The sequence below is a fragment of the Brevibacterium sp. 91QC2O2 genome (assembly GCF_024580695.1).
Lineage (GTDB): Bacteria > Actinomycetota > Actinomycetes > Actinomycetales > Brevibacteriaceae > Brevibacterium > Brevibacterium moorei.
In genome coordinates, this window is sequence record NZ_JANIJY010000004.1 from 1 (window position 1) to 200,884 (window position 200,884).

At 66.0% G+C, this 200,884-nt stretch carries 170 protein-coding genes, 4 tRNA genes and 2 pseudogenes; 84 read left to right on the forward strand and 92 right to left on the reverse strand.

Features of this window, described 5'->3' with window-relative positions; translation table 11 throughout:
* Positions 1–69: 69 nt before the first annotated feature.
* A complete protein-coding gene (locus NQ036_RS04555) occupies positions 70–456 on the reverse strand; it encodes a hypothetical protein (RefSeq protein ID WP_257049198.1) in 387 nt (128 codons plus the stop codon).
* A 119-nt stretch (positions 457–575) separates the two neighbouring features.
* The gene (serA, locus tag NQ036_RS04560; RefSeq protein ID WP_373456822.1) at positions 576–2,177 is read right to left on the reverse strand and encodes a phosphoglycerate dehydrogenase; all 1,602 of its coding nucleotides are present in this window, start codon (positions 2,175–2,177) and stop codon (positions 576–578) included.
* A gap of 203 nt (positions 2,178–2,380) precedes the next feature.
* Between serA and NQ036_RS04565 the strand changes: the two genes are divergently transcribed.
* The gene (locus NQ036_RS04565) at positions 2,381–3,802 is read left to right on the forward strand and encodes a sensor histidine kinase (RefSeq protein ID WP_257057301.1); all 1,422 of its coding nucleotides are present in this window, start codon (positions 2,381–2,383) and stop codon (positions 3,800–3,802) included.
* A complete protein-coding gene (locus tag NQ036_RS04570; protein WP_257057303.1) occupies positions 3,799–4,590 on the forward strand; it encodes a response regulator transcription factor in 792 nt (263 codons plus the stop codon). The genes NQ036_RS04565 and NQ036_RS04570 overlap by 4 nt, the downstream gene beginning before the upstream one ends.
* Positions 4,591–4,722: 132 nt before the next feature.
* On the opposite strand, the gene NQ036_RS04575 is transcribed toward NQ036_RS04570, so the two are convergent.
* Positions 4,723–4,974 carry a PLD nuclease N-terminal domain-containing protein gene (locus NQ036_RS04575; RefSeq protein WP_257049193.1) on the reverse strand — a complete coding sequence of 84 codons (252 nt, stop codon included), beginning with the start codon at positions 4,972–4,974 and terminating at the stop codon, positions 4,723–4,725.
* Positions 4,975–5,305: 331 nt separating this feature from the next.
* Here NQ036_RS04575 and NQ036_RS04580 point away from each other — a divergent pair, with 331 nt between their 5' ends.
* Complete coding sequence (locus NQ036_RS04580) at positions 5,306–6,067, forward strand: ABC transporter ATP-binding protein (RefSeq protein ID WP_373456823.1); 762 nt, start codon at positions 5,306–5,308, stop codon at positions 6,065–6,067.
* The gene (locus NQ036_RS04585) at positions 6,064–8,748 is read left to right on the forward strand and encodes an ABC transporter permease (RefSeq protein WP_257057305.1); all 2,685 of its coding nucleotides are present in this window, start codon (positions 6,064–6,066) and stop codon (positions 8,746–8,748) included. Before NQ036_RS04580 ends, NQ036_RS04585 begins: the two co-directional genes overlap by 4 nt.
* Before the next feature lie 112 nt (positions 8,749–8,860).
* Here the strand turns inward: NQ036_RS04585 and NQ036_RS04590 are convergent, their stop codons facing one another.
* Complete coding sequence (locus tag NQ036_RS04590) at positions 8,861–10,156, reverse strand: GNAT family N-acetyltransferase (protein WP_257057308.1); 1,296 nt, start codon at positions 10,154–10,156, stop codon at positions 8,861–8,863.
* A 150-nt stretch (positions 10,157–10,306) separates the two neighbouring features.
* Here NQ036_RS04590 and NQ036_RS04595 point away from each other — a divergent pair, with 150 nt between their 5' ends.
* The 4 genes from NQ036_RS04595 to NQ036_RS04610 are packed head-to-tail and all read left to right on the forward strand — an operon-like array spanning position 10,307 to position 15,694.
* Entirely contained in the window at positions 10,307–11,371 is a 1,065-nt protein-coding gene (locus NQ036_RS04595; RefSeq protein WP_257057311.1) for an ABC transporter permease, read from the forward strand.
* Positions 11,368–12,378: an ABC transporter permease gene (locus tag NQ036_RS04600; RefSeq protein ID WP_257049188.1), complete on the forward strand. Its 1,011-nt coding sequence runs from the start codon at positions 11,368–11,370 to the stop codon at positions 12,376–12,378. The genes NQ036_RS04595 and NQ036_RS04600 overlap by 4 nt, the downstream gene beginning before the upstream one ends.
* Positions 12,375–14,063 carry an ABC transporter substrate-binding protein gene (locus NQ036_RS04605; protein ID WP_257057314.1) on the forward strand — a complete coding sequence of 563 codons (1,689 nt, stop codon included), beginning with the start codon at positions 12,375–12,377 and terminating at the stop codon, positions 14,061–14,063. The genes NQ036_RS04600 and NQ036_RS04605 overlap by 4 nt, the downstream gene beginning before the upstream one ends.
* Positions 14,064–14,068: 5 nt before the next feature.
* Positions 14,069–15,694 carry an ABC transporter ATP-binding protein gene (locus NQ036_RS04610; RefSeq protein WP_257057317.1) on the forward strand — a complete coding sequence of 542 codons (1,626 nt, stop codon included), beginning with the start codon at positions 14,069–14,071 and terminating at the stop codon, positions 15,692–15,694.
* Here the strand turns inward: NQ036_RS04610 and NQ036_RS04615 are convergent.
* From NQ036_RS04615 to NQ036_RS04645, 7 genes are all read right to left on the reverse strand, one after another.
* Positions 15,691–16,452 (reverse strand): hypothetical protein, encoded by a 762-nt coding sequence (locus tag NQ036_RS04615; protein ID WP_257049185.1) that lies wholly within the window; start codon positions 16,450–16,452, stop codon positions 15,691–15,693. The genes NQ036_RS04610 and NQ036_RS04615 overlap by 4 nt on opposite strands.
* Positions 16,453–16,494: 42 nt before the next feature.
* Positions 16,495–18,063, reverse strand: coding sequence for a sodium:solute symporter (locus NQ036_RS04620; protein ID WP_257057319.1), 1,569 nt, complete (start codon positions 18,061–18,063; stop codon positions 16,495–16,497).
* Positions 18,060–18,335, reverse strand: a complete 276-nt coding sequence (locus NQ036_RS04625; protein ID WP_257057321.1) for a DUF3311 domain-containing protein — start codon at positions 18,333–18,335, stop codon at positions 18,060–18,062. The genes NQ036_RS04620 and NQ036_RS04625 overlap by 4 nt, the downstream gene beginning before the upstream one ends.
* 171 nt (positions 18,336–18,506) lie before the next feature.
* A complete protein-coding gene (locus tag NQ036_RS04630) occupies positions 18,507–19,196 on the reverse strand; it encodes a cysteine hydrolase family protein (RefSeq protein ID WP_257057323.1) in 690 nt (229 codons plus the stop codon).
* Positions 19,197–19,338: 142 nt separating this feature from the next.
* The gene (gene ilvC / locus NQ036_RS04635) at positions 19,339–20,370 is read right to left on the reverse strand and encodes a ketol-acid reductoisomerase (RefSeq protein WP_257049181.1); all 1,032 of its coding nucleotides are present in this window, start codon (positions 20,368–20,370) and stop codon (positions 19,339–19,341) included.
* Between the two features lie 109 nt (positions 20,371–20,479).
* Positions 20,480–20,989, reverse strand: coding sequence for an acetolactate synthase small subunit (gene ilvN / locus NQ036_RS04640; RefSeq protein ID WP_257049180.1), 510 nt, complete (start codon positions 20,987–20,989; stop codon positions 20,480–20,482).
* Complete coding sequence (locus NQ036_RS04645) at positions 20,986–22,860, reverse strand: acetolactate synthase large subunit (RefSeq protein WP_257049179.1); 1,875 nt, start codon at positions 22,858–22,860, stop codon at positions 20,986–20,988. Before NQ036_RS04645 ends, ilvN begins: the two co-directional genes overlap by 4 nt.
* Before the next feature lie 306 nt (positions 22,861–23,166).
* On the opposite strand from NQ036_RS04645, the gene NQ036_RS04650 reads away from it, so the two are divergent.
* A complete protein-coding gene (locus NQ036_RS04650; RefSeq protein WP_257057326.1) occupies positions 23,167–24,411 on the forward strand; it encodes a methyltransferase domain-containing protein in 1,245 nt (414 codons plus the stop codon).
* Positions 24,412–24,423: 12 nt separating this feature from the next.
* Here NQ036_RS04650 and NQ036_RS04655 read toward each other — a convergent pair whose 3' ends face one another.
* The gene (locus tag NQ036_RS04655; RefSeq protein ID WP_257057329.1) at positions 24,424–26,238 is read right to left on the reverse strand and encodes an ABC transporter ATP-binding protein; all 1,815 of its coding nucleotides are present in this window, start codon (positions 26,236–26,238) and stop codon (positions 24,424–24,426) included.
* Complete coding sequence (locus NQ036_RS04660; RefSeq protein ID WP_257057332.1) at positions 26,235–27,977, reverse strand: ABC transporter ATP-binding protein; 1,743 nt, start codon at positions 27,975–27,977, stop codon at positions 26,235–26,237. The genes NQ036_RS04655 and NQ036_RS04660 overlap by 4 nt, the downstream gene beginning before the upstream one ends.
* A gap of 79 nt (positions 27,978–28,056) precedes the next feature.
* Between NQ036_RS04660 and NQ036_RS04665 the strand changes: the two genes are divergently transcribed.
* The 3 genes from NQ036_RS04665 (at position 28,057) to NQ036_RS04675 (ending at position 31,262) form a co-directional block, all read left to right on the forward strand.
* The gene (locus tag NQ036_RS04665) at positions 28,057–28,668 is read left to right on the forward strand and encodes a hypothetical protein (protein ID WP_257057334.1); all 612 of its coding nucleotides are present in this window, start codon (positions 28,057–28,059) and stop codon (positions 28,666–28,668) included.
* A complete protein-coding gene (locus tag NQ036_RS04670; protein ID WP_257057337.1) occupies positions 28,649–29,920 on the forward strand; it encodes an NAD(P)/FAD-dependent oxidoreductase in 1,272 nt (423 codons plus the stop codon). Before NQ036_RS04665 ends, NQ036_RS04670 begins: the two co-directional genes overlap by 20 nt.
* Before the next feature lie 286 nt (positions 29,921–30,206).
* Positions 30,207–31,262 (forward strand): 2,3-butanediol dehydrogenase, encoded by a 1,056-nt coding sequence (locus NQ036_RS04675; RefSeq protein ID WP_257049172.1) that lies wholly within the window; start codon positions 30,207–30,209, stop codon positions 31,260–31,262.
* A 145-nt stretch (positions 31,263–31,407) separates the two neighbouring features.
* Here the strand turns inward: NQ036_RS04675 and NQ036_RS04680 are convergent, their stop codons facing one another.
* The 7 genes from NQ036_RS04680 to cysK form a co-directional block, all read right to left on the reverse strand.
* On the reverse strand, positions 31,408–32,199 hold the full coding sequence (locus tag NQ036_RS04680) for a hypothetical protein (protein ID WP_257057341.1): 792 nt from the start codon (positions 32,197–32,199) through the stop codon (positions 31,408–31,410).
* 38 nt (positions 32,200–32,237) lie between these two features.
* Positions 32,238–33,179: a 2-hydroxyacid dehydrogenase gene (locus NQ036_RS04685; protein ID WP_257049169.1), complete on the reverse strand. Its 942-nt coding sequence runs from the start codon at positions 33,177–33,179 to the stop codon at positions 32,238–32,240.
* Positions 33,180–33,215: 36 nt separating this feature from the next.
* Positions 33,216–33,752 carry a MarR family winged helix-turn-helix transcriptional regulator gene (locus tag NQ036_RS04690; RefSeq protein ID WP_257057343.1) on the reverse strand — a complete coding sequence of 179 codons (537 nt, stop codon included), beginning with the start codon at positions 33,750–33,752 and terminating at the stop codon, positions 33,216–33,218.
* Positions 33,730–34,449, reverse strand: coding sequence for an NAD(P)H-dependent oxidoreductase (locus NQ036_RS04695; RefSeq protein WP_257057345.1), 720 nt, complete (start codon positions 34,447–34,449; stop codon positions 33,730–33,732). Before NQ036_RS04695 ends, NQ036_RS04690 begins: the two co-directional genes overlap by 23 nt.
* On the reverse strand, positions 34,449–35,651 hold the full coding sequence (locus NQ036_RS04700; RefSeq protein WP_257057347.1) for an LLM class flavin-dependent oxidoreductase: 1,203 nt from the start codon (positions 35,649–35,651) through the stop codon (positions 34,449–34,451). The genes NQ036_RS04695 and NQ036_RS04700 overlap by 1 nt, the downstream gene beginning before the upstream one ends.
* 193 nt (positions 35,652–35,844) lie before the next feature.
* A complete protein-coding gene (epsC, locus tag NQ036_RS04710; protein ID WP_306439937.1) occupies positions 35,845–36,525 on the reverse strand; it encodes a serine O-acetyltransferase EpsC in 681 nt (226 codons plus the stop codon).
* A gap of 1 nt (position 36,526) precedes the next feature.
* Positions 36,527–37,459, reverse strand: a complete 933-nt coding sequence (gene cysK, locus NQ036_RS04715) for a cysteine synthase A (RefSeq protein WP_257049160.1) — start codon at positions 37,457–37,459, stop codon at positions 36,527–36,529.
* A 295-nt stretch (positions 37,460–37,754) separates the two neighbouring features.
* Here cysK and def point away from each other — a divergent pair, with 295 nt between their 5' ends.
* Positions 37,755–38,330 carry a peptide deformylase gene (def, locus tag NQ036_RS04720; RefSeq protein WP_257049159.1) on the forward strand — a complete coding sequence of 192 codons (576 nt, stop codon included), beginning with the start codon at positions 37,755–37,757 and terminating at the stop codon, positions 38,328–38,330.
* 9 nt (positions 38,331–38,339) lie between these two features.
* On the opposite strand, the gene NQ036_RS04725 is transcribed toward def, so the two are convergent.
* Positions 38,340–39,434 (reverse strand): hypothetical protein, encoded by a 1,095-nt coding sequence (locus NQ036_RS04725; RefSeq protein WP_257049158.1) that lies wholly within the window; start codon positions 39,432–39,434, stop codon positions 38,340–38,342.
* Positions 39,435–39,591: 157 nt separating this feature from the next.
* Here NQ036_RS04725 and NQ036_RS04730 point away from each other — a divergent pair, with 157 nt between their 5' ends.
* Positions 39,592–40,539 carry a hypothetical protein gene (locus NQ036_RS04730; RefSeq protein ID WP_257049156.1) on the forward strand — a complete coding sequence of 316 codons (948 nt, stop codon included), beginning with the start codon at positions 39,592–39,594 and terminating at the stop codon, positions 40,537–40,539.
* Between the two features lie 109 nt (positions 40,540–40,648).
* Here NQ036_RS04730 and NQ036_RS04735 read toward each other — a convergent pair whose 3' ends face one another.
* Complete coding sequence (locus NQ036_RS04735) at positions 40,649–42,277, reverse strand: PLP-dependent aminotransferase family protein (protein WP_257049155.1); 1,629 nt, start codon at positions 42,275–42,277, stop codon at positions 40,649–40,651.
* A 95-nt stretch (positions 42,278–42,372) separates the two neighbouring features.
* Here NQ036_RS04735 and pdxS point away from each other — a divergent pair, with 95 nt between their 5' ends.
* The 3 genes from pdxS (at position 42,373) to NQ036_RS04750 (ending at position 44,481) form a co-directional block, all read left to right on the forward strand.
* Positions 42,373–43,335: a pyridoxal 5'-phosphate synthase lyase subunit PdxS gene (gene pdxS / locus NQ036_RS04740; RefSeq protein ID WP_257049154.1), complete on the forward strand. Its 963-nt coding sequence runs from the start codon at positions 42,373–42,375 to the stop codon at positions 43,333–43,335.
* Positions 43,332–43,958 (forward strand): pyridoxal 5'-phosphate synthase glutaminase subunit PdxT, encoded by a 627-nt coding sequence (gene pdxT / locus NQ036_RS04745; protein WP_257049153.1) that lies wholly within the window; start codon positions 43,332–43,334, stop codon positions 43,956–43,958. The genes pdxS and pdxT overlap by 4 nt, the downstream gene beginning before the upstream one ends.
* Before the next feature lie 133 nt (positions 43,959–44,091).
* Entirely contained in the window at positions 44,092–44,481 is a 390-nt protein-coding gene (locus NQ036_RS04750) for a DUF6069 family protein (protein WP_257057349.1), read from the forward strand.
* 123 nt (positions 44,482–44,604) lie between these two features.
* Here the strand turns inward: NQ036_RS04750 and gatB are convergent, their stop codons facing one another.
* Genes gatB through NQ036_RS04770 form a run of 4 tightly spaced genes read right to left on the reverse strand, consistent with a single transcriptional unit; the run spans position 44,605 to position 49,073 of the window.
* A complete protein-coding gene (gene gatB, locus NQ036_RS04755) occupies positions 44,605–46,086 on the reverse strand; it encodes an Asp-tRNA(Asn)/Glu-tRNA(Gln) amidotransferase subunit GatB (protein WP_257049151.1) in 1,482 nt (493 codons plus the stop codon).
* Between the two features lie 32 nt (positions 46,087–46,118).
* The gene (gene gatA, locus NQ036_RS04760) at positions 46,119–47,636 is read right to left on the reverse strand and encodes an Asp-tRNA(Asn)/Glu-tRNA(Gln) amidotransferase subunit GatA (protein WP_257057352.1); all 1,518 of its coding nucleotides are present in this window, start codon (positions 47,634–47,636) and stop codon (positions 46,119–46,121) included.
* 2 nt (positions 47,637–47,638) lie between these two features.
* Positions 47,639–47,947, reverse strand: coding sequence for an Asp-tRNA(Asn)/Glu-tRNA(Gln) amidotransferase subunit GatC (gatC, locus tag NQ036_RS04765; protein WP_257057355.1), 309 nt, complete (start codon positions 47,945–47,947; stop codon positions 47,639–47,641).
* A gap of 37 nt (positions 47,948–47,984) precedes the next feature.
* Positions 47,985–49,073 (reverse strand): LLM class flavin-dependent oxidoreductase, encoded by a 1,089-nt coding sequence (locus tag NQ036_RS04770; protein ID WP_257057358.1) that lies wholly within the window; start codon positions 49,071–49,073, stop codon positions 47,985–47,987.
* 241 nt (positions 49,074–49,314) lie between these two features.
* Here NQ036_RS04770 and NQ036_RS04775 point away from each other — a divergent pair, with 241 nt between their 5' ends.
* Complete coding sequence (locus NQ036_RS04775; RefSeq protein ID WP_257049145.1) at positions 49,315–49,692, forward strand: DUF485 domain-containing protein; 378 nt, start codon at positions 49,315–49,317, stop codon at positions 49,690–49,692.
* 1 nt (position 49,693) lies between these two features.
* Entirely contained in the window at positions 49,694–51,328 is a 1,635-nt protein-coding gene (locus NQ036_RS04780) for a cation acetate symporter (RefSeq protein ID WP_257057361.1), read from the forward strand.
* Positions 51,329–51,557: 229 nt separating this feature from the next.
* Here NQ036_RS04780 and NQ036_RS04785 read toward each other — a convergent pair whose 3' ends face one another.
* The 4 genes from NQ036_RS04785 to NQ036_RS04800 all read right to left on the reverse strand — a co-directional run bounded on the left by NQ036_RS04785 (position 51,558) and on the right by NQ036_RS04800 (position 59,495).
* Positions 51,558–53,348, reverse strand: coding sequence for an HNH endonuclease signature motif containing protein (locus NQ036_RS04785; RefSeq protein ID WP_257057363.1), 1,791 nt, complete (start codon positions 53,346–53,348; stop codon positions 51,558–51,560).
* Positions 53,349–53,828: 480 nt separating this feature from the next.
* Positions 53,829–56,138, reverse strand: a complete 2,310-nt coding sequence (gene ligA, locus NQ036_RS04790; protein ID WP_373566579.1) for an NAD-dependent DNA ligase LigA — start codon at positions 56,136–56,138, stop codon at positions 53,829–53,831.
* Positions 56,131–57,357, reverse strand: a complete 1,227-nt coding sequence (locus NQ036_RS04795; protein ID WP_257057365.1) for a hypothetical protein — start codon at positions 57,355–57,357, stop codon at positions 56,131–56,133. The genes ligA and NQ036_RS04795 overlap by 8 nt, the downstream gene beginning before the upstream one ends.
* Positions 57,357–59,495, reverse strand: coding sequence for a S9 family peptidase (locus tag NQ036_RS04800; RefSeq protein WP_257057367.1), 2,139 nt, complete (start codon positions 59,493–59,495; stop codon positions 57,357–57,359). The genes NQ036_RS04795 and NQ036_RS04800 overlap by 1 nt, the downstream gene beginning before the upstream one ends.
* A 94-nt stretch (positions 59,496–59,589) precedes the next feature.
* On the opposite strand from NQ036_RS04800, the gene NQ036_RS04805 reads away from it, so the two are divergent.
* Positions 59,590–60,039, forward strand: coding sequence for an SRPBCC family protein (locus NQ036_RS04805; protein ID WP_257057369.1), 450 nt, complete (start codon positions 59,590–59,592; stop codon positions 60,037–60,039).
* Between the two features lie 31 nt (positions 60,040–60,070).
* Here the strand turns inward: NQ036_RS04805 and mnmA are convergent, their stop codons facing one another.
* A complete protein-coding gene (mnmA, locus tag NQ036_RS04810; protein WP_257057371.1) occupies positions 60,071–61,240 on the reverse strand; it encodes a tRNA 2-thiouridine(34) synthase MnmA in 1,170 nt (389 codons plus the stop codon).
* Between the two features lie 101 nt (positions 61,241–61,341).
* Complete coding sequence (locus tag NQ036_RS04815; protein WP_257057373.1) at positions 61,342–62,589, reverse strand: cysteine desulfurase family protein; 1,248 nt, start codon at positions 62,587–62,589, stop codon at positions 61,342–61,344.
* Positions 62,590–62,674: 85 nt separating this feature from the next.
* Between NQ036_RS04815 and NQ036_RS04820 the strand changes: the two genes are divergently transcribed.
* The 3 genes from NQ036_RS04820 to NQ036_RS04830 are packed head-to-tail and all read left to right on the forward strand — an operon-like array spanning position 62,675 to position 64,906.
* Positions 62,675–64,021: an MFS transporter gene (locus NQ036_RS04820; protein WP_257057375.1), complete on the forward strand. Its 1,347-nt coding sequence runs from the start codon at positions 62,675–62,677 to the stop codon at positions 64,019–64,021.
* A 55-nt stretch (positions 64,022–64,076) separates the two neighbouring features.
* Complete coding sequence (locus NQ036_RS04825) at positions 64,077–64,427, forward strand: hypothetical protein (RefSeq protein ID WP_257049134.1); 351 nt, start codon at positions 64,077–64,079, stop codon at positions 64,425–64,427.
* A complete protein-coding gene (locus tag NQ036_RS04830) occupies positions 64,418–64,906 on the forward strand; it encodes a hypothetical protein (protein ID WP_257049133.1) in 489 nt (162 codons plus the stop codon). Before NQ036_RS04825 ends, NQ036_RS04830 begins: the two co-directional genes overlap by 10 nt.
* 73 nt (positions 64,907–64,979) lie before the next feature.
* Here NQ036_RS04830 and NQ036_RS04835 read toward each other — a convergent pair whose 3' ends face one another.
* The 6 genes from NQ036_RS04835 to NQ036_RS04860 all read right to left on the reverse strand — a co-directional run bounded on the left by NQ036_RS04835 (position 64,980) and on the right by NQ036_RS04860 (position 73,661).
* Positions 64,980–66,200 carry a hypothetical protein gene (locus NQ036_RS04835; RefSeq protein ID WP_257057377.1) on the reverse strand — a complete coding sequence of 407 codons (1,221 nt, stop codon included), beginning with the start codon at positions 66,198–66,200 and terminating at the stop codon, positions 64,980–64,982.
* On the reverse strand, positions 66,197–68,284 hold the full coding sequence (locus tag NQ036_RS04840) for a hypothetical protein (RefSeq protein WP_257057379.1): 2,088 nt from the start codon (positions 68,282–68,284) through the stop codon (positions 66,197–66,199). The genes NQ036_RS04835 and NQ036_RS04840 overlap by 4 nt, the downstream gene beginning before the upstream one ends.
* Before the next feature lie 50 nt (positions 68,285–68,334).
* A complete protein-coding gene (locus tag NQ036_RS04845; RefSeq protein ID WP_257057381.1) occupies positions 68,335–70,140 on the reverse strand; it encodes a hypothetical protein in 1,806 nt (601 codons plus the stop codon).
* 11 nt (positions 70,141–70,151) lie between these two features.
* Positions 70,152–71,111, reverse strand: a complete 960-nt coding sequence (locus NQ036_RS04850; RefSeq protein WP_257049200.1) for a tetratricopeptide repeat protein — start codon at positions 71,109–71,111, stop codon at positions 70,152–70,154.
* A 77-nt stretch (positions 71,112–71,188) separates the two neighbouring features.
* Positions 71,189–72,289: a hypothetical protein gene (locus tag NQ036_RS04855; protein WP_257057383.1), complete on the reverse strand. Its 1,101-nt coding sequence runs from the start codon at positions 72,287–72,289 to the stop codon at positions 71,189–71,191.
* On the reverse strand, positions 72,279–73,661 hold the full coding sequence (locus NQ036_RS04860; RefSeq protein ID WP_257057385.1) for a hypothetical protein: 1,383 nt from the start codon (positions 73,659–73,661) through the stop codon (positions 72,279–72,281). Before NQ036_RS04860 ends, NQ036_RS04855 begins: the two co-directional genes overlap by 11 nt.
* A gap of 107 nt (positions 73,662–73,768) precedes the next feature.
* On the opposite strand from NQ036_RS04860, the gene orn reads away from it, so the two are divergent.
* Positions 73,769–74,398, forward strand: coding sequence for an oligoribonuclease (orn, locus tag NQ036_RS04865; protein ID WP_257057387.1), 630 nt, complete (start codon positions 73,769–73,771; stop codon positions 74,396–74,398).
* Between the two features lie 3 nt (positions 74,399–74,401).
* Here the strand turns inward: orn and NQ036_RS04870 are convergent, their stop codons facing one another.
* Positions 74,402–75,292, reverse strand: a complete 891-nt coding sequence (locus tag NQ036_RS04870) for a hypothetical protein (RefSeq protein WP_257049126.1) — start codon at positions 75,290–75,292, stop codon at positions 74,402–74,404.
* Positions 75,293–75,450: 158 nt separating this feature from the next.
* Here NQ036_RS04870 and NQ036_RS04875 point away from each other — a divergent pair, with 158 nt between their 5' ends.
* Entirely contained in the window at positions 75,451–77,115 is a 1,665-nt protein-coding gene (locus tag NQ036_RS04875; RefSeq protein ID WP_257057391.1) for a hypothetical protein, read from the forward strand.
* A 7-nt stretch (positions 77,116–77,122) separates the two neighbouring features.
* On the opposite strand, the gene NQ036_RS04880 is transcribed toward NQ036_RS04875, so the two are convergent.
* A complete protein-coding gene (locus NQ036_RS04880; protein ID WP_257057394.1) occupies positions 77,123–78,658 on the reverse strand; it encodes a hypothetical protein in 1,536 nt (511 codons plus the stop codon).
* A gap of 79 nt (positions 78,659–78,737) precedes the next feature.
* On the opposite strand from NQ036_RS04880, the gene NQ036_RS04885 reads away from it, so the two are divergent.
* Complete coding sequence (locus NQ036_RS04885) at positions 78,738–79,253, forward strand: hypothetical protein (RefSeq protein WP_257057396.1); 516 nt, start codon at positions 78,738–78,740, stop codon at positions 79,251–79,253.
* A gap of 19 nt (positions 79,254–79,272) precedes the next feature.
* On the opposite strand, the gene NQ036_RS04890 is transcribed toward NQ036_RS04885, so the two are convergent.
* The 4 genes from NQ036_RS04890 to NQ036_RS04905 form a co-directional block, all read right to left on the reverse strand.
* Complete coding sequence (locus NQ036_RS04890) at positions 79,273–79,734, reverse strand: DUF4411 family protein (RefSeq protein ID WP_257057399.1); 462 nt, start codon at positions 79,732–79,734, stop codon at positions 79,273–79,275.
* A complete protein-coding gene (locus NQ036_RS04895; RefSeq protein WP_257057409.1) occupies positions 79,731–80,861 on the reverse strand; it encodes an XRE family transcriptional regulator in 1,131 nt (376 codons plus the stop codon). The genes NQ036_RS04890 and NQ036_RS04895 overlap by 4 nt, the downstream gene beginning before the upstream one ends.
* Positions 80,862–80,929: 68 nt before the next feature.
* Complete coding sequence (locus NQ036_RS04900) at positions 80,930–81,328, reverse strand: sulfate permease (protein WP_257057412.1); 399 nt, start codon at positions 81,326–81,328, stop codon at positions 80,930–80,932.
* A gap of 146 nt (positions 81,329–81,474) precedes the next feature.
* Positions 81,475–82,497, reverse strand: a complete 1,023-nt coding sequence (locus NQ036_RS04905) for a C-terminal helicase domain-containing protein (RefSeq protein ID WP_373456808.1) — start codon at positions 82,495–82,497, stop codon at positions 81,475–81,477.
* A gap of 35 nt (positions 82,498–82,532) precedes the next feature.
* Here NQ036_RS04905 and NQ036_RS04910 point away from each other — a divergent pair, with 35 nt between their 5' ends.
* On the forward strand, positions 82,533–84,107 hold the full coding sequence (locus NQ036_RS04910) for a recombinase family protein (RefSeq protein WP_257057413.1): 1,575 nt from the start codon (positions 82,533–82,535) through the stop codon (positions 84,105–84,107).
* A 305-nt stretch (positions 84,108–84,412) separates the two neighbouring features.
* Here the strand turns inward: NQ036_RS04910 and NQ036_RS04915 are convergent, their stop codons facing one another.
* The 5 genes from NQ036_RS04915 to NQ036_RS04935 all read right to left on the reverse strand — a co-directional run bounded on the left by NQ036_RS04915 (position 84,413) and on the right by NQ036_RS04935 (position 89,895).
* Positions 84,413–85,276, reverse strand: a complete 864-nt coding sequence (locus NQ036_RS04915; RefSeq protein WP_257057415.1) for an exopolyphosphatase — start codon at positions 85,274–85,276, stop codon at positions 84,413–84,415.
* Between the two features lie 84 nt (positions 85,277–85,360).
* Positions 85,361–86,443, reverse strand: coding sequence for a lysylphosphatidylglycerol synthase transmembrane domain-containing protein (locus NQ036_RS04920; RefSeq protein ID WP_257057416.1), 1,083 nt, complete (start codon positions 86,441–86,443; stop codon positions 85,361–85,363).
* Positions 86,443–87,246 carry a glycosyltransferase family 2 protein gene (locus tag NQ036_RS04925; RefSeq protein WP_257057418.1) on the reverse strand — a complete coding sequence of 268 codons (804 nt, stop codon included), beginning with the start codon at positions 87,244–87,246 and terminating at the stop codon, positions 86,443–86,445. Before NQ036_RS04925 ends, NQ036_RS04920 begins: the two co-directional genes overlap by 1 nt.
* Positions 87,239–89,176, reverse strand: coding sequence for an FtsX-like permease family protein (locus NQ036_RS04930; RefSeq protein WP_257057420.1), 1,938 nt, complete (start codon positions 89,174–89,176; stop codon positions 87,239–87,241). The genes NQ036_RS04925 and NQ036_RS04930 overlap by 8 nt, the downstream gene beginning before the upstream one ends.
* Entirely contained in the window at positions 89,173–89,895 is a 723-nt protein-coding gene (locus tag NQ036_RS04935) for an ABC transporter ATP-binding protein (protein ID WP_257057422.1), read from the reverse strand. Before NQ036_RS04935 ends, NQ036_RS04930 begins: the two co-directional genes overlap by 4 nt.
* 193 nt (positions 89,896–90,088) lie before the next feature.
* Between NQ036_RS04935 and NQ036_RS04940 the strand changes: the two genes are divergently transcribed.
* The 3 genes from NQ036_RS04940 (at position 90,089) to mobF (NQ036_RS04950) (ending at position 95,606) form a co-directional block, all read left to right on the forward strand.
* A complete protein-coding gene (locus tag NQ036_RS04940) occupies positions 90,089–91,375 on the forward strand; it encodes a histidine kinase (RefSeq protein WP_257057424.1) in 1,287 nt (428 codons plus the stop codon).
* Positions 91,356–92,018, forward strand: coding sequence for a response regulator transcription factor (locus NQ036_RS04945; protein WP_257057426.1), 663 nt, complete (start codon positions 91,356–91,358; stop codon positions 92,016–92,018). The genes NQ036_RS04940 and NQ036_RS04945 overlap by 20 nt, the downstream gene beginning before the upstream one ends.
* 117 nt (positions 92,019–92,135) lie before the next feature.
* Positions 92,136–95,606: a MobF family relaxase gene (gene mobF / locus NQ036_RS04950; RefSeq protein ID WP_257057427.1), complete on the forward strand. Its 3,471-nt coding sequence runs from the start codon at positions 92,136–92,138 to the stop codon at positions 95,604–95,606.
* A gap of 65 nt (positions 95,607–95,671) precedes the next feature.
* Here mobF (NQ036_RS04950) and NQ036_RS04955 read toward each other — a convergent pair whose 3' ends face one another.
* A complete protein-coding gene (locus NQ036_RS04955; protein ID WP_257057429.1) occupies positions 95,672–96,256 on the reverse strand; it encodes a YafY family protein in 585 nt (194 codons plus the stop codon).
* A gap of 219 nt (positions 96,257–96,475) precedes the next feature.
* Positions 96,476–96,637 (reverse strand): annotated as a pseudogene (locus NQ036_RS15795) (HTH domain-containing protein); the annotation flags it as partial.
* 80 nt (positions 96,638–96,717) lie between these two features.
* Between NQ036_RS15795 and NQ036_RS04960 the strand changes: the two are divergent.
* The 3 genes from NQ036_RS04960 (at position 96,718) to NQ036_RS04970 (ending at position 98,834) form a co-directional block, all read left to right on the forward strand.
* Positions 96,718–97,578 (forward strand): NAD(P)H-binding protein, encoded by an 861-nt coding sequence (locus tag NQ036_RS04960; RefSeq protein ID WP_257057432.1) that lies wholly within the window; start codon positions 96,718–96,720, stop codon positions 97,576–97,578.
* A 40-nt stretch (positions 97,579–97,618) separates the two neighbouring features.
* Entirely contained in the window at positions 97,619–97,939 is a 321-nt protein-coding gene (locus NQ036_RS04965) for a helix-turn-helix domain-containing protein (RefSeq protein ID WP_257057435.1), read from the forward strand.
* A 361-nt stretch (positions 97,940–98,300) separates the two neighbouring features.
* Entirely contained in the window at positions 98,301–98,834 is a 534-nt protein-coding gene (locus NQ036_RS04970; protein ID WP_257057436.1) for an AAA family ATPase, read from the forward strand.
* 190 nt (positions 98,835–99,024) lie between these two features.
* Here NQ036_RS04970 and NQ036_RS04975 read toward each other — a convergent pair whose 3' ends face one another.
* On the reverse strand, positions 99,025–99,558 hold the full coding sequence (locus NQ036_RS04975) for a helix-turn-helix domain-containing protein (protein WP_166232731.1): 534 nt from the start codon (positions 99,556–99,558) through the stop codon (positions 99,025–99,027).
* Positions 99,559–99,633: 75 nt separating this feature from the next.
* Here NQ036_RS04975 and NQ036_RS04980 point away from each other — a divergent pair, with 75 nt between their 5' ends.
* From NQ036_RS04980 to NQ036_RS05000, 5 genes are all read left to right on the forward strand, one after another.
* Positions 99,634–99,993, forward strand: coding sequence for a hypothetical protein (locus tag NQ036_RS04980; protein WP_166232733.1), 360 nt, complete (start codon positions 99,634–99,636; stop codon positions 99,991–99,993).
* Positions 99,990–100,706 carry an ABC transporter ATP-binding protein gene (locus tag NQ036_RS04985; protein WP_257057449.1) on the forward strand — a complete coding sequence of 239 codons (717 nt, stop codon included), beginning with the start codon at positions 99,990–99,992 and terminating at the stop codon, positions 100,704–100,706. The genes NQ036_RS04980 and NQ036_RS04985 overlap by 4 nt, the downstream gene beginning before the upstream one ends.
* Entirely contained in the window at positions 100,706–101,500 is a 795-nt protein-coding gene (locus tag NQ036_RS04990) for an ABC transporter permease (protein WP_083311052.1), read from the forward strand. The genes NQ036_RS04985 and NQ036_RS04990 overlap by 1 nt, the downstream gene beginning before the upstream one ends.
* A gap of 155 nt (positions 101,501–101,655) precedes the next feature.
* Positions 101,656–102,066 (forward strand): DUF3224 domain-containing protein, encoded by a 411-nt coding sequence (locus NQ036_RS04995; protein WP_257057452.1) that lies wholly within the window; start codon positions 101,656–101,658, stop codon positions 102,064–102,066.
* Between the two features lie 68 nt (positions 102,067–102,134).
* Entirely contained in the window at positions 102,135–102,713 is a 579-nt protein-coding gene (locus NQ036_RS05000) for a chloramphenicol phosphotransferase CPT family protein (protein WP_257057455.1), read from the forward strand.
* A gap of 160 nt (positions 102,714–102,873) precedes the next feature.
* Here NQ036_RS05000 and NQ036_RS05005 read toward each other — a convergent pair whose 3' ends face one another.
* Both NQ036_RS05005 and NQ036_RS05010 read right to left on the reverse strand, forming a co-directional pair.
* Positions 102,874–103,467, reverse strand: coding sequence for a GNAT family N-acetyltransferase (locus NQ036_RS05005; RefSeq protein WP_257057458.1), 594 nt, complete (start codon positions 103,465–103,467; stop codon positions 102,874–102,876).
* Positions 103,468–103,606: 139 nt separating this feature from the next.
* Complete coding sequence (locus NQ036_RS05010; protein WP_182784695.1) at positions 103,607–104,398, reverse strand: APH(3'') family aminoglycoside O-phosphotransferase; 792 nt, start codon at positions 104,396–104,398, stop codon at positions 103,607–103,609.
* Positions 104,399–104,496: 98 nt separating this feature from the next.
* Here NQ036_RS05010 and NQ036_RS05015 point away from each other — a divergent pair, with 98 nt between their 5' ends.
* Entirely contained in the window at positions 104,497–104,643 is a 147-nt protein-coding gene (locus NQ036_RS05015; protein WP_168165729.1) for a hypothetical protein, read from the forward strand.
* Positions 104,644–104,724: 81 nt separating this feature from the next.
* Here NQ036_RS05015 and NQ036_RS05020 read toward each other — a convergent pair whose 3' ends face one another.
* The 8 genes from NQ036_RS05020 to NQ036_RS05055 all read right to left on the reverse strand — a co-directional run bounded on the left by NQ036_RS05020 (position 104,725) and on the right by NQ036_RS05055 (position 119,595).
* A complete protein-coding gene (locus tag NQ036_RS05020) occupies positions 104,725–105,510 on the reverse strand; it encodes an APH(3')-II family aminoglycoside O-phosphotransferase (RefSeq protein ID WP_257057461.1) in 786 nt (261 codons plus the stop codon).
* A 423-nt stretch (positions 105,511–105,933) separates the two neighbouring features.
* On the reverse strand, positions 105,934–108,474 hold the full coding sequence (gene mobF / locus NQ036_RS05025) for a MobF family relaxase (protein ID WP_257057594.1): 2,541 nt from the start codon (positions 108,472–108,474) through the stop codon (positions 105,934–105,936).
* 137 nt (positions 108,475–108,611) lie between these two features.
* Entirely contained in the window at positions 108,612–110,387 is a 1,776-nt protein-coding gene (locus NQ036_RS05030) for a DUF262 domain-containing protein (RefSeq protein WP_257057463.1), read from the reverse strand.
* Positions 110,388–110,403: 16 nt separating this feature from the next.
* Positions 110,404–113,484 (reverse strand): type III restriction-modification system endonuclease, encoded by a 3,081-nt coding sequence (locus NQ036_RS05035; protein ID WP_257057466.1) that lies wholly within the window; start codon positions 113,482–113,484, stop codon positions 110,404–110,406.
* Between the two features lie 5 nt (positions 113,485–113,489).
* Positions 113,490–115,436, reverse strand: a complete 1,947-nt coding sequence (locus NQ036_RS05040) for a site-specific DNA-methyltransferase (RefSeq protein ID WP_257057471.1) — start codon at positions 115,434–115,436, stop codon at positions 113,490–113,492.
* Between the two features lie 4 nt (positions 115,437–115,440).
* On the reverse strand, positions 115,441–116,106 hold the full coding sequence (locus tag NQ036_RS05045) for a DUF4391 domain-containing protein (RefSeq protein ID WP_257057474.1): 666 nt from the start codon (positions 116,104–116,106) through the stop codon (positions 115,441–115,443).
* A complete protein-coding gene (locus NQ036_RS05050) occupies positions 116,099–119,389 on the reverse strand; it encodes a helicase-related protein (RefSeq protein WP_257057476.1) in 3,291 nt (1,096 codons plus the stop codon). The genes NQ036_RS05045 and NQ036_RS05050 overlap by 8 nt, the downstream gene beginning before the upstream one ends.
* A gap of 5 nt (positions 119,390–119,394) precedes the next feature.
* On the reverse strand, positions 119,395–119,595 hold the full coding sequence (locus NQ036_RS05055) for a helix-turn-helix domain-containing protein (protein WP_257057478.1): 201 nt from the start codon (positions 119,593–119,595) through the stop codon (positions 119,395–119,397).
* A 134-nt stretch (positions 119,596–119,729) separates the two neighbouring features.
* Between NQ036_RS05055 and NQ036_RS05060 the strand changes: the two genes are divergently transcribed.
* The 13 genes from NQ036_RS05060 to NQ036_RS05120 all read left to right on the forward strand — a co-directional run bounded on the left by NQ036_RS05060 (position 119,730) and on the right by NQ036_RS05120 (position 132,049).
* Positions 119,730–120,698: a helix-turn-helix domain-containing protein gene (locus tag NQ036_RS05060; RefSeq protein ID WP_257057480.1), complete on the forward strand. Its 969-nt coding sequence runs from the start codon at positions 119,730–119,732 to the stop codon at positions 120,696–120,698.
* Positions 120,699–120,900: 202 nt separating this feature from the next.
* Positions 120,901–121,980 carry an ArdC-like ssDNA-binding domain-containing protein gene (locus NQ036_RS05065; RefSeq protein WP_257057482.1) on the forward strand — a complete coding sequence of 360 codons (1,080 nt, stop codon included), beginning with the start codon at positions 120,901–120,903 and terminating at the stop codon, positions 121,978–121,980.
* Positions 121,980–122,912 (forward strand): bifunctional DNA primase/polymerase, encoded by a 933-nt coding sequence (locus NQ036_RS05070; protein ID WP_257057484.1) that lies wholly within the window; start codon positions 121,980–121,982, stop codon positions 122,910–122,912. Before NQ036_RS05065 ends, NQ036_RS05070 begins: the two co-directional genes overlap by 1 nt.
* Entirely contained in the window at positions 122,909–123,712 is an 804-nt protein-coding gene (locus tag NQ036_RS05075; RefSeq protein ID WP_257057486.1) for a DUF2637 domain-containing protein, read from the forward strand. The genes NQ036_RS05070 and NQ036_RS05075 overlap by 4 nt, the downstream gene beginning before the upstream one ends.
* Positions 123,709–124,083: a hypothetical protein gene (locus NQ036_RS05080; RefSeq protein ID WP_257057488.1), complete on the forward strand. Its 375-nt coding sequence runs from the start codon at positions 123,709–123,711 to the stop codon at positions 124,081–124,083. Before NQ036_RS05075 ends, NQ036_RS05080 begins: the two co-directional genes overlap by 4 nt.
* 97 nt (positions 124,084–124,180) lie before the next feature.
* Positions 124,181–125,041 carry a hypothetical protein gene (locus tag NQ036_RS05085; RefSeq protein ID WP_257057489.1) on the forward strand — a complete coding sequence of 287 codons (861 nt, stop codon included), beginning with the start codon at positions 124,181–124,183 and terminating at the stop codon, positions 125,039–125,041.
* A gap of 6 nt (positions 125,042–125,047) precedes the next feature.
* Complete coding sequence (locus tag NQ036_RS05090; RefSeq protein ID WP_257057490.1) at positions 125,048–126,058, forward strand: ParB N-terminal domain-containing protein; 1,011 nt, start codon at positions 125,048–125,050, stop codon at positions 126,056–126,058.
* A gap of 32 nt (positions 126,059–126,090) precedes the next feature.
* Entirely contained in the window at positions 126,091–126,780 is a 690-nt protein-coding gene (locus tag NQ036_RS05095) for a hypothetical protein (RefSeq protein ID WP_257057491.1), read from the forward strand.
* Between the two features lie 14 nt (positions 126,781–126,794).
* Positions 126,795–128,435: a M23 family metallopeptidase gene (locus tag NQ036_RS05100; protein ID WP_257057493.1), complete on the forward strand. Its 1,641-nt coding sequence runs from the start codon at positions 126,795–126,797 to the stop codon at positions 128,433–128,435.
* The gene (locus tag NQ036_RS05105; RefSeq protein WP_257057496.1) at positions 128,432–128,698 is read left to right on the forward strand and encodes a DUF6112 family protein; all 267 of its coding nucleotides are present in this window, start codon (positions 128,432–128,434) and stop codon (positions 128,696–128,698) included. Before NQ036_RS05100 ends, NQ036_RS05105 begins: the two co-directional genes overlap by 4 nt.
* Positions 128,699–128,830: 132 nt before the next feature.
* Complete coding sequence (locus NQ036_RS05110) at positions 128,831–129,151, forward strand: DUF6112 family protein (protein WP_257057499.1); 321 nt, start codon at positions 128,831–128,833, stop codon at positions 129,149–129,151.
* A gap of 30 nt (positions 129,152–129,181) precedes the next feature.
* Positions 129,182–130,582 (forward strand): conjugal transfer protein TrbL, encoded by a 1,401-nt coding sequence (locus NQ036_RS05115; protein WP_257057501.1) that lies wholly within the window; start codon positions 129,182–129,184, stop codon positions 130,580–130,582.
* A gap of 6 nt (positions 130,583–130,588) precedes the next feature.
* The gene (locus tag NQ036_RS05120) at positions 130,589–132,049 is read left to right on the forward strand and encodes an SCO6880 family protein (protein ID WP_257057503.1); all 1,461 of its coding nucleotides are present in this window, start codon (positions 130,589–130,591) and stop codon (positions 132,047–132,049) included.
* 14 nt (positions 132,050–132,063) lie between these two features.
* Here NQ036_RS05120 and NQ036_RS05125 read toward each other — a convergent pair whose 3' ends face one another.
* Positions 132,064–132,588, reverse strand: a complete 525-nt coding sequence (locus NQ036_RS05125) for a phosphoribosylamine--glycine ligase (protein WP_119664842.1) — start codon at positions 132,586–132,588, stop codon at positions 132,064–132,066.
* A gap of 83 nt (positions 132,589–132,671) precedes the next feature.
* On the opposite strand from NQ036_RS05125, the gene NQ036_RS05130 reads away from it, so the two are divergent.
* From NQ036_RS05130 to NQ036_RS05160, 7 genes and pseudogenes are all read left to right on the forward strand, one after another.
* Positions 132,672–133,451 (forward strand): hypothetical protein, encoded by a 780-nt coding sequence (locus tag NQ036_RS05130; RefSeq protein ID WP_257057531.1) that lies wholly within the window; start codon positions 132,672–132,674, stop codon positions 133,449–133,451.
* Entirely contained in the window at positions 133,448–134,932 is a 1,485-nt protein-coding gene (locus NQ036_RS05135; RefSeq protein WP_257057532.1) for an ATP-binding protein, read from the forward strand. The genes NQ036_RS05130 and NQ036_RS05135 overlap by 4 nt, the downstream gene beginning before the upstream one ends.
* A gap of 15 nt (positions 134,933–134,947) precedes the next feature.
* Positions 134,948–135,493 (forward strand): hypothetical protein, encoded by a 546-nt coding sequence (locus NQ036_RS05140; RefSeq protein ID WP_257057533.1) that lies wholly within the window; start codon positions 134,948–134,950, stop codon positions 135,491–135,493.
* Positions 135,490–137,271, forward strand: coding sequence for a type IV secretory system conjugative DNA transfer family protein (locus NQ036_RS05145; RefSeq protein ID WP_257057534.1), 1,782 nt, complete (start codon positions 135,490–135,492; stop codon positions 137,269–137,271). The genes NQ036_RS05140 and NQ036_RS05145 overlap by 4 nt, the downstream gene beginning before the upstream one ends.
* Before the next feature lie 97 nt (positions 137,272–137,368).
* Entirely contained in the window at positions 137,369–137,809 is a 441-nt protein-coding gene (locus NQ036_RS05150; protein WP_119664847.1) for a single-stranded DNA-binding protein, read from the forward strand.
* 11 nt (positions 137,810–137,820) lie between these two features.
* Positions 137,821–138,384, forward strand: a complete 564-nt coding sequence (locus NQ036_RS05155; RefSeq protein ID WP_257057535.1) for a DUF4913 domain-containing protein — start codon at positions 137,821–137,823, stop codon at positions 138,382–138,384.
* Positions 138,385–138,775: 391 nt separating this feature from the next.
* Positions 138,776–139,870, forward strand: a pseudogene (locus NQ036_RS05160) (recombinase family protein); the annotation flags it as partial.
* Positions 139,871–139,927: 57 nt separating this feature from the next.
* On the opposite strand, the gene NQ036_RS05165 reads toward NQ036_RS05160, so the two are convergent.
* Both NQ036_RS05165 and NQ036_RS05170 read right to left on the reverse strand, forming a co-directional pair.
* A complete protein-coding gene (locus NQ036_RS05165; RefSeq protein WP_232004492.1) occupies positions 139,928–140,398 on the reverse strand; it encodes a hypothetical protein in 471 nt (156 codons plus the stop codon).
* 88 nt (positions 140,399–140,486) lie between these two features.
* Positions 140,487–140,562, reverse strand: a tRNA-His gene (locus tag NQ036_RS05170).
* A gap of 286 nt (positions 140,563–140,848) precedes the next feature.
* Between NQ036_RS05170 and NQ036_RS05175 the strand changes: the two genes are divergently transcribed.
* The gene (locus NQ036_RS05175) at positions 140,849–142,606 is read left to right on the forward strand and encodes a hypothetical protein (protein WP_257057536.1); all 1,758 of its coding nucleotides are present in this window, start codon (positions 140,849–140,851) and stop codon (positions 142,604–142,606) included.
* Between the two features lie 90 nt (positions 142,607–142,696).
* A complete protein-coding gene (locus tag NQ036_RS05180) occupies positions 142,697–144,211 on the forward strand; it encodes a hypothetical protein (RefSeq protein ID WP_257057539.1) in 1,515 nt (504 codons plus the stop codon).
* Between the two features lie 53 nt (positions 144,212–144,264).
* Here the strand turns inward: NQ036_RS05180 and NQ036_RS05185 are convergent.
* A tRNA-Leu gene (locus tag NQ036_RS05185) sits at positions 144,265–144,346 on the reverse strand.
* 94 nt (positions 144,347–144,440) lie between these two features.
* Positions 144,441–144,914 carry a thioredoxin-dependent thiol peroxidase gene (bcp, locus tag NQ036_RS05190; protein ID WP_257049120.1) on the reverse strand — a complete coding sequence of 158 codons (474 nt, stop codon included), beginning with the start codon at positions 144,912–144,914 and terminating at the stop codon, positions 144,441–144,443.
* A gap of 123 nt (positions 144,915–145,037) precedes the next feature.
* On the opposite strand from bcp, the gene NQ036_RS05195 reads away from it, so the two are divergent.
* From NQ036_RS05195 to NQ036_RS05210, 4 genes are all read left to right on the forward strand, one after another.
* Entirely contained in the window at positions 145,038–145,325 is a 288-nt protein-coding gene (locus NQ036_RS05195) for a DUF3618 domain-containing protein (protein ID WP_257049119.1), read from the forward strand.
* A 55-nt stretch (positions 145,326–145,380) separates the two neighbouring features.
* Positions 145,381–145,674, forward strand: coding sequence for a co-chaperone GroES (locus tag NQ036_RS05200; protein WP_257057596.1), 294 nt, complete (start codon positions 145,381–145,383; stop codon positions 145,672–145,674).
* Positions 145,675–145,807: 133 nt separating this feature from the next.
* Positions 145,808–145,883: transfer RNA gene (locus tag NQ036_RS05205), tRNA-Lys, on the forward strand.
* A gap of 22 nt (positions 145,884–145,905) precedes the next feature.
* Positions 145,906–145,978, forward strand: a tRNA-Lys gene (locus NQ036_RS05210).
* A 195-nt stretch (positions 145,979–146,173) separates the two neighbouring features.
* On the opposite strand, the gene NQ036_RS05215 is transcribed toward NQ036_RS05210, so the two are convergent.
* Complete coding sequence (locus NQ036_RS05215; RefSeq protein WP_257057541.1) at positions 146,174–148,267, reverse strand: alpha/beta fold hydrolase; 2,094 nt, start codon at positions 148,265–148,267, stop codon at positions 146,174–146,176.
* A 137-nt stretch (positions 148,268–148,404) separates the two neighbouring features.
* Here NQ036_RS05215 and NQ036_RS05220 point away from each other — a divergent pair, with 137 nt between their 5' ends.
* On the forward strand, positions 148,405–149,499 hold the full coding sequence (locus tag NQ036_RS05220) for a glutathione S-transferase family protein (RefSeq protein ID WP_257048628.1): 1,095 nt from the start codon (positions 148,405–148,407) through the stop codon (positions 149,497–149,499).
* Between the two features lie 99 nt (positions 149,500–149,598).
* On the opposite strand, the gene NQ036_RS05225 is transcribed toward NQ036_RS05220, so the two are convergent.
* From NQ036_RS05225 to sucC, 3 genes are all read right to left on the reverse strand, one after another.
* Entirely contained in the window at positions 149,599–150,795 is a 1,197-nt protein-coding gene (locus tag NQ036_RS05225; protein ID WP_257048627.1) for a class I SAM-dependent methyltransferase, read from the reverse strand.
* 154 nt (positions 150,796–150,949) lie between these two features.
* Positions 150,950–151,849, reverse strand: a complete 900-nt coding sequence (sucD, locus tag NQ036_RS05230) for a succinate--CoA ligase subunit alpha (RefSeq protein ID WP_257048626.1) — start codon at positions 151,847–151,849, stop codon at positions 150,950–150,952.
* Between the two features lie 22 nt (positions 151,850–151,871).
* Complete coding sequence (sucC, locus tag NQ036_RS05235) at positions 151,872–153,038, reverse strand: ADP-forming succinate--CoA ligase subunit beta (RefSeq protein ID WP_257048625.1); 1,167 nt, start codon at positions 153,036–153,038, stop codon at positions 151,872–151,874.
* A 221-nt stretch (positions 153,039–153,259) separates the two neighbouring features.
* On the opposite strand from sucC, the gene NQ036_RS05240 reads away from it, so the two are divergent.
* A complete protein-coding gene (locus NQ036_RS05240) occupies positions 153,260–153,769 on the forward strand; it encodes a MarR family winged helix-turn-helix transcriptional regulator (protein ID WP_257048624.1) in 510 nt (169 codons plus the stop codon).
* Between the two features lie 133 nt (positions 153,770–153,902).
* Positions 153,903–154,700, forward strand: coding sequence for a hypothetical protein (locus NQ036_RS05245; protein ID WP_257048623.1), 798 nt, complete (start codon positions 153,903–153,905; stop codon positions 154,698–154,700).
* 67 nt (positions 154,701–154,767) lie between these two features.
* On the opposite strand, the gene NQ036_RS05250 is transcribed toward NQ036_RS05245, so the two are convergent.
* The 4 genes from NQ036_RS05250 to NQ036_RS05265 form a co-directional block, all read right to left on the reverse strand.
* Complete coding sequence (locus tag NQ036_RS05250; protein WP_257057542.1) at positions 154,768–155,376, reverse strand: hypothetical protein; 609 nt, start codon at positions 155,374–155,376, stop codon at positions 154,768–154,770.
* Positions 155,373–156,479 (reverse strand): adenosine deaminase, encoded by a 1,107-nt coding sequence (locus NQ036_RS05255; protein WP_257057544.1) that lies wholly within the window; start codon positions 156,477–156,479, stop codon positions 155,373–155,375. The genes NQ036_RS05250 and NQ036_RS05255 overlap by 4 nt, the downstream gene beginning before the upstream one ends.
* 28 nt (positions 156,480–156,507) lie before the next feature.
* Positions 156,508–157,674: an amidohydrolase gene (locus NQ036_RS05260; protein ID WP_257057546.1), complete on the reverse strand. Its 1,167-nt coding sequence runs from the start codon at positions 157,672–157,674 to the stop codon at positions 156,508–156,510.
* 182 nt (positions 157,675–157,856) lie between these two features.
* On the reverse strand, positions 157,857–158,972 hold the full coding sequence (locus NQ036_RS05265) for a mannose-1-phosphate guanylyltransferase (protein WP_257057548.1): 1,116 nt from the start codon (positions 158,970–158,972) through the stop codon (positions 157,857–157,859).
* 392 nt (positions 158,973–159,364) lie between these two features.
* Between NQ036_RS05265 and sdhC the strand changes: the two genes are divergently transcribed.
* From sdhC to NQ036_RS05300, 7 genes are all read left to right on the forward strand, one after another.
* Positions 159,365–159,742, forward strand: coding sequence for a succinate dehydrogenase, cytochrome b556 subunit (gene sdhC / locus NQ036_RS05270; protein WP_257048618.1), 378 nt, complete (start codon positions 159,365–159,367; stop codon positions 159,740–159,742).
* Positions 159,742–160,194, forward strand: coding sequence for a succinate dehydrogenase hydrophobic membrane anchor subunit (locus tag NQ036_RS05275; protein WP_257057598.1), 453 nt, complete (start codon positions 159,742–159,744; stop codon positions 160,192–160,194). Before sdhC ends, NQ036_RS05275 begins: the two co-directional genes overlap by 1 nt.
* 37 nt (positions 160,195–160,231) lie before the next feature.
* Positions 160,232–161,992 carry a succinate dehydrogenase flavoprotein subunit gene (sdhA, locus tag NQ036_RS05280; RefSeq protein ID WP_257048617.1) on the forward strand — a complete coding sequence of 587 codons (1,761 nt, stop codon included), beginning with the start codon at positions 160,232–160,234 and terminating at the stop codon, positions 161,990–161,992.
* Positions 161,992–162,789: a succinate dehydrogenase iron-sulfur subunit gene (locus tag NQ036_RS05285; RefSeq protein ID WP_257048615.1), complete on the forward strand. Its 798-nt coding sequence runs from the start codon at positions 161,992–161,994 to the stop codon at positions 162,787–162,789. The genes sdhA and NQ036_RS05285 overlap by 1 nt, the downstream gene beginning before the upstream one ends.
* A gap of 191 nt (positions 162,790–162,980) precedes the next feature.
* Positions 162,981–164,162 carry a serine hydrolase gene (locus NQ036_RS05290; protein WP_257057550.1) on the forward strand — a complete coding sequence of 394 codons (1,182 nt, stop codon included), beginning with the start codon at positions 162,981–162,983 and terminating at the stop codon, positions 164,160–164,162.
* Between the two features lie 25 nt (positions 164,163–164,187).
* Positions 164,188–165,483: a serine hydrolase gene (locus tag NQ036_RS05295; protein WP_257057552.1), complete on the forward strand. Its 1,296-nt coding sequence runs from the start codon at positions 164,188–164,190 to the stop codon at positions 165,481–165,483.
* 153 nt (positions 165,484–165,636) lie between these two features.
* Entirely contained in the window at positions 165,637–166,848 is a 1,212-nt protein-coding gene (locus NQ036_RS05300; RefSeq protein ID WP_257057555.1) for a DUF4190 domain-containing protein, read from the forward strand.
* Between the two features lie 31 nt (positions 166,849–166,879).
* On the opposite strand, the gene NQ036_RS05305 is transcribed toward NQ036_RS05300, so the two are convergent.
* Together NQ036_RS05305 and trpS are read right to left on the reverse strand one after the other, a co-directional pair.
* Positions 166,880–168,031: an App1 family protein gene (locus NQ036_RS05305; protein ID WP_257048612.1), complete on the reverse strand. Its 1,152-nt coding sequence runs from the start codon at positions 168,029–168,031 to the stop codon at positions 166,880–166,882.
* 46 nt (positions 168,032–168,077) lie between these two features.
* The gene (trpS, locus tag NQ036_RS05310) at positions 168,078–169,085 is read right to left on the reverse strand and encodes a tryptophan--tRNA ligase (protein ID WP_257048611.1); all 1,008 of its coding nucleotides are present in this window, start codon (positions 169,083–169,085) and stop codon (positions 168,078–168,080) included.
* Between the two features lie 254 nt (positions 169,086–169,339).
* On the opposite strand from trpS, the gene NQ036_RS05315 reads away from it, so the two are divergent.
* From NQ036_RS05315 to NQ036_RS05345, 7 genes are all read left to right on the forward strand, one after another.
* Positions 169,340–171,589 carry a carbon starvation CstA family protein gene (locus tag NQ036_RS05315; RefSeq protein ID WP_257048610.1) on the forward strand — a complete coding sequence of 750 codons (2,250 nt, stop codon included), beginning with the start codon at positions 169,340–169,342 and terminating at the stop codon, positions 171,587–171,589.
* Positions 171,586–171,828, forward strand: a complete 243-nt coding sequence (locus NQ036_RS05320) for a YbdD/YjiX family protein (protein WP_257048609.1) — start codon at positions 171,586–171,588, stop codon at positions 171,826–171,828. Before NQ036_RS05315 ends, NQ036_RS05320 begins: the two co-directional genes overlap by 4 nt.
* A gap of 128 nt (positions 171,829–171,956) precedes the next feature.
* On the forward strand, positions 171,957–172,994 hold the full coding sequence (locus NQ036_RS05325) for a nucleoside hydrolase (RefSeq protein WP_257048608.1): 1,038 nt from the start codon (positions 171,957–171,959) through the stop codon (positions 172,992–172,994).
* A gap of 98 nt (positions 172,995–173,092) precedes the next feature.
* Positions 173,093–173,923 (forward strand): histidine kinase, encoded by an 831-nt coding sequence (locus NQ036_RS05330; RefSeq protein ID WP_257048607.1) that lies wholly within the window; start codon positions 173,093–173,095, stop codon positions 173,921–173,923.
* A complete protein-coding gene (locus NQ036_RS05335; protein WP_257048606.1) occupies positions 173,920–174,759 on the forward strand; it encodes an energy-coupling factor transporter transmembrane component T in 840 nt (279 codons plus the stop codon). The genes NQ036_RS05330 and NQ036_RS05335 overlap by 4 nt, the downstream gene beginning before the upstream one ends.
* On the forward strand, positions 174,752–176,263 hold the full coding sequence (locus NQ036_RS05340; protein ID WP_257048605.1) for an ATP-binding cassette domain-containing protein: 1,512 nt from the start codon (positions 174,752–174,754) through the stop codon (positions 176,261–176,263). Before NQ036_RS05335 ends, NQ036_RS05340 begins: the two co-directional genes overlap by 8 nt.
* Before the next feature lie 50 nt (positions 176,264–176,313).
* Positions 176,314–177,051, forward strand: a complete 738-nt coding sequence (locus NQ036_RS05345; protein ID WP_257048604.1) for an ABC transporter permease — start codon at positions 176,314–176,316, stop codon at positions 177,049–177,051.
* 4 nt (positions 177,052–177,055) lie between these two features.
* Here the strand turns inward: NQ036_RS05345 and NQ036_RS05350 are convergent, their stop codons facing one another.
* The 10 genes from NQ036_RS05350 to NQ036_RS05395 all read right to left on the reverse strand — a co-directional run bounded on the left by NQ036_RS05350 (position 177,056) and on the right by NQ036_RS05395 (position 193,565).
* Entirely contained in the window at positions 177,056–178,822 is a 1,767-nt protein-coding gene (locus tag NQ036_RS05350; RefSeq protein ID WP_257048603.1) for an LPXTG cell wall anchor domain-containing protein, read from the reverse strand.
* Positions 178,823–178,865: 43 nt separating this feature from the next.
* Positions 178,866–180,305 carry an LPXTG cell wall anchor domain-containing protein gene (locus NQ036_RS05355; protein ID WP_257057558.1) on the reverse strand — a complete coding sequence of 480 codons (1,440 nt, stop codon included), beginning with the start codon at positions 180,303–180,305 and terminating at the stop codon, positions 178,866–178,868.
* Positions 180,306–180,423: 118 nt separating this feature from the next.
* Positions 180,424–184,059 (reverse strand): hypothetical protein, encoded by a 3,636-nt coding sequence (locus NQ036_RS05360; protein ID WP_257057560.1) that lies wholly within the window; start codon positions 184,057–184,059, stop codon positions 180,424–180,426.
* A gap of 260 nt (positions 184,060–184,319) precedes the next feature.
* Positions 184,320–185,201, reverse strand: a complete 882-nt coding sequence (locus NQ036_RS05365; protein WP_257048600.1) for an ABC transporter ATP-binding protein — start codon at positions 185,199–185,201, stop codon at positions 184,320–184,322.
* The gene (locus NQ036_RS05370; RefSeq protein WP_257048599.1) at positions 185,198–186,298 is read right to left on the reverse strand and encodes an iron chelate uptake ABC transporter family permease subunit; all 1,101 of its coding nucleotides are present in this window, start codon (positions 186,296–186,298) and stop codon (positions 185,198–185,200) included. The genes NQ036_RS05365 and NQ036_RS05370 overlap by 4 nt, the downstream gene beginning before the upstream one ends.
* Positions 186,295–187,284: an iron ABC transporter permease gene (locus NQ036_RS05375; RefSeq protein ID WP_257057563.1), complete on the reverse strand. Its 990-nt coding sequence runs from the start codon at positions 187,282–187,284 to the stop codon at positions 186,295–186,297. The genes NQ036_RS05370 and NQ036_RS05375 overlap by 4 nt, the downstream gene beginning before the upstream one ends.
* 68 nt (positions 187,285–187,352) lie before the next feature.
* Positions 187,353–188,402 (reverse strand): hypothetical protein, encoded by a 1,050-nt coding sequence (locus NQ036_RS05380; RefSeq protein WP_257048597.1) that lies wholly within the window; start codon positions 188,400–188,402, stop codon positions 187,353–187,355.
* Positions 188,403–188,407: 5 nt separating this feature from the next.
* Positions 188,408–191,185, reverse strand: a complete 2,778-nt coding sequence (locus NQ036_RS05385; RefSeq protein ID WP_257057566.1) for a hypothetical protein — start codon at positions 191,183–191,185, stop codon at positions 188,408–188,410.
* A 21-nt stretch (positions 191,186–191,206) separates the two neighbouring features.
* Entirely contained in the window at positions 191,207–192,481 is a 1,275-nt protein-coding gene (locus tag NQ036_RS05390) for an ABC transporter substrate-binding protein (protein WP_257057569.1), read from the reverse strand.
* A 262-nt stretch (positions 192,482–192,743) separates the two neighbouring features.
* On the reverse strand, positions 192,744–193,565 hold the full coding sequence (locus NQ036_RS05395) for an exodeoxyribonuclease III (RefSeq protein WP_257057572.1): 822 nt from the start codon (positions 193,563–193,565) through the stop codon (positions 192,744–192,746).
* 210 nt (positions 193,566–193,775) lie between these two features.
* On the opposite strand from NQ036_RS05395, the gene NQ036_RS05400 reads away from it, so the two are divergent.
* Positions 193,776–194,267, forward strand: coding sequence for a GNAT family N-acetyltransferase (locus NQ036_RS05400; RefSeq protein WP_257048593.1), 492 nt, complete (start codon positions 193,776–193,778; stop codon positions 194,265–194,267).
* A 61-nt stretch (positions 194,268–194,328) separates the two neighbouring features.
* Here the strand turns inward: NQ036_RS05400 and NQ036_RS05405 are convergent, their stop codons facing one another.
* The 5 genes from NQ036_RS05405 to NQ036_RS05425 all read right to left on the reverse strand — a co-directional run bounded on the left by NQ036_RS05405 (position 194,329) and on the right by NQ036_RS05425 (position 199,402).
* Positions 194,329–195,669, reverse strand: coding sequence for an esterase family protein (locus tag NQ036_RS05405; protein WP_257057575.1), 1,341 nt, complete (start codon positions 195,667–195,669; stop codon positions 194,329–194,331).
* A gap of 10 nt (positions 195,670–195,679) precedes the next feature.
* Positions 195,680–196,471 (reverse strand): heme ABC transporter ATP-binding protein, encoded by a 792-nt coding sequence (locus NQ036_RS05410; RefSeq protein WP_257057578.1) that lies wholly within the window; start codon positions 196,469–196,471, stop codon positions 195,680–195,682.
* Positions 196,468–197,574 (reverse strand): iron ABC transporter permease, encoded by a 1,107-nt coding sequence (locus NQ036_RS05415; RefSeq protein WP_257057581.1) that lies wholly within the window; start codon positions 197,572–197,574, stop codon positions 196,468–196,470. The genes NQ036_RS05410 and NQ036_RS05415 overlap by 4 nt, the downstream gene beginning before the upstream one ends.
* Positions 197,561–198,643, reverse strand: coding sequence for an ABC transporter substrate-binding protein (locus tag NQ036_RS05420; RefSeq protein WP_257057584.1), 1,083 nt, complete (start codon positions 198,641–198,643; stop codon positions 197,561–197,563). Before NQ036_RS05420 ends, NQ036_RS05415 begins: the two co-directional genes overlap by 14 nt.
* Before the next feature lie 93 nt (positions 198,644–198,736).
* Entirely contained in the window at positions 198,737–199,402 is a 666-nt protein-coding gene (locus tag NQ036_RS05425) for a heme oxygenase (biliverdin-producing) (protein WP_257057588.1), read from the reverse strand.
* A 143-nt stretch (positions 199,403–199,545) separates the two neighbouring features.
* Between NQ036_RS05425 and NQ036_RS05430 the strand changes: the two genes are divergently transcribed.
* Complete coding sequence (locus tag NQ036_RS05430) at positions 199,546–200,706, forward strand: FAD-binding oxidoreductase (RefSeq protein WP_257057590.1); 1,161 nt, start codon at positions 199,546–199,548, stop codon at positions 200,704–200,706.
* Positions 200,707–200,884 lie beyond the last annotated feature (178 nt).

A 200,884-nucleotide genomic window follows, 5' to 3' on the forward strand; every position in this document is an offset into this window, starting at 1 on the left:
GGCCCGGAACCCAAGGGTTCCGGGCCCGCCGCTGCGAGAGGGCTATGCGCCAGAGCTATCGGATGGCATTCAGCCGATCCGGGGATCACTCGCCGGTGGATCACTGGCCGGGAAGGACTCGACTTCCCATTCGTCGACGACCGCATCATCGTGCTCCCAGACTTCGGCGGCTTCCTCGGCCTCTTCGGCTTCGGCCGTCAGCTGATCGCCGGCAGGGTACTCGCGGACGATCTCCGGTCCCGGGCCCGCGGAGACCTCTTCGACGATGTGCGAACCGTCGGGCTGTTCGAGCAGCCGGTCCCCGTGGGCGTCTGCGACTTCCCGCAGGTGCTTCTCCGAGTCGTCCTCGACATAGCCGGGACGCTGACCTGTGGTCACGTCCGGTCCGGCAATGTACTTGTCGAGTGTGTCCTCGACCGCGCCGACTGCGTTGCGGAGTTTCTTCTGGATGGTCATCGTCATCCCTCCTCAGTGGATTCGAAATCGACGACGTCTCCTATGTGCCCCGCACGATACCAGCCGCATCCGCGGTGTCAAGGCTCGGAGAACCCGAAGGGCCGAAGTGGCCGTGTGGCTCAGTCCTCCGTCAGGTCCACCAGCGCGAAGTACGCGGCATCCACTGCGCCGGCCACGGCGGACACGACCGCGTCCTCGACGATGGAGTCCACGGCCAGCACGGCCAGGGCCTTCGTCTCATCGGCCGAGGGCGAGACCTGCATGCCGGCGATGTTGATGTTCACGCGGCCCAGGGCCTGGCCCAGCTGGCCGATGATGCCGGGACGGTCGGTGTATTCGAAGACCACCAGGTGGTCGCTCAGCGGCATCTCCAGTTCGTAGTCGGACACGCCCGTGAGCTTCTGCACCAGCTTGGGACCGGTCACGGTGCCGGACACGCGGACCCGGCGCCCGGCCGAGGTCGTGGCGATCAGCACGGTCTCATTGCGGAAGTACTCGACCTCCTTGTCCTGCACCAGTTCCACTGTCACGCCGCGCTCCTCGGCCAGCACGGGGGCGTTGACATAGGACACCGGCGTCGAGACCAGGTCCATGAACACGCCCTTGAGGGCCGAGAGCTTGAGCACGGACACGTCCTTGTCCGCGATCTCGCCGTGGATCTCCACGCGCAGGTGCGTGATGGCGTCGCCACCGGCCAGCGCGGTCAGGGTCCGGCCCAGGCGCTCGGCCAGCGGCACGCCGGGGCGCACATCGGGGTCGATCGCACCACCGGCGACGTTGACGGCGTCGGGGACGAGTTCCCCGGCCAGCGCGCGGCGGACCGACTTGGCGACTGCGATGCCGGCCTTCTCCTGTGCCTCCACGGTCGAGGCGCCCAGGTGCGGGGTGACGTTGAGGTTCGGGAAGTCCCCGGCCAGCAGCGGCGAGTCCTGCGGCGGCTCCTGGTCCCACACGTCGATCCCGGCGCCGCCCACGCGCCCCTCGGACAGGGCGCGGGCCAGTGCTGCCTCGTCGATGATGCCGCCGCGGGCCACGTTGACGATGCGCGCGGTGGGCTTGAGCAGCTTGAACTGCTCATCGGAGATCATGCCGATGGTCTCCGGGGTCTTGGGCATGTGCACCGTGATGAAGTCCGACTGCGCCAGCAGTTCGTCCAGGCTCAGCACCGTCACACCCATCTGTGCGGCGCGCTGCTGCGAGATGTAGGGGTCGTAGCCGACCAGCTTCATCCCGAAGGCCTTGGCGCGTTCGGCGATGAGTCCGCCGATCCGGCCCAGGCCGATGATGCCCAGGGTCTTCTCGAACAGTTCGACGCCGGTCAGCTTGGAGCGGTTCCACTCCCCGGCCTTGAGCGAGGAGTTGCCGGCGCCCAGGTTGCGGGCGGCGGCCAGGATGTGCGCCATGGTCAGTTCCGCGGCGGACAGGATGTTCGAGGTCGGGGCGTTGACGACCATCACGCCGGCCTTGGTGGCGGCGGGGACGTTGACATTGTCCAGGCCCACGCCGGCGCGGGCGATGACCTTGAGGGAATCCGCGGCGGCGATGGCCTCGGCGTCCATCTGGGTGGCGGACCGGATCAGCACGGCGTCGACTCCGGCCAGTGCGGGGATGAGTTCGCCGCGGTCCGAACCCTTGCACGTGCGGATGTCGAAATCGGGCCCTAAGGCGTCGATGGTGGCAGGTGAGAGGTTGTCTGCGATCAGCACAACGGGCTTGGCCACTGTGTCTCCTTTTACAGTGTGATGCTGGGTGAGCATGGCCGGGCGTGCGCGTGTGGGCCACGGCGGGGCCGTTCCCAAGTCTAGCGATCCCCTGCCGGCCGGCTCCGACCGGTTCAGGATTCGGGCGGCCGGAGTCCCGGCTGGGCAGATCTGCCCGCGACCGAGGTCCGGCCCGGCCCGCTCTCCCACGTACAGTTGGGGCCATGAGCGAGTTCCTCGGGCGCACCCCCTGGCATATCAAGGTGGCGCGCGGGCTGGACCGGTATCCGTGGGCCTTCGACGCCCTGTTCATCGCGCTACCGCTGACCCTGGTGCAGCTGCTGATCTCTGGAGATCTCTACCTGAGCAGCGTGCGAGGCGCACCGATCTGGTGGCCGGAATCCTTCGGTCCCACCCTGTCCGTGCTGCGCTTCTGGGTGACCGTGGCGATGTGCGCGATCCTGGCCGTGCGCCGGATCTGGCCGGTGCTCATCGCCTGGACGATGGTGGCTCTGGCGCTGTGCTCACTGACGTTCGGAGCGACGCCCGATCTGCACTATGTGGCCGTTCCCATCACGGTCTACACGACTGTGGTCTACGCGCCCCGGCGCTGGGGCACGGTCTTCGCCTGCCTCGGCTATCTCGGGGCCCTGCTGTTGGGAGGTCTCACCCTCGCGCTCCTTTTCCTCCCGCCGGCCATCTCCGATGACACCGACCGCATGGGAGCGTTCGTCCTGGCCGGCCTGGCCTGCGGGCTGTGCGCGGCTATCGTCTCGGTCGCCTGGCTGCTGGGCGATATCCGGCGGCGCCGCCGGAACGAAGCCACCTCGATCCGCGAGCGCAATGACCTCTTGGAGCGCGAACGCGAACACGAGGCGCGGCTGGCCGCCGATGCCGAGAGGCTGCGGATCGCCAGGGAGATGCACGATATCGTGTCCCATTCCATGTCGGTGATGATCGCGCAGTCCGATGGCGGTCGCTTCGTGGCGGCCGTCGACCCGGCACGTGCCCAGGAGGCTTTCAGGACCATCGGCGACACCGGCCGCGAGGCGCTGACCCAGATGCGCCAGATGCTCGGGGTACTGCGTTCGGCCGATGCCGAATCCCAGAGTGCACCACTGCCCCAGGTGGCGGATCTGCCCGATCTGGTGGGCGATGTGCGAGCGGCCGGGGTCGATGTGGACCTCTTGGCCGACCTCGGCTCCCTGCCGGAGCTGACGTCCGGTGCGGGCCTGGCGGTCTACCGGATCGTGCAGGAGGCCTTGACGAATACGCTCAAGCACGCCGGCCCCGGTGCCCACGCCGCGGTCCGTTTGACGGTCGACCGGGCCGAGGACGCACTGCTGATCCGCGTCGACGATTCGGGGCCTGCCGAGCCGACAGCCGGTCGGGCCGGCGCCGAGGCGGTAGCCGAGACCGAGACCGGCGGCGCCGCGGCCCCCGGACCACACTCCGACCCTTCCACCGGGGATGCTGTGACCGGCTTGTCCGCTGTGGCCCACGACGACGGCCGGGGCTCCGGTTTGCGGGGCATGGATGAGAGGGCCAGACTCTATGGCGGCACCGTCGCGCACACCGCCGACCCCTCCGGCTTCCACATCACGGCTCTGCTGCCCCTGGCCTCGATCGAAAGGACCCGCGCATGAGCGAGACCGAACCCATCACCGTGCTGTTGGCCGATGACCAGGCGCTGCTGCGCACGGGTTTCCAGATGGTCATCGATTCGCAGCCGGACCTGCAGGTGATCGCCCAGGCCGGCACCGGCGCCGAGGCGATCGCCGCGACCCTGCGGTATCGCCCGCGGGTGGTGCTCATGGACATCCGGATGCCCTCGGGCGACGGCATCCAGGCGACCCGCGAGATCCTAGGCCTGCCAGCCGGGCCCGATGGCTACCGGCCGAAGATCATCGTGCTCACGACCTTCGATACGGACGACTACGCGCTGCGCGCTTTGCAGGCGGGGGCCTCGGGCTTCCTCCTCAAGGACACCCAGCCGGAGGTGTTGTTGGATGCGATCCGCACCGTGGTGCGCGGCGGCGCGGTCATCGCGCCCACCACCACGCGCAGATTGCTGGACGCGGGTGGGCTCAGTGGTGGCGGGCCCGCGCAGGCCGAGGCCCCCACCGGGTCGAGCGGTGCAGCATCTCAGACGGGCGCACAGATTGCCGGGGCGAGCGGCAGCGGCGCTGCAGATGAAACCGCCGTGGACGCCGAAACGGTCCGGCTGCGCGAGGCGGTGGGGACGCTGACCGAACGCGAACTGGATGTGTTCAGGCAGATCGCCACTGGCCGGTCGAACAAGGAGATCGCCGATGCGCTGTCCGTGTCGGAGGCGACGGTGAAGACCCATGTGGGCCGGGTGTTCTCCAAGCTGGGTGCCCGCGACCGGGTCCAGGCGGTGGTCTTCGCCTACCGGGCCGGAATCGCCGACTGAATAACATCAGCATGTCATTATGACATGGGACGTATCGACTCCGGTATGTTAAACCGTATTCCCTCTTGTTGCGCAGGCACTTTAGTCCGTTCCGAGACGGTACATTCAGACCAAAGCGCCTGCTCGTTTCCGCTAACTCCTGTTCAACTGAGCACTCCGGCCCCAGATGAACCAGACCAGGGAACCCAGGAATGGGAAAGCGAAGACCGCTATGACCCAGAGGAGCTTGCCGCCCAGGGTCAGGTTGGGCGACATCACGATGCTGATGAGTGCCGCAATGAACAATGCCAGCCAGGCGATCACGGCCAGGCCCATGCACACCAAGACCAGGAACCCCAGGCCAGAATTATCAGTGGCGCCTGCTGAACTTGCCAGATACATCATCACAAGAAGTCCTCCGCTTCGTATACGTCGTGTGATTCGTCATCTTCGACGCTACTCAGCTGGCCCGCAGCGCACATCGACCCACAGGATGAAATCCGGCTACGCATGTCAGCCCATGGAATGAGTGCCGGAGCCTGCATGGGATGTCCTACCACCCCGGAACCCCGGACACCCCCCAACCGGACAGGCCCCAAGTGGGGATTCCCCTACTCCTCACGGGGGATATCCGGTGAGCCACGACACGCACAAAATCATCCTGCAAGAGGATGTGTCCCACCCGGTCCCCCGCATAGCGTTGAGACCAACGCTATGAGCCACCCGGCTCACCCCGATCCGAGGAGCATCCGTGACCACGACACAAAATTTCGACGCCCCCGCCGCCCGTGCGGTCGGCCTGACGAAGACCTACGGCACCGGCGATGCGGCCGTACAACCGCTGGGCGGCCTGAACCTGGACATCACAGCCGGCCAGTTCACCACCATCATGGGGCCGTCCGGTTCTGGCAAGTCGACGCTCATGCACATCCTGGCCGGACTGGACTCCCCCACCGCCGGCCAGGTGTTCCTGGGCCGGCGCGAACTCACCAGCCTGAATGAGAAGCAGCTGACCCAGGTCCGCCGCAATCATGTGGGCTTCATCTTCCAGGCCTTCAACCTGGTTCCGGCGATGACGGCCGAGGAGAACATCCTGCTGCCCAGCCGCCTGGCCAAGACCTCGGTCGACCGCGAACTGTTCAACGGCATCACCGGCATGCTGGGATTGACCGAGCGCCTGAAACACCGACCCCATGAGCTCTCCGGCGGCCAGCAGCAGCGCGTCGCCGTGGCCCGTGCCCTGGTGACCCGCCCCGATGTCATCTTCGCCGACGAACCCACCGGCAACCTCGACTCCGCAACCGGTACCGAGGTCCTCGAACTGCTGCGCGCCTCGGTCGACGAATTCGGGCAGACGGTCGTCATGGTCACCCACGACCCGGCGGCGGCCGCGACCGGCGACCGAGTGGTCCTATTGGCCGACGGCCGACTGGTCGGCGATATGGCCCGGCCCAGCGCCGACCAGGTCTCCGCGGCGATGATGGAGGTCACCCGATGACCGACATCCTCAAATCATTCCTGCGCACGGGCGCCGGCCGGTTGGTGGCCGCAGGCATCGCGATCCTCGTGTCCGTGGCGTTCATCGCCACCGTCCTGTCTCTGTCCGATGCCTTCAACCGGACCATGCGCACCACCGCCCAGGGCAGCTATGCCGGCTCCGACGTCATCATCAGCTCGAGCGAATCGATGATGTCCGAGTCCTCGGGTGACGACGCGGCGGACTCCGGCGAACCGGTCGAATTCGACGCCAAGGTGGCCAAGAAACTCGCCACCGACGCGCAGCAGATCCCGCAGATCTCCCAGACCCAGGCGGACCGCAGCATCGCTGCGCTGACGAAGATGGACGGGGTCGAACAGTACATTACGGCTGCCACCACCCCGATCGGACGGCACTATGAGTTCGTTTCCGGCAAGGCGCCTCAGGGGCCCGGCCAGGTGATGCTGTATCAGGACACTGCCAAATCCCTGGGCCTGTCCCAGGGCCAGCAGGTGAACCTGGACACCACCGGATTCGCCTCCGAAACCGATGACTCCGGCAAGACGGCCAAGGACACGGGCAAGAAGTCCACCGTGACCGTCACCGGCATTCTGCGCGGCAGCGACGGCGGCGACCCCACCGTGTACACCGACGACGCGGGCCTCGACGCCCTGGGTGGGGATTCCTACTACGAATCCCTGCGCATTGTGCTCAAGACCCCGGGCGACACCACAGCACAATCTCAGGTCGCCCATGACTTCGCCGATCTGCTGGCCAAGCAGCGCGGCGGCAAGGTCGTCGACAAGGATCTCGAGGGATTGCAGGCGGCGGGCTTCACCGTCCAGACCAATGAACAGGTCGTCGACCAATACCTCAAGACGCTCTCCGGCGGCACCAACATCCTGACCTCGATCGTCCTGGCCTTCGGCGCCGTCGCCCTGTTCGTCGCGGCCCTGGTCATCGCGAACACCTTCCAGGTTCTGGTGGCATCGCGCACCCGCACCCTGGCCCTGCTGCGCGCCATCGGCGCTACCCGCGGCCAGATCCGCGCCGCCACCCTGGCCGAGGCCTTTGTCCTGGGCCTGGTCGGCTCCGTCCTGGGCGTATTGCTGGGTTGGGGCCTGGCAGTGGGCTTCTCGTACCTCGCCCGCAGTTGGATGGGCGGATTCGAGATCGCCACCCTGCCCGTGTCCGCGGCCATCGCCGGTCCTGTGCTGGGTGTGGTCGTGACAGTGCTGGCCTGCCTGACCCCGGCCCGCAAGGCCACCAAGGTCACGCCGATCCAGGCACTGGCACCCGTGGACATCCCCGCTCCCAATGCCGGATTCCCCTGGATCCGCGCGATTCTGGGCGGCATCGTCAGCCTGGTGGGCCTCGTGGCCACTGTCTTCGGCGGCATCGCCCACCAGATCCTGCTGGCCCTGCCCGGCGCCATCGTGCTGTTCTGCGGCATCCTGCTGCTGACCCGGGTGATCGTCCCACCGTTCGTCCGGGTGCTGGGGCATCTGTTCTCCGCCATCACCCGGTCCCCTGCGATCGGCCTGGTGGCCCGCAATATCAAGATGGCCCCGCGCCGCACCGCGTCGACGACCACCGCGCTGCTGATCGGCGTCACCCTGGTGTCGACCATGATGATCGGCGCGCAGACGATGAAGACCACATCCCAGGCCGCGCTGGCTGAGAGCAATGCGGTCGATATGTCGATCGCCCAGCCCAGCGAGCACGAACAGTCGGTCATCCAGGGCTCCGATATCGTCTCAGCGCACGCCCACCTCGACGGGGCCAAGGTCACAGTGCCCGGTACCGCCGATCCGACTGCCGCCGATGCGGACGAGAATCCGGCTGGAGACGACTCGGCAGAGTCCGCAGGGCAGTCCAAGGACCTTGCGCTGACAGCGCTGGCACCGGATTCCCAAGCGCTCAAAGCGGCCAGGGGCAAGGATCTGACTCCCCAGGCCGGCACCGTCTATATCAACGACGACCAGGCAAGGGAACTCAAGAGTGATTCGGATTCGTACACCACAGGCGATCCCGTGGGCACGTTCACCTTCAAAGGCGAGCGCGGAACAGTCAAGCTCAAGGCCGTGGCCGGCCATGGAATCCCCCGGGCCGAGGCCGTAATGGACACTTCGGACCTCTCCCAGCTGCAGCCCACTGCGGCCGAGGGTGCGATGTGGACGGAGATCTCCGACCAGGCCACCAGCTCGGATGTGCAGAAGCTGACGAGCGCCCTGAACGCCGATGACCGGGTGGATCAGGAAGGCGCCATTATGCGCGTGACCATGTCCAGCATCATCAACGTGGTCCTGGCGATCGTCCTGGTGCTGCTGGCCGCGTCCCTGGTGGTCGCGGTGGTCGGGGTGGCCAACACCCTGTCGCTGTCGGTGATGGAGCGCAGGCGGGAGACCGCACTGCTGCGTGCCATGGGCATGACCCGTTCGCAGGTGTCCTGGATGGTCGCCGTCGAGGCTCTGCTGATGGCGCTGGTCGCCATCATCCTGGGCCTGGTACTGGGCCTGCTCTTCAGCTGGGCGGGCATCTCCTCGCTCATCCAGACGAACAGGATCGCGATCACCGTCGGCATCCCCTGGGGGCAGATCGGCGCGGTCATCGTCGCCGCTATCCTGGCATCCCTGCTGGCATCCCTGATCCCGGCCCGCGCGGTCAGCCGGACCAAACCGGCCGAGGGCCTGTCCGCCTGATCACCTCGGCATCGAAACACGCCGACCCGTCGATCTTCTCCGTTTCCATTGAGGAAATCGGAGAAGATCGACGGGTCGGCGTTCGTACGAGCCCGAGTTCGTGTGAACAGACTCAGAAGTCGTTCGGGCTGTACGGCAGGCGTTCCAGGGCGAACATCGCGCGGGCCTGGGCCACGACCTCGGGCCGGGCCGCGCGGATCCGCCCGGCGCGCGAGAGCACTGCGGGATCCGCCCCGCCCAGGTACAGCGAACCCAATTCGGCGATGTCCAGGGACAGATCCGCCATGGCATCGTCGGGTTCATCGGCCAGCCGGACCACGGTGCCACGACCGTCGGCCGCGGTCAGCTCGAAGACGCCCGCGCCGAAGCCCAGGGAATCCGTGACCGACAGGGTCAACTTGCCCATCAGCCCCCAGGGCCGGGCCTCCAGAGCCTGGGGCACGTCGAGGATGCGCAGCCATTCGGAGTCCTCCACGGCCTTGACCGTCATCCGCCGCGGATCTGCCAGCAACCAGGACAGGGGCGAGTCCGTGGCCGCCGCCGGATACCGGACCCGGTTGACCAGGTCGATCGCACCCAGATAGCCCCACAGGGCGGAGTAGGCAGCATCGGACACGGCGACCAGGTCGATGATGTCGATCGTGGCCGTCCAGTCGTCCCACCCGGAGATCTTGTAGCTGACGAAACCGTCGGGAGCGCCGGCCTCATCGAAGTGCAGGGCCGCCCGGACCTTGGGATCCGGCTTGCCGGTGTCCAGATCGAGGCTGCCGGCGGCCCGTTCGACGTAACTCTGTTGGCGTCCGGCTGCCCCGGGGAACTTGCGCATGTACTGCGCGTAGATCTGTGGCGCCAGCTCGCGCAGCACCTGCGGATCGCACATCTCGACCCGCCGGTCCGGTTCCACCGCAAGGGCGAATCCGGGTGAGGTATCCACCTCGACCCGCTGGATCCAGGTGGCCCGGCCGAAACCGAAGCGCCGGTAGATTCCGCCCTCGGTCGCGGTGAGCACGGCGAACGGATAACCAGCGGTGGCGGCATTGGCTAGGTTCTGTGTCATCAGCGCGCGCAGCAGGCCCCGGCGCCGGTGCGTCGGCCGCACCGTCACCCAGGTGATCAGGTGGGCGTCGACGAGGTTCCCCCCGCCGACGTTGAACTCCTTCTCGAAGTGCGCGAAGGTCGCCACCGGAACCGCCGGATCCAGGGCGTATTCGGGCTGGCGGTCGACATAGGCGGCGGTGAACTTCCGGCCGTCCAGCATCGACCTGCGCACCTTGTCGCCCAGCGGCTCCTCTTCAAGCCGGGGTTCGTGGAACCCCGCCTGAACGGCCTGCAGGTACGCGGTGGTCTGGGCATCGGGGGCGCCATCGGCCAGCCCCGGTTCAAATGTCTCAAAGCGATAATCGGCCATGTTCTCAGCCTAGCGCGGATCCCGGCGCGCGTGAGCTCCATGACAGCTTTCCGATCCGCATGACATAAAGGAATATCCGCCTCATACCACCCGTTATAGTCTTCTGTTTACGCTCACATACACCGGGCGCACAGACTTTGCACACCATCGATGAAGGGAACCATGCACGCCGCCACCACCACTGCACCACAGGCGCCCGCGGCCGGACGGTCCGCATGGCGCGACCTGTGGTCCCGGCTGCGGCACGACCATGCGGCGATGACCGGTCTGGTCCTCGTAGCGCTCTTCGTGCTCATGATGCCGGCTGCTCCCCTGTTCACCTGGCTCACCGGTAACGACCCCTACACCTACAACACGGACCTGCTCGGAGCCGACACCGCGCCGGCGGGTGCCCTGGGCGGGGCCTCAGGCGGCCACTGGTTCGGTCTGGAGCCGCGCACCGGCCGGGACCTGTTCGCCATCGTCACCTGGGGCTCCCAGGTGTCGCTGCTCATCGGCATCGCCTCGACCCTGGTCTCGGTGGTCATCGGTGTGGCCGTCGGCCTGTTCGCCGGCTACTTCGGCGGCTGGACGGACAAGCTGCTGGGCCGGTTCACCGATGTGGTCTTCGGCTTCCCCTTCCTCATCTTCGCGATCGCGCTGGCCGCCGTCGTCCCCGACTCCTTCCCCCGTCCCCTCATGCTGATCCTGGTCATCGGGCTGTTCGGCTGGCCGCAGATCGCCCGGGTCGTCAGGTCCGAAACGCTGAGCCTGCGCGAGCGCGGTTTCGTACGCGCGGCCAACGCCGCCGGGATCGGCCCCTGGCGGGTGCTGACCCGCGAACTGCTGCCCAATCTGGCGGCGACCATCATCGTGTTCACCACGACCTCGATCCCGGGCAAGATCGGGTCCGAGGCCGCGCTGAGCTTCCTGGGCGTGGGCATCGCCCCGCCCACCCCCAGCTGGGGCCGGTCGATCTCCGACGCGATCTCCTGGGTCCAGGTCGATCCCATGTACCTGGTGCTGCCGGGCCTGGCGCTGTTCGGCGTCACCCTCGGCTTCACCCTGCTGGGCGATGGGCTGCGCGATGCGCTCGACCCACAGCGCACCGCCCGCGCTCCCGAGGCCGCGGCCGCCGGCGATGCCGCGGCACCGGCCGCTGTGCCAGGCGATGCCGCGGCGAGCGCCGACGACCAGCCGACCGGCACCTCGGCGGTGGACGGGAGCAGAGAGTGAACCGCGCCCTGTCGATCCTGCGCTTCCTGGCCGCCCGGGCAGGCGGGGCGGTGCTGGTGCTACTCATCATCGCCACCATCAGTTTCGCGATCTTCTACCTGCTGCCGAACAACCCGGCACAGCTGTCCTGCGGTAAGCCCTGCACGCCGGACCGGCTGGCCGAGGTCCAGACCTATATGGGCCTGGACAAGCCCTGGTACGCGCAATTGGGCGCCTTCCTGCTGGGCATCGTCGCCGGCCGCACCTTCGGGGCGGGCGCCACCGCGATCCACTGCGCGGCACCCTGCTTCGGCTACTCCTTCCGGCTCCAGTCCGATGTCACCGGACTGTTGGGCGAACGGCTGCCGGTGACCCTGTCGATCGCGATCGGCGCGATCGTACTGTGGACCATCGCCGGCGTGGGCGCAGGTGTCTGGGCCGCCCTCAAGCGCGGCAAGCCCACAGACAGGCTGCTCATGGGGGCCTCCGTGTTCGGAGTGTCCGCGCCGAGCTACCTGGTGGCGCTGCTGCTGATCCTGCTGTTCGGCTTCACCCTCAACGTCCTGCCGATCGGCGGCTACGTCGCCTTCACGGAGAATCCGGCCGGCTGGGCCTACCACCTGATCATGCCGTGGGTGGCCCTGGCGATCATCAACGCCGCCATCTACACCCGCCTGACCCGCGGCACCCTGCTGGAGACCCTGGGACAGGACTTCGTGCGCACCGCCAGGGCCATCGGCCTGCGGGAATCCGCGGTGGTGGTGCGCCACGGCCTGCGCAATATGGTCGTGCCCATCGCCACCCTCATCGCCCTGGACTTCGGGTCGCTGCTGGGCGGCACCGTCATCACGGAGAAGGTGTTCAACCTGGCAGGTGTGGGATCCCTGCTGTTGGACGCCGTGAACAACCTCGACCTGCAGGTGGTCGTGGGCGTGACCCTGTTCGCCGCGGCCGCCGTCATCGTGGCCAACTTCCTCATCGACATCCTCTACAGCGTCCTCGACCCAAGAATCGGAGCACACGCATGAAGAAATCAACCAGAACCGGCCTGAGCCTGACGTCCCTGGTGGCCGCTGCCGCCCTGCTGCTCACCGGCTGCAACGCCAACGACCTCTCCGGCGATTCCGACGCCGGGCAGGACCTGGGCGAAACCCAGTCCGGCGGCAACCTGACTATCATGCAGGGCGCCACCGATATCGAATGGGACCCCGCGAAGAGCCAGAACCTGGCCATCACCACACTGGGCCTGGTCGAACGCCGGCTGACCACCTGGGATGCCGAACCCGGCAAGGAGACCAAGGTCGTGCCCGATCTGGCCAAGGACACCGGCACCCCGTCCAAGGACGGCAAGACCTGGACCTTCAAGCTCAAAGACGGGCTGAAGTACGAGGACGGATCCACGATCACCGCCCAGGACATCAAGTACGGGCTGGAGCGCTCCTTCTCCACCGAGCTCTCCGGCGGCCTGGGCTATCACAAGTCGCTGCTGATTGGTGGGGACGACTACCGCGGCCCCTACAGCGGCAAGCACCTCGACTCGATCAAGACCCCGGACGACAAAACGATCGTCTTCACACTGAAGTCCGCCTTCGGCGACTTCCCGTGGATCGCCTCGATGCCGGCCTTCGCCCCGGTGCCCAAGGCCAAGGACGATATCAAGGCCTATACCAAGAAGCCCGTGGCATCGGGACCGTACCGGGTCGCGAAGTACACCGCAGGCAATCAGGCGGTGCTGGAGCGCAATGAGCACTGGGACAAGGACACCGACCCCGTGCGCACCGCCGGTCCCGACACCGTGACCTTCAAACTGGGCCAGGACATCACTGTGTCGGCCCAGTCGCTGATCTCCGATTCCGGGGACGCCAAGAACGGCTTCTCCGCGGACTTCGTGCCCGCCTCGCAGCTGGCCCAGGCCCAGCAGAACCCGGCGGCCAAGGACCGTCTGGTCACCAGTGGCGACGGGGCGCTGGCCTATCTGGCGATGAACACGAAGCGCGGGGCGCTGAAGGACCTCAAGGTGCGCCAGGCCATCAACTACGCGGTGGACAAGAACGCCTTCCGGGTGGCCGCCGGCGGTGAGATCGCCGGCGACTTCGCCTCGACGCTCATCACCCCGGGGATCCCCGGACGCGCCGACTACGACCTGTACCAGGCCGATGCCGCCGGTGACGTGGACAAGGCGAAGTCCCTGCTGGCCGAATCCGGGCAGAAGCCGGGCAAGCTGCGGCTGCTGGTGAAGAACGACCAGACGAACGTCGCGCAGGCCGAATCGATCCAGCAGTCGCTGGGCCGCGCGGGCATCGAGGTGTCGATCAAGTCGGAGGACCAGCAGTCCCTGCAGGCCGATGCGACCGATGCCAAGGGCGACTACGACCTGTACCTGGGCTCCTGGCAGCCAGACTTCCCCTCGGCCAATGGCAATATCCAGCCGCTGTTCGACTCCTCGCAGATCGGCGGGGGCAACTACAACATCTCCCGCTACTCCAATAAGAAGGTCGACGCGCTGATCAAGCAGGCGACCGAAGAGGTCGACCGCACCAAGGCCGGGCAGGTCTGGGCACAGGCGGACAAGCTGATCATGGAAGACGCTCCCATCGTCCCGCTGATCTACACGAAGAACACCTTCATCCACGGCTCGGGCGTGGAGAACTTCGTCATCGGCAAGTTCCCGGCCTACCCCGTGTACTTCAAGGCCTCGCTCAAGCAGGGCTGATACCAGTGGAGCACACCCCAGCACCGGGCGCGCCGGCCCTGCGCATCGCCGGACAGCGCGTGTCCTTCGGCACCACCGAGATCACCCACGGCATCGACCTGCTGGTGCGTCCGCGCACCGTCATGGCGCTGGTCGGCGAGTCCGGGTCCGGCAAGTCGGTGACCGCGCTGAGCCTGCTGGGCCTGGCCGGCACCGGCTCCCGTGCGACGGGTTCTGCCCGCCTGGCCGACGGCACCGAGTTGATCGGCGCCGAGGCGCAGCTGCTGCGCAGGGTCCGCGGCAAGCGGATCGGCGTGGTCTTCCAACAGCCGATGAACGCCTTCGACCCGATGTACCGGATCGGCCACACCCTGGCCGAGGCCCTGCGCGCCCACGGTGAGCGGGTCACCCGGGAGCAGGCGGCCGGGCGGTCCGCGGCCGCCCTGCGAGCCGCGGGCCTGGCTGCCCCCGAGCGCATCCTCGCGTCCTATCCGCACGAGCTCTCCGGCGGGCAGTTGCAGCGCGCGATGATCGCCCTGGCGACCATCCACGATCCCGAACTGCTCATCGCCGATGAGCCGACCACGGCCCTGGACGTCACCGTGCAGGCCGATATCCTCGATCTGCTGCGGCACATCGCGACCGAGCGCGCCGTCCTGCTCATCACGCACGATATGGGCGTTGTCGCGCAGGTCGCCGATGAGATCTCCGTGATGAAGGACGGACGGATCGTCGAAACCGGTGCTGCGGCCGAGGTCTTCAACCGGCCCCGGCACGCCTACACCCGCAAGCTGCTCGACGCGGTACCCCGGCTGGGCGCGGTGGCCGCCGCGGCCTCGGCCGTAGCCGGCTCCGGGACCGACCCGAACACCAGTGACGAGGCGCCCGCCGCCGAGCTCGTGGGCGGACGCGTGGAGTTCCGCGGCAAGCGCACCACCGTGGCCGTCGACGATGTCGATCTGTGCGTGCCCGCGGGGACCGTGGTGGCGCTGGTGGGCGAATCGGGTTCCGGCAAGTCGACGATCGCCAATGTGCTCATCGGCGCCCAGCGGCTGACCGCGGGGACCGCGCGGATCGCCGGTTCCGAGGTCCGCACGGGCAATGGCCGGGACCAGCGCAGGCTGCGCGCACGCATCGGCACCGTGTTCCAGGACCCCGCCGGTTCGCTCAACCCGCGCCGCACGGTCGCGGCCCAGTTGGCCCAGCCGCTGCAGGTCCACACGGACTTGGGTCGGACGGAGATCGATCGGCGGGTGAACACGCTGCTCGATGATGTCCAGCTGCCGGCCGGGTTCGCCGCGCGGATGCCCCATGAGCTCTCCGGTGGGCAGAAGCAGCGGGTGGCGATCGCCAGGGCCCTGGCCCTGCGGCCCCGGCTACTCATCGCCGATGAGCCGACCAGTGCGCTGGACGTCTCCGTGCAGGCAGGCGTGTTGGACCTACTGCGGGACCTGCACGCGGAGTACGGTTTCGCCTCGCTGTTCATCAGCCATGATCTGGCGGTGGTCGAACAGATCGCCGAGCAGGTGGTGGTGCTGCGCCACGGCCGGGTCGTCGAACGGGGTGCGACGCTGGACGTGCTGCGCAGACCGCAGGACGATTACACCCGCGAACTCATCGCCGCCGTCCCCGAACCCGTGGTCGCGGGCTAGGGATAGACCTGGGAGGGCTCGGGCGAAAGCAGGGTGTGCAGGGCCCGCAACCGTCTCACCAGCTGGTTGTCGATGCTGTAGCGGACGAAGGCCAGCCAGAACAGGCAGATCACATCGGCACACCCCGTCACCAGGGCCACCCAGGCCGCCGGCGACAGAGCCGCATCACCGGCGGACTGGGACCCGGCGCCGATCACCCCGATCCCGCCGAGCACCAACCACCACAGGCCCACCCACACCGCCGAGGTCAGCAGAGCCGTGCGCGGACTGCGTGCAGCGGAGAACATCGAACCGTCGTCGGTGGGCGCCTGCAGGCTGAGAATCGAGCCGATCCAGTCCAGCAGCAGGCCGCTCCACGCCTGGACGCCGGTGAGGAAGCGGATGGCCGGAAGCCGGTCGTCGCGCCCGGCCAGGGCCACATCGCGGGCGATGACGCCTTCGAGATAGGGCCGCGGCGGCGGCTCGATCCCCCGCAGGCCGCGCGCCAGGCGGTGCCGCAGCGCGCCGACCCGGCAAAGGTGGGCGATGATCCACCCCAGCATGAGGGCCTCGAGCCCGGCCAGGGCCCACAGGACGGCGTCCCCGCCGGCCCGGGCCGTCTCGTCCTGCGCACTCAGCGCGGCAGTGAGCAACCACAGCACGGAGCACACGAGCAGGGTCAGGCAGTAGCCGAACCCCGTCCAGGGGAACATCCGGCTGGGCACTGCGATGCGCGTCCCGTCACGGGTCTGATCGAGTGCGTACAGGTAGCGCGGCATGCAGCCCAGCCTAGTCCGCCCATGACCGGGTTCTCTCCCGGCTCAGCCCTGGGCGTCCGTCCGGGACGATTCCACCACCTGGGCGGGGCGGGCCGAGGCGGCGGCCCGGGCCGTCGCCCTGGCCTCGCTGCGCCAGGTCTTGCGCCAGCGCGGATCCGGCGACACCAGGCTGAGCACGACCACGACCAGGAAGTTCAGTGCCAGAGCCCATACCCCGCCGTTGACGCCCCAGAGCGGGTCGTTGCCGGTGAAGTACAGGGTCAGCATCGCGATGCCGCCGACCACGATGCCGGCGGCCGCAGCGTGCTTGCTCATGCGCGGCCAGAACAGTCCCAGCAGGGCAGCGGGCACCAGCTGGGCCATGCCCTCGTAGCTGAGCACTGACAGGGAGACCAGGGCATTGGGCATGAACAGGCTGCCGGCCAGCGCGACCAGGCCGGCTATCAGGCACACTACCTGGGAGAGCTTCCGCTGCCGCGCTCCGGCCGGGTCCTGGGCCGCCGCCGCAGAATCCGCAGGCGCGTGGGCCCTGGTCAATCCGCCGCCGAGCACGGTGCGGCCCCACATGGTGCCGATCGCCAGCATGAAGACGCTCATCGGCACGATTGCGCTCAGCGCCCCGGCGACTCCGATGATCGCCACCAGGGGTGCTGGGAGCGAGTCGATGACCACGGAGAACAGGGCCAGATCGCCATTGGCCAGAGCCGGCACGACGAACAACGCGGCCATCCCGATCATCACGGGCACCAGCAGCAGCACCTGGTACCAGGGCAGGATGATCGAGTTCCGGCGCAGCGAATTGGCGCTGTCGGCGCTGATGTAGCCGGCCAGGGTCGTCGGGAAGATGGCCGTGGTGAAGGCGTTGAGCAGGATCGTGGAGATGAACCAGGCCGCTCCGTACTCGCCGCCGCCGGCGCCGGGGAAGGTCAGCCACTGCGGCTTCTCCTGGATCATCCGGCCGACGAGTTCGCCCACCCCGTCGAAGTAGTGCAGGGGGACGTAGATCGCCAGGAAGGCGATGGCCGCCACCGTCAGACCGTCCTTGAGCACGCTGACCCAGGCGGAGCCGCGCAGGCCCGAGACCAGGATGAACAGCTCCGCGACGATGAAGGAGATGATCGCCGCGACCTTCAGGTCGATGGCCCCGTAGGACATGGCGTTGACGACCGTGCCCATGCCCTGGATCTGCAGCTGGATGTAGGGCAGCATGAAGATGGTCGCCGCGATCGCCACGAAGATGGCCAGGGGCCGGGACTTGAACCGGTACTCGATGATGTCGGTCAGACCCACCAGCTTGTGCCTGGCGGCATAGGTCCACAGGGTGGGAGCCAGGACGTAGGCGATGATCAGGCCCACGCTCAGGTAGCCGATCAGGTAGAGGATCGGGACCCCGTACTTGTACGACCACCCGGCCGCTCCCAGGAAGGAGAAACTGGTGTAGGACTCGCCGGCCATGAGCAGGAGCACGAAGATGAAGCCCAGGCCGCGGCTGGAGACCGACCATTCGTCCATGGACTTCTCCCGGCCACGGCCGGAGTAGACCCCGATCGCCACGGTGGCGACCATGGCCAGGGCGAAGATGATGATGGCGATGATCGCCGACGAGCTCATGCGTCCTCCTCCACGAAATCGGCGTGGTGCGTGTCCTCGAACGCCGCATCCACCGGAATGTACTCTCCGCGGTTCTCCCGGTAGAAGGGGTCCAGACGGGCCACCAGCCAGACCAGCAGCGGCGTGATCACGGTGACGATGAGGACGTAGGCGAAGGCGAACGGCAGCCCCAGCACCACCGGCTGGATCGAGTTCGCGACCAGGGGTGTCAACAGGTAGAGAACGACGGGCACTGGCAGGATGAGAAGTGACCAGCGAGATCTGCGCGGCATGCACGGCTCCATTCGGATCGGTCGGTGCGGATGGGTGACGAACGCCATGTTTCCATACACGGGTTATCGACCGCGCACCGGTCCCACGGCCATGGGTCAGAATCCCAGCAGGAATCCCAGCGATGGGGGCCGACCGGGAGCTCGGTCCGGGGGCGCAGCCCGCCGCGGGACTCAGCCCAGCCGGGCCAGGAACTCCTCGCTGGACTCGATGGCGGCGTAGACATTGCGCAGATGCCACAGCGCGGTTTCGTGGTGCTTGGGCGTGATCGCCCCACAGGCGTCGGCGACGATGCCGACCGAATAGCCGGAGTCGGAGAGGTCGCGCACCGTGGAGCTCACGCACTGATCGGTGTAGAAACCGATCGTCACCACATTCTCGATCCCCAGGTTCCGCAGAATACGGTCCAGGTTCGTCCCCAGCACCGCGCCGGAACAGGACTTGTCCAAGACGATCTCACCGGCGATGGGTTCCACGCCCGGCAGGAACTGCGCGGCCTCGGACCCGGGCAGCACCTTGAAGTTCTTGCGCCGGTGCGACAGGCCCACGTCCGCACCGTCTTCCAGCAGCTCCTGGATGCGCACGTGGATCGGGCGGATGCCCGCGGCCCGCGCGGCCTGCAGGACCCGGGTTCCGGCGGCCACCGTGGCCTGGCAGTTCTGCTCGATCCGGCCGATGGCCTCGGCGCAGTCCGCCTCGGGGATACCCCGGCTCCTGGCGAACTCCCAGAAGTGATCGGGCAGGATGCACTTCTGCATGTCGATGAGCAGCAGGACCGTATTGGCGGGGTCCAGCGGGAGCGGCTCCCGTTCGGCCCTGCGCACAAACATATCCGCGAACTCATCGACTGTCAGCTCCGACATGGCATTCCTCTTCCCTGCTCTTCCAGCAGATCTTTCCGACTGTTCTGGGTCCCCGGCAATACTACGCGGCGACGTCACGCGGGGCCCGGGCAATCGAAATCGATCGCCCGGGCCCCGCGTGTGTGGTTCTCGGTTACGCGGTTCAGCGCGCGGCGGAACCCTCGGTGTAGTCCGAGTCGGCCGGCTTCAGCCAGGAGAACATACCACGCAGTTCGCGACCGACGGTCTCGATCGGGTGGACCTCTTCCTTGGCGCGCAGTTCCTTGAACTCCTTGGCGCCGTTGGCCTGGTCGTCCATGAAGCGCTTGGCGAAGGAACCATCCTGGATATCGGACAGGACCTCCTTCATGTGCTCCTTGACGTCGGGGGTGATGACGCGCGGGCCGGAGACGTAGTCGCCGTATTCCGCGGTGTCGGAGCAGGACCAGCGCTGCTTGGAGATGCCGCCCTCGTTGATCAGGTCGACGATCAGCTTCAGCTCGTGGCAGACCTCGAAGTAGGCGATCTCCGGCTGATAGCCGGCTTCCGTCAGTACCTCGAAGCCGTACTGGATGAGGTGGGAGACGCCACCGCACAGCACGGTCTGTTCACCGAACAGGTCGGTTTCGGTCTCTTCGGTGAAGGTGGTCTTGATGCCGCCGGCGCGCAGGCCGCCGATGCCCTTGGCGTAGGACAGCGCGGTCGCCCAGGCGGTATTGGTGGCATCGACCTCGACGGCGATGACGACGGGCACGCCGCGGCCGTCGACGTACTCGCGGCGGACCACGTGGCCCGGGCCCTTCGGGGCGATCATGATGACATCGACACCCTGCGGGGCGGTGATGTAGCCGAAGCGGATGTTGAAGCCGTGGGTGAAGACCAGGGCGTTGCCCTCGGCCAGATTGTCCTTGATGTCGTCGGCGTAGACCTGCGCCTGGACCTGGTCCGGCACGGCGATGACGACGACGTCGGCCCACTTGGCGATCTCGGCGTTCGAGCCGACGGTCAGGCCCTGCGCCTCGGCCTTGTCGCGGGACTTCGAGCCCTCCTTCAGACCGATGCGGACCTCTGCGCCGGAATCACGCAGGCTCAGCGCGTGGGCGTGGCCCTGGCTGCCGAAGCCGATGACGCCGACCTTCTTGCCCTGGATGACGGACAGGTCTGCATCGTCCTCGTAAAAGCGCTCTGCTGCCATGGGGGTTTTCTCCTTCATATGTCACGTGTGCTTCACACGTCTGGAACCCGTACGGTTCCATTGTATGGGTGTCTTATAAGGCGGGACAACACGTCCGCCATGCGGGCGGTCAGACCCGCGGGGCCTTGTCGGTGATCGATTTGGCGCCACGGCCGATCGCCACGGTGCCCGACTGCACGATCTCCTTGATGCCGAAGGGTTCGAGCACCGTCTGCAGGGCATCGAGCTTGGCCTGTTCGCCGGTGGCCTCGACGCTGACGGATTCGGTGCTGACGTCCACGATCTGTGCGCGGAACATCTCGACGGCGGCCAGGACCTGCGGCCGGGTCGCCGCATCCGCCTTGACCTTGAAGATCATATGGGCCCGGCGCACGGCTGTGGCCGCGTCGAGTTCCACGATCTTGATGACGTTGACCAACTTGTTCAGCTGCTTCGTCACCTGTTCCAGGGGCGCCTCTCCGACGTCGACGACCACTGTGATCCGCGAATACCCCGCGGCCTCGGTGTTGCCCACGGCCAGGGAGTGGATATTGAAGCCGCGCCGGGAGATCAGACCCGCGAAGCGCGTGAGCACACCGGGCTTGTCCTCGACCAGAACGGACAGGGTGTGACGGCTCATTCCTGGCCCTCCTCTTCCTCTTCTCCGGCGAAGTCGGGCCGCAGATTCCGAGCGTACTGGATCTCATCGTTGCTCACGCCGGCGGCGACCATCGGCCACACCATGGCGTCGGCCGGCACGGTGAAGTCGATCACCACGGGCCGGTCGTTCGTCGCCAGGGCCTGCTCGATCGCCGCGTCCACGTCCTCGTTGCGCTCCACGCGCAGCGCCAGGCAGCCGTAGGCCTCGCCCAGTTTGACGAAGTCGGGCACCCGGATCGAATCATGGCCGGTGTTGAGCTCCGTATTGGAGTAGCGGCCGTCGTAGAACAGGGTCTGCCACTGGCGCACCATGCCCAGCGAGGAGTTGTTGATGATGGCGACCTTGATCGGAATGTTGTTGATCATGCAGGTGGCCAGTTCCTGATTCGTCATCTGGAAGCAGCCGTCGCCGTCGATCGCCCAGACCGTGCGGTCCGGTTCGCCGACCTTCGCGCCCATCGCAGCCGGAACCGAGTAGCCCATGGTGCCCAGGCCACCTGAGTTGACCCAGGAGTTGGGGCGCTCGTAGTCGACGAACTGGCTGGCCCACATCTGATGCTGGCCCACACCCGCCACATAGACGGCCTCGGGCCCGGACAGTGCGGAGATCCTCCCGATCACGTACTGCGGATCGCACAGTCCGATCTCATTGGGCTCGTAGCCCAGCGGGTAGGTCTCCTTCCAGGCGTTGAGTGTCTTCCACCAGCGCGGTCGGTCGTTCTCCAGCGCCTGGGCGTGGTTGGCCTCCAGTTCGCGCAGCAGTTCGGTCAGCACCTCACCGGCGTCGCCGACGATCGGCACGTCCACCGGACGGTTCTTCCCGATCTCCGCCGGGTCGATGTCGGCGTGGATGATCTTGGCCTTGGGCGCGAAGCTGTCCAGGTCGCCGGTGACGCGGTCGTCGAACCGGGAGCCCACCGCGATCAGCAGATCGGACTTCTGGAAGGCCGCGACCGCCGAGACGGTTCCGTGCATCCCCGGCATCCCGATGTGCTGCGGGTGCGAGTCGGGGAATGCCCCGCGGGCCATCAGGGTCGTCGCCACCGGGATGTGGGTGGCCTCGGCCAGGGCCTTGAGCTGTTCGTGGGCGCCGCTGCGGATCACGCCGCCGCCGATGTAGAACACCGGCCGCTTGGCCTTCTCGATGAGCGAGGCCGCTTCCCGGATCTGCTTGAGGTGCGGTTTGACCGTGGGCTTGTAGCCGGGCAGCTGCGGGGCCTGGGGCCATTCGAACGGGGCCTTGCCGGCCTGTGCGTCCTTCGTGATGTCGACCAGCACGGGGCCGGGGCGACCCGTCGTCGCGATGTAGTGGGCCGACATGATGGCCTGCGGAATGTCCTCGGTCCGGGTGACCAGGAAGCTGTGCTTGGACACCGGCAGGGTCATGCCGACGATGTCGGCTTCCTGGAAGGCGTCCGTGCCCAGCAGGGTGGATGCCTGCTGACCGGTGATGGCCAGCAGGGGCACCGAGTCCATATTCGCATCGGCGATCGCCGTGATGAGGTTCGTGGCGCCGGGGCCCGAGGTCGCGATGCACACGCCCAGTTTGCCGGTGGCCGCCGCATAGCCCTCGGCCGCATGACCGGCACCCTGCTCGTGGCGGACCAGGATGTGGCGGATCCGCTCCGAGTCCATCAGCGGGTCATAGGTCGGCAGGATCGTGCCGCCGGGCAGGCCGAAGACGTCCGTGACCCCCAGCAGCTCGAGGCTGCGGACGATCGCCTGGGCGCCGGTGAGCACCTCCGGCGCATTGTCCGGTCGCTTGCGCGGCCCTGGTTTGGGGACGGACCGGGCGCCCTCCTGGGCCCCCGCTTCCGCCTTGGGTTCAGCGTTCTTCGTCGTCGCTGCCACTGTGTCTCCTTAAATGTGTCCAAGCCGCGCCTGGTGTGCCGCTCATGATCGGTGGGGCCGTGGTGTCCGGCCGGACCCGCTCATAAAAAAAGCCCCATCCGGTTTCCGGTGGGGCGCGCGGCGTTCGTCTTCGTGACGCTTACGGGTTCACCGCGCGCTGCCGATAACGAGGACGAGTACGAGCTTGTGCATGTCATCATCTAACGCCCGCCGCTCGCGGGGTGTCAAACCACAGGCCACCGGAGTCCGCATGATGAGATTGCGGTTCTCATGGTCGGTCTGCAGTACCGCCGGTAGAATCGTCCGGTGAGATGTGCACACTACGAGGCCGGTACCTGCCGCTCCTGCACCCTGCTGCCGGTGCCCTTCGGCACCAGAGTCGACCGTGCCCAGGCGGATTTGGAGGAGTTGCTGGCGCCGTTCACCCGGGACGCGGCTGCACGGATCTGGCGGGCGCCCATCACCGGACCCGAAGCCGGTTTCCGCAATAAGGCCAAGATGGTGGTCACCGGCACCGCCGACGCACCGGTGTTCGGCATCGTCGATCCCGCCGGCAACGGCGTGGACCTGCGCGACTGCCCGCTCTATCCTCCGGTCATCATGAAGGTGCTCGACCTGCTGCCCGCCCTGATCAAGCGCGCCCAGGTCTCTCCCTATTCGATCGCCCGGCGCAGGGGCGAGCTCAAATACGTGCTCATCACCGCCGGCGACGTCCCGGCTGGCGCGGGCGATCCCGCGGTCATGGTGCGCTTCGTGCTACGCACCGAGAAGCCGGTGGAGCGCCTGCGCGAACACCTCCACCTGCTCGTGGAGTCCCTGGCTCCGGGCTCCGTGGTCACCGCGAACATCCAACCCGAGCCCAAGGCCATCATCGAGGGCCCCACCGAGATCCACCTGGCGGGCCCCGACACCCTCTCTGTGACACAGGGACGGATCCGCCTGCTGCTGCGCCCGCAGTCCTTCCTGCAAACCAACACGACGGTGGCCTCGGGCCTGTACCGGCAGGTCTCGAACTGGGTGGACGAGATCGACCCTGGCGAGGTCTGGGACCTGTTCTGCGGCGTGGGCGGCTTCGCGCTGCACTGCGCCCAGCCCGCGGAGCCGCGCCCGGCCTGCACCGCTCCTGGCGCCGACCCTGGCGCGAGGACGCTGGAACCCGGCGCCATCGTGCTCGAGCCGCGTCGGCGCAGGGTCACCGGGGTGGAGATCTCGCCGGCTGCGATCGAGTCCGCCAAGCAGAGCGCCGCGGAATACGGACTGGACGCGGACTTCTACGCGGGCGACGCCGCGGCCTGGTTCCGCGAGCGGACCGCGGCCGGCCGGCGACCCGATGTGCTCATCGTCAACCCGCCCCGGCGCGGGGTGGGGCGCGAGATGGCCGCATGGATCCAGGACTCCGGCATTCCCGATGTCGTCTACTCCAGCTGCAATCCCGCGACCCTGGCCCGCGATCTGGAGGCCATGCCCGCCTACCGGATCACCGCCGCCCGCCTGCTCGACATGTTCCCCCACACCCGCCACGCCGAGGTCCTGGTGCGCCTCTCCCGCTGACCCGAGGGGCGGTCAGGCCAGGGACTCCTCCCACGCCGCGTGCAGGTGCGCGAACCGGCCACCGTCTGCCAGCAGCCGTTGCGGGGTGCCGTCCTCGACGATCCGCCCGTGTTCCATCACCAGTACCCGATCGGCGATCTCCACCGTTGACAGGCGGTGGGCGATGATGATCGCGGTGCGCCCGCGCAGCACGGTCTCCAGGGCCTGCTGCACCGCCCGCTCCGAGGGGATGTCCAAGTGGGCAGTGGCCTCGTCGAGCACGATCACGCCCGGATCGGCCAGGAACACGCGGGCGAAGGACACCAGCTGGCGCTGCCCCGAGCTGAGCCGGCCGCCGCGCTTCTTCACATCGGTCCCGTAGCCCCCGGGCAATCGCGCGATGAACCGGTCCAAACCGACTGCCCGGGCCGCCGCGCGCACCTGCTCACCTGTGGCCTCGGGGTTGCCGATGCGGATGTTGTCGGCGATCGTGCCGGAGAACAGGAAGGACTCCTGGGTGACCATGACGATCGCCCGGCGCAGCGCGGCATCGTCGATCTCGCGCAGATCCACTCCGTCCAACCGGACGCTTCCCGCCAGCGGATCGTAGAACCGGGTGGCCAGTTTGACCAGGGTCGATTTGCCGGCGCCCGTGGTGCCGACCAGCGCGACGGTCTGGCCGGCGCGGACCTCCAGGTCGAAGTCGGGCAGGATGTCCGGGCCGTCCTCGTAGGCGAAGCGCACGCGCTCGAAGCTCAGCTCGCGCCCGCCGGCTCCGGTGGGCAGGGCGCGGGCCGCGGCGGGGTCCTCGATGGCGGGTTCGGTGTCGAGGATCGCCGTGATCTTCTCCAGCGCCGCCGAGGCTGACTGATACAGGTTGAAGGAGTTGACCAGTTCGTCCAGCGGGCCGTAGAAGCGGCGCAGGTACAGGATGAATGCTGTGAGCACGCCGATCTGCGTGTGTCCGGTCATCACCAGATAGGCGCCGGCGAGGATGATGGCGACCTGGGTCAGATTGCCAATCAGCCGCGTCCAGCCGGCGAACCAGGCCACGCCGGTCAGCGCATCGCGGTTGGCCTGCCGGTAGGCGTCGTCGCTCTGGTGCAGGCGCTCCCGTCCGGCGGGCTGCCGGCGGAAGGCCTGCACCGCGCGGATCCCGCCCATTGTCTCCGTGAAGTGCACGATCGACTTGCCGATCCACGTACGGGTGCGCCGGTAGGCCCCGCGCTGGGTCCGGGCGGCGTAGACGGTGACGAAGAACAGCGGGATGAACCCGGCGAAGGCGATCAGGGCCATCGGCACGTCCAAGAACACCAGCAGCACCGCGATCGCGGCCATCTGCAGTAGTCCCAGCGCCGTGTCGATGAGCGCGAAGGACAGGAACTCCTGCACCGATTCCATATCCGAGGTCTGCCGGGCGACCAGCCGACCCGAGGTGGACTTCTCGTGATACCCCAGGTCCAGTCGCTGCACGTGCTTGAACAGGCGCCCGCGCAGATCGAACAGGATCCGCTGGGCGGTTTTGCCCATCAGCCGCACCGATGCCCAGGAACAGACCCCGGCGACCAAGGCCGAGGCCATAAAGGCACCGATCGCCCAAGCCAGGGGCGCGAAGTCACCGGCCTGGGCCGCCGGCAGGCCGTCGTCCAGGGCGCGCTGGACGAACACCGGTCCGATCACCGCGCCGGCACTGGTCAAGACGATGAGCAGTACCAGGACGATGACGCTGAGCAGCCGGGGTCGCACCAGGCTCATGAGCAGGCGCCGGGCGCTGCGGGCCACGCCCGGTGGCAACTGGTCGAGTTCGTCCACGGCGGTTGCGGATTTCTGGTTCGCGGGCGCGCTCATACGTGCGCCCCCATCAGATCGCGGTACATGGTCGAGGTCTCCAGGAGTTCTTCGTGCGTGCCCAGGGCGGCGATGCCACCGCCGTGGAGCACGGCCACCCGGTCGGCGAGCGCGGCGGTGGACGGCCGGTGGGCGATCACGAGGGTGGTGGAATCGGGCAGGACTTCGCGCAGGCGGCGCTGGACCCGGTCCTCGGTGTCGACGTCCACGGCTGACAGCGGGTCGTCGAGCACCAGGATGCGCGGGGTGCCAAGGATGGCACGGGCCAGGGCGAGGCGTTGGCGCTGGCCACCGGACAGGGCCAGGCCCTGCTCCCCCACCTGGGTGTCCAGACCCTCGGGCAGGGCCGCGACGAAATCGGCGGCCTGGGCGATGTCCAGGGCGCGGCGGACCTCGGCGTCGGTGGCGTGCGGCACGCCGAGGGCTACGTTGTCGCGGACGCTGGAGGAGAACAGGATGGGGTCCTCGAAGGCCACGGACACCAGACGGCGCAGCTCGGTCAGGGGCAGCTCGCGGACATCCGTCCCGTCGATGCTCAGCCGGCCGGAGGTGACATCGGCCAGGCGCGGCACCAGGGCGGCCAGGGTGGACTTGCCCGATCCGGTCGCCCCGACGATCGCCAGGGTCTCCCCCGGCTGCACGGTGAGGTCGAGGCCGTCCAACAGTGGGGTGTCCGCGTCGGCGAAGCGGAAGCCGACGTGCTCGAAGCGCAGTTCCCCGCGCACGCCTGCCGGGTCCAGGACCGGGACGGGGTCGTCGGCGACGTCGCCGGAGGTGTCGGTGATGCCCAGCGGCAGGTCCATCACCTCCCAGTAGCGGGCGGCTGCGGTGGCGGCCATGAGGGCGTCGGAGAGCAGGAAGCCGAACATCTCGATGGGGATCCGCAGAATCATCGTCACCGTTACCGCGGCGACCACCGTTCCCACGCTCATCCAGCCGTGGACCACGCCCCAGGCGCCCAGACCCACGATTGCGGCCTGCGCGATGGTCGGCAGCATCATCAGCGTGCCCCACAGCCAGGAATCCAGGCGGGCCTTGCGGACTTCCAGGCGGGCCAGGCCGCCGGAGAGTTCGCGGAACCGGCCGCGGATCCACGGGGTGCGGCCGAAGGCGCGAATGATGCGGATGCCCTGGATGGATTCCTCGACATTGGTGGTGATGGCCCCCATCTGGTCCTGGGCGGCGCGCGCGGCCAGGCGGTACTTGCGTTCGAACACGGCGACGATCGCCACCGTGGGCACGGCCATGACCAGGAAGATCAGTCCGAACAGCGGCTGCATGACGGTCAGGATGATCGCGCCGGCCACGATGATGACCGGGTTGACCAGCAGGAACGGGGCCCCGAAGGCGAAGAAGCGGCGCATCTGGGAGAGGTCCTGAACCCCGCGGGACAGCAGCTGTCCGGAGTCCCAGGCATCGTGGGTGGCGACCTGGACGTACTGCAGTTTGTCGTACAGCCGGCCGCGCCACAGCACTTCCCAGAACGAGGTGACAGGGGCCGCCAGATAGCGGCGGCCGAACAGCGCCGCGGCTTCGAGCACGCCGAGGCCGCAGATCACCAGAACGGGCACCACCAGACCGGCCGGGTCGTGGTGGGCGATCGGTCCGTCGATGATGCGGCCGGTGAGCAGCGGGACGACCAATTGCAGCCCGTTGGCGAACAGGCTGAGGAAGATGATGACACCGTAGACCCAGAGGCGTTCTCTGATGTCGGGCCAGAACCGGAGGATTGCACGCATAGCCTTTCAGCTTATATCAGTTCCGGCACCCGATTCCAGGGGCCTTGCGTCTTCCGGTATCGCCCGGCAGGGTGGGGTTATGGACACCGACGTCATGGACGAGGACGCGCTGCTGCGGGGGTACCGGCTGGGATACCGACTGGCCATGATCACGATGGGGCTGGTATCCGTTCTGGCCGCGGCCATCGGGCTCCGGCTGTGGTCCATCGTCCCCGTGGTCCTGCTGATGATCGTGGCCCTCGCCTTCAACAGCGGAGCGCGCTCCCAGGGCCTGGATCCGCGGAAGCTCGAACGGCCCTCCGGCCCGGCCCAGATGGTGGTCCAGTTCGTGGTCTGCTGGCTCTATTACCTGGCTTTCATGGGGAGTTGGTGGTTCGAGAAGGGCACGGGGCGGCCCCTGCTGGACACGGGACTGATCGTCCATCACGACCCGGATCCCGACGCAGTCGGACTGGAGCAGATCCTCATGTCCTGCAGCGGATTCATCCTCATCACCGGCTGGGTGTTCTATCTGCAATGGCGCAGGGCAAAGCGAACCGCAGCGTCCCGGCCGACATCCGCGCCCGGGACGAACCTTCGGAACACGGCACGCGCTGATCGTGTTATGCCTGAAGAAGAGGACGATCGGCGACACCGACTGTCCGAAGAAGCGAACTCAACGGAGGTAGGTCATGACGGAACAGGACGATGAACGTGAGTACGACCAGGAATACGACTATGTGATCGTGGGGGCAGGCGTGGCTGCGGCCTCGGCGGCCAAGGCGATCCGCGCCGACGACCCGGATGGCACGATCGCCGTCTTCGGAGCCGATCCCGACGGTCCCTACTACCGGCCTGATCTGTCCAAGACCCTGTGGCTCGATCCCAAGGCGGTCCCCGGCGCCGGCTGGCTGCTCGATCCGAACGAAACAGATGTCACGCTGTTGACCGATACAACGGTCACCTCGCTGGACCCTGGCGACCACACGCTGACCACCTCGACAGGCGCCACCGTGGCCTATTCGCAACTCCTGCTGGCCACTGGCGCCGCCCCCAACCGGCTGGGCTCCGAGTCGCCCGCCGACGCGCAGGCCCCCGGCAGCGAGCGCATCATCTACTACCGCACGGTGGAGACCTACCGCAGGCTGCGCCGCCTGGCCGGCCCCGGCTCCCATGTGATCGTGGTCGGCGGAGGGTACATCGGCGGGGAGATCGCCTCGGCCCTGGCGCAAAACGATATACACGTGACCTTGGTGATGCCCACAGAGCTGATCCAGCAGGCCATGTTCCCCGAGGACCTGGCCGCCGCCGTGACCAAGACCTTCGTCGACCGCGGCGTCGACGTGGTGGGCAGCACCCGGGTGGATACCATCGTCCCCGATGCCGAGGGCGGGACCGTGACGGTCACATCCGTCGACGGGAAGACCTTCACCGGCGATGCGGTGGTGCTGGGCCTCGGCGTGAGTCCGAACGACTCGCTGGCCGAACGGGCCGGCATCACCGTGGACGACGGGATTGTCGTCGACCAACGCCTGGAGACGAACACGACGGATGTCTACGCGGCCGGTGACGTGGCGAACTATTACGATTCACTGCTGGGGCGGCGCCGCGCGGAACACGTGGACCAGGCGGAGAATTCGGGGCGGATCGCCGGGCGCAATATGGTCGCCGCCCGCCGGGCGACCGAGCGCCACGTCTACGACTACACGCCGATCTTCTGGTCCGATCTGTTCGACTACGGCTACGAGGCCGTGGGCGACCTGGATGCGCGGCTGCGCACCGTGGAGAACCTCAAGGACGATTTCACCCAGGGCACCGTGTACTACCTGGATGCGAACGACCAGGTCCGCGGCGTCCTGCTGTGGAACGTCTGGGACTCCACCGATAAGGCCAAGGAGCTGATCCGCCGCACGGAGGCGGAGCACCTGGGCGATGCGGAACTGGCCAGGGCCATCGAGTTCTAACAGGAGAGTTCTAACAGGACCCCTATCCCGTTTGCCCCGGCCGGGGCAAATCGGCGATTCCACTCCCGTGCCCGCCCCTGCCCGCTGTGCTGAATTCAGAGTGAACGTTTGATTAGCAGACGAAGATCACAGAGGAATACATCAGTTAGGCGTTTACTTATTAGCCGTGACTTATTAGTGTGAACAGTGTTGGTCATGAGAGCGCGCACACGGTTACCGCCGGGAGCGCTCGACTGCCTGAAAACAGAGGGTCCGGACCAGAACCCTCGAAATCGAGGAGATTGACATGCGCGCACTGCGCTTCTACGACAACCACGACATCCGCGTCGAAGACATCGACGAGCCCCAGGTCCGCCCCGGCACCGCCAAGATCGAGGTCGCATACTGCGGCATCTGCGGTTCCGATCTGCACGAATACCTGGACGGCCCGATCTTCACCCCGACCCAGGACACGCCTCATTCGCTGTCCGGCGAGAAGGCCCCCATCACCATGGGCCACGAATTCTCCGGCGTCATCTCCGAACTCGGCGAGGGCACCGAGGGCCTCGAGGTCGGCGACCACGTCGTCGTCGAGCCCTACTACGTGTGTGGTCACTGCCCGCAGTGCGAGCGCGGCGACTACCACCTGTGCAATGAGATGGGCTTCATCGGCCTGGCCGGCTCCGGCGGCATGACCAAGTTCGCCGTCGTCGAACAGCGCTGGATCCACAAGATCGACAAGTCCGTCCCGCTGGACGAGGCCGCACTCATCGAACCGCTGACCGTCGCCTACCACGCCGTGCAGCGTTCGGGTGTCAAGGCCGGGGAAACCGCGATCGTCTCCGGCGCCGGCCCCATCGGCCAGCTGACCACCGCAGTCCTCAAGGGCATCGGCGTGACCGTCATCGTGTCCGAACTCGCCGAGGCCCGCAAGGCCAAGGTCAAGGATCTGGCCGACTACGTGGTCGACCCCAGCCAGGAGGATCTGGCCGCACGCGTCACCGAGATCACCGGTGGCAAGGGAGCCGACGTGGGCTTCGACGCCGCCGGTGTCAACGCCACGATCAACGCCCTGCTCAACGTTGTGCGCCCCGGTGGCGTCATCGTCATGGAGGCCATCTGGGGCAAGAAGGCCGAACTGGACATGCATGCCCTGGTCACCCGTGAGATCGACCTGCGCGGCACCATCGGCTACGTGTCCAACCACCCCGACACCATCAAGCTGGTCGAGTCCGGCGCCATCAAGCTGGCCCCGTTCATCACCGGCCGGATCAAGATCGACGAAGTCGTCGACAAGGGCTTCGACACCCTGATCAACCACGCGGACACCGCCGTGAAGATCCTGGTCGACCCGAAGGCCTGACCCCGCGCCTTACCTGTGGCTCTCGCCAGTCGTGAGCCCCTTGGGTAAGTGCCCGCGCCTTATCTGTGGCTCCACAAATGCACGTGTGGCCCGATAACTCATGAGTTATCGGGCCACACGTGCATTTGTGGAGCCACTGTGGGTTTCAGTCGCAGGCCCAGTCGAAGGTCTCGGTCTCCAGATCCAGCTGCGCCGATCCCCCGCCGAAGTTCAGTCCCCCGAACTCGTTGAACTCCACATACCAGGGGCTCAGGCCCTCCGGCATCCCCTGCACCGGCAGCGAGGTCCCACCCAGGTGGTCACTTGAGCCCAGCTGGTCGACCCAACCGTGCACGGCGCCGGCCGATTCGTCCCACATGTCCAGGTAGCCACCCTCGCCCAACTCATTGGGCGCCAGACCGGCGTTCGGGTCCTCGCGCCCGGCGATGAACACCGGCGCCAGGTCGACGTGCGTGTCCCAGGCATTGGGGCCCTCGTCCTCGGGCCCGTGCTCACCGGAACGCCGCGTGTCCTGCGGCGGGGCGCTCGGACCGGCCGCGAATTCTTCGGCCGTCAACCAGATCAACGCGAACTGGCCGTCGATGATGTCCTCACGGCGGGCCAGCATCGGGTGTTCGACCGCCTGGGCCCAATCCTGCAGGAAGGGGTCCTCGGAATCCGCGCTGGGCCCGGGTTCGGGCTCCTCGGCGAATTGGCCCTCGCCCTGGAAGAATGCGATGGCGGGATAGTCGGCGCCCTTGCGCCGGTAGGCCTCGGGCAGTTCCAGGGTGAAGGCGTGCAGCATGGGCAGCCCGGTCAGCGGGCCGCGGGGCCACTGAGCCGCCGCGATACCGGGGCCCTCGGTGCCGATCCAGCCGACTTCCCTGGCATCCGCCGGGCGGTCGGGCACATCGCCGAAGTACAGATTGAAGGCCTGGGGCTTTTCGGTCTCGGTCATCGTCGTGTCCTCTCGATCGTCGTATCCGCTTGTATCGCTCAGTTCACCTGATTGAGCAGCTCGTCCCCGCGCTGGATCCGGCGGACCTGTTCGGCCAGGATCTTCTCGATGCGCGGGGTGAACGCGTCGGTGTTGCCGCCCAGATGGGGCACCACCAGAGTGTTCGGCGTCTTCCACAGCGGGTGGTCGGCCGGCAGGGGTTCCGGATCGACGACGTCCAGAGCGGCTTGCAGGCGTCCGGATTCCAGTTCGGCCACCAGCGCATCCGTGTCGACGACCTGGCCGCGGGCCACATTGACGATGAGCGCGCCATCGGGCAGCCGGGACAGGAAGTCCTTGTCCACCAGGTGCCGGGTCGAGTCCGTCAGTGGCGTGATGAGGATGACGATCTCGGTGTCCGGCAGCAGCTCCGGGAGTTCCGCGGTCGCGTGGATGGGACCGTGTTCATCGGTCCGGGCGCGCGTGCCGACTCGCGTGATGTCGACGCCGAAGGGCTCCAGGCGGGCGCGGATCCCCTCGCCGATCCCTCCCACGCCGATGATCATGGTCTTCCTGTCGACCAGGGAGCGATGCTGGCTGTGGTTCCACGAACCCGTGAGCATATCGCGCGCGGCATCGTCGATCCCGCGCAGCCGGGCCAGGGCCAAACCGACGGCCAGTTCCGCCGTGGCATCGGCATGGGCACCTGCACCCGAGGCCACCGCCAGTTCGTCGAGATATCCGGTGACGACATCGTAGCCGGTGGTCTGGACCTGGAGCAGTTTGAGATTCGGGGCCTCGGCCAGGCGCGCCACCGTGGCCGGTGCACTCAGATAGTTCAGCACCACTGCGTCGAGAGTCTGCGGATCCGCATCGGGTTCCTCGGCCGACCAGACGACCAGGTCGAGGTCCTCTCGATCGGATGCCGGCACCAGTTCGGCTATCCGGTCCCTCAGCGCCTCGGTGGGAAATGCGATCGTCGTGATATCCAAAGTGGTCATGGCCACATCCTACTGCCCCAGGTCAGCGGCCCGGATCTAGCGCCCCAGCCGGCCCTCGACTTCCCGGCTGACCCGGACCAGGACCTCGGCGTCGCCGGGGTGCAGGACCGGATCGAAGACCTGCCGGATCTGTTCGCGGTGCATCCGGCCGGCGCGCACGAAGACCTCCATCCCCGGCTGGCGCAGTGTCACATTGTGGGCGCGTTTATCCTCGGCGCAGGCGGTTTTGAGCACCCAGCCGGCTTCGACGGCCTGGGCCACGCGGTAGTTCAGGCGCGGTGCGGAGAAGGCGATGGCCGAGGCCAGTTCGCTCATCCGCAGGGTGTGGGCCGGCGCCTCGGCCAGGGCCATGAGCATATTGAAATCGACCAGCGAGATCCCCGCATCGCGTTTGAGTCTGGCGTCCAATTCCGTCTGCAGGCGCGCCGCCGTGACGAACCAGGCTCCCCAGGCGTCCATCGTGGGATCGCGCAGCAGGTTGCCGGCCAAGGGGCCGATGGACCCCGACAGCGGACGGATGGACTCTGCCGGTGAAGCTGCGGGCTGGGAACTATCCGTTGAGGAGTTGTTCAAAGGGGGTCACCTCCATGGGATCGAATTCGTCGACCAGAGCGCCGGGCTGCCGCCCGAAACCGCCGGTGCGACTGACGCGCGAGGCAGGCGCAACGCGGCCGACCCCATCGATTGGCTCGGTCGGCACTCTGCCACCGGCTTCCAGCGCCGCGCGCAGTTCCCCGGCCGCAGACTGCACCCGGTGGCTCAGACCGGACCGCGATTCTGGCGCGCCCCAGTCCTCGGTCGCGGCGAACACGACGGTCGGCAGGGCCAGGCCCTTGAGATAGGCGATGAGCGGGCGCACCTGTCCGTCGAACACCATGCTGTGGCGCACGCTGCCGCCCGTACCGGCCAGCAGCACCGGCTTGCCCGCCAGTGCGCGCTGGGGCAACAGCTGCAGGAATAGGGTGAACAGCCCGACCGGTGCCGCGTTGTAGACGGGTGCGGCCAGGATCAGGCCATCGGCGGCCGACACCCGGTCGAGCGCAGCCTCCAGCGCCGGTGACGCCATGCCGGTGGTGACCATGTTGACCAGGTCGTGGCCCAGCGGGCGCAGGTCGAGCCGCTCGCCGATGATGGGTTCGACGCCGCCGAACACTCCCCGCCCGCTCGTCGATGCCTCCGCCGACTGCGCGAGTTCCGCCAGCAGCCGGTCGGTCAGCTTCCCCGTCGAGGATTCGGCGGACATCCCACCGGAGATCGCGAGGACCCGCATCACTTCTCCCCCTGTCCGTCCATGGCCGAGGTCTCAGCCGCTTTGTCCGCCGTGCGGGCGGCTCGCGCGGCCCGGTCCTGTGCGGCCTGCGAATCGGCACTTCCGCCGGGCACCGGATCCTCGCCCGCCAGGTGGCGCGCAAGAAGGAACTCGTGCGTCGGAGCCTCAGGTACGGCCGGATCGTGGCGCGCGGCGAATTCCTTGCGCAGGGCGGGGACGACCTCCTCCGCCAGGATGTCGATCTGTTCCAACACGGTCTTCTGCGGCAGGCCGGCGTGGTCGATGAGGAACAGCTGGCGCTGGTAGTCCCCGGCCCAGTCGCGGAAGGAGGCATAGCGTTCGATGATCTGCTGCGGGCTGCCGACGGTCAGCGGCGTCTGTTCCGTGAAGTCCTCGAGGCTGGGCCCGTGGCCGTAGACGGGTGCGATGTCGAAGTAGGGACGGAATTCGTCGACGGCGGCCTGCGAGTTCTTCCGCATGAACACCTGTCCGCCCAGGCCGACGAATGCCTGCTCGGCGGTACCGTGACCGTAATAGGCGTAGCGCTGGCGGTACAGGTTGACCATCCAGGCGGTGTGGTGGATGGGCCAGAAGATGTTGTTGTGGAAGAAGCCGTCTCCGTAGTAGGCGGCCTGTTCGGCTATTTCGGGGCTGCGGATGGAGCCGTGCCAGACGAAGGGCACCACATCGTCCAGCGGCCGGGGCGTCGCGGTGAAGGACTGCAGCGGCGTGCGGAAACGACCCTCCCAGTCGACGTTCTTCTCGTGCCACAGACGGTGGAGCAGGTTGTAGTTCTCCACTGCCAGGTCGATGCCCTGGCGGATGTCTCGGCCGAACCAGGGGTAGACGGGTCCGGTGTTGCCGCGGCCCAGCATCAGGTCGATGCGACCATCGGCCAGGTGCTGGGCGTAGGAGTAGTCCTCGGCCAGGCGCACCGGATCCATCGTGGTGATCAGCGTCGTCGCGGTGCTCAGACGGATCTGTGCGGTCTGCGCGGCCAGATAGGACAGTAGGACCGGCGGGTTGCCGGGTGCCGCGAAGGGCGGGTTGTGGTGCTGCCCCGTGGCGAAAACGTCCAGCCCGGCCGCATCGGCGTGCTTGGCGATTTCAACGGTGTTCTTGATCCGCTCGTGTTCGCTCGGCGCCCGGCCGGTGTGCGGATCGACCGTGACGTCGCCGATGGTGAAGATGCCGAACTCCATGACGTGCCCCTCGAGTGCTAGTTAAGGCTTCAACTTGTTTGTTAAAACTTTAACATGCGCACCCCGAGGTCTATTCCCCGCGATTCCGCACTCCCTACGCACATGTGGGGACACTCCCCGCGCACATGTGGGGATTTGTGCAGTGGCACTCGGGCCGTTCCACCTGGTCCGACCACACTCGATCGAGATCGCACTAGATCCAGATCGCGGGGTCCGTCAGCTCCCACTTGCCGCCGTGGGGTTCGGCCACCCCGTGCGGATGCTTGATGACCGCGGGGATGCCCACGGCGATCGCATCGGCGGGCACGTCCTTGATCACCACGGCATTCGCCCCGACCGAGGCCCCCGCCCCGATCGTCACCGGGCCCAGCACCTTCGCCCCGGCCCCGATCAGCACATCGTCGCCCACGGTCGGATGCCGCTTGACCTTCGCCATCGAGGTCCCGCCCAGGGTGACCTGGTGGTACAGCATGACGTCATCGCCGATCTCCGCGGTCTCCCCGACCACGATCCCATCGGCGTGATCGATGAAGAACCTGCGCCCGATCGTGGCCCCGGGATGGATCTCCACCCCGGTGACCGCACGGACCAGCTGCGAGCCCAAACGCGCCGGCACCCGCCCACCGGGCACCGCCCACAGCCGGTGCAGACCCCGATACGCCCAGATCGCGTGCATCCCCGGATAGCTCAGCACGGTGACGAAATCCGACTGCGCGGCCGGATCGCGCCGCTTGACCGTGTCCAGGTCCTCCCGTAGCCGGGCGCGGAAGCCCTGGGCCGAGGCCCCCGCCGGACGGCCTTTGCGCAGAGCGGACGCCGCGGCGGCGGCCACAGACGTGACCACCGCCGCGGTGATGATTCCCCTGAAGCCCATCTCAGTCGTCCATGTACTGCGCGTACAGCGGGGTCGACAGGTAGCGTTCGCCGAAGTCGGGGATGATCGCCACGATCCGCTTGCCCTGGTTCTCCGGGCGCGCGCCCAGTTCCTCGGCGGCCAGCACCGCGGCGCCGGCGGAGATGCCGGCCAGGATGCCCTCATCGGTGGCCAGGCGGCGTGCCGAGTCCAGCGCGGCCTCGTTGTCGATCGCCACGACCTCGTCGAACAGGTTCGTGTCCAGCACGCCGGGGACGAAGTTCGCGCCGATCCCCTGGATCGCGTGCGGGCCGGCCTCGCCCTTGCTCAGCAGCGGGGAGGCCGAGGGCTCGACTGCCACAACGCGCACATCGGGGTTCTTCTCCTTGAGCACGGAGCCCACACCGGTCAGTGTGCCGCCAGTGCCAACGCCGGCGACGAAGATGTCGATCTGACCCTCGGTGTCGACCAGGATCTCCTGGGCCGTGGTGGCGCGGTGGATCGCCGGGTTCGCGGGATTGTCGAACTGGCGGGCCAGCACGGCGTTGTCCGCCTTGCCCAGTTCTTCGGCCTTGTCGACCGCGCCCTTCATGCCGTCGCCCTTGGGGGTGAGCACCAGTTCGGCGCCGAAGGCGCGCAGCAGGGCGCGGCGTTCCTTCGACATCGATTCCGGCATCGTCAGGATGACCTTGTAGCCACGGGCCGCGCCCACCATCGCCAGGGCGATACCGGTGTTGCCGCTGGTGGCCTCCACAATCGTGCCGCCGGGGCGCAGCTCACCGGAGGCCTCGGCAGCGTCGACCATGGCCACGCCGATCCGGTCCTTGACCGAATTCGCGGGGTTGTAGTATTCGAGCTTGCCGACGATCTCGGCGCCACTGCGCTCGCTGGCCCTGTTCAGCCTCACCAGCGGGGTGCGGCCGACGAGTTCGGTGACATTGGAGTAGATGTTCACTGTTGAATCCTTTGTTCTGGATTGGGTATGCCAGGCGATGGATTCCGGTTCGCGCCGAATGCCCACATGCTCGCGGCATGCACGACGGCGCATGGCGTCATCGCCCATACACCAGCCAATGGCTTCAGCTGTTGTTTCATCCCCGGTGGGGCCGGGGTCACGCTTCCCATTATGTCGGAGATCCGGCAGCGGTGCATCTTCGGTCACCATCCGGAATTGCTCCGGACGGGTGCCGGCCGGCGGCGGTCCCACGTGCTGGATCGCACTCACCGGGCGCGCACTAGAATGGGAGATTATGTCAGTTCATCCCATCGTCGTCTACGGCGAACCCGTCCTGCACGTCAAGGCCGAGAAGGTCACCGAATTCGACGACGAGCTCAAGCAGCTGGTCGCCGATATGTACGAAACCCTGGACAAATCCAACGGGGTGGGCCTCGCTGCCCCGCAGATCGGAGTGGGCAAGCAGATCTTCGTCTACGACGCCGACGATGAGGCAGCCCAGGTCCGCCGCAAGGGCGTGTTCATCAATCCCATCCTGGTCGCCTCCAAGGTGCCCGACGGCCGGCCCGACCCGGACGAGGAGTCCGAGGGCTGCCTTTCGGTGCCCGGCTTGGACTTCCCCCTCAAACGGGCCCACAAGGTCACGATCACCGGGGTGGACGAGAACAACGAGACGGTGTCGCTGACGGTGGAGGGCTGGTTCGCCCGCATCATGCAGCACGAGTTCGACCACCTGCAGGGCCTGCTCTACGTCGACCGGCTGGACAAGAAGTGGGCGAAGCGCTGGAAGCGCGCGCAGAAGGCCGAGGGCTTCAACATTCCAGGCAACACCTGGCTGCCCGGAGTAGACCCTGACCCCTTCGGCTACTGACCCATACGGCTACTGAGTTCGCCCTTCCTGTTTCCGCGACTCGTCGAGCTGCCGGTCGATGTCGTCGAAGCGGCCCGCGGTGACGTCGAGGTGCGTGAGCATCCCGTGGATCGCCTCGGCATGGGCCTGCGTCTCCACGCCCAGTTCGCGGAACCGCCAGTCCGCGTCCTCGTCGGCTGCCGTACGCGCCAGCACGTCGAGCACCCGTTCGCCCAGCCGACCGGCGGTCTCCGAATGCTCCAGCAGCCGCAGCTGCACATCCAATTCCTGCAGCTGCAGCAGGTAGTCCGACATCGCCAGGACGCGGCCGGACAGGGAGTTGAACGCGGTGGCCAGCTGGTCCTGGTAGGCGTCGATCTGGTCGGCCAGCTGCGGTTCGCGCACCCGTTCCAGTTCTGCGCGCAGCCGGTACAGCTCCACCAGACGCTGCCCGATCGAGGCGACCGCATGATCCAGATCGACCTTGGCGACGTGGTCGGTCAGCAGTGGATGGGTCCACGCGGTGGTGGCCGCGATCTTGCGGGCGATCCGGCAGGTGACCTGGAACAGGCGCTGTTCGTCGGTGTCCTGGCCACCGCGGCCGCCGGTGTAGCCCAGCATCTCCGGGGTGATCCAGCGGGCGCCGGCGGCGGACTTCTTGTCCTTGTTCCGCAGCCGCTTGGGATCGCGGTGGTATTTGACCCCCGTATAACCGGCCGCGGCAAGGGACACTGCGGCGACGATGCCGGTGGCCAGGAAGCCGCCGGCGGCGAATTGATCCGTGGCCAGCGTGCTCACCGTCGCCGGTATCGCGGTGGCGCCGGTGGCCACTGCGCCTGCCGTCTCCGTGAACCGATAGGCCGCATTTGACTTGAGCAGGTTGCGACGCATCCCCGGCCGGTCCACCGGCCAGAAGGTTCCCAGATCCTTCACCGGCACCGCGGCCACACCCGGCAGGGCCAAGGCCCCGCCCTTGCTGTTCGGCGCCGCCGAAACGCGGTATCCGCGAGCGCGCCAGGCGTCGATGACGCCGGGGCTGACGCTGTCGGGCACCAGGATCCGGTAGTCCGGGCGCAGACCCCCGCACTCATTGCGCCACAGGGTCCTCCACGACCTCTTCGCCATCACTGCCTCCGCTCACGTCGCTCACGCCCGATGCCCGTATCCGGTCCAACGTGTTTGTGCTGGATTCTAGTCCCGACCCCTGACATGGTGCTGGGCACGGTGCCGGACGCCCTGCGCACAGAACCGGATGCTCCGCCGGCCGGGGTACGGTTGCCGGATGAGGATTCTGCACAGCGCCGAGGCCGGTGATTGGCTGACGGCACGGGCCGGTGGCTGGGCGACCGCCGGCGGCGTGGCAGGGACCGGATTCGAGGCCTATACCCGCGTCCTCCATCCACTCACGGCATATCGGTTCGATCCCCCATTAACGGAACCGGAGATCCCCGGGCCCGAGCCCCGAATTGTAGAAACAACAACCTGGCGCTGGGCCGAAATGGCAAAGCGTAATGGGCTGACCATGCATCCGACAGTGCAGTGGACGGCGCTGGAACAGGAAGTCAACTGCTATGCAGACGGATGGGGCGCGGGCCAACCGGACTTGGGCACACCAGGGTTTCGCTGCCTCGCCGCATTACTAGAGCACCTGGCCCAGGAAACCTCGACCCCCGACCTGCTGTACGGAGCGGTCTGGGACGGGTTCCACGGCTTCTTCACCCCAGGAGAACTGAAGTTCAGCATCTCCATGCGAATACGCTTCCGGGCCATGCGCCTCGGTCTCATACCCAAGCGCAAGCGCCGGGAAGCTTACGCCAGGCTATTCGCCGAGGCCGGACGCACCGCGGGCGCCGCCGGCCAGGGAGGAGTCGCGCGGGCCGCAGGGCCCAAGATGGAGTGGCCCGGCCGCGAATTCTTCCTCTTCACCGCGAGCGCGGAGGAACTGAGCGAACAGCCCGTCCCCTGCCCGCCCGACGACCCCGACCCGACGGGATGGGACCTGCCGGAATGGTGCACCCCATTGGGCGGCAATACCCCGCAAATGCTCTGGTCCGACGACCACCAGTGGGTGCTGGCCAGCGAGATCGACTGGGATTCCACGATCATCGCAGGACCCCGGCCACTCATCGACCGGATCCTGACCGATGAGCGCCTCGAAGCCTATGAGGTCACCGCAGACACTTCACTGACCTGGGAATCGGACACCCGCAACCCGAATCCCCACCACTGACCCGCTTCCGCCCTGCCCAGTTCCTCTACGTCCGGTTCCACTACGTCTCGAATCGTCGAAAATCCGCTGCGGGAACGATCCCAATCGACATTTCGGGACCTAGTGGAACTCAAAGGTGAGTACCTGGCGTGGAACGACTCAGATGCTGCGCGGTTGTGCGCAACCGTTCCAGCCCCTCGCGCAGCTGGTCATCGGCCACCCCGAAGCCCAGCACGATCCCCTGAGCGCGCGGCAACTGCGCGCTCGAACCTCCCAGCCAATACTCCCCCAGACCCGTGACCAGCACTCCGGACCGGTGCGCCGCCGTGATCCATTCGGCCTCGCCCGCGGCACGCCCCACGATGTTCACCACCGCCTGCAGTCCGCCGGGCACCGGCTGCACCTGCAGTCCGGGGGCACCCTCCAGACCTCGGTGGACCACGTCGAGCCTGCGCCGATTGGCACTGCGCGCGCTCTGCAGGTGCCTCTCCAGCGCACCGGAGGTGATGAACGTGGCCAGCGCCGCCTGCGCGACGGTGTTCACCGGACTCGCGGTGACCTCGCGCACCCGGCGCATGAGCTCCAACAGAGACGGCGGAACCTTGAGGTAACCCACCGCCACCCCCGGATGGATGAGCGAGGACAGGGAACCCGAGAGCACCGTCACCGGATGCTCCGGATCGTCCAGTCCGGCCAGCGCGGGCAGCGGCGCGCCCGACCAGCGCCACTCCGCCGTGTGTTCGTCCTCGACGACCAGGAAACCACGCTCACGGGCCGCGGCCAGCAGGGCCAACCGCCGTTCGACCGGCAGGGAACCGCCTGATGGATACTGGTGCGAGGGCGTGACGACCAGCGCGTCGATGCCCTCGGGCAGGAGCGCGGGATCGACCCCGTGGGCGTCCACCGGGGCGGGCACGACCTCGTCGCCGGTGAGCAGGGGGACCTGGCGCAGGCTGGGGTAGCCGGGGCTTTCGAAGGCGATGCGCAGTCGGCCTGCGGGCCGGTCCCGGCAGGCGGCGCCGGCACTGGACCGCGCCTGGCCGACGGGCCGGCCGGCGGCCTCGGTGGGCCGGGCGATTCGGGCCCGCAGCGCGGTCAGCAGCAGTTGCAGCCCCTCACGGGCGCCTGCGGTGATGATGTAGTCGGCGGGGGTGCCGGCCACCGCGCGGACCCGCCGGGTGCGTTCGGCCAGTGCTGCGCGCAGCGCCCAGGATCCCAGTGGCTCCGGCTGGTCGCCGCCACCGGCCGCCGCGGCGCGCCAGGCAGCTCGCCACTGCGGAGTCGGCAGGGCGATGCCCCGGCTGGCCGCGGGCCGCAGGTCGATAGGATCCCCCGCCTCGTGTGTCTCGCTTCTCGAGACACGGGGGTCGGGCCCGACTCCCCTGCGCCGAGGTTCCCGCCCGGTTCCCGACACCGTTTTCGGGACGGGTTCGGGCAGCGGTTGAGGCAGCGGCTTGGGCAACAGCCGCAAGTCCTCGCTCACCGCCGTTCCACTGCCTCGTTCGGCATCCAGATAACCCTCGGCCACCAACTGTTCGAAGGCGGTCACAACGGTTCCCCTTGACACCCCCAGGCGAGCACCCAGGGCGCGCGTGGACGGCAGCATCTGCCCAGGTGAGAGGACTCCCCGGGTGATGAGATCGCGAATCTGCCAGGCGATGCGCTCCGGCAGGGGAACATGTGTTCCAGGTGCCCCCGCGGCGGTGGGCTCCAGGTGCAGGTTCAGCGGCAAATCCACGCCGCGGGCGGTACGGGCCATGCCACCCATAATCCACCCGAATCACTAAGTGGTCCAATTCAACTCGCATTTTCTGGATCTGGTGTCAGACCACTTGTCGGGTTCAGGATGATCACATGACCCTTTTGAACGAAGCACCGCAGAACACCAGACCGACCACATCGCGGACCACCACCGATCCCGCAACCCCCACGCTGGGCAGCCCGCTGGTCAAGCGGGGCCTGGCAGACATGCTCAAGGGCGGCGTCATCATGGACGTCGTCACCGCCGAACAGGCCCGCATCGCCGAGGATTCCGGCGCGGTGGCCGTGATGGCACTCGAACGCGTGCCCGCCGACATCCGCGCCCAGGGCGGCGTGGCCCGGATGAGCGACCCCGACCTCATCGACTCCATCATCGAGGCCGTTTCCATCCCGGTCATGGCCAAGGCCCGCATCGGCCACCAGGTCGAGGCCCAGGTCCTTCAGCACCTGGGGGTGGACTACATCGACGAGTCCGAGGTCCTGTCCCCGGCCGACTACGTCAACCACATCGACAAGCAGCGCTTCACCGTGCCCTTCGTGTGCGGGGCGACGAACCTGGGCGAGGCCCTGCGCCGCATCGCCGAGGGCGCGGCCATGATCCGGTCCAAGGGCGAGGCCGGGACCGGCGACGTGTCCGAGGCGACCAAGCACATCCGCACCATCCGGGGGCAGATCGGGCAGCTGTCCGCCCTGTACAAGAACAATCCCGAGGAGCTCTACGTCGCTGCCAAGGAGCTCCAGGCGCCCTATGAGATCGTCCGCGAGGTCGCTGCCCGCGGGGAACTGCCGGTCGTGCTGTTCACCGCCGGCGGCGTGGCGACTCCAGCCGATGCCGCGCTCATGATGCAGCTGGGCGCCGACGGCGTGTTCGTCGGTTCGGGCATTTTCAAGTCGGGCAATCCCGCAGCCCGCGCCGCCGCGATCGTCAAGGCGACTGCGCAGTACGACGACCCGGCCGCCATCGCGGAGGCCTCGCGGGGCCTGGGCGAGGCCATGGTCGGCATCAACGTCGCCGACCTGCCCGCACCGCACCGCCTGGCCGAACGCGGCTGGTGAGCGTCAAGGTGCCTGGCCCCGTCGGGGTCCTGGCCCTGCAGGGCGGGGTGCGCGAGCACGCCGAGCTGCTCGCCGGGTTGGGAGCCGAGGTCCGGTTGGTGCGCAGGGCCGGCGGGCTGGAAGGATTGTCTGCCCTGGTGCTGCCGGGTGGCGAGTCCTCGACCATCGACCGGCTGACCCGGATCCTGGGTCTGCGCGAACGACTGATCGAGGTGATCGCCGGCGGGCTGCCCACCCTGGGCACCTGCGCGGGGCTCATCATGTTGGCCAGGCGCATCGCGGATCCCGCGCCCGGGCAGCAGAGCCTGGGTGTGCTGGACGTGACGGTGCGGCGCAATGCCTTCGGTCGGCAGATCGATTCGGCCGAGGTCGCACTGGACACCGAGTTCGGCCCCGTGCGCACCGCCTTCATCCGCGCCCCGCAGGTCGTACAGGTGGGGCCTGGGGTCGATATCATCGCGCGGCGGCCGGCCATAGCCGCCCCGGACGGCGTGAACGAGGCGGACCATGATGCACCGGGTGCCATCGTCGGCGTGCGGCAGGGCAACATCCTGGGCATCAGCTTCCACCCCGAGCTCACCGGCGACCCCACGATCCACCGCGAACTCCTCCGGCTGACCTGACCTCTCCCGCCGAGTCGTCACAGATGTGCGCGGTACCAGCGCACCACCGCACATGTGTGACGCCTCGACGGTAAGAACCCTTGACCTCCTCGCACAGCGGGAGGAACCTATGGGGTAATCGGAGGAGGTCGTCATGACACGCACCATCACCGCCGGCATCGCCGCAGGACTTGCGGCTGCCATCATCAATTCGATCATCTACGCCATCGCGCACGCCGCCGGCGCCGCGATGACAGCCGGCTTCGGCGGTCCCATCATCACCGTTGCAGGGTTCATGCCCGCGCTGGCGTCATTCGTCCCACTGCTCATCGCAGCGGTCATCGTCTGGCTCATCGAGCGCAAAGCACCGAAGGTCCACACGCCGTTGGCCTGGATCGGCCTGGTTGTGGGAGTGCTCAGCGCCGTGGCCCCGCTGACCGCGGCGACCGACGCAGGCACCATGTGGGGATTGGCCGCAATGCACTGCATCGTCGGCATCTGCTGGTGCGCAGCCCAGCTCTGGGCCAGACCCCAGCAGACCTAGCATCCGCCGGACCTAGCATCCGCCGGACCGTCACAAAAGTCCGCCCAACCCGGGGGTTGAACGGACTTTTGTGACAACTGGGCGGAGAGCCTTAGAGCCTTAGAGCCTTAGAGCCTTAGAGCCTTAGAGCCCCAGCTTGGCCAGGATCATCTTCCGCGCGGCACCGGCATCGGCTTGGCCGCGGGTGGCCTTCATGATCGGGCCGATCAGCGCGCCGATGGCCTGCTGCTTGCCGCCCTTGATCTTCTCGACCACATCCGGGTTGTCCGCGATCGCGGCATCCACGGCGGCCTCCAGCGCGCCGTCGTCCTGCACGATCTCCAGGCCCTTGGCGGCCATCACCGCGGCGGGGTCGCCCTCGCCCGCGATGACCCCTTCGAGCACCTTGCGGGCAAGCTTATCGTTGAGCTTCCCATCGGCCACCAGGCCGGCCAGTTCGGCGACCTGCGCCGGGGTGACCAGTTCGGCGGCGGAACGCTCCAGCTGCTTGGCCTGTCGGGCGATCTCACCGGTCCACCATTTACGCGCGGCGGCGGGCTTGGCGCCGGCGGCGACGGTGTCCTCGATCGGGTCCAACAGATCCGCGTTGACGATATCGCGCATCTCCAGTTCGCTGAAGCCCCACTCACCGCGCAGCCTGCGCCGCTTGGCTGCGGGCAGTTCCGGCAGGTTCTCCCGCAGGGACTCGACCCAGGCGCGGTCCGGCACGACCGGCACCAGGTCCGGCTCCGGGAAGTAGCGGTAGTCGTCGGCATCCGACTTCGGCCGGCCCGAGCGGGTGTCGCCCGTGGCCTCGTTGAAGTGACGGGTCTCCTGCGTGATCGTGCCGCCTGCGTCCAAGATCTCCGCCTGGCGGATGATCTCCGTGCGCACCGCGCGCTCGATCGAGCGGAAGGAGTTGACGTTCTTCGTCTCCGTGCGGGTGCCCAGCGGCGATTCGGGGGTCTTGCGCAGCGACACGTTGATGTCGGCGCGCACATTGCCCTGCTCCATCCGGGCCTCGGACACGCCCAGGGCGCGGAATATGTCCCGCAGCGTCTTGACATAGGCCGAGGCGACCTCGGGAGCGCGTTCCCCCGCACCCTCGATCGGGTGGGTCACGATCTCCACCAGCGGCACGCCCGCCCGGTTGAAGTCGACCAGGGAGTGGTCGGCGCCGTGGATCCGGCCGTCGGCGCCACCCACGTGGGTGTTCTTACCGGCGTCCTCCTCCATGTGCGCGCGCTCCACGGGGACCTCGAACAGGGTTCCGTCCTCCAGCTCGACCTCGACCCGGCCCTCATAGGCGATCGGCTCGTCGTACTGGCTGGTCTGGAAGTTCTTCGCCAGATCCGGGTAGAAATACTGCTTGCGGGCGAAGCGGCAGGATTCCGCGATCGAGCAGCCCAATGCCAGGCCGATCTTGACCGCGTATTCCACGCCCTTCTTGTTCACCACGGGCAGCGCGCCGGGCAGGCCCAGCGACACCGGAGTGGTGTTTGAGTTCGGACCCCCGCCAAAGGTGTTGGGCGCGCCGTCGAACATCTTCGTGGTCGTGCCCAGCTCGACATGGACCTCGATGCCCAGGACCGGATCGTACTTTTCGATGGCCTCTTGGTACTTCACTTATTCGTCCTTCGTTCCTCTAGTCCGCAGCCTCAGGCCACGGTCAGTTCGGGGATGCCGGCCAATACGGTGGACCCGCGCTTGTCGTCCAGCGCGGCTTCCAGCCCTGCTCCGATCCCGTAGAGGCGGATGTCCTCACGGGCCGGGGCCAGCAACTGGAAGCCCACGGGCAGACCGTCGCTCACACCGGCGGGCAGGCTCATACCGGGGATACCTGCCAGGTTCGCCGGGATCGTCGCGACATCGCCCAGGTACAGGGCCATCGGATCGGCCTCGGTCTCCTGGCCGAACTTCAGCGCGGTGGTCGGGGCGGTGGGCGAGACCAGCACATCGGCGACCTCGAAGGCACGGGCGAAGTCCCGCTGTACCAGCGTGCGGACTTTCTGCGCCGAACCGTAGTAGGCGTCGTAGTAGCCGGCCGACAGCGCATAGGTGCCCAGGATAATGCGGCGCTTGACCTCGGCGCCGAAGCCCGCTGCGCGCGATGCCTTCATCATGGTCTCCGCGGTGACGGGGCCGTCGGTGGGCAGTTCGCGCAGGCCGAAGCGCACGCCGTCATAGCGCGAGAGGTTCGAGGACGCCTCACTGGGCATGATCAGGTAGTAGGCGTCGAGCGCGTACGACAGGCTGGGCAGGTCGACCTCGACGATCTCGGCGCCAGCGGCCTCTGCGGTGGCCAGGGCTTCCTGGAAGGTGGCGAGCACGCCCGCATCCCAGCCCTCTCCCTGCAGCTGCTTGATGACGCCCAGCTTCTTGCCCTTGAGTCCCGCGGTGGCGCCCGTCTGGGCGGCGGACAGGAAGTCCGGCACCGCATCCGGCAGGCTGGTCGAGTCGAAGGGGTCGTGCCCGGCCAGGATCTGGTGCAGGGCGGCGGCGTCGGCCACGGTGCGCGCCAGCGGGCCCACCTGGTCCAGGCTCGAGGCCATGGCGATCACGCCATAGCGCGACACCGAACCGTAGGTGGGCTTGACGCCCACCGTGCCGGTGAAGGCGGCCGGCTGGCGGACGGAGCCGCCAGTGTCCGTGCCGACGGAGAACGGTGCTTCGAAGGCCGCGACCGAGGCCGCAGCACCGCCGGAGGAACCGCCGGGCACGTGCCCCGGATTCCACGGGTTGGTGGTGTTGCCGAAGGCCGAGTGCTCCGTGGTCGAACCCATCGCGAATTCGTCGAGGTTCGTCTTGCCCAGCAGCGGCAGTCCCGCCTCCTGGGTCTTCTTGAACACGGTGGCGTCGTACGGCGGTACCCAGTTCTCAAGCATCTTCGACCCGGCGGTGGTCTTGATGCCCGTGGTGGACACCAGGTCCTTATGCGTCACGGGGACACCGGCGAAGGGGTGGAGTTCGGCACCGGCGGCGCGCTGCTGATCGACCCGCGCAGCGGTCTCCAGAGCGGATTCGGCGGTGACGGTGATGAAGGAGTGCACGGTGGGTTCGACCGCCGCGATCCTATCCAGGTGCGCCTGGGTCAGTTCGGTCGAGGAGTATTCCCCTGCGGCCAGCCCGGCGGCCAGTTCGACCGCGGTCCTCTTGGTCAGTTCGGTATTGGACATGCTCACTCCTCCCCCAGGATCTGCGGCACGAGGAACTTGTCGTCGGCCTGCTTCGGTGCGTTCGACAGAGCCTGTTCGCTGCTGAGCACGGCGTCGGACACGACGTCCTCGCGCATCACGTTGACCAGGGGAATCGGGTGGCTGGTCGCCGGAACGTCGTCGGTGGCCACCTCGGATACGCGGGCCACATTGGCGAGGATCGTGTTGAGGTCGCCGGCCAGGCCGTTCAGTTCCGTGTCACTCATGGCGATCCGGGCGAGGTCGGCCAAGTGGGCGACCTCCTCGGTTGTGATTGGGGTTTGCGACGGCATCCGCCACCCTTTCTACATCGGTCGATACTCCAATCGCCTATTCTAGTCGCCCGGCCGCCGGCTCAGCAGGGGTACCGGAACGCCACCCCAGCTGGGGTGCCAGCGTGCCGGCGATATCGTCGAGGATCTGTAGATAGTCGGCGGCCTCGAAGTCGAAGGGCAGGGCGAAGGCAACCTCGTCCACGGCGCGGAAGGCCGCCATGGACGCCAGGGTTTCGGCGATCTGCGCCGAGGACCCCACCAGGTCGGCTGCGAACATCGTCCTCTTGGGCCCGAACTGTTTGCCGTCGCGCACGCTGCGCTCCGCCCGCCAGGCAGTGTAGCGGCGGATCTGCTCCGGTTTCGCATGGTCGGTGGGCACCACGCACAGGCCCTGAGAGACCCGCGGGGTCTGTGCCGGGGCCCCGAAGCGCGGATCGGGGACGAAGGCCCTGCGGTACAGGTCGATCTGCGCGCGCTGATTGGTGTCGAAGTCATCGGCGACCTCGGCCGAGATCACGCTGCTGGTCAGCAGGTTCATCCCGTGGGCCGCCGCCCATTCGGTCGAGGCCCTCGACCCGGCTCCGTACCAGACGCGTCCGGCCAGGCCGGGCGCGTGCGGCTGCACGGTCCGCGAATACGTCTCCACCACTCCCTGTTTGCCGCCGAGGTCGCTGACCTCTTCACCGGCCAGGGCATCGAGTAGGCGCTCAACGCGCTTCTTGGAGAAGTCCTCCTGATCCTGGGTATCCGGGTAGAGCGCATCCTTCCAGTGCTCCCACTGCATGGGAGTGCCCACGGACACGCCGGGGTTGAGCCGGCCGGCCGATAGCACATCGACGGTGGCCAGGTCCTCGGCCAGGCGCAGCGGGTTCTCCGGACCCAGCGGGATCACCGCGGTGCCCAGTTCGATCCGGCTGGTGCGCTGGGTGGCAGCGGCCAGCAGGGCCACGGGCGAGGATATCCCGAACTGCAGGTGTCGTTGGCGGACCCAGGCCGAGTCGAATCCCAGCTCTTCGCCGTGGGCGATGATCCGCAGGGTGTCCTCGTGGCCGGCGGCCGGATCCGCAGGGTCGAACAGGCCGATGGTCAGGAAGCCCAGGCGGCGCAGGGGCAGGTTCTCGTCAGTAGTAGAAGCTTCAACCATATTCCAACACTACTCTCCCTTTGGGTGCAGCGCCGGCGTTTCGACGCACCGCGTCATCATGCAACGGCAACGCAACGCCCGCGCTTGGCAATGTGCTTTGACGCACATATGCTGTTCGTCAACACCGCAAGGAAGCAGTGTCGATCCCCCTGAAGTACAGCGCCACGGTCCCCGCACCCCATGGACCCTGAGGCCCTGTCACCACAGTGGGGATCCCCGCAAAGAAGCAGGAAAACACACTATGACTGACGAAACATCACAGGCTTCGCCGGCCCCACAGACCGGTCCTGGATCAGGGCAGATCGATTTCATCGCCGTCGACAGATCACCGGAGTTCGGTCGGCTCCGCCGCACCTATCGTTCCATCGCCTTCCCCCTGACCGCCCTCTTCATGGTCTGGTACCTGGTCTACGTGCTGCTAGGCGCCTACGCCCACGACTTCATGGCCAAGCCCGTCTTCGGCCTGACCAATATGGGCATCGTCCTGGGCCTGGGGCAGTTCGTCACGACGTTCGTCATCACGATCGTCTACGTGCAGCTATCCAAGCGCCGCATCGAGCCGCAGGCCCACGCCCTGCGCAATGAGCTCGAAGCCCGGGTCCCGACCGAAGGAAACTGAAATGACTTCCCCGATTCCCGACAACGTCACACTTCTGGCGGCCGAGACGGCCAAGAACAACCCTGTCCTCAACATCTCCATCTTCCTCATCTTCGTCATCGTCACGCTGACCATCGTGCTGCGGGCCGGCAGGCAGAAGAAGGACGCAAATGACTTCTTCGCCGGCGGCCGCTCCTTCAAGGGCTGGCAGAACGGCTTCGCGATCTCCGGGGACTACCTGTCCGCAGCCTCGTTCCTGGGCATTGTGGGCGCGATCGCGATCAACGGCTATGACGGTTTCCTCTACTCGATCGGCTTCCTGGTCGCCTGGCTCGTCGCCCTGCTGCTGGTCGCCGAGCTGACCCGCAACTCGGGTAAGTTCACGATGGCCGATGTGCTGTCCTTCCGGCTCAAGCAGAAGCCGGTCCGTGTGGCAGCGGCCATCACCACCCTGGCAGTGTGCTTCTTCTACCTGCTGGCCCAGATGGCAGGCGCCGGTGGCCTGGTCTCCCTGCTGCTGGGCATCGACTCCAAGGTCGGCCAATCGGTGGTCGTCGCTGTCGTCGGCGTGCTGATGATCGTCTACGTTCTGATCGGCGGTATGAAGGGCACGACCTGGGTGCAGATCATCAAGGCGTTCCTGCTGATCGGCGGTGCGCTGGCGATGACCCTGTGGGTGCTAGCCTCCCACGGCATGAACTTCAACAGTGTGTTGGAGGCCGCGGTCAACCACCCCGAGAACAAGATCGGCGAGGCACTGCTGGCGCCGGGTGCACAGTACGGCAAGCTGCCCATTGACTTCGTGTCTCTGGCCCTGGCTCTGGTGCTGGGCACCGCGGGCCTGCCCCACGTGCTGATGCGCTTCTACACGGTCCCCACCGCGAAGGAAGCACAGAAGTCCGTGGTCTGGGCGATCTTCCTCATCGGCGGGTTCTACCTGTTCACCCTGGTACTGGGCTACGGCGCGGCCGCCATGGTCGGCGCGGATACGATCGCCAAGGCCCCCGGCGGGGTCAACTCCGCAGCACCGCTGCTGGCCAACGCGCTGGGCGGACCGCTGCTGCTGGGCTTCATCTCCGCGGTCGCCTTCGCCACGATCCTGGCGGTCGTCGCGGGCCTGACCATTACGGCTGCGGCCTCCTTCGCCCATGACATCTACGTCTCCGTGATCAAGCACGGCCAGGTGACCGACCCCAAGACCGAGGTCAAGGTTGCCAACCGCACCGTGGTCGTCATCGGCATCGTCGCTATCGTCGGCGGGATCGGTGTGCAGGGTCAGAACATCGCGTTCCTGGTTGCCCTGGCCTTCGCCGTGGCCGCCAGTGCGAACTTGCCGACTATCCTGTTCAGCCTGTTCTGGCGGCGTTTCACCACCCGCGGCGCGGTGTGGTCGATGATCGGCGGACTGGCCACGGCCCTGATCCTCATCTTCTTCTCCCCCGTGTTCTCCGGGGCCGAGACCTCGATGTTCGGTCCGGACGTGAACTTCGCCTGGTTCCCGCTGAGCAATCCGGGCATCGTGTCCATCCCCGTGGGCTTCCTGCTGGCGATCATCGGTTCGCTGACCGATAAGCGCGGTGAGGATCCGCAGAAGGCATCCGAGATGGAGGTCAGGTCCCTCACCGGCTACGGCGCGGAGAAGGCCACCGAGCACTGAGTTCTAAACCCTGAGTTCTGAGCCCCGAGCTCTGTTCTTTGAACACTGGGCATTGAGCGCTGAGCCTTGATTTCTAAGCCCACCGGATAAGTGATCGCCGGGCAGCTGACACCACAGCCGCCCGGCGAGCACTCATTCACGGGGTACTTCTTCACGAGGTACTTTTTCGCCGGGGCTTCCGGTTTGAGGGTGCAGAAAGGACACCGACTAGGGCGGCTCCTACCGTGGTTTAGAACGGTGGGACGTCGGTGTCGTCAGGGTCGGTGTCCGTGTGGTACGACCCATGAGTGCCCCACGGCGTGCCGCCAGAACCCGCAGGGTCTTTGCTCGCAGTACTGGATAGTCCTGAGGAGTTCGGCGGGTCTGGTGGATCGGGTGAATCCGACAGGTCCGATTCTGCGTTCCAGTCTGGTGGGGAGAAATCCGCAGGCATCCACACCGGCGGTAGACCCTCCGCATTCCTCGCGGCACTGATATCGGTCAGGGCAGCAGTGAACCGGGAATGGAATAGGGGCCGCTGCTCCAGATCCACATGCCGGGGAGGAATCCAGGCAGGCAGGCCCCCGATCAGTTCGGCCCGCCACCCATGCTGGTCATGCCACGTATGGTGGAACCGGCACGCCAACGTCAGATTAGTGACCGTCGTGGGTCCACCGGAGGACCAGGGGATCATATGGTGGGCATCGCACCACCCCACCGGCATATCACACCCCGGGAACGTACACCCCCGATCCCTGGCCGCAATCAACTCAACCTGCCGCCGCGTAGCAAACCGGCCACTGCTCCTGACCGTGACTTCCCGGGTTCCGGGCTGGTTGGCCTGGAAATACACGAGCGCACCCGGAGACAGGGACTCCAGATCTTTGATCTGGATGGGACCGGCAGTGGACTCCACCTCCGCCTTCCCCTGCGCATACTCTTCAGCAGTCGCCGTAACCACCAGGGCCATCCCCGCACCCTGCGGACCCGAACCCGCAGCCCGATCAATCAACGTCGCGAACATGTCATGCCGCCTGGCACCATCGGGCCGATCCCGATACCCAAACGGATGATCCGCCCGCGTGGTGGGCTGCCCATCAACCGTCACCGCGCTAGCCGGCAGGTCCTGAGGTGGCAGATCACCGGGCGGCACATCAGCTGTAACGGATTCCGCACCGTCGGGCACACCGGTGCCGACTCGCTGAGCCTCCCCGGAGTTCACTTCAGTCGTGTCCTGTCCGGGTTCCTGCCGATTCGTCAAGAGTCCATGCAACTTCCCACCCGTCACCGGATCCAACAGGCCCGTGAGATTCCACGCACCATTCCTTCGCGGAGTCACGGTCACATGAAACTCATCAACCAACGGCGGAACCTCCGCAAAACGCCCATCAGGATCCAGATAGGCCCGAATCCGAGAACCCAGCACACGAACCTGGTCCACATCAACACTCGGCACCGTCTGAACCAACAGTCTCTCGGCCGTGGCGTGATGGACGTGTCGCACTTGAGTGGGGATCTTCTCGATCTCCCGGATCACCGCCTGCGCCTGATCCACCGACACACCCCCGTCCGCCAGGGCGAGGGCAACATGGGGGTAGGCCGGTTCCAGGCGCGCACCCGTTAGAGACCGGCCGGCACCGATCGCGCGGGCGAACCGCACCCGCCGCCTCGCGGCCGCCCCATCAATCCTCAACAGGCGAGTCAACAGAGCCGGAAGAGTCTTCGCACCATAATCGGCAGTCGGGACCTCGTATTCGGCCCGCGCCACCACGACGGCTTCCGTCGAGGTGGTTACCCGGGTGAGGTGTTCGATTCCCTTGAGCACCAGGAGCAGGTCGGAAGCATCGAGACTGGGATCCGTGCCCACACCGACACCCAGACCAGCGAGTGCCTCACTGGCGTGAACGAGTTCCGGAGCAATCTCCTGCAAACGCTCCCAATCGTCAGAAGTCAAAAAGGGGTCCGCCGGGCGGGCGAAGGCCTCGGGGTTCTTGTCATCATCGGGGGAACCAGCGCGCGGGAGGGTGGAATCGATAGTCATGACCCCTCCCCTCCTCCTGTACCGGACCGAAACCGGGTCCGGACGTTGCTGTCATAAGCCGCACTGAGTATTCAGCGCACGCGTGGTGTGACCGTGTCGGGGAAGACGAGCCGTAAAACCGAAGGGGACTTCACTGTCCGATTCGAGTTTCCTGACCTACCTCAAGTGTAGCGCAGCTCACTCATGAAGGGAAGGGTTTATTCGAAACTGGTTTCCGATGTTTGTTGAGTAACGCTCATCTGTTTCGGTGGTAGCAGATGCGCTGGGTGGCAGGGTATGCGCGCGCATCTGACACGACAGACAAGGCGCGGGAACTCAACCCGACTAGCATCCAACTCGCGAGTACCACCGAAAAGGCGCGGGCTCCCGGCTTGGGGCGCACTCGACTCGCGAGCACCACCGGCAAGGAGTGATGCGGGCCCAGGATGATTGAACTACCTCCGTGCCGGTTTTCCTACACTCTCAAACCGGATGGGCGCCTCATTCTCCGGGCACCTCTTCACCGGGGGCTTCCTCGCCGGGAATTTCCTCATCGGATTCGGCCGGTTCCGCGGGACCGTTTTCCAGGAGCGGACCGTGTTCGAGGAGTTCTTTGAACTGGTCTTCATCGAGCACCGGCACGCCCAGGTCCTCGGCCTTCTTCAATTTCGAACCGGCATTGTCACCGGCGACCACATAGTCCGTCTTCTTCGACACCGAACCCGCCGCCTTGCCCCCGGCGGACACAATGGCCTCCTTGATGCCGTCGCGGGTGAACGCGGTCAGCGAACCCGTGGCCACGATCGTCAGCCCGGCCAGAGTCTGTGGGGCATCCGGGGCACCGCCGGCGGGCGCATCATCGACCATCCGCACACCGGCGGCCGCCCAGCGCTGCACGATCTCGGCGTGCCAGTCCACGGAGAACCAGTCCACCACGGCCTCGGCGATCACCGGGCCCACCCCGTCGACCTCGGCCAGCTCCTCAGCCGTGGCCTGCCGGATCGCGTCCATCGAACCGAAGTGCGCTGCCAACAGGCGTGCGGCCACCGGGCCCACGTGCCGAATCGACAGCGCGTTGAGCACCCGCCACAGCGGCTGGGACTTCGCGCCCTCGATCTGCTTGAACATCTCCAGGGTGTTCTTGCGCGGTGCCGCGGCCTTCTTCAGCTGCCCCTTCTTCTCCCCGCGCAGATAGTATTCCGGCTTCGTATAGAAGTAGTGCAGGCGTTCGACCTCGCCGGTGGGCACCCCGTCCTTCTTCACCTCGCGCTCCACCACCACGCCGGCCAGGTCCTCGACCGTCAGATCGAACAGCGCGGCCTCCGATTTCAGGGGCGCATCCGCCGGCGCATAGGGCTGGGTCAGGGCCAGGGAGGCCTCGTCGCCCAGCATTTCGATGTCGAAGGCCGCCCGCGAGGCCAGGTAGGCCACGCGGTTGGCGATCTGGGCGGGGCAGGATCGGGAGTTGGGACAGCGCAGGTCCTTGTCGCCCTCCTTCTGCTCCACCAGTTCCGTGCCGCAATCCGGGCAGTGGGTGGGCATGACGAAGGCGTGTTCGGTGCCGTCGCGGCGCGCCACCACCGGCCCCAGGATCTCCGGGATGATGTCCCCGGCCTTGCGCAGCACCACGGTGTCGCCGATCAGCACGCCCTTGCGCTTGACCTCGTGCGCATTGTGCAAGGTGGCGCGCTCCACGGTGGAACCGGCCACGTGCACGGGCTCCATCACCGCGAAGGGCGTGACCCGACCCGTCCGACCCACCTGCACCCGGATGTCGAGCAGCTCGGTCGTGACCTCCTCCGGCGGATACTTGAAAGCGCTGGCCCAACGCGGCGCCCGCGAGGTGTATCCCAGGTCCGCCTGGACTGCCAGTTCGTCGATTTTCACGACGATCCCGTCGATCTCGTGGAGCACATCGTGGCGGTGTTCGCCGTAGTACCGGATGTAGTCGTGGACCTGCGCCGGGGTTTCGCAGACCTTGAAATACGGGCTGGTGGGCAGGCCCCAGTCGCGCAGCACACCGTAGACCTCCGACTGGCGCACCGGTTCGGCGTGGTTGTCGTCATAGGGCGTCCAGGCGGCGATGCCGTGGACCAGCATGTGCAGCGGCCGCTGCGCTGTGACCTTCGGATCCTTCTGGCGCAGCGATCCCGCTGCGGCATTGCGGGGGTTGGCGAACGGCGGCTTACCCGCCTCGACCAACCAAGCATTGAGGTCGGCGAACTTCTCCACGGGGAAGAAGACCTCGCCGCGGATCTCGACCTGTTTGGGCGGGAATTCTGTGTCTAGGCGCTGCGGGATGTCCGCGATGGTGCGAACGTTGACGGTGATGTCCTCGCCGGTCACCCCGTCGCCGCGGGTGGCAGCGCGCACCAGCACGCCGTCCTCGTAGAGCAGATTGCAGGCCAGTCCGTCGATCTTGAGTTCGGTCAGGTAGTGGGTGCCCGCCGGGATCCGGCCGGCCACCCTGGCGAACCATTCGTCGAGTTCGGACTCGGAGAACACATCGTCCAACGAATACATCCGGGCAATGTGGTCGACCGCGGTGAACGAGGCCGTGTCGACGGTGCCACCGACGGTCTGGGTGGGCGAATCGTTCTTCGCCAGTTCCGGGAAATCCGTCTCCAGGTTTTCCAGAGCCCGGACCAGGCCGTCGTATTCCGCGTCGGAGATCAGCGGAGCGTCCTGGTCGTAATAGGCGCTGCGGTGCTTCTCGATCTCCGAGCGCAGTGCCGCGGCGTAGCGTTCCCGGTCCGCCGGGTCCATGGCCTCCGGATCGCGGAGGGTGAAGTCTGCGGACGGACTACTCATGTTCTTCCCTAACTGCCTGGCCCAGGTGGGCCGCCAATGCGAACTGGGCGGCGCCATAGCCCGGATCATCCGGCACGGCGCGCACGGGACCGAACCGGCCGGCTGCGACCGGTTCGATACCCGTCAATACTCCTACACCCGTCAGATCGTGCGGGTTCATGCCAAGCCTATGCCAGGGCACTGACACGGCTTCGAGCCATGTCCTGACCCGCCCGGCGCGCAACCCCGCCGACGCCGGCAGGCGCACCCACATCTGGGTTCCCGACTCGTGCGCCCCGGCGATCGCCTCCCACGGCCGCAGCACGGCCTCGGCGTCGCCTGCGGGCAGCGGCACCGCGAGCGCGGTCACCCCGGCGTCTGCGGCCAGGGAGGCGTGTGCGATCGCCTTGCCGCGGATCGTCACGGTGGACAGCCCGGGCAGGGTGAGGATCGTGTCCTCGCCGGTGCGTCCGATGAACGAACGCAGGGCCGCGGCGACCTGACTGTCCGGCACTGCGGGCAGGGCCCGGTAGCCCGAAACCGTTGGCACCCGGCCGGTCAGCAGTTCGTCCAGATCGGGTTCGACCAGCCGGACGCGAGGCCGCGTCCCCAGGGCGCGCTCGTACCGGTCGAGCAGGGCACTGGCCCCGAGGGCATAGGCCTGGACGACGTCGCGTCTGGCGCCGGCATCAGCCAGGGCAGGGTTGCCGCCCGGCAGGCCCAGGCGGCGCAGCAGGGCCCAGGGACCGGGCAGGGTGAGCATGGTGCGCCCGGCGAAACCGGTGCCGTATTCCTCGCAGGCCTCCAGGGTGCGCGCCAGCAGCGATTCGACGCGCGCCAGGTCACGGTCGCGCGAGCCCTGCGAGCTCAAGGTCAGGCGCCAGCCGAAGGAGCCGAGGTCGGCGCTGAGTCCATCGCACAGCGCCAGGGCCGTGCCGATCGGGTCGATCATCCATGCGCTGGAACCGGAGTCCGCTCCCCTGCTGCCCGGCCCGCTCCCGGTGGCCCCACCGGTCCCGGCTGCCGCACGTGTCCCGGCTAGCGTACCGGTGCCGGTTCCCCCACGCGGGGTTCCCCTGACCTCGCGCGCCACGCCGGTCCAGGGCACGGGCGGGTAGCCCATGGCCAGTGCTGCGAAGGCGCCGGAGGCGGCCTGCCGTGGGTCCTCGCCGGGCCACAGGCCGGATGAGGAGGCCAGGATCTCGGGACGGTCCTTGCCCCCTATCAGCTCCTCCCCCATCAGCTGCGGCCCCGGCCGCGCAGGTGCACCGGCGGCACGTCTGGGGCGTCGAGGCCCATGATGCGGCAGTAGAAGCCCAGCTCGCTGCGCAGACTATCCGCGATGTTCTCCACCCGCGTGAAGCCGTGGGACTCGTTCGGATAGAACTCGGCGACGTAGACCTGGCCCTTGTCCTGCAGTCCGGCGATGAGGCGGTGGGCCTGGCTGGGTGGGACGATCGGGTCCTGTTCGCCCTGGAAGATCGCAACCGGCACGTCCAGGTCCGCCAGGTGGTTCAGCGGCGCCAGTTCCGCCAGGCGCTCCTCCCGGTCGGGTGCCTGCGGGTCCACCCCGATCAGCCGCCAGATGTACTGCGATTCGAAGTCGTGGGTCTCCGTGATGAACTTCGACAGTTCCGCCACGCCGTAGTAGTCGCTGCCACAGGCGAACACATCGGTGCGGGTCAGGGCCTGCAGAACAGTCCAGCCGCCGGCCGAACCGCCACTGATCGCCAGCCGGTCCGCATCGGCCGTGCCCTGCCGGGCCAGGCCCTGGAGCACGGTGACGGTGTCGGCGACGTCGGCGAAACCCCAGTGCCCGCGCAGGGCGTCGCGGTAGGCGCGGCCGTAGCCGGTGGATCCGGAGTAGTTGACGTCCACGACGCCGATCCCCCGGCTGGTGAAGTAGGCGTGGTGCAGGCTGACCTGCGGCACCGACTGGCTGGTGGGCCCGCCGTGGACGAAAGCGACGAAGGGAGCGGGTGCGGCGGCGCTGCCCGCTGTGCCCTCCGCTGCGGGTTCCGCATTACCTCCGGCTGCCGCGCCCGCAGCGGGACCGGCTCCCGGCTGCGGGTGGTCGGGGTTATGGGGCGGGTAGACGATCGCGTGCACCCCGTCGATCTCCACCGCATGTCCCTGCGGCAGATAGGACGCGGGCACCGGCAGTTCGAGGCTCAGGGCGAGCGCCTGGGCGCTTCCGACGGTCACGTCGTAAAGGTAGAGCCCGGTGATCCGGTCGGCGGATCCGCCGATCACCAGGGCCAGGCCGTCGCGGTAGTCCTGCAGGGAGAAGGTCTCCAGATCGCATTCGAGGACGTCGTCGGTTCCAGCCCCGTCTGTCCACACCATCTGCGAGGTCCCGAAGCGCGATTCCGCCAGGATCCGGTTGCCGCCCTGCACCGGCAGGTACCAGCGGGTGCCCAGGTTCCACAGGGGTCCACCGATTTCGCCCTCGGTGACCAGGAGTTCGGACTCCTCGGCCGGTTCAGCGGCGAATCCACCGGAGGCGACCTGGAAGAAGGCGGGGGCGGATAGCGAGTACAGCTGCCAGCGTCCACTGCGGTCGGCGATGACGGACAGGGTCGTGTTCGACAGCCATTCGGGTTGCAGCACGGATTCGTCCGCCCGGCCGAACACGGCCACGGGTGCGCTGGCCCCCGCGGTGCCGGGATGGGCGACCAGGTAGAGCTTCGTCTGGTCCCATGGCATGTCCGGGTGGTCCCAGCCGATGAAGCTGAGGAAGCCGTGGTCCGGCGAGATGCGGGGGAAGGCGAGGAAGTGGGGGCCTGCGGCCAGTTCGCGCACAGCCTCCGGGGCCGAGGCCCGGCCCGGGTCCGCGGCAGCATCCGGTTCCGCAGCGCCGCCCGGTTCCGCGGCAGTGGTCCCCTCTGCGACCTCGACGATGGCCCGGGTGACGGTGCCCGCCGCATCGTAGGACTCGCGCACGGCCAGCAGACGTCCGGCCGAATAGTCCAGGTCCCCGTAGCGCACAGCCCGGTCTGTCTCCGGGGTCAGCGCGACGGGCGGGGTACCGGGGTCGGTGACGGGGTTGAACCGGTAGAGGCGCTGATCGGCGGCGTTGACGAAGGTGATGGTGTGGTCGGCGGCCACGGCCCAGGCCCCGCCGCCGTATTCGTGCACCCGAGAGTACGCGGAATAGGGTGCGGGCAGAACGGACACTGCGTCTTCGGCGACGCCGGAGTCATTGGCGAAGATGCCGATCCGGGAGGCCTCGGTGGGGATCCGCTGGGAGTAGTAGACCCGGGTGGCCCCGGGCGGTCCTGCGAACCGGGCCCGGCTCACGGGCCTGGCACCGGCTGCGACGTGTTCGGCGGTGATCGGCGATGCCCAGGATGCGGTGACTGCGTTCTGCGAATCCATGAGCACAAGATTAGCGGGTCCGCCGAAGACGAGAGTACCCTCGGTGGGTGCTCTTCGGGACAGGCCCCCAGAGCCCGCGCATCAGGAGGTTATATTGACCAGCATTCCACTTGAGATCACCATCGACGGTCCTGTCGAACCAGTTTTCGACCTTGTCACGCAGGCGCGCTTCTGGCCCACCTGGCATGTGCTGACCCGCTCGGTGTGCGGGACCGTCAACCGGCCGTTCCTCAAGGGCGACGAATTCACCGAGTACATCAACGGCCCACAGGGCACCGTCGAACTGACCTGGACGGTCAGCGAATACGTCCGGGGCCGGCACGTGACGATCCAGCCGATGGGCTATGAGGCGTCCATCGTCTACTCCTTCGAGGAGGTGCCCGGCGGCACGCGCTTCTCCCGCACCGTGGTCAAGGACGCGAACGGCTCCGATTCGAGCACGGTCACCCCGGAGACCGAACAGGCCTCGATCCGCAATCTCAAGGCATTCGTCGAGGCCGAATTGGCCAAGGAGCGCAAGGGCCTGCGCCAGCACACCGCCTGAGCAACATGAGGGCCCTGAGCAGCACGAAGGCTCAGGCCGGGGTCAGGCGGCTGGCCTTGTCGATCGTCGCCTGGCCCAGCACCCGGGTGCCGGCGTAGACGACCATCGTCTGCCCCGGTGCCACCCCGGACAGGGGCTCGGCCACGTCCACGTGCAGCAGCCTGCCGGCCGGCCGCGGGGTCGGCACATTGTATTCGCTCTGCGGGGCCTCGGCCACAAAATCGCCCAGCCAGACGCGGGCGTCCACCGGTTCGGAGTGCGCGCGGATCTGCACCTGGCAGTCCATCGCGGATTCGGGCCCCGAGCCCATTTCGGCCGGCGCCACGCCACACCAGGTGGTGCGGATGCCGTCCAGGTGGTCGACGGACAGGCTGGCGCGCCCACCCACGGTCACGGTGTTCGACTGCGCGTCGATCCCCGTGACATAGCGCGGTTTGCCGTCGGCGGCCGGGCGCTCCAGGTGCAGGCCCTTGCGCTGGCCGATCGTGTACGTCATCGCACCGTCGTGTTCGCCCAGCACCTCGCCGGACTCGTCCGTGATCAGGCCGGGGCGCATCGGGATCTTATCGCTCAGCCACGCCTTCGTGTCCCCGTCGGGGATGAAGCAGATGTCGTAGCTGTCGGGCTTGTTGGCCACGGAGAAGCCGCGTTCGGCGGCCTCGGCGCGGACATCGGCCTTCGACGCCGAGGCCCCGATCGGGAAGTAGCAGTGGCGCAGCTGTTCGGCGGTGAGCACGCCGAGCACATAGGACTGGTCCTTGTTCATGTCCACCCCGCGGTGTAGTTCGGGGTTGCCGGCGGCATCGAACATGACCTCGGCGTAGTGGCCGGTGGTGATCGCGTCGAAGCCTAGGGCCAGGGCCCGGTCCAACAGGGCTGCGAACTTGATCCGCTCATTGCAGCGCATACACGGATTGGGGGTGCGGCCCTGGGAGTATTCGGCGATGAAGTCATCGACGATGTCCTCCTTGAACCGCTCCGAGAAGTCCCAGACATAGAAGGGGATGCCCAGTTTGCCGGCCACCACGGCCGCATCGCGCGAGTCCTCGATCGTGCAGCAGCCGCGCGAACCCGTGCGCAGGGTCCCGGGCATGCGGCTCAGCGCCAAGTGCACGCCCACGACCTCGTGGCCCGCGTCCACGGCGCGCGCCGCCGCCACCGCGGAATCCACTCCGCCGGACATCGCTGCCAGAATCTTCACCGCTGTTCCCTCTTCCCCATTCGTTCGTCTGTTTCCCTCGCCGCGCTCATCGGCCCGGCCGTACCAGCCCGGCAGTGTCGCGCCCTCGGCACCATGTGCCCTCAGTTCAGCGCATCGCGCATCCAGGCGGGCGTGGCCGAGACCATGCCCGCCTTCCCCGCCTGCGCCACCACCTGCGGCAATACCTCGATAAGACGGTCAACGTCGGCGACCGTCGTTTCCATTCCCAGGCTGAAGCGCTGGGTGGAACGGGCCGCGTCCTCATCGCGTCCCATCATCATGAGCACATGGCTGGGCCGGTTGACCCCGGCCTGGCAGGCCGAGCCGGTCGATGTGTCGAAGCCGGCGAAGTCCAGCAGGAACAACAGGGAGTCGCCCTCGCAGCCGTCGAACACGAAGTGCACATTGCCCGGCAGGCGCTGGGCCCCGCGCGCACCGGACAGGTGCGCAGTGGGGACTGCGGCCTCGACTCCGGCGATCAGGCGGTCGCGCAGTCCGGACAGGTGTCCGGCGCGTTCGTCCACATCGGCCAGTGCCAGGCGCGCAGCGGTGGCGAAGGCCACGGCGGAGGGCACGTTGAGCGTGCCGGAGCGGATCTGGCGTTCCTGCCCTCCCCCGTGCAGCACGGGCACCGGCTTGAGGTTCCGGCCCAGGATCAGGGCCCCCACCCCTACCGGCGCACCGATCTTGTGCCCGGAGATGCTCAGGGCGTCCACACCCAGTTCTGCGAAGTCCACCGGGATCTGTCCGAAGGCCTGGACCGCATCGGTGTGCACGGGAATGCCGTGGGCGTGCGCCAGCTGCGCGATCCGCGCGATCGGCTGGATCGTGCCGACCTCGTTGTTGGCCAGCATCACGCTGACCAGCGCGGTGCGCTCCGGGGCCTCGTCCAGGGCTGCGGCGTAGGCGTCCAAGTCGAGCCGGCCGGCCGCGTCGACGGACAGCCAGACGACCTCGGCGCCCTGGGTCTCCAGCCACTGGGCGGTTTCGATCACCGCATGGTGTTCGATCGTCGACACCAGCAGCCGGGGCCGGGGCAGTTCGACGGTGAAGGTGCCGGGGCGGCCGGGCACGGGCGTGTGCCGGGCGCCGTCATTGCGCGACCACCACAGCCCCTTGAGTGCCTGATTGTCCGCCTCCGTGCCGCCGGAGGTGAAGATGACCTCGCTGGGATCGCAGTGCAGCAGACCCGCCAGGGTGCGGCGGGCGTCCTCCATCGCCAGGCGGGCCGCCTGGCCGTCGGTGTGCAGGGCCGAGGGGTTGCCGATCCGCTCCAGCTCCCGGGTGTAGGCCGCAAGCACCTCCGGCTGGATGGGATGGGTCGCGGCGTGGTCGAAGTATGCGCGCATAACCCATCCAGTTTAGAACCTGGCTTGGTGGACGTATAGCGGACAGCTGAGCGCCGTCGGTCACAGAGGTTCTACAGTGGAGGCCGTGACCACCCCGCAGAATCCCTCCGCCACCGCTTCGACCCACACAGCCCACGATCCCACAGCCCCGGTACCCGAATCACCGGCAGCCACTTCCGTGCGCCGCGTCGCGGTGGCCGCCGGGATCGGCACCGCCGTGGAACTCTACGACTTCATCATCTACGGGCTGGCCAGCGCCATCGTCTTGAACAAGGTGTTCTTCACCCTGGACGATCCGCTGCTGGGCACCCTGGTCGCCTTCGCCACCATGGGCGTGGGCTTCTTGGCCCGGCCGCTGGGCGGGATCGTGTTCGGCCACTTCGGCGATCGGCTGGGCCGCAAGCGGATGCTGGTGCTGACCCTGACCGCCACCGGCCTGTGCACCGCGCTGATCGGCTGCATCCCCGCGGCCGCCACCTGGGGTATGGCGGCTCCGATCCTGGTGCTGCTGCTGCGCCTGTGCCAGGGCTTCTTCATGGGCGGTGAGCAGGGTGGGGCCTTCGTCATGATCACCGAACACGCACCGGCCGGCCGCAAGTCCTTCTTCGGCGGCTTCGCCACCGCCGGCTCCCCGCTGGGCTCCATCCTGGGCACCCTGGCCTTCACTCTGGCCACCGCGCTCAGCGGCGACGCCTTCCTGACCTGGGGCTGGCGGGTGCCCTTCTGGCTGTCCCTGGTCCTGGTGGCTGTGGGCCTCTACATCCGCCTGGGCATCGACGAATCCCCGGAGTTCAAGCGCGTCAAGGCCACCGGCCACGTCGCCCGGTTGCCCCTGGGCCGGGTGCTGCGCACCGCATCCTTCATGCTGGTGGCCGGGATCCTGGTCAATCTGGGCTTCAACCTCACGATCTTCATCGTCAACTCCTTCTCCATGGCCTACGGCACCGAGGCCCTGCACATGGACCGCCAGGACATCCTGACCGCGGGCCTGATCGGCTCAGTGGCCCACCTTGTCACGGTGGTCGGCTCCGCCTGGCTGGCCGACAAGCTGGGGCTGACCCGGGTGATGGCAACCGGCGCGGTGCTCATGCTGCTGTGGGCCTTCCCGTTCTTCTGGCTGTTCGATCTGCGCACCCCGGTCGCGGCGACCATCGCGATCGCCGGGGGCTATGCGATGGGCGGTGTGCTGTTCGGCCCGATGGCCCACTGGTTCACCACCCTGTTCGCCCCCGAACTGCGCTATTCCGGGGTGGCGGTGTCCTACAACATCGGCGCCGTGCTCGGCGGCGGCCTGTCCCCGACGATCGCCACCTGGCTGCTGAGCTCCTTCGGCGGCCAGTCCTGGCCCATCAGCCTGTACCTGTGCCTGGGTGCGGTGTTTGCGGTCCTCGGTCTGTGCATGGCCCGCGGACATGTGCGCCAAGCGGCGTGACCGGACGGCCTGACCACGCGGCGGAGGGCCCACTCCGGTTGATAAGCTGAACGTCGTGCTTACCCTGCTGACCTACACGCTCTATGCCCTTTGCGGCGTGCTCACCGTTTGGGCGGGGGTGCAGGCGATCCGTGACAAACCGGCGAATATGGCGCTCATCGTCTTCACCGGCGTGCTCCTGCTGGGGCTGCTGGTGCAACTGGTCCTGGGCATCGTGCTGTGGCCGCAGGCCGGCGGCACCGACGCCCTGCTGTTCTTCGGCTATGTGCTCACCGCGATCGTACTGGTGCCGCTGGCGGGCGGCTGGGCATTCATCGAACTGACCAGGTGGGGGCCCCTTGTGTTGGCCCTGACCGGGCTGACCGTCATCGTAATGATTGTGAGGATGGACCAGATATGGCTCTGAAGCGCGGGCGCGCTCCCAAGGATCCGGCGCAGACAAGCCCCTACTCCGCGATGCACACCGGCCTGGGCCGCGCCCTGACCGCCGTCTACGGGATCTTCGCCCTGGCCGCGACCATGCGCGCGCTCTCCCAGATCATCCGCGAGTTCTCCGTGGCCCCGGTGTCCTTCATCCTCTCGCTCATCGCCGCGATCATCTACATCGTCGCCACCGTGTGCTTCGTGCGCGGCAGCAAGCGCAGCCATCACGCAGCGATCGCGTGCTGCGCGATCGAACTGGTGGGCGTCATCGCGGTGGGCATCCTCAGCTTCATGGAGCCCCAGCTGTTCCCCAAGGCCAGCGTCTGGTCGGGCTTCGGCGTGGGATACGGCTGTGTGCCGCTGTTCCTGCCCGTGCTGGGCCTGTGGTGGCTCTTCGGCATCGGCAAGCGGGTCGCGGCGCAGGAGGACGGCGCCCAGGACACCGGGACCGAGGCCGCCTGAGGCTTCCGCCCCCTCGTCCCCGGGCGCTGCCACCCGGCCCGGGTCACAGGCGCGCCTGCACCCGGACACCGGTTCAGCCGCGCCGCTGCAGTTGGGCGACCAGGTCCTCGCCCACGGAGCCGAACAGCGTCCGCGCCCAGATCGAATCCCCCTCGGCGTAGGGCCGGCTGCCGTCGTAGAGCCAGTCGGGCTGCCGCCCGGCCGCCAAGTCCTTGGCACAGGCCGCACAGGCCGGCAGCTTCTGGCCAGTGGCCGAAGTGGTGGCCCGCTCGCCGCGCACGGTGGTCTGCGCCGCGCCGTGTCCCGGATCGAAGACGCACAGCGTCTCCCCGCGCCTGATCGCAGCGCGTCGAGCCCTGCTCCCCACTGCTCTGCCCTTCCGCCCGGCCTTGTCCGGCCCCGACCGCGTGGCGCCGGTACGGCCACCGCGCTCGAGCTCATCGAGGTCCCTGCCGGCCAGGTTCAGTAGGACCAGGGCCCCGGCTAGATCCACCCGGCCGGCCTGTGGATCGTCGACGATCCCGGCGGCCAGAGTGTAGGCGTCCAGCCCGTGTTCGACGAGCTCGGCCCGCTGGGCGTCCAGACCGCTGACGTCGAAGTCGCGCAGCCGTCCGGCGATGTGCAGGCTGTCGGCGGAGAGCTCCCGCGCCAGATCACGGCGCTGCAGTTCCCCCGCCTGGTCGAGGATCCGCCGCGGCAGGCGATACGGAGCGGGCGCCTTCCGCCTGGGCGACCGGCGCATCTGCCAGACAACTGCCCCGGCCGCCAGGATCAGCACCGGGACGAGGACCACTGTGAAGATCACCCCCGCTCCGGAATCGAAGATCTCCAGTGGCGATGACGCGGACGAGTGGTGTGAGCCGGTGCCGGTCTTGCGCTCGGGCTTGGTGAAATTCGGATCGCGCAGGGTCTCGACATAGGTCACGGCCTGCACCGGCGGTGGGTCCTGGCTTTCGGTGTCCTGCCCGGCCGCATTCATTCTGGCCAGCACATCGAACCGGTCCGCCGCATCCACGTCGACCTTGCTCCACACGGTGCCGGTCTGCGGCTTCATCACCAGGTACACGCCCTGGCCCTCGCGCGCTGCCGCGACCAGCGTGCCCAGATCTGACACGTCCGAGCGATCCGCCGGCACGATCACCACGTAGACCGGCACCCCGCCGCCGTCCTCCAACGCCTGCTGCAGGGAGTTCACGGTCGTCTCCCTGATATCGGGACGCGCCGCGGGATCAATGTAGAGGGGATCCTCGGCCAGGGATTTCGCGATATCACCGGAATAGCTCAGCGAACTCATGTCTCCGTGTCCTTCCGTCGATGCTTGCCGATGGCGATCAGCACGCCGCCCAGCGCACCACCGGCAAGTCCGCCGATCACTCCGCCGGACAGGGTCCCGCGCAGCAGGCTGGACTGTGAGGCCGATGGGCTGATGCCGAAGGACTCCCGGTCGTGCTTGACGGGCAGACTCCGATACGGCTGCGAATCGTCTTCGTTCCACTCGATATCGCCGGCCTTGGAGACTTCTTCGTGGAGCGCGCCGGCGAAATCAACGGGCGTCCCCGGTTCGCTCGCGGCCCCAGCCCGGGTATAGGAAAGCCGGGGATGCAGCACCTCGAAGCGCGCGGCCTCGTCGTCGGGAGTTCGGCCGGCGGAGGCGATGGTGGCCGAATACCCCGTGGCCACGAAGACGATCCCGTCCTGCCCTCGTTCGGCCAGCCCCGCCGCCAACCGGTTGGCCAGCAACGTGACGCTGCCGCCGGATTCATCCGAGGCGGCCAGGCTCGGCAGTGCGACGTAGATCGGCAGCCGCACGTCCCTGGCGGTGCCGGCCAAGGACGCGCGCTGGGCGGGATCGAGTAGTGCGGCATTGACCGGCGAGACGTAGACGGGATCGTCCTGCCAGTGATCGAGAATGGCGCCGATCCGGGCCCGGTCGTAGTCGTCCGCGTAGCGCCCTGCATCCGCCTGGGACACCGGCAGCGCATGGGTCAGGACGTATTGACTGCCCCCTATGCCCAGTCCCCCGCCGGCCAGGACCGCTCCGAGCACCAGCGCGGATCCGGCTAAGATCCGCCCAACCCGGCTCCTGCCCTGCCGGCTCCGCTCCTTCGCACGCGGACTCGACGCCTTCGCACGGGGCTGCGGGTCAACAGCCGGGCCGTGTGTGCCGGGGACATCGGATTCGATCGGGGCCAAAGATCCCAATCCGGTGTGCGCATAGCCGTCATCGCATTCGAAGTACGGGACCGCCGTGGCGCCGGGCGCCGGTGCGACCAAGAGACTAGCGGGACGCGTACCCGACTCCACTGCGGTTTCGCAGTCGGAACAGGTCGGCACGCTCAGCGCCCCGTGCCGGCTGCGGAACTGCACGGTCGAATCCGCCCGGCCGTGCAGGGGGTTGAAGAAGCAGTGCCCGGTCGGTTCGGCCTCCGGATGGCGGAGCAGTTCGTCCCAGCGCTGGTCCATCAGCCATAGGGCCACCATATCCACGGGACTCAACCCGCCGGCGGCGTGGCGGGCCTGCAGCGCGCCGATCGCCTCCGCGAGCCCGTGCAGCGCGCCAACGGTACGTGCCGCGCGTCCACCGGGGTCCTCGGCCGCCAGCGCCAACACGCGGTCCGCCGGTACTTCGTCATAAGTCCGGCGGATAGCAGCGGAGGCCCTGGAGCGCACCCGACGGGGCAGCTCGGTGGGTTCAAGCACGCCCGCCATCCCCTTGTTGCGGCGCAGGATCACCCAGCTCAGCGCGGCGGCGACCGTGGCCGTCGTCGCGCCCAGCGCCACCAGGTTCGTTCCCGCTTCCTCGGCGACTTCCAGGGTGGACACGGTTTCGCGGGTGAAGCCCCGGTCCGTGTAATCCGCCAGGTCCGGCTTTGGGCCCAGTCCCAGCCAGGCGCGGCCGGCGGCGATGTTGTAGGACATGAAACGCTCCGGATCGGCCAGGAAGTCCCCGCGCATATCCGTGTAGTCGCTCACCCCCACCAGGCGCCCGCTCATCCCCTTCGGACCGGAGGCGTAGACCAGTGGCCGGCCCCGGACCCGGGCGATCTGCTGGTAGATCAGAATCCGAGGTCCGCCGTCGTCCAGTTCGGCAGCACTCAGCAGCCGGCCGACTGCCACATCGCAGCTGTTGAGCGTGGCATTGCGGGGCCGGCCCAGTTCGGGACCGAGGATGATGCGGATGTCGACGTCATCGGCCGTGGCCAAGCGGCGCAGTGTCGCCTCCAGCCCATCGGGCAACCCGGGGCGGACCTCCGGATCGGTCAGGACGGCGGTACCGGCACGCAGCTCGTCTCCATAGAGCGCGTCCAGCGCCCGTGCGAGGGCAGCTCCGATCGCGGTGTCGGTGGCCGCTTGATCGTTCAGGTCGGTCGAGGCCATGGGCTCCAGCCTACCGGAGGGCAGCGCCTCCGCCCGGACGCGCGCGGTCCCTACCCCTGGGTGCGCTTGCCCCGGGTCTTGGCACCGACCATGAACCAGCCGTCACCAGCCGCGCTGAGTTCCGCATCGTCGAGGTCCGAGGGCCGGGAGCCCTGCCCCTTGGCCTGCAGCATGTACGGCAGGGCCACGTCGATGACGACGGTGGAGCGGTTCTTGTCCCCGGTGATGAGCGCCTCGACGTCATTGCCCATGTCGACGCTGGCATTCGTCGAGGCTGTGGCCTCGACGGTGCAGCGGATCTCGCCCAGGGACACAGCACCCTCCCTGGTGCTCAGCGACATGGCGGACAGATCGGCAGCTTCCTCTACGGACTTGCAGGTGACCCCCACGTCCTTGAAGCCGCCCGATTTGGATGCGAGTTTGTCGACATAGGCGCGGAAGTCACTGAAGGCCCTGCCCTCGAGCTGGATTCCCGCCGCTTCCTTCTGCGTTTTGCCCGGCTCCGCCCGCAGGTACTTCAACAGGGCCTCCGTGGCCCCGCGGTCCAGGTCGGTGAACTCGCCGGGGGCCGGCGCCACTGCTCCTGCGGCGTCCGCGGCCAGCTGGGGCGCAGACGCTGCCGGGAGGAAGAGCGATTGCACAACCGACCAGTCACTGGCAGCGGTATCGCGCCGGGCCACCAGGGCCTCCACGGTATCGTCACTGCCCGCGACCTTGGCGAAGGCCATGAACCACATGGGGTAGGCGTCGAAGGAACGGCCACCGGCCACCACCGATTCGAAGGCGCCGGCGCTCAGTTTCTTCTTCTCCGCCTTGGCGATGAGGATTTCGGCCTCCGTGCGGCTGCGCAGCGGTTCGGCCTGGAGCGCGTCGAGGTTCTTCCCACCGTTCTGCAGCGCCTTGTCCAGGCCCTTCACATAGCCGGTCATGAAGTCCCCCGCCTGGCCGGTGGCCAGGGGAACGCGGCTGTAGCTCTTGATGGTGGGGTCGGCGGGCTGGGCCACGGGCAGGGGCGCGCAACCGGAGACGCCGACCACGGTGCCCAGCACCACGGCTCCGGCGGCCACTCCACGCCGCGAGGTGGCGCCGTGGCGCCCACGGCCGGTAGGGGTCGCACGCTCCCGGCCGGCGCCTCGGCGGCCCGAATCAGAACGGCCGGAACCGGAGCGACCGGCGCGATCCGAATCGGACCGACCACGACCGGAGCCCCGGCCCGTCCTCCCGCGCCGGCCAACGGTACGGCGGGCGCGCAGGAAGAAGAACAGGGCACCGCCCAGTGCCAGGACGACCCCGGCGAGGCCGATGATACAGAATGCCAGGACACCGTGGACGGCTATCTGCATGGTCACCGTGGCTCCTTGGAGATCGCCCTTTCCATCGGCGGGGGCGATGACGATGACGTTCGGAGCGGCGTCCAGATCGAAGGTCTGGGACACCTGGCTCCCGGTCTGCTGCTGAATCCACCAGTCACGGCCGGCGGGGGGCACCACCGGCGCTGTGTCCCCGTCGAGTCGCCGGCTCTCCAAGGTGCCCGGCATGGTCCAACCCGTGATCTCCTGGTGGGCGATTCCCGTCAGATAGCTTTCCGAATCGACGCCGTTGGCGGTGCCCAGGAACAGTTCGCGCGAGCCCCCGCCGGATGTCGCCGTCAGGGTGGCCGAGGTATGGGTGAAGGGCACGACCTGTTCGTCCAGGGACACCGCATAGGTGCCGGGGGCCACTGTGATTTCCTTGGCCTCGAGCTTGTCGTCGGTTCCCACCGCCAATAGGGCGGAGATCACCGGCACCAGGATCGCCGCGGCGATGACAAGGCACAGCACGCCCAGCACGGGCCTGATGACGGTCAGTCGTGACACCGGGCCCGCTCCTAGAACAGCGCGCGCATCAGGCGGGCGCGGGCCTTGACGACACGGGCATCGGTGGCGCCGACGACCTCGAACAGATCAAGCAGGCGCAGGCGCACCGTCTCCTTGTCCTCTCCCGTCAGACCGGGCAACAGGCCCAGGAGCCGGTTGAAGGCATCGTCGACGTGGCCGCCGACCACGTCCAGATCCGCGCATTCGAGGGCGGCTGACACGTTCTTCGAATCGTTCGCGGCAGCGGCGCGCACCCGTGCCGGGTCCTGGTCCTTCGTGCGTTCGAGCAGTTCCACACGGGTCAGGCCCAGCTTGGCCTCATCGTCTGCGGGGGCTTCCGCAAGGGCGGCCCGGTAGATCTCCTTGGCCCGGTCCAGATCCCCGGCTTCCAGGGCCGCAATGGCCTCGGGGTGGGCGGGGCCGACGGGCTGTTCGTCCACCGGTGCGTTCGCCGGAACCGCGGTCTTCGTCATCCCCTGCTGGCCGGCCAGCTGCACCAGCTGATCCAGCACGGCCTTGACCTGGGCCTCGGGCTGGGCGCCCTGGAACAGTGGGACCGGCTGCCCCTGGATCAGCGCGATGATCGTGGGGATCGACTGGACCTGGAATGCCTGCTGCAGGCGGGGATTCGCGTCAACGTCGACCTTGCCCAGGACCGCGCGGCCGTGCAGATCGCGCACCGCCCGTTCGATCACCGGGGAAAGCTGCTTACACGGGCCGCACCATTCGGCCCACAGGTCGATGACCACGGGGACCTGGGCGGAGAGCTGCACGACGTCGTTGAAGGTCTCCTCGGTGACGTCGAAGACCAGGTCGGGGACGAGGACCTCGCCGGGCCCGGCCTGTCGCGGTGTGCCGGAGGCCGCGGCACCGCCCGCGGGCGCATCGGCTCCCGCGCGTCCCGGGTGGCGGACGGCGGAGAGGTCCAGGCCCTCCTGGCCGGCAGGTGCGCTACCCGCATTCTGCGGCATCTGAGTCACGTGTTTCTCCTCTGTGCGTAGTTGCTTCGGCAGGGTTGCTTCGGCAGGCGCGGTCGTTCCCCGCGCGGTTATTTCAGCTTGGCGCCGGAGACCAGCTGGTCGGCGCCGATCACAGTGGCCTTGCCCGACTTCGGGATGACCATGACGACATTGCTCGCGATCTCCACCTCGAAGCCCTTCTCGGTCTTCGAAGCGCCCGCCAGTTTGTCATACGGCGGACTGAGCTGGAGCTCACCGGTTTCACCGTCCTTGGATTCGGGCTTGGTCGTCACGGTCTTCGTCACGGTTCCGAAGACCAGTGCCGAGCCGTCGGCGGTCGCCTGAGCGGCCAGGGTCTTTCCGGCCTTGTACGTGTACTCGACCTCTGCGTTGTTCTTCTTCAGGCTCTTGGCCTGATCGGCATCGGCCTTCACCTGGCCCTTGGTGAAATCGTCCGAACCGAATTCGGCCGCGCGGGCCTTCGCCTTCTTGCCCTTGGCCCCCTGGCCGTCCTGCAGCATGGCCGCGTAGTCCGACAGCGCCTTCTTCGGCGTCAGCGCCAGACCGGACTGATTCGGATCCAGTAGCGCCGAGCCCTGCCTTGCGTCGTTGAGCTCCGGGATCTGCGCGCCGGCCAGCAGAGTGGTCTGCGACCACAGCTTGTAGTCATCGCGCGGGGACTCCTGGCTGAGCACCAGGGCCTGGGTCTGCCCGCCGCCGGAGGCGATCACGGTGGTCACCCGCGGCCAGCTCTGCGTGGCCGAGGACGCATTGCGCAGGATCTGCTCACTGGCCACCGCCGCGGGCATCGCATAGCCCTTCTTCGCCTTCTTGGCGTTCTTGTACGCGCGTTCCCGCTGGGCCAGGGCGGGTCCGGCGGCCCGCTGGGCCAGCGCCTTCTTGTCGCGGGCCTTGTCCGCCTTCGCCACCTGGTCGCCGATCGCGCCGAGGATCGAGTCGACCTGTTCGTCGGTCACCACGGCGGGCGCGCTCGAGGGCAGTGGCGCGGGCTGCGCCTTGGGCAGTTCCTCATCGCCGCCACAGCCGGTCAGAGCCAACACCGGAATGCAGGCCGCCGCCAGGCCGCGCGCCAGCCGTCTGCCCACACCGCGGGCCGGTGCTGCGTGATGTGCCGTGTTCCGGTGTGGTGCCACGGCCGTTGCGGAGTTCACTGTCGTATCAGCGTTCACTGTCGTCGCCTCCGGACGTGGAGCTGTCGGGTTTCGTCACGGTCTCGGGTGCCTTCTTCGGAGGTTCGGGTGCCTTCTGTGGAGGTTCGGGGGCCTTCTTCGGGGGCTCAGGGGCCTTGCGCGGTGCCGGGGCCGAGGTTCCCGGCGCCTGCCGGGGCACCGGTCGCTTCGCATCCTCGGCCTTGGGTGCCGGCTTGGCCTTGGGTTCCGACGAGGCCTTGGGCGCCGGCTTGGCCTTGGGTGCCGACGCGCTCGTTGTTGCAGGCTTGGCCTTCGGCGCAGGCTGAGCCTTGGCATCTGCGATCGGGCTCGCCGGTTCCTCGTCCTCGTCCTCGGCGAAGGTCTTCGGAATCGCGCGCTGGGGCTTCGCGGATTTGGCCTGTCCGGTCTCCGGCTTCTGCTCTTTCCCCGGTTTGGCCGCGGGCTTCGCGGGCTCGGACTCACCGGTCTTCTCGGCCGCGGAGGTCTCCGCATCAGCGACCGCGGGTTTGCCGGTCTCCGGCTCCACCGTGTCGGGCTTCGACTTCGCCCCCGCCCACTTCGCGTCCACGGCGGTCGGAGTCGATTCCCCGGTATCCGTCTTCGGCAGGACTGTGGTCGCGTCCTCCGCAGCCGTGCCTGTGGCCGCCGAATCGGCTGCCGTCCCGGCCGCACCATCCACCGTCCCCGCGGCAGCGGCCGCCCCGACCAGGGGGACCTCGGCGGTGACGGTGGAACCGGTCTCGGCCAACCTGCGGCGGCGTTCCTGCCTGCGGGTCCGGCGTGCCCGTTCCTGGCGCGAACTGCGGATGGCCAGAATGCCCAGCACCACTGCGGCGGCCAGGGCCAGGATGCCCAGGACGATCAGCGTCGTGGCCCAGGGAGTGCTGGCGTGGCTGAGCCAGCTGATGCTCACGGAGGTGACCTCTCCGGCCTTGCCGTCGCCCGCCAGCAGGAAGGCGGTACGTCCGGCGTCGTCCTTCCAGGTCAGGGTGATCTCGTCATCCCCGGAATCCTGCTTGGTGAACAGCTCACCACCGGCGGGGTCCGGGACGGAGGTGTCCTTGCCGTCGCCGGTCGTGGTGGCGAGTTCGGTGCTCGACTGCAGGCCGGTGATCCGCGTGACGCGCGTGTCCTCACCCACCCAGGCGTCGATGTTCTCCTTGGACGCCTGCGACACGGTCAGGGGTCCTGTGCCCTTGACCTTCACCGTGGTCGGCACGTCGTAGAGGTTGAGGACGCCCGGTTCGATCACCGCCACAGGGGCGTCAGCGTCGATGTCGGCGCTGGCCGTGATGGTGTCGGAGGGGGCCCAGAACGTCTTCTGGCCAACACCGATGACGCCCAGCACGAGGCCGAGCACAAGGAAGATTGCCGACGCGATGAATCGCACGCTGGTTCCTTCGGGTAGGGACTGAGGTCAGAGCACCATTCTATTGGTCCCGCGTGAGAACTTGCCGAAAACCGTTGCGGCAATCGCCACACACGTACAATGACAGGGTGTCTAAGAACAACTCTGAAAACGACAGGATCGTCTGGATCGACTGCGAGATGACCGGCCTCGAGCTGGGCGTCGACGAACTGATCGAGGTCGCCGCGATCGTAACCGACTTCGAACTGCGGCCGCTGGACGACGGCATCGACGTCATCATCAGGCCCAGCGACGCGGCGCGGGCGCATATGAACGACTTCGTCACCAATATGCACACCACTTCCGGCCTGATCGAGGAATTGGACGGGGGGCTGACGATCGAGCAGGCCCAGGAACAGGTCCTGGCCTATATCAAGCAGCACGCCCCGGTGGCCGGCAAGGCGCCGCTGGGCGGGAACTCGGTGGGCACGGACAAGGGCTTCCTGCAGGTGCAGATGCCCGAACTGGTCGAGCACCTGCACTACCGCATCATCGACGTCTCCTCGATCAAGGAACTGGCCAAGCGCTGGTACCCGCGCGCCTACAACCACGCCCCCGCCAAGACCGGCGGCCACCGGGCGCTGGGCGACATCCGCGATTCGATCGACGAATTGGCCTACTACCGCAAGGCCGTGTTCGTCTCCGAAGGCCCGACCTCGGCCCAGGCCCAGTCGATCGCCGCGGAGCTGGCGGCCAAGACCCAGGGCATGTCGCTCTAGGCTTCAGCCCTTGGCGGCCCTGGCCAGGCGCCCGCCAACGCGCGCGAGCTGCGCCAGGTCGTGCAGCCGCGCATCGTCGAGCGAATCCCAGGAGGCCGCCACGGCAGCGTCCGTCGCGGCCTCCAGTTCCGCGCGCAGGCCCTTGCCCGCCGCTGTCGGCACAGCGGTGTCGTCGTCCGCACCCGCGACCAGGCCCGCCGAGCGCAGGTGGTCGACGGTCTCGGCCCAGACCTCGGCCGTCCAGCCGTGTGCGCGTCGAGCCGCAGCCGGCGGGAAGGGCCCACCGTCCAGACTGTGCAGAATGCTGGCCACAGCACCCGTGACACCGCTGGTGGCAAGCACCGCCCCATGGCTGTCGCCGCGGTACTCCCGTAGGTGCGTGGCGGTGATCCACAGCGCCAGCACCGGGTCCGAGGCGCCCGGGACCTGGGCCAGGGCGGCCCGTGTGGCCGCCGACAGGGGCCGGTAGGTGTCGTCCATGGCCGCCACGACCGGGGCCAGTTCCTCACACAGCCGGGCCGCGTCCGCATCGATCTGCGCCGCGCCGCCGGGCAATCCGTCTTCCGCCGCGCCGGACCGCGCCCGCTCGACGAGGGCCGCGACCCCGCGCAACCGGGCCGCGTGCGCCTGCTGCGGGCTGGTCGTCTCCCAGACCTTCGGCAGGGACCGGCACACGTAGTCGTGACCGAATGCGTAGAACACCGAGGTCACGGCCTCTCCGCCAACGGCCCCCAGCGGGGCCGCGCGCGAGGCCAGGTACTGATCGGAACCGTGCACCAGTCCGGCCGCGGCCAGTTCGGTGCGCAGTTCCGGGGCGAAATAGGACGCGGAGTGGAAGGCGTCGAGGCGCCAGGTGAGCAAGCGGATGTCTTCACTTCTTCGTGAGTCGGTCATAGGCTCACCCTAGAGGCAGACGAACCCGCGGGCAATGCGCGTCCGGCGTGAGAGATATGTCACGGATTCCGGTATAAACCGGGTACTCCCAGCGGTTTTCAAGGCCTTGAACCATAGACTGGAAGTTCAGGTCCGATTGGCATCACGAAAGGCAGACGGTGGAAACCGAGATACCCCTGGGTAAGCGACGCCCGCTCTATCGGGCGTTCGAGATGCTGCCGGCCCTGATCAGCTACACCGCTCTACTGCTGACGATCATCCTGCCGATCATCTCCCCGCGCGTCGGCGCCTACTACGTCCTGGCGATCGTCGCCATCATGTTCTACCGCGCGATCCGCGGCGCCTTCGACCTGGCCCACGGCTACAGCCGGTACAAGCGCGCGGCCCGGGTGGACTGGTCGGCCCGGCTGATGGACATCGGGCTAACGCTCGACGGCAAACGCGTTCCGCCCAGCCCGCCCGGCTCGTTCAAGGTCCACAAGCACCGCGAACTGCTGGATCGGGTCAAGACGAATCCGGATATCTACCCGCACCCGTCGAACCTGCGCCACGCCGTCGTCGTGGCCGCGTACAACGAAAGCTACGAGGTCATCGCCCCGACGATCCGCGGGCTGTGCTATTCAACCACCCCGGGCGATCAGTTGTGCATCTTCTTCGCCTATGAGGAGCGCGGCGGGGACGGCATAGAGGAGACCGCTCAGCGGCTCAAGTCCGAATACGGCCACCGGTTCGGCCACTTCGAACTGGTCAAGCACCCCAAGGACCTGCCGGAGGAACTGGCGGGTAAGGGCGCGAACATCACCTACGCCGGCTACCGGGTGCAGAACTGGGCCGATGAGAACGGTCATGCGTACTCCGATGTCATCGTCACCACCCTCGACTGCGACAACAAGCCCTATGAGAGCTACTTCGACTACGTCGCCTACGAATACATCAAGGATCCGGACCGCAAGCGCCGCTCGTTCCAGCCGATCGCCCTGTATCTGAGCAATATCTGGGACGCGCCCGTCATCACCCGAGTGGTGGCCAGCGCCAACTGTGTCTGGAACCTCACCTCCACGGTCCGCCCGTACACGCTGCGCAACTTCGCCTCCCACGCCCAGCCGCTGGACGCCCTGGTGGAGATGGACTTCTGGACCAAGCGGTCCATCGTCGAGGACGGCCACCAGTACTGGCGCTCCTACTTCCACTTCGGGGGCAACTACAAGGTCCGCCCGATCCACGTGCCGATCTACCAGGACGCCGTCCTGGCCGGAAATCTGAAGAAGACCGCCATTGCGCAGTTCAAACAGCTCAGCCGCTGGTCCTACGGTGCGTCGGACGTGCCGTATGTGGCCCAGCAGATGGCCGATAAGCGCGCACCGTTCTGGCCCTCGTTGATCCGCTTCCTCAGCCTGCTGGAGGGCCACGTCACCGTGGCCTGCGTGTCGCCCATCATCGCCTTCGGCGGCTGGGTGCCCGTGATCATGATGCTGCGCTCCGGCGAGGCCGACGCATTCGTGCGCAACACCCCGTTCCTGATGGGCGTGATCCAGCAGGTCGCGATGGTCTCCCTGCTGACCTCCCTGGTCGTGGTGCTCAACCTGATCCCGCCCAGGCCCGCCAAGTACGGCAGGTTCCGTTCGTTCATGATGCTGGGTCAGTGGTTCTTCTACCCGGCCACCATGCTGATCTACAATTCCTCGACCTATATCTACTCCCAGGGCCGCCTGCTGTTGGGCAAGTACCGGGAGAAGTTCGATGTCACGGAGAAGGCGGTCGTCTCCGAGCCGCAGCGCGACAATGTGCTGCGGCCGGGCAATTCGCCCTTCGACCGGGTCTAGCGGCGCTTTAACCGATCCGGATGCTCACCTTCCTGTCGTAGAGCCGCACAATCGTCTGGGCCACGGCGCCCACCATGATCAGCGCGATGCAGACCAGCGCGAATCCCGGGATGCCCACCGCGCGATAGGACGTGGGTGAGAATCCCAGTGCGACCGATCCCACCAGGGACCCGACCCACCCTGATCCGGTGACGCCCCCGCCCACGGCCGGGACGACGCCGGATGAGAGCAGGACCCACACTGACAGCAGGGCCGTAGCGACTCCCCCGGCCAGACCGCCGAGCACGTCGATCAGCCCGACGACCAACCAGGCGATGAGCAGTCCGGCTGCGCAGAACACCGCCAGGCGGGCGGCCCAGGCGATGAGTTCGGTGGCCCCGTGTGGGAAGAACGGGCCGAATCCCCCGGCCGCACCCGCCCCGGCGGCCCACAGTGCACCGGCGAGAGCGAGCACCACAGCTCCCGCGGTGCACAGCCACATCTTGGCGCTCAGGACCGCGGTGCGAGACAGGGGGCGCTGTCTGCCCCAGCGGCGCCAGGGCCCGAATCCCCACATGCCGATTCCAACGTTCCGGTCCACCACGATCGAGGTCGCAATGCCCAGCACCAGAGCCGCGGCGGCCAGGGCCACCGGCATGGCCGTCAGGGAGGCACTGTGCAGGGAGTACACGTGCCGGGAGGCGCGCAGGTCTGCGGACGCCGGGGCCGCTGCAGCAGAGCCGGGCGCGGCCTCGGTCCCGGTGGATTCGGCCGCTACCAGCGAGGCGTACCGATAGTCCTGTGGCGCTGGGCCCTTGGCCTCGACCACGGTGAAGGCGAAGGCCTGGTCGAAGGCCGTGGCCAGTGCAGCCGGGCTCGCCTTGCACGTCTGCGCCGTTCTGCTGTCCTGGCACGTCCAGCGCTGGGCCTCCGTGTGGATCTGGTCCCGGCTGAACTCGAGGGCCTGGTTCATCACCTGGGTGCGGTATTCGTTCAGGACGAAATCATTCTGGGTCCTGGCCTGTGGGCCGGCCAGCACCTCGACCTTCGCCCGGTACTTCTTCGGATGGGCACCGGCCAGACCCCGCTCGTTCATCTCCGCGAGCAGCGTGCGGGTGAAGTCCTTCGGGAAGACGATGGCCAGCGCACTGGTGCCGTCGGCCACCTGGGCGCGGGCACTGGCAGGACTCATCACGCGCTCGTGCGTTGCGAAGTCCGCGGCCACCGCGCCGGTCTTGAGGCGCTCGGCGAATTCCTCGGCGAAGCTCAGATGATCGGTCATGGCACTTTGCAGGGCGGGCATCTCCATCGGCTCATCGTCGATGCCCACGGCGATCGTGAAGTCCGGATGGTCGGCCGGGGCCTGCCCACCCGCACGATCCCGCTCCCGCTGTTCGAGTTCGGCATCGTGGGCCGCGAACTGCGCATCGCCACGGGCCGCGGCAGCCGGGACCAGCAGCAGCGCGATGAGCAGGCCCACGGCGAGCGCTGCCAGCACGGGAATGAGTGCGGTCCAAGCGCGATCCCGCAGGATCAGGCGCACTATACCGAGGGTTCGTCTCATAGCCCTAAGATCTCACCTGCGGCGGTGATGGTCCTGCACATTCCAGTGGCCATCCGCTGGGATCTGCCTGCGGCTGTGAATGACGAAGATCCCGTCCCTCCAGTGCGATCTGAAGGAACAGGATCTTCTATCCGGGTGCCTGCGTAGCACGTTCGGCAACTTTTCCCCGAAGGCGAACACGCTGGTCAGGCGCCTGAACCGTGGGGTCTACCGGGTCGGCAACCGGCCCCGCAACACCGCCCCGATGGACCATCGAGGCCCTGTTGTGAGGACTGTTGGGATGACTCAAACTTTTCTCACCCCCTCCGAGATCGACCACTTGGTCGCCGACTACGAGGCTGGGTCTGGGGTCCAGGAGCTGGCTTTCAAGTACGGTATCCACCGCGCCACGGTCTTCTCGCACCTCCAGCGGCGGGAGGTTCCTCGGCGGCGTCCTGGGCTCAACGAGCAGGAACAAACCGAGGCGGTGCGCCTGTCACGGGAAGGCATGTCGATGCGAGCCATCGGACGCCGGATGGGCGTGGATCGTAAGGCCGTACGCGTGGCTCTTGTCGCCGCCGGGGTGATCACTGACGTCCAGCTTGAAGCCGTGTAGCTGCTTTGGCGTCGTTCGCTCAGAACTTCCATCCCTGCGCACGGAGAAGATCGAAGAACTTGATGCAGGCAACTCCATGTTCATCAGCAATGTTCGGAATCTTTTGGTTCTTGTCTTCAGTGTTTGGACCTTTGCGACCCTCTTCAGTCACAATGACTTCGTTATCTGCTTTGGCATGTGCGATGACAAACGGGTCAGCATAGTTCTTCTGCCCCTGTACCCAATCCGGATGCGTCCCGGAGATATCGGCTACTGTTGCAAGCTCTTCATCTGTCGACTTGCAGACAAATCCCGGAATCCCCTTTACCCAGGCGGACAGGTCATCGTCGCCAAGGTCTAGTTCCTTCTGAGCTACTTCACACATGCAGATGTCACCGCTGACGACGGCTGCTTCCATTGAATCCCAGAGAGAGTTGAAGAACTCTCGCGGATACCGCCGTTCCATGTTGATGAGTATGTTGGTGTCCAAGGTGTAGGTCACTCGATACCCTCGGTTCGGTAGTACTCATCGATCATCTGCCGAACCATCGGGACACGGGCATTGAGTAAGTGGCTCGCATCGAGCATATCTACACGCTCATCTTCAAGTGCTCGGGCAACGGCCCCAACGTATCCCGGCCCCAGGTCCCGATAGCGCGTACGCCAAGGTGCAGGCCCGCCCTCGCGCTTCTTGCGGGACTCTCGAACGCCTTGCCATCTATCGTCACTCTCGCGACGAATGGACTCCAATTCCTCATCGGTGATTAACTCAAGGGTGCGCAACCGCACGCCAGCAGCAAGTACGCTCACCTTGAAAGCCCCAGCCGCCGCCTCCGCGCGTTCGAAGGCGGTCCCCGCAATCTTGGCAGCTACTCGACCTACCTGACTTTCCGGCATTAAGAAATTGGCGGCAAATGCGTTGGCGGTCGCCTCCACATTTACGCGATCCTCCAAACCGCACATTCCACTCGTGCGGTTAGCTAAGTGTGCGACTTCGTGGAACAGGGTGAAGACTTTACCATTATTGGAGTCTGCTCCATTGAGAAGGATTATAGGAAGCTTCTCATGGTAGATGGAAAGTCCTCGGAAAATCGCAAGATCAACCCGAGTCGTTTGAAACACGAGATACCCGTGATGCTCAAGGAGACCTCGCCAGAAGTTAAGAACCTGATTTTCCTGACTCTCAGGAGGGGTGAATGCTTCGGTCAGGCCAAAGAGCGCTCGCATCTCGCGCGCTCTCGCAGAGACATTCCGCCGGTTGATCGGCTCTACGATTGCGGGCGGAGCCGGGGTTCCTTCAAGCTCCAAGATTGTCTCGCGATGTTGCTCAGCCCGACGCATCTCTCTAGCAAGCAAAGACGGAATAGGCTCCCCATTGCTTGCTCGGAAGTCGGCAGTCTCCGGCACATCGGATGCGCTAGGCGTGGGAGTAAAGAAGAAAGCGAGCGTCCGATCCAGTTTCTTTGCGATGCTCTCAAGCTGACGGAGGGTTGGACGCGTCTCACCAGTTTCAAACGCGACAATGCGGTCCTCGCTGGTGCCCGCAGCTCTGGCGAGTTCGTCTCGTTCGACAAGCATTGCCTCACGAGCCCATTGGAGGGTGGAACCATTGATTGGCGCTCTTGCCATGGCTTCAACCTCCTTTCTGGTGGGAACCCGTTCCGCTGGCGTGCAGGGACTGACATCCTAGTCTCAGTTTATCTTGTGGCACCGTCAGGTTGGGAGCGACGCACGACGGCAGATCGCACCAGCCGGAGGTTCCCCGCGCCCGGAGTTGGCGCCCCTCCTCGGCAGCGAGACTCGGCATGGCGTGCCCGCGCGAGCACCGCCAAGCTCACTGGCCCGATCCAGATCATCTTGAACGAGCTCCAGAGGCAGATGAAGACGAAGAGGTAGAGCCATCCGGGGCTACCCGCCTCGATGAGCACGGTGAGCCAGTACGCCACGGCGATGTAGGGGACGGCGAGCAGCATGGTGAGCGGTCCCCACTTCAGGCCCCGACGCGTGCGGACACGGTCGAGGATGATGTTGCTGGGCATGTACCGGCGCATGAAGGTCCGGGTGTGGATACTGGCGATCCAAAGTAGACGGAACATGGTGTTCTCCTCTCACGCACGTGCTTCGGCGGTGACGGTGCGTGGAGAGGGGCTCGGAAGCCTGCCGCAAGCGGCCCAAAGTGAAGGAGAAATCCGTCTTCCTCAACTCTACGCGCGGAGCCTCCCCAGCGATAGAGCTTGAGCGTTCACAGGCTCCTGCCCATCGACGGTGCGGCCCGGCGGCTCTCGTCAACTTCAGGGGTTTTCTTCGTGAGCGTGCGAGCGACGTCGAGCGCTGCCCGGGCGCGCGCCGCGTCGACCTTCTGGGCGACGCTCTCGGGTGGGGTGCCAAGTGCCGTGTCTGTGGTGACTTGGTACCGGTCTCGGTAGGCCGCTACAACTCGTGCGGAAAGTCGCCAGGTGGCCAGTTTCCTCGCGTTCGTGGGCTGCGGTCCTAGCTCCGCAGTCCAAAGCACTGCCTCGTCGAGTGCACGGTCGAGGGCGGCCTCAGCGCGGGCCTCGATGAGGTCACGGCGTTCGTTGAGCGCCTGATGCATGTCGCTGTCCATGGCCCCGGTGGCTTCCGGGATAAGACCAGCAATCAGCCGTGGAGTCTTGCGGGTGCGACCTGATCCGGCTGGGCGTGCGGTGGCCATGGTGACGCGGTGGTGAAGGACGGCTGCGACGTCCTCGGCGTCGTCGAGCCGTCGCGCACACACCAACTTCGGTAGGAGGACGTCGACGTCGTGATGGTTCGCTTCCGCCCGGCGGAGTTCTGCGGTGAGTGGCCCGAAAGCGTCGGACGCGAGCACGTCGGCGGCCTGGGTATCGGTGAGGCCGGAGTTCTGGATGAGTGTGGCCCAGCGGTCGTGTTGGGCGGCGGCTGCGATGGTCTCGTATTCGGCAGCGAGCTGCGCAATCGAGCCCCAGGTTTCCTGCTCGGCCGTGATCGTCTCGTGAGCCGATAGTTCTGCGCCTGCGTGTTGCAGGACGCCGTAGAGGACGCTTCGGCCGGTGGCGGCCTGGTTATCGCCGGGGTGTGGAACGTCGTGGGCGGTATCGGGTTGGTCGACGGCGACGTAGACGGTGTTCGCGTCGCGTCCGCGGGTCATGGCTACGTACAGGTTCTCGCGAGTCATGGCCGAGTCGACGAGGACGTGGGCGGTGTCGGTGGTGATGCCTTGCGCCCGGTATGAGGTGACGGCGTAGCCGAGGTTCTGTAAACGCACCTACCTCTCACACGAGTAGGAAGGTGGGCCGGAACATGGGTCACAACGAGCAGCAGAGACAGGCCACGGAGCCGTTGCGGGCGGTGGTGTACGTGAGGATCAGTGACGACCCCGAGGGTACGGAGCGGGGTGTGGATCGGCAAGAGGCGGACTGTCGCGCTTACGCTGCCGCTCACGGGTGGGAGGTCAGCGCGGTGTTCCGCGAGAATGACACGTCGGCGTTCAAGCAGCGCACGATTACGTTGCCGTCTGGTGAGCGGGTGCGGCGGGTGGTCCGCCCGCAGTTCCGCGCGATGCTGACACACCTCGCTGATAAGCAGGCGAAGGTGATGATCGCGTACGACCTGGATCGGGCAGTGCGTGACCCCAGGGACTTGGAAGACCTTATCGACGCGAAAGTACTCGGCGGGTTCACCGTCCGCTCTGTCACCGGCTCCCTACGCCTCGACACCGACTCAGATGTGGCAATGGCGAGGGTGCTGGTGGCAATGGCAAACAAGTCCTCAGCCGACACCGCCCGCCGCGTCGCACGGGCAGCGAAACAACAGGCCGTCGAGGGAGCCTGGCACGGCGGAAGGGTGCCATTCGGATACCGAGCAGAGAACGGCGTCCTCGTGATCGACCCGGTAACCGGCCCGCTGGTGGTTGAGGCGTTCCAGCGAGTGCTGGCCGGTGAATCGCTGTACCGGATTCGCAAAGACTGGAACGAGCGCTGCATCCTCACCACTCACGGGTGTGCATGGTCGGATCGGACACTCAAGATGGTGCTCAGAAACCCCTCCAACAAGGGCGTCCGTGAGTACCGCCCGGTGATGCCGGATGGGAGCCGCGCGAGAACGTCGAAGATACAGGTGGAGGCGGCGTGGCCCGCCCTCGTGGATGAGGACACCTGGCAGCAGGTCTCCGATGTGCTCGACGCGCGAAAGAAGGCGCGGAACTTCCACCAACCCGGCACCGGCAACGCAGTTCGGCTCTACCCGTTCTCCGGCCTGATCCGCTGCTCTGGGTGCGGGACAACAATGATCCACCGCGGCCCCGTCTACCAATGCGTGCAAGCGACCCGGGGCGGGTGTCACCGGTCGATCCGCTCCACTGAAATCTCCAAGCTCATCGAGGAGGCGGTGCTGGCGACGTTCGAGCAGATCACCCTCGGCCCCACCACACGCCAATCATCTCGCGGTGACCTGACAGCGAGGGTCGGGCTGGCGGCGACACTCGACGCAGACAGGGATCGCTTGGCGCAGCTCGATGACGATCACTATGACGGACTGATCGACAAAGCCATGTGGGTGCGGCAACGAGCGAGGATCGCGGAGCGGATCGAGCGCACCCGCCGCGAATACACCGCAACCCTGCCGGAACATCACGCGGGGCCGAGCATCGACGTGACCACCGTCGCCGCAGAGTGGGAGGGACGTACCCCGATGTGGCAGTACCAGGCCACGAGCCTGATCCTGCAAGCGGTACTGGTACACGCACTGCCCGACGGTGTGAACGGTGCGACCCCGGCCCGTCGCCGCAACGAGGGCGTCGAAGCGTTCCATGTCCGCCGCGCCGCGTACCGTGCGGAGATTCTGGCGCATCGGGTTGAGTTCATCTGGCGTGCATAACCCGCTGGGGTGTGACCTGCCCCGCACTTGAAGCTGTACAGCGGGGTCAGGGTGCGGGGCCTTCGCGTTTCTCAGAGACGGGAGCCTTGACCGGTCGGGGAGCGGCGCAGAGGCTGTGCAACTCAGTCAGCACAGCAGGGTCGTCTACGACGTTGGTGAAGCCCTGCGCGCGGCGCGAGTCCGCGGCGAGCCGAGCGCCGAGGGTCCCAGCGGACGAGGCCACGGGTCGAACCTGTGCAGTGGACGTAGAAGCGGGGGTAACGGTACGGATACTCATACCGTTAGGTGCGGAAGCCCCACCCCAACTATGGCCTCGTAGGCCGATCAGGGTGCGCGGCACAGATCATCGCTACCAGTGCATCATCACCACGCAGAGCATTCAATGATTCGCCGTTCAGTAGCCGCAGCAGCACACCATCACCTTTCGGCGTGCCCACGTACTTTGGGTCGGGATGCCCCAGGACGATCCGCAACAGCGCAGACCATGACCGGGGCGGCAGCCCGAGCAGCATCGGTACGGCGCGGTCACGGCGCAGCACCTCGACCCCACGATGCCGGGAGGAGAGATCGGCGAGCCGATAGGCGACGTGCTCAACGCACGCGGCGACCAGCGCAGCATCCCATCCCGCAGATGCGAATAGCGCGACCGTGTCAGACAGCAGAGCGACCACCCGCGTCTCATGCTCGTTCTCGTCCGCGTCGCCGTCATCGTGGTGCGTGAACGCGGGGTGGTACTCGGCCAAGCGCTCTCGCTCGGCGAACCGCACAGCATCATGGAACCCGACGATCCGGGAAGTATGGCGCACCTTGCTCGCAGATGTCAGCATCCCTGCGGCACGAGTCTCAGCGTGACAGCTGATCTGCACAGCACGCGTCACCACGGCCCACGGGTTCCCCGCGTTGCGCGTAGAGGGAGCGAGCATCACCTCGAACGCCGCGGACGCAACCGCCCAGGCATCCACCCCGTGCTTACGCGCGAGTGGCCGGTACTTGGTCGCGGTGTAGCGCATGAGTTCGGCTGCTTCACGGTCACCCCGCCACGCGCCCGGCCCGGCGTCGTGCAACCGGGTGAGCAGGGAGCGTAGGCCTTCTGGGCTCTCGAAACTGCTGCTGGTCGAACCAGCTATTCCCGCAGCGACGTTGATAGCGGGTGAGGTGTGTTCGTCCACGGTGACGCCTCCCAGAAGGGAGGTGCGCCACCGGAACCCAATCCAGCGCGACCATCAGAAGATCTACCGTCGGGCGTCGATTCCTCAGCCCCGCGCTGACGTGGCGATGCTGTGCTGATAGAAGGTCCAGCCGAACATGATGGTTCCGGCGAGAAGAATGGCGCGGGCGACGACGATTGCCGCGATCACTGTTGCGTTCGGTAGCCCGCCCGCGACGAGGAGGCCGATCAGAACGAGTTCATATGCTCCAAGGCCATTGGGTGTGACGACAATGATGCTGGCGACGGTTGCTGCGCCGTATGCGACCAGGAGCAGCGCCGGGTCAGCGTAGAGGTCGAATGCGTCGAGAGCGATCCAGAAGAGCCCAGCGTCCGCTGCGTGGACAAGAAATGACCACAGGAAAGGCGCACGGAGGGCGCGCGGCTGAGCGAGGAGTTCCCGTAGTTCGATGTGCAGCCCGTCGAAGAAGCGTATGAGAGCGGCAGGTTCAACAAGTCGCGGTCTCCGCACCAGTTGCCCGAGTGAGTTGGTGAGGCGTGCAACAAGCCCCGCAAAGCGATGCAGCGCTCTGCGTCTACGAATCAAGAACACGGCACCGATCACCGACAGCACTGCGAGAGCGCCGATCCCGGCCGCGGTCCAAATGATCGTGGCGTTGCTCTGTCCGCTGAGTGTGAGCCAGAGGGTGGCCGCACCTACGACCAAAGCGAAGGAGATAAAGGTGACCGCGAAGCGAGCGAACTGCGCCAGGGTTCCTTTGCTGGGTGAAACACCAAGTGTGCTGAGTTTCCAACTCGTGTAGGTGATTCCCGCTGCTCCACCGGAGGGCAGCATATGGTTAGCGAAGTTGAACTCCAATGACATACGCATCGCCGCGAGTGGATGCATCCCGCGGAGTTCTCCACGTGCCCGGAGATAAGCGAAGAGCACTTCGCCGGTCACCGCAAAGCTCATGAGCTGCGCAGGGACAAGGAGCATCAGCACCCAAGGGTTCGCGTCACGAATGCTCTGGAACGCATCGATCATCGAGGGCCATGCCGCCCAGACGATTCCGCCCACGACGAGAGCTGTGATCGTGCTGACCCAGAAACGTAGAGACTTGTGCCAGGGCGAATGCTCGGGGCGGTCGCCTTCACCGATCATAGAGATATCTGTCGACTCACCCATCAGAAGGTCCGCGTCCTTCCCGAGGGAGCCTCCGAATCGGAGCGGCTGTGGCGATGCCAACGTCTCGTGTTCCCGAACTGGTGTCGGGCGAGGGTCATGCTGTCTGTCGCGTAATAGCGGGCGAGTTTCTTGCGATCTATTGACCGGAACAGTCGTGCTTTTACGAGCATTCGGGAGGAGTAGCGGAGGTGGTGACCGGATCGGAGGAGAGCGATTGTCACGTCCACGTCCTCGCTGACTCGTTCATCTCCCATCGTGACGAGGTGCCGCGCTGACAGCCAGGCTTGGCGGCGGACAGCGCTATTGAAGCCGTACAGCATAGGAGCGACGCCTATGCTGCGCTCGTGCCAGAACCTGAACCCGCGGTACCACCAAGAGCCCCAGAAGAGGTTGCCGGGCGAGATTTCCGCGATTGCGGCTCTGCCACTTTGCCCGTGAAGCTCGGGATCGGTGAAGTCTTGCCGAATACGAGCGATCCACCCGGGATGCACGATCGTGTCGGCGTCGATTCTCGCGATGACATCACCGTTCGCCCCGTCGAAGCCGGCCTGGCGAGCATAGGTGATGCCTTGCCTGGGTTCGGAGATGATGCGGACCGTCGGGAACTGCTTCGCCAGGTGGACAGTGTTGTCGGTGCTGCAGTTGTCTACGACGACGATCTCGTCAGGGAGATCAGTCTGGTCAGCGAGCGCCTGTAAACAGCGGGTGATGATCCGTTCTTCGTTGTAGGCCGGAATGACCACTGAGATTGTCGGAACCGCTGCGTCCGTTGCGGTGGCCTGCGTATCGTCAGGTTTAGCCATTGCTGGTGAGCTTTCTGGTGGCAATCAAGGCGCTCACGAATACGGTGCTGATGAAGAGCACCGACATAGCTCCGAAGGTAAGAGCGATTTCGCCCCATGGGATGGCGGCGATGGCTGTGGCGACGGCGTCTCCTGCTTGGGAGAGATATCGCCAGGCGATGAACGCGAATGCTGCGGTGAGGAGCACGGCGCTTGTCGCGAGGAGAACGATGGCTTCGGACAGCAGTGTGGTGATGATTCGAGGCCGGGATATGCCGAGCAGGTTGAGCATCCGATACTCGGAGCGACGGTTGAGGGTCGATGCGGCAAGACCCTGGATCATGGCCACGATCGCGAGCGCATAGACAGTGCCGAAGAGAGCGATGTTCCCGGAACTAGCGCTCTCTTGTCGCTGTTCTACACGGGTCTGGACGAACTGTGCTTTCGTGAGGATCGGCGCGGTGTCGGACAGTGCCTCGGCGACAGCGTCGGTCTGCCCGGCGTCAGTGGTGAGAAACACGCGGGTGTCCCAGACCTGAGGGTCGAGTTCTTCGAGCACGCTCCAGTCCACGAGAAGATCGGTGTAGATGCGAGAGGAGACCACCGCCCCCACCTCGAGCTGCACGGTCTGCCCGCCGGGTGCTTCCACGTCGATGATGTCGCCGACTTCGTCCGTTTCCCGAGTTGAGACGATTCGCTTGCCGCCCACGTCGGCGAAGGACCCGGAGGTGGGTTCGCTCACGAACATGTCGGTGTAGTTTGCGAGGTCGACGAAGTTGAAGACCGTCAGGAACGTGCCGTCCGGTCGTCCTACCTCGATGAGACGGGTGGTGGACGCGGAGCGCATGACGCCTGTGACTCCGCCTTGTTCCTCGGCGGCATCGGCGACGGCATCGGCTTGTTCGGAGGTCTCGGGAAGAGAGACCAGGTCTGCGGTGATCTGAGTGTCGTAGTCGGCTTGCATGGTTGCCTGGTCCGGTCCGGACCCGATGGAGAAGCCACCCATCACCCCTACGAGAATCAGCACCGGCAGAACGTTTGATGCGAATCTTCGGGCGTCTCGGTACGCTCGCTGAGCCACGAGCACGCCAGAGCCACGAATGATCGGCCGGAGCGCCCACGAGACGATCCCCGCGACGGCAGGAACGATGAGCGGTGCGAGCGCTCCTAGAGGAAAGACGATGAGAAGTGGGACCAGGAGAGATGCCACCGGGTTCTCGCTGCCTGTATCCGGCATGAAGATGAGGAACCCGACGAGTCCTGCCACCGACAACGCCGCGATGACGATACGCACTGCGCCCATGCGTCGTGCCGTCTTTCCGGTCTGATTCCCTTCGAGAGCGTCGAGCACATTGGCCTTCTGACGACCACGAAGACTGAACCATGCCGCGATGATCGAGCACAGGACCATCCCGGCCGCGACCGCGAGGAGCGTTCCCACGGGGAAACCGAGATTCACATGCAGGGACCTGCCGAAGACACCGATTGATTGCAGCAAGAGGTAGAACGGATGGGCCAGAAGCTGCCCGAGCAAGACCGCAGGGACCACGATGACGGTGGCGAAGATCAGTGCTTCGAGCGCGATCATTCCTCTGATGCGGAGCACACTCGCCCCTGCGAGCCGCATCTGACCGAGTTCACGACGCCGCAGGGCGAGCATGTTGCGGAAGCCGAGGAACACCAGCACCAGGGCGACAGCAACGGTAGTGAAGCACATCACCTGGAGGATGCCGCGCGAGGCAGTCAGACTGGACCGCACGACTCTCTCATCGAACTCCGAGAACTGGGTCCAATCGACCGCCTGCCCCGACGCCAGGCCGGTGTAGAGCACCATCTCTGCCGTTGCGATCACCGTCGCAACACCCAGGAGTACCGCCGCACCGACGTACGCGGAGAGGTGATGCTTGACGAACGCAGCTGACACCGGGAACTGCCGGATAGGGCTGCTCATCGTGTCGAGCTTTCGAGAGTGGTCATCCGGTCGCTGACGGTGCGAGCTGTTGGCGTCTCCATCGTGTCGATGAGACGCCCGTCCACGAGGAACAGCACTCTGTCCGCGTACGCGGCGACCTGGGGATCGTGTGTGACCATGACGACCGTGGAGCCGATCCCACGGAACTGACGGAACTGGTCCATGACCTGGAACCCGCTCTTGCGATCCAGCGCGCCCGTCGGCTCGTCCGCGAAAATCACCCGTCTCGTCTGTGCGAGAGCGCGAGCGATAGATACCCGTTGCTGCTGCCCACCGGATAGCTCCGATGGGTATGACTTCGCCTTCTCCCGGAGACCGACGTTGCCCAGAGCTTCCATCGCCGCATCTACGGAAATGCTCTGCCCACCGAACAGCGAGGGCAGAGTGACGTTCTGGATTGCGGTGAGAGCTTCGAGAAGGTTGAAGTGCTGAAACACGAAACCGAACTCATCCCGGCGAAGACGATCCAGTTCCTTCGGCTTCGCGGAGGTCACATCGATCCCGTCAAACAGTGCAGAACCTTGGCTTGCACGGATCAGACCCGCAAGACAGTAAAGAAGCGTTGACTTTCCGGAGCCCGACGGCCCCATGATCGCGGTGAACGAACCAGTCTCAAAGGAATGGTCGATACCGTCCAGCGCGACCGTCTCGACATGACCGTTTGAGAAGACGTGTCCAAGACCCTGAGCTACGAGCATGCTGTCCCTTTCCAGAAAGAAACGCACGCCCCTGCGACAACAGATTGCGAGCATGGGTGGGGATGCGCTGCTTCAATCCAACGATCAGCACGTTCCCCGGGCGAGGGAGCGAGCATGCCTCTTTGAGGTGTAGCTGGCTATACCTTTTCCCGTTCAGGGTCACTTTCGGAGGTGCCGTCCGTAGGCTTGAGCCATGGAGAACGCGAGAATCTGGGCAGCGCTGACGCGCTCGCCCTGGCGTTTCCTCAGCAGCCGGTGGCCGTGGCTGTCCTTGCTCTACCTCGCGTTCAGCGCGCTCCTCGGGTTGCTGCTGATCCCGGTGGTCGTGCTCGGTTTTCTGATCCTGCCGCTCAGCGGCCTCCTCGTCGGAGCTATCGAACGGCGACGAAACCGGCTACTCGGTTTCGCCCCGCAGGCATCGCCACATGCTGCCGTGAGCGAGGAGGAGCGCCCCCACTGGCTGAGCATCCGCCTCACCGAAGCCGCAACCTGGCGAGAGACCGCAGCACTCTTCGTGGACCTCGCACTCGGGATCACCGCACTGGTCGTGTTGTTCTTCGAAGGTGTGGCCCTCGTTGCCTTGGGAATGATCGCATACGCGGGCATCACCGGGCCGACTCGCACTCAGTTCTTCGGGGAAGCAGAAGGGACGATGACGCCGGGGAACTGGTGGCCGGTCATTCCCCTCGCATTGCTGCTGCTCTTCGTGCTCGGATATCTGAACACCATCCTCGCGGCCACCCAGGCCTCTCTGAACAACGTGCTCTGCGGGCCATGGCAGCGTGACATCGATCGACGTGTCGCCCGGCTCACGCGCTCGCGCGCCGCTCTCGTGGAATCGTTCGAGGTCGAGCGTCGTCGCATTGAACGCGACCTCCATGACGGAGTCCAGCAAGACCTCATCGCCCTGGGTGCTCGCCTCGGCATGATCAGCTACGAGATCGAAGAACTCGCCTCCACCGATACACGCCTGCGCCCCCTTCTCGCATCTGTTGACGCCGCGCAAGGCCAAGCCGAACAAGCGATGGCGACACTGCGCAACACCGTCCGAGGCATCCACCCGTCTGTCCTCACCGATCACGGCCTGAGCACCGCGCTCCAAGAACTCGCAGAACGCGCGCCACTGACGGTGAACCTGCATGGGGACGAGGGCGGCACGCGCTACCCGGCGGTGTTCGAGACCAACGCCTACTACTTCGTCAGCGAAGCCCTCAACAACACCGTCAAACACGCAGACGCCACCAACGTTGAGATTCGACACCAGGTCAATCACGGCGTACTCACCGTCACCGTCATCGACAACGGTCGCGGCGGAGCACACGAAAACAACGGGCTCGGGATCGCGGGGCTCCGAGACCGCGCGGAAACTCTGAACGGTTCCCTCACGCTCACCAGCCCGAAGGGCGGACCCACGCAGATCCAGATCACCCTCCCGCTCACCCTTGAAGGAGCCGCGGATCATGCGCATCCTCATCGCTGAAGACTCCACGCTCCTCCGAGAAGCGCTCACCGCTCTCGTGGAAAGACTGGACCACGTGGTCGTCGCCACTGCACAAACAGCAACCGAGCTCGAAACCGAGTACGCACGCCTGAACGATGCCGACACCCCGCCCGACCTCATCATCACCGACGTGCGAATGCCACCGACCAACACCAGCGACGGACTCCTCGCCGCGCTAAGCATCCGCGCCGAGCATCCCCGACAGCCCATCATGGTGCTCTCTCAATACCTCGCCGACACCAACGCCAGACGGCTCCTCACCCTCCCCAAGGGAGCCGTCGGCTATCTCCTCAAAGACCGCGTCAATCGCGTCCGAGACTTCGCACGCTCACTCGACAGCGTCGCAAACGGAGGCACCGTCATCGACCCGGAAGTCGTCCAGCACCTCCTCTCCACCGCAGGTAACGGCCCCCTCGACTCCCTGACACCACGAGAACATGAAGTCCTCGGGCTCATGGCCGACGGCCACTCCAATAGCGTGATCGCCAGCAAGCTGGTGCTCAGCGACCCTGCCGTCAGCAAACACATCGGCAACATCTTCCAGAAACTCAATCTCGACCCCGTCGACGAAAACCGACGCGTCAAAGCAGTCCTCACCTACCTCAACGCATCACGCTCCTGATAGACCTCCCCACAAGCTCCGATCGGCACACTCACACCTCTCACAATCGACTTCATCACAGTCATGCACGTATGCCACCGTGGGTGGGGCGTGCGCACCTTCCTTATGAGACGACTCATGAGGGAGGCCGGAATGAAGGGCGGGGTGATCCTGTTCCGCGGCATCGGTGCCGCTGCGCGCCGCTATGTCGAGGCCGACCGCTCCCGCGCCGACGAGTACTACCTCGGCGCAGATAACGCCGTGGCCGAGTACGCGGTGCTCGACGCCAGCGGCGAGGTCACGGACGCCCGCTCGCTGACTGCCGAGGAGTATGAGGGGTGGGTGGACTGGACGGAACCGATCACGGGTGAGTCGATGGGTACCCCGCGTAAGCCGGGTGAGGGGTCGAAGGGGTCGCCGTTGTTCGCGGAGATGACGATCAACGCTTCCAAGTCCTTGTCGGTTGCCGCTGCTCTTCATCCGGAAGTCTCGGCGGCGCTGGACGCGGCGCAGCAGGACGCGTTGGGAGAGATTCGACGCTGGCTTGGCCAGCACTCGGTGACAAGGGTCGGGCCGCGCGACCAACGGGAAGTGCTGTCTATCGAGCGGATGCAGGTCGTCGGCATCACTCACAAGACATCGCGGGCTGGTGATCCGCACCGGCATATCCATATGCAGATCGGTACTCGGGTGTTTGCGGCTGGGAAGTGGCGGGCGCTCGATACTGCGGCGTTGTTCAAGCAGCAGGGCGCGATCCGCGCTCTCGGCACCGCGGTCATCGCCGCGCACCCGCACCTCGCACAGACCCTCGCAAAGCACGGCCTGACGCTCGACCCAGTGTCCGGTGAAGTGACGGAGTTGCAGCCATTCAACGGGGTGATGTCGAAGCGGTCAGCGCAGATCAGACGCAACCTTGACCGTCTCGAAACCGAATGGGAGCAGCAGCATCCCGGAGAGGGGCTCGGCCCGGTCATGACAGCAAGGTTGCAAAGCATCGCCTGGACGCACCAGCGGCCAGGGAAGAAACCCGCTGACTTGAAGAATGAGCAGTGGTGGGTGCAAGAACTCCGCGACGCCGGATACGACCCCACTGCGCGTCAACGCCGCACCGTGCAGCGTCCGGTGTTGCTTGATGATCTTGCGGTGCAGGAGGTTGCATCGCGTGCGTTGGATCGCTGCGCCGCTGCATCATCGGCTTGGACGAGGCACAGCGTGCAGGAGCACGTCACCCGCATCACCACCGAACACGGCGTGCAAGCAACACCGGAAGAGTTGCGCGAGTTCATCACGATGGCGACCGACCTTGCGGCCTCAGATTGCTTCTCTGTCCTCCCACCGGATGCGGCGATGCCGGAGCATGTCGCGCACCTGACCAGCCTCACCGTGATCGCCGCCGAAACCGCGCTCCGCGACCAACTCACTGCCAGCACACCGAAGCAAGAGCCCGCCCACCCGGAGGTGACCGAGGCTGCACGCGCGGCGGGGCTGGACGACGGGCAGACGGTCGCTGCTGCTGCGGTCGCATCGTCTGACCCGTTGGTGATCGTGGAGGGTGCTGCGGGGAGCGGGAAGACGACGATGCTGCACACCGCCATCGACGTCTCCGCCGAGCACGGGCGTGCATCGCGGGTGGTTGCGCCGACGCTGCGCGCGGCGCAGGTCGCGCACGACGAACTCGGCATACCCGCCACGAGCGTTGCAGCACTCGTGCACGCGCACGGATGGAGATGGAACCGCGACGGCGTATGGACACGCCTCACTCGCGGCGACACCGACCCCGACACCGGGCGAACCTACACCGGCCCGCCGAAAGAGGCGCGGCTGTTGCGAGGTGAGCGGGTGATTGTGGACGAGGCCGGGATGCTCGACCAAGACACCGCCCACGCCCTCCTCACTGTGACCGCCGAGGCAGGCGCAACTATCGCGCTCGTCGGCGACCGCGCCCAGTTGCCCGCCGTCGGCCGGGGTGGTGTGCTCGACATGGCCGCCCAGATCAGAGGCCGCACCTACGATATGACTGAACTGCACCGGTTCGCTAACGCTGCATACGCGGCCCTCACGTTGACGATGCGCGACCGTGAGAACCCCGGCGACGTGTTCGACCGGCTCACCGCGATGGGGCTGGTGACGCTGCACCTGGACGAGGAGCAGGCCCGCGACCACATCACGGAGCACGCTACCCAAGGTGACGTGATTACGGTCGCCTCGAACGACGAAGCCGCTGCCCTGAACGAGCGCATCCGCACAGGACGGGTCGAGCGTGGTGAGGTCGATGACACGATCACAGTGACTGGCAGCGATGAACTGCCTATCGGTCGGGGGGATCTGATCCAGACGCGGAAGAACGACACCGCGCTTGGCGTGGCGAACCGGCAACAGTGGATCGTCCAGCACGTCACCGACGACGGTACCGTGTACGCCCGCGAAACCGGCAGCGGGCGCAGAAACCCGCGCACCGTCGTCCTCCCGCCTGAGTACGTGAGCGAATACGCGCACCTGTCCTATGCCGCGACTGCGTATGGCGTCCAAGGCGCAACCGTCAACGTCTCACACACGATGCTCACAGCGGCGTCGAGCGCAGCAGGCGTCTACGTCGGTATGACACGAGGCCGCGAGCACAACCGGTTGCATGTCATTGCCGAGGATATGGCGGATGCGCGGGCGCAGTTCGTTGATGCGGTGAAGCGTGACCCCGCCGACCGCGGCCTCGACCATGCCACCGCACAGTCCGTCGAAGCAGTACGCGGCATCGTCAAAAACGGCCCGATCCGGCGCGTCACCGAAGAACTCGTCCGACTCGACAGGGAGGCCCAGCGTGCCGAACGAGCGGCTGAGCGGTGGGAGCAGACCGCGAACAGGCTCGACGCCCAACTAGCCGCACACACGGTCGAGAAGGAGAAGGACGCCGCTGTGCTTCGTCAGGCCGAGGAAGAAGCGGCGCGGGTGCGTGCCGAGGTCACCGCGCCTCTCGCGGAGCAAGCCGAACGCGACGGCGAGGCATACCTTGCCAGCGTCGAGGAAGAGAGGACGGCGAGCGCGCGCCTCGCCACTGTTGGGCGGTTCGGGCGACGCAAGGCTCGCGACGAGCACCGTGCTGTGAGCGACCAAGCAGCAACCATCCGAACACATCTTCGCGATGCGTGGGAGGCTGAACCGCCACGAACCCCCAGCGCACTACCCGATTGGGCTGCACAGGTCGCAGAACGGCGAGCAGAAGCCGATCCCCGCGTAAGCGAAGCCGCCCAAGCTGTAAAGGCTGCGCGCACCGAACGAACCGCGACCGGTGAACGTCACCGCAACGAGCGCCTGGCGCTCTTGGCCCACGAGTACGGGCCTGAGAACGCTCGCGCACACCAGTACGGGATGCACGCCCTCAACCCACACCGTAACGCCCGCGACGCCCGCGCACGCGCAGCCATGCTTCGTACCGAGAGTGAGAAACTCCGCAGCCTCCCGGTGAACGATGCCGCCAAACTCATCGAGAGCAAACGCGTCGAGCGAGCGCGCGCGCAGCAACAAGCCGAACAGCGTCAACGGCGGATCTCTTCGCCCGAACCATCCTCGCGTCAAGGCCCAGATTCGCCGCGTGAGCGCGGAATCGGGTTCTGACCCTTCACCTCCTAAGACTTGGACGTAGCCTGCGTCCATTCAGAAGAACAGGGGTGGATGGCTAACTAGTCGTGAGCTTGGACGGCTGCGGTGAGTCGGCGGGCGAACTGGGTGATGTCGGTTGCCATGTCGGGTGGGGCTTCGATTCGGAAGTTCGAGTCGAGGTAGCTCAGTGCTGGAAGGACTCGTTGCCACGAGTCGAGTGCGAGTAAGGCCTCGGTGCGGGTGTGGTTCACCGAGCTCAGTCGGGCATCTTCGTGCCGGAGGGCGTCAGCGACGGCGGCTATTGGGGCGTCGATGGTGATGCGCATCCTGTGGAAGGTCTCGCCGAGCCCGGATCGCAGGTATGCCACAGCACTGTCGGCAGGTAGCGGCCTTGGCTCGTACCGCGTTCCCGTGCTGTGGAACTCGCTGATACGGTCGGTGCGGAAGATACGCCAGTCCTCGCGATCAAGATCCCACCCCAGCAGGTACCAGCGCAGTTCGATATAGACCTGGCGGTGCGGTTCCACTCGGCGCCTGCTGACGTTCTCGCGCGCATCCACATAGCCGAACGTGACGATCTCTTGAGCGGCGACGGCATCCCCGATACTTCCGAGTGCCACCGCGTGAACGCTCGGCGCGATGCGCCGTTCCGCTTCGACACTCATGCGCAGGGTCAAGGCTCTGCGTCGTAGTCGTGCCGGTAAGAGTGCATCGATCTTTCCATACGCACGACTGGCGGCGTCGCCGAGAGTTCCTGGCTGCGCAGGAGCGTTCGTGGCGAGGGTGGCCAAGCTGATTACTGCAGCAATAGTCTCCTCGTCATCGAGCACGAGCGGAGGCACCCGCTGCCCTGCGGCGAGTTGGTAGTGACCTCCTGGACCTGGCCGCGTAGTCACTGGGTACCCATATCCTCGTAGCCGCTCGACGTCTCGCCGTAGCGTCCTCGGGCTCACCTCCAGGCGTGCCGATAGTTCCTCCCCGGTGAACGCCTGCCCGCTCTGCAATGTGGCGAGCAGGCGCAGCATTCTCTCAGTGACATCGGCCATGACATCATCCTAAAGATGCGGTCAGAATCAGACCACATCTCCTGTTAGCGTCGAAGTGAACCGACGTAAGGAGTGGAGACATGACGATAGGGGTAATGACGCCGAACGGACACGTTGGGGCGCATGTCCTCCGTCTGCTCGTGCAGGCGGGAGAACGCCCGCGGGCGTTGGTTCGCAACCCGAACAAGCTGGATCAGAGCATCGCGGACTACGTCGATATTGCTATGTTGGACGCCTGGAACGAACCTACTGTTGTCGAGGCGACCCGAGGGCTCGAAGCGGTGTACTGGGTCAGCCCGACCGCGACGGACAGCGACCCGCTCGCAGCGCACTCCCTCGCCGCACGCAACATCCGCACCGCAATCGAGACCAATCGAATCGAGCGAGTGGTGTTCCAGTCCAGCGTAGGAGCCGAGAAGCGGCACGGTGTCGGAGAAATTGACGGCCTCGCCGCAACCGAGTTGGAGTTGGAAGCCAGCGGCGCTTCGGTCGCGCATTTGCGATGCGGGTATTTCTTCACGAACCTACTCATGGACATCGACTCGATCCGCGGAGGTGTCCTGAGCACAGCGATGGACATCGAGCGCCCGATCGCTTGGGTCGCTCCCGCCGACATCGCTACGGTCGCAGTAGGGCGCCTGCTCTCCCGAACGTGGAGTGGTCGCGAGGTTCAGGCAGTCCACGGCCCCGAAGACCTGTCGTTCACACAAGCCGCGGCGATCCTTTCGACCACGCTAGACGCGCCCGTGTTAGCGCTTCAGCTCAGCGACGATAACGTCCGATCCGCGCTCGGCGAATTCGGCCTGCCCGAGGCCCAGATCGAGGCAATCGTGATGATGGCCGCCGGGATCAGGGATGACTTCACTCCCGAGAATCCACGTACCTACGCGACGACGACGCCCACCACTCTTTCCAGTTGGGCAGCGGAATACCTCTCTTGAACCGATTCACGGATCGTCGTGCGGACTGGCCGTAGCGCAGATGGCGGCGCCTCACGCTGCTCCGCGGCGACATCACCCGTCGATCGCTCAGGCGAGCCGCGTCTTCAGGGACGCCTGCAAGATGACGCCGTTGGCTTACCTGACGAAGTTCCGCATCATCGAAATGGCGCGTCTACTACGCGAGACCGACCTCACTATCGCGGTCATCACCAGACGCCTCGGATGGAACAGCCCAGAGTCATCCGTAACTGCGTTTGCCTGCCATTACGGAGTCACCGTGCGTCTGTCGTCGCAGCGGTCCATCATTCGCCTCAGATCTCGGGCCGGGCGAAGGCGTCGCCCGCGACGCGAAAAGTGCTAACGGAAGTGCTAAGCAACCTGTAGGTCGGGGTATCGCGGTGGAGTTATCCATAGGCCAGATGCTGTAGATCGTTGATTTCATGCGGCAGAACGCTAGGTTGAGATTCGTAGCGCGAGGGGGTCGAGCTCAGTTCAACTCCCACGCCGTTGACTGCGCTCAAGCTAGGCTGGTGCACGGCAAACCAAAAGGTTAAGACGTAGCTATGTTTGCTCCCCTACGGGTATCTTCCTCGACGTAGTGGGAGGCCAGTCTGAGTGAGCGGTCACCATGTCGGCTGGACACCGCTGCTGCCGGCTGCGCTATGCTGTCCCCCGATCCGCCTGGAGTCAGCTCGCGCACTGACGACTGATACCGTTGGAAAGTGCTTAACGTAACGTTCGACACTGTCTTGATCAATGGCAGCGTTGGCACGGGGAAGACAACCACTGCCGAGAGGCTCGGCGGCGAGTTGGAGCGGTGCGGTATTCCTGGCGCAGTCATCGATGTGGACTGGTTGCGCCGATCGTGGCCTGCGCCGCCTGGTGACCCTTTCGGGACCGCACTGGCGCTGGAGAACATGCAGGCAATCGCCTCGAACTTCCGGCGCGCGGGTGCCCGCGTGATTGTGGCCGCAACAGTTGTCGAGTCACTGGAAGAGTTGAGCCGCGCTTCTGGGGCGTTGGCCTCGAGAAGGCTGTTGCATGTGCGGCTGACAACGACACCCGATGCGGCGATCTCGCGTCTGACCAGGCGGCACGCGGACGATAAAGTGATCCTGCACTGGCATCTACAGCGTCACGCGGGGCTGGCAGGTATTCTCGACCGAGCTGGCTTCACTGATGAGTTGCGTATCGACACAACTGAAAAGCAAGCCATAGAGGTTGGGCGCGAGATCCTCACTACTATTGTCGAATGAGCGAAGCCGACGACCGGTTAGACGAATGGGAGGCACTCCAGCCGCCCATCGTCTGGTGCGCACCGGAGGGCTTGCTCACGGACGCTGCCGGATCCGGCACCTGTGGCATAACTCTCACGGTGCGCACGCGCCATGTGGGTCGTTTGTCCGGCGAGTGTTCACGTCGGCGTAATGCAACCGGGCTGAGAATTTAGTCGTCGGCGTCGGGAATGAGGATGGTGGCGAGGCTGATGCGACGTTGTGCGTCATCGCGTCGTTGGAGGTATGGCGTGAGTACTTCCATGAACTCTGTTTGAAGTTTCTCAAGGTCTTGCGTGTCGAGGTAGAGCGGTGCACTTGCGAACCCGAGGAATCCGCGCAAGTCTGTGCGTCCGTCTTCGAGAACCTCTTCGAAATCATTTGAAAGGTCGCTGACGAACATTGCGAATGCCGACCGCAACTGCAGAGTGTCCATCGCCTGCATCTCCTCATGGCCGACGTGGGCCATGCGCTCCCCGAGTGCGAGCGTACGCTCGATGGCACCACGCACCTGTCGTTCGTCGACGACCGCCAAGATTTCGGCATCAAGCAGGGCCGCGACGTGCCGGTACAGCGTGGCCTGCTTCACTTCCGGCAGTGCTTTGCGGAGCTGAGCGGTGGTCATATTGCGGCGGCCGATTTGTTGAATGATCTTCATGCGAACAGGGTGGAGCACGAGGTCGGCGACCGGACGCTCTGCAACCATGGCTCTACCCCTAACCGTTATCACTGTGATAATGTTCTCATTGATGTACCACCCATTGAAGCAGAGGAGAGCGCGATGACGCAGGCGACCTATGGAATGGCTGGCGTTGACGTGCGCTTCCCTGGCTGGGAGTCCCTGATGGTCGGGCGAAGCTTCCTGCACGTTCCGTTAGCTGCGGTTCGGTCGGCTCGCGTTGAGCCTGGCTGGTCTTCAGAAGTACTCGGCATTCGTTCTGGTTTCGTCGTGTCCGGCTATCGCAAGCTCGGCACCTTCACTCACCCCTCGGGTGTCCGGCGACTGGTGTCGATGAAACGGGGCATGCCCCTCCTTCGCCTTCACACGGTTCGTGACGAGACCGGGTTCGACGAGATCCTCCTCAGCACCGATGACGCGGAGAGCATCGCGCACAACATTCAGGCAGGCGTCGCACGATGAGCCGTGCGCCGATTGAGATCCAGGGTCTTCGTAAGAGCTTCGGTGCTGTTGACGCAGTATCGGAGGCCACGTTCATAGCGGCGTCAGGCCGGGTCACGGGCTTCCTGGGCCCGAACGGTGCAGGGAAAACGACGACGCTACGCATACTGCTAGGGCTGACCCGACCGTCCAGAGGAACGGCACTTGTGCAGGGAAAGCGCTATCGAGATCACCCCCACCCGGCACGCATTGTCGGGGCGGTGGTGGATATTGCGGGCGCGCATCCGAGGATGACCGCCAGGCAGCACTTGCTCACTTACAGTGCGCTGTCCGGGCTTTCTCGGACACGAATCGAAGCGGTGCTCGAACAGGTGGGCGCGACCGCTTTCGCTGACCGTCGCATCGGCACGTTCTCGACCGGAATGCGCCAGCGGCTCTCGCTTGCGACGGCGCTTCTGGGCGACCCAGAGATCCTCGTGCTCGATGAACCCTCCAATGGCTTAGACCCGGGGGGTATCGTTTGGCTGAGAACGTTCCTCCAAGAGTTCGCGAGATCAGGGCGCACCGTCTTGTTGTCCAGCCACGTGCTCGGTGAGGTCGAGCACACCGTGGACGATGTCGTACTCATCGATAAGGGGCGGGTGAGGCGAGCCGCCTCTCTCGCCGATATTCGCTCGTCAGGCGCATCCCTTGAGGACGTGTTCCTTCGCGCGACACAGGGAGGAGACCAATGATGAGTGTGATCCGCGGCGAGCTCATCAAACTGCTCACTCTTCGTCTCGCGCTCTGGACGATCCTCCTCGCAGCAGCCTGCGGCGCACTCCTGACAGGCACACTCGCATTCATTGGGCCGGAGAACGCGACCCCGCCAATGCCCGGGCTCGATACCCCGGATGGCGTCGCGATCGTTCTCGGGCTTCCCACGGTGCTGTTGTTCATCCCCGCGCTCATCGGCACCATCGCCATCACCTCCGAGTACCGGCACCGAACTATTGGCACCACGTTCCTCGCAGTGCCAAGGCGGGGGCAGGTGCTTGGTGCGAAACTCGTCGTCTACACCCTGCTCGGCCTAACATACGGGCTCGCCTCCTCGATCGCATCCGGTGCAGCACTCTTCGCAGGAGCAGCAGCACGAGGAGTGACGATTCCGGTGCCTGTTGGCGAGATCATCCTGCCGCTACTCCAACTCGCCCTCGCAGCGGCCGTGTACATGGTGTTAGGGGTAAGTATCGGAGCGCTCGCCCGCAACCAACTCATCGCCATCGGCATCGTGCTCGGATACTTCTACTTCATCGAGTTCGTACTCATGATGCTCCCCGGCGTGAACAAGCTATACCCCTTCATGCCAGGCGGAGCCACAGCCTCGCTGACGAGCTTCTCCTTCCTCACCGACACTCTCGCCGAGCAGACCTCACTCAGCCCGGCCTCGCTGGCGTCTCCTCTCATGGGAGCCGTGATACTGCTTGCTTACGCGGGAATCGCCGGGCTCCTCGCAATATTTGTGACGTTGAAACGCGACCTGAAATGACGAAAACACCGATCGAACTCTCAACGCTCTTAACGTCACGAACCTCTGAAATGTCGGTATCCTCCGAAGCCAAACGAGGTGCAAGTCGGCGAGCTCAATTCGCCACTCCGTCAGTGGAGCACTTCTAAGCGCCCATAACCCATCAAAGGAGAATCATGCGAGCAACAGGAACCTTCACAGTGGAAGCATTCACTCCCATCGAGCCACCCTTGAACGCCGGACCCGAAACTGGCACACCGGTAGCCGTCGCGACAATGGAGAAGCGCTTCGCCGGAGACATCACTGGACGTTCGACGACGCTGTTCACCTACGCACTCGACCCAGCGAGCAATATCGGCGGATACACTGCAATGGAATCTTTCGAGGGATCGCTTCACCACCGGTGGGGAACTTTCAACTTCACGCACTCAGCGACGACAGCAGGTGAAGATCGGAGCGCAGAATCCTTCGCCATCATCCCCTCCAGCGGCACCGGCGAACTGAGTGGAATCTCAGGCGACGGGGGGATCGCCGTCGACCCCGACGGAACCCACCGGCTCTGGTTCGATTACCACCTTCCCAAATGAACGCCAACCCTGCTCGCCGCACTGAGCGGCGAGACCGCTCGGCCGAGGGAGGTAGCAGGCCTCGACGGGTGAACGCACGGGAACCGGAGGCGCAAGTGATCGTGCTCAACGGCGGATCAAGTTCGGGAAAGACGTCTATCGCACGAGCACTGCAGGAATCCCTTCCCGGAACCTGGCTGACCTTTGGGGTGGATACGTTCATCGAAGCGTTACCCGGCCGGGGCGACAGCCTGAAGTCCGGAATCAGCTACGGCCCTGATGGCACTGTCGTGGTGACGGAGCAGTACAAACGGCTGGAACGCGCTTGGTACTCAGCACTGCATACGCTGGCGCACTCGGGTGCCAACATCATTCTTGACGAGGTGCTGCTTTCCGGAGGTGAGGGGCAACGGCGTCTACAGTCAGCATTTGATGGGGTGCCGATGCTGTGGGTAGGAGTGCGCTGCGATCCAGAAGTTGCCGCGGCCCGTGAATGTTCTCGCGGCGACCGCGTACCGGGCATGGCACGCTTACAAGCCTCGCGTGTTCATGACTGGGTCGTGTACGACATTGAGATCGATACCACTGCACGATATCCCGAAGCCTGCGCACAGCTACTGGCCGATTTCGTGACCTCGAAACGTTACTCACCCGTCGAGACAGAGTGATCGGACTTGCCATCTTGTTTCGAACAGCAATGCATCCCTGATTCCTGTGGGAAAGAAACCAAACGGAGCGTCAAGTCAGAGCACGAGGACGTATTTCAGCAGCGCCGCACCCTCAGAGGAAACGTGATCTGCGTGATGGCCTTTCGGCCCGCAAGAATCACTAACCTGGTAGGTTTCGGCTCATGAATACTGCAACCTCGCCTTCTGATGCAGTTCCGCGATACAGAGAGGTATCCAAACCGCAAAACTTAAACCCCATGCGGAGATACGCGCGGATGGCCGGTGCGTTGATGTTAGTGACTTCCAACCACAAGGTTCGTGCGTTCAGTTCACGCCCGTAGTTAGCAGCGAGGCCAACCAGTTCCCGTCCCAGCCCTCTCCGACGATACTGAGGGGAGAGTTCCAAATCCGCTATCACGACTCGTCGATTCCACACCTCGAAAACCACGTCAATAAACCCGCAGGGGGTCCCGTGCGCGTTAACGGCAACAAATCGCGCTGACTCCTCGACATCCTCAACGTCGGTGTCTTCGCCAAGAGGAAACCTCTTGACGATCGGAGAGGAGACACTCTTCTCGTTGAGAGTAAACCCGTTGGCAGAAGGCCGCACCTCGAAAATGGTGTCGGTGACGAAGGAACCATCAATGTCACCGAGCACCAAGTCATCACTCGGCAGGCCCCGACGAAATGTCACCCTGCCAGAGTCAAGGAACCTGCCAGAGTCAAGGAAAACGTCTTTCTGCCGTTCACTCACCTGGCAATCGTAGCAAGGCACCCAGAGATGCAACCGCGGTCGACTCGTTGGCCGTGACCCTGGCGCTTCGGACAATCTCCTTATTGCCTTTGGAGCCGGACGGCTTCCTTCTGCGGATTCTGCGTACGCCGGGCATGGTCTACCAGGTCAGCGGGTCGAGTCGAAGGTAGAAGTCCAGGCGGTCGGGGTCAAGGGCGATGCCGTACCGGGAGGCGAAGTCGTGATCCGCCCATTGGGCCGTGTCTTCGTTGGGCCAGGTCTCGCGAGCGTTCGCCAGCAGGAGCGCGATGTCGGCGTAGGGATCTGCCTGTCCGAGTCGGCCGAGGTCGATGAGCCCGGCCACGAGCGAGGTATCAGGGTCAATAAGGATGTTGGGGAGGCAGAAGTCTCCGTGGCAGACTACCCTGTCGGCGTCCTCTTGTTCCTGGCGGGAAGGGAGGTCGCGTTCCAAGCTTTCGAGGATCACCGCGGGCGGGGTCTCGATGAGGTGCTGGGGCAGGAACTCGGGGTGGACCCGGTTCTCGACGACGGTCGCGCGGGCCAGCGTGATCATCTCGTCCAGCGTTCTGCCGTACGGGCACGTGCTGGCGGGGATGCTATGCAGCCGGACCAGGGTGTCGGTGATCGACGGCCATGCCTGAGCGAGATGGGCCGGGTCGAGCCGGTCAGCCGGGACGCCCGCGACGGCGCTGGTGATGAGGCAGGCGCCGTGCTCGGTGATGCGCCAGTCGAGCACGCTGGGGCCGGGAATCCCGGTGGTCGACAGCCACTCGATCCGATCGCGCTCGCCTTCTAACGTGTGCGCATCAGCAACGGAGACGACCTTGGCGAACCGTTCCCCGGACACGTGACGCAGCACAATCGCGCCTGACTCGCCGTCGGTGACGCGCGCCCACACCGAGCAATCGGAAAGCAATCCGGTCAGTGGCATCGAGGGAGACGACATGCCTCTATCATCTCGCGTCGACCGTCCTTCACGTGCCCTACGCGACCTCACGACCAATACTGACCAAACACAGCATGTCCGCAATGACGGCAAAGCAGCGCGCGATGTTCGCTCACCTACTGCGCATGACGGTCTCGATGCGGATGATGAGCGCCGGCGACGGCTACAAGTACCTTCTGTACTCGTTCGCGGCCGCAGACGCCGACCGCGCTGGCTCTCGACGCCGCTGATCCACTACTACGCGAAGTAAGGTGCCCCGTGCGCGAGCAGAAGTAGCCGCGTCTGGATCGGCTTGTTTTTGCAGCGAACCCTCAGAAGAACTCGTCCATGAGCCGGTAGAACCGTGTCCGTGCCGGGTCGAGGTCCTCGATCCCATACTGGTCGAGGAATAAGGGCACCCATGATTGGCCGAGTTGCTCGGCTATGTCCCGCGTTGCTAGCGCGAGGTCCTGGTGACGGTCGGCAACTCCCAACCGCCCGCAGTCGATGAAGCCAGAGAAGCGGTCCTCGTCCACAATCAAGTTGGACAGGCATGCATCCCCATGCGTAACAACGAGATCTTCATGAACGGGACGAAGCCCTTGAAGCATCGCGAGCAGTTCGCTTGGGTCGCGGTCACGGTGTTCATCGTCGAAATCATTAGTGTCGACTAGGCCCGCCTCCCAACGGGCACGGGCCTGCTCGATGCGGTGAGAGACACGGTGGTCGAAAGGGCAGCTGTCCGTCATCAGAGTGTGCAGCCGGCGCAACGCCTTAGCCGCGATCCGGGCCTTTGCCGCAGGTTCAATCGGAGCGGAGGACAGGTCGTTGCCGGGAACGTCGTCGAGCAACAACCAATGCCGCCCTGTAGAAGTGATTTCGTCGAGCACGCGGGCACAGGGCACTCCCGTTGTCGTCAGCCATCTCAGGCGCGCCGCCTCACCCGGGAGTTCGCCCAAACATCTGACTGGTTCCGTCTTAACAAAGAGGACGTCTCCGTCTGGAGACGTCAACCGAAAAACGGCTGCGTCCGATCCACCGGTTGTCTGCAACTCCCATGAGTAGCCGGTCAGTTCCTGTTCCCACGTGATTGGGAACGCAGGGCGGACTGGGGACATCCGGCTCCTAACAAGACTGCGGGTTCTGGCCAAGTATAAGTCGTTCTGAATCGATCCGACGTGCTCGACCACGAGCGGCATCGGGTCAGCTGCGGCTGTACAAATCATCGACGTAGGTTGTCTCGCAGCAGCTCGGTTTCACCAATGGAACGCATCCCGGGAGTGCACCTGACTTGGCACTATGGTGTCGATGCGGATCTTGAGCGCACGCGACGGGTACAAGTACCTACTGCCCATCGTCGCGGCCGTCGACGATGACAGGTCGTTGTCGACTGCTCTGGCGTGCTGCTACGCGGAGGCGGGGACGCCGCCCCCCGCCGCTGGTCTCGCCCACAATCTACGCCCCGCGTATCCGGTGACATCAGTAGGCTGGAACTGCGCACAGGCCAACATTCACAGGTGAGTGCGTTTACCGAACCTCGGCTACCCGAGTTCAACGTGCTCGGCGACGTAGTCCGCGGGAACGATGACCGTCGCACCCCACTTTGCTCCGGCGCGTTGGAGGACGATGGAGCCATCGTCACGGACATCCATCACGTTCCAGCGGTCGCCGTTGCGCACCCATCCGCGCCCGGCCCTCAAGCGCCTGTCGTTGCGTCGCGTGATGACGACATCCCCGGTGGCGGCGCGAGTGCCATCATGGAGATCTACTTCGCGGGGCCCTCGGACAACGCCGTCAAGAATCAAGTCGGTGCGGGCTCGGGTGTTCAAGGCGGTGACCGACTCGTTGGAGTCCGACACCAAAACGGTGGCTTTGCCTGCCAGCAGATCTGCGCGCCAGGCAATGTAGGCGGAGTTGATCATTTCCTCGGTCTCACCGTCGTGGATACGGCCGTGGGTCTCGTAGGTGTCGATGACGTCGGTGTGTCCGTGCCGCAGGTCCAGGGAGGCTGTCTTCTCCCATGCATGGGTGAAACGGTGGACGTCTATCAGTTCGGGGGCATCTCCTCGGTCATGGACCAGCAGCCCGAAGGCACCACCCGCATCAACGGACTGGAGCTGCGCGTAGTCACCAACCAGCAGCACCTTCGTGCCTGCCTCTGCTGCGAAACCGGCGATTCGGTAAAGGGAGAGTGTGCCCGCAAGGGAGGCTTCGTCCACGATGACGAGTTGACCGGCTTGGAAGGTGGCGCCGGTGGTCTGGTGGGTCTGCCACCATTTCGCCGTGTTCTCCGTCGCGATACCCAGGTCCTCCGCCAGAACCTGGGCCGCACCCGCGGACGGCGCCAGCCCGACCACCGAGCCTGTGCCGTGTTCGGTTTCCCATGCTCGGCGCAGGGCGTTCATGGCAGTGGTCTTTCCAGCACCTGCGGGACCGACCAGCACGTCCAGGACCCGGCCGGAAACCGCGATCTGTACGAGGGCCTCCGCCTGGTCCCCACTCAGCTCCCGTCCTTCGGCGTCTGGACGCCGTGCGATGCGTTCCATTGTCCCCAGGCTGACCGTCAGCCCGGTCGTGTCATGGCTGCGCTCCAGGAGCCGATCCTCAGCATCAAGAATCTGGCGGGAAGAATAGACGGTGGAGTTCTTCGGCCGGAAAACCGAGGTGGCGTCCACGCGACGAAATGCGGCGGGGCTGGAGGCCAGTTCGAACGGTGTCAATCGCAGCGAGACCGTCTCGGCGGCATCCACGACCAGGCCGACGATGGCTTCGCGGTCCTGGGCGGTGGCGAACCGATAGTCCATGGTCTGGCGGGCTGCTTCGGCGGTGAGGTTCCAGCGCCGCCACGTTGAGCGCTTCTCGCCGACCGCAGCGACGACGCTCTCGCCGAGGTTGCGGACAATGTCGAGGGGAATGTCGTCGGCCCGCAGCAACAGCGGTGCCTCGTTGGCTGCAACCCGGCGGGCCCACCCGGTTGCATCCTCACCCAGCACAGTGGCGGCGCGGTTGCGCCATGTTGCGGTCAGGTCGGCCAGGGAGTGCACGGTCTTCTCGGGGCGTGTGGAGAGCGTTGCTTGTGCCCGTAGCTTCATGATCGTCGTTGCCGATGGGCGCCGCCCGTGCTCGGCCACGTACTTGTCGATGAGCCGGTCGGTTGCCTCGTCGATGTGGCGTGCACGTGTCGAGAACTCCGCGATCAGCTCTTCGGGAACGTTGGCAATCGCCCATGCTGGGTTGCGGTCCCGGCCACGGGCGCGTGCCTCCCACTCGACCCCGAGCATCCGTGTCAGGTGATCGGCAAAGACGGCCTCGTGCAGCTCTGAGAGAGCCACGGTAGCTGCGTGCATCGGCCGTCCGTCCAAGGATCTCCACTTCCCGTCCAGAACGGTCTGGACCTTGTTGCTGATCACCACGTGCGTGTGAAGGTGTGGGTCACCAGCACGGGAGTCGTAGTGGTCATAGGCGGTGGCGATGACACCGCGAACGTCGACCTGGGCGACAGCACCGTCGGCAGCGTTTGCACCGGTGCGAGTGGCTGCAACCTCACTCTCCATGTACGCGATCATGTCCGCAACCGCGTCGTGATGCGCTTGGGCGATCAGGGATTGCATGCCTGCATCCGCAACCGCCCAGAGCACGCTGGCGGATTTCGGGATCGAGAACGTGAAGTCGAATCCTGCAACCGCCCGTCGCGTCCCGCGTTTGGCTTCCTCGGCCTCGATTGCAGTGATTGCACGGGCACGTGCTGCCGGATCAAGGTGCGAGTCAAGGGTTGCGGTCCGCTCTTCGATGCGTTGCGCGATGGTCTTGTAGACCGGATACGCGCGACCCAGGGGTGCACCCGTCACGGGGTCGCGGCCCATACCGACCAGCAGCTGGAGCTGAGCTTCGCTGACTTCGTCGCCCGACGTGATCTGGCCGGTCCCGAGAGCTGGGAGCCCGCTGCCCATCCACCGGCCCGGTGGTGTGCCCTCGGCGTTGTAGTAGCGGGTCAGGGGCGTCGACAGTGACCGATTCCCGTCCCCAGCGGCCACGGTGCGCAGGAGGTACTTGTAGCCGTCCCCGGCCGACATCACCCGCATCGACACTGTCACGCCCGCTCACCTTCCCTCCGTCAGGAAGGAGGTGAACTACCGGGACCACCGGACCTCGATCTGCAAGAGGCGTGGCGGCTCGAATTGGAGGGTCGGTTGACGGTGCCGGGCAGCGTCAGGCAGGCTCAGCTCTGACGTGCGGTGTCTGTTTGGCTCGTCGTTCCGAGCGCTGTGATGAGCCGGGTTCGGATGCGCTGCTTGCGCTGGGCGAAGAACACAGGGAATCCCTCCAGGTCCAAGGGGAGGTTGTCCAGATCATTCTCGGCGATGTAGGTCGCTCGCTTCTCGCTTGTCGGGAACGCTGCCTCGATCCACTGCGCTGGGAGCCCATCCTGCTTCTCGATGTTGGCGGTGCCCGCAAGGAGCTGGAGGTTGGGCATGAGATTGACCGAGTCCAGGTAGTCGTCGATCTGGTTCAATGGGACACCGGCCGCTGCGAGACGCTTTCGTGTGAACCGTGACTTCGGGAAGATGTGATCCTCGTGGAACTTCTTCCCCAGGTCCAGTCCTGGGTAGAGCACCGAGAGCACTGCGAAGGTTCGCTGCCCGCCGTACTTGAGGTTGAGTAGCTCATCGATCTCAGCGTCGTCAAAAACGAGTCCCTTGCCAACGGCGGACATTGCAGTCTCGACTGCTTCGATCGGGAACTTGCTGCTGGAGTTCGCGCGGAGGACGTCTCGGAGGCGTGTGAGGAGTGTGTCGAGCCCCGACCCCCAGATACCGCGCTTGATGAGCGAGCGTGTGACCCAGCGTTGCAACGTGAGCCGGTCGACGGCGTCCGCCGTGGAGTCCAGGTAGGAGTCACCGGCTCCCCGCAGGTAGAGGTAGTAGGCGATCGGGATGATGACGCTGTTCGCGGTGAGGTTGCGCTCGTTAAAACCGAACTGCTGGAGCAGCGTTGCCGCGCGGAGCAGGGCCCCTTTGGTCTCGGGCCACGCCGCCTCGACTCTTGCCATGTTCGACTGGGTGAAGTTCTTGACCTTGAACTGGACGTCCACGCCTGCAACTGTCAGCGCGGTCTTGAGTACGACGTCCTTGGAGAAGGAGAACTGGCGTCCTACGCTGGAGTTCAGTTCGGACACCAAGGATCGGACTTCCTCGCGTGCGTCGAGTTCCTGCCACTGATTGGTCGCCATCGACAACAGCAGATCCGAGTAGGACAGCGTCGTGCCGCCGCTGTTGACGCGGACGAAGATCTCCAGCACCTTGTCTGCGTCCTGGTCGGTTACCAGGAAGTAGTTCATCGGTTTGAGCACCCGGACGGCCTCGTACAAGTCGTAAAGGCGCTGGAACGCATCTGCGGACCCCGCGATGTTGCGGCAGGCAAGCTCCTGCATGATGGCAGGCCCAGCGTTGGCGAGCCCAAGTACCGCTCCGACCCGGTACCACTTGTCCTCGCCTCCGTCTTCTGCTGCGGCTTCCTTGTCGGTGAGAAAGCGCAGGTCGTATTTGAGTCCCAGTTCCTCGTCATCCGGGTCGTCGATGAGGTTGAGGTAGAGCCGTTTGGTGGGGAATGCGTCGGCGCTGTTCCACCACGCGTACTTCTTCTTCTCCGCATAGCTGCCGTACAGGGCAATGTTCAGCGCGGTGAGCCGCTGCTGACCATCAAGCACGGCGGTTGTCCCGCTGCCAGCGGGCACGGTGGCCTTGTCCGCGTACGGGTTATCGCGCTCGTGATAGTTGGTGAGGAACTCGTAGAAGGTGTAGGACTGGGCGGTCTCCGGTTCCACATTCCACAGCAGGAAGGAACCGACCGGGTAGCCGCGCATTAGGCTGTCGACCAGCTTCGCTATCTGATCGGAGTTCCAGACGAACTCCCGCTGGATCGCAGGCAACAGATACTCGCGCTTGTGGATCGCAGTGAGCATCTCCTCGATACTGCGGGGTGTCTGGAATGACATGGAGGTGGGACCTTTCTCAGGCGGTGACCAGCTGCATCAGCTCGGTGTAGTCGGTGACGACGTCGTAGGTGACGTCGCCGTCGTTCTTCTTGTTAAGGGAGGCGAAGAACTTACGGGCGCACTCGATCTTTGCGTCCTCAACGCCCTTCAGCTGGAGAGTTGAAAGTGAACCCTTGGTCTCCGCGACGAAGTAGACGTGCTTGACGCTGCCTTCCTTGAATGCGATTGCCCAGTCCGGGTTGTAGTCGCCGACCGGAGTCGGGATGAAGAACCCGCGCGGGAGCTTCGCGTAGACGGCAACCTCGATGCTGGTGTCCAGCTCGTTGACGAAAGCACGCTCGATCTTCGAGTCGGTCACGACGTAGTCGTAGATGTGCTTCGTGAGCTTGTCACCAGCGTGGGTGAGGTCTTGCTTGGTCTGGTTCTCTGTGAAGATGGCTGAGTCGAACGTCTCGTCCAGGGCGTCGTATGCGAGGTGCTCCACGATGACGGTGGCCTTCTGCTCGTTGATCAGCCGCGCAGCTTCGGTGATGAACTGTTCCGGGTTCAGCCTGAACTTCCCGAACGTATCCGGTCGGACGCCCCTGAGGATCGCAGCGACCGTACGGCGAGTCAGCTTCGTCTTCTCCGCGATCTCACCCAAGAGGTCGTACTTCACCTGCGAGCCAGCCGTCACCGTCTCGGTCACGGTCTCCGTGCTCGACACCGCGAACCCCGAACCCTTCGACAGGTCGTCCGCCTCCAGCTCATCACGCTGCTTGCCAGACTGGATGACGTACTGCATGGACGCAACGTTGAGATGCTTGTCCATGTGCTCGACAGCCTTGCGGATCAGTTCGTCTGAGTCGAACTCGACCTGGTAGACCGCCTTGTGGTTGATCCGACCCCACAGGTTCTGGAACTCCTTGCGCGCGAAGTTGGCCTCGTTGAGGGGAACCTTCTTCGGCTTACGGTCATCGGCAGGCTTGGGTACGTCGATGTACAGCGAGTCGACCAGCGGCCAGATGAAGTCCACCACCGGCAACAAGACCTCCGAAGTCGGAACAGCAAGCGTCCCTTCAGCCTTGGCCTCCTTGTAGGTGGGCGTGATGTGGCCGTCGTCGTCGATGTAGTCGTTGCGCGCCAGGTAGTTGTAGAGGGACCGGGCCAATTGCTCCTCCACGACCGACTCGCCCGCGGTGGTTTGGATTGTCTTGCCCTTGAAGAAGTTGACGCTCGCCTTGCGCGGACGGGCAGCCAGGGACTCCGAGATCTCCTTCTGGAGCCCGTCAACAAAGTCGGTGTAGGACTCGTCGGTGACGACCGTCAGCTCGTTGATGTCGTGGACACGCGCGCCGACGGTTGCCTCGTCCATGCGCTCGCCACGCTGGTCAACAGCCAGGCGGAGGCCACGGCCGATCTCCTGACGTCGGGAGACGGTGTTGTCGCTCTTCTTCAGCATGCCCATGACGAACACGTTCGGGTTGTCCCATCCCTCGCGCAGTGCGGAGTGGGAGAAGACGAACCGTACGGGCTCGGCAAAGGAGAGCAGTCGTTCCTTGTCCTTGAGGATCAGGTCGTAGGCGTCGGTGTCTGTGGACTGGCCTTTGTCATCGCCTCGGCCGGAGACCTTGCCGTCGACCTGGTGCTTGGACTTCTTGTCGATGGAGAAATAGCCCTGATGGACCTCTCGAATCTCGTCGCGGCGCAGATAGGCCTGGTAGACGGCGGTCGCGTCGTCGAGGGCCAGCTCACCAAGGACCTCGTCGCGGATCAGCGCGTACTCCTCCTCGAATATCCGCGCGTACTCGCCGAGAGTGTCTTCGCGGGAGTAATCACGGTACTTCGCGACCTCGTCGATGAAGAACAATGACAGCACCTTGATGCCCTGGCTGAAGAGTTCACGTTCCTTGTCCAGATGGGCCCGGATGACCTCCCGGATCTGGATGCGGCGCTTGGTCTCCTCTGTGACGTCGCGATCGGCGAGCTGACCGGCGAACACGATGTCACCGTTGTTCAGCTCGATCACGTCACGGTTCGCATCGATGTCGACGACAACGAGGGACTTACCGTTGGGGCGGTAGGCCTCCAACCCGTTGGACAAATCGTGGAGGTTCGTACCCTTCTCCACACGCTTAACCTGACGCTTGATCCCCGTCTTGGTCTGAACCTCAATCTCGACCCGAGCGCGAGGTAGCGCACCCTTCGCGATCTCGACCGCTTCCAGGTACAGGTAAGCCGTGGACCCGGCCAGGCCCTTCACGGTGATGCCGCGGACTGCGATCTGCTTGACCAGCTTCTGGTTGTAAGCATCCAGTGCATCGAGCCGGTGTACTTTGGTGTGCTCCACCTTGTGGGTTGCGGAGTAACGCAGCATCATCAACGCGTGGAAGTTCGACAGCGCTTTGAGCGACTTCTCCGCACCAATCTTCTGCGGCTCATCGATGATCACGATCGGACGGTTCGCTGCGATCACATCAATCGGTTTGCGAGACTGGAAGTCATCCAAGACATCGTAGATCCGCCGGTTGTCTTTACCCGTGGCGTTGAACGCCTGGATGTTGATAATCATCACTTGAACGCCAGCATCCGAGCTGAACCGCTCCAATTCGTGAAGTTGAGAGGAGTTGTATACGAAGGATCGCGGCTTGGTCCCGTACATCTGCTGGAAGTGCTCAGCGGTGACATCGAAGGACTTCTTTACACCCTCGCGGATCGCGATAGACGGCACAACGATGATGTACTTCGACCAGCCATACCGCTTGTGAAGCTCCATGATCGTCTTGATGTAGACGTACGTCTTGCCTGTACCAGTCTCCATCTCAACGTCGAGGTTCGGAGCATGGGGAGCAGCCTTACTGTCCTTCAGTGAGGATGAAAGTGGCAGATTCCTAGTCTGCTGAACCTTATGCACGTTGCCCAAGAGCTGTGCATCGGTCAGCGCAATCTCCGCGTTGCGCAGGCCCGAATCCGAGTACAGCGGAGCCATGCCCGCTTGAGGCTTTCCGGGGTCGACACGATACGAGACGCCGTCATGCTTGGGTTGGCCTTCAAACACCTCGACCACCGAATCAACGGCATCTGTCTGATACTGCTGAACCTTGAACTGAAGCTTCATCCCGATCAGATCGCCTTCACTTCAGTAGACGGGGAGACTTCACGGAAAATCTGCTCGACATTGATTCGTTGAGCGTCAGACTCAAATCCATCGTCGCGGAACACAGCACGAACCGGTTTGCGACTGGCGATCTCCCGGATTACATCTAGGCCTATGGAGTTGTCGAAACAGGCAATCAGGGCTCCCTCTTCAACGTCGAAGACTCGGTGCTCAGCAATCGTCTCTTTTTCGACAGGCATCGTGAGCTCCAATCCCCAGTCGATCAGAACCTGGAACAACAGGTCCTCAGCAGTTCGATCACTCTTAATGCTGGGTTCAAGTTCGGTAAGTGCCAGTTGGTCTGTCGCATCTGGCTCTCGGATGACGTCGATCATGTTGGTCGTGTCAATCTTGAGCGTGCGGAATCCACCGTCAACCGCGGTACCGGAAAGGCCAGCTAGGGTGCGCGTCTGATCAGCAGCCCGACGAAGCCGCTCGCGGGCGAGTGCGGGAATCGTCGGAAACCCTGCACGAACCGCATCTGATCCATCGGGGAGAGGTTCTTCCACTTGCACCAGAATGTACCGACGATTCCCGCCGTCTTCTGCGTTTAATTTCATGATGGCGTGCCCAAAAGAACCTGATCCGGCAAAGAAATCCAAAACAATAGAGTCGCGTTCGCTCCCGATACGCAGGATGTCCTCAAGGAACGGAACGGGCTTTGGAGCTGAGAAGTACCTTCCGCCCATAAGTTCTTTCAACTGTTTGGTTGCAGTACTGGTGCTGTAGGACGGTTTGAACCAGAATGACTTCGGCTTCTTTGAAGGTAGCGCTCCCAGTTCGGGCCGCTGCTTCTTGTAGAACTGATATCCATTCTTGGTGTGCTTAAGTACAAGGTTGTGAGTCTCCGCGGCAAACTTTGATTTCTTCCAGTACCAGCTGAGTTCCTCACCGGCCGGGTTTACTGGCCAGACAACCACGTCTTGTGAATCGAGTGGCAAATCGTCTTCCGTTACGTAAGGCTGAAGCGTATTGGTGTTAATGAAAATTGGATACCAGAGGTTGGGCCGCTTCGAGCGCGGCGCATTTACGCCTGTCGCCCGCAAGTTGTCGGCTTCCTTGTAGAGGCCATATTCATCTTCTGCCCACTCGGCGATCAACGCTTCTTCGTCGACGGGGAACTCTCCAAGAGTCGCGGATGCCTTGTCACGAAGGCACACGACGATGAACTCGTGAGTTTCTGCAAAGCCAAATGCATCTTGGTTTCCCTTAAGATTCATCACAACTGGCAAGGCCCCAAGGACGTTGTCGTGGCCAAATATCTCCTCGCAGAGCCGAACGAGATTCGCCACTTCATTCTCGTCAATAGAGATGACGATTAGACCGTCAGACGTCAACAAGTTGCGCGCCAACTTGAGACGCGGGTACATCATGGTCAACCAGTCAGAGTGGAATCGACCATTCGATTCTGTATTTGTGACGAAACGTTCTCCCGCGTCACTGACCTGACCCGAGCGTAGAAGGTGCTCGGCCACCGTGGTGGTTCTATCATCCTCATAGACAAGCGAGTCGCTCCCCGTGTTGTAAGGAGGGTCGATGTAGATCAGCTTGACCTTGCCGAGGTAGGACTCCTGGAGGAGCTTGAGAGCGTCGAGGTTGTCGCCCTCGATGAAGAGGTTCTTGGTCGTGTCGAAGTCGACGGACTCCTCACGGACTGGGCGGAGGGTCTTGGCGATCGGTGCGTTCGCGGCGAAAGCGGCGGCCCGTTTGCCAGGCCAGTCGAGGCGGTACCGCTCCTGGGGGCCTTCAACGATGTGGTCGGAGAGTTCTTGGTGGAGGAGGTCGAAGTCGATGGCACGTTGCGGGTTGCCCTCGTCATCGAGAGTCTCGGTGACAACGGTTGGGAACAGCTCGGCGAGCTTGTCGATGTTCGCCTCGGTCAGGTCGGGCGACGTCATGCGCAGTTTCTCCATGGTCTTACCTCTGCTGTTCCAGCTGTGCTTGTTTGGTCTTGAGGGTGCGGCGCAGTTCAACCTTCCGGTTGAACTGCTTCTCGGTTCGGAGCTTGCGCTCCAGAGTCTTGATCTCGCGTTCGAGCTTGCTGACGGTCTTCAGTCTGTCAGCGACCTCCGACATTCCTTCGCCAGGCCGGACCTCAACGTTGGAGAGGGGTTCGAGCAGGGCTGCGTAGAGGGCAGGCAAGGTGATGGCGGTCGGTAGCGGTTGGCGCTCAGTGTCGGCGGGCTGCCATCCGGTGGTGAAGTACTGACTGATCTTCGGGGCACCCGCACCGAGCTGCTTGTGGGCGGCGATCATGCGGGTCTCGCACACACCGGCGACGTCGCGGTTGACCTCGAAGATAATCGGACGAGGTATCGACTTGTCGATTGCGCTCAGTACCTGCTCGGAGACGTCTGTGTCCTTGACGTCAACCTGGAAGACCGCGACATCGGGGACCTCGGCAGTACTCTCCAGGTTGATGCTTGCCTGGGCCAAGTCATAGGTCCAGATCACGCGGTCGACCTCGGAGATAAATTTCTCCCGCAACGCAGTGTTGACGCTGGCGTGTTCGTAGAACTTCTCCTTGGGCACCCGCCGCCCAAAGTGGGCTGCGCTGGGCCACTGGTACAGCAAGTCAGTCACCAGGACTCACCTCGTCTGTGGAGGTGACGACGGCAATGAACGCGGTGAGTTCGAAGTCGTCGAGCCCGGCGATGGTCTGGGTGAGAGCAGTGGTGGGCCCTGGAGTGAACAGGCTGTCGATGTCACGTTCCTCGGTGACGTCGATCATCGAGTGAATTGCATCCGTCAGCAGCTGAGAGTATGTGCTCATATCCGCGCCGTCGCGGGTCGCCTCGTTGAACGCACGAACCGCAATGGGGACCGGCTCGTCATAGGGTCGGCATCCGGTGCGCAGCAGATCTAGCAGATGCTTGGCCTCGGTGTGGTCGGCGATCACCTGGCCGTCCTCGTCGAGATAGACGAGGTAGTGCGGGTGGAGTCGGTTGCCACGGTTCCCGTTCTTCCCAGTGAGCTGAGTCTCGTCCGCATTGACGTTGCGCAACGCGAAGATCACCCCAGGGACCAGCCCCTTGGCAGGGTCGGCGGGAACTACGGCATGCAGGCCCTTCGGGACGGTGGCCAGGTCACCGTACTGCTTGATGTATCCGAGCAAGTCCATGCGGAAGTCGTTGAGCCCTAGGTCAGTGATGGAGACCCCGGTGCGGACATCTTCCAGCTCAATGACTTCGTCTTGGAGCTTGCGGAGCTGTTCCTTACGGAAGGCCGCGTCAGGGTCTTCCTGTGTGAGGACGTTGTCGTCGGCAGTGCCCGCGATGTCGGCGATGACCATCCGGTTCTCGACGCGTTCCTTAAGGTTGATGTACTCATCGAGGGAGATGTCGGGCCAGAAGTTCACCAACTGGATGACCTGGTTGGTGGACCCGATGCGGTCGATGCGTCCAAACCGTTGGATGATGCGCACCGGGTTCCAGTGGATGTCGTAGTTGATCAGGTAGTCGCAGTCCTGGAGGTTCTGGCCCTCGCTGATGACGTCGGTGCCGATCAACACGTCCAACTCACGGGTCTCTCCAGGCATGGTCAACTCGCGCTGTTTGGAGCGAGGGGAGAACAGGGACATGATCTGCTGGAAGTCGTAGCCCTTCCCCAGGGTGGCGTGCGCACGGTTGCCGCCGGTGATGACCGCCGTCTCTAACCCTGCGGTGGCGAGTGCAGGCGCGAGGTTCTTGTAGAGGTAGTCGGTGGTGTCCGCGAAGGCGGAGAACACCAGCACCTTGCGGTTGCCGGGGTTGATCGGATGCTGCTCTTTCGAGTGGATGATGTCCTTGAGCTTGCGGAGCTTGAGGTCGTGGTCGGGGGTGACCTTGTTCATCTCGTCGAGGAGTTCGCGCAGGGTCTCGCGATCGTTCCACAGGTCGCGCTGCCAGGACTCGATGTCGAGGTCGTCCAGGTCGATGCGGATTTTCTCACCGACGGAGAGAGCCTCGATGTTGGCATCGTCCTCGTCGTCGATGTCGAAGTCTTGGCCTGCCATGTCCGGGACAAGATCGGCAAGGTTTCCAGCGTGGTTGCTGATCCTGGACAGGGTGTGCGTGACAGAGCCTTGGACCTTACCCAGCGTCAGGCGGAAGGCCTCAACTGAGCTTTCCAGGCGCTTGAGGAGGTTGACGGTCATGAGCTGCTTGAGGCCTTGCTCGCGGCCTGCCTGACCCAGATTCGACCGGGCGTTGCCTGCGGTGACGTCGTAGAGGTCCTCGTACTTGCTGCGACGGGATGGGAACACGTAGGCCAGCGGGGTGTAGACGGCCAGGGTGAGGGCCTGGAGCTGTTCGAAGATGTCGTTGAATCCGGGCACGTCTGGGAGGTCGGTGAGCGGTTCACGCACGGAGATGGGCGTGAGGCGTTCGGGGAAGGCACCGATCTCGGTGGTGTCGTAGAAGGCCTGGATGTGCTTGCGCGACCGGGCGATCGTCACCGAGTCCAGAAGTTCGAAGAAGTCGAAGTCCAGCATCTTCAGAATCTGGTCCGTGGTTCGCTGCTCGGCGTCGAGCTTGGACCATTCGTTGAAGACCCGTTGGGCGTCAGAGAACACTTTCTCCACGCTGGTGGAGATGTTCAAATGCTTGGCGAGGTTCTCCGACTCGCCCTCGTAGGCGAGCTGGAGCTGGTTCTTCAGGTCGTTAAACCGGTTATTCACCGGGGTAGCGGACAGCATGAGGACCTTGGTCTTCACGCCCTCCTTGATGACCTGGCGCATGAGGCGCTGGTAACGCGACTCCTTCTCTTCCGCGTAGTCGGCGTTGCGGAAGTTGTGGGACTCATCGATCACCACCAGGTCGTAGTTGCCCCAGTTGATGCGGGCCAGATCCAGGCCAAGGGACTCGCCCTTCGTCCGCGACAGGTCGGTATGCGCGAGGACGTCGTAGGCGAAGCGATCCTCGCGGAAGAGGTTGGTGGTGTAGTTGGAGTTGTAGTTCGTCCAGTTCTCCGCCAGCTTCTTAGGGCACAGGACCAGCACGGACTTGTTGCGCAGCTCGTAGTACTTGATGACCGCCAGGGCAGTGAAGGTCTTGCCCAAACCGACGGAGTCCGCGAGGATGCAGCCATTGTAGGTTTCCAGCTTGTTGATGATGCCCGTGGCGGCGTCATGCTGGAAGTTGTACAGGCTCTTCCAGACCTTGGTCTCCTGGTAGCCGGTGCGGTCGTTGGGGAGGACGTCATCGTTGATGTCGTCAAGGAAGTCAGCGAACAGGTTGTAGAGGATGAGGAAGTAGATGCGCTCTGGGGAGTTCTCCGCGTACACCGTGGCGATGTGGTCGCAGACCGCCTGGGTAACGTCGTCGAGCTGCTCCGGGTTGTTCCAGATCTGGTCGAACAAGGCGAGGAACGATTGGGTTTCAGCCGCACCCTCGAACTTGGTGACGACGTTGGAGACGGCCGGGCCCTTCTCATAGCCCAGGTCAGTGGTGGTGAACCCTTGGATCGGGAAATAGGCGGCGCGGTCGTCGACTGCGGCTAACGGCTGCATGGGGCTGCCCGTTGCGTTGGAGCGGAAGGTGACCTTGCTGCGCACCCAGTCCGCGCACTCCCGCGCGATGGCCTTCTGCGTGAGCTTGTTGCGCAGTCGAATCTCGAACTCTGACCCAGCAATCGCCGACTCGGCATGCCCGGCGGGGATGAAGAATTGACGGCGCTCCTTGCGAACCTTGTCAGTTACGTCCTCGGCCACGAACGACGGGGACGTGAAGATGAACTCCAGCTCGTCAACCCGTTCCAATTCCTTCTTCAGTGCCTCGAAAGCGAAGATGGAGAACGTGGAGGCAGCGATCCTGACCTTCGACCCACTGGCCAGAACCGTCTTGAGGTCATCGCCCAGACGGTCGTTGACGTTGTTGATGATGCGCACGTGAGTCAGTCACCCGCCTGGGTGGAGTCCGAGTCGGCGGCGCCGTCGTTGCGGACCCAGTCGTCGACCTCGGTGGCTTGGAACTTCCAGAGGCGGCCGATCTTGTGGGCAGGCATGCCCTTGTCGGCGATCCACGTATAGATGGTGTCCTTGGTGACGCCGAGGTGGGCGGCGATGTCGTCTGCTGACAGCCACGGCTCGGTCACGTTGGTCCTCCCTCGACGGTGCCGGCCCCACCGGCTGGGACACCGTGCTGATTCTACCGAATCAGACCCCGTTTGTGCGGAGATGTGCCACCGAAGCTGGGTGCACTTCGAGCGTGGATTGGCGAAAATGAGGTATGGAGAGGATTTTCCCGGGCAGCGCGGGCGCTGTCAGGCAGCGGGCACCGGGGCCGATCCATGTCGAGACGGAGTCCTCTGCCCGGGTGGTGGAGCCGGTGGCGTACACGTGCCTGAGGTTCATGCTGGTGCGGGAGGGCCGCCTGTTGGTGCACTCTCGCCACGGGACCGCCCATGCCCGGCCGGGGATGCTGGTGATCGTGTGCGCCGGGACCCTGTGTGGGGCGATCCCCGAGCCCAGCGCCACGGTGACGACCGCGTTCGTGAACCTGGACTACCTGCTGGACCAGCTCACGTGGCGGCTGAACGGGCTGCTGCGGGATCGTCACGAGGCCGAGCTGATCGCCGCCAAGGCGTTCCGCCACAACATGTGGGCCACCACCCCGCCCGCGCAGGCGACGTCCGACATGCTGGACCTGCTGGACCGCACCGAGGCCATCCAGAACGCTGGGGGCGGCTTCTACGACATCGAGGCGGTGTTCGCCGGATTCCTGGCCGAGCTGGTGCCGTTGATGCCGTATCGGGAGCTGCCCGGCGAACCCGTCGTGTCCTTGGCCGGGGACGGCGTGGGCGGGAGGTTCCCGCCGATGCGCCCTGAGATCATCGCCGTGGGGGACGCCATCCAAGCCAACTTGTCCCGCAAGTGGTCGCTGGAGGACATGGCGCAGGTCGCTCACATTTCCGGGCGGCACCTGGCTCGCGTGTTCAACGAGTCCTACGGGCTGCCGCCGGTGCAGTTCCTGGCGGCGCTTCGGGCCAAGGAGATGGCGCGCCTCCTGCGTGAGAAGCCAGGATGGTCGGTGGAGGCGGTGGGCCGCCAGGTCGGCTGGGAGGGCCGTTCGCATGCCCGCCACCAGTTCGTCCGCGAACTCGGGCTGTCGCCCGATGAGTACCGTCGGCGGGCTCATGGTCTGGATCTGGCCATACCTGGACCGGAAACGGACGAGAACACCCCCGACCCCTCGTAGAACCCACTGTCGCGTTGCTATGAGTGAAGGATGCGTCAGGTGTCACGCCGGGTCCCTGACGGCCAACCCCGCCAGCGACCCCGACCGCTGGGCACCCGTTTCACAACTGTACTGACCGTCACCTTCTCGCAGGACTCCTCGGCGCACCTCATGGCCACAGCCCCACCCTGGGGCGCAGGCCGTGAGGCGGGAGGAGCGTGAGATGACACCACGAGGAGAGGTCCAGCAGGAGGCCCGTGAGGCCCGCCTCGACGAGCTGCACGACAAACTCACCGCGGCCGTCGACCAGCTCGTGTCCGGTGAGGACTGGAAGCGTGCGCTGGCGTTCGCCGCGAACTTCCGCTCGCGCAGTTTCAACAACACGCTGCTGATCTGGGCCCAGCACGCCGCCGCCTTTGAGCGCGGCCTGGTGCCCGACCCGACGCCGTCGTATGTGGCGGGGTACAAGCAGTGGCAGGGGTTGGGCCGCCAGGTCCAGAAGGGCCAGCCGGGCTATCAGATCATCGCGCCGGTCACGGGCCGGTTTGCCTCGGCGAACCCGCAGGATGCCGAGTCGTGGCGCAGGCTCGGGAAGCTCGAGAAGCCCCGGCCCGGTGAGACGGTGCGCTCGAAGATGGTCGGGGTGCGCCCGGCCTACGTGTGGGACGCCTCCCAGACCGCAGGCGACGACATCCCCGAACCGCCCCGCCCGCACCTGCTGGAAGGCGAAGCCCCAGAATGCTTGTGGGACGGGCTCGCCGCACAGGTGAAGGCCGCCGGGTTCACCCTGGCTGATGCCGCGTCGGCGTCGCAGATTCATGGGGCGAACGGGGTCACCGACTACCTCGCCCACACCGTCACCGTCCGCAGCGACATGGATGCCGCGGCACAGGTCAAGACTCTGGCCCACGAGCTGGGGCACGTGCTCATGCATGGGCCGGACAATCAGGAGGCTCGCCAGCATCGCGGGATCGGCGAGGTCGAAGCCGAATCCGTCGCCCTCATGATCGGCGCCGCGCACGGCATGGACACGACGAGCTACACGATCCCGTACGTCTCCACCTGGGCCGCCCAAGTGGAGGGACGCGAGCCTGCCGACGTCGTCAAAGCCACCGGCGAGCGGGTCCGGTCGGTCGCGTTGAAGATCCTCGACCAGCTCGACACCGCCCAGGTCGGCAACGGCACCCCGCCCGGACTCGAACGCGACAACCCCACCCGCGACAACCCGAGACAGCCCGCTGCTGCGGATCGGGCGGCACCGGCGCGGCGTGAGCCAGTACTCGCTGAAGCCAGGAGCCTGTGATGCCCGGCCTGTCCGCGTTCACACAGACGTTGATGCGCCTGCCGCCTGGAGCCTCATTGGCCGAGGCGGCGATGGCGCTGGCATCTGCTGGTATCCCCGTGTTCCCGGTCGCCGTCAGTGGGAAGGAGCCGCTGACCCGGCATGGCTTCCACGACGCCACCACGAACCTCGCTCAGATCCGCCACTGGTGGGCGTCAGCTCCCGGGGCGAACGTCGGGATGCCGACCGGCGCCGCGTCGGGTGTCGTTGTCGTCGACGTAGATGTCCACGGGCCCGCCGACGGCTACGTCGCCCTGGACCGCGCCGATCATGCCGGACTCTTGACGGGATGGGAAGCCCTCGTCCAGACGCCCACCAACGGGCTCCACGCGTACTACCCAGCCACCCCGGGCACCGAACAACGATCGTGGCAGGTCGCACGGGCTGGCATCGACTTCCGCGGGGACGGCGGATACATCATCGTCCCACCCTCCAGCCGAGTCATCGACGGCCAGCGCTGCGTATATCGGCTGGAGCAGGTGACCCGCGACCAGACGCAGCCCCTGGATGCGGGGCGGCTGCACCGGTTCCTCGATCCACCACCGCCACGGGCGCACGGCTCGCAGTCGCAGGCGATGGATCGTGGGGTGAATGTTGAACGTCTCGCCGCCTGGGTGGGGCGTCTTCAAGAGGGCGAACGCAACTACGGGTTGTTCTGGGCCGCCTGCACCATGGCCGAACACCACGTCCCACCGGGGCAAACTCTCGACGTGCTCACCACTGCCGGTGGCCAGGCGGGACTCTCCGTGCGCGAAGTGACAGTGACGGTGCGCTCGGCCTACCGCACCGTCACCACCGCACCCACCAGCAGTCCCATGGGCAGCTCACCAGCGCCAGTGCCTTCGTTGGACCGCTCACCACCGCTGCGTGCTCCTCTTCGGAGCCTGTCATGAACGCCACCGCAGGGCACCGCTCGGCGGTGATGACCGCGGTCGCGGGAACCGTGTTCATCGCCGCGGGCGCCTTCTGGCTCTCCTTCACCTCGCTCGCCGACCTGGCGCGGCGCTCAGGGATCGGTGCGGGGCAGGCGTGGGCGTGGCCGCTCATCGTGGACGGCATCATCGTCGTCGCCACGGTCGCGGTCGTCGCCCTGGCCGGAACCCGCACCTCCTGGTATCCCTGGGCGCTACTCATCGGCGGGGCCAGCGTGTCGGTGACGGCGAACGCGATCCACGCCGTCATCGCCGCCGATGCCGACGTCCCCAGCGTCCTCGCGGGTGCCGTTGCCGCTGTCCCGCCCGTCGTGCTCCTGGCCATCACCCACCTGACCGTCATCCTCACCCGACCACCCGAACCTCACGCCGGAGCGGAGCCTCTCGATGCTGTGGTCCGGATGAGGCCGGACATCGACGAAGCGTCGGCGGCGGATCTGATGCTTCCGGCCGACGTTCTGCCGTCACCTGCGCCAGCTTCCGACGAGCCCGGCCGTGAACCCGCACCGATCGGCGACGACTTCGGCCCGGAGGCCCCAGCGGATCGACGAGAGCGCGCCGCGGGCCTGCACGAAGCGGGGTGGTCGAACAAGCAGATCGCCCGCCAGCTCGGCGTCCACCCCTCCACCGTCGGCCGCTGGCTCACCGCCCACACCGTCGCAGACGCGCCAGTAGATGACGAGTCCGCCGACGAGACGGACACGAACAGCACATCCGAAGGCCTGAGTAATCAGGCCACCAACCACGAGGAGAAGTCATGAATACCGACGAGCAGACCCCCGACCCAATGGCCGGGGACATCGCAGGCGCCACGGGCGCACCGGACGCCATCGAAGCCCGCCACACCACCCGCCGGGCCGACCCCGTCATCGACCCGGCGCTGAGCCGAGAGCACCGAGTGGGGCGCGGGGTGGAGTGGGTGCGTCCCACCGACCTGATGGCCCGAACCGGCTCGCGCATGGCGCGCGCGGGGATCGACTTCCAGGCCGACATGGCCCGCCGATCCCGCCACGCCGCCACCACGAGCGCTCGCGCCCTGGCAGTGCGGGCCCGCAGGCTCCCGCCGGTCTCCGCGTTCGGCCGCGGGCACGCGGACCGCGCGACCACCCGCGATGTGGTCGGCATCCCCTGACCCCCAGCGGCCCGACCCGCAAGGGCGCCCGTTGCCCCGCTCGCTTGGCGGTGTGGGAGCCGGTGCGCACCTACGGGTCAAGGAGGTGCCACCAACCATGACCACCACGATCAAACACCCGGAGCACGGCGAGGACTTCACGACCAGTGAGGGCCTGCGCCACATCCTCGTCCGGCTCCACGCAGCGGGCCCGGCCAGCTGGGAACACGACCCCACCGCTGGTGCTCTCGTCTCGTATGCGGCCGACAAGTACGCGGGGCTGGCCCGCAAACACGGCCTCGACCCATGGGAGGCCGCCAGCGCCGCCTTCGAAGCGATGCGCAACGAATCCACCCGCACAGCGCGAGACCCCTGGGCCGTGGTCACCCGCGCCGTCCAGATCACCTGCGTCGCCGAGGAACGCGGCCAGGGCCTGCTGTGCTCGACCCATCAGGCCCGCCGCCGCAAGTACGAGGATGTCCACGACCCCGAGAGAATGTCCGACCGGGAGACCCCACTGTCGGACTACCACCCGTCCTTCCACGTCTACGACCACATCGACGACACCGACACCGAGGATGCCCGTGACGGCACGGAGCCGCATGCCCGGGAGTTGTCGGCCCTGAGTGCGGTCGATGAGTGCGTCGCCTTGTTCACCGGGTTCGGCTGGCCACCCGACACGGCCCGCACCGCGATCCACTACGTGACCACCACCCTGTCCAGGACTCGCTCGCGGATGTCGGCCTACGAGGCGCTGCGCCACGACAAGTACGCCCTGGCGTTCCTCGACCTGACGCGCAACACCTGGGCGGTCCTGCTCCACGCCCTGCTCGGGAACCCGCACCCCGCCTTGCAGGCCACGCCCGCCGGGCGCGGGATTCTCATGCGCCTGGTCATCGGGGAACCCGTCTGCTCGATCCTCCACGACGAGGACCTCATCCTCTCCATCGCCCTGGCGGCCCCGGGCAGGGCCAGGTGACATGCCATGGCCGCCACCGACGGGCACATCGAACTGGAACGGACCGTGAGTTCGATCCAGATCGGGGCACGCCACCGCCACGACCTCGGAGACCTCGACGCCCTCGCGGCCTCGATCCACAGGTACGGGCTGCTCCAGCCGATCACCATCACCCCCGACGGCATCCTCGTCTGCGGCGCACGCAGGCTCGCCGCGATCAGGAAGCTCGGGTGGGAGACCGTCCGAGTCTGGGTGCGCTCAGGCATCTCGGACCCGCTCGCACACCTGTTGGCCGAGCAGGACGACAACGTGCTCCACAAGCCGCTCACCCAACTGGAGCAGGCCGCCCTCTACCGGGAGATCACCGACCTGCTGCGCGAGGACGCCGAACGACGCCAAGAAGCGACCCGGTTCTCCAGTGAGCATCAGCCCGGAGACGACGGTCCCGCAAGATTTGCGGGACCGTCACAGTCTTCTGGGGAGCGCAGGAAGCAGGCCGCCGACCTGATCCCCGGCGGCGCCTCCTACGCCACGCTGGACAAGGTCACCTGGCTCCAAGACGCAGCCAACGATCCCGACCAGCCCGAGCATGTCCGCCGCCAGGCCGAACTGGAGCTGGAGAAGATCGAGCAGGGCGCGCCCGTGCATCCGGCATGGCAGCGCGTCCGCGACCTCACCACCACCTCCACCTCCCGCTCAGAGAACGCCGCGCGCCTGGCCGAAGAAGCACTCGCCAAGATCCGGGCCGAACAGCGCGCCGCGGGCAAACACCGTCCAGCCTCGTCGCGGCCGAAGGCACCCGTCGTTGAGGATCAGGAGGCGTGGCCGCCTCGCACCTTCGTCCACACCTGGCAGTCCTTCACTCCCGGCTGGTGGGACCACTTCGACGTCGCCGTCCTTGCCGACAAGCTCACCCGCACCGAAATCGACGAGTTCTTCACCTTCGTCGATCAGGCAACGGCCTTCGCCGACCAGATCCGCACCGCCCTCACCGGCCCCGCAGATGCCGAACAGCGGCCCAGGCTCACGGCCATCTGACGGCTCGGGGGCGCCCGGCGCACCTGCCGGTCATGAAGACTCCTGCTGACGCGCGAGCCCGCCGCCGACTCATCGCCCTCATCGCCACCGGCACAGCACTCGTGGTGCTGGTGGCGTTCGGCGCCTACGGACTCCTCACCGGCCCCACCCAGACCCCGACGGAGAACACGGCCCCGACACCAGCAGCACCGGCCTCCCCGGTGCCATCGCCTGGCTTCTCACCGACCCCCGCACGGCCGGTGGTGCCGCCAGTGCACGCCAGCCGGGACCCGGAGACCTTCGCGGGCAATGTCGCCCACGCCCTGTTCACGTGGGACACCACCACCGGGCTCATGCCCCTGGACTACACCGCCGCCCTCCTGAACGTCGGCGATCCCACCGGGACCGAGCAGGCAGGACTCGCAGCCGACATTGCCACCTACCTGCCCACCCGAGAGGCCTGGGCCACGCTGCGCCCCTACGCCACCACCCAGACCCTCACCATCGACTCGATCCGGGTCCCGGACTCGTGGGCGCAGGCCATCCAGCAGGCGCACCCCGGCCAGCTCCCCGAAGGCGCCACCGCCTACACGATCCACGGCACCCGGCACCGCGACGGCACCTGGAACGGGAAACCGACCTCGGCCGAACGGGACGTCGCGTTCACCGTGTTCATCGCCTGCCCTCCCGGTAAGGACTGCTACCTGCTGCGCCTGTCCGGGCTCGACAACCCCCTGAACTGAAAAGGGGCCACGTCATGTTGAAGAAGCTCGCCATTCTCGCCGCCGCCCTCATGTTCCTCGGGCCCGCCCTCGGACTCGTCGGCGTCGCCCTGGTCATGAACCCGGCCGCCAACGCCGCCTGCACCACCACCGGCAGCCCGGGCGTCAGTGTCGGGAACGTCCCGGAATCGCTGGAGGTGACGACCGCGGCCGGGGAGACGTTCACGCTCAACCACCAGCAGCTCACCCACGCCGCGATCATCATCACTGAAGGCTCCGCAATCGACGGCGTCACGCGGGATGGGCTCACGATCGCGCTCATGGCCGCGCTCACCGAGTCCACGCTGCGGATGCTCGCCAACACCGGAACCTACCCCGATTCCGGGGACTACCCGAACGATGGGAACGGCTCCGACCACGACAGTCTCGGCCTGTTCCAGATGCGTCCCCAATCCGGCTGGGGCACCGTCAAGCAGCTCATGGACCCCACCTACCAGGTCAAGGCGTTCTTCGGCGGACCCACAGGCCCCAACTACCCCTCACCCCGCGGCCTGCTCGACATCCCCGGCTGGGAGCAGATGGGCACAGGCGAGGCCGCCCAGGCCGTGGAAGTCTCCGCCTACCCCGACCGGTACGACAACTACGCGCCCGTCGCCGAGAAGATCCTCACCACCCTCACCGCCAGCGGCACCGGCAGCGGACCTGGCGCGAAACCGGTGGTCACGGCTGAGGCTTCGCGGGTCGTCTTTCCACTTCCGGAGGGCACCTGGGTGCAGACCTCGCAGTTCGGCCCGCGGGTCGACCCGATCAACGGGGAATCCCGCATTCACTCCGGCATCGACCTCGCCGCACCGCAGGGCACGCCCATCATGGCCGCGGCCGACGGGACCGTCACCGTCGCCCGCTACACCGAGGCGGGCGGAGGGATCATCGTCATCGAACACCGCATCGACGGCGCCACCCTCGCCACCGCCTACATCCACATGTGGCAGACCGGCATCCACGTCACCCCGGGGCAGAAGGTGACCGCGGGCCAGCACATCGGCGACGTCGGATCGTCCGGGCACTCCACCGGGCCGCACCTGCATTTCGAGGTGCGCCCCGGCGGCTCCGATAGTGAGGCCATCGACCCCGCGCCCTGGCTGAACCAGCACCACACTGCGGACCTGCCCGAAGCCACCGGCGGCACCGACAGCCGCGGCTGCTCGACCTCCACCACGGCGGGCGACCCCGCCGCCTTCCCTGGAGGCAACCCCGACACACTCGTGGACGATCCGACCATCGGAGGGCAGATCACCGCGCGCATGGCCTACGTCATGGCCCAGACGAAGCAGGCCTTCCCCGACACCTCGTGGTCCTGCTACTCACCGCGCACCGGCACCAAGTCCGAGCACCCCCTCGGTCGGGCCTGCGACATCACCTTCGGCAACCCCATCGGGAAGCGCCCCACCCCGGCGCAGCTCGCGGCTGGGTGGGAGGTCACCAACTGGGTCAAAGACCATGCCAAGACGCTCGGCGTCCAATACCTCATCTGGCAGGGAACCATCTGGAACATCGACCGCGACGCCGAGGGCTGGCGCCCCTACAACGGCGGCGGCATGCACGACCCCACCGACATCACCGGCGGCCACTACGACCACCTCCACATCACCGTCAAAGAAGGAGCCCTGCCATGAACGTGTTCCCCAACTTCGACGGCCTGAGCGGCATCGGCGACCTCAAAACCGTCATCGGCGCCGCCCTCACCATCGTCCTGGTCATCGCAGTCCTCATGATCATCATCTCCGCCATCATCTGGGCCATCGCGACAGGAACCGGCAACACCAGCGTCGCCGCCAAAGCCCGCGCAGGAGTCCTCGTCGCCCTGGGCGCAGCAGTCCTCGCCGGGGCCGCAGTCGCCTGGATCAACTGGCTCATCCACCTCGGCCAGCAACTCTGACCGCCACGCCACCGCCCGCCCCAGACCACGTCCGGGGCGGGCCTTCTGCTGCCGGGGGCGGTGGCGCACCTGCTGGTCGACCGCATTTCATCTGCCGCCCCGCGTGGGTGGCCGACCATCCGGGAGTTCCTCATGATCGACCTCGCAACTGTCTTCGCTGCACTGCCCGCATTGGTGCCGCTGGACATCAACATCAGCCCGAACGATTCCGGCCTGCCCGGCATCTCCCAGCTGCGCACCATCGTCGGCGCCGTCATGACCATCGGGCTCATCCTGTCGGTCCTCGCGCTCATCATCTCGGCGATCGTGTGGGGCTTCGGCGCCAACTCCTCCAACCCGCACCTGGCCGGGCGCGGCAAGATCGGCGTCCTCGTCTCCTGCGGTGCGGCGGTGATCTGCGGCGCTGCCGTCACGCTCATCAACTTCTTCTGGAACGTCGGCCAACAGGTCTAGCCCCATCCACCTACTCCTGGGAGGTTTGTGATGGGTGTCTGCGATGTTCCCGTCATCTCATCGGTGTGCGACGCCGCCGGAGAAGCCGCCGCCACCCTCGTCTCAGCACCCTTCGACTGGCTGGCCTCCACCATGGGGCAAGCCGCCGGGTGGCTCATCGAGGCCATGTGGAAAGTCTTCGACTCCACCACCCTCGTCGACGTCACCGCCAAGGGCTACCTGGACGTGTACAACCTGCTCTTCGGCATCGGCGTACTCATCGTCCTGCTGTTCTTCTGCTTCCAACTCATCCTCGGCCTCATCCGCCGAGAACCCTCCGCCCTCGCCCGGGCAGCCCTCGGCGCGGGCAAAGCCATCCTCGGCTCCTTCCTCGTCATCACGCTGACCGCAACCGCCCTGGAGATCGTCGACCAACTGTGCATCGGCATCGTCCAAGCCGGCGGAGAGACCACCGGGACCATGGGGGACAAGATCGCCCTGCTCACCGCGGGCCTCACCGGGATCAACATTGCCGCCCCCGGGGTGGGCGCGATCGTGACGATCTTCCTCGCCGGGCTCATGATCTGCGCCGTCGCCATCGTCTGGTTCAGCCTCCTGATCCGCAAGGCCCTCCTGCTGGTGGCGATCGTCCTGGCACCCGTCGCGTTCGCCGGAGCCGCCTGGGATGTCACCCGCTCCTGGATCGGCAAATGGGCGGCGTTCGTGGTGGCGTTGATCGTCTCCAAGCTCGTCCTCGTCGTCGTGTTCCTCATCGCCATCACCCAGGTCGCCACTCCGATCGAGGCGGACCTGTCGGCGGTGACCGAACCGATCTCGGGGATCGTGCTGCTGTTCATCGCCGCGTTCGCCCCCTACATGGTCTACCGGTTCATCTCCTTCCTCGGCTTCGACCTCTACCACGCGATGGGCACCGAGCAGGAAGCCAAGAACGCCCTCAACCAGCCCATCCCCGTCCCCTCCAAACCGCAATCTGACGGAGTGAAGAAGATCCTCGACGGCGGCGACGGCGACGGCGAAGGCTCGGGTGGCAGTGGTTCTCCGTCGCACACCGGTGGTCCCCCGCCCACGACCTCGGCGCCCGCAACAGGGTCGACCGCGGCCACCACCGAGACCGCCGGGGCCGGAGGTGGCGCCGCGGCCGCGGCAGGACCCGCCGCCGCAGTTATTGTCGCCGCCGAGGTCGTCAAAGACGCAGCCGAAGCCGGGCCCAAACTCGGTCACGAGGTCGCAGGTCAGGCCGAGTCCGCCGCTGACGCCGCCGACCAAACGGGCAGCCCCACGCCACCCGAACATGGCAACCCAGGCGCGCCGCCGCCGTCGGCGCCGCAGCCGAACCCGCCGTCCAGCGATCCCGCACCGCCACCAAGTCCGCCACCAGCTGAGCCGAAGCCGCCCTCCGATCCGCCAGCACCCCAGCCACCCAAGGAGTGACCCGTCATGACGTCAAGTAATGCTCCCGGCACGGAGCTGGTGCCGGTGAAGTTCTCCCGGCTGGCCCGCCGCGGCATCCTCCTTGGCCTGTCCGCCTCACAGCTCGTGACGCTGGGTGTCGGGGTGGTCTCCTTGGTGTGGGCGTTCTACGCAGGCGGCGGCATCCTCATCGCGCTGACCGCACCCATCTGGCTCCTGTCCGCAGCCTTCACCTGGATACCCCTCGCAGGACGGCCCATCGTCGAATGGGTCCCCGTCGGCTTCTGGTGGACGTGGAAAACCACCGGCGGCCAGCTGCTCTACCGCCGCCGCATCGTCACACCGCGCCCCGCGGGCACCCTCGCCCTACCTGGGGACACCGCGCGGCTGCGCGAATACCGCGACCCCATCACCGGGGCCGGTATGATCCACGACCCGACAGCTGCCACACTCACCGCCGTCATCTCCGTCACCCACCCGGCATTCGTCCTCCTGGACCCCGGCGAACAAGAACGACGCGTCACCTCCTGGAGCCGGGTCCTGGCCACCGTATGCCGCTCCGGGCGAGTAGCCATGCTCCAAGTCCTCGAACGCACCCTGCCCGATTCAGGCACGGGCCTCGCCGAATGGTGGTCCACCCACGGCACCCACGACTCATCGTGGGCCTCCACCACCTACAGTGAGCTGATCGACAGGGCCGGGCCCGCAGGCGAACGCCACGCGACCACCTTGTCCCTGTCCCTGGATATGAAGGCTGCCGCCCGGCAGATCCGCACCGCAGGCGGCGGCATCCGCGGCGGTGCCGCCGTCCTCCGCCAAGAAATGAACATCCTCACAGCGGCGCTGCGCTCCGCCGACCTGGCGCCGTCGACGTGGCTGACCTGCGGGCAGATCGCCGTCATCCTGCGCTCCGCCTACGACCCCGCCGTTGCAGCCACCCTGGAACGCCACGGGGAACTCGGCCAGAACCTCGCCACCGCAGGACCCGTCGCAGTCAACGAATCCTGGAACCGGCTCCGCACCGACTCCGCCCACCACGCCGTCCTCTGGATCAGTGAGTGGCCCCGCTCCATGGTCTACCCAGGATTCCTCGCACCCATCCTGCTGTCCACCGGCATCCAACGATCCTTCTCATTGCTGTGCACCCCGATGCGATCGGACCAGGCCGCCCGCGACATTCGCAAGAAGAAGACCGAATACATCTCCGACGCCGCGCAACGCCAGAGGATCGGGCAGATCGAAGACGCGAGCCAGACCGCCGAATACCACGACGTCCTCAAACAAGAAGCCGACCTCACCGCAGGCCACGGCGTCCTGCGCTACACCGGCCTCATCAGCGTCTCAGCCACCACCAGCGACGACCTCGACGCCGCCGTCGCCGCCATCGAACAAGCCGCCATCCAAGCCTCCTGCGAAACCCGGCTCCTCGTCGGCCAGCAAGCCCAGGCTTTCACTGCGGCGGCATTGCCGTTGTGTCGGCTCGTGTAGGGCCAGGCCTAGCTCTACATCCGCAACGTTGTTGGAGTACTGATTGATTTCCCACTGCCGAGCGCTGCCGACATGTAGACACCGCGGATCTGCTCGTGAAGCGCAGCCCTCGACGCGGCAACAAGCCGGTAGCCGAAGTCGGCCTCCATGTACCAGCTCTCGTTGGTGCCAGCCTCAAGTCGATGGGGAAGCGCAGGACCCAGCAGTTCGTTCTGCGGAACGACACTCATGTTCCCACCTCTCGTGCAGAGCGCAATCCGATCCACCGTGACTGGTGCGCGACCATGGTTGGTGACTTGTACTCCGATGATCTCAGGGCCATTGAATCCCTGTTCCCGGAGGCTCTCAAAATTGCGAGGTTCTCCGGATTTCTCAACGGGACCGGTAGCGAGGCCACCACGCCCTTGTACTCCGTGAAGCAGTTTTGCTTTCGGCCGTCCAGCGGATAGGAGCCACTGCGCAATCTGCCAACCAAGCGAGAGCCCTGCGACGAGAAGCGAGATGCTCGCAATGACGAGCGCAATGAAGTCCGAGTCCATGCCTCAAGCGTACGGACGGGCACCGACATTCCGCCGGAACGTCCGGCGCACCTGTCTCCCACACGACCATGAGGGAGGCTGTCATGCCCACGTTCTACGATCCCGGCGCGGACGCCGGGGAAGCATCCGAGGCGCTACGGGGACTGGCGCACGCCACCCGCACCATCGACCACCAGCAGGACATGTACTCGGTGCTCGGTGACCTGCTGTCGGGAGTGAGGTCGCTGCGGCAGGTCCTCGACCAACTCGCATCGGCTCACGCCAGCAGCCGCGAGCTGGCGTTCGACGACTACGGCGACCACGCATCCGGCTCTGCCGACGCTCTGGCCGCCGCGGACGAACTCCACCAGACCGCGACTTTGATCGACCAAGCAGAGGATCGGCTCAACGTCGCGATGTCGGCAGCCGGGCGGATCGCCTGGCACAGCGAACCCGCTACCAAACAAGTGCCGGTGCGTCGCTGGATCTCCGTGGTGTTCCTCCAAGGGCCGGAGGCCGATGAGGTGCTCAACATGATCGACCGCGACGGCCCCGACACCGCCATGGAGCACTTGAAGAACTGGGACTACGGGGACGAGACGACCGACGCGGCAATGGAGAACGGCCATGTCTACGACCTCCCACCCGCAGACATGCTGGATCGGGAAGTCCGAGACGGGGACTACCAGATGACCTACAACCACTCCTTCGGCCACGTCGGCCTCTACCGCCTCCACACCATCGAACCGGGCGACGTTCTCGACGACGAACCCACCCGTCCGGCCATGGCTCATGCTGAAGCGATGAGGGCGGTGCACGACGAGTCGTGGTTCGAGCACCCGGGCGTCACCGCGGTCAAGCAGTCGCGGGGGCTGGGACTGTGACCGCCCGGGAACCTGAGACCCTGCACACCGCCGTCCTCGTCGCACCCGCGAAGGAACGACGGCATCTGCGCAAGCAGCGCCGCAAGGCCGCAGCCCGGCTCCAGGCCGAACAGCGAGCCACCGAACGCGAAGCGGCACGCACGAAAGCCGACGCAGAGCGCGCCGAGCGGAAAGCGACCACGTACCTGCCCGCCGCCGGAGGACCCGGGCCTGCTCAGCTTCGTTCACCCGGACGGTTTCGGCTCCAGCGCCATCAGGACACCTCCGCCACCCTGGCCGGGGCCTACCCCTTCCTCGCAGAGGGCGGACTCGGTTCTGATGGGGTCTTCGTCGGGCAGGACCTCTACTCGGGCGGCAGCTTCGTCTACGACCCGTGGGTGCTCTACGCCCGCGGCGTCATCACCGCACCCAACCTCGTCCTCGCAGGCATCGTCGGCTCCGGGAAATCCTCACTGGCCAAGAGCCTCTACACCCGCTCACTCCCGTTCGGACGGCGAGTGTATGTGCCCGGAGACCCGAAAGGTGAACATACCGCCGTCGCCGAAGCAGTTGGCGGCCGGTCGATCGTCCTCGGCCACGGCCTGTCGACTCGGCTCAACCCGCTGGATGAGGGATACCGGCCCTCCGGGATGGACGATGCCGAGTGGGCGTCCACCATCGCCTCCCGCCGCCGCGACCTCATCGGGGCCCTCGCGGAAACCGTGCTCACCAGGCCCCTGTCGCCGTTGGAGCACACCGCCATCGACACCGCCCTGACCCAGACGGTGCGCGGCAATGATGTGCCGATCCTGCCCATGGTCGTCGACCACATCCTCAAACCCAGCACGTCAGCAGACCCGGACGGGCGACTTGCCGAGGACGGGCGCCTGGTGGGCCATGCCCTGCGCCGCCTGGTCGCAGGCGACCTGGCCGGGCTCTTCGACGGCCCCTCAACCGTCACCTTCGACCCCACGCTACCGATGATCTCCCTCGACCTGTCCCGGGTCGCCGAGAACTCCACGTTGATCTCAGTGCTGATGACCTGTTCCAGCGCATGGATGGAGTCCGCCCTCCTGGACCCGGCCGGTGGGCAACGGTGGTGCATCTACGACGAGGCATGGCGCCTCATGTCCCACCCCGCCCTCTTGAAACGGATGGATGCCCACTGGCGGCTCGCCCGCCACTACGGCATCGCCAACATGCTGATCTTCCACAAACTCACCGACCTGGAAAACGTCGGCGACCAAGGCTCCGCCATGCGATCCCTCGCCAACAGCCTCCTGGCCAATGCGGAGACCCGGATCATCTACCGGCAAGAATCCGACCAGCTCGGCACCACCGCCCGCACCCTCGGCCTGACCGGCACGGAGCAGAAGCTCCTGCCAGGGCTGGGCGTCGGGCAAGGCCTCTGGCGCATCAAAGACCGCTCCTTCGTCTGCCAGCACCAACTCCACCCCCACGAACTCGCGCTCTTCGACACCACGACCCGCATGACCAGCTGACCTCAGGGACGCCCGGTGCACCTGATCGGCATGAGTATTCATCACAGCCACTCCGCCTACCCCGACGAGACGCCGGTCAGCCTGCCGCTGGCCATCATCACGGTCGACACCTACGGGGTCCTTACCGTCAGTTTGGATGGCGCCGAGTATCCGCCGCTCTCGCCGGCCGAGCCGTGGACGAAAGGCCGGTTCGGGGAGCTTCTCGACGTCCTCACCGCGGACCGCACGCGAACCATCCGAGTCGAGATCCAAGAGTCCGACGGCAGCACCTTCACCGACATCATCCGTTCCGCCCGCACCCCACGCTCTGAGCCGACCGATGAGTCGCCCACGCCGCGTCGGGCCCGGCGCCGCCACGCACCAGAAACCATCGAGGTGACCGGGGCCGGGTTCCAGCCAGGCGAAGACGTCGCCGTGGCCCTCGTTCGGAGCACCGCAGAAGCGACCGCGGCCGGGACCGTCCGCGTGACCCTGAATCTTGGAGAACTGCCCACGGGAGGCGCCGACATTGTGCTGGTTGGCACCACCTCGGCACGGGTCGTGACCCGGCGGGTGCCATGAGCACGCAGCGTCAGTCCGGCTCGATGGGTGACGAGCTGACGAACATCCTCATGGTCGGGCTCGCCGCCCTCTTCGGCCTCATCCTCGCCATCCGCGGCGCAGGGTCCGTCGCTGCGTTCGTGACCGGCGCCGAGCAGCCACAGACGGGAATCGCCGGTGGCCTGGCTGTCCTGTTCAATCCCGGCGATCCCGCGGGCGCGCTCCACGCCGACGGACTCAACCCCATCGCCTACTGGATTACCCTGACGCTCATACTCGGCCTCCTCGGAGCCGCAGGAGCCTGGGTGTGGATCAGGTGGCGACGTCACTCCCGCGCGGTCGATGTGGACCCACACCGGTTGGCGGGGACTGCCACCGGCCACGAAGTCACCACAGCTGCCTCCGCGAAGGCACTGGTCCACCGAGCCGGGACACTCCGCCCGTCCCTCAACAGTCCCGAGCCTCATGATGTGGGGTTCCTGCTTGGTCAGTCGAAGGGCAAACAGGTGTGGGCCAGCGTTGAGGACTCCATCCTCCTCATCGGCCCGCCCCGCTCCGGCAAGGGACTGCACATCGTCATCCCCGCGATCCTCGACGCACCCGGTGCCGTGGTCACCACCAGTACCCGGCCCGACAACCTCACCGCCACGCTCCGCGCCCGGCAGAGGATCGGGCCCGTCGCCGTCTTCGACCCCCAGCACTTGGCCGAGGGTGTTCCCGCAGGTCTTCGCTGGTCACCCATCCGCGGCTGCGACGACCCGCTCACCGCCATGATCCGCGCCACCGGGCTCGCCGCCGCCACAGGCCTCGCCGACGGCGGGGTCGACGGAGGCGGATTCTGGGAAGGCAAGACCCGAGTCGCCCTCCAAGCCCTCCTGCATGCGGCCGCATTGGATCACCGCACACCCGCCGAACTGTTCCGCTGGACCCTCGATCCCTCCGCCGCAGCCGATGCCGTCGCCATCCTCACCGGTTCGCCCCATGCTGCGACAGGCTGGGCCGAATCCCTGGAAGCCATGATTGACGCCGACCCGCGCACCCGCGATTCCATCTGGCAAGGCGTCTCCCTGGCGCTGGCCGCCCTGGCCGACCCACGTGTCCTGGACGCCGTCAGTCCCGGGTCTGGTGAGCAGTTCGATCCCGAAGCCTTCATCCGCGACAAAGGCACCCTCTACCTGCTCGCCACCGGGGCCGGGGCAGGCAACAGTGCCGCGCTCGTCGCCGCGTTCGTTGAAGACCTCGTCGAAACCGCCCGGCGTATGGCCGCCCGCAGCCCGGGCGCACGGCTCGACCCGCCACTCCTGCTCGCCCTGGACGAGATCGGCAACTTGGCGCCGCTCCCATCGCTGCCGACTCTGATGGCTGAAGGTGGAGGCACCGGGATCACGACCATGCCCGTTCTCCAATCCCTGGCCCAGGCCAGGGACAAGTGGAGCGAGAACCAGGCCGGGGCCATCTGGGACGCCAGCATCGTCAAGATCATCCTCGGCGGCGCCTCCAACAGTCGCGACCTTCAAGACCTCGCCACCCTCATCGGCGAGCGCGACGAGTACACCGATTCCATCACTCTCGGTGATCACGGCACCCGCTCCAACCAGCGCTCCGTGCGCCGGGTGCCGATCCTGCCACCCGACCGCATCCGCACCCTCCCATTCGGCACCGGCGTCATCCTCCTGCGCTCCACTCCGCCGATCATCACCGACCTGCATCCCTGGCCGAAGCGTAGCGACGCCACCGGGCTCACGCGTGACCGCGCGAGCATCGAAGCCCTCCTGCAACGGCCGCCCAGCGCCGAGTAGCCGAGCCTCCGAGTAGCCGAACGCTGGGAAGCCTCGTGCACCTGCCTGGCACAGCGGTCACCACCGGGTGACCGCACGACTCCAGGAGGTGGCCGTCATGGCTATCCGCACCCATCAGTCCGTGTCCGGCTTTGTTGCGTCCGACCCGCAGCTCACTCACACCGAGCGGGGCGATGCTCGCCTGTACCTCAAGCTCGGCATCGAGCACTACCGCAGGGAGGACGACAACAGCTACACCCAGCTGGAGACCACCTTCCACGACCTCATCGCCTTCCGCGGAGCTGCCGAGCAGGGAGCTGAGCGCCTGGAGAAGGGCGACAACATCATCGCTGACGGCCGTGTGCGCGAATACTCCTACGAACGAAACGGTCAGGTGCGTGAGGGCGAGGAGTTCATCGCCACCCGGATCGGCCATGACCTGGCGCGCACTCGCTATGAGGTGGACCGTAGCCAGCGGTCCCGTCCTTCGCGCGACGCCACTGCCTTTGAGCCGCAGCAGCGGACCGTGTCCTCGGCCGCCCCAGCAATGGGAATGTGAGGCAGCGAGCGATGAATGACGATCTGCGCCACCCAGTACCCGACGACGGACCACTCGATGACGGCGCCATCCCGAACGTCGACATCCCTGAACCTCCGCATCCGATCAACTGGAATCTGTTGACCGCCAACGATCTGGAGCAGGAACTGCTGGAACTCAACCGGTGGGTCGACTGGCTACGCCGCACCTATGGTCTCCCGGCCTCCGTCGTCCCGCCCTACTGGCACCGCCACCCCGAACTGCTCTGGGAACTTTCCGCCCTCCACCTGCACTGGCTGTGCGCCTACGACCCTGACCAGAACGGCTCCGCGCCGCTCGGCTGGCATCGCGACTTTGCCGACGCCCGCCAGAGGCTGCGTGACTGGGTGACCGCGTCCGGCACCCGCCTCGACCGCGACCGACCGACTCGGCAAACGACCTGGCCCGGCGAAGCGTCTGCCGCACACGCCGAGGAGACCGTGATTACTGATCGAGATGCGGACTTCGTTCAGTACGTTCTCGACCAGGTTGAGGCACGACAGAATGCTGAAGACGCGTTCTACGCCTCACTCGATACCGACGCCAGCGAGGCGTGAGCGTCATGGGACGCCGGTACGCGAGGAAGACGGGGCAGCGACCCCAGGAAGAGCGTGACCTCAGCATCCGTGCGGAGTTCAACGATCCGCCCGATCTGGACAAGCTCTGCGAGTTGCTGATCCGAATGTCCCTCCGGCAGCCCGCCCCAAGCTCGCCGAGCCACACGGTACTTCGCACCGAACTGGCCAGTGCGCAGACCCGGCCAACGCCGTAGAATAGGGGCATCCGCCGCGGTGGCGGGTGTTGTGGTCCTAGCGCTCGTGCAAGCGAGGCAACGCAAACATGGCCAACTTGGCCTAGTCCTACAGCCTTCGGGCTCTTCTCACGATCAACACCCACCGCGAAACAGGCCGCGTCGGATCACGGGACCAGTAGTAGCGGAGAAGAGCCATGACATCCGAGCACGCTGACGAAGCAGCCATCGACAGTCTTGTCGCCCCGACCCCATTCGCGGGCGCCATCGCCGTGTCCTACCTGCGTGTCTCCACCAAGGAGCAGGCAGAGAAGGGCGGCAACGCGGAGGGATTCTCGATCCCCGCCCAGCGTGAGGCCAATCAGCGCAAGGCCGATCAGCTGGGCGCCACCATCGTGGAGGAGTTCGTCGACGCGGGCGAGTCCGCTCGCAAGGCCCACCGGCCCGAACTCATGCGGATGATCAAGTACGTCGCCACCCACAAGACGAACTACTGCATCGTCCACAAGGTCGACCGCCTGGCCCGCAACAGGGCTGACGACGTCACCATCCACCTGGCCTTGAAGGACGCAGGCGTCACTCTGGTCTCCGCCACGGAGAACATTGATGAGACCCCTTCGGGCATGCTTCTGCACGGCATCATGTCCTCGATCGCCGAGTTCTACTCCCGCAACCTCGCTACCGAAGTTGTCAAGGGCCTGTCCCAGAAGGCCGCCCAGGGTGGCACGGTCACGAAGGCGCCGATCGGGTACCGCAACGTCGGCATCCGTGACGACATGGGCCGCGAGATCCGCACCGTCGAGGTCGATGAGGAGCGCGCGGGGCTGGTGCGTTGGGCCTTCCAGGTCTTCGCCTCGGGGGACTGGACCACCAGCCAGCTCCACCAGGAATTGGTCGCCCGCGGGCTGACGACGTCGCCGACGCCGCGGCGTCCGTCGAAGCCGATCGCGAAGTCCACAGTGCATCGGATGCTCACGAATCCGTACTATAAGGGAGCCATCGTGTACCAGGGCGTCACCTACCGCGGAGCCCACGATCCGATCGTTCCAGTCGAGGTCTGGGAGCAGGTCCAGATCGTGCTGGGTACCCACAAGTCCGCGGCCGATGCGACCCAGATTCACGACCACTACCTCAAGGGCAGTGTCTTCTGCGGGCAATGCGGCTCCAGGCTCATCGTCTGCAATGCGAAGTCCAGTCAGGGCACCATCTACCCCTACTTCGTGTGCTCCTCCCGCCACGCCGGACGCAACAACTGCACCCGCCAGGCCATGCTCATCGAAGACGTCGAGCAACTCATCGAACGCTTCTACACCCACGTGCAGATCCCGTCCGAAACCCGGCAGGCGCTCTCAGAGATGATCCACGCCAAGTTCGACCAGATGATGAGCGAAGGTGCCGCCGAGCTGGCCGAACTCGCCACCCGCCGCACCGAACTGGAAGGCGAGCAGACCAAGCTCCTCCAAGCCCACTACGCGGGCGCCATCCCCCTGGACCTGCTCAAACGGGAACAGGACCGCATCAACGCCTCTCTGGAAACCATCGAGTTCCGCATCCAGGCCCACAACGGGGAGTACGCCGAAGCTCGGGCGAACCTCGACGACTCGCTCGTGTTGATGTCCAACATGGCTGATATCTACGCCAACGCCGACGACGCGAATCGGCGCCTGTGCAACCAAGCCCTGTTCACAGCCATCTACATCGACGAGGATAACGACATCCGTGTCGGCTACCGCACCCCATTCGACGGACTGTCCAGCACCGACCTCCAGGCCGACGCCCTGACCTGGGCCGAGCAGGCCCGCACCCAAGTGGAAGCCCACGCTGAAGCTGTCGGGACACACAAAAAGGGCCAGGTTTCAACCCCGACCAAGGGTGGTCCCTTGGTCGAAAGTTCAAACCTGACCCATCTGGGGTGGCTGACGGGGTTTGAACCCGCGACCCCCGCGACCACAACGCGGTGCTCTACCAACTGAGCTACAGCCACCATCGTGCCCTTGCGGGCAACAAGAGATATCTTAGGGGCACAGATCGGAGATTTGCAAACCGGGCTGCTACCACTGGCAGGAATGAGCGGCAGATCACACCTGAGGTAACGATTTCTGTCACGACATCCTTGTCAAAGCTTGAGAACCGCAACGATTGTGTTGCAGGTACCCGGGAACCACCACTTCAGGATGACAGCCGCGGGCTCACGTATGATCATGGATACTGTTGCCCTGGGCCGGCCCCCGTGCCCGCCCGCCTTTCCCAGCCGAACGAGGTCCCACCAGATGCTGAGCGCGAATGTGCACGTTGCTGCCGATAAGTCGGCGCAACTGACCATCGCCGGCACGACGACACAGCATCCCGACCTCGCCTCCGCCCTCAATGCGGCGCGTGGTTTCGGGCGGACCAACGCAGTCTGCATCAGACTCGATATCGTCGAGCCCTCTGGCGCCCAGCACAGTCTGGACATCGACCAGACCGGCGGCCTGACACCATCCGCTCAAGCAGACGCCCCGGCCGCCGCTGCACCGCAGCCGCCGGCCGCACCGGCGGAACCCACTGCAGCCCAGGCTTCAAGCAGGCCCGCCACCCCACCGACTCCCCTGACGGAAACAGACCGGAAGCCGATCGCCCCGGACCCGGCACACGGGGCCCCTGCCCCCACCGCCGGTCCCGCTCCGGCCCCGAGCCCTCCGACCCAGACAAGCGCTGATGCCATAACGGCGGATGGCCAGACAGCCGACCGGGCCCAGCCCTCGGCGAGTACGGAGAAACCCGGCACCCCCGCAGCCCTTGCGGGCACACAGTTCTCCGGCCCGGCCGATCCCCTGCGCCCGCGCGGCAGCCGCCCCAAGTTCGAACGGACCCGGAGTCGGCGCAAGCGCGCCCAGCGAATCGGCGGCCACGCCCTGACCATCCCCGGCATCGTCCTGCTGGTCCTGCTCATCGTCATCGCGATCGCCTATCTGTTCCCGCAGGTGGTGGGCAGCCCCGGCTCGGATGCCGCCGGCACCGAGGGCGTCAGCGCCGGCCAGGGGCAGTATTCCTCTTTGAACGTGGAAACCACCGAGGAGCCCGTGCCCGGCTTCTCGAAGACGTCCAAGTGGTCGGCGGGAACCCAGCGCAAGGCCTCGGCGACCGCCAGTTCGCGCGGCGTACTGATCGTCGAGGGCAAGTCGCTGCGAGTCCTCAACCCCGCCACTGGCAAACAACGCTATTCGACCAGCGTGAAGGACCCGGTCACCTTCGCCGTCGATACCCGCATCGGCAAGCAGAGCGCGCTGGTCTGGCGCACCGGTGACACCGCCTTCGCCCTGTTCGACGGCTCGAATCAACCGGTGAAGTACTCTCTGCCGAAGAAGGCCCGGATCAGCTCCGCGGGCTCCTCGATCATCATCAAGAGCGGAGACGCGCTCTACACCTTCGGCGAGCACACGCTCGACAAGCTGCCCCGACCGGCCATCGGATCCACACCCATGGCCCTGGACGAGAGCTCGCTGATCAGCGCGAAGTTCGCCGGTCCCCTCCAACTGACCGATATCCAGACCGGTCAGAAGACGGATGTGAAACTGGAGCAACCGGCCAAGGACCTACACATCATCCGGTGGATCTCCGCCGGCTACGGCAATGTCGTGACCCTGTGGGGCGATTCCGGCAGCCGCACGAATTCGGGGCACGCGGTCCAGTTGGTCGTCCACAACGCCAAGACCGGCGCCATCAAGTCCACCGTGTCGACCAGCACCGATTCGATCGGCCAGGATGCCAAGTGGATCCGCGGACAGGGACACCAGCTGGCCGTCATCGGCCCCTACCTGTTCGATATGCGTACCGGCCTGCTGGTGCGCGACGGGACCGGCCAGCATGTGGACCTGTCCGACCCCAGGGGTGCACTGACACCTGGCATACTCGGAGGCGAGGCCGTGTTGGTATCCGGCGACACCGCCTGGCGGACCACGACCAACCTGCTGGCCGTGACCGATGACGGGCAGTTGGCAATCGTGCGCCAGGGCAACGGCTCGGTCGTCGCCTACCCCAAGGAATAGAAAATTGCCCGCCGGGTGCTTTGAGGTGAGGGGCACGGCCGGGTACCATGGGCGCAGCTGCCCTTGTCCCCACGCAGATCGGATCGACCTTTGACGGTACGGAACGCGATGCGCCGGCTGGCCTTCGGCACAGTCGCGCTCCTCGTAGGATCCGCGCTGTACGCCACCGTGCCCGCTTCGGCCGATTCGCCGACCGCGAATTCAGCCCCGGAATCGACTGTAACCGCAACTGCGCCCGGCAGCCCGACGGACCCTGCGGAATCGCCGTCCACGGCATCTTCCGCACCCACGACCCCCAGCGCGGAGCCCACCGCGTCCCCGGACCCCTCGGCCTCCGCGACCCCGACCGAGGCCCCACTGCCACAGGAGTGCCAGGGCTCCGGCGATCTGCCCCGGGCCTGCCTGTCCCTGCTCGATCTGATGACCGGCGACTCCGCCTATTCCTTCGAGTTCGCATCCGGATCCACAGGCCAGGTTCCCTCCCCCGCCCAGGCGGCCAAGGCCCTCGACGGCCGAACCATTCCCACGGCCGGCAAGGACGCGAAGGGTAATGCGACCAGCGCCGTGATCGGCATCGAAGACCGTTCGGGCGAGGCCGTGGCCACCTGGAAGGCGCTCCCCCAGCCCGCTGATTCCGTGCGTCCGACTCCCTCGACCGGCCCCACCACGGCACCGTCTCAGCTGCCGGGGATCGTCCCCTACGCCGCCCGGCCATCCACCGGACCGGCGACTCAGAGCCCTTCCGTGGGCGAGGCGATCAATCCGCACACGTTCAAGTTGAGCCTCAGTGGCGGCGTCCTGTCCTATGCCGCCAGGCCCTCCGACTCCGGTGGCTCGGATAGCGATTCGAATGCCGGTGGGGATGCCTCCGGCGGCGATGACGCCGACTCGGACGGTTCCTCCAACGCGGGTTCGGACGGCTCCTCCGACACCGGGGCCGACGGAAGCGCCGACGCTGGGAGTGGCTCCGACGGCGGCGACGCGGATGCCGGTGCAGACGAAGGCTCCGACGGCTCTGCCGAGGACGGCGGCAACGCCGATTCAGGCGGTGCGGCGGACGCGAGTGGTTCCGATCAGGCCGGCGCCGACGACAACGGTGCGGCCAACGGGTCCGGCGAGCCCTCCGAGCATCCGACAGACCCGTCCACCGAGCCGGGTACGGAACCGGGTACCGACCCCGGTGAGAGCAGCACCCCCGAGGACCCCGCCAGCAATCCCGGCGAGGATCCGGCGCCGGCGAATCCGGACGACCCCGCACAGACGGGTGGGGTGCCCGACCCGAACGAGGGAAACGGCAATTCGCATAAGTCGCCCGAGGCATCCAGTGCCCTGCCCGGCGAGGCCGGAGACGAACAGGGAGCTGACCCGGCCAGGGACTATTCCGACCCCGTTCCCCACACAGACGACGAGGGTCCCGATGCCATTCCGGACCCCAACGCTTCGACGGCTCAGCCCGATTCCACCGCGCAGTCCACGCCGGCGCCGAACGCCGGCTCGGCGGCCTCGGCCCCGCGCCTGGTGCTGCCGGTCATCGGTCTACTGGCGTTGGGCGCGCTGGCCCTGCTGCTGGTACTGGTGGTCCTGCGCAAGCAGCGCAACCGGTAGATCCCGCCCTGCACACAAAAATGGCCTGGCATGTGCCAGGCCATTTCGCTGTGTACGCGAGAGGGGACTTGAACCCCTACGTCCGCAGACACTGGAACCTAAATCCAGCGCGTCTACCAATTCCGCCACTCGCGCGAACCATCCCAGATTAGTCCATGAGGACCGAAGGCGTTAAATCGGTGGACCGAGCACGGCAGCGCGAAGCCACACCGGCCCGAGCCACACCGGCTCAGGCCGCGTCGATCCCCAGCTGCTTGCGCACCCGGGCGACGTGACCGGTGGCCTTGACGTTGTACAGGGCGATCTCGACCTTGCCGTCGGCACCCACCACCACGGTGGACCGGATGACGCCCTGAACCACCTTGCCGTAGTTCTTCTTCTCCCCGAACGCGCCCCAGGCGGTCATCATCGACTTGTCCGGATCGGACAGCAGGGGGAAGTTCAGCCCCTCCTTATCGATGAACTTCTGCAGCTTCTCCGGCTTGTCCGGCGAGATCCCCAGCACTTGCACGCCCGCGGCCTGCAGAGCAGAAAGCGAATCGCGGAAATCGCAGGCCTCGGTGGTGCAGCCCGGCGTCATCGCGGCCGGATAGAAATAGACCACCACGCGCTGTCCCGCGTAGTCGTGCAGGCTCACGGACTCGCCCGTGGCATCGGTCAGGGTGAAATCGGGGGCCTCCTGGCCCACTTCCAGACGTGGCATCGGCATCCCTTTCTATGGATTCTCCTGCCTTCACCCTACCCGGCCACCTGTCCCACGACTGCGGCCACGGGATAAGCTTGGGGCAGAAATCCGACATATCCGACTCAACCCCTAAGGACAACCGTGAGCTCGAACGTCTACACCTCCGATGTGACCGTCGATACCGCTTCCAAGGCCCAGCTGGCCGAATCAATCCGCCTGCGCTCGGCACGCCTGTCGGGCAATGTCGACGAGCTGGTCGGCCGGCTGCACCCGAAGACCCTGGCCGCGCAGGCCAAGGCGACCGCCAAGGGCCTCGTCATCAACCCCGACGGCTCACTCAAGACCGAGGTCGCGGCCCTGGGCGGCGGACTGACCTTGGCAGCGGTGGCCGTGACCAGCCTCGTCCTGCTGCGCAAGCGCCGTGGCTGAGGACCCCACGAACCCGGCGGGCGACCCGCAGGCCCCGGCGAACCTGCCCATCCGGATGCTCCACGACCGCGTGCTCGTGGCCCCCGATGCCGAACTCGGCGAGCGCAAGTCCTCCGCCGGCATCGTCATCCCCGCCACCGCGGCCGTGGGCAAGCGCCTGGCCTGGGGCGTGGTGGCGGCGGTCGGACCGCATGTGCACCAGGTGAAGCTGGGCGACAAGATCCTGTTCGACCCCGAGGACCGGTCCGAGGTGGAGCTCGAGGCCACCGCCTACACCCTGCTGCGCGAACGCGATGTGCACGCGGTGTCGGAACCGGAGACGGAAACGATCACGGGGATGTACCTGTAGGACGCCCGTAGGACGCCCGCCCGGACTCGGAAGCGGCAGATAAAGCCCCGGCGTGTGTATTACACCACAAACGGCAGGATTTGCCGCTTTTGATTTTGCACCAGACCTCCGGGTGTGTATATTTATATCCGTTGCGCCTCTAGCTCAATTGGCAGAGCAACTGACTCTTAATCAGTGGGTTCCGGGTTCAAGTCCCGGGGGGCGCACCAGGCAGGTCTTCGGACCCGCCACGCACCTCTAGCTCAATTGGCAGAGCAACTGACTCTTAATCAGTGGGTTCCGGGTTCAAGTCCCGGGGGGTGCACAGGATGTTCCGAACCCGATCGCCGTCGCGATCGGGTTCTTTGCATTCAGCACCCGCCGAAGCCCTCAGCCGTGGTTCAGGTTCGGGATCGTTGCTTTGAGGCAACGATCCCGAACCGGAACCACGACGGACCAGTCCATCGGCCGGCCGCCAGCACTCAACCAGGCAGCGCTCAGCCGCTCAGCCCGCCATTGCTCACCCCAGGGTCGCGGGCCTGTCCCAGGCGTACCCCAGCACGTGCTGGTCGACGAAACCCAGCACCGTCTCGTACCAGACCTGCGCATTGCCGCGGCCCATGATCCAGTGCGCCTCATCGGGGAAGAACAGGAAGCGGTGCTGTGTCTTCCCGGTGGCGTCCAGCGGCGTCCGCGATTTCGTCAGCAGATCGAACCACAGTTCCTGACCCTGGGCGATCGGCACCCGGTAGTCCCGGTTGCCGTGCGTGATGAGCATCGGCACCTCGATCCGCTCGCAGTACCGGTCGGCCGAGTACGTCTCGTACTGCTCACCCATCCCTCGGTCCCAACTCGAATTGTCCGAGGTCCGCGACTTGTGCTTGGCGCTCCACTGCGCGGCGTGGGTGACGATGCACTTGAACCTGTCCCCCGTCTGCCCTGCCACCCAGTTGGCCATATAGCCGCCGTAGGAACCGCCCAGCAGAGCTGTGGCGACCGAGTCTACATCCGGGCGGTCCCAGGCCGCCTGCGCCAGGGCCATGATGTCGGTGAACGGGCTCCCGCCGATCTCCTGCTGGCCACGGTCGATGAAGTCCTGGCCGTACCCGGTGGAGATCGCGGGGTCCGGCAGCAGCACCGCGTATCCGGCGGCCAGGAAGGGGCCCGGATTCCAGCGGAAGGACCAGGCGTTCCACGAACCCCACGGTCCGCCGTGGACGAAGACCAGCAGCGGGTGCGGGCCGGCGCCCTCCGGCAATGCCAGCCAGGCCCTGATCGTGGTCCCGTCGGCCGCCGTCGCCCGGACCTCGTCCAGGGCACCGGGCAGGCGCAGGGCGGTGGCGGGGTTCGGCAGCCGGGTCACGGCACCCGTCGCCGGGTCGATGCGCACGGGCAGCGGCGCCTCGTCCACGGCCGAGGCCGCTGCCACCAGGGACGCCCCGTCGCCTGCCGCGGTCGCCGGCAGAACCTCCAGCCCGGAGAACGAGTGCCGCCCCTCTAGCCCTCCTGCCAGCCGGCGCGGCGCTTCCTCGTCCACCCCGCCGATCCACACGCTGCCGCGCCCGTGATCGTCGCTTGTGGCGACCAGCGTGTGCTCGTCGAGCCACACCGGATCGAACCAGAAATCGTGTGCCGGCCACAGCGGGGCCACAGCTGCCGTTTCCAGGTCCGCGAGCAGCACCTGCGCGCCCAGGCTCTGGTCCGGCGTCCAGCGCGATTCCAGCGTGAGCACGGCGCGGGTGCCAGCGGGTGAGATCTCCCCGGCCTGCACCGCATGGGTCGAGTCCCCGGCCAGCAGTAGCCGCGGCCGTGCGGCACCGGTCAGATCGACCAGGTGGACCTCGGAGGACTGCAGGTCGGTACCGCCGGTGGCCGCGCTGCCGATCGTGCGCTCCACCGTCACGAGCGCGCGGGTTCCGTCCGGGGCGGCCTTCCAGTTCAGCATCCGCCCGTGCGGCATCTGCGGATAGCTCAGCCGCGACACCTCGGGCGCAGCGGGGTCGATGACGGCCAGGACCTGGCGCGCGGGCCCCAGATCGGCGTTCCAGTAACGGGTCGGGAAGCCCTCGTGCATGATCGCAGAGACCTTCGCGTCCTTGCGCTCGGCACTCAGCGCCACGTGCTGCTCCTCGGTGGACGCCCCGGTGTGCAGCGGAACCTCGGCGATCACGGAGTCCCCACGCACCTGCAGTGCGGTGAACCCGCCGGGGTGCACTGCCACGAGCCGGGCCTCGCCCCTGGCGGGCAGGACGAACAAGGCCGGATCGTCCGGCGTCGTGCCATCGGCGCCCTGGCGCTTGGCGGTGAAGTAAACCAGTCCGTCCGCGCCCGCTGCGACGGCTCCGACCGAGGCCGGGGGCCGGACCAGCGCGCGCACGCCGGTCGTCGCGGCGGCATCACCCCTACCGGACGGGGCTGCGGGAGCCGGGGCGGGGTGCTCGATGGTGCCGGCCACGGCCTCGGGGTCGATCTCGACCAGCCGGGTGGCATAGGCGGAACCGGCGGCGTCGAGCCCGGTGACGGTCGCATAGAGGCGGCCGTCGGGGCCGGCGATGAGCCCGCCCAGCCGGTCCGCATCGAGCATCCGGGTCGGGTTCGCGAGCGCTCCGGGCACCGGCGACGTATTCTGTGAGCTATCAGGCATGTGATTCGAATCATCTGACATACTGCGAGCCTATCCCGGAGCACCCACCGCGGCTTTAATTTAGGCTTGAACTATATTTGCGACAGTCCGAAGTCCGAGGAGGAACCATGGCAAACGGCGCATACGTCGAACCCGAATACAAACGCGATATGTCCTACATCACCGACCGGATCGTCACGGCCGACACCGCCGCGGACCTACAGGCCGACCCCGCCGCAGCCTTCGCGGACCCGGAGTCCAGCCACCTCTGGCCCGTCGCGGCCGGCCGCTACCGCCTCGTGGCCGCCCGCGCCTGCCCCTGGGCCAACCGCACCATCATCGTGCGCCGCCTACTGGGCTTGGAGGACGCCATCTCCCTGGGCATGCCGGGGCCCACCCACGACGCGGATTCCTGGACCTTCGATCTGGACCCGGGCGGTCTGGACCCCGTGCTGCGAATCCCCCGCCTCAAGGACGCCTACGAGGCCAGGCAGCAGGGCTATCCGCGCGGCATCACCGTGCCCGCCCTGGTCGAGGTGTCAAGCGGCAAGGTCGTGACCAACGACTTCCCGCAGATCACCGTGGACTTCTCCACCCAATGGCGCGAGTTCCACCGCACCGGCGCCCCCGATCTGCTGCCGGAGGAATCCGCTGCGGAAATGCTCGAGATCAACGACAGGGTGTTCCGCGATGTCAACAACGGGGTCTACCGCTGCGGGTTCTCCGGCTCCCAGGCAGCCTACGAGTCCGCCTATCAGCGCCTGTTCGCGGCCCTGGACTGGCTGGAGGAGCTCCTGGGCGAACGCCGCTATCTGCTGGGCCATCACATCACGGAGGCCGATGTCCGCCTCTTCACCACCCTGGTTCGCTTCGACCCGGTGTACCACGGACACTTCAAGTGCAATCGGCAGAAGCTCAGCGAATTCGACAATCTGTGGGCCTACGCCCGCGATCTGTTCCAGACCCCGGGCTTCGGCGACACGATCGACTTCGTGCAGATCAAACGGCACTATTACATCGTCCACACGGACATCAATCCCACTGGGATCGTGCCGGCCGGACCCGATCTGTCCAATTGGGGCGAGCCCCATGGCCGGCAGGCCCTGGGCGGTTCGCCCTTCGCACCGGGGGCCTCGGCTCCGGGACCCGTGCCGGAGGGCGAACGCGTCGATCCCGCACACAATCCGTTCATCGACCCGGCCACCGGCCTGGTCTCCCTTTAAAAAGTTCCACTACGACCCGAAATGTCGATATATCGGCATTTTCGGCCAAAATCGACAATTCAGGTTGTAGTGGAACTCTCCAGAACAGCGCAGATCGGCTCAGCGGCGGGCGGTGACCACCGTGAAACGCCGGTCGCGGGCCCACTGATCGGCCTGGCCGAATACCCGCGTGATCACAGCGCGGTGGCGCAGCACCGAGTTGAACACGCAGACCAGGGTGCCACCGGGCTTGAGCAGGCGGTGGGCGGATTCGATCATCCGCCGGGCCGGGTCGACGGTGAGCTTGGCCCCGTCGTGGAACGGCGGGTTGAGCAGCACCAGGTCGAAGGACCCGTCGGCCAGATCCGCGCCCGCGTCACTCTGCACGACCCGCGCGGCAACCCCGTTGGCGGCCAGCGTCGCCCTGGTCGATTCCACCGCGAATTCGGAGATATCCACGCCCACGGGTTCCCTGGGGTCCAGCAGCCGGGTGGCCGAGGCCAGCAGCCAGCCATTGCCACAGCCCAGATCCAGCATCCGGTCCTTGCCGCGTTCGGCCAGGTCCGCGCGGTGATCTGCCAGGGCCTGCACCAGCAGAGCCGAACCGGCATCGACCGAGGTCCCGCCGAAGGTGGCGCCGTGCGCCAGGACCGTGAAATCGCCCAGTTCCTCGGTCGGGCTGCGGCGCACCGACGACTGCGGGAACTCGGTGGGCGCCGGCAGTCTGTCGGCGGGCTTGGGATCGGAGCCCACCAGCATGCGCGACTTCGCCACGCCCGGGACCACGTCAACGGTGTCGAAGAACTTCCCGAGTTCGGTGTTCAGGGTCCGGCTCATGTGCTTCTCGCGGCCCACCAACATGAGTTCGAGGGCCACCGGAACCACCAGCTGCAGGTATTCGCGCAGCGCCAGCAGGGCCTTGGGTGCGGTCATCAACACCCGGTAGCGGGTGGGGCCAGCGGCTGCCACGAAGGACTTCAGGTCCTCCACGCTTTCGATCCGATGGGCGTCGACCAGGGGGAAGTCGGAGACTTCGTCCTGGAATACCGACACATCGGTCTTGCCCAATACCTGGGCCACACGGATCAGCGCACCGTCCTCATCGTCGTCGATGACCAGGAAGGGGTGCGATTGCCATTCGGCCTGCCGGGAGCCGGGGCGGCCGGACAGATCCAGCTGTCCGCTGGTCCGGCCGGCCAGGTATTCCTGGGTCAGTCGCGCCTTGGGGTATCCCGCCGGCCATTCCGGGTACGCCCTGCCCATGGCGAAGCTACTGGCTCCGAGGATTTTCGGTTCGGGAAGAAGAGACTGCGGCATACGACCATGGTAATCAGGCCCCCTACCTGGGGAAACCAAGGCAAGGAGCCGCTACGGCATATTGCCAAGCCTTTTGCGATAAAACAGAACGCCCCGGAAGGTACGGGACCCGTAGGGGTTCCGCACCTTCCGGGGCGCGCCGGGCTGCCGGGACTCAGGCGTCCAGCAGCTGCAGCATCAGCTGCGCGGTTTCGGACGGGGTCTTGCCGACCTTGACGCCCGCGGCCTCGAGGGCCTCCTTCTTCGCTGCGGCGGTGCCCGAGGAGCCGGAGACGATGGCGCCGGCGTGGCCCATGGTCTTGCCCTCCGGAGCGGTGAAGCCCGCAACGTAGCCGACGACCGGCTTCGTGACGTTCTCCTTGATGTACGCAGCGGCGCGTTCCTCGGCGTCGCCGCCGATTTCGCCGATCATCACGATGGCCTCGGTCTCAGGATCGTCCTGGAAGGCCTGCAGCGCATCGATGTGCGTGGTGCCGATGACCGGGTCCCCGCCGATGCCGATCGCGGTGGTGAAGCCCAGGTCCTTGAGCTCGTACATCATCTGGTAGGTCAGCGTGCCGGACTTGGAGACCAGGCCCAGCTTGCCCTTCTTGGTGATGGTCGCCGGGATGATGCCGGCCAGGGATGCCTCCGGCGAGATGATGCCGGGGCAGTTCGGGCCGATGATGCGGGTCTTGTTGCCGGCCTTCTGGGCGTACGACCAGATCTGCGCGGAGTCCTGCACCGGGATGCCCTCGGTGATGATGACCAGCAGGCCGATGCCCGCGTCGATGGCCTCGAAGGCGGCGTCCTTGGAGAACGCCGGCGGCACGAAGGCAACCGACACGTCGGCACCCGTGGCCGCCATGGCCTCGGCCACGGAGGCGAACACCGGGAGTTCGACGTCGGCGCCCGTTGCGTCCTTGTGGCTGACGGTCGTGCCGGCCTTGCGGGCGTTGACGCCGCCTACGACCTTGGCACCGGCGGCCAGCATCCGCGCGGTGTGCTTGGAGCCCTCGCCGCCGGTGATGCCCTGGACGATGATTGTGGAATCCTCGTTAAGGAAAATCGACATGTTTTCTTCCTCTTCTCAGGTCTTACTTGGCGGCCAGTTCGGCGGCCTTGTCGGCGCCGCCGTCCATCGTGTCGACCAGGGTGACCAGGGGGTTGTTGGCGTCGGCCAGGATCTTGCGGCCCTCATCGACCGCATTGCCGTCCAGGCGCACGACCAGCGGCTTGGTGGCCGCGTCGCCCAGGATCTCCAGGGCCTTGACGATGCCCTTGGCGACCTCGTCACAGGCGGTGATGCCGCCGAAGACGTTGACGAACACGCTACGCACCTGCTCGTCGCCCAGGATGACGTCCAGCCCGTTGGCCATGACCTCGGCATTGGCGCCGCCGCCGATGTCCAGGAAGTTCGCCGGCTTCACGCCGCCGTGCTTCTCGCCCGCGGAGGCGACGACGTCCAAGGTGGACATGACCAGGCCCGCGCCGTTGCCGATGATGCCGACCTGGCCGTCGAGCTTGACGTAGTTGAGGTCCAGCTTCTTGGCCTTGAGCTCCAGCGGGTTCTCCGCGGAGATGTCGCGCAATTCCTCGTGGTCGGGGTGGCGGAACGCTGCGTTGTCGTCCAGCGACACCTTGCCGTCGAGCGCAACGATGTCACCGGCGCCGGTCTTGACCAGCGGGTTGACCTCGACCAGGGTGGCGTCTTCGCCCACGAAGACGATCCACAGGCTCTGCAGCACAGGGATCAGCTTGGCGACGGTGTCCGCGTCGAAGCCGGCCGTCTCTGCGATTTCCCGGGCCTTGGCCTCGTCGATGCCGTCGATCGGGTCGACCGCCACGCGGGCCAGGGCCTCCGGGCGCTCTACCGCCAGCTGCTCGATCTCCATGCCGCCCTCTTTGGAGCACATGGCCAGGTACGTGCGGTTCGCACGGTCGAGCAGGACCGAGAAGTAGTATTCCTCGGCGATGTCGGCACCTTCGGCGATCATGACCTTGTGGGTCGTGTGGCCCTTGATGTCCATGCCCAGGATGTCCGTGGCGCGCGCCTCGGCCTCCTCCGGGGACTTTGCGACCTTCACGCCGCCGGCCTTGCCACGGCCGCCGATCTTGACCTGGGCCTTGACGACGACAACGCCGCCACCCAGTTCTTCGGCTGCCGACTTCGCTTCGGCGGGGGTGGTGGCGACCTTTCCGCGTAGCACGGGCACGCCGTGCTTTTCGAAGAGGTCGCGGGCCTGATACTCAAAAAGATCCACGTGTCTTCCTTACGTTTAGACGTCGGTGGGTATCACCTACCGGGTAATACTCTAAGCCCTTGGGCGCGCGGGCCAGGAGTCCGGCCCGTGAGCCGGACCACTACATCCCGTAGAATAGTCGGAGTCTCCCTGAAGCTTCATATACGAACATTCGATCAGCAAAGGGATTTCATCAAGATTCTTTGTTGGCAAGTATCTTGATCACAAGATACTATTTCCCCATGGAATCCACGCAGGACGAGGTCGATCGCATTGTCGGATCCTGGCGCCGCGAGGCACCGGGATTGGACGTCACACCCATGGAGGTGCTCTCCCGGGTGTCCCGCCTGGCCCGCCAGCTGGACCTGGCGCGCAAGTCGACCTTCGCCGCCTACGGTCTGGAGCTGTGGGGCTTCGACGTGCTGTCCGCCCTGCGTCGTTCCGGTTCCCCCTATGAGCTGTCGCCGTCGGCTCTGATCGGCGAGATGATGGTGACGTCGGGGACCATGACCAACCGGATCGACCGGCTGGTCTCCCTGGGCCTGGTCGAACGCCGCCGCTCCCCCCATGATCGACGCGGGGTCCTGGTGCGCCTGACGCCGGCCGGACTGGAACGCGCCGAACACGCCCTGGCCGATCTACTGGTCCAGGAGACCGCGCTGCTCGACGACCTCACGCCCGCCCAGCAGGCCAAGCTGGCAAGCCTGCTGAAGACCCTGGCCCTGGGCTTCGAACGCCCGGCCGAGGACTGACTCCGCTGGGATCCACCACCTCCGCGGGCACACGCCCCGCGGGCCCCGTAACCGGGCCGGGACCTCGCGGTCGGCGGGCGGATAGACTTGGCCCCGACCCAGCTCCGCACTTCCCCTAGGTTGAAGGTTTCTCATGTTGCGCTCCACCTCGTCGGCACAGACCGGCCGCCTCACCCGGGTGCTGGCCGCCTGCACCCTGGGCCTGTCCATCTGGGCCCTGGCCGGCTGCCAGACCGCCGCGGGCGAACGCCCCAAGGGTCAGCCGACCCCCGTCGTCGACGACACGATCTCGGTCAGCCCCGAACCGGCGCAGACCGTCGCCAAGCCCTCCGGCACCCCGGAGGTGGCCCTGGTCGACACCACCCCGGGCGGGGCGCAGAAGTCCGATCCACTGTGGCAGGCCCTGGCCAAGGCCGCCGAATCCGGGAATCCGGCCTATTTCAAGGTCTATGTCCACGTCGGCAATCCCCCGGCGGCCAAGGGTTCCGTGACACTCACCTCCGATACCCCAGACAGCGTCAGCGTCACCGTCGACGCCGCCGCCGTGCACAAGCAAAAGGCCGCGCAGTTCTACCTGTTGCAGGGCACCTTCGACGTGTCCAAGACCGCGGAATCGGCCTACTCACTCAAGACCAAGAGCACCGATGAGATCAAGGGGCTCAACCCTTCGGGGCCGGCCGCAGCCGAACGCTGCAGCAGCGACGATGCGATCGACCGGATCCAGCAGGCGGCGGACACTCTGGCGGACAATCCCTCCAAGCGCGAGGAACTGCGCCTGCAGTGGGCCGCCTCCCCCGAGGTCTGGTGGGGTATCCAGCTGACCGCCGAGAGCCTGCGGGATTCCAATGGCGATGCCGCGGGCGACTATCTGACCGAGGCCTGCGAACCCTATCTGCCCGACGACGAGGGCGGCGAACAGGGCGAGGACTAGCCGCGCCCGGCACAGCTGCAGGCGATACGGCTAGGGGCGGCACAGCTGCGGGCGACGCCCGGCCCCGCTAGCCCCGCTGTGCCGCTTCGTCCTGGCGGGCCAGTTCCGCCTCGTAATAGCGCACCGTGGCCGGCAGGAAGGTGCCGACGAGCACCAGTGCCGCCGGCACGATGACGATCAGGCCCGCTGCAAGATTGCCCAGCACCCCGGAGAACCCGGTGAGCACCAGTAGCACCTGCCAGGCGGTCGAGGCCGGACGGGCCCAGCGGGCACAGCGGGAGAAGGCCCTGGCCATCGCGGCGATACCGGCGCCCAGGATGATGAACATCACGGCCAGGGCCAGCGTGCTCGCCAGGTTCTGCGCTCCAGTGGCCAACTCCAGGACGATCAGCGCGATGGCGAACACGATCATCTCGGCGGCCTCGAGCAGCAGTCCGGTCAGGGCCAGCCTGGCGGTGCCGGGCAGCCGGCGGCGCACCCGGGCGTCCGCGGCGCGCTTCGCCTGCTTGCCGGCGTGCACCTGGGCCGGCGTTCGAGTGGCAGCCGTCGCCTTCTTCCGCAGTTCGAGCCGGCGGATCCGCTCCGCACGGCTCAGCCCGGGCTCATCGGGGTCCGGCAGACCGGCCGGATCCTGCGGGTCGGACGGCTCCTGCGGGCCGGCGGGATCGGAACTCACAGCTCCACCCGTTCGAACCCGGGGATGACGACGTCCTCGAGCAGCCGCTCCCTCTCGTCCAACGGGGCGAAGGCGGCCGAAAGCGCATTGGCGGTGGCCCATTCGAGGTCGTCGAGGTCCCAGCCGGCGTGATCGACCAGCCCGCGCATCTCGCGGGAGACCGAGGTGGCCGACATCAGGCGGTTGTCCGGATTGATCGTCACCGCATACCCCAGGTCCTTCAGGCCCGTGATCGGGTGCGACGAGATGGACCGAGCGGCACCGGTCTGCACATTGGACCGCGGGCAGACCTCCAACGGAATCTGCTGGTCGAGCACCCAGGCGGCCAGCCGGCCCAGGGAGCCCTGGCCGTCGACGACGTCCATGTCCTCGACGATGCGCACCCCGTGGCCGATCCGCTGGGCGTGGCAGGCGGTGATGGCCGAGTGCAGGCTGTCGAGGCCCGCGGCCTCACCGGCGTGGATCGTCACCGGCATGCACTCGGAGTGGAGGTAGTCGAAGGCGCGCCGGTGGTCCGCCGGCGGGAAGCCGTCCTCGGGCCCGGCTATGTCGAACCCGGCCACCCCGGTGTCGCGGTGGCGCACGGCCAGTTCCGCGATCGCCAGGGAATTGTCGTTCTGGCGCAGCGCGGTGAGGACCTGGACGGTGTTGAGCACACGGCCGGCCTCGGCCACGATCGCCTCTCCCTCGTCCAGGCCCCGTTCCACGGCGGCCACAGCGGCGTCCAGGTCCAGGCCCGCGCGCAGGTGCTGTTCGGGTGCCCACCGGACCTCGGCATAGCAGCAGCCGTCCGCGGCGGCGTCGATGACGTATTCGCGGGCCACCCGGGTCAGCGCATCGGCCGTCTGCATGACCGCCACCGTGTGTTCGAAGGTCTGCAGGTACTTCACCAAGTCGCCGGAGTCTGCCGTCTTGCGGAACCACTGGCCCAGTGCGGGCGCATCCGCGGTGGGCAGTTCGTGGTCCACCGCCGCGGCCAGTTCGATGATGGTCTGCGGTCGCAGGGCCCCATCCAGGTGGTCGTGCAGCGACACCTTGGGCAGGGCCAGGATCGGGTCGTGCGCGTCTACGCCGGACGGCGCGGGAAATAGCTCGGTATCCACATCCCCAACTCTAGCCGCCTCGGCCCGCTCAGCCGCCCAGGTGGGCCAGGGCGATCGCCGTATAGACCCGGACGGCCACGGGAAGGGCCGCCTCGTCGACCAGGTAGTCGCCCTGGTGGATGTCGAAGGTGTGCCCGCCGGGGGTGCGCGTGCCCAGGCGGATCAGCGCGCCGGGGCAGTGCGTGAGGTACCACGCGAAGTCCTCCCCGCCCATGGACTGCGGGGTCAACTGCACGCTGGACGAGCCCAGTTCGGCGCGGATCGCGGCCTCGGCCACGGTCACCTCGTCCTCGGTGTTGACGGTGGGGGGCGAACCGCGGCGGTGCTCCAGGTGGACGGTGACGCCGTAGGGCCCGGCGATCCGTTCGACCAGCTCGGGCAGGACCTCGGCGACCTGGTTCCAGCCGTCCACGTCCAGGGCCCGCAGGGTGCCGTTGAGGGTGCCCTCGTCCGGGATCGCGTTCGGCGCGTGGCCGGCTTCGATATGGCCCCACACCAGGGAGATCGCATGGCGCGGGTCGATCAGCCGCGACAGGGTCGAGGGCAGGTCGGTGACCAGTTTGCCCAGTGCGTAGACCAGGTCCTCGGTCAGATGCGGGCGCGAGGTGTGGCCCCCGCGGCCATTCAACCGGATGTTGACGGTGTCACCGGCGGCCGTGATCGGGCCGATCCGCGAGCCGACCTTGCCCACGTCGACATTGGGGTCGCAGTGCAGGGCATAGCAGCAGGGCACATCGTCCAGAACGCCCTGTTCGATCACCCGCATCGCACCCGAGGGAGTGACCTCCTCGGCCGGCTGGAAGATCAGGCGCACCCGCCCGCCCAGGCCGCCGGGCCGGCTCCGCTCGATGCGATCCAGCACCAGGGCAGTGCCCAGCAGACTGGTCAGATGGACGTCGTGGCCGCAGGCGTGGGTCACGCCGGGGGTGGTCGAGGCGAAGGGCGTCCCGGTCAGATCGTCCAGCGGCAGCGCGTCGATATCGGCGCGCAGTGCCACCTTGAGTTCGCCGGTTCCCACCTCGACCACGGCGCCGGTGGGCTCGAGCCGACGCGGGGACAGCCCGGCGGCCTCGAGCCGGGCGACGATCGCGTCCGTCGTGGCGAATTCCTGAAAGGACAGTTCCGGATGGGCGTGGACGTTGCGGCGGAACTCCACCAGCTCGTCGAGCAGGGGCGCCAGCTCTTCTTCAATCAATGCGTTCGGTCCTGTGGGGCTATCGGGGGCGGCGGGGCGCACGGGGTGCGCTGGATATTCCGATCCTACGCCGAGGCCGCGCCCGGGTGCCCCGGTGCTGTCACCGGGCGCAACCTCGGCCCGGGGCGCTCGCGCCCGCGAGTTACCGACCCGCCGGGCGGCGGGTCGGAGCGCCACGGCGGCTACAGCACGTCCGGGCGGCCGGTTTCGCGCAGCGTCTCGACGACGCGTTTAACACTCTGCGCGTGCGTGCGCGAGGCGACCAGCAGGGCATCGCCGGTGTCCACGACGACCACGCCCTCGAGGCCGACCACGGCCACCACCTTGGGCTGGTCGGTCATCACGATGCCCGAGGACTCGACCTCGACGACCTGCGCGCCGGTCTGAGAGGAGATGAGTTCGACCTTCGTCTGCTCGCCGGCGATCGGCTGGCGCAGCTTGGCCACCGAGTCGAAATCACCGACGTCGTCCCATCCGAAGTCACCCGGCACCACGATCACGCGGCCGGCCGCGGCGGCCGGCTCGGCCACCACGTAGTCGATCGACTTCTTCTCCAGCCCGGGCCAGACCTCGGCCAGTACCGCCGTGCGCTCCGGGGTGTCCCAGGCATCGGCGATTCGACGCAGGGCCGTGTGCAGGTCCGGCGCGTGTTCGGCGAACAGGTGCAGCAGCGCATCGGCGCGGGTGATGAACATTCCGGCGTTCCAGCGGTACCGCCCGGAATAGGTGTACTTGCGGGCCACGGAGGCGTTGGGCTTCTCCACGAAGGCCTTGGCCCGCCGTGCGGTCGGGGCGCCGGGCAGGTCCAGCACGGGGCCCGTCTGAATGTAGCCGTAGGCCGTCGAGGGGAAGGTGGGCGTGATCCCGATCGTCACGATGTCCCCGGTGGCGGCCGCCGCGACGGCCTGTTCGATCACGTGCTGGAATTCGCAGGCGTTGGTGATCGAGTGGTCAGCGGAGAAGGATCCGACCACCGCGTCGGGGTCGAGGTCGTGGATGAGCATCGCCGCCAGGCCGATCGCGGCCGCCGAGTCCCGGGGCGAGGGCTCGCTGACGACCCGGTCCGCGCGCAGGCCGGGCAGCTGCTCGCGCACTGCGGCCACATGCGCGTCCCCGGTGACGACCCAGGTGTGCGCGGGATCGACCAGCGGCTCCACCCGGTCCCAGGTCGCCTGCAGCAGGCTGCGGCCGGTCCCCAGCAGATCGTGGAGGAACTTCGGCGAGGACTGGCGCGAGAGGGGCCACAGGCGCGTGCCCGACCCGCCGGCCGGGATGATGGCATGAAGATTGGCGATCATAAGTCCATCCTTACACACGTGAATACGTAAGATCCCGGAATGCCGCGCGCCCCGGTCCGCCAGGCCCCGGCCCGATACATCTGCAAGATGATTTGGACAGCTGAATTCGACGCGTTGTAGAATTACGGCACAGCCCGAGCACGCCCCGGATCACAGCCCTCGCAACACACGCCGACGGGCACACGGGCGGCGTCCCGAGCGCATTTAGAGAACTGGTTCGTGCGCTATTTATGGTTTTGAGACGATCCGTCTTAAGAAACCAGGCAAACACCCAGCGTTTTCGCAGTTGGCAGGCGACGCAGATCTCCTTTGGCTCCGCTAACTGGAATGCGCTAAACCCAGGGCGTACCTTCACGGAGTAACCAACCTTTCTGACTCTCCTGGAGGATCCCGTGGCTAAAGCGTCGACGGGCACCCTGTACCGAGGACATGAGGGGATGTGGTCCTGGGTCGCACATCGCGTCACGGGCGTCGGCATCTTCTTCTTCCTGCTGGTCCACGTGCTCGACACTGCACTCGTTCGCGTCTCGCCTGAGGCATACAACGCCGTTATCGGCACCTATAAGACCCCGTTGATGGGTCTGGGCGAAATCGTTCTTGTCGCAGCCATCGCATACCACGCGTTCAACGGCCTGCGCGTCATCATCGTCGACTTCTGGAAGGGCGGCCCCAAGAACCAGAAGAAGCTCTTCTGGATCATGATGGTCGTTTGGCTGATCATTATGATCGGCTTCGTTCCCCGCCAGCTCATCCACACGTTCGGAGGCTGATCCACGTGACGACGACAATTCCGGCACCGCGGACCGAGTACAACCGCCACAAGACAACCCGCAGCAAGTTCGAGATGTTCGCATGGCTGTTCATGCGCGTCTCCGGCGTGCTGCTGATCGTCCTGATCTTCGGCCACCTCTTCGTCAACCTCTGGATGGGCGAGGGCGTCCACGCCATCGACTTCGGCTTCGTCGGCGGCAAGTGGGCCAATCCGTTCTGGCAGATCTGGGATCTGGCCATGCTGTGGCTGGCCATGCTCCACGGCGCCAACGGTGTGCGCACCATCATCAACGACTATGCGGAACGCACCGGCACCCGGAATGCACTGCAGATCATCCTGGTGGTCGCCGCGGCGATCATCCTCATCCTGGGCACGCTCGTGATCTTCACGTTCGATCCGTGCCCCGCCGGTGCCGATCCCAGCCTCGTCGCCAGCTTCTGCAAGGCCTGAGGCCCGGACCAAAGTTTCGCAAGGAGAATAATCACCTATGCAGGTACATGACTACGACGTCGTGATCGTCGGTGCAGGTGGCGCCGGCATGCGTGCGGCCATCGAATCGGGGCAGCGGGCGCGCACGGCGGTTCTGACGAAGCTCTACCCCACGCGTTCGCACACCGGCGCGGCCCAGGGCGGCATGTGCGCCGCGCTGGCCAACGTCGAAGAGGACAACTGGGAATGGCACACCTACGACACCATCAAGGGCGGTGACTACCTGGTCGACCAGGACGCCGCCGAGGTGATGGCCAAAGAGGCCATCGACGCGGTGCTCGACCTGGAGAAGATGGGCCTGCCCTTCAACCGCACCCCGGAGGGCAAGATCGATCAGCGCCGCTTCGGCGGCCACACCCGCGAACACGGCAAGTCGCCCGTGCGCCGCGCCTGCTACGCCGCGGACCGCACCGGCCACATGATTCTGCAGACGCTGTACCAAAACTGCGTCAAGCACGGCGTGGAGTTCTACAACGAGTACTACGTGCTCGACCTGATCATGACCGAGGTCGACGGCGTCAAGCGCCCCGCCGGCGTCGTGTCCTATGAACTGGCCACCGGCGAAGTCCAGATCTTCCGCGCCAAGTCCGTGGTCTTCGCCACCGGCGGCTTCGGCAAGATCTTCAAGACCACCTCGAACGCCCACACCCTGACCGGTGACGGCGTGGGCGTGGTCTACCGCAAGGGCCTGCCCCTGGAGGACATGGAATTCTTCCAGTTCCATCCGACGGGCCTGGCCGGCCTGGGCATTCTGCTGTCCGAGGCCGCCCGCGGTGAGGGCGCCGTGCTACGCAACTCGGACGGTGAGCGCTTCATGGAGCGCTACGCCCCCACCATCAAGGACCTCGCCCCGCGTGACATCGTGGCCCGGTCCATCGCCAACGAGGTCCGCGAGGGCCGCGGCTGTGGTCCCAACAAGGACTATGTACTGCTGGACCTGACCCACCTGGAGCCCGCGCACATCGACGCGAAGCTGCCGGACATCACGGAGTTCGCCCGCACCTACCTGGGCGTGGAGCCCTACACGGAGCCCGTCCCCGTGTTCCCCACCGCTCACTACGGTATGGGCGGCATCCCGACCAACATCGGCGCCGAGGTCCTGCAGAACGCCACCGACATCGTCCCCGGCCTCTACGCCGCCGGCGAATGCGCCTGCGTGTCCGTGCACGGCTCGAACCGCCTGGGCACGAACTCGCTGCTGGACATCAACGTGTTCGGCAAGCGCGCCGGCGTGGCCGCAGCGGAATACTCCAAGACCGCCGATATGCCGGAGCTGCCCGAAGGTGCCGCCGACTTCGTCATCGACATGGTCGAATCCATGCGGACGTCCAACGGCACCGAATCGGTCGGCCAGATCCGCCGCGAACTGCAGGAGACCATGGACACCAACGTCCAGGTGTTCCGCACCGACGAATCGCTGCGCACCGCGCTGGCCGACATCGAGGCCCTGCGCGAACGCTACAAGAGCGTCGGCATCCAGGACCGCGGCAAGCGCTACAACCTGGACATGCTCGAGGGCGTCGAACTGGGCTTCCTGCTGCAGATCGCCGAGGTCGTCATCGTTGCAGCGCTGCACCGCAAGGAATCGCGTGGCGGTCACGCCCGCGAGGACTTCCCCAAGCGTGATGACGTCAACTTCCTCAACCACACCATGACCTACCGGGATGAGGATTCCGTGGCCGAAGGGGTACCCGGCATGCGCCTGGGCACCAAGCCCGTCGTCATCACCCGGTACCAGCCGAAGGAGCGTAAGTACTGATGACTGCAAATCCTGAATCCGCGATCGCGGAGCCGGCTTCCAAGATCGAGCTGCCCTCCCACGTCTCCGGTGAGGGCGGCGAGATCCCGTCGTTCGACTGCACCTTCAAGATCGCCCGGTTCGATCCCGAACAGGATTCGGAACCGCACTGGGAAGAGTACAAGGTCACAATGTACGGCACGGACCGCGTGCTGGACGCCCTGCACAAGATCAAGTGGGACATGGACGGTTCGCTGACCTTCCGCCGGTCCTGCGCGCACGGCGTGTGCGGCTCCGATGCCATGCGCATCAACGGCCGCAACCGCCTGGCCTGCAAGACCCTGCTGAAGGACCTGGACACGTCCAAGACCATCACGGTCGAGGCCATCAAGGGCCTGCCGCTGGAAAAGGACCTGATCGTGGACATGGAACCGTTCTTCCAGTCCTACCGCGAGATCATGCCCTTCCTCATCACCTCGGGCCACGAGCCCACGCGTGAGCGGCTGCAGTCGCCCGAGGACCGGGCGATCTTCGACGACACCACGAAGTGCATCCTGTGCGCATCGTGCACCTCGTCGTGCCCCGTGTTCTGGACCGACGGCCAGTACTTCGGTCCGGCCGCCATCGTCAACGCGCACCGTTTCATCTTCGATTCGCGTGACGAGGGCACCGACCTGCGCCTCGAGGTGCTCAACGACAAGGAAGGAGTGTGGCGCTGCCGCACCACCTTCAACTGCACCGAGGCCTGCCCCCGTGGCATCCAGGTGACCAAGGCCATCTCGGAGGTCAAGCAGGCCCTGCTGGCCCGCGCCTTCTGATCGCCTGATCCACCCGTGCCCATAGGCGCGGGTGGCTCCACAAATGCACGTGTGGCCCGAAAACTCATGAGTTTTCGGGCCACATCTGTCTTTGTGGAGCCACTCGGGTACCACCGAGTGGTTTGTGGGTTTCGGGGCGCGCCGGGGCGGGTTCGAACACCCGGACGCCACCCCGTCCTAGACTCGGGGACGTGAGTCTTCCCCCTTACACACAGCGCAGCCATGTCCGCTCCGACCCCGCCGCCGAGGCCCCTGCCGCCACCCGCGGCACCCGCACCTCGGGTAGCGCCGCCTCGGACGCCGGCGGACTCGCTGCCCGTGACACGTTCGCCCGCCGCCGCGGCCTGGCCTGGCTGGCCGCGTGCCTGGCGACCGCGATCGTGCTGGTCACCGGTGCCGTCCACGCCCCCGATCCCGCCGAGGCCGCCAAACCTCGCGGTGTGCCATCGGTCGATGCCAGTTCGTACATCATCGGCAGTCTGGACACGGGCAACGTCCTGGCCGCGTGCAATCGCAACGACCAGATGCGTCCGGCTTCGACGCTGAAACTGCTGACCGCGCTGGGCCTGGCGGATTACTACAAGGACAAGAAGACCCGGATCAAGATCAGTAAGGCCACTGCAGGGGTCGAACCGACGAAGATCGGCGTCAAGGCGGGCTACTCCTACACCGCCGACCAGCTGTTCCACGCGATGCTCATCATGAGCGCCAACGACGCCTCCCAGGCCCTGGCCCAGGGTGCGGGCGGCACCAAGAAGGCCATGGCGATCGTCAACGCCAAGGCCAAGCAGATCGGCATGAAGAACACCGTCGCGAAGACCCCCAACGGTCTTGACGCGCCCGGCCAGCACGTCACCGCCAAGGACATGATGGTTCTGGCCAAGCACTTCACGCAGAATAAGTACCTGATGAGCGTGGTGAAGAAGACCTCGTACACCTTCCCGGGCGGGGTCAAGTACAAGACCAAGGGCGGCAAGCAGGTCGTATCCAAGCGCTCGGGCTCGCAGAAGATCTACTCTCACACCAAGATCGCCGGCTTCATCAAGGGTGGGCAGGGCCTGAAGAACGGTTGGACCTCCAAGGCCCTGGGCACCTTCGTGGCCGTGGCCAAGCGCGGTGGCAAGAGCTATGTGGTCGTCATCCTGCATTCATCGGACCAGCCCCGCCGACCGGCGATCGATATGCTGGACTGGGCCTTCACCCACAGGTCCGCCAGCGTCGGCAAGGTCGACTTCAAGAAGCTCGAGCAGAAGCCCAAACCGAAGCCGAAACCGAAGCCCACCCCCACGCCGTCCAAGGCGCCGGCGCTCTCCCCGGGGACCACCGACGACAATGCCGGACCCAACCATCTGACGGGCGGTGTCTCCCAATAATCCGTCCGCCCCGTAGAATCGGCCTGTGTTGCGCAATTCCCTGAACCACTCGCGGCGTCGGACCCTGGAACCGACCCGTCTCCGGTCGGCCCGAGTGGCACTCTGCCTGCTGCTGGCCCTGCTCCTGACGGCCCTCGGCTCGCTCGGATCCGCTCCGGCGCAGGCAGTGCCCAAGCCGGACCCGCAGGCCACGACCAGTGCGAAGCCGGAGGGCAAACGGGATAAGCAGGGCATGTACGTCACCCCCAAGATCGCCGATGGCAGCGCGGCACCGCGGCTGTGGGCCGAGTCCTGGATGGTGGCCTCCCTGGACTCCGGGCAGGTTCTATCGGAGAAGGACCCGGAGAAGAAGCTCTGGCCGGCCTCCGTGCTCAAACTGTTGACCGGCCTGGCGCTGATCGACCAGTTCCCCACCGCAGCCGATCGCGAGAAGAAGTACAAGGCGACCCGCGCCGAGGAGAACGTCGACGGCACCAGGGTGGGCCTGGAGGCCGGGCACAGCTATACGATCGACTCCCTGTTCCACGCCATGCTCATGATGAGCGCCAATGACGCGGCCTACGCCCTGGGTCAGGCGGCCGGCGGGCAGGCCAAGGGTCTGGCACTGCTGAATAAGAAGGCGCGTGCCATCGGGATGACGGGGACCACTGCCAAGACCTTCAACGGGCTCGACGCCAAGGGCCAGGCAATGACCTGCCACGACCTGGTGGTGCTGGCCAAGCACTTCACACAGAACAAGTACCTGATGCAGGTCGCGGGCACCACCAACTACAAGTTCGATACCGGGCTCGACGCCAAGCAGAAGAAGGCGCAGGCGAAGAAACAGGCCAAGGCCAAAAAGTCCGGCAAGACGTTCACCGGGACCCCCGCATTCATGGAGGTTCCCAACCACACGAAGATCGCGGGCGTGGTGCCCGGCGGCCTGGGGTTGAAGAACGGCTACACGATCAAGGCCAGGGGCTCGTTCGTCGCAGTGGTCAAACGGGGTGGCAAGACCTTCGTCGCAGCGATCCTCAAAGCCACCGACCAGCCCCGGCAACCGGCGATCGACATGCTCGATTGGGCCTTCAAACAGATTTCGCCCACACCGGTCGACACCATCGACTTCGAGGCGATCGACCAGTCGGTCGCCAAAGTCGGCCCCATTCCCACGGCCCGGAACCCTGCGGGCGCCGCGGCCGAGGACCCGGCCGACAACCGCGTCTTCGGAGACTCCGCGGCCCTGTGGGGTGGCGGACTGATGCTGGTCATCGTAGTGCTGGGCATCGGCTTCATCTTGGGCAAACGGATGCGCCGGGCCTCCCGCACCCGCCGCCACTGAGACCGGGCCGGATCCGGTCCGGCCGGCTTACTCGTGCTGCAGGCCCGACTCGACTGCTCGGCCTGTGTGCGGAATGAAAAAATTGAAATAACTGTACGCGGTAGCCCCCGAAAAGCAGGCCGGGCTCCCTGCGACCGACTATAGAGTTCGCCTATGAGCTACCCGCAACAGCCCGGTCAGTTTCCACAATTCCCCGCTTCGCCGCTGTACCCGCCGCAACCACAGGGCTACGCCGCGCAACCCTATCCCGGGCCTGCGGCGATGCCCGCCGAGTCGGCTATCGACCTGGCCCGGCTGACCTCCGAGCCCGCCCGGCTGGTCCCCCTGGCCTGGGGCGCCTACTGGTGGAGGGTGATCGGCGGGATCGCCCTGACGGTGGCGCTGTTCTACTTCGTCAGACTGGGGTTGACCCCGGTTGTGGAATTGGTCGTAGGTGACCATCTTGATGGTTTGGGCGTAGTGGCGGGCAGCTATGTCTTCAGCACATTGGCCCTCGGCACATACGCCCTCGCCACCGTCGTCCTCCCCCGGGATTACAAGATGGAACTCATCGCATTGGGGATTCTGGCGTTCGGATATGCAGTGCAGCCGTTCTTATCCTTATTCCAGATCCACCTACGCGAAACCCTCGCTCTGACCAGCGGGGACTTCCGGCTGGTCATCATCAACATGGTCGCTCCCATGTTCCCCATAGCCGCCTGGCTGGTCATCCGTAGACGATCGATCCTGGCCATCGTCGTGGGCAGCGTCAGTTTCTCTGTGTTCTACACGTTGATCTTCTCCTACCTCCTGGCCATGGCAATGCCGGAGGAGATCGTCATCTACATGATCCCGGTCCTGGGCCATGGAATGGGCGTCTCACCGTTCATACCCGTCACCTTCTACTTGCTCTTCTTCGCCGGATCCGCCTGGCTGGCCAAGGGCGTCCACGAACTCCAGGCATCGACGGCCAGGAGTCGGCTGGGTCTGAGCAGGGCCGCAGCGGACCGGGCTATCTCCAATCGAGCAGCTTCCTACCGGGACAGCGTCACGGCCGCACCCGGCGGCACCATCGCCACGGGCATAGTGCCCACCAGCCCACTGGACGCAACCGTGCCGGGAGCCGCCCCGTACCCAACCGGCTACCCGACGGGACGGACCAACGGCCTGGCCCCGGCCTCGGTCATCAGTGTGTGGTTCGTGGGCGCCCTGGGACTGATCCTAGACTACGTAGCGCTGGGACAGATCCGCCGCACGGGCGAGGCCGGCCGAGGTATGGCCCTGACCGCGATCATCGTCGGCTGGGCGTCGCTTGCGATCGGACTCATCGTCTTCCTTGTGCAGCTCGTGGCCCTGGCCCAGCTGCGCAGCGAACTGGGCCTGTAGACGGCGGCCCCTAGATCACCCTGAGAACCCGCTAAATCCCGGAGATGATCCCGCGTTCGGTCAGTTTCGAGGCCAGACCCGCGCCGTCCGGGGCGTAGACCCAGGGAACGCCGGCGCCGCGGCCCTCGAACTTGGACACACCGCCCACCCAGACCGCCTCCGACGGGGTGAGCTCGCGAATCGCCACGGCGGCGACGTTCTGCGGGTGGTTCTCCGCGAACTCGGCGTAGATCTCCTCGTCGTGCTGCCCGTTGTCGCCCACCAGCAGCCACTTCATATGGGGGAATTCCCGGGCCAGGCGCTCCAGGGAGTTGCGCTTGTGTTCCACCCCGGACCGGAACATCCGGGTGTTCGTGGGGCCCCAGTCCGTCAGCAGCAGGGGGCCGGCGGGATACAGGTTGCGCGACAGGAAGCGCTTGAGCGTGGGTGCGACGTTCCAGGCCCCCGTGGACAGGTAGAACATGGGAGAGTTGGGCCGCATGTAGATGAGCCGATCGTAGAGCACCGACATTCCGGCAACCGCAGACCTGGCGTGTTCGGACAGGATGAAGCTGTTCCAGGCCGCCAGCATGGGCCGCGGCAAGTGGGTGACCATCACAGTGTCGTCCACATCGGAGACGATCCCGAAGCGCTGCTCGGACCCGACGATCGTGGCCGTGGCCGTGTCGATCTTGGAACCCTCGGTCCACATCTGGAAGTCGATGTGGCCGGGCCGGAAGTCACCGGGGATGACCGCGTCGATCACCCCGCCGCGGTCGGAGGTCACCATGTGCTCGACCCCGTTCACGCGGACCCAGGCGGTCTCCTCTGCCAGGGGCACGTTGACGAAGGACCGCCACCCCCTGATCGAGGCCTCGCGGTCAGCAGCCGGCTGCCCGTCCTTGGTCAGCACCATACGGGCCAACACTCGCATCGAGGATTCCGAGCCATAGGAGTCATAGGCGATGACGGTGCGCTGCCAACCCGACTTGTAGGCCCGGCCCCTGGCCCAGGAGTGGAAGCCGTCCTCGACGCGTGCGGCGGTGTGGGCGACCTCGGGTGCCAGATTGCTGGGGCCCGTACCGCGGCGCGCCGTCCGGGGCAGCTTGGGCAGCCGGGGCAGGCTGCGGTTCTGTTTTCCGGACTCGGGCGCGGACCCGCTTCCCCCAACGGCTTCCGTGCCATCCTGTTCGTGCGCACTCATCGCATTCCTCCCCACGGTCCTCCCCTATTGCCGGCGCCGGGCCGGCTTAGAGGAACCCGACCTTGGTGAAGGCGTCGCGCAGGGTGACGTCCGCGATGGCCGCGGCCTTGGCCGCACCGGCGTCCAGGATCCGGGCGAGTTCGCCGCGGTCGGCCAGCAGTTCCGTGGTCCGCTCCCGCACCGGGGTCAGCTTCTCCACCGCCAGATCCGCGAGCGCGACCTTGAGGTGACCGTACATCTTGCCATCGAACTGGGCGACGATGTCGTCGATCGACTCACCCGAGAGCGCCGAGTAGATGCCCAACAGGTTCGACACACCGGGCTTGGCATCACGGTCGAAGGCGATGACGGTGCCATCGTCGGTGACCGCCGACTTGATCTTCTTGGCCACGGACTTCGGTTCGTCCAGGATGTTGATCAGGCCCGCGGGGCTCTTGGCCGATTTGCTCATCTTCGAGGTCGGGTCCTGCAGATCGTAGATCTTCGCGGTGTCCTTGGGGATCCCGGGTTCGGGGATCGTGAAGGTCGTTCCGAAGCGCGTGTTGAAGCGTTCGGCCAGGTTGCGGGTCAGCTCCAGATGCTGGCGCTGGTCCTCGCCCACCGGGACGATGTCGGCCTGGTACAGCAGGATGTCAGCTGCCATCAGCGCCGGATAGGTCAGCAGGCCCAGGGACACGCGTTCGCCCTTGGCCGACTTGTCCTTGAACTGAGTCATTCGCTGGGCCTCCCCCAGCGAAGCGGTGCATTCGAGGATCCAACTCAGCTGCGCGACCTGCGGCACCTGCGACTGGACGAACAGGGTGGAGCGTTCCGGGTCCAGGCCGGCGGCGATGAACTGCGCGGCGGTGATCAGCGTGCGCTCCCGCAGCTGGGCGGGGTCCTGGTCGACGGTGATCGCGTGCATGTTCGCGATGAAGTAGAAAGCGTCGTGGTCCTCCTGGAGGGACACGAACTGCTGCAGGGCGCCGATGTAGTTGCCCAGATGGAGGGAGTCGGAGGTCGCCTGGATACCCGACAGGGACCGGGGGAGCTGAGAGGTTTCACTTACCGTCATGGTCCCATTCTGCCACCTGGCACGGACACGCCCAGAGTCGAGGCCAGACCATGACTCGCCTCACACCCCTGCGTGTTGCTGGTGACTCAGCTGTGTGAACGATTAGAATCAACGGCACACGACGGGCCGCACCATCCCACCAGCGCCCCGTCGCCGCCTTCGCGCGGGCACATATCCCACAAGGACCGACCCGCAGCCTGAACGGGCGCAGACACAACCAAGAACATCGGACGCTGTACGAAGGAGCACAGACCATGTCCGTCAACGTCGAATACGTCAAGACCGACGACGACCACCCACCGGTCGCCGTCATCGAGAAACCCAAATGGACCCCGGGGCGCATCGTCCTGTGGGTCGTCATCGCGCTCATCGCCGCCGTCGGCTGGGTGATGATCGCCTTCGTCCGCGGGGAGAACCTGAGCGCCTCGTGGTTCATCGCCGCCGCGGTCGGCAGCTATCTGATCGCCTACCGCTTCTATGGCAAGTACATCGAGTGGAAGATCTGCCGGCCCGACCCCAAACGCGCGACGCCGGCCGAGGTCAACAACAACGGCCGCGACTTCACCCCGACCGACCGCCGCGTGCTGTTCGGCCACCACTTCGCCGCGATCGCCGGCGCGGGCCCCCTGGTGGGTCCCGTGATGGCCGCACAGATGGGCTACCTGCCCGGCACCCTGTGGATCATCCTGGGCGTCATCGTCGCCGGTGCCGTGCAGGACTACATGGTGCTGTACTTCTCGACCCGCCGCAATGGCCGCTCGCTGGGCCAGATGGCCCGTGACGAGCTGGGCAATGTGGGCGGCATCATCGCCTCGATCGGCATCCTGCTCATCATGATCATCCTGATCGCGGTACTGGGTCTGGTCATGGTCAACGCCCTGGCGGACTCCCCCTGGGGCGTCTTCTCCATCGCGATGACCATCCCGATCGCCCTGTTCATGGGCGTCTACATGCGCTACATCCGCCCCGGCAAGGTGCTGGAGACCTCGATCATCGGCATCGTGCTGTTGCTGGCCGCGATCGCCGGCGGCAGCTGGGTCAACGCGAGCCCGTTCTGGCACGACTTCTTCCTGCTGGACAAGACCACCCTGGTGTGGTGCGTGATGATCTACGGCTTCTTCGCCGCGATCCTGCCCGTGTGGGTCCTGCTGGCCCCGCGCGACTACCTGTCGACGTTCATGAAGGTCGGCACCATCGTGCTGCTGGCCATCGGCATCATCATCGTCAACCCCGTCGTGCAGATGCCCGCCGTCACGGACTTCGCGTTCAACGACAAGGGCCCGGCCTTCGCCGGTGCGCTGTTCCCGTTCCTGTTCATCACGATCGCCTGTGGCGCCCTGTCCGGCTTCCACGCGCTGATCAGTTCGGGTACCACGCCGAAGATGGTGGAGAAGGAATCGCAGATCCGCCTGATCGGCTACGGCGGCATGCTCACCGAGTCCTTCGTGGCGATCATGGCCCTGGTGGCCGCGGTCAGCCTGGACAAGGGCATCTACTTCGCGATGAACGCCGCCGAACCGCTGACCGGGGGCACCCCGCAGACGGCCGCCGACTTCGTCAACAACAACCTCGGCCTGGACCATGTGTCGACCAGCGCACAGGAACTGGACCAGGCGGCCAAGGACGTCGGCGAGAACACCATCATCAGCCGGACCGGCGGCGCGCCCACCCTGGCGATGGGCATGGCGCACATCCTGCACAATGTCATGGGCGGGCCGGCCATGATGAGCTTCTGGTACCACTTCGCCGTGATGTTCGAGGCGCTGTTCATCCTGACCACGATCGACGCCGGTACCCGCGTGTGCCGCTTCATGCTCTCGGACTTCCTGGGCAACTTCATCAAGCCGTTCAAGAACCCCTCGTGGATCCCCGGTGGTCTGATCACCACCGCGATCGTCATCGCGGCCTGGGGCGGCGTGTTGCTGATGGGCGTGACCGATCCCCTGGGCGGCATCAACACGCTGTTCCCGTTGTTCGGTCTGTCCAATCAGCTGTTGGCCGCGATCGCCCTGTCCGTGGTCTGCGCGATCGTGTGCAAGATGGGCAAGGCGAAATATGTGTGGATCCCCGGCATCGCGCTGGTCTGGGACCTGGCCGTGACCATGGCTGCGTCCTGGCAGAAGATCTTCGACTCCCGCCCCACGGTGGGCTACTGGTCGCAGCACTTCACGTACAAGAACGCGCTGGCCGACGGCAAGACGGAACTGGGCACCACCAAGGGCGTCGAGGCGATGGAGGCCGTTGTCCGCAACACCTTCATCCAGGGTTCACTGTCCGTGCTGTTCGCGGTCATCGTGGTGCTGGTCGTGATCGTCACGCTGATCAAGAGCTACCAGGCGATCCGCGCCGGCTCCCTGCCCACCAGTGAGGAGCCCTTCACCCCCACCAAGACCTTCGCCGCCGCCGGCTTCATCGACACCAAAGCGGAGAAGGAACTGCAGGCCCAGTGGGACGAGTACAACGTGGCCCACGGCATCAAGACCCACGACGGGCACGGCGCATGAGCGCCGAGGCCACGCCCAGCTTCCGCTCCCTGCTCGCCCGGGCGTGGGCCCGGGTGGGCCGGGCCGCGGGGTTCGTCCTGTGGTATGCCCGCGAGGTCTCCGGTGAGAACGGCTACAAGCACTACCTGGACGCCTATGTGGCCAGGCACGGCTGTTCCCACGGGGCGATGACCGAACGCGAATACTGGCGGGACAAAACGGACCGCCAGGACCGCGAGCCCCAGGCCCGCTGCTGCTAGAACCCGCCCTCCCGCCGACCCGTCAAAAAAGTTCGAACTTCCTCCGGGGATTCGCACTTCTTTGACGGGTCGGCGCAGTTTGTGAGGCCCCAGGGAGGATATGGGAGGCCCCAGGCACAATAGAGGCTATGCACGCACCGAAGATTCCCCTGTTCCTGGACTGCGATCCCGGCATCGACGACGCCATCGCCCTGGGCTACGTTCTGTGCCGGCCCGATGTCGACCTGGTGGGGGTCGCCGCCAGCGGCGGCAATGTGCCCACGGCCCAGGTCACCGCGAACGCCCTGGGCTGGCTCGCCCTGGCCGGCGACACCTCCACCCCCGTCCACCCGGGCTCGGACCTGCCCCTGGCCCATCTGTCCGGCGAGCGCACAGGCGATCCCGTCTACGCCGATGACACCCACGGCCCCACCGGCGCCGGCTATGCGCAGCTGCCGGAACATACGGCCCCCAGCCCGGTGTCCGCGGCCCAGGCCTGGGTCGATGCGGCACGCGCCCATCCGGGGGAACTGATCGGTGTGGTGATCGGACCCGCGACCAACCTGGCCCTGGCCCTGGACATCGAGCCCGAACTGCCCCGTCTGGTCCGCCGCCTGTTCATCATGGGCGGGGCCTTCAACTACCGCGGCAACACCCACCCGACCACCGAGTGGAACGTCACCTTCGATCCCGAATCCACCGCCCGGGTGATCCGCGAGTTCGGCACCAAGGCGCCCGTGCTGCCGGTCATCGCGCCGATCGAGGCGACCGAGGCCGTGGTCATGACTCCGCAGCGGCTGAACATGGTGCTGCGCTACGAGCACGGGGCCGGCTGGCACGCCTGGCTCGAGCAGCTGGCGCAGGCACTGAAGTTCTACTTCGAGTTCCACCAGTGGGACGGCCACGGTTATCTCGCCCACATCCACGATCCCTTCGTGGTGGCAGCGGCACTCGCCTGGGCCCACTCCGCCCCCGCGGCCTCGGCCCCCGCGCCCATCCCCTGGTCGCGCACCGCCACGACTGCCGCCGATGTGGAGCTGACCGGTACACTCACACGTGGCGAAACCGTCGCGGATTGGCTGGGACGTTGGGATAGGCCCGACAACCTGGAGATCATCCGGTCGATCGACTCCGAGTCGTTCATCGCCCATCTTCTGACCACCCTAGGCAAAGGACCCAAGGCATAACCATGTCGACTTCACCCCACCCCCGGCCCACCGATAGCGCATCTGGGCAGGGGCCCGCCGCACCGACGGGTCCCGGAGAAACCACAGAAAACACCTCAGTGAACACCTCGAGCCCCGCCCCTTCCTCGGCCCGCCGGACCTGGTCGCTCGTGGCCATCGGCCTGGGTGCGGCCGTCATCATCGGCACCTACATCACCGTCCTGCTCACCCAGCCGGCCACCCTGTCCACCGACCTGGGCAGCGCAGCGCTGGGCGTCATGTGCGGCTATCTGCTGGGTGGCGTGCTGATCGCGGCGGGCTCCCTGGCCTTCATCCCCGCGACCACCTTCGCCATGATCCCCGTGGCCATCGCCCTGAACGTGGTGCTCGGCGAGATCGTGGGCAAGCTACCCATCCCCCTGTATCTGGATTCGATCGGCTCAGTCCTGGTGGGCGTGATGGCCGGCCCCGCCGCCGGCGCGCTGACCGGCATCCTGTCGAACCTCATCTGGGGCCTGACCCTGGGCCCGTCGACCATCGCCTTCACCGCCGGTGCCGCCTTCGCCGGCGCCGCAGCCGGCTGGGCCGCCCGGACCGGGGCCTTCAAACGCATCTGGACCGCCATCATCGCTGGCCTCATCGTCGGTGTGCCGGCCGGGGCGATCGGCGCGCCAGTGGCCGCCTATATCTACGGCGGCGGCCTGGGTGTGGGCACCGGCGGGGTCGTCGCGACCTTGCAGGCCGCGGGCCTCGAGGTCGTCAACGCGACCACCATCCAGTCCCTGGCCTCGGACACGATCGACAAGGCGCTTATCTTCCTGCTGGCGTTCCTGGTCCTGCGCTCCCTGCCCCAGCGGATCCTGCGCAAGGCACCCTACGCCCGCTTCTCCCAGCGGGGCGGTGCCTCCTCCCAGCAGGCCGGCGCCTCCCAGCGCACCGCGCACCGGTGACGCCACAGCCCGCCCCCGCGAGCACTCCCACGACCGCCCCGCGCCTGCACCCGGCCACCCAGGTCCTGGCCACTCTGTGCGCCCTGTTCCTGGTGTTCGGCGTGTCATCGCCGCTGGTGCCGGCCGCCGTGATCGTGGCGGCGGGCTGCGTGGCGGCCGCGTCCCGCTCCGTGCGCCTGCGCACCTGGGCTGCGACCCTGGCGTTCGTGTCCCTGCCCGTACTGGTGATGACGCTGATCATCCAAGGGCTGTTCTATCCCGGTGAGCGGGTCACGGTGCTGTGGAGCGCCGGGCCCGCGCACATCACGGTCGAGGGCCTGGCCATCGCCGTGCAGTTGTGGCTGCGGGTGGCCGGCACCGTGGCGGTCAGCGCACTGTTCGCCCTGGGCTCGGATTCCGCGCGGCTGTTCGACGCGCTGGTGGCACTGCGCGTGCCCGTGCGGATTGCGCAGGTCTGCGCGTCCGCCCTGGGCCTGGCAGGGCAGTTGGGCGCGCAGACGCGCGCGCTGTTGGCCGCCCACCGTGCCCGAGGCTGGGACACCTCCCGCTTGCGCGTGCGCCTGACGCTGTTGCCGGGACTCCTGGCCGCGCTGTTCACCGGTGCGCTGGTGCAGATGGATCAGCGTCAGGTGACATTGGCCCAGCGTGGGCTGGGGCATGTGTCGGGGCCGGGAGCGCGGCGTCCGGGATCATTGCAGGACCATGCCGATTCCCCCGTGCAGCGCGCCTGCCGGTGGATCATGCCGGTCCTGGTGCTGGCCCTCATCATCGCGTCCTCGGCCCATTTGCTGCCGCTGCCCACTGCCACCCGGATTCTGGAGGTCCTCGGTGTCTGAACCATCCACGCCCTCCGGCACAGCACCGAACGCCGCAGCGGGCACAGCGGCCGGCATCGGAATCGTGCTGCGGCCCGGCGAATACCTGGCCGTGCTGGGTCCGCGCGGCGCCGGCCTGTCCACCGTGTGTATGAGCGCCTGCGGGATCGACCCCGAACCCCACCAGGAACCCTCCGCCGGGCAGGGCTTCACCGATGGTCCGGGCCAGGCGGTCGCCCGGCACCCGGCCTGGGGCATCCCGGTGGGCGTCCCAGCTGGCCAGGCGGCAATGCTCGGCGACGATCCGGAGGCCCAGCTGACCGGGATGACCAGCCTGGTCCGCGACGAGGTCCAGCTACCCCTGCGCCTGCACGGTGGGGCCAAGCCGCGCAGACGCGCCGCGGCCCAGTGCGAACGCCTGGGGATCACGGAGTTGTGGGACCGCCGACTGGATACCCTGTCCGGTGGGCAACGCCAGCTGACAGCGCTGGCGGGCCTGCTGACCCTGGAGCCGGTCACCCTGGTGCTCGATCAGCCGTCCCTGTCCCTGGACCGGGTGGGCCGGGCGCGCCTGGCGCGGATCCTGCGCGAACACTGCACGCGCGGCGGTTCTGTGCTGGTCACGGGCCATCAACACGACGAGGTCACCGCCGCGGCCGGCCGCACGCTGTTCCTGGAGGCGGGTCGGATCACCGGCGAGGTCTCCGGCCGACCCACCGACGTGTTGTTGGCGGACCACGGGGTCTGGAGCATGCTGGAGGCGGACGTAGCCGGCCCGGCCCAAGCTGCAGACTTCTCCCCCACGGGGCCGCTGGGTCCGAGCGGCGGGGATGCGAACGCTGCACAGGCAGAACCACTTCTGCGCATTGAGGATTTGACCGTTTCACGTGGCACACACACGATCCTCGATCAGGTGGGTCTCAGCCTGGGCGCGGGCCAGGTGCTGGCCCTGGAGGGACCCAACGGCATCGGCAAGTCGACCCTGCTGCGGGCCCTGGCCGGCATCCTCGATACCGGAGCGCGGGTGTCCGGGCACATCCTCTTCAGTCCCTCACGCCTCGACCTGGCACAGTTGCCGGCCCATCTGCGCGCGGCCCATCTGGCCTGGGTGGGACAGGATCCGTCCGCCCAGCTGTCCACAGCGAGTGTGCACGCCGAACTGGTCCGCGCCACTCCGCTGCCTCGCCTGCCGCGCAAACAGCGGGCCGAGGCCAGGGCCCAGCGCGTCCAGCAGGCCGAGCAGGTGGCCGAACGGATCGGCCTGGCCGATCAGATGGACGTCCATCCCCATGATCTGGGGCCGGCGCAGCGCAAGGACCTGGTGATCGGCACGGCGTTGATGCTGGGGGCGCGGATTCTGCTGCTCGACGAACCCACCCTGGGCCGCGATCGGGCCGGGATCATCGCGCTGACCGCTTTGGTCGAGGAGTTCAGCGCGGCGGGCGGGGCCGTCATCCTGACCACCCACGATCATCGATGGGCCGCTACCGTGTCATCGCACCGGGTGGACCTGGGCGCGGTGTAGAACCGGCTGCCTGTGAGAATAGGGGGCATGCCCACCTCCCAGGAGCACCCATGAGCGTCACCAGTCCCCTCCACGTGATCATCGCCGTGGTGGTCCTGGCAGTCTTGACGACCGTCTTACTGTCCGTCTTTCAGGGAGCGCCCCGCTGGTCCCAGCTGTGGGCGGTGGTGCGCGGGGCGGTTCAGCTGGCACTCATCAGCCTGATCCTGGGCACGGTCATCACCAGCTATGTGTGGATCGCCGCGGCCCTGCTGGTTATGTTCACGGTGGCCTGGACGACCGCGACCCGCAGGATCGGCTGGTCGGGCCACCACGTGGCGGTGATGGGGACGGCGATGGCAGGTGGTGCGCTGACCAGTCTGCTGGTGATCTTCGGCAGTGGCGCGGTGGAGTTCTCCCCACGGTATCTGCTGGCCCTGGGTGGGATCATCATCGGCGGGTCGATGACGGTGGCCACCCTGGCCGCCCGCGGCTACCGCCAGTCGCTGGCCGACCATTGGGCCGAAGTCGAGGCCTGGCTGGCACTGGGCGCGACCGAGGCCCAGGCGGTCCGCCGGATCGCGCGGTTGGCCGTGGCGAATGCGCTGGTACCCAATACAGATCAGGCGAAGACCACAGGGCTGGTGACACTGCCAGGGGCCTTCGTGGGGGCGATCTTCGGCGGCCTGTCACCACTGCAGGCCGGCCAGTTCCAGATTCTGGTCCTGGCCGGCCTGCTGGCAACGGGCAGTATCACCGCGATCACCGTGGTGACGGGGCTGCGGCGTCCGCTGCGCCGCCCCGCATAATCGCCTACTGGCGCTTGCGACGACGGGCCAGAATGACGGCCACTCCGCCGATGAACAGCAGTGCGAGTCCGACACCGGCTGCGGTGAGTTCCATGCCGGTGCGCGGCAGGTCCCCACCGGTCTCGGTTTCACCACCGGCCTGCGGATCATCGCCTCCCGCATCACCGGAGCCGTCCGAGCCGTTGGTCCCATCGGTGCCGTCGGTCTCGTCATCCCCGACGACCTCATCGCCAACGACCTCGAACTTGCCCTTGTAGGTCTTGCCCCCAGCTGTCACATTGACCGTGTAGGTACCGACATACGCTTCAGGAGTCGCCGGGTTGTTACCGAATATGCTCCATTTGGCAACACCATCGGTTCCGACGTCGATCTTCTTGGCCTTCGAAGGCTTGACGGCCTTCGGACCCTTGACCGTGTAGGTAACCGAAGTGCCGGATTCCTGCTCAGTGAGTTCTGCGGATACGCCCTTGTCCTGATTTACGAAGTCGTCGGTGCCGAGTGTCTCTGGGGTCAGCGAGAACTTGGCTTCGACCTTGGACGGGGTCTTACCCTTGACCACTTCGAACGTATCCGTATAGTACTTACCGCCGGCTGTGACATTGACACCGTACTTGCCGACCAGATCGTCCGCGGTTTTCTCTGCGGAGAGTACACCGAAGATGTTCCAGGAGGCAGTCTTATCCTTGCCGACGGATACCGCCTTGGACAGGGCCTTCTTTCCGTCAGGCGAAACGACATCGTATGTCACGGTATCGCCCGGTTTCTGCTCAGTCAGAGTGACGAGCACACCTGGAACCTTTTCCGCGGCCGCCGACTCGGTATCGGAGGCATCCGCCGTGGACTTTTCAGCAGCCGCGGCTTGAGCCTTGGGAAGCACTTTGGAGCCGCCCCCTGCGGGATCGGTCTCACCCGCCGAAGTGGTGGCTTCGCCCGCAGGTTCCGTCTTCCCCGGGGCCTTGTCATTGGTAGGAGCCGAGGAAGGCGTCTGGGTCGGCTGCACAGCGTCCTTATTCACGAACTCATCGGTGCCGATGACCTTCGGATCGATCGTCAGAACCGCTTTAGGATCCGGCTTCGTCGATTCCGTTGGCTCAGACGATGGGTTCTGGGAAGGTGCCGGAGATGTGGGGGCGTCGGTGCTCGGACCAGTAGACGGCTCGGGCTTGGGCCAATTTGGCGCAGGCCAATCATCGGGCATCTCAGAGACGATTTCGAATTCGACCCGCACACCACGGATATTGTCCGAGTCCACAATCGAACCGGTCAACAGGTTGATCGTATGCTTCTTCCCGACCTCCCACACGACCTTCTTCTTGTTATTGTCCGCAGTCAACAACTCGAAATCATGCGACCAGGAACCATCCTCGTTAGCCAGGAAAGCATCCATCGTGTCAGTCGGCAAGGTCTCCAAGCCATCCGGATCCAGCGGCTTCTTAGTCGGACGGTAGCCACCGCCCTCATCGTACTTCTGCGCGATGAACGACGGCTCGCCCTTCTTCGACGTGAAACCCCTACCCTCAATGTGCAAAGGCTGACCAATTTTGACCTTCATGGGGATCGTCACGGTCGCACCATCGGCGCACGTCGCGTAGTAATAATGCCCATCATTCGTCAGCTCACCAGGCTGACCTGCAGGCGCACCACAGTTCTTACCCGCTTCATCGCCCACAGCCAAAGCACTGCTCGTACCCAAGGTCACGGCACCGCCCAAGGCAAGCGCCAGCGCAAGACCGGCTCCGGCCAGTCGAGCTCCCAGCTTCGTGTTTCTCATTCTCTTCCCTTCGACGGTGCCGTGTGGACTCCGTTTTTCTTGCTCAGTCCTGCTTGCGACGGCGGGAGACCATCACGGCCACACCACCGACCAGCAGCAGGCCCGCACCGATGCCTGCGGCGGTCAGTTCCATACCGGTCTTTGGCAGGTTCCCGGCATTGTCGCCGTCGTCATTGCCCGTGGAATCATCGCTGCCTGCGGAGTCATCCGAACCGTTGTCACCGGAGCCGTTGTCACCGGAGCCGTTATCCTCGGCGCCGCTGTCCCCGTTACCGGAGTCGCCAGAACCGTTGTCGTCACCGGCACTGCTATCACCGTTGCCATTGTCATCGGCTCCGTTGTCACCGTTGCCGTTGTCATCGCCCTCGCCCGGCTTCGGATCCTCGGCGGTCACGGTGAACGAGGTCGACAGGTTCTTCTTGTCCAAGGCCTTGACCAGTGCTTCGTCCTTGGAGTCGTACTCGACGCCGACCTTGTACTCGCCGACGTAGCTCTCAGGATGTGCAGCATCCGTACCGTAGACGATCCACTGGGCCTTCCCGTCCTTGTCGACCGTGACAGTCTCGGTGATCGGCTTGACGCCATCGGCCGTGCGCGCAACATTGAACGTGATCTCGGCACCGGGCTTGAGCCCGGTGGCGGAGAGGTTCACGCCCTTGTCCTTGTTCGTGAAGTCCTTCGCCGAGATCTTCTGCGGCGTCGCCGTCAGGGCAACCTCCTCTGCCGGGGCGTCCGTGGGCTTCGGATCCTCGGTCGGCTTGGCCGATTCGCTGGGCTCGGTGGTCGGATCGGTCGTGGGCTCAGGGGACTCCGGCTCAGTCGGATCCTCGGTCGCAGTCTCGCTGGGCTCAGGGGACTCCGGCTCAGTCGGATCCTCGGTCGCAGTCTCGCTGGGCTCCGGGTCCGGCTCGTCGGCAACGATTTCAAACTCGACCCGCACACCACGGATATTGTCCGAATCCACAATCGAACCGGTCAGCAGATTAATCGAGTGCTTCTCCCCGACCTTCCACTCGACCTTCTTCTTGTTATTGTCCGCAGTCAACAACTCGAAATCATGCGACCAGGAACCATCCTCGTTAGACAGGAAAGCATCCATCGTGTCAGTCGGCAAGGTCTCCAGGCCATCTGGATCCAGCGGCTTCTTAGTCGGACGGTAGCCACCGCCCTCATCGTACTTCTGCGCGATGAACGACGGCTCACCCTTCTTCGACGTGAAGCCCGTACCCTCAAGATGCAGAGGCTGCCCGATCTTGACCTTCATCGGAATCGTCACGGTCGCACCATCGGCGCACGTCGCGTAGTAATAATGCCCATCATTCGTCAGCTCACCAGGCTGACCTGCAGGCGCACCACAGTTCTTACCCGCTTCATCGCCGACAGCCAAAGCACTCGTGCTCAGCGCCACGGTACTGCCCAGGCCTAATCCGGCGGCGAGGACGATTGCCCCCAGCTTCTTTCCGGAGATGTTCTTCAGTTTCACGGCTGTCCTTCCATCGATGAACCGCTTTGCTGTCTGTGTTTACATGCACCCCAGGCCCGGGGGATCGCTCCCCCGGGCCTGCGGTACTTCAGTCAATCCGCGTCAGCAAAACCGACTGTCAGATTTCCTTGTGGCGACGACGCGAGATCGTCACCGCTGCGCCACCGACGATCAACAGGGCGGCGCCTGCGGCGATCGCCGCGCCGATCTGCGCACCGGTCACGGGCAGCTTGCCGTCGTTGTCATCGCCGGCTTCGTTGTCCGAACCGCCGTTGTCACCGGAACCGTTGGCGTCATCCGAGCCACCATTGTCGCCCGAACCGTTGGCGTCATCCGAGCCACCGTTGTCGCCCGAACCGTTGGCGTCATCCGAGCCACCGTTGTCGCCCGAACCGTTGGCGTCATCCGAGCCACCGTTGTCGCCCGAACCGTTGGCGTCATCCGAGCCACCGTTGTCGCCCGAATCGTTGTCGTCACCGGAACCATCGGTCGGTTCGTCCGTGGGCTCGTCGCTCGGATCCGGATCCGGCTGCGAGTCGTCGGCCTTGGCCTCGAACCGCTGCAGCAGGTCACGAGCATCGGGCTCGTCGCCCTCAGCCTGTGCTCCCGGTGCCGGAGTGCCCTCACGCGGGCCGCCCTTGCTGACGCCGAAGATGTGGCCTTCACCGTCAGACATGACGTGGTTGGCGTTCTTCAGGGCGTCCAGCGTCTGCACCTCGTTGCCCTTGACGTCGTACACCGTGACGGTGCCGGCGGTACGGTTGGACACGTAGAACCAGCCGCTCTTCGCATCGAAGGCCGCGTTGAGCGAACCAGCGGCAACTTCGTTGCCGTCGGCGTCCTTGGCAGTCAGCTTGACCGACTTGATCAGCTTGCCGGACTCAGCGTCGACGAAGACGACCGAGGTGTCTGCCGAGGCCTGTGAGGCAATCGCCAGCGTCTTGGACTTCGGGTCGAAGGCGATTCCGGAGGCGGTTTCCACCTTGGCCGGGATGTCCTTGTAGGCGACCTTGCCCGTGGCCGTGTCCAGCACCGCATAGCGTGCCGAGTTCATGCTCGGGATGTAGGCCGTCTGCGAGGCCTGGTCGAAGGCGATGGACATCGTGTAGAAGTTGTCTTCCACCTTGATGGTGTCCAGCTGCTTCAGGGTCTTCGTGTCGAAGACCGCGATGCCGTCGGTACCGATCGTGACATAGGCCTTGCCGGCCTTCTCATCGACCTGCACGTCGCGACCGTGGGCGGCGGATCCGGATTCGAACTGCTTGATCAGTTTGAGCGAGTCCGCATCGTAGACGGCGACGCTGTTCTGGCGGGTGTTGGTCACCCATACGGTGTTGTTCGTCTCATCGACATCCACACCGTAGACGGCGAACCGAGCACCGGCGCGGTCACCGCGTTCGCTCGGATCCGCCGGAGCGTTGACTGCCTTCTGAACCTGCAACGAGTCAGCGTCCAGCTTGATCAGCTTGGATTCCTTAACCGGCGGGCGACCCACAGCCGTGGTCGCGTAGATCGCGTTGTTCTTCTTGGAGAACGCCGTCTGGTAGAAGCCACGCGAAACCGCGGTCTCCTTGCCGATGATCTTCGAGGACTCGTCCGTGGTGCCAGGAACGTCCACGACCGGGGATTGCTTGACCTCGTCGGTCGCGTCCTCTGCCGTCAGGTTGTCGTAATCGATGGGCGCGGCTTCGAAACGCTGCAGCAGGTCCTTGGACTCGCCATCGCGGTTGCCGCCCTTGCTGACGCCGAAGACATGCCCAGCGCCATCTGCCATGACGTGGTTGGCGTTCTTCAGCGCGTCCAGCGTCTGCACGTCGTTGCCCTGGTTGTCGTACACCGTGACGGTGCCGGCGGCACGGTTGGAGACGTAGAAGAGCTTCTTCGTAGTGTCGAAGGCCGCGTTGAGCGAACCAGCGGCGACATCCTTGCCGTCAGCATCCTGGGCAGTCAGCTTGACCGACTTGATCAGCTCGCCGTTTTCGGCGTTCATGAACACCACGGACGTATCCGCGGAAGCCTGCGATGCGATCGCCAGGGTCTTCGACTGCGGGTCGAAGGCGATGCCGGAAGCCGACTCGACCGTCGCCGGGATGTCCATGTAGTCGAGCTTGCCGTTGGCCGTGTTGAGCTTGGCAACGCGCGCCGAGTTCATGCTCGGGATGTAAGCGGTCTGCGAGGCTGCGTCGAAGGCGATGGACATCGTGTAGAAGTTGTCTTCCACCTTGATGGTGTCCAGCTGCTTCAGGGTCTTCGTGTCGAAGACCGCGATGCCATCGGTACCGATCGTGACATAGGCCTTGCCGGCCTTCTCATCGACCTGCACGTCGCGACCGTGCGCAGCAGAGTCCTTGGGGAACTGCTTGACCAGTTCCAGCGTGTCTGCGTCGTAGACAGCGACCGTGTTCTGGCGGGTGTTGGTCACCCACACGGTGTTGTTCGCCTCATCGACGTCCACACCGTACATCGCGTACCGGGCACCCTCCTGCGGGTTGCCTTCCTTATCGGTGGCCTTGGCGTCGATCGGCGCGTTGACGGCCTTCTGCACCTTCAGCGAGTCCGCGTCCAGCTTGACCAGCTTGGATTCCTTGACCGGAGGGCGACCCACAGCGGTAGTCGCGTAGACCGCATTGTTCTTCTTCGAGAACGCCGTCTGGTACAGACCCTGTGCGAAGGAGGTTTCCTTGCCCGCGATCTTGGAGTCCTTGGCCGTGGTGCCAGGGACGTCGGCGACGGCGGTCTGGGCCTTCTTGACCTCGTCGGTCACGTCTTCGGCAACAGGAGTTTCTTCCGAGGGATCTTCGGCCTTCGTCACGTTGAAGGTGTGACGAGAGGGCTTGCTCACGTCACCTTCGACGATGCTTCCGGACAGGACCTGCAGGGTGTGCTTCGATCCTTCCTTCCACTTATCAGAGACAGGAGCTTCCTCGGCGTCTTCCTGCTGGTCTTCGCTCGTCGAGTTGTCCGCAGTGGGCATCGGGATCTCGATGGACCAGTCGCCGGTCTTTTCATCGGCCTTGATGGCAGCCCAGACGCTACCGCGCTTCAGATCGCCGGGGCCTGCAGTTCCGTCTTCGGGAGCGTCGAGGACATTACCGTCGGCATCCTTGTAGACCTCGATCTTCTCGCCGTCGACGTCGATGTCACCGGTGCGCCAGACCTGACCGCCGTCCAGCTTGAACGCGATGGTCGGCGCCATCTGACCATTGGCATTGGGCTTCTCGTTCAGCCAGCTCTTGCCGGTGACCTTGAGCTTGCCACCTTCGGCAACCGTAGTGGGAACGTCGATGGTGGGTTCAGCTGCGGGAGCGTCTGCTTCCTTAACGGAGAACGTTACATGCTGTGAAGAATTAGGCGACAGGACTCGGAACCAATGATCGCCGGCTTCCAGGTCCGACGGCAGGGCGAGCTCTTTCGTGAATTCTCCCTTGTCATCCGAATCAACGGCGTAGATGACATCATCGCCGTCCTGCTTGTATGCGCCGTCATCGATCTTCACCGACAGCTCGTCGTTTGCGGCGAAACCGGTGCCCTTAAGCGTAATCTTGCCGCCCGCTTCGACAGCTGTTTCACCGTCAATGGACAGTTTCCCCTGGCCGCTGTCGGGGCGCGGCTGTTTGGCCTCGGCCGCAGCAGCGGGAGCAGACAGGAAATCGATAGGGGCGGTTGCCAGCGGGACGCCGGCGCCGACGGCCACGGCCAGGCTGAGCGCGCCCAGGCGCTTGCCGGCCTTGGTCGGGATCGGATTGAACTTCACGGAAACCTCCGGTAGGTGAGCTGGTGCTCGTGTACGTGATGCCAAGCGACACAACATAGAACAGGTCCAGGTCAGGCTCGCTTTGCGCACCTTAGGCTTGGCTACATTGAACCTTAACAGCGCCTGAGGGTTTGAGCAACGTTTCATGACTCAAATACCCCTGCATCTGTTCGGATGGAAGCTGATAGAGCAGGCGAAATTGGTTGATTTATTGCGGTTCAGACAGCAAACGGCTCGATTTTCTATGAGCCGAATTACATTTACCGGCGTCTCGCGAAGCGGGACAGTGCCGGCACAATCAGGGGTGTCCCGGAAGCGGGATCGTCGATCACACTGCAGGACAAACCGAACACGGACTCGATGAGTTCGGCCGTGACGATGTCGGCCGGCCTACCCTGGGCGATCAGTTCCCCCTGGCGCATGAACACCACATGGGTCGCGTAGCGGAATGCCAGGTTCAGATCGTGCAGCACGACCAGAACGGTGCGACCCTCCGCGTGCAAGCGCGCAGCCAGGTCCAGGACCTCGATCTGGTGCGTGATGTCCAGGTATGTGGTCGGCTCGTCCAACATCAGGATGTCGGTCTCCTGCGCCAGCACCATGGCGATCCACACGCGTTGGCGCTGGCCACCGGACAGGGCGTGCACGGGGCGGTCTGCGAATTCCGCGACGAAGGCCGACTGCAGAGCGTTCTCCACCGCGATCTCATCGGCCTCGCTCCACTGCCGCATCATCCCCTGGTGCGGGTAACGGCCCCGGGCCACCAGGTCTGCGACGGTGATGTCCCCGGGCGCGGTGGACTGCTGGGGCAAAAGCCCCAGGTGCCGGGCAACTTCCTTCGAGTTCATCGCATGGATGTCCTGCCCGTCGAGCAGAACGTCGCCCTGGGTGGGTTTGAGCACGCGCGCCAGGGACTTCAACAGGGTCGACTTGCCACAGGCGTTGGGCCCCAAGATCACGGTCAGCTCATTGGCCGGAAGATCGAAGTCGACGCCCTTGAGCACCTTGTGATCCCCGTACCCCACATGGATGCCCCGTGCGGAGATCCGCGGCGGCAGCGGCTCGGGCAGAACCGCGGTTGCAGCGGTGTTGGGTGCTTCGGAGGCCGAGGATGCGTACGGGTCCGTGTTGTCGATGCTCATAGGGTGCCTCTCCGGTATTCGATGAAGAGCAGGAAGATCAGATAGATGCCGCCGATCGAGGACGTCACAATGCCCACGGCGATCTCATTGGGGGCGAAGATCCGCTGGGCGATGACATCGCAGACCGCCACCAGCAGTGCGCCCAGCATGGCCGAGGTGCCGATCGCGGCCCCGGAGGTCCGCGCCAGCCGCTTCGAGATATGCGGGGCCGCCAGCGCGACGAAGGCGATGGGACCGGCGACCGCAGTTGCCAGGGACACCAGGACCACACCGATCACCAGGGTCATGGCGCGTACCAGTCCGGTGGGCACGCCCAGACCCGTCGCAGGTTCATCGCCCATGGGCAGCATCGACAGGGGCTTGGACAGCCACAGCAGGAAGGGAATGCAGATGATGAGGACCGGCACCAGCCACATCAGGCTGCTGAACGTCATACCGTTGAGCGAACCGATGTTCCACTGCTGGGCGTCCTGTGCGGCCTCCAACGGAGCTTTGACCAGCAGCAGACTGTCCACAGCCTTGAGCGCTGCGGACACGCCGATGCCGATCAACACCATCTTGAAGCCGGGTGTGGCCAGGCCCCCGGCCAACAGGGAGATCAGAATCGCGGCACCCACACCGCCGATCAGTGCGCCCAGCGGGGTCTGGATTCCGGATCCGCCGAACACGATGATCGCCAGGATCGCCCCGGTCGATGAGCCTGCGGCGAAGCCGATGATGTCCGGGCTACCCAGCGGATTGCCCGAATAGATCTGGAACAGGGCACCGCTGATACCCAGGGCCGCGCCCACCAGAAGGGCCGCCAGGGCACGGGGCAGGCGGACGTATTGCACGAAGTAGTTCGCCAGTCTGTCCGAGGACGTGCCGAACAGACCCTCGATCGACTGCTTGATCGACAACCCGTAGTCACCGATCATCAGCGTCGCGATGAACACCGCGACGGCCAGGACCAGGACGGTCAGGCTCACCAGCAGGGTGCGTGCCTCGAACCGCAGGCTCAGGGGCCCGAGGCGAAAGACCGTGAAACGGCTGCCCCTCCGCGCGACGCCACGCACTGCAGCGGACTGTTCGGTCACCGGTGGTTCCTTGATGCTCATGACCTATCCAGCCCCTTGGACTTGCGCACGATGAGAATGAAGAACGGAGCGCCGGCCAGGGAGGCGATGATGCCCACCTGGATCTCCGCCGGCGCCACGATGACGCGGGCCAGCACATCCGACAGCAGTAGCCAGGCAGCACCCAGCAGTGCCGCCAGGCCCAGGCTCCAGCCCAGGGAGTCCTTCATCAGCTTGCGGGCGATGATCGTCACCGCCAGGCCGACGAAGGTCAGAGGGCCTGCGATAGCCGTCGCCGCTGCGGAGAGCAGCGTGACAGCGATGAGCGAAACGGTCCGGATGGTCCCGACCTTCACGCCCAGGCCGATCGCGGCTTCGTCGCCCAGGGCCAGGGCGTTCAAGCCCGGAATAACTGCGAAGGAGACCGCCAGGCCCACGACGATGACGATCAGCGGAATCCACAGATCGGCGTAGGCCTTGCCCTCCAGGTTGCCGGCGACCCAGTAGCGGAACTCGTTGAACACCGCCTGGTTGCCGGAGATGATGGTCTGCGTGATCGCCGTGAGCGCCGCGCTGATCGCAACACCGGCCAGGGCCAGGCGGACCGGCGAGGCCCGATGACCGCCCGCGATGCCCAGCAGGTAGACGCCTGCGGCGGCCAGGCCCGCGCCCACGAAGGACGCGATCATATTGACCCCCGGCGTCATGATGCCCGTAATCGCTGCGGACAACACTACGGCGACCGAAGCGCCTGCGTTGATGCCCAGAATGCCGGGTTCGGCCAGCGGGTTGCGGGTCAGCGCCTGCATGATGCAGGTCGCCGCGCCCAACGCCAGGCCGACCACCAGGGCTGCCACGCTGCGCGGTAGCCGCAGGCCCCTGATCACTTCCGAACCGTCCGCGGCGGATGAGAAGAGTGCCTTGACCACCTGGATCGGGTTCATCATGTTCGAGCCCAGCATGATCCCCAGGATCACCGCCACGAAGATGACGGCCAGGGCGATGATGACATAGACGGCCCTGAGCACATGGGTACGCGCGCGGACCGCTCGCGCCGCCTCTTGGCGGGCAAGTGCGGCCTGCGAACGGCGCGGGGCTACTCCGGCTTGTGCTGGGAAGGGTCCGGCTGCGCCGGAGGAACTGGACCCTGTGATTTTCCCGGCGTCTCCCCTGTCTGCGGACCGCCGAAGGGATAGGACTTGGCCGGATGGTCGCCGCTGCGCGTCCACACCGGTTCGGTACCAGGTGCCGGCGCTGCCTGAACCGCAGCCCGTTGGGGCCGGGCCAGGAATGCGACGCCCATGGTCACCACGGCGAGGAAAGCCAGCATGATCCCGATCAGGCCCATCCAGGGGAAGGAATTGTCCCGCTTGGACAGTTCCCCGGCCAGGAGTTCGTTCTGCTTGCCCAGTTCCTCGACGGCCTTCTGGTCCTCGGCGCTGCCGGCCTGCGGCGCGGCTCCCGCCTGACCGCCGGCTGCGCCCGGCACCTGGGCCTGGTTGGCCCCCGCCTGCGGCGCATTCGCCGCCGGCGCCTGCGTGCTATTTCCCGATGAACCCTTGCTGCCACCACCGACCACGGTGGTCTTCTTGGTGGTCGTGCCGCTATTGCCGCTGCCGTTATTGACATTGGCATAACCGCCGGCCTTCGACTTCTTGCCGGTGGTGTTCGCGCTGCCGGTCACAGTGAAGTTGGGACTACGGTTCGTGTAGCCCTTGGATCCCTTGCCCGGCACGGTCTCAGACGCCAGGAAGCGCATCCAGTGACTGCCATTGGCCAGGTCCGCGGGAATCTTGACGGATCCGCTGACGGTCCCGGATTTGGGGATCTTCTGCTGGTGAACCACGCCCTGGCCCTGGATCGCCTGGTCACCGTCGCTGCTGCCGCCGTCGTCGAACTTGACGTAGACGGTCTCACCGCCGGGGTAGCCGCGCAGGGTGAAGTTCACCCGGCCGCCGGCCCGCACCGATTTAGGGGAGATCGTTGATTTGGTACCCGGGGTGTTCGGCTGAGCGCCGCCCGGGGGCAGGGCCTGAACCGGACCGGCCATGATGACGGACGCCAAGGCGACGGCCAGGGCCAACAAGATGGCCCCGATCCATGTTCCCGGCAACCGCTTTGCGGATGGCCTATGTGCGTTGTCCATGTGCTTCACCGCTTCCTATTGCGAGCCACTGCGATTGCCACGACGGCACCGGTGCCCAGCACCAGCACACCTCCGGCGGCCATGAGAAGAATGTCGTTCCATTTCAGATTCGAGGGCGAATAACCCTTGCCCAGGTAGTCGGACAGGTTCGCCCCTGCTACCCCGGCCCCGCGTTTGAGCGGCAACTGAGCCCAGCCGGCCAGTTCGCCCTTCCGGTTCGCCAGGACCAGCTGGTAGTCCCCCTCGGGCAAGTTCGTCACGTCCAATTGGATCTGGCTCGCGGTATCCACCTGCAGCCAGCCGATCGGGGTCTTGCCCGGATAGATGTAGAGGTAGACCCATTCCCCCGGGGGCACATCCTTCCCCATTTTCAAGGTGACCAGATTGCCGTTGATCTTGCCGGTTACCCCACCGGTATTGTCCTGATTGAGTTCCTCAACGGAATCGATCGGCGAGTCCACGGGCTTATCCGGCATCGGGATGCTCTCCACCGGTTCGGCCGCCTCCCCGGCGCCATCATCCTGGTAGATCGTCTCCTCCACGACGGTATTGTCACCGCCCTGGACATCGTTGGGTCCGTCGTTCGCCGCGTTCGCGCCGGCTTCAGTCGAAACCTGATCGACTCCGTCCAACGGATTCGTGATCCGTGTCCAGCCGACTACATTGGGATCCTTCGGGTCGTCTGGTTCCTCGCCTTGGAGCACCACATAGAACGTGCCCTCCGGTAGCTTGGATTGTGCGTACTTCACGTCCAAGAAACCGGAACCGCCCATCTTCAGCCACCGGTGGTCGGTGTGCGGGTAGACCGCGGATCCGTACTGATCGTAGAGCGTGATGAATGCGTAGTCCTTCGGCTTCATCCTGGCGCTGTAACCGGTCAGCATTCCATCGGTGTGGAAGGCCCGGAATCCATTCTTATTGGACTTCTTGAGTTCTGTTCCCGGGTCAACCATGAGCGGAGCCAGCGCGGGAATACACGCTTCGACACAGAACTTGTTCGTGTCCACGGCGCGCACTGTCGCGTTGTCTTTGGTCGAGCCGGTCAGCAGACGCATCTTGTGAATGCCCCGGTCGAAACCGCCGCCGTTGTCCTTGCGGAAGACCGTCCCTTTGCCCTTGTTGGCCTTCTTCGGCAGAGTCACCCAGGTATCGATCTTGCCTTCGGCATTGTTCACATCGATGACCCACCAGACGCTGTCCAGCGTCAGTGCCTGATTTCCCTTGAGCTTAACGTAATCACCCTTCTGCCTGGCATAGGGACCATTCTTATCCCCATCGAGCTTGATAGCAATACTGGCGCCACCGGATTCTGGGTCAGAACGGTTATTGCACCACCCCATACCGGTCACGTGAACCTTCTTGCCATATCCGGCCTTAGGGTACTTATCGTTCCCCTGTTGTTCGACTTTGATTGTGGGGGATTTCAGATCAGTGGTGCAGACCTTGGTGTTCGGATCCAGGTCACCCTTGTACTTCTGACCGTCAACGATCACAGGTTCTGAGGTCATCGAGTGAGCGGTGTCATTTCCCCCGCCGCTGAAGAGTGTGACAGTCAGCTTGGAACCACCCGTTACCAGCGAGTTCGATGTCTTTCCCTTCGGGAGGTTGTCCTCGGTTGGCAACGGGATATCCGCCTTGAACACGCCAGCGGGGGTATCGCCTTCGGCCTCGTTCGCCTTGATCTTGAGCAGGGCCTTGTCCGTACCGTCCTTCTGGGCAACGAATGCGAAGTCCTTGCCGGTGCGCCCTTCACGGGAGTTCAGTCCGAGTTTCACTGTCGCGGGAGACTTCCCGTCCTTGGTCTGCCACATGATGCCGTGCACGTGTACCGAGTTGTTCTGCCCGGCCTTTGTCGACACGGTCTCTTTCACACAGGCCTGGGCCACCTGGCCGTTCGCTACGTGCGACAATCCGGTCCGGCTTTCCCCGGCCGCACAATTAATGCTAGTGGTGCCCTTCTTCACAATATTGATCGTGTAGCGGGTCTTTGCAACTGGCTGAGCCGTATCGCCAGGAAAGATATTCCCAGATAGAATTTGAATGGTATGCGTCGACCCTGCCTGCCACTTGTCCGAAATGGCAGGTTCATCCGGATCTTCGACTTCGTCAACGCTGGTAGAGTTCGATTTTGTCGGCATCGCGAAGGTGATAGACCAGTTTCCGGTTTTGTTGTCGCCTTTCGTAGCGGCCCAGACACTCGCTCGCTTCAAATCGCCGGGTCCACCTGTACCACCGGGCGGATCATCCGACGGTTTACCATCCTTCTTGTAAACAGGAATGGTGGTCGCGCCGTTCTTATTGTCCGGATACTTCACCGGGAACTTGATAGAGCCCGTACGCCAGACCTGACCGCCGTCCAACTTGAAAGCGACCGAAATTCCCTTGTGCCCGGCTGAGTTCGGCTTCTCATTCAACCAATTTTTACCGCTGAGGGTAATCTTCCCACCCTCTTCTGCAATGGGTGGGACGTCAATCGAAGCGTCCTTGCCGGCAAAGGGCTGCACACTCTTCGTAGCACTCTGCGCCGAGGACTTCACACCGATCCCGCCGGCGGGGCCCTGATTCGCGGCGGCCGCGGTCGTGGCCGGCGCCTGTTCCTGCGTATCGGCGGGACCAACCTGTTCCGATGAGCCCTGCGGGTCGGACCCCAGGGCTCCTACTGCGGCTTGTGCGGGCAGTCCACCGAAAGCTCCCATGGCGATGAGCGCCAACCCTGCCAGGAAAGCAAGGGCGACGATGAGCCTGGGACGAGTGAACGCGTTGTGAAGTCTGCGAATCATCATTCTCCAATTACCGCGCAGGCCTCAGCCCGGCACGACGACATTGCTGTTCTTCTTGCCCGGTGGGATCGGGGTACTGCCTCCACCATCGCCGGGATCTATTGAGGGGGAATCTTCGGAACCGTCGGCCCCGGGTGGCACGTCCTCGCCCGATCCGCCGATGCCGGACTCGTCGCCACCAGCGTCATCGGCCCCGGCCGAATCTCCTTCGGGCGCCTGATCAGTGTCGGCTGCGGGCGCATCGCCCACCGTTCCCTTGCCCTGGCCCTTGGCGTCCTCCTTGATCATGAGGTCTTCGACGTTGTCGACGATCGCGTTCATCAGGTAATAGCTGCCGGTGGACGTCCACATCGAACCGTCGACGGGGAACACGTGGTTCTGCCCGAAGGCCTGCAGCTTGGAGAACCCGGGGGTTCCGGTGGCCGTGCGCAGCTGTTCCTGCCCTGCGGCAACATCCACACCGCCACCGGCATTCGGGTTGCTGATCGAAGCGCCGCCCAGGCTGCCGAAGTACATATAGTCCGCGTCGATGTCCTTGATGTTCTCCAGGGACACCGGTTCGGAATGGCCACGGCCCTCCGTGTCCTGGTTCTTGGGCCGCTTCATCCCCATATCCGTCAGCGCCTGGCCAGGAGGCAGCTCCTTCAGGATGAGCGAGGCGGAGCCGCCCTCCCACCGGACGATCGAGTACGTCTTGTCCAGCAAACCCTTGGACTTCAGCTCGCCGGAGACTTCCTTCGTCCGCTTGTCATAGCCGGAGATCAGGGATTCCGCCTTGGCCTCCTCGTTGAGGGCCTTCGCGGTCAGCCGGAAGTTGTCCTTCCACGGGCCGCCGGCGTAACCGGTGTAGACCAGGGGCGCGATCGCCGCGAGCTTGTCCAAAGCCTGTTGGTTGTTGTTGATCGAGGTTCCGTCCACCAGGATCAGATCGGGCTTGGCCGCGCCGATCTTCTCGTAGTCCGGATTGGCCACACCGCCCAGGATCTCCAGGTCGCCGCCCTTGACGGCCTCACCTTTGTCCTTGAGGTAGTTCGACACCGTCGACTGACCGCGACCGGAGACGATCCCGATGGGCTTGGCGCCCAATGCCAGTGCGGCATCGGTGGTCGGTTCACTCAGAGTCACAACCCGTTTGGGCTTCATCGGCACGTCGATCGACTTATCGTCCACGTCCTTGATCGGTCGCATGGGGCCCGAAGCGTCCAGTTCCATGTTTCCGGAGCAACCGGTCAGGGCCACCATGGCCACCACAACCGAGGCCGCGAGGGCGCCCAGCGTGTGCTTGTGGGGATAGCGCATCGTTTACAACAACCTTAAAGAAAACATAGCTTTGCCTCAGAAGAGTATCACCCCGCTACGCTATTAAGGTCAACATGCCTTCCGTAAATCCCACAGCTGTGGCATACCGCTATATGCCGGTCTTACGGCACCCTGACCAACTACTACCCAGGGGGCTTCAGGCACGCAAAAGCCCCCGCCGGAATACGGAAGACCCGGTAACAGCGTCACCGGGCCTTCTGCGGAACCAGACGGGGGCTACCCGTTCAGACAGTGGCGCCGACTACATGGCGGCCAGCCCAGATATGTCGTATTTCACATTGAGTGGGGCATGATCGCTCCACCTTTCGGCATAGCTGTCAGCCCTGTCGATGGAGAAGGCCTGGGCGGATTCTGCGAGCGCGGGAGTGGCCATGTGGTAGTCGATCCGCCAGCCCGCATCGTTGTCGAAGGCCTTCCCACGCTGGGACCACCAGGTGTAGGGACCAGGGACCTCGCCGGCCAGGGATCGCTGCACATCGACCCAGCCGATGTCATCGGCGTCGAAGAAGCGGTCGAAGTAGGCGCGTTCCTCGAGCAGGAAGCCGGCCTTCTTCCTGTTGGCCTTCCAGTTCTTCAGGTCCAGTTCGGTGTGGCAGACATTCAGGTCGCCGGTGACCACTGCGTAGTCGGCATGTTCGGCCAGCTGCGGCATCCGGGCGATCATCTGGTCGAGGAAGTGGTACTTGTCGACCTGTTTGGGGGTGTCGACCTCGCCGGAGTGCACATAGGCGCTGACCAGGGTAAGGAGTTTGCCGTCGGCAAGTTCGAAATCGGCCTCGAGCCAGCGGCCTGCGCGGTCGAAGTACTCATCCCCGTTGCCGATCCGCACGTCCTTGGCCGGCACCTTCGACAGGATCGCAACTCCAGCCCGGCCCTTGGCCTCGGCATCGGCGGAGTAGACGTGCCAGCCCAGGGGTTCCAGCAGGTCGGGGGCGATCGGATTGGCCGCGCGGACTTCCTGCATGGTGATGAGGTCGGAGGTGCTGGTCGTAAGCCACGGTTCCATGCCCTTGCGCATCGCGGCGCGCACGCCGTTGACATTGACGGTACTGATTCGAAGCATGGCCCCATCATGTCATGGCAAATGCTCAGCAATCGGAGACTGCACCGACGAGGCCACCCGGCGCTATGCTGGAATCACCCGGGCAACCGAGACGGACGTCACTGAGACGCAGGTCATAGTCGACTCCGGGTGATCATGACATTTTCAATTTCGACGCCAGGTAGAAAGCGCTACAGTTGTAAGCACCACTGACATTCATGAGGAGCAGCCATGGCCGACACCCAGACCTACGATCAGTCCCACCTGCGGATCAGTCCGTTGGACGAGGTCGATCCCACCGAACTGCGCGACTTCCTCGTCTCCACCCAGAAATCCTTCTGGGGCGCCCGTGACCTCACGGAGGACTTGGACGCCTACTGGGTTCGCCAACTGGGCGGATCCGGTCTGGTCGCCAGGTACCAGAACGAGATCGTGGGCTATCTGCTGGGCGTCATCCCGATCAACGGACCTGCCTACATCCACCTGGTCGCAGCCCGCGACGACTTCCGCCACCACGGCGTCGGCCGCCAGCTTTACAACCGCTTCATCGACGATGCCAAGGGGCTGGGCAAGGACGAGGTCCAGGCCACCGCGTTCCAGGACAATGTGGGCGCTATCAGCTTCCACACCTCGGTGGGCTTCGAGGGCGAACTCATCGCCAACTACGCCGGCCAGGGAATCCCCCGGGTGTTGTTCACCCTGGGTCTGAACAAGGACTCCTGAACCGCATAGCGGATGCGCTGGGGCCGGGATCGATCATCCGATCCCGGCCCCAGCGTTGTTTTCAGCGCAGGAGTTCTGCGGCCTGAGCGATGCTGTGCGGAATCCACCAGGACCAGTCGTGGCCGCCGGACACAGCCGTGACCGCGGGACCCACCTCCAGTCCCAGTCCGCCCAGCTCTGCGTGCAGGCCGGCACAGCGCGCCACGGCGTTGCCCTCGAACCGTCCGGCTGCGAGCCGCAGGCGCATCCGGGCCGAGGTCCCACCCGGCTTCCGCTGACTCTTCGGCACCGCCCCTCGTGCGAGCGCCCGGGCCAGCAGCTCGGCGAAGTCGCCCTCCGGATAGCGCCACAGTGACGGCGACTGCACGATCCCGGTCCCGCAGGCACCGGGGTCCGTGGCCAGGGTGAAGAGTGTGGACAGCCCGCCGAAGCTCGAGCCGGTGACGATGCGCTGCAGTGGATCGCGGCTGATCCGCACCCGGCCGGTCCCCAACGACTCCAGGCCCGTATTCAGCAGGCGGGGCACCAGGGTCCGCGCCACCCACTGCGCACGACCGCCCGGCACACCCAAGACCTGCGCCCGGTTCGGCCCCGACTCGACGAACACCGCTGCGACCGGTGGCAACAATCCCGCTTCCACCGCTGCGGCTAGGAACCGCGGGGTGTCGTGGTTGCGCACATGTGCTTCGCCGTCGAAGAACACGATGAGCGGCGTTTCCCGGGTGCCCGCCGAGGACGCGGCCCACCACCAGACCGCGGGTCCGCCATCCATGTCACCGGGGCCCTTGCCCGGCGGGCCTATAGGGCCGCCGGTGTCATCGCCCAGCCGGTGTACCTGAACATGCTCGGGCCAGGACTCGGGTGTGAGAAACAGATCGAGGACCGGATGTGCGGCCGCGTTGATCGCCGACACACAGATCAGGGATGTTCTGGCCCCGCCCTTGACCGTCAGCCTGCGCGGATTGGCACAGTCGGCGGACATCCGCACGTCCGGGTGCTCCAGGCGTTTGAGTCCGGTGGTCCACCAGGGAGGATCGGCCCGCCCACGGTACTCGGCGAAGCGGTAGCCGGCGATCCAGTCCGCGGGTGCTGCGACCTCGGCAACGAACCAGCCGGTACCGCCCACGGGATGCAGGTCCAGCGCATCGACGGGGTCCGGGTTCCACCAGCCGCTGGGGGCCAGGGCCACGGCCCGGGCATCCGGGGCGAAGTGAAGAAAACGGACCCAGACCTGCGTCCCGGCCGATCCCTCGACCGGGCCCAGGACCTCGGGTGCGGAGCTCGGCACATCGTGCAGCGGGGCCGTGAGGGCGCGACTGCGCACGGGCACGCGATGCACTACACGCGGCCGCGGGCCCGGGCGCCACGGATCGAATGCGGCAACCGCCTCGGCGTCGGTCATGTCGAAGGGCTCATTTCGGCACGATGACCAGTTGGCCGGAATCCGGTGAGCGGAAGACCTCGACGGGGTGGCCGTAGAGCTGCTCGATCCGCTGTGCGGTCAACACCTCCTCCGGTGTCCCATCACCGGTCAGGTGACCGCCCGCCAGCATCAGGATGCGGTCGGCGTGACGTGCCGCCTGGCCCAGGTCGTGCACGATCGCCACGACGATCGCCCCGCTGTGCGCCAGATCCTTGGCCGCCCGCATGACGTCCTCCTGATGCTTCAGATCCAGGGCCGCCGTCGGTTCGTCCAAGAGGTAGATCGAGGTGCCCTGGGCCAGGGTGCGGGCGAAGGCGGTCCGCGCCATCTCACCCCCGGACAGGGTCGTGACATCGCGGTCGGCCAGGTGCGTCACCTGTGCCCTGGCCATCGCCTCGGCCACGATCGCATCGTCGGCAGCGGACTTGGGGTGGGGCAGCCGGCCCAGTTCCACCAGCTCGCGCACGGTGAACCCGAAGGTCGGATGCTGCTCCTGCTCCATCACCGCGCGCACGCGGGCCAGCTCGCCGGCGTTCCAGTCGTGCGGTGCATGCGGCCCGATCAGCAGTTCGCCCGCCGAGGGCCGCAGATTGCCGGCCAGCACATTGAGCAGGGTGGATTTGCCCGCGCCGTTGGGTCCCACCACTGCGATGAGCGAGGGTTCCTCCACGGTGAAGCTGATATCGCTCAGCAGTGCGCTGGAGCCCACGGTGAAGCCCAGCGACTGTGCACGGATCGGATGCAGTTCGCGGGTCCTCCGCGGTTCGGCCGACGGGCTCATGGCCGCCCCTCCCTCGAACGCAGGATGAGGAACAGGAAGAACGGCGCGCCCAGCGCCGATGTCAGCAGGCCGATCGGGACCTCGGCAGGGGGCGCGACGGAGCGCGCGATCGTGTCCGCGACGACAAGCAACAGGGCGCCGGTCAGCGCCGACAGCGGCAGCAGGCCGCGGTGCGCGGGGCCGGTGAGCAGCCGCACCACGTGCGGGACCACCAGGCCCACGAAGCCGATCGTGCCTGCGAAGGCCACCGTGACACTGGTCAGCAGGGCCGACAGGATGATCAGCCAGCGCCGCACGGACACGACGTTGAGGCCCAGATAGTACGCCGAGCGCTCCCCCAGGGTCAGCGCGTCCAGTTTGCGGTGCATCAGGCACAGCACGATGACGCAGACGATGACCACCGCTGCGCCGACCGCCAGCTTGGTCCAGTCGATGTCGTCCAGTGAGCCCATCTGCCAGAACACCACGGACTGGAGCTTCTCGTCATCGGCGAGGAAGGTCATAAAGCCGGTGATCGCGGAGAACCCCGCGCCCACCGCGATGCCCACCAGCAGCAGGCGCGAAGTCCCGTAGCCCCTGCCGGGGCGGGCCAGGGTGTAGATGATCGCCACGGCCAGCAGGCCGCCGCAGAACGCCGCGGCCGGGACCAGCCACTGGTAGAGGCCCGCGCCCACCGAGGACAGCAGCACAATCGCGACGACCGCGCCTGTCGAGGCGCCGCCGGACACCCCGATCACGCCTGGATCGGCCAGCGGGTTGCGGAACAGACTCTGCATAACAGCGCCGCTGACGGCCAGAGCGGCCCCGGTCAGGGCACCGAACAGGATCCGCGGCAGGCGCAGGCTCATCACGACCGAGGTCTCCAGGGCCGGCTGCTCACTGCTGAATCCGAAGAACTTGTGCGCGATGATCTGCACGGTGGTACCCGGGGAGATCTTCACCGGGCCGATCCCCACCGACAGCACGATGGCCACGATGACGGCCACCACCATGATCGGCAGGCCCACCCCCAGGGACAGGCGCCGGGCGCGACGCGAGTCAGAACCGGCTACCACGCCGGCGGATGTGGGTTCAGGTGCCGGGTGTAGCTCAGTTGGAGCCATCGGCCAGGGCCTTGCCCAGGGCCAGCGCGCCCGCGCCGATGGCCGGACCGCTCACGGAGATCTGCTCACTGGGCATGACGTAGATCTGGTTGTTCTTGGCAGCAGGGGTGTCGGCCAGCGTGGGGAAGGCCTGCAGGAAGCCCTCGGCGCCGCCCCATTCCTCAACGTCGCCGGTGCCCATCACGATGACATCGGGCTTGGCGTCCAGCAGACCCTCCTTGCTGAACTTCACGGAGTACCCGCGCAGTCCGGCCTGTTCGCCCACGGAGGTCGCGCCGATCGCCTTGACGATGTCCGCGCCGGCCGTGCCGCTGCCGACGACCGCGTTGGCCCCGCCGGCACCGTTCGAGGTGACCTGCAGGATCTTCTTGCCCTTCAGCTTGTCCTTGTAGGTGGCTGCTTCCTTCAGCTGATCGCCGACCTTCTGGGAAACTTCCTTGGCAGCTGCGTCGGCACCCACATAGGATCCGACGTCGGTGATCTTCTTGGTCGTCTCCTCCTGGTCGCTGTAGACCGCTGCGCTCACGCCGGCCTCGCGGAACTTCTTGGCGACCTGCCCGTGGCGGTCCACGTTGTCGCCGATGAACATGGTGCCCTTGACGGACAGCAGGCCCTCGACACCGGTCTTCTGCGAGTACTCGAAGTGTTCGGGCGCGTTCTTGGCCGTGGGCGTCACCGAGTTCTGCGGTGCCGCGTAGACCTTGTCGGACAGACCCAGGGAGTCCAGAATGCTGACCACGCCGTCGCTGGCTGCGATGATCTTGCTGGCGTCCTTGACCTCGACGGTCTCGCAGGTACCGTCCTTGACCTTGACGGGGAGTTTGGGTTCGGCCTTGGCGGAGGGAACCTCGCCGCCGGCCACATAGTGCCAGCCTTCGGGGACGTTCTCCTGGCCCGCTCCCTGGGACGCGGCGGAGCCGGAGGCCTCCGATCCGCTGCCGGAGCCCTGCGCACCGCAACCGGTCAGCAGGAGGGCCGCGGTGGTCCCCGCGGCAGCCAGGGTCAGGATGTTCCGGGTGCGCAGGTTCCGGACGGACTTAGAGGCGCGCATCTGAGTAAGGGCGAACATGCCTCCAGACTATTAAGGTAGTCCTTTGATCACAAGCGATCCTGCCGATTTGAGGCACAGCCCACACATGTAGTCAATACACATACTACGAGGTCAGGCGGCCATGCCGCGGGCCACGCCCAGGTCGTGGAACACCGCCTGGTTGAGCTTGTAGCCCAGGGCGGCCTCCTCGATGAAGGCGTCCTGCTGCTCCGGGGTCAGTGCCGCAGAATCCAGGCGGTCACGGTAACCGTCCTTGAACACCTTGGGCTTGGAGATATCAGGGAAGGTATACATATTGAGCGCCTCTGAGTCCACACCGTAATGCCGACCCACCAGGCGGGCGATCGCCAGGCCACCGGACAGATCTCCCATATAGCGCAGGTAGTGATGGGCCAGCAGGCGTTCGGCCGGCAGACCCGAACGAATCCGTTCCGCCAGGGCAACGGTCGCCGGCACCGGGTGGGGCGCGCCGCGGTCGTCCCCGGCCAAGACGTGCAGGTCCGCGTTGATCGCGGCCACGCGCTCCAGTCCGTCGTCATGGAAGGCTGCGATCACCGGGTCGGCCGAGCGCACGCGGACCTCCGCCTCCAGGGCCGCGTAGATCACCGCATATTGTTCGAGCAGGGCGATATAGGCATCCGTGTCCAGGTTGCCCTTCATCAGCTCCACGATGAACGATTCCGATTCCGCATTGCGGTGCGGCTCCATCGTGGTCTCCCGTAGGCGGCGGGAGAAGCGGGATTCCTGCACTGGCTGGTCGCTGAGCGTCTGAGTCATGATCGTTCCTTAATGTCGTTGGGGATAAAGCTTAGGTCACACTTATCTGTTTTGCATCCGTGTTCCGTGAACGCCGGCCGAGGCCGCTCACGGGTTGGAACAGCAGCGGCCTGCACCGTGCCCGCGCCCGGTAACGTAGTCGTATGAGCTCAGCTATCGTGATCGGCGGAGGCATCGCGGGGGCCGCCACCGCATTCGAACTGGCCGCCCGCGGCATCCGGACCACCCTGATCGACGCCGGCCACACCGGCCAGGCCACCGCCGCCAGCGCCGGGATCCTGCAACCATGGTCCAGTTCCGTGACCGGGGACTTCTATCGCCTGTACTCCCACGGCGGTGCACACTACCCCGGGCTCTTGGAGCGTCTGGCCGGCCGGGGCATCCACACGACCTCCTTCGCCCGCACCGGTGGCCTCTACGTGTCCCGCGACGAATCCGCTGTCGCCACCGCCCTGGAACGGACCCTGGCGCGCAAGGACGCGGGCGAGGAGCTGATCGGCGATGCCAGGATGCTCAGCTCCGCACAGCTGCAGGAAATGTTCCCGCCCCTGGCCGCGCGCCTCACGGGATTCGTGGTCCCCGGCGGCGGACACGTCGACGGGCGGGTCTTCCGCGATGCGCTGCTCGATGCTGCGGTGGGCCTGGGGGCGCAGGTGATCCGCGGGCGCGCCGAGCTCGGGGCGGGTCTCGGAGCGGCCGGCGCTGAACAGGCGGAGGCAAGCACAGCGGGAGCCGTCACGGTGCACCCGCCGGCGGGGGCCTCGGACACGGGAGGCACTACCGATCGGGCCCGGGTGCTGCACGCCGATGCGATCGTCGTCGCCTCGGGCGCCTGGACCAATGCGCTGCTGGCGCCCTTGGGCATTGAGGTGCCCCTGCACCCGCAGCGCGGCCAGATCACCCACCTGCGCGTCGAGGGCGTGGACACCTCGGGCTGGCCCAGCGTCCACATGGGCGATCACTACCTGGTGGCCTTCGGCGATTCCCGCGTGGCCGTGGGCGCCACCCGCGAGCACGAGGCCGGCTTCGACCCGCGCGTCACCGCCGCCGGCCAGCTGTCCGTCCTGGCCAAGGCCCTGGACGTGGCGCCCGGCCTGGCCGACGCCACCCTGATCGAAACCCGCGTGGGGCTGCGGCCCTACCCCGACGCGGAACTCCCCCTGTTCGGCAGGCTCGCCGACAGGCTGTACCTGGCCACCGGGTTCGGCGCGGGCGGACTGACCATGGGGCCATACATCGGCTCGCTCGTGGCCCGGGCCGTGGCCGAAGACGCCCAGGTCGAAGCCGCGACCGTGGGCTCCTGAGGGCATACCAGGGCACAACAATGGGCAGTCACTTCGGTCTGGTTTCCGGGGGGCGGTCTCAAGGTGCTAGTGCAACACCCTTCCCAGGAGGGGCGTATGCCATACATCGCAGTGAACTACTCGAACCAGGAATGGTCCGAGGTGCTTAACGAGATCGTTCGGGGAATTCCTGTCGCCC

What these genes read in the sequence shown, in the direction of transcription:
- NQ036_RS04940 (WP_257057424.1), top strand. Translation starts at nt 90,089, where the DNA reads ATGGAGAACGCGAGAATCTGGGCAGCGCTGACGCGCTCGCCCTGGCGT.
- mobF (WP_257057594.1), bottom strand. Translation starts at nt 108,474, where the DNA reads ATGCGGGTGATGTCGGCCGGGGACGGCTACAAGTACCTCCTGCGCACC.
- NQ036_RS05030 (WP_257057463.1), bottom strand. Translation starts at nt 110,387, where the DNA reads ATGTCATTCCAGACACCCCGCAGTATCGAGGAGATGCTCACTGCGATC.
- NQ036_RS05285 (WP_257048615.1), top strand. Translation starts at nt 161,992, where the DNA reads ATGACTGCAAATCCTGAATCCGCGATCGCGGAGCCGGCTTCCAAGATC.
- bcp (WP_257049120.1), bottom strand. Translation starts at nt 144,914, where the DNA reads ATGCCACGTCTGGAAGTGGGCCAGGAGGCCCCCGATTTCACCCTGACC.
- NQ036_RS05115 (WP_257057501.1), top strand. Translation starts at nt 129,182, where the DNA reads ATGGGTGTCTGCGATGTTCCCGTCATCTCATCGGTGTGCGACGCCGCC.
- NQ036_RS05100 (WP_257057493.1), top strand. Translation starts at nt 126,795, where the DNA reads ATGTTGAAGAAGCTCGCCATTCTCGCCGCCGCCCTCATGTTCCTCGGG.
- NQ036_RS04775 (WP_257049145.1), top strand. Translation starts at nt 49,315, where the DNA reads ATGACTGACGAAACATCACAGGCTTCGCCGGCCCCACAGACCGGTCCT.
- NQ036_RS04815 (WP_257057373.1), bottom strand. Translation starts at nt 62,589, where the DNA reads ATGCGCGCATACTTCGACCACGCCGCGACCCATCCCATCCAGCCGGAG.
- NQ036_RS04680 (WP_257057341.1), bottom strand. Translation starts at nt 32,199, where the DNA reads ATGACCGAGACCGAAAAGCCCCAGGCCTTCAATCTGTACTTCGGCGAT.
- NQ036_RS05075 (WP_257057486.1), top strand. Translation starts at nt 122,909, where the DNA reads ATGAACGCCACCGCAGGGCACCGCTCGGCGGTGATGACCGCGGTCGCG.
- NQ036_RS04575 (WP_257049193.1), bottom strand. Translation starts at nt 4,974, where the DNA reads ATGATGTATCTGGCAAGTTCAGCAGGCGCCACTGATAATTCTGGCCTG.
- NQ036_RS04615 (WP_257049185.1), bottom strand. Translation starts at nt 16,452, where the DNA reads ATGCCGCGCTACCTGTACGCACTCGATCAGACCCGTGACGGGACGCGC.
- NQ036_RS04960 (WP_257057432.1), top strand. Translation starts at nt 96,718, where the DNA reads ATGACGATAGGGGTAATGACGCCGAACGGACACGTTGGGGCGCATGTC.
- NQ036_RS05265 (WP_257057548.1), bottom strand. Translation starts at nt 158,972, where the DNA reads ATGATCGCCAATCTTCATGCCATCATCCCGGCCGGCGGGTCGGGCACG.
- NQ036_RS05350 (WP_257048603.1), bottom strand. Translation starts at nt 178,822, where the DNA reads ATGAGAAACACGAAGCTGGGAGCTCGACTGGCCGGAGCCGGTCTTGCG.
- NQ036_RS04850 (WP_257049200.1), bottom strand. Translation starts at nt 71,111, where the DNA reads ATGCCGCAGAATGCGGGTAGCGCACCTGCCGGCCAGGAGGGCCTGGAC.
- NQ036_RS05425 (WP_257057588.1), bottom strand. Translation starts at nt 199,402, where the DNA reads ATGACTCAGACGCTCAGCGACCAGCCAGTGCAGGAATCCCGCTTCTCC.
- gatC (WP_257057355.1), bottom strand. Translation starts at nt 47,947, where the DNA reads ATGCCGTCGCAAACCCCAATCACAACCGAGGAGGTCGCCCACTTGGCC.
- NQ036_RS04630 (WP_257057323.1), bottom strand. Translation starts at nt 19,196, where the DNA reads ATGTCGGAGCTGACAGTCGATGAGTTCGCGGATATGTTTGTGCGCAGG.
- NQ036_RS04780 (WP_257057361.1), top strand. Translation starts at nt 49,694, where the DNA reads ATGACTTCCCCGATTCCCGACAACGTCACACTTCTGGCGGCCGAGACG.
- NQ036_RS04895 (WP_257057409.1), bottom strand. Translation starts at nt 80,861, where the DNA reads ATGGCAAGAGCGCCAATCAATGGTTCCACCCTCCAATGGGCTCGTGAG.
- NQ036_RS05300 (WP_257057555.1), top strand. Translation starts at nt 165,637, where the DNA reads ATGAGCTACCCGCAACAGCCCGGTCAGTTTCCACAATTCCCCGCTTCG.
- NQ036_RS04920 (WP_257057416.1), bottom strand. Translation starts at nt 86,443, where the DNA reads ATGGGTGAGTCGACAGATATCTCTATGATCGGTGAAGGCGACCGCCCC.
- NQ036_RS04695 (WP_257057345.1), bottom strand. Translation starts at nt 34,449, where the DNA reads ATGCGGGTCCTCGCGATCTCCGGTGGGATGTCCGCCGAATCCTCGACG.
- NQ036_RS05070 (WP_257057484.1), top strand. Translation starts at nt 121,980, where the DNA reads ATGCCCGGCCTGTCCGCGTTCACACAGACGTTGATGCGCCTGCCGCCT.
- NQ036_RS04945 (WP_257057426.1), top strand. Translation starts at nt 91,356, where the DNA reads ATGCGCATCCTCATCGCTGAAGACTCCACGCTCCTCCGAGAAGCGCTC.
- NQ036_RS05110 (WP_257057499.1), top strand. Translation starts at nt 128,831, where the DNA reads ATGATCGACCTCGCAACTGTCTTCGCTGCACTGCCCGCATTGGTGCCG.
- NQ036_RS04785 (WP_257057363.1), bottom strand. Translation starts at nt 53,348, where the DNA reads ATGACTATCGATTCCACCCTCCCGCGCGCTGGTTCCCCCGATGATGAC.
- NQ036_RS05065 (WP_257057482.1), top strand. Translation starts at nt 120,901, where the DNA reads ATGACACCACGAGGAGAGGTCCAGCAGGAGGCCCGTGAGGCCCGCCTC.
- NQ036_RS04585 (WP_257057305.1), top strand. Translation starts at nt 6,064, where the DNA reads ATGACCGACATCCTCAAATCATTCCTGCGCACGGGCGCCGGCCGGTTG.
- NQ036_RS05245 (WP_257048623.1), top strand. Translation starts at nt 153,903, where the DNA reads ATGTTGCGCTCCACCTCGTCGGCACAGACCGGCCGCCTCACCCGGGTG.
- NQ036_RS04725 (WP_257049158.1), bottom strand. Translation starts at nt 39,434, where the DNA reads ATGGCGAAGAGGTCGTGGAGGACCCTGTGGCGCAATGAGTGCGGGGGT.
- ilvC (WP_257049181.1), bottom strand. Translation starts at nt 20,370, where the DNA reads ATGGCAGCAGAGCGCTTTTACGAGGACGATGCAGACCTGTCCGTCATC.
- NQ036_RS04620 (WP_257057319.1), bottom strand. Translation starts at nt 18,063, where the DNA reads ATGAGCTCGTCGGCGATCATCGCCATCATCATCTTCGCCCTGGCCATG.
- NQ036_RS04565 (WP_257057301.1), top strand. Translation starts at nt 2,381, where the DNA reads ATGAGCGAGTTCCTCGGGCGCACCCCCTGGCATATCAAGGTGGCGCGC.
- NQ036_RS04655 (WP_257057329.1), bottom strand. Translation starts at nt 26,238, where the DNA reads ATGAGCGCGCCCGCGAACCAGAAATCCGCAACCGCCGTGGACGAACTC.
- NQ036_RS04750 (WP_257057349.1), top strand. Translation starts at nt 44,092, where the DNA reads ATGACACGCACCATCACCGCCGGCATCGCCGCAGGACTTGCGGCTGCC.
- NQ036_RS05130 (WP_257057531.1), top strand. Translation starts at nt 132,672, where the DNA reads ATGCCCACGTTCTACGATCCCGGCGCGGACGCCGGGGAAGCATCCGAG.
- NQ036_RS05225 (WP_257048627.1), bottom strand. Translation starts at nt 150,795, where the DNA reads ATGCCGCAGTCTCTTCTTCCCGAACCGAAAATCCTCGGAGCCAGTAGC.
- NQ036_RS05080 (WP_257057488.1), top strand. Translation starts at nt 123,709, where the DNA reads ATGAATACCGACGAGCAGACCCCCGACCCAATGGCCGGGGACATCGCA.
- NQ036_RS05400 (WP_257048593.1), top strand. Translation starts at nt 193,776, where the DNA reads ATGGCCGACACCCAGACCTACGATCAGTCCCACCTGCGGATCAGTCCG.
- NQ036_RS04800 (WP_257057367.1), bottom strand. Translation starts at nt 59,495, where the DNA reads ATGGATTCGCAGAACGCAGTCACCGCATCCTGGGCATCGCCGATCACC.
- NQ036_RS04605 (WP_257057314.1), top strand. Translation starts at nt 12,375, where the DNA reads ATGAAGAAATCAACCAGAACCGGCCTGAGCCTGACGTCCCTGGTGGCC.
- epsC (WP_306439937.1), bottom strand. Translation starts at nt 36,525, where the DNA reads ATGGGCTTCAGGGGAATCATCACCGCGGCGGTGGTCACGTCTGTGGCC.
- NQ036_RS04675 (WP_257049172.1), top strand. Translation starts at nt 30,207, where the DNA reads ATGCGCGCACTGCGCTTCTACGACAACCACGACATCCGCGTCGAAGAC.
- NQ036_RS05415 (WP_257057581.1), bottom strand. Translation starts at nt 197,574, where the DNA reads ATGGCTCCAACTGAGCTACACCCGGCACCTGAACCCACATCCGCCGGC.
- NQ036_RS05120 (WP_257057503.1), top strand. Translation starts at nt 130,589, where the DNA reads ATGACGTCAAGTAATGCTCCCGGCACGGAGCTGGTGCCGGTGAAGTTC.
- NQ036_RS05365 (WP_257048600.1), bottom strand. Translation starts at nt 185,201, where the DNA reads ATGAGCATCGACAACACGGACCCGTACGCATCCTCGGCCTCCGAAGCA.
- NQ036_RS04735 (WP_257049155.1), bottom strand. Translation starts at nt 42,277, where the DNA reads ATGGCCCGTACCGCCCGCGGCGTGGATTTGCCGCTGAACCTGCACCTG.
- NQ036_RS04570 (WP_257057303.1), top strand. Translation starts at nt 3,799, where the DNA reads ATGAGCGAGACCGAACCCATCACCGTGCTGTTGGCCGATGACCAGGCG.
- NQ036_RS05150 (WP_119664847.1), top strand. Translation starts at nt 137,369, where the DNA reads ATGGCTATCCGCACCCATCAGTCCGTGTCCGGCTTTGTTGCGTCCGAC.
- NQ036_RS04660 (WP_257057332.1), bottom strand. Translation starts at nt 27,977, where the DNA reads ATGCGTGCAATCCTCCGGTTCTGGCCCGACATCAGAGAACGCCTCTGG.
- NQ036_RS05105 (WP_257057496.1), top strand. Translation starts at nt 128,432, where the DNA reads ATGAACGTGTTCCCCAACTTCGACGGCCTGAGCGGCATCGGCGACCTC.
- NQ036_RS05380 (WP_257048597.1), bottom strand. Translation starts at nt 188,402, where the DNA reads ATGGACAACGCACATAGGCCATCCGCAAAGCGGTTGCCGGGAACATGG.
- NQ036_RS05145 (WP_257057534.1), top strand. Translation starts at nt 135,490, where the DNA reads ATGAGCACGCAGCGTCAGTCCGGCTCGATGGGTGACGAGCTGACGAAC.
- NQ036_RS04625 (WP_257057321.1), bottom strand. Translation starts at nt 18,335, where the DNA reads ATGCCGCGCAGATCTCGCTGGTCACTTCTCATCCTGCCAGTGCCCGTC.
- NQ036_RS04880 (WP_257057394.1), bottom strand. Translation starts at nt 78,658, where the DNA reads ATGAGACGAACCCTCGGTATAGTGCGCCTGATCCTGCGGGATCGCGCT.
- NQ036_RS05085 (WP_257057489.1), top strand. Translation starts at nt 124,181, where the DNA reads ATGACCACCACGATCAAACACCCGGAGCACGGCGAGGACTTCACGACC.
- def (WP_257049159.1), top strand. Translation starts at nt 37,755, where the DNA reads ATGTCAGTTCATCCCATCGTCGTCTACGGCGAACCCGTCCTGCACGTC.
- pdxS (WP_257049154.1), top strand. Translation starts at nt 42,373, where the DNA reads ATGACCCTTTTGAACGAAGCACCGCAGAACACCAGACCGACCACATCG.
- sdhA (WP_257048617.1), top strand. Translation starts at nt 160,232, where the DNA reads ATGCAGGTACATGACTACGACGTCGTGATCGTCGGTGCAGGTGGCGCC.
- ligA (WP_373566579.1), bottom strand. Translation starts at nt 56,138, where the DNA reads ATGAGTAGTCCGTCCGCAGACTTCACCCTCCGCGATCCGGAGGCCATG.
- NQ036_RS05325 (WP_257048608.1), top strand. Translation starts at nt 171,957, where the DNA reads ATGCACGCACCGAAGATTCCCCTGTTCCTGGACTGCGATCCCGGCATC.
- mobF (WP_257057427.1), top strand. Translation starts at nt 92,136, where the DNA reads ATGAGGGAGGCCGGAATGAAGGGCGGGGTGATCCTGTTCCGCGGCATC.
- NQ036_RS04595 (WP_257057311.1), top strand. Translation starts at nt 10,307, where the DNA reads ATGAAGGGAACCATGCACGCCGCCACCACCACTGCACCACAGGCGCCC.
- NQ036_RS05320 (WP_257048609.1), top strand. Translation starts at nt 171,586, where the DNA reads ATGAGCGCCGAGGCCACGCCCAGCTTCCGCTCCCTGCTCGCCCGGGCG.
- NQ036_RS04795 (WP_257057365.1), bottom strand. Translation starts at nt 57,357, where the DNA reads ATGGGGGAGGAGCTGATAGGGGGCAAGGACCGTCCCGAGATCCTGGCC.
- NQ036_RS04870 (WP_257049126.1), bottom strand. Translation starts at nt 75,292, where the DNA reads ATGACCGACTCACGAAGAAGTGAAGACATCCGCTTGCTCACCTGGCGC.
- NQ036_RS05315 (WP_257048610.1), top strand. Translation starts at nt 169,340, where the DNA reads ATGTCCGTCAACGTCGAATACGTCAAGACCGACGACGACCACCCACCG.
- ilvN (WP_257049180.1), bottom strand. Translation starts at nt 20,989, where the DNA reads ATGAGCCGTCACACCCTGTCCGTTCTGGTCGAGGACAAGCCCGGTGTG.
- NQ036_RS05390 (WP_257057569.1), bottom strand. Translation starts at nt 192,481, where the DNA reads ATGCGCTATCCCCACAAGCACACGCTGGGCGCCCTCGCGGCCTCGGTT.
- NQ036_RS04835 (WP_257057377.1), bottom strand. Translation starts at nt 66,200, where the DNA reads ATGAGTTCGCTGAGCTATTCCGGTGATATCGCGAAATCCCTGGCCGAG.
- NQ036_RS04930 (WP_257057420.1), bottom strand. Translation starts at nt 89,176, where the DNA reads ATGAGCAGCCCTATCCGGCAGTTCCCGGTGTCAGCTGCGTTCGTCAAG.
- NQ036_RS05125 (WP_119664842.1), bottom strand. Translation starts at nt 132,588, where the DNA reads ATGGACTCGGACTTCATTGCGCTCGTCATTGCGAGCATCTCGCTTCTC.
- NQ036_RS05405 (WP_257057575.1), bottom strand. Translation starts at nt 195,669, where the DNA reads ATGACCGACGCCGAGGCGGTTGCCGCATTCGATCCGTGGCGCCCGGGC.
- sucD (WP_257048626.1), bottom strand. Translation starts at nt 151,849, where the DNA reads ATGTCGATTTTCCTTAACGAGGATTCCACAATCATCGTCCAGGGCATC.
- NQ036_RS04730 (WP_257049156.1), top strand. Translation starts at nt 39,592, where the DNA reads ATGAGGATTCTGCACAGCGCCGAGGCCGGTGATTGGCTGACGGCACGG.
- NQ036_RS05200 (WP_257057596.1), top strand. Translation starts at nt 145,381, where the DNA reads ATGCTCCACGACCGCGTGCTCGTGGCCCCCGATGCCGAACTCGGCGAG.
- NQ036_RS04885 (WP_257057396.1), top strand. Translation starts at nt 78,738, where the DNA reads ATGACGAAGATCCCGTCCCTCCAGTGCGATCTGAAGGAACAGGATCTT.
- NQ036_RS05430 (WP_257057590.1), top strand. Translation starts at nt 199,546, where the DNA reads ATGAGCTCAGCTATCGTGATCGGCGGAGGCATCGCGGGGGCCGCCACC.
- NQ036_RS05385 (WP_257057566.1), bottom strand. Translation starts at nt 191,185, where the DNA reads ATGATGATTCGCAGACTTCACAACGCGTTCACTCGTCCCAGGCTCATC.
- NQ036_RS04995 (WP_257057452.1), top strand. Translation starts at nt 101,656, where the DNA reads ATGCGAGCAACAGGAACCTTCACAGTGGAAGCATTCACTCCCATCGAG.
- NQ036_RS05305 (WP_257048612.1), bottom strand. Translation starts at nt 168,031, where the DNA reads ATGAGTGCGCACGAACAGGATGGCACGGAAGCCGTTGGGGGAAGCGGG.
- NQ036_RS04685 (WP_257049169.1), bottom strand. Translation starts at nt 33,179, where the DNA reads ATGACCACTTTGGATATCACGACGATCGCATTTCCCACCGAGGCGCTG.
- NQ036_RS05395 (WP_257057572.1), bottom strand. Translation starts at nt 193,565, where the DNA reads ATGCTTCGAATCAGTACCGTCAATGTCAACGGCGTGCGCGCCGCGATG.
- NQ036_RS05020 (WP_257057461.1), bottom strand. Translation starts at nt 105,510, where the DNA reads ATGTCCCCAGTCCGCCCTGCGTTCCCAATCACGTGGGAACAGGAACTG.
- NQ036_RS05175 (WP_257057536.1), top strand. Translation starts at nt 140,849, where the DNA reads ATGCTGAGCGCGAATGTGCACGTTGCTGCCGATAAGTCGGCGCAACTG.
- NQ036_RS04590 (WP_257057308.1), bottom strand. Translation starts at nt 10,156, where the DNA reads ATGGCCGATTATCGCTTTGAGACATTTGAACCGGGGCTGGCCGATGGC.
- NQ036_RS04975 (WP_166232731.1), bottom strand. Translation starts at nt 99,558, where the DNA reads ATGGTTGCAGAGCGTCCGGTCGCCGACCTCGTGCTCCACCCTGTTCGC.
- NQ036_RS04770 (WP_257057358.1), bottom strand. Translation starts at nt 49,073, where the DNA reads ATGGTTGAAGCTTCTACTACTGACGAGAACCTGCCCCTGCGCCGCCTG.
- NQ036_RS04840 (WP_257057379.1), bottom strand. Translation starts at nt 68,284, where the DNA reads ATGGCCTCGACCGACCTGAACGATCAAGCGGCCACCGACACCGCGATC.
- NQ036_RS05090 (WP_257057490.1), top strand. Translation starts at nt 125,048, where the DNA reads ATGGCCGCCACCGACGGGCACATCGAACTGGAACGGACCGTGAGTTCG.
- NQ036_RS05035 (WP_257057466.1), bottom strand. Translation starts at nt 113,484, where the DNA reads ATGAAGCTTCAGTTCAAGGTTCAGCAGTATCAGACAGATGCCGTTGAT.
- NQ036_RS04665 (WP_257057334.1), top strand. Translation starts at nt 28,057, where the DNA reads ATGGACACCGACGTCATGGACGAGGACGCGCTGCTGCGGGGGTACCGG.
- NQ036_RS05410 (WP_257057578.1), bottom strand. Translation starts at nt 196,471, where the DNA reads ATGAGCCCGTCGGCCGAACCGCGGAGGACCCGCGAACTGCATCCGATC.
- NQ036_RS04985 (WP_257057449.1), top strand. Translation starts at nt 99,990, where the DNA reads ATGAGCCGTGCGCCGATTGAGATCCAGGGTCTTCGTAAGAGCTTCGGT.
- NQ036_RS05155 (WP_257057535.1), top strand. Translation starts at nt 137,821, where the DNA reads ATGAATGACGATCTGCGCCACCCAGTACCCGACGACGGACCACTCGAT.
- NQ036_RS04700 (WP_257057347.1), bottom strand. Translation starts at nt 35,651, where the DNA reads ATGGAGTTCGGCATCTTCACCATCGGCGACGTCACGGTCGATCCGCAC.
- NQ036_RS05060 (WP_257057480.1), top strand. Translation starts at nt 119,730, where the DNA reads ATGGAGAGGATTTTCCCGGGCAGCGCGGGCGCTGTCAGGCAGCGGGCA.
- NQ036_RS04910 (WP_257057413.1), top strand. Translation starts at nt 82,533, where the DNA reads ATGGGTCACAACGAGCAGCAGAGACAGGCCACGGAGCCGTTGCGGGCG.
- gatA (WP_257057352.1), bottom strand. Translation starts at nt 47,636, where the DNA reads ATGTCCAATACCGAACTGACCAAGAGGACCGCGGTCGAACTGGCCGCC.
- NQ036_RS05015 (WP_168165729.1), top strand. Translation starts at nt 104,497, where the DNA reads ATGACGGCAAAGCAGCGCGCGATGTTCGCTCACCTACTGCGCATGACG.
- NQ036_RS05240 (WP_257048624.1), top strand. Translation starts at nt 153,260, where the DNA reads ATGGAATCCACGCAGGACGAGGTCGATCGCATTGTCGGATCCTGGCGC.
- NQ036_RS04830 (WP_257049133.1), top strand. Translation starts at nt 64,418, where the DNA reads ATGGCTCTGAAGCGCGGGCGCGCTCCCAAGGATCCGGCGCAGACAAGC.
- NQ036_RS05345 (WP_257048604.1), top strand. Translation starts at nt 176,314, where the DNA reads ATGAGCGTCACCAGTCCCCTCCACGTGATCATCGCCGTGGTGGTCCTG.
- NQ036_RS04555 (WP_257049198.1), bottom strand. Translation starts at nt 456, where the DNA reads ATGACCATCCAGAAGAAACTCCGCAACGCAGTCGGCGCGGTCGAGGAC.
- NQ036_RS04670 (WP_257057337.1), top strand. Translation starts at nt 28,649, where the DNA reads ATGACGGAACAGGACGATGAACGTGAGTACGACCAGGAATACGACTAT.
- NQ036_RS05420 (WP_257057584.1), bottom strand. Translation starts at nt 198,643, where the DNA reads ATGTTCGCCCTTACTCAGATGCGCGCCTCTAAGTCCGTCCGGAACCTG.
- trpS (WP_257048611.1), bottom strand. Translation starts at nt 169,085, where the DNA reads ATGACGGTAAGTGAAACCTCTCAGCTCCCCCGGTCCCTGTCGGGTATC.
- NQ036_RS04935 (WP_257057422.1), bottom strand. Translation starts at nt 89,895, where the DNA reads ATGCTCGTAGCTCAGGGTCTTGGACACGTCTTCTCAAACGGTCATGTC.
- NQ036_RS05095 (WP_257057491.1), top strand. Translation starts at nt 126,091, where the DNA reads ATGAAGACTCCTGCTGACGCGCGAGCCCGCCGCCGACTCATCGCCCTC.
- NQ036_RS05010 (WP_182784695.1), bottom strand. Translation starts at nt 104,398, where the DNA reads ATGCCACTGACCGGATTGCTTTCCGATTGCTCGGTGTGGGCGCGCGTC.
- NQ036_RS04900 (WP_257057412.1), bottom strand. Translation starts at nt 81,328, where the DNA reads ATGTTCCGTCTACTTTGGATCGCCAGTATCCACACCCGGACCTTCATG.
- NQ036_RS05220 (WP_257048628.1), top strand. Translation starts at nt 148,405, where the DNA reads ATGGCAAACGGCGCATACGTCGAACCCGAATACAAACGCGATATGTCC.
- NQ036_RS04965 (WP_257057435.1), top strand. Translation starts at nt 97,619, where the DNA reads ATGGCGGCGCCTCACGCTGCTCCGCGGCGACATCACCCGTCGATCGCT.
- NQ036_RS05040 (WP_257057471.1), bottom strand. Translation starts at nt 115,436, where the DNA reads ATGGAGAAACTGCGCATGACGTCGCCCGACCTGACCGAGGCGAACATC.
- NQ036_RS04955 (WP_257057429.1), bottom strand. Translation starts at nt 96,256, where the DNA reads ATGAGTGTCGAAGCGGAACGGCGCATCGCGCCGAGCGTTCACGCGGTG.
- NQ036_RS05370 (WP_257048599.1), bottom strand. Translation starts at nt 186,298, where the DNA reads ATGAGCATCAAGGAACCACCGGTGACCGAACAGTCCGCTGCAGTGCGT.
- NQ036_RS04925 (WP_257057418.1), bottom strand. Translation starts at nt 87,246, where the DNA reads ATGGCTAAACCTGACGATACGCAGGCCACCGCAACGGACGCAGCGGTT.
- NQ036_RS04990 (WP_083311052.1), top strand. Translation starts at nt 100,706, where the DNA reads ATGAGTGTGATCCGCGGCGAGCTCATCAAACTGCTCACTCTTCGTCTC.
- NQ036_RS04980 (WP_166232733.1), top strand. Translation starts at nt 99,634, where the DNA reads ATGACGCAGGCGACCTATGGAATGGCTGGCGTTGACGTGCGCTTCCCT.